This is a genomic window from Microvirga sp. 17 mud 1-3, from assembly GCF_003151255.1.
Taxonomy (GTDB): domain Bacteria; phylum Pseudomonadota; class Alphaproteobacteria; order Rhizobiales; family Beijerinckiaceae; genus Microvirga.
Map to the genome: position 1 here is coordinate 57,672 of NZ_CP029481.1, position 230,686 is coordinate 288,357.

Below are 230,686 nucleotides of genomic sequence, written 5' to 3' on the forward strand. Positions count from 1 at the left end.
TCCTCGCGGGTTGCCGCCTTTTTCGTGTTTGGGCCGTAAGAACTCAGTCCACATAGCCTCGCCGTCCGACGACCTGACGGCAGACCTCTGCCGGGCGACGGACGACCACGCCGTTGGGGCGCACATGCTCGCGAACGACCGTGCGGCACACAGTACGCGACCGGGCAGGACGCTCGACCACACGCCGTTCGATGACGCGTTCGCGATAGGCGGGGCGATGATGCTCGCGCTCGATGCTTACGCCACCGGGGCCAACACGCAGATTCATGTCCTGAGCCGAGGCGACGCCCGGGCCGAGAACCACCAGCCCGGCTGCCGCCAGGATTCCGAGAAATTGACGCATGAGAACCTCATCTCTGCTAAACGATAGTCGGGACGGTCAACGCCAGGCTTGGCAACACGTTCCCTTGCGTCGGCCTGCGAAAGCAAGCCGGGAGTGGCTTCAGGAGGGCTCCATGGCAGACAGGAAGGACGAATCCCGCGAGATCCTCGACCGGGTCGCCCGCGATTCGGAGACCCTCGGCACGTCCTCGCTCGGACGCGCGAGCCGGCGCATGGCGGACCATTTCGGCGGCCGCGACGCCATCGGCGAGGCGGAGGGCGGCGGCACCGATCCCGTCGAGCTCTGGGGCCGCCGCATCGGGCGCTCCCTATCGGTTGTCGGCGTTATCGTCCTCGCCTATTGGCTCGCCGTGCAGCTGCGCCTTCTCTGAACGCCCGACGATGACAACGCATCCCCTCGCCTCTCTCCATGCTCCCTCCATCGCGGATTTCGAGGCGCTCGCACACGAGGCCTATGAGCGCCTGCCCGAGGCATTCCGGCAGCTCTGCAAGGGCGTGGTGATCCGCATCGAGGATTTTCCCGATGACGAGACCCTGCGAGAGATGGAATGCGAAAGTCCTTTCGATCTGCTCGGCCTGTTCCGCGGCATCGGCCTCGCGCAGGGGAACGCTGTCATGGAGACCGGACAATTCCCCAACATGGTCTGGCTCTATCGCCGCCCGATCCTCGATTACTGGGCCGAGCACGAGGAAAGCCTGGGCGACCTCGTCACCCATGTGCTTGTGCACGAGATCGGCCACCATTTCGGCCTCTCGGACGACGACATGGAAGCCATCGAGGCGGCGGCCGGATGAGAAGGCAGCTCAAAGGGTGGTAAAGGATGAAGACCGATAAGGACTTGCCCATGACGCAGGTCGCAAGGGCGCTCAATCAGATCGCCGCGTTTCTGGCGCTCGACGATCTGTCCGGCGGAAACTCTAAGGCACATTTCGACTGCATTATCCTTGCCGGAAACAGCGTTCTTAAGACAGCCGAAGGAGCCTTCGGCTTAGTGCGAAGCGGTCGAAGCCCTAGGCTCCTGATTTCGGGTGGCGTCGGTCATTCAACGGAGTTGCTTTGGCAAGTCGTGGCTGAGCATCCCGTGTATCGGACGGTCCCTACGATCGGACGACCCGAAGCGCATATTCTCCGTGATATCGCCACGAACCATTGGGGCCTCGATCCGGCCCGCATTCTCATCGATGACGCATCAACCAATTGTGGTGAAAACGCTTCCTGCTCCCGGAAGGTGCTTGAGCAATTGGATCAGGATCCAAAGACGATCCTGCTAGTTCAAGACCCAACCATGCAGCGCCGAACAGATGCAACGTTCCGTAATGTCTGGAATGACAGGGATGACATCTCGTTCGTGAACTGGCCGACCTTCACGCCTAGTCTGTGTCATCGGGGTGATGGCCTGATGTTTGAGAACTCTGGAGCAGCCGGTCTCTGGCCCTTAGAGCGCTTCATCTCCCTCGTGTTAGGCGAAGTTCCGCGCCTTCGGAACGATGCGTCAGGCTATGGTCCCAAGGGAAGGGGCTTTATCGCGGCGGTCGACATCCCCGAAGATGTAGAGGAAGCCTATGCCTTTTTAAGAGAAAGCCTCGGACAGCGCTTCGATACTCGGGCGAGAGTTCCGATTGCCGAGGCTTGATGCTTGTCAGGATCAGGTTCGCTCTCAAGGTGAGAGCAGCCGATAGCTCACCGGATCGTCCGGGCAGACATTCGGGCCGCATTCCACGAAGGTGCCGGCCACGTTCGCGAGGGTGAGCGCGATGACGAGGAACACCGCCGTGGTGCCGAAGGCGCCGAGGCGCGGTGTCTCGATCGTCTCCTTGAACTGCCGGTCCGAGAGGAGCATCGCGGCGGTGAGCAGGAGAGCGGCCGCGAAGCAGACGAAGGCCCAGCTGTAATAGTGAAGGCCGAGGAGCGCCGAGCCGTAGCCGGGATCGCCCGGCATGATGTGCAGGAGGATCTGCCGCATGGCAATGCCGGCGCCCAGAAGGGCCGCGAGCAGGGACAGGGCGTAATGGCTGGGGCGCGGGCCGAAGCGCAGGTTGAGGATCGGCCCCACGGCCAGGGCCGCGAAGGCGACCCGCTGCAGCAGGCACAAGGGGCAGGGCAGCTCGTGGAGCCAGAACTGCATCGCGAAGGCAACCGCCAGGATTGCCGCGATGGCATAGAGGCCGAGGGCATTGAGCGTCATGGCAAGGCGCGGCGTCAGCATCTCGATGACCTCAGAAGGAGAGCGGGAGCGCGTCGGTGGCGTGGTGGAAATAATCCGCGACGCTCAAGACGAACGACAGGCCGAACAGGGCGAGCGCAAGGCTCCTGTGCCCGAACCAGCCCGCCAGCATCGCCAGTGCGAAAAGAAGAAAGAGAACCGCCTGATCCATGACCTGCCCCGTCAGCCCCCCTGGACCTAGCATATATTCCTTAACGGAAGGATGCGGGAAGCACACCATTGCTCTCCTCTCCGAAGGATCCCGGGCGGGCGCGGGAGGCGCCGACGTGCCCTCTCCCTCCTTGTGGGGGAGAGTTGGAGAGGGGGGTGTGAGCGCCGACCTGGATTCAGTCCTGCGCTCACACCCCCACCCTGACCCTCCCCACAAGGGGGAGGGGAAGCGCGGCGTGCCACATCGCAGTTGCGCGATCTTTCCTTGAGGGAGAGGAAAAGGCATCGCCCGCTTTTCTCGAGCCTGTCATGCCAGGGGCGCGACCGTGTTGGGTCTAGTCCTGTGGCGGCGCCTTTGGTATGAGGCTCCAACGGCGGATCTGCCGCGCGAAGGATGGGACCACGATGGACAAGTTCACTGTGCTGGAAAGCGTCGCGGCGCCGCTGCGGATCATCAATGTCGACACCGACATGATCATCCCCAAGCAGTACCTGAAGACGATCAAGCGCACGGGGCTTGGCAAGGGCCTCTTCTCCGAGATGCGCTATCGCGAAGACGGGTCCGAAAACCCGGATTTCGTGCTCAACCAGCCGGCCTACCGCAATGCGCAGATCCTGGTGGCGGGCGACAATTTCGGCTGCGGCTCCTCCCGCGAGCATGCGCCCTGGGCCCTGCTCGATTTCGGGATCCGCTGCGTCATCTCCACGAGCTTCGCGGACATCTTCTACAATAACTGCTTCCAGAACGGCATTCTGCCGATCGTCGTGAGCCCCGAGGATCTGGAGAAGCTCTTCGACGATGCGGAGCGCGGCGCCAATGCGACGCTCACGGTCGACCTGGCGAACCAGGAGATCCGCGGTCCCGACGGCGGCACGGTCAAGTTCGACATCGACCCGTTCCGCAAGCACTGCCTGCTCAATGGACTCGATGGCATCGGCCTGACCATGGAGAAGGCCGGAACCATCGACACCTTCGAGCAGAAGCTCAGCCAGCGCGCCTGGGCCTAAGCCGGGCCCGCCTTTCCCTCTTCCGCGGACTCCGGAACCGTTCCGGGGTCTGGTTTTCTTTCCATGAAAGCCCCAAGGGCTCCTTCGCCCTGCCTTACAGGTTCAGGCGCCGCGCCCAGTCCTTCGGGGCGATGATGCCGGTCAGGCCGAGCCATTCCGCCATCAGGCGCAGCTCCGCGCTTAAGGGCGCGGCGATCTCGTCCGGGTGGATTCCGTCCTCTGGATGGACCGAGTGCACCACGAGCCGGCCCGCGGCACGGTCCGCCTTCAGGTCGAGCCGCGCCACGATGCGCTCGCCGAGCAGGAAGGGCAGGCAGTAATAGCCGAATTCCCGCTTTTCGGCGGGCGTGTAGATCTCGATCCGATAGCGGAAATCGAACAGGCGCTCCGTGCGCGTGCGCTCCCAGACGATGGGGTCGAAGGGCGAGACCAGGGCCCGCACCTCCACCTTTCGCGGCAGGCGCGCCTGCGGGTCGAGATAGACCGGGCCGTTCCAGCCCTCCACGGTGACGGGGATGAGGTCGCCTGCTTCGACCAGTTCGGGAATGCGCGCCTTTGCGTCCGCCGCCTCGAGGCGGAAATAGTCCCGCAGGCAGCGCTCGCTGGCGATGCCGAGCGCCCGGATCGACAGGCGCAGCAATTCCCGCTGCGCCTCGTCCTCAGGTGGGGTCGGCATATCCAGGATCGGGGAAGGCAGCACCCGCTCCGGCAGGTCGTAGAGGCGTTCGAAGCCGCGCCGGGTGGCGGTCGTGACCTCGCCGGCCCAGAACAGCCATTCGAGCGCCCGCTTGCCGTCGCTCCAGCCCCACCAGGAGCCCTCTCCCTTGCCGCCGATGGACAATTCGCCCGCCCCGATGGGGCCTCGGGCCTCGATCTCCCGCCGCACCTCCTCGATGAAGGCGCGCTTCTCGTGTCCGAACCGGGCGATCCCGCCATAGATGCCCTCGCCCCGCGCGGCCCGCGCCATGCGCCAGCGGAACAGGGGATGCAGATCGAGGCGGATCAGGGAGGCCTCGTGGCCCCAATACTCGAAGGTGTTGCGCTTCCGGCGGTGATAGGCGGTCTTTTCCAGAAGGTCCCGGTCGTAGGCGCCGAGGCGGGAGAAGAGCGGCATGTAATGGGCGCGCACCAGCACATTGACCGAATCGATCTGGAGCAGATGCGAGCGGCCGAGGGTGCGATTCAGGTGGCGGGAGGTGGCCGCATCGGGGCGGGCCTCTGCGAAACCTTGGGCGGCCAGCGCGATCCGGCGGGCCTGGGCGAGGGTGAGGCGTGTCCGGGGCATCGTGAACATTTGCAGAACTTCGCCCAGCTAGCCCGAACCCGGCCTTTCCGGCAAGCCCGGGCGGCGCGGGTCCACATGCAATTTCCCCAAGGAGATTCCTGCCCCACCTGCCTTTAGGGCACGCTGCCGGTGCGGGGAAACACAGCCGGCCCATTCCGGCGGTGACAAGCTCGGCGGTCTCGGATAGACGCGATTTTCGAAACCCGATGAGGTGCGAAGTGAGATTCGGACCGTGGTTCTGGGCCGGGGTGGTTCTGATCAGCGCCGCTGCCGGCGCACTGTACGGCCTGCTTTTCGGCAGCGTCCACCCGGCCATCTCGGCCGTCTATGGCGCCTGCACGGGCACGCTCCTGTTCGTCTTCGAGCGGCGCCTGATCCTGTCCGGCCTCCAGGCGCGCTTGCGGCGTCTCTCGACACCCCTGTACCTCGTCGGGACCGAGGCCTGTTACGTCGTCCTCATCGTTCTCGGCAACGCGGCGGCGGGCAGTGCCCTCTGGGCCGCTGGCCTGCTCGACGAAACCCTCGCGGACGCGACTCTCCCGACGATGCGGGTGATCCTCTATTCCCTGGCCGTCGCGGCCATCGTGGGCTTCGTGCTGCGCATGCGCGACCTGATGGGCACCGAGATGTTCATCAATCTCCTGATCGGCCGCTATCACAAGCCCGTGACCGAGGAGCGCGTCTTCCTGTTCATCGACCTTGTCGGTTCGACGAGCCTGGCCGAGGATATCGGCGACATGCGCTTCCAGGAGCTCCTCGGCGATTTCATGGCCGCGCTCGGGGAGCCGGTCCGTCGCTATCGCGGCTCCATCGACGATTATATCGGCGACATGGCCATGATCACGTGGCCGCTCGCGCGCGGCATCAAGGATGCGCGGTGCCTTCATGTGATCCGGGCGATCCGGGAGCAGTTCGACCGGGAGGCCGCTGTCTGGCACGCCAAGTTCGGCCTGAAGCCCCATTTCCGGGTGGCTCTGCATTGCGGGCCCATCGTCACGGCGGATGTGGGCGTCGAGAAACACAAGATCGCGTATTTCGGCGACACCGTGAACACGACCTCCCGCCTGGAGGCGCTCTGCCGGGATCTTCGGGAATCGGTGCTGGTCTCCTCGGATCTCCTGGCGCGCCTGGAGATCCCGGCGGGCTTCGAGTTCGAGGATCTCGGGCCCCGTGCATTGCGCGGCCGCGATCAGCCGCTCGGCCTCTTCGCCCTGCGCTCCCTTCCTTAAGAGGTTCTGGCCGGGAACCGGTCCGGGGTCTATACGCATATCAGGCTTGCGGCGGGTTGCGGGACAAGGTGGCCCCTGTTCCCTAAGAAGGCCCGCAGCCAAGCGATGGAGCCCATGGACCAACCCGTTTCACCTTCCCGGCCGCAAGCGCCAGCCCTCACCCAGCGCGAGATCCGCACGATCATCGTGGGCATCATGCTGGCCCTGCTCCTGGCGGCGCTCGACCAGACCATCATCGCCACGGCCCTGCCGACCATCGGCCGGGAGCTCGGCGATCTGGAACACCTGCCCTGGGTCGTGACCGTCTATCTCCTCGCCGCGACCGCCGTGACGCCCCTCTACGGCAAGTTCAGCGACAGCCATGGCCGGCGCATCACCCTTCTGATCGGCATCGTCGTGTTCATCCTGGGCTCGATCGCCTGCGCGCTCGCCCCCACCATGCTCGTGCTCATCCTAGCGCGGGGCGTGCAGGGCCTGGGCGGCGGTGGGTTGATCGCCCTCTCCCAGACCATCGTGGCCGACCTCGTGTCGCCCCGCGAGCGCGGGCGCTATCAGGTCTATTTCGCCAGCGTGTTCATGACCTCGAGCCTGCTCGGCCCGGTGCTCGGCGGTTTCTTCGCAGAGCATCTGCACTGGTCGGTGATCTTCTGGATCAACCTGCCCCTCGGGCTCATCGCCCTGCTCATCACCTTCCATACCTTGAAGAAGCTGCCGCGGTTCGACCGTCCGCACAAACTCGACCTCCTGGGCGCGCTCCTCCTCGTGAGCGCCACCGTGTCCCTGCTCCTGGCCCTGAGCTGGGGCGGGCTGCGCTTCCCATGGGCTTCGTTCCCGATCCTCGGCCTCGTGGCTGCCTCGCTGGTGCTCTGGTGCCTCTTCGCCCTGCGTATGCGCTTCGCGCCCGAACCCCTGATCCCGGCCGGCGTGCTGCACAACCCGGTGGTCCGCACCGGCACGCTCGCGGCCTGCTTCGGCATGGGCACCTATATCGGCCTCACCATCTACCTGCCGGTCTATTTCGAGGCGGTGCGCGGCATCTCGGCCAGTTCGTCCGGCCTGGCGCTCATTCCCCTCATGGCCGGCACCGTGGTGGGCGCTACCCTCTCGGGCCGCGCCATGGTGAAGGTGACCCATTACAAGCGCCTGCCCATGGTGGGCCTCGCCATCGCCATCGCGGCGACGGCCATCCTGGCCTTCTTTGGCGACAGCCTCTCGTTCCCGGGCATCGAGGTGATTCTCGCCGTGATCAGCATCGGGCTCGGGACCCTGCTGCCGGTCTCGACGGTCGCGATCCAGAACGCGGTCGCGCCGCACGAGCTCGGGACAGCCACCGGAACCGCCAATTTCTTCCGCTCCCTCGGAGGCGCCTTCATCGTGGCGATCTTCGGCGCCATCGTGCTGAGCGGAACGGGCTTCGGCGGTGCGACCAGCTTCGAATCCCTGGCCGGTGTCGCAGCGCAGAGCGGGGTCGATCTGGCCGGCGTGTTCTCCCATGTGTTCATGGCGGCCGTGGTGGGCTTCGCGCTCGCCTTCGTGTTCCTGCTCGCCATGGAGGAGCGGCCCCTGCGGGGCGGCGCCGTCAAGGCGGCCGGCGCGGCCATCGCGGACTGACGGGCCCGAACTTCCGGTTCAATCGAGGGTCTGGCGGAAGCGGGCCACCGCGAGGCCCATGGCCGCCAGGGCGAAAAGGCCGAGCGCCAACACATCGGCCTGAAGGTCCACGAAGCCCGCGCCCTTCAGCATGATGCCGCGCACGATGCGCAGGTAATGGGTGAGGGGCAGGATCTCGCCGATGGCCTGCGCCCAGCCGGGCATGCCCCGGAACGGAAACATGAAGCCCGAGAGCAGGATGCTGGGCAGGAAGAAGAAGAACGACATCTGCATCGCCTGAAGCTGGCTCTTGGCGATGGTCGAGAAGGTGTATCCCACCGACAGGTTCGCCAGGATGAAGAGTAGCGTCAGCACGACCAGGAGCCCAAGGCTGCCGACCACCGGCACGTCGAAGAGCAGCCTGGCGGCGCCCAGGATCAGCCCTGCCTGCAACCCGCCGACCACGAGATAGGGCGCGATCTTGCCGAGCATGATCTCCACGGGCCGGATCGGCATGGCGAGCAGGCTCTCCATGGTCCCCCGCTCCACCTCGCGGGTCACCGAGAGAGCCGTGAAGATCAGCATGGTCAAGGTCAGGATCGTGCCCATGAGCCCGGGCACGATGTTGAGCCGGGTCTCGCCGGCCGGGTTGTAGCGCCGGTGGATGCGCAGCTCGAAGGGCGGAGGCTGCGGCGCCCGCGTGGCCGTGGGGCCGACGAGCTCCCGCGAGAAGACCGTCGCGGGCAGGCCCTGGAGCGCCGTCACGGCGCCGCCCGCCGCCACAGGGTCGCTCGCATCCGCCACCACGAGCAGGGCGGGCCGCTCCCCGCGGATCAGGTCGCGCCCGAAATGCGCCGGGATCTGCACGCCGAACTGCACCGTGCCGGACAGGATCAGGTGGTCGAGTTCCGCCTCGCTGCGGGCTGTCGTGACGATGTCGAAGTAACCGCTCACCCGCATGGCCGCCACGAAGGAGCGCGCGAAGGCGCTATCGTCCTGGATCAGGACGGCGGTCGGCAGGTTCTTGGGGTCTGTGTTGATGGCGTAGCCGAAGAGGAGGAGCTGCACGAGCGGGATGAAGATCATCGTCGCGAAGGTGATCCGGTCGCGGCGCAGCTGGAGCAGCTCCTTGAGGAAGGCCGCATAGACGCGCCCCATCGCGGCGCGGAAGCCCCGGGTTCTGCGGTCAGGGGCGGCTCCGGCGCTCATGCGAAATTGTCCTTCGAGCGGCTCATCAGGTCGATGAACACGTCCTCCAGGGTCGGCTCGCCCGGAGCCCAGCTTTGCGGCCCTCGTTCACGCAGATCCTGCGTGGCCGCGTCGAGCCGCGCCTTGTCGCGCCCGCTCACGTGGAGGGCCGTTCCGAACGGGGCCACCATGTCGACCCCCTCGCGCTTTTTCAGGGTTTCGGCCAGATCGGCGAGGTCGGGGCCTGTCACGATGTAGGTGGCCAGATGCGCCTCGGCGACCACCTCGTTCACATTGCCCTGCGCCAGGAGCTCGCCATAGGCGATGTAGGCGATCTCGTGGCAGCGCTCGGCCTCGTCCATGTAATGGGTCGAGACCAGCACGGTCATGCCCTGATGGGCGAGGGCGTGGATCTCGTCCCAGAAATCCCGCCGTGCCTTCGGGTCGACGCCGGCGGTAGGCTCGTCGAGGAGCAGGAGCTGAGGCCCGGGCAGGATGCAGGCGCCGAGCGCGAGGCGCTGTTTCCAGCCGCCGGACAATTCCCCGGCGAGCTGGCCGGCCCGGTTCTCCAGGCCGAGGCGGCGGATCGCCCCGTCGGCGGCCGCACGCGGATGCTCGAGGTTGTAGACGCGGGCCACGAATTCCAGGTTCTCGCGGATCGACAGGTCCGCATAGAGGGAGAAGCGCTGGGTCATGTAGCCCACGTGGCGCTTGATCTCGGCCGATTGGGTGAGGATGTCGTAGCCGAGGCAGGTCCCGTGCCCGCTATCGGGGGTCAGCAGGCCGCAGAGCATGCGCAAGGTCGTGGTCTTGCCGCTGCCGTTCGGTCCGAGAAAGCCGTAGATCAGGCCGCGATGCACCTGCATCGAGAGGTTCCGCACCACCGGACGCCCGCCGAAGGACTTGGTCAGCCCCTCCACGTCGATCACGATTTCGGCGGCCGGGCCGCTCACGGCCGGGCCTCCGGAAGCTGCGGAATCACGCTCACCGGCAGGCCGAGGGGCAGGCTCGCCCCATCGAGGGGCTGGGCCTCGAGACGGAACACGAGCTTGGCCCGTTCCTGCTCGCTGAAGATGACCGGCGGGGTGTATTCCGCTGCGTCCGACATGAAGCTGATCCGTGCCTTGAGAGATGAGGCGCAGCTATCGCAGGAGATGCCCACGACCTGCCCGAGCGAGAAGGTGTTGAGCCGCGGCTCCGGCACGTAGAAGCGGATGCGCCGGTTCGCCGGGGGCAGGAGCGCCAGAACGGGCTGTCCGGCATTCACGGTCTCGCCGGCCCGGAAATACACGTCCTGAACCTGCGCACCCGCGGAAGCGTACACCCGGCGCTTGGCGAGCCGGGTCTCAGCCTGGCCGAGCGCCGCCTCGGTGGCGGTCGCCGCCGCCTTCGCAGCCTCGATCTCGGCCGAACGGCCGGCGATCTGGCCCGCCTCGATCTGCCGCCGCACCTCCTGCAGGGCGGCCTTGTCCCGTTCGAAGGCGGTCTTCGCCTGATCGAACTGCGCCTTGGCCGATATCCCGCGATTGTAGAGGGTCTGCTGGCGGTTGAGCTCCGCCTGGGAGAGGTCGAGCTGCGCGGCGGCGCGCTCTTCCTGGGCCTGCAGGACGGCGATCTCCTCCGGGCGCTGGAGCGAGGCCTGCAGGTTGGCGAGCTGCGCCTTCGCCTGTTCCCAGCGCGCCTTCGCCTCGTCGCGCTGGGCCGTCTGGAGAGAGGAATCGAGCGTGAAGAGAACCTGACCTTCCGTCACTTGGTCTCCTTCCCGAACGGCCAGGCTGTCGATCCGGCCACCCTCCTCGGGTGCCATGAAGACCAGGTAGCCCTCCACATAGCCCTGGTAGCGCTCGGGCCCGTCGCCCCTGTGCCCGTAATACCAGAAGGCCGCTCCGGCTCCGGACAGGGCCGCCAGGACGATCAACGCCACCAGGATCCGCCGGGTCATGAGGATGGCCCTTTCAGCGCCTGCATCATCAGGGCGAGATGGGTGTCCAGCATTCCCTCCACGTCCAGCGGGTCGAGGCGCTGGAAGAAAGCGGTCCACAGGAGGGCCAGGACCCCCGGCGCGACGGCAAGCTGGGGAAAGCGCACGAGGGCGTCGGACTGGAATTCCCCCGTGGCGATGCCCTGCTCGGCGATGCCGCGCAGGAGCCGCATCCCCGTGGCGACCACCTCCCGATGGTAGATCTCGGCGAGTTCCGGAAAGCGCCCCGCCTCGATCAGGATGAGCCGCACGATATCCACCCGGCGGGTGCCAAGGATCTCCTTGCGCAGGAACGAGAACAGGGCCCTGAGCTTGGCCTCCGCCGGAGCGTCGAGGGACAGGATCCGCTGCTCGATGGTGCCGATGGGGCCGCCGATTTCGGAACGGATCAGGGTTTCGAGCAGGGCCTGCTTGGACGGGACATAGAGATAGATCGTTCCCTTGCCGACCCCGGCCCGCGCCGCCACGTCCTCCAGCCGCGCTTCTGTGAAGCCTTTCTCCAGAAACACGTCGAGGGCCGCATCCAGGATGGCCTGGAGCTTGGCCTGTCGCTCCTCTTCCTTCCGGGCCGGAGCCCTCCGGGGGGCAGGGCGCTTCGTTGGCATGGAGGCAGGTCTCCCGATATGTGACTGACCAGTCAGTCAGCATCATAAACCTGTTTGTCGCCAAGTCGAATCGTTTATGAAGGGACTGTCCACGATCCTGGAGCAGCGTCGACGAGGTAGTTTCGCGGTCTCTCGGGTCTCCTGCGGCCTCTTGGCTGGGGATAGGGCCCGGAAGGCTGTGGAGCATTCCGGCTTTTCGGGCACTTCCCGGGACCCTGCCGTGTTAGGACGGCACAGGATTCAGCCAGGAACGAGGGAGGCGCATGAAGGTCGGCATCGATATGGGGCAGGTCTCCTCGGGGCATGGGGTCGGCGCCGCGCCGGGCAGCCCCGCCATGCTCGACCTTGAGGAGCTTCTGGCGACGCGTCTGCTCGTCCAGGGCAATTCCGGCTCCGGCAAGTCCTATCTCCTGCGCCGCCTTCTGGAACAGAGCGCCGCCATGGTGCAGCAGGCCGTGATCGACCCGGAGGGGGATTTCGTGACCCTTGCGGACAAGTTCGGCCACGTGGTGGTGGATGCGGCCCGGAGCGAGGGCGACATCCAGCGGATCGCCGCGCGGGTGCGCCAGCACCGGGTCTCGGTGGTGCTGAGCCTGGAAGGCCTCGACGCGGAGGCGCAGATGCGCTGCGCGGCCGCCTTCCTGGGCGGGCTCTTCGATGCGGACCGTGACTTCTGGTATCCGATGCTCGTGGTGGTGGACGAGGCGCAGCTCTTCGCGCCGGCCGCGGCCGGCGAAGTCTCGGACGAGGCGCGCAAAGTATCCCTCGGGGCCATGACGAACCTCATGTGCCGCGGCCGCAAGCGCGGGCTTGCGGGCATCATCGCGACCCAGCGCCTCGCCAAGCTCGCCAAGAACGTGGCGGCCGAGGCCTCGAACTTCCTCATGGGGCGCACCTTCCTGGACATCGACATGGCCCGCGCGGCCGACCTTCTGGGCATGGAGCGCCGGCAGGCCGAGATGTTCCGGGATCTGGAGCGCGGTCATTTCGTGGCCCTGGGCCCGGCCCTGTCGCGCCGGCCGGTGCCGATCCGCATCGGATCCGTGGAGACCTCGGCCCGCAGCGGCAATTTCAAGCTGGTGCCCCTGCCCGAGAAGCCCGCCGAGGATGCCCGGGACCTGATCTTCAAGGCCGGCGACGACGAGCTCGTCGCCCGCCCGGTCATGCCGCGCCGCACTCCGCCGCCCCCGCCGCCGGCCACGAACGACCTTCTGGCCCAGCTCGCCCGCGCCCGTCCGGCCGCCGCTCCCGAGCCGGAGGCCGAGCCTTCCGCGGAAACCAAGGCGGAGCGCGATGCCGCCCTCGACGGGATCCTGCGCGAAATCCTGGAGGATCCGGAGGCCGCCTTCCGCACGGTGGCGGTGCTCTATCAGGACTTCCTGGTGCGCTGCCGCATCCGCCGCATCGGCGGCGATCCTCCGAGCCTGCCGGCCTTCCGCCGCCGCCTCGCGGTCGCCCGGGCCGGAGTCGACACCCAGACTGCCGAAGGCTCCGAATGGGACCGGGCGGTGGCCTTCGCGGCCGATCTTGCGGAGGATATCCAGGGTGTCTACCTGCTCCTCGCCCGCGCGGCCCTGGAAGGCGCGCCCTGCCCGCCGGACGGGGAGATCGCCCGCGCCTGCGGCAGCCGCTCGCCCGGCCGTGCCCGCCGTCTCGTGGCCTACATGGAAAGCCGCAACATCGTCGTGACCCGCAACGACCCGCGCGGCCTGCGCATCATCGCGCTGCCCGATCTCGGCTGGGAAACCGGCCCCGGCGACCCGAATGCATTCGAGGAGCCGCTGCCCGTCTCCGACAACCAGGACCTGTTCGCGACGGGCTGAGGCGGCGTCGCGCAGATGACCGCACGGGTCGAATCGCCCGGGGTGTCACGTCGATGCTGTGGGAATACTGACCGAATACCACGCCGGTCGATTTGAGCAAGCCGCCCCGGCGCATGCGTGATCCGCCGCGCATGGTGCTTCTCCCGCTCCGTTTCCGAGGACAGATAAGGCCGAGGAGGGAATGGAATGAAAAGCAGCGATCGTCTCAAACTCATCCGCATTCTCGGCATGCTGGGCTCCGATCAGCCAGGGGAGCGCGCTGCCGCGGCCCTCGCAGCTCACCGCCATGTCAAAGCTCTGGGCGCCAGCTGGGCCGACCTCGTCACTGCACCACGGGCGACGGAAAGGCGCGAGGTGGTGGTCAGGACCGTCTACGAATACGGCATTGACCATGTCCGCGCGGCCGAAGCGCGAATGCGTCAGCTGCGCCACGAGATCGTGACGCTCAAGCAGGAGAATGCCCGCCTCAAGAACCGCCTTGCGGTCAGGGCCGACCAGGAGCGGCGGGCCCGCATGGCCGACGGCCTTGCGCATGACCGGCCGCTTTGACTTTCCCGTCCGTCAAATCACCGATAGGTTGCGGGCCAATTTCTGAAACGAGAGAACGAAGAATCATGCACAACGACCGCCTGAGCCTCGACGAGATCGCCCGCCGCGTGGACGCTAAGGCGCAAGCCTTCTGCGACTCGAGCGACCGCATCTGGGCCATGCCGGAGCTCGCCTTCGAGGAGCACCGGGCGGTCGAGGAGCAGATCAGGATGCTCGAGGCCGAGGGCTTCAGCATCAGCCGCGCGGTCGGCGGCATGGCGACGGCTTTCGTGGCCGAATGGGGCAAGGGCGGGCCGGTGGTCGGCATTCTGGGCGAGTATGATGCACTCCCCGACCTGTCGCAGGAATCGGGCGCCACGGGTCACGCGCCCCTGACGTCCGGCAAGCCCGGCCACGGCTGCGGCCATAACCTCCTGGGGTCGGGTTCGGCGCTCGCGGCGGTGGCCCTCAAGGATGCGCTGGAGGCCGAGGGCATCGCCGGCACCGTGCGCTATTACGGCTGCCCGGCCGAGGAGAGCGGGTCGGGCAAGACCTTCATGGCGCGCGCCGGCCTGTTCGACGATCTCGACGCGGCCTTCTGCTGGCATCCGAGCGTCGTCAACGAGGTGCAGACCACCTCTTCGCTCGCCTGCATCCAGGCCTTCTTCCGCTTCAAGGGCCGCGCCGCCCATGCGGCCGCCGCGCCCCATGTGGGCCGCAGCGCGCTTGATGCCGTGGAGCTGATGAATGTGGGCGTCAACTACATGCGCGAGCACATGCCCTCCGACGCGCGGGTGCATTACGCGATCACCAACACGGGCGGCGACGCGCCGAACGTCGTCCAGGCCTATGCCGAATCCCTCTATCTCGTGCGCTCGCCGCACCTGCCTGACGCCGAAAAACTGTTCGAGCGCGTGAAGAAGATCGCCGAGGGCGCGGCGCTCATGACCGAGACGACGGTCAGCGTGCAGATCACGGATGCCACCTCCAACGTCGTCCCCAACAAGGTGCTGCAGGAGGCCATGTACGAGAACATGCGCCGCCTCGGCCCGCCCGCTTTCGACGAGGCCGACTACGCCTTCGCCGAGAAGCTGCGCAAGGCGGCGCTGACCGAGGAGGACATCCTGGCGAGCGTGAAGCCGCACGATCTCTCGCTCCGGTCCAAGATCCTGCACGACGCCGTCCTGACGATGCCGACCCGCGAGGAGGTGATGATGGGCACCACCGATGTGGGCGATGTGAGCTGGATCGTCCCGACCGTCCAGTGCCACGCGGCCTGCTTCGCCATCGGCACGCCGTTCCACACCTGGCAGCTCGTCGCGCAGGGTAACCTGCCGGCGGCCCACAAGGGTATGGTGCTGGCCGCCAAGGCCATGGCGGCGACCGCGGCCGATGCCCTGCGTAGCCCCGATCTCATCGCCCGCGCCAAGGCGGAGCTGCGCGAGCGCACCGGCGGCCGGCCCTATCTCTGCCCGATCCCCGAGAACGTGACCCCGGACGACCTGCGCACCAAGGCGGCGTAAGGGGCCTGCGAGTGAACCAGAGGGAGGAGATTCAGCCGATGAAACAAGACAGTCCACTCGGATCGCAGAAGATTCCGCTCGCGACCCTGCCGACCCCGCTCGAGCCGCTTCCCGCCCTCACGCGGGCCCTCGGCGGCCCCGAGATCTGGGTGAAGCGCGATGACTGCACCGGTCTTGCGGGCGGCGGCAACAAGGCCCGCAAGCTCGAATACCTGTTGGCCGAGGCCCTGAGCCTCGGCGCGGACACCATTGTGACGGCCGGCGGGATCCAGTCGAACCATGCGCGCCAGACCGCCGCCGCCGCGGCGCGGCTCGGCCTTCGCTGCATCCTCGTCCTGACCGATTCCGTGCCGGGCCGCAGCCCAGCCTACCATGGCAACGGGAACCTGCTCCTCGACCGCCTGTTCGGCGCCGAGATCCGCTTCTTCGACGGGGATACGGATCCGGATCGCGTCATGGCCGAGATCGCGGCTTCCTGCGAAGCCGAAGGCGGCCGTCCCTACGTGATCCCGGTCGGCGGATCGAACGCCGTGGGCGCCAAGGCCTATGTGGCGGCCGCCGACGAGGCGTATGAGCAGGCGACCGCTCTCGGCCTCTCCTTCAGCCACGTGGTCCTGACGACCGGAAGCGGCGGCACCCATGCGGGCCTCGCCCTCGGCTATGCAGCCCGCGATCCCGACCTGCGGGTGCTTGGGATCAGCGTCAGCCGCGCCCATGAGGCGGCCGTCCAGCGCGTTCAGGACTTGGTGGAGAAGACGGCAGCGTCCCTCGGGACGGACCGTCTTCCCGAGATCCTCATCGACGACCGGTTCGTCGGTCCGGGCTACGGCCAGCCGACGCCCGCCATGGTGGAGGCGGTCGGCCTCGCGGCCCGCTCGGAGGGGTTGCTGCTCGATCCGGTCTATACGGGCAAGGCCATGGCCGGCCTGATCGCCCTCGTGCGCGAGGGCCGCTTCACGGCCGCGGACAGGATCCTCTTCTGGCATACCGGCGGCAGCATCGGGCTCTTCGCCTATGAGGAGGTCTTCGCGAAGGACCGGCCGGAATAGGCTCGCCTCGCCGGAATTGTGGTGAGTATGCACTAACGCAAATTAGATTTGCCGTTTGTGGCGTCGTGTTTGCGTCAGAGCAATCCTATCTTCGGATCAACCGAGATGAAGGAGAGCATCCATGAAACTCACCGGAATTCACCACCTGACCGCCGTGACGGCGAATGCCAAGGGCAACCACGATTTCTACACGCAGGCGCTCGGGATGCGCCTCGTGAAGAAGACCGTCAACCAGGACGACGTGAGCGCCTATCACCTGTTCTACGGCGACGGCCGGGCCTCGCCGGGTTCGGACATCACGTTCTTCGACTGGCCGGTGGGGCGGGAGCGGCGCGGCACCCACAGCGTCGTGCACACGGCCCTGCGCGTGACCGGCGAGAAGACCCTGGCGTGGTGGAAAGAGCGGCTCGACGCGCACCGGATCGACAACAGCGGCATCGTCGAACGGGACGGGCGCCTGTGGATCGATTTCGAGGATCCGGAGGGCCAGCGGCTCGGCCTCGTGGACGATGGCGGTCGGGGTGACCCGTCCCATGCCTGGGAGCGCAGCCCCGTGCCGGCGGAGCACCAGATCCGCGGCCTCGGGCCGATCACCCTCAGTGTGCCGACCATCGAGCGCACGGCCCTCGTCCTGACCGCCGGCATGGATATGCGGGCCGCGCGGGACTACCGGCGCGGCGAGAGCCCGGTGCATGTATTCGAGATGGGGGAGGGCGGTCCTGCGGCGGAATTGCACGTGGCGGTCGAGCCCCATCTGCCGCCGGCCCAGCCGGGCGCGGGCGGCGTGCACCACGTGGCCTTCCGCACGCCGGACGACGAGACCTATGCGGATGCGGCGCAGCGCCTCCAGGCCATGCGGGCGCCCTCGAGCGGCCCGGTGGACCGCTACTATTTCCGCAGTCTCTACTTCCGCGAGCCGAACGGCATCCTGTTCGAGATCGCGACCGACGGTCCGGGCTTCGCCACCGACGAGCCCATGGAGAGCCTCGGCGAGCGTCTCGCCCTGCCGCCCTTCCTGGAGCCCCGGCGGGCCGAGATCGAGGCCGGTTTGAAGCCGCTCTGATGATCAAAGCCTCGGACGGGCGTTGAGCGCCTGCCCGGGGCTTTGAGGGTCCGGGATCGAGCATCTTTCCGCGCAGAACCGGTGCCCGCTTTTGCGCTCGAGGCTCTAGCGCCGCCAGTTGACCACAGCGACACCGATGAGCGCCATGGCCCCGCCGACCGCGCCGAGTGCGGTCGGCACCTCTCCGAGCCAGAGGAAGCCCAAAAGGGTGGCGACCGGCGGCACGCAATACATGAAGTTCGAGGCGCGGCTCGCCGGCAGCCGCGACAGGGCAACCGCCCAGGTGCCGTAGGCGACGAGGCTCGGCACGAGGCCGAGATAGACCACGGCCCACAGGCCCTGCGCGGAGGCGGACGAGAGCTCGGCGGAGGCCGGGACCAGCCAGGGGCTGAGGACGAGGGCGCCGAGCGCCATGTTCCAGGCCGAGACGGCGAGGGGCCGGTGGCGCGTAAAGAGAGGCTTCTGCACCACCGTGGTGACGGAGGTGCACAGGGCGGCGCCGAGGATCAGCAGCGCACCCGTGTCGATGCTGAGGCCGCCGCCTTCGCCCAGGGCGATGAGGCCGATCCCCAGGAACGACAGGGTCGTGCCGGCCCAGGCGCGGGCCCCGAAGCGCTCGCCCAGCACCAACATGGCGAGCCCCGCCGTGATGATCGGATTGGTGTTGATGATGAAGCTCGCGGCACCCGCCGAGACGGTCGTCTCGCCCATGTTGAGGAGCGCCGTATAGAGCGCCACGAACAGCACCCCGCCGGTGGCGAGCCGCAGGAAATCCGGCAGCGACGGCCATCCCGGCCGGGTCACGAGCAGGAAGATCGCGGCCGGAACCCCCGCGATGGCGAAACGCAGGGCGCCGAGCTCCACGGGCCCGAAATCGTGCAGGCCCGCCCGGATGGCCGGAAAGGCCGAGGCCCAGGAGAGGATCGTCACGACGACGGCCGTGGCCGTCACCATGTCGAGGGAAGTCCGTTCGGGCCGGCAGGCGGCAGCGGTGCTCATAAGGTCTGTCTCGCGGCAACTGGATGGGCGCGACCATCGGGGAGAGGCGGCTCGTTGACAAGCGAACAATTCGAGGGTGAGCTGTGCGTATGGATCACATCTCGCTCCCCCTGCCGCCGCTCGACGCCCTGCGTGCCTTCGAGGCTGCGGCCCGCCTGGGGAGCTTCTCGGCCGCCGCCGCCTCCCTCAACATCACCCACGGCGCCGTCAGCCGTCAGGTGGCCAAGCTCGAGCACTGGCTGGGACAGAGGCTCTTCGACCGGCAGGCCCGCGGGGTCGTCCTGACGCCCCATGGACAGCGTCTTCACCTGCGCACGAGCGAGGCCTTCGCGCTCATCGCCGACAGCTCCGACCGTTGGATCGAGCGCCGGGGCGCCGGGATCGTGCGCCTGACGTCGATTCCGTCCGTGAGCAGTCTCTGGCTGATGCCGCGTCTCAGGGCCTTCGAGGAAGGCGACCCGGCCCTGCGGATCGAATTCGTGGTCGAACACCGCGCCATCGACCTGGAGGCGGAGGGCATCGACCTGGCGATCCGCTGCGGCCGCGGTGCCCTGCCGGGCCGCCTGTCCGTGCGCCTGTTCGAGGAGCATTGCCAGCCGGTCGCCTGCCGGGCCATCGCGGAGCGGCTGCCGCCGGGGCCGCCGGAGCGCCTGCTGGCCTATCCCCTGGTCCACGATTCCGACACGTCCGCCTGGCGGGCCTGGTTCGCCGCCCAGGGAATCGACTATCGCCCGCGGCCGCAGGACCGCCGCTTCGAGGATTACAACCTCGTCCTCGACGCCGCCGCCCACGGGCTCGGCCTGGCCCTCGCCCGGCCGCCTCTGGCCGGGGAGGCGCTGGCCACGGGCCGGCTGGTCCCCGTCGATCCCAGGACCGTGCTCAACCCCGTCTCCTATTGGCTCGACCGTCCCCAGGGGCGCCTGCGGCCCATGGCGGCTGAGCTTGCGCGCCGGATCATGGGAGCTGCGGGCCTCGATACGGCAGCCGCGGCAGCATTCCTGAAAGCCTGAGCGCTCCGGGCATGGGCCGCAGGGGCCGGAAGACTTTCCTGTTTTGGGGCCCTTCATCGTTGAACAGGCAGGGCAAGTCTGCCACCATCCCGCCGCTTTCTATCGGGCTGCAATCTGCGTGGGGGTGTGGGGATGTCGGTCGTTCAAGGCTTGCGGGCTGTCCTGTCCGCCGCAACCATCGTCATGGCGGGCACCGTCGCGATGCCGTCCTGGGCGCAGCAGGCGCCCAATGCGCAGGCGACCGACCCACAGGCGCTTCGGGCGCGGATCGACGGGCTGATCCCCGCGTTCGAGACATACTTCCAGGACGGGATGAAGAGCTTTCAGGTACCGGGCGCCGCCATCGGCATCGTCCTGGACGACAAGCTGATTTACGCCAAGGGCTTCGGCGTCAAGGAGCAGGGCAAGCCGGATCCCGTCCGGCCCGAGTCGATCTTCCAGATCGGCTCGACCACCAAGGCATTCTTGAGCGCCGCGCTGGCGCAGGCCGTGGATGCGGGGCGTCTCGCCTGGAGCGACCGGGTTTCCGACCTGATGCCCGAATTCCAGCTCAGCGACCCCTGGATCGGGCGCGAGTTCCGCGTGCTCGACCTTTCGGCCCAGCGCAGCGGCCTCACGCCTTACGTGAACGACAGCCTTGCCGTGCTCGGCTACGACAGGACGAGCCTCATCCGGTCCTTGCGGACAGCGCCCATCACCCTGTCGTTCCGGTCCGACTTCACCTACACCAACATTACCCACCTGGCGGCGGGCGAGATCCTGGCGCGCAAGGCGGGCCAGGGCTCCTGGGCGGATGTGGTGAAGGCCGGCATTCTCGACCCGCTGGGCATGACGGCTACGAGCGCGACCGCCGAGGCCATCGCGCAGGCGCCCGACCATGCCATGGGCCACCGGGTCGACAAGGATGCCCCCGTCCCGGTGCCGTTCCATCCGGCCTTTCCCTATGCGGTCGGCGCGGCCGGCAACCTCAATTCCAACATCCCCGACATGGCGAAATGGCTTCGCCTGCAGCTCGGGCGCGGGCAGTTCGAGGAGCGCATCGTCGTCTCGGAGAAGAACCTCGACGAGACCTGGACGCCCCGCGTCGCGCTCGGTGAGCGCCTCTCCTACGCGCTCGGCTGGCTCGTGAGCGCGACCCCGAACGGGCGCATCATCTGGCACAATGGCGGCACCCTGGGCTTCGGCGCCCATGCGGGCTTCCTCCCCGATCGCGGGGTTGGCATCGTCATCCTCACCAATGCCCAGAACAGGGGCTTACCGGATGCGGCCGCGCAATGGCTTTACGACCGGATCCTGGGGAATCCGACCGTCGACAATGTGGCGCTCGCCCTCACGGCGACCCGCGAGAGGGAAGCGGAGGAGCAGGCGAAGGCGAAGGCCTCGCAAGGAAAGGTCTATGCGGAGCAGGATCTCGCGTCGCTCGCCGGAACCTACGGGTCCCCGGTCCTGGGCGATGTCTCGGCGAGCATCGAGGGCGAGACGCTCAGGCTCCGGCTCGAGGAGACGGAGGCCGTCCTGGTCCTCACGCCCGTCGACCGGGACACGTTCGCGGCCCGCCTCGTGCCGGAAGGCGCCTATGAGCCCGTGGCCCGGATGGCGGGAGACGAAGTCCTGACGCGGATCCGCTTCGAGCGGGACGAGGGCGGCCAGGTCCGTCGCATGCGCTGGCTCGATCCGAGCCTTCCTCAGGTTCTGGAGCGGCAATGATGGCCGACGGGAGCACCGCCATGATCCGGAAATATCTCGCTCTTCCTCTCGGCCTTGCGACGGCCCTTGCGCTGACGGGCGGTGCGGCCGCGCTCCCGCACATGGTGCCGATGCCTGGCGGGGGAGTGGTGCAGCCGGCACAGTTGAGCGGCATCCTCGACCTGTTCGCGGATGACGACGATTACGTTCACGACCGGCATTACGACTGGGAGCAGTATCGCAATTCCACGAGCCGCAAGGAACGGATCAGGGATTATTACCGGATGCAGGAGGAGGCCGAGAAGGATTACTGGCGCGCCCAGAAGCAGATGCAGAAGGACATGATCAAGCGCCAGCGAGGCTGGTGAGGTCAGGCGCGGAGAATTCCCTCGACGATGTCCACGACGGCCGCGGCCTCCCGGAAGGTCGCAAGGCGGTTCGGTCGTCCGGCGATGAGCTTCCCGAATTCCGCGACCTGATGCGCATCGGCGCGGGCAGGCGCCATCTCCTCGTCGCCGTATTGCAGCCGGTACCATTCGCTCAGCACGGCCTTGCCCTTCGGGCCCGTGATCTCGAACCGGTTGAAGTCGTCGATCTCGCCCTCCACGGCGCCGTCGATGGTCATGCGGCAGGCCGCGAAGCCGAGGGTTGCGCGGATGCGGGTCTCGGTGCCGGTCGGCCCCCGCTCCACCTCCTGCGCCTCCAGCCGCCCCGGCCCGAAGAGCCGCAGGGCCAGAAAGACCGCGTGGGAAACCACCTCGCGGGTGAAGCCGCCCTGTTCGGGACCCGCGAGCCAGCCGGCGGCCCCGTGCTGCCAGCCGCGCGGCCATGTCCTGAAGCGCAAGGTCAGATGGGCCGAGAGCCCGTCGCCGAGGGCCCCGCCCGACACGATCTCGCGCAGACGGAGGATGGCGGGAGCGGTCGCAAACGGGAAATTGACGGCGGCCCGCACGCCTGAGCGTTCCACTGCGTCGATGCAGGCCCGGGCCTCCTCGACCGTCGCCGCCAGGGGCTTCTCGCACAGAATGACCTTCCCGGCCCGGGCCGCAGCGGAAACCAGCGCCGCGTGGGTCGCCGGCGGGGATGCGATGTAGAGCCCGTCGATGGAAGGGTCGGCGAGGAGCGCCTCGACGCTTCCGGCGCGGGGCACGGTGGCCTCGACCGGAGCCGGGTCGTAGCCGGCCACGATCCTGAAATCCGGGTTGGCCGCGAAGCTCTCGATCATCCTGCGGCCCATGATGCCGAGTCCCATCACGCCGATGCCGTAAGCCATGCCGTCCTCCCCTGCTCCGGCACCCTATAGAGGCTTCGAGCACGCGGCGCGAGAGCCGGGATGGGCTTCGAGAGCCCGTTTTACGGGCCTTTAACCCTCCTGCGAGATCGCTTGCTGCAGAAAGGGAGTGTCAAGGAAGCGCCCGTAGAGCTGTTTCCCGCCGGACACACGGAGGCAGGGAAACGCCGAGGCGGGTTCTTTGCAGTCGGATGCCGGTCGATTCCGTGCCTTCCTCATGGTAAGGCTGCCCGCCCGACGCCGTTCGACTGCCTTCGTCTTAAGGTCAGGACAGCGTTCCCCGCAATTTCAGGAAGCCTCATGCGCCTGTCGACCTCTCTTGCTCTCGTGTCTCTCCTGGCCGCCGGTTCCCTGGCGGTGCCGGCGCAGGCGGCGGATCTGTTCTCCCCGGTGCCGTTCGTGCCCGAGGGCTGGATCGTGACGCTGAAAGGCAACCTCAGGGTCGGCCCGTCCTATCCGGGCGCGGACGATTTCAGCGTCATCGGTTTTCCGTCCTTGAGCTTCCGTCGCGCCGGGACGCCCGAGCGCTTCGGTGCGCCGGACGACGGTCTCAGCTTCTCGCTCCTGGAGGAATCGGCCGTGCGGATCGGCGTCGTCGGACGCTTCCAGGGCGGGCGCTATCTCAAGGACGACCGACGCCTGTTCGGCCTCGACAAGGTCAACTGGGCGGTCGAGCCCGGCGTCTTCGTGGAATACTGGCCGCTCGCGTTCCTGCGCGCCCGCGCAGAGCTCCGGCATGGCATCAACGGCCATCACGGCTTCGTGGCCGATTTTGGCCTCGACCTGGTGCAGAGCTACGGAGCCCTGACCCTCTCGGTCGGTCCGCGTCTCGCCCTCGGCGATTCCAGCTTCGCCCGGACCTATTTCGGCGTCACGCCCCTGGAGGCCGCCCTCAACGGCCAAGTGACACCCTACAGGCCGTCAGGCGGCATCACGTCGGTCGGCGCGACCGCGGGTGTGAGCTACACCTGGTCCGAGCAGTGGTCCACCACCGCCTTTGTCACCTACAAGCGCCTGGTGGGCGACGCGGCCGACAGCCCGATCGTGAAGCGCTTCGGCTCCGAGAACCAGTTCGGCTTCGGCCTGACCGCGTCCTATTCGTTCGGCGCGGGCCGCTGATCGCCCAGGACGTAACCTGAACCGGGCGGGAAGCCGCCCGGCATCATGGCGGGCCCTCAGCGGGAATAGATCGCCGAATTGCCGCTGTGCTCCTTCACCTCGACGCTTTCCAGCCAGACCCGGCCGCCGGTCTCGCGCTGAGCGAAATCCGCCACATGGTCGAAAACGTGCTTGGCCGTGGCTTCGCAGCCGACCGAGGGCAGGATCCGCAGGTCGACGAGGCCGTCCCGGTGCATTTCCTCGAAGCGTGCGAGTTCGGGATCATCCTCGGCCACCAGCATGGTGTGGTCGAACATGTGCTTGAGCCAGGCCTTCACGGGCTTCAGCCCGCCGAAATCGAGGCACCAGTTGCGCTCGTCGAGCTCATGGGTCGCGAACACGAACCGGAAGGCCAGGGCATAGCCATGGATCAGGCGGCAATGGGAGTGGGTCGCCCGCCATTGCCGGAAGCAGCAGGACAGGCCCTCGTTATGGTCGTAGGTCTTGGTGGAGCGGTAGATCTCCCGGGCCTCGGGACGGCTGCCCGATCCGTGGCTGGTCATCGGGACGGATAGGGTCATGGAAGCCGATCTCCGAGGTGTGTCGTCTGGCAGGGGCTAAAGCGTCGGGTCGATGTCAGGCGTCAATCCGCCTGTTCCCGGTCGAGAATGGCGCATTCGTGGATGAATTCGCGCTTGAGATCCGCATCCGTCGCCAGATTCCCCCAGTAATAGGTATTGACCATGCGGCTGCGCCGGCTCGCCCGGACGCCCCGATGGGTCTTGCACATGTGGACGGCGCTGATCCGGACCGCGAGGCCGCGCGGCGCCGTCATGTCGACGATGTACTGGCCGATCTGCTTGACCATCTCCTCCTGGATCTGGAGCCTGGAGGCGAAGTGCTCCACGATCCGGTCGTATTTCGACAGGCCGATGATCTTTCCGTCGGCTGCCGGCAGGATCCCGATATAGGCCTGCCCGTAGATGGGCATGAGATGGTGCGCGCACATGGAACGCACCTCGATGGGACCGGTGACGATCAGCTGGTCGTAGGCCTGCACATTGTCGAATTCGGTGATGCGCGGCGGTGCCGTATATCGCCCCTCCAGGATCTCCTCGACGAACATCCGCGCCACCCGCATGGGGGTCTCGCGGGTGTTGTGGTCGTTCCTGTGGTCGACCCGTAGGATATCGAACAGCTCTTCCACCTTCCGGGCCGCCGCCGCGATCATGGCAGTCCGCGCTGCCTCATCCAGGGGCTCGCTGAGGGCCTCGTTGGACAGGCATGGCGGGGGCATCTCGCGCGGGTGAAAATTCATGATTCGCCTATAGTCGTACTGATCTTCAAGTTGCCGCCCAATCTCCCAACGTAGCATGTAATATTACGCGGCTGATATTGAGGCGTCCGGAGCTAGCTATAACCAGCTTTTGTTGGTATCAAAAATGTTAACGAAGCTTTATTTCAATTTTACGCCAAATTACAGATTGCGTAGCCGGTCGTCGACTGGAAACGGGGGAAAAGATGTCGATTGCAAAGATGAAATATAGTATCTTTTCGGCCCTCTTCGGTCTTCTGGCCTTGGCGGGTGCAGGGGCGGCCTTTGCGGAGGGTCTGCCGGCCCCAACCGAGAAGCCGATCCTCACCGTTGCGGGCAAGATCAGCACCACCAACAAAGACGGCGAGGCTCAGTTCGACAGGCCGATGCTCGAGCAGCTCGGCCTCGTCACCGTGGAGACGAGCACGCCCTGGTACAACGGCCCGGTCAAGTTCGAGGGCGTTTCTCTCGACAAGCTCATGAAGCTGGTCGGCGCCTCCGGCGAGCGCGCCGTCGTCGTTGCGCTCAACGATTACAGCAGCGAGATCCCGGTTGCGGATTTCGCCAAATACAACGTGATCCTGGCCCTCAAGCGAAACGGCGAATACATGCCCGTGAAGGACAAGGGTCCGCTCTTTGTGATCTATCCTTTTGACAGCATGCCGGAGCTGAAGAGTCAGACTTATTATGGACGGGCCGTTTGGCAGGTGGCAAAAATCATCGTCAAGTAACCGTGGAGGCGAGCGCTCCCGATGAGCTTTGAAGGACCGTCCGTGTCCCTGCGAATCCTCAAGGCGGTGCTCGCCATCGTAATCGCCTGCTTTCTCCTGTCCGCGGCCTATATCTCGAGCCTGGTCGTCGAGCGACAGGAAGCCCTGAAGCAGGTCTCTCGCTACAATACCTCGTGGCTCGCGAGCCAAGCGGTCTCGGAATTCACCCGGCTGGAGCAGCGGCTGAGCGCCTTTGCGGCGCCGGGCGGCGGCGTCGATGCGGACGAAGTGGCGCTGCGCTACGACATCCTTGTCAGCCGGGCCAAGCTGCTCGACAACGGTGAGTTCCAGGATTTCGTGAGCCGCGATCCGGAACGCGTGGCGACGGTCGAACTCCTGAGCCGCTCGCTCGCGGCGATCCAGCCCCTGATCCAGACGCTCGACGAACCGGGCAACGCCCTGAAGGCGCTCACGATCCTCCAGCCGCTCGAGACGAAGGTGACGGCGCTGGCCTCCGCGGCGAACCATTACGGGGCGCAAAGGGTCACGGAGGATCAGCACGAGCTGATCCGCCTGCACTGGCTGTTCTCCAGCCTAGCGGGCGGCCTGATCGTCTGCGGCTTCATCCTGCTCGGCCTCCTCGGCTGGCACAACCGCCTGCTCACGCGCGCCCATCACGATCTGCGCTTCCTGGCCGAGAACCTGCAGCGGACCTCCGAGGAGCTGAAGAAGGCCAACAAGGCTCTCGGCAACGCCTATGCGGAACTCCAGCACCAGAACGGGGTGCTGCAGATCCAGGAGATCGAGCTGAGGACGCAGAACGAGCGGTTCAACGCGGCCCTCAACAACATGTCCCAGGGCCTGTGCATGGTGGACGGCTCCGGCCATATCATCGTGTTCAACGCCCGCTTCGCGGATCTCTTCGATTTGGACAACTCGGTCCGCCCCGGCACGACCCTGAACGAGCTGATCGCCCATGCGGATGCCCGCGGGCGCGAGGGAGCAGCGGCCCTCCGGCAGATCTGCGTCGAGCAGCAGGACCTGATCCGCAACCGGCGCAACGCCACCTTCGTCCAGGGCCAGCCGGGCGGGCGCACCATCGCGGTCTCGCACCAGCCCATGAGCGACGGCGGCTGGGTGGCCACCTATGAGGACATCACCGAGCGCCGTCAGGCGGAAACGCAGATCGCCTACATGGCCCATCACGACGCCCTGACGGGCCTCGCCAACCGGGTCCTGTTCCGGGAGCAGATGCTGCGTGTCCTCGCCCAGGCCCAGCGCCAGAGCGCGCACACGGCCGTGCTCTGCCTCGATCTCGATCGGTTCAAGGACGTCAACGACTCCCTCGGGCACGAGATCGGCGACGAGCTTCTGAAGGTGGTCGCCCAGCGTCTTGGGCACTGCGTGCGCGAGGAGGACGTCGTCGCCCGCCTCGGCGGCGACGAGTTCGCCGTGCTCCAGATCGCCGTCCATGGGCCGCACGACTGCGCCGTGCTCGCCATGCGGATCGTCGAATCCTTGAGCGCGCCCTACGAGATCAACGGCCAGGAGATCGTTATCGGCACCAGCATCGGCATCGCCCTCGCCACGGAAGGCAGCCTGACGCCGGATCAGCTTCTCAAGCACGCGGATCTCGCGCTCTATCGGGCCAAGGCCGTCGGACGCGGCACGTTCCGTTTCTTCGAGCCCGAGATGGACGCGCAGCTCCAGGCGCGGCGGGTTCTCGAGATCGACCTGCGCAAGGCGCTCCCCAACGGAGAGTTCGAGCTCTTCTACCAGCCGCAGGTCGATATTCGGAAAACGGTGATTACGGGCTACGAGGCGCTGCTGCGCTGGCGGCATCCGGAGCGCGGCATCGTCTCGCCGGCGGAATTCATCCCGATTGCCGAGGATATCGGCCTGATTTCGCCCCTGGGCGAGTGGGTGGTCCGCGAGGCCTGCCGCGAAGCGGCCCGGTGGCCCGCCCCCATGAAGGTCGCGGTCAACCTGTCGCCCGTGCAGTTCCGGAACCGCAATCTGGTGCAGTCCGTCAGGCAGGCCCTCGAAAGCTCGGGTCTCAGCCCGAGCCGCCTGGAACTCGAAATCACCGAGTCGGTGCTGCTGCAGGACAACGACACCACGCTCGCCACCCTTCACCAGCTGCGCAAGCTCGGCGTGCGGATTGCCATGGATGATTTCGGCACCGGCTATTCGTCCCTGAGCTATCTCCGCAGCTTTCCCTTCGACAAGATCAAGATCGACCAGTCCTTCGTCCAGGGCTTGTCCACGAGGGCCGACTGCCTGGCCATCGTGCAGTCCATCGCAGGCCTCGGCACCAGCCTCGGCATGAGCACGGTGGCGGAGGGCGTCGAGACGGAGGACCAGCTCATGCAGCTGCGCGCGGCGGGCTGCGCAGAGGCGCAGGGCTATTACTTCGGTCGTCCCAAGCCCGCCCGCGATCTGACCCATACGCTCGAAGGGTTCGGCCCGACAAAGGCCGCAGGCTGAGGCTCCGGGCTGCGGCAGGGTCCCGCGCCCGGATCGGATATTCCCTGCCCCCGCAAACGTGCCCCTTAGGGAACCCCACTCCGACCTGCTCCCCGCCCGGCGCCGAACGCGTCCGGCCAGCCGAAGCAGCTTCCATTTGTTTCACCAAAGGTATTAGTGAAACACTTGTTGCAAGGTCATCGGTTCCGGCTAGACTGGCACGATGTCGGACGCCCCCATAGCCGAAAGGCTGCTCGCCATCTTCGACGACCTGCCGGCCCAGCACCGGGTCGCGGCCCGCTGGCTGCTTGACCATCCGGACGACGTCGCCCTTTTATCCATGCGCGAGCAGGCAAAGCGGGTCGGCGTGCCGCCTGCGACCATGACGCGGCTGGCCCAGCGGCTCGGATACGAGGGCTTCGACGAGCTGAAGGAGGTCTATGTCGCGTCCCTGCGCGGGCGCTCGGACCATTTCGCCGGCCGGACCGAGAAGCTGCTGCAGCGCCGCGCGCTCGACGGCGATGCCGCCTTCACGTCGGACCTGCTGGCGGGATTGGCCGGGCACCTGAAACTCCTGTCCAGCCTCGATACCCTGACGGCGGTCGCGAAGGCTGCCGATATCGTCGTGGAGCGGGATCGGCTCTTCTGCATCGGCGCACGGTCGAGCTTTTCCAGCGCTCATCTGGGGGCCTATCTCCTCTCGCTTATCGGGGAGCGGACGATCCTCGTCGACGGGGCCGGTGCGATCGGGCTCGACACATTGCGCGACATCGGCCCCCGCGATGCGCTGCTTGCGCTCACCATCGCGCCTTATACGCGCGTCACCGTCGAGGCCGTTGCTTTCGCCCGAGAGCGCGGAGCGAGCATCATCGCCATCACCGACAGCACTGTCTCGCCCATTGCGCGCCAGGCCACGGCGACGATCGTCGTTCCGACGAGCACACCCTCGTTCCTGCAGACGGTCGTGCCGGCCCTGATCGTCGTCGAATGCATCGCGGCGCTCGTTGCGGCCCGGCGCGGCAAGAAGGCCGTCTCGGCCATCGCGGCGGCCGAGGCCCATCTGGAGCGCTTCGGCTCCTACTACACGGACAAGACAAGCAAAGGACAGACATCGTGACGAAAGACCGGCCCGACGGCGCAAGAACGCGCATTCTGCACCGGCAGATCGCCGGGAGCGACCGGCTCCCCATCGCGGTTTCGGGCCGCGGCATCGAGATCGTCGACAGCACGGGCAAGGCCTATATCGATGCCTCGGGCGGCGCGGCAGTATCGTGCCTGGGACACGGGCACCCGCGCGTCAACGAGGCTCTCAAAGCCCAGATCGACCGTCTGGCCTATGCGCACACGTCGTTCTTCACGACCGAGGTTGCCGAGGAACTAGCCGACCACCTGGTTGCCCATGCGCCCGCGGGTCTCGACCACGTCTATTACGTGTCGGGCGGCTCGGAGGCCATGGAGGCCGCGCTGAAGATGGCGCGGCAGTACTTCATCGAGAAGGGCGAGCCCGGCCGCGTCAACTTCATCGGCCGGCGTCAGAGCTATCACGGCAACACGCTCGGAGTCCTGGCGGTCGGCGGCAATCTCTGGCGCAGGCAGCAATTCGCGCCGATGCTCTTCGACAGTCACCACGTCTCGCCACCCTACGCCTACCGCGACCAACGCTCCGACGAAACCGCGGAAGAATACGGCGAGCGGCTCGTTGCGGAGTTCGAGGCGAAACTGACGGAGCTTGGGCCCGAAACGGTCATCGCCTTCGTGGCCGAGACGGTCGGCGGAGCCACCCAGGGCTGCACCACCGCACCGCCCGGCTATTTCAAGCGCATGCGGGAGATCTGCGACCGTCACGGCATCCTGCTCATCCTCGACGAGGTGATGTGCGGGATGGGCCGCACCGGCACCCTGCATGCCTGCGAGCAGGAGGGGATCTCGCCCGACCTGATGGCCATCGCCAAGGGGCTCGGCGGCGGCTACCAGCCGATCGGGGCGGTTCTCTTGAGCGAGCGGATCTTCGCGGCCTTCCGGGACGGGAGCGGCTTCTTCCAGCACGGCCACACCTATCTCGCCCATCCGCTCGCCTGTGCGGCAGCGCTCGCCGTGCAGAAGACCATTCAGGAGGAGGAACTCCTCGCCAATGTCCGCAAGCAATCCGCCCATCTCGAACGCCGCCTCAAGGAACGGTTCGGCAATCATCACCATGTGGGCGACATTCGCGGCCGCGGCCTGTTCTGGGCCATCGAATACGTGACGGACCGGGGAACGAAGGACCCCTTCGACCCGGCCCTCAAGCTCAATGCCCGCGTCAAGCGCGAAGCCCTGGCGCGGGGTCTGGCATGCTACGCCATGCCCGGAACGATCGACGGCAAGACCGGCGATCACAACATGCTGGCGCCGCCTTTCATCTGCACCGGCCAGGACATCGACACCATCGTCGAGCGCCTGGGCGATGCGGTGGATGCGGCCATCCAGTCCATCGCCTAACCGGCAATAACGGCATTCAACCAGAGGGGAAAAAACCATGAATGCGAAACTTGCAGGCCTCCTTGCCCTGGGGCTCTCCGTCGGGCTGTCCGTGCCCGCCGAAGCCCAGCAGAAATTCGCGACCATCGGCACCGGCGGCGTGACCGGCGTCTATTATGCGGTCGGCGGTTCCATCTGCCGGCTGCTCAACAAGGATCGCGCGAAGACCGGCATCCGCTGCTCGACGGAATCGACCGGCGGCTCGGTCTTCAACGTGAATGCCATCCGCTCGGGCGAGCAGGAATTCGGCATGACCCAGTCGGACGTGCAGTTCAATGCCGTCAACGGTCTCGCTCAGTTCAAGGATACGGGCGCCGACAAGGACCTGCGGGCGGTCTTCTCGGTGCACCCGGAACCGTTCACGGTGCTCGCGCGCAAGGAGGCGGGCGTCGAGAAGTTCGCGGACTTCAAGGGCAAGCGCCTCAATGTCGGCAATCCCGGTTCCGGAACGCTCGCGTCGATGGAGGAGCTTCTCAAGGAACTCGGCTGGAGCAAGGCCGATTTCTCCCTGGCGGCGGAATTGAAGGCGGACGAGCAGGGCACCGCGCTCTGCGACAACAAGATCGATGGGTTCTTCTACGGCGTCGGCCACCCGTCCGCCGCGATCCAGGATCCGACCACCGCCTGCGGCGCGAAGCTCGTTTCCCTGCAGGGCCCGGCCGTCGACAAGCTCGTGAAGGAGAAGCCCTACTACGCCAAGGCGACGATTCCGGGCGGCATGTATGCCAACAACCCCAACCCGACCGAGACTTATGGCGTGGTGGCGACCCTCGTCTCCTCGGCGAAGGTCCCGGACGACGCCGTCTATGCGCTCGTCAGGTCCGTCTTCGAGAATTTCGAGGAGTTCAAGAAGCTGCACCCTGCCTTCGCCAATCTCGACCCCAAGGCGATGGTGAAGAACGGGCTCTCGGCGCCGCTGCATCCGGGCGCCGTCAAGTACTACAAGGAAAAGGGCTGGATGTAAGCCACGGCGAGGGGCGGGCCGCGTGAGCGCGGCCCGCCTTTTCTTCTTCAAGGGGGAACTGCGATGACGCGCATGCACGAAAGCGCCACGGCAACACGCGCCGAGCTGGAAGACATGGTGGCGGAGGCCGATACCGGGGGCCGTAAGCCGAAAGGGATGACCCGGATCTTCATCTTCTGGACGGCCGTCGCATGGTCGCTGTTCCAGGTCTGGTATGCGTCACCCATCCCGTTCATCATCAGGGCCGGCGTCTTCAACGATTCCGAGGCTCGCGCCATCCACCTGGCCTTCGCGATGACGCTCGCGTTCCTGACCTTCCCGCGCGGGAAGGCGTCGCCGCGTTCCTATGTTCCTGTCTACGATTGGGTCCTGGCGGCGCTCGGCGCAGCCTCGGCGCTCTATCTCTTCTTCTTCTACCGTGAACTCGCCCAGCGCCCCGGCCTTCCAACCACCCTCGACATCGTGGTCGCCGTCACGGGCATCCTCGTTCTGCTGGAGGCAGCAAGGCGCGCGGTCGGCCCGGCGCTTGCGGTCATCGCCGCCCTCATGCTGGCCTATATCTTTGCCGGCCCCTGGCTCGGCGGCCTTTTCGCCCATCGCGGCGCCTCCCTGGGGCGGGCCGCCTCCCAGATGTGGCTCACCTCGGAAGGCGTGTTCGGCGTGGCGATCGGCGTCTCGACCAGCTTCATCTTCCTTTACGTGCTGTTCGGCACGCTGCTCGAAAAGGCTGGCGCGGGCCATTACTTCATCCAGCTCGCCTATTCGCTGCTCGGGCATTACCGCGGCGGACCGGCCAAGGCGGGCGTCGTCGCCTCGGGCATGACCGGGATGATCTCCGGCTCATCCATCGCCAACACGGTGACGACCGGCACCTTCACGATTCCGCTGATGAAGCGGGTCGGCTATCCGGCCGTGAAGGCCGGCGCCATTGAATGCGCGGCCGGCGTGAACGGCCAGCTCATGCCGCCCGTCATGGGCGCCGCCGCCTTCCTGATCGCCGAATATGTCGGCATCTCCTATGCCGAGGTGGTGAAGCACGCCTTCATCCCGGCGCTGCTGACCTATGGCGCCCTGTTCTACATCGTCGACATCGAGGCGATGAAGATGGGCCTCGTCGGCGGCACGCGCGTCCAGCGGCATCCCCTGTCGCAGCGCCTCGTCAAGGCGCTCGCGACCTGGTGCGGCCTCATCATCCTGGCGGGAATCGTGTATTTCGCGCTCGGCGCCGTAAAGACGGCCTTCGGAACCGGCGCCCCCTGGGTGACGGGAATTGGGCTCACGGCCGCCTATGTCGGGCTCCTTTGGAACAAGGCCCGGCATCCGGACCTGCCGGAGGACGACCCGGCGGCCGCCACGATGGCGGTGCCGGATTTCTACGAGACCGCCCGGACGGGCCTTCACTACCTGATCCCCGTCGTGGTGCTGATCTGGTGCCTGCTGGTTGAGGAGATGTCTCCCGGCCTAGCGGCCTTCTGGGGCACCATGACGCTGGTCTTCGTCGTCCTGACCCAGCGGCCCATCGTCGTCTGGTTCCGTGGCCACGGCGATGTGGGCGAGGGGCTGCGACGCGGCATCCGGGAGTGCATCGACGCGCTGGAGGCAGCGGCCCGCAACATGACGGGTGTCGGCATCGCGACCGCGGCCGCCGGCATCATCGTAGGCACCGTCGCGCTAACCGGCATCGGTCTCGTGATGACCGAGATCGTGGAGGCACTTTCGGGCGGCAACCTCATCATCATGCTGCTGCTGACGGCTGGCATCTGCCTTGTTCTCGGCATGGGCATGCCGACGACCGCGAGCTATGTGGTTGTCGCGACGTTGATGGCACCGGTTCTGATCGAGGTCTCGGCCCAGAACGATCTCGCGGTGCCGCTCGTCGCAGTCCACCTCTTCGTCTTCTATTTCGGCCTGATGGCGGACGTGACGCCTCCTGTCGGACTTGCGGCCTATGCGGCTGCGGCGATCTCGGGCGCGGATCCCGTAAAGACCGGCATCCAGGGCTTCAAATACGAGATCCGGACGGGACTTCTGCCCTTCATCTTCATCTTCAATGCGGAGCTCCTCCTCATCGACATCCGAAGCTGGTGGCAATTCACGCTCGTGCTCGTCTGCGCGACCATCGGCATGGCCTGCTTCGTGGCCGCGAGCCAGAACTGGCTGCTCGTCCGCAACAGGCTGTGGGAGACGCTGGCGCTGATCCTCATCTGCTTCACGCTGTTCCGCCCGCATTTCTGGCTCAACATGCTCGAGCCCGCCTATGAACCCAAGGGGCCCGACGCGATCGCTACCTATGTGGACACGATCCCGAGGGACGGTACGCTGCGCTTGCGAGTCCTCAGCCAGAGCCGCGCCGGTGACGACGTCGAGAAGCTGGTCCGACTTAGCCTGCGAGCCGAGGGAACGCCCGAACAGCGGCTCGGCGAGGCAGGCCTTATCCTGGCAAAGCAGGGCGACGACATGATCGTGCGCTCCGCGAAACTCGGCAGCGAGGCGGCGCAATACGGGCTTCAACCCGGCGACACGGTCAAGTCCGTTCTCGTTCCCACCGAACGGTCGAGTCCCTATTGGGCGACCCTGCCGGCCCTGGCCCTGCTCGGCCTGATCATCGTCCTGCAGCGCGGTCGCCGGAGGGCGGCCGCATGAGGATCGCGCTCATTCATGCGCTCCGGCACTCGCCGCCGCCGATCGAGGAGGCGTTCCGGCGGCTCTGGCCCGAGCCGACCCTCATGAACCTCCTCGACGATTCGCTGTCGGCGGATCTCGCGCCGGACGGCGCTCTCACGCCGGCCATGACGGAGCGTTTCCTGCAGCTCGGGCGCTATGCGCGCGATACGGGCGCCGACGGGATCCTCTTCACCTGCTCGGCCTTCGGGCCGTGCATCGACGCCGTGAAGGAGGATCTGCCGGGCATTCCCGTGCTCAAGCCGAACGAAGCCATGATCGAGGAGGCTTGCGCGGCAGGATCCCGCATCGCGCTCCTCGCCAGTTTCGCTCCAACGCTCGTCTCGATGCCTCCCGAGTTTCCGCCTGGCGTGACGCTCGTGCCGAGACTGGTCGAAGGCGCGCTCGCGGCTCTCGACCGCGGCGACGGCACCACCCATGATCGCCTCGCAGCCGAAGAAGCCGCGAGGCTCGGCGAATGCGACGTGGTCGCACTCGCCCAGTTCAGTCTTGCGCGTGCGGCCGGTGCGGTCGCGGCGGCATGCGGCCGGCCGGTGTTCACGACCCCCGACAGTGCAGTCCGGAAGCTGCGGGCACTCCTTGCGTGAAAGAGCGCCGGCCCCTCCCTGAACGACGGAGGGCGCGCCACTGGCGCGCCCTCATCAGGCAAGAGATCGATGGGTCGGGATCAGTACGTCCCGAAGCGCCAGACGAAGTTGCCCTTGACGGTATGCTCCTGCGCCCGTGCGCCGATCTGCCCGGCATAGCTGACCCCTAAGCTGATCGCCTCCGAGGCCCGCCAGTCGAGACCCGCCTCGGCCACCAAGGCGTCCCGGTCGACCGGCACGCCCGCCACCGTGAACGGGCTTGCTCCGCCCGCAAAGGCCAGCAGCGCCTCGGGCGCTACATCGCCATAGGCATGCCGCCAGCCGAGCAGGCCGCTCAGCGTCAGCGGCACCGTCTCGCTCAAGCGCGCCTCGGCCCTTAACCCCACGGTCGTGGTGCCGAGATCATAGGTCCGCCCGAACCCGGTCAGCGCGGCAGCCCCGCCCTGCTCCTGGAAGCCGTCGGTCGACAGCCGCAGCACGGACGCGCCGACAAACGGCTCGAGCGCCAGCGCGCCGAAGCCGAGCCGGTAGCCAAGCTCGCCGAAGGCCTGCAGGGTCGAACCGTCATAGGAGGCTTTGACCGCATCGGCATAGCCCGGGAACGTGATGGTGCGGCTCAAGTCGATGTCGTGGCGGGCATAGGCCGCGCCGAGGCGCAGGGTGAGGGCGCCCCATTGGCCGGAGCCATAGAGGGCACCGAACACGCTCTCGTTGGAGCCGGAGGAGAGGCGGGCATCGACATCGAGCGCGGTGCGCAGATAGCCGCCGGCAAGGCCAAGGCGCCAGCCGTCGGTGACCTGAGCATCGGCGCCGATCAGGAAGCCGCCGGTGGAGGTGTCGAGCGAAGCGGCATTGCGGTCGGAGCGGGTTTTGCCCCAGGCCCCGAAGCCTTCCCCCCACAGGGCATAGCGCGGGGCGATGGGAGCGGGCGTGACCGCGACCGGGGCCACGGCTTGGCCGGGCCGGTCGGCCGCGAAGGCGGCGCCGTAGGCGCCTTGGGCGAGCAGCGGCAGGGACGTGAGCGGCTGGCGCAGGCGGGTGAGGAGGGTGGTCTGGATCAGCCCGGCCTGGGCATAGCCCGCCGTTACGGCCGAGCCGTGCGCCTCGCCCGAGAGGAGGTCGATGGCGCGGTCCACGGAGGCCGCGTCGAGCCGAAGGATCGCATCGTCCAGCTTGCTATCGGTCCTGATGAGCGCGTCGATGGCGGCCGCCACGTCCTTCCGCTCCGGAGACGTCTCCGCATCGGCGAGTGGCACCGCATTGCGCTCGAAGGTGACCGTGACGCTGTCGCCCACGTAACGCAACCGGGGGTCCAGGAAGGCCGACACGCTGTTGGTGCGCAGGGTCCCGAAGACGCCCGTCGCACCGCCCGCGGAGTTGACGATCTCGAGCGGCGTGCCGATCGGCGCCAAGCCGTCCGCGAGGACCAGGTCGAGGGCGCCGCCCTCCAGGGTCGTCGTGCCGCCGACCACGAGCCGGTCGTGATTTCCGCTTGCATTGGCATCGACCCGATAGGTCGAGCTCGACAGCAGGGTGGCATCGCCCGTGACCGTCAGGGTGCCGAAGGTGCCGGCAACGGCCGAACCCGGCTCCAGGGTACCCGCAAGGGAGAGCGGAGCCTGGATCGTGCCCGTTCCCCGCAGGGTTCCGGAGGTCCCGACCGTCATGAACGAGGCGACCGAGCCCGTGAGGGTGAGTGCGCCGCCCAGCACCTCGGTGCCGCCCTCATAGGTGTTGGCACCGGTGAGGAGGAGGTTGCCGTCTCCACGCTTGATGAGACCGCCGGTGCCCACGATGTCGTTGGACCAGGTGGAATCGTAGCCTTTCGTGTTCACGTCGAAGACCTGAGCGAAGCCCTCGGCCCCGAACTCCTTCGGACCCCTGACGGCCCGACCGAGATTGAGGAGGCCGCGGCCATAGATTTCCGCCGGACCGATATCGTCCGTCGTGGTCAGCATGACTTCGATGATCTGGCGCGCCGTCATGTACGGGAAGGCTTCCCGCAACACGGCCGCGCTGCCCGCCACGACGGGCGCCGCCATGGAGGTGCCGACCATGGGCTCGTAGGTGCTGAACGGATAGGTCGAAAGGATCTCGTAGGTGTTCCGATCCTGCCCGGCCCGGGCGTGGTCACCGCCCGGCGCCGCCAGACACCATAGGAAGGTCACGCCGCAGCGGTTGCTGTAGCTCGCAATCTTATTGTTGCGGTCGGTCGCGACGACCGCGATCACGCTTCCCTGGAGATCGGAGAAGTCGAGCTGGCCGAAATAGGGATCGTTGGGGTCCGCATAAACATAGGTCGCCGGATCGAGGATGCTCTCGCCGCCCGTAAGGAATTTATAGGCGCCGGCCCGCGTGTTGCTCGGGGTGATGAAGGGCAGGAAGGCAATCCCGTCGGGGCTTCCGGCGGAAATCGGCTGATCCCCATAGGCGTTGCCTGCCGAGAAGACCAACACGATGTCCGCATCCGCCGCAGCCTTGGCGGCCTTGTATTCGGCCTCGAGACCTCCGCCGTAGACGATCTTGTCCGGCATGACTTCGTGATAGGGGTTCCGGCTGTAGCCGCTGGGCGAAGCGGGATCCTTGATCCACAGGGGCGGAAGGGCATTGGGGCCGTAGCTGCCATTGAGGACCTTGGCGCCGGACTGGGCCGCATAATAGAGCGCCGAATTCGACGGGTCGTGGATACCGTCATTGGCAACCTCGATGGCCCTCAAGGGCATGAGCGTCGCGTTATAGGCCACGCCCTGGGTGCCGACGCCATTGCGTGCCGCACCGATGATGCCGCCCACATGGGTGCCGTGTCCGGCGATCTGGCCGTCCGGCTCGAGGTCGGTCATGAAGCCGATCGGCTCATCCATCGCAAAGGAGCGGAAGAACGGTGAGATTCGGCCCGAAAACTCCGGATGGTCCATGTCGAGGCCCGTATCGACGATGGCGACCGTTACGCCCTTCCCCGTGTAGCCCAGCGCATAGGCCTCGGACGCATGGATCTTCCCGAGGAACCAGGAGCGCTGGTACTCGTCCGTCTCGAAGGAGGCGGCACTGGCGGACGAAGAGATTTCTGACGCGAGCGGAACATTCAAGAACGTCGGGACGCGGGTGCCCGGGTAGTCGGCCGCGAAGGCGTTCGGCAGGCCAGCGAGAAGCCCGGCCGTCGCAGTACCGGCCATGAGGCCGGCGACGAGCAGGCGCGTCGAAACAGAGCGGCGCAAAGCGCGCCTCAATACGGAAGAAGTCATCGTGCCCCCAAAGCATCCGTGCGGGCAGCCTTCCACGGCTGTCCACTTTAGGAGCGAAGACTTAAGAATTAAGGCCTGAGCGTCCAGCAGTTTCCTTTGCGGAATTCGTCCTTCCTGACGAGTGTTACCGAGCGGCAACTATAGATCGCTCAGATGGTGTTCCGTTATTACCTAAAGGAAATTTTGTTATAGCCTCGACTGATCAGCGGGTGACGACCACACTTTTGATATTGACGAATTCGTGGATCCCGAAGTCGGAGCACTCGCGTCCATAGCCGCTGTCCTTGACGCCCCCGAAGGGCATCCGCGGATCGGAGCGCACGTTGCCGTTCACGAAACTCATGCCGGATTCCAGCTCCTCCGCGGCGATCCTCTCGCCTCGCGCGGGATCCCGTGTGAGGACACCGGAGCCGAGGCCGAACCGGGCCTCATTGGCGATGCGGATCGCGTCCGCCTCGTCCTTGGCCTCGATGACGGCCGCCACGGGGCCGAACACCTCCTCGTCATGGGCCGGCATGCCGGGGCGCACATCGGTCAGCACGGTCGGCGGGTACCAGGCCCCGGGACGATCCGGGATCGTGCCGCCTGTGAGAAGCCGTGCACCGCGCTCCACGCTGCGGCGAACCTGCTCATGGATCTGGTCGCGCGCCTTGACGCTTTCCATAGGCCCCAGCTTCGAGCCCGGATCGCGCGGGTCGCCCATGAGGTAGGTTTCCATTTCGGCCGCGAGAGCGCGCTCGAAAGCTTCCCGCACCTGGCGCACGGCGATGAAGCGCTTCCCGGCAATGCAGCTCTGCCCGCCATTGACCATCCGGGCCGTGGCGCAGACCTTCGCGGCCTGGGCGATATCCGCATCCTCGAGCACCAGATAGGCGTCCGAGCCGCCGAGCTCGAGCACGCTCTTCTTGAGCGCAGCCCCCGCCGCGGCGGCCACCTCCCGGCCCGCTTCCACGCTCCCCGTGAGCGTCACGGCCGCGATGCTCGGGTCGTCGATGAGGGCTTTGACCTGGGCGCTGGGGATCAGGAGGGTGCGGAACACGTTCTCCGGAAAGCCCGCCTCGCGGAAGACGCTCTCGATGGCAAGCGCGCAGCCCGGGACGTTGCTGGCATGTTTCAGGACGGCCGTGTTGCCGGCCATCAGAGTCGGTGCCGCGAAGCGGAAGACCTGCCAGAACGGGAAATTCCATGGCATCACGGCCAGGACGGTTCCCAGCGGGTTGAAGGTCACGAAGGCCCGGCTCCCGTCGAGATCGACAGGCCGGCGGGCGAGGAAGGCCTCCGCATTGTCGGCGAAATAATCGCAGTTGAAGGCGCATTTCTCGACTTCCGCCCGCCCGTCCGCGAGGAGCTTGCCCATTTCGGACGTCATGATCTCAGCGAAGTCCGCCTGGCGGCGGCGCAGGACGGCGGCAGCCTCCTTCATGAGGCGCGCGCGCTCGGGAAAGGGCGTCCGGCGCCATTCCCCGAACGCGGCGCGCACCTGGCGGGCGATGGCCAGCGCTTCGTCAGGCGTATGGCCCTCATAGCTGCGGCCCGGTCTGCCGGTGGCAGGATCGAGCGTCTCGAAGCGGGGCTTGCCGGTAGCGGCAGGGCGTCGGTCGGTCAGGGAGCTCTCGGCCATGGGACATCCTTTCGGGGAGGCGGCTCCTCGTCATGATGAACGAGCCGCCCCGTCTCCAAAAGCCCGGCGCCCGAACCCGGTTCCGTGCCGGGCTGCCCATTGTCCGCTTCGTGTTCCCGGCCTGAGCGTCAATGGGCCATGAGGAGCGGCATCTCGGTTCGTTCGAGCATATCCCGGCTCGTGCCGCCGAGGATCCATTCGCGCGCCCGCGAGTGGCCATAGCCTCCCATGACGATGAGGTCGGCAGACATGCGTCGTGCCTGGTCGAGAATCACTTCGCTCACCGCCCGACCGTTGCTCGGAACGAGATTGACTTCGACTTCCGTGCCGTAGCGCTCCAGGTGCCGCGCGATGTCGAGATCGAGCGTCGGCTTCCCTCCGGCATCCTCCGGGTCGACCACCAGCACGCAGGTGCGGGCCGCCTTCGCGATCAGGGGGGCGGCCTCCGCAATCGCCCGCGCGGTCTCGCGCGTCTCGCGCCAGGCGACGAGAACGCGCCGGATCGCCTCGGCCGGCTTGCGCCCCGGCGGGACGATGTAGACGCCGCGTCCGCTTCCGAAGAGCACCGATTCGAAAAGGTCGTCCCAGGCCGACGATCCGTTGCCGTCATAGGGCCTTTGCGCCACGAACAGGTCGGACCGGCGGGCTTCGGAGACGGCCTGTTTCATCAGCTGGCCGGGTGTGCCATCGAGCCGGCGAATCTCGTTGGGAACGGACAGGCGCATGAAGCGCTCCGCGAGGCGCTGCTGCGTCCGGTCTCCACTACGCCGGGCCTCCTCGTCGAGCTCGGCAAGCACTTCGGCCGCCGCCGCGCCGCCGTCCATGGGCGTCATCAGGGCGAAGTCGGGAAGCGTGTTTGTAAAGAGGCCCGTGATGCGGGCTTCGCTGGCGGAAGCAATCGCCTCCGCATGAGCCAACCGCAGCTCGTCGTCGTCGCCTCCGTCCAGATGAACCAGTACGTCTTTGATCATGATGCTCTCCCTGCTTCCTCCGTCGAGGAGGACTGCGCTCGCGGCCTTTCGAACGCATTTCATGTCGGTCGTGGCATATTGTCCTTGATTTTGCGCAATGTCCTCTGTCGTTTCCGCGGCAGATCAGTCTTCCAAGGCGCTCTCAAGGGTGAAAAGCTCCTGGGGACGCTTGACGCCACGCAGCGCGTATCGTCCCACGGAAACGAACGCCCTGCGGTCCTCGTCCTGGGCGGCTGCTTGAAAGGCCGAGGAGACGAGGACGCTTCGCTCCACCGAATGGCACAGAGCGGCAATCCGGCTCGTTTCATTCACGGCAGGCCCCACGACCGTAAAATCGAGGCGCTCCCGGCTCCCGATATTGCCATAGAAAACCTCGCCCACATGAAGGCCTAGATATGCTTCGGTCGTGGGAAGCCCTCGCGCGCCGCGGTCCCGGTTGAGCTCCTTGATCCGTCGGCGCATGGCCTCCTCGGCCGCGAGGGCCTGCCGGCAGGCGAGGCTCTGGTCCTTCGTCTTGAAGATGGCCAGCGTGCCGTCGCCGATGAGCTTGAGCACGTCTCCTCCGGCCTCATGGATGGAGGAAATGATCGCTTCCGAATAATCGTTGAGGAACGGGATGATCTCGTCGGGCGCTGAGGTGTCGGCGATGTGCGTGAATCCGTGCAGGTCGCTGAACCACAGAACGGCCTGGATGCGGTCCGTGACGCCCCGCGCGATGCGCCCGTTCAGGACGCGCCGCCCGGCATCACGGCCGAGATAGGTCTCCACCAGCGTCTCGGCGATCCGCGTGAGCGAGCTGCATTTCATGGCGAGCGCCAGGGAGGGGACGAGCCGGCGCAAGGTCTCGATCTCGCCATCCGAAAAGCCCTGCGGTACGGCAGTCGTCCAGGACGAGAAGATGCAATCCATCTCGCCAATGGCGCCCTGCGCGGAGAATCGCTGCATGAGAGCCACGTAGTCGGTCTGTCCCTCCCGGTGCAGATCGTCGAGAATCGCGAAATCGCAGGGGTGATCGGGCCCGATCCTGCGGCGGAGGATCTCTTGATCCTCCTGGTAGAGATGGAAATAGGGGCTGCGCCGCCAGCGCTCCTCCGCCTGCGTCCCCTCGACGAGGCGCCCGTATTCCGAGATCGGCTCGAACTCCGCATCGTGGACCCAGCGGAAGATCCGTCCTTCGAGGACCGGATGGAGCGTGTCGATGCCCATATTGGCGCGCGCGACCGGCAGGCCGGCCTCGACGAGACGGCTGCAGAAGCCGCGCATCAGCTCCGTTTCGGCCATGCCGGCGAGGCCCGCTCCGGTGACCCATTCCACGATGCGCGTCGCCTGGGCAGCATCCATGGAAACCTCCTTGGGAAGGGTGGGGCGGAATCGGCCGCATCATGGCCGGGGGGCAGGACGGATATCAAGCGGCGCGGCTTTCTCCTCTTCAGGACTCCTGCTGCTGCGCTGGTGCTTCCACCTTCGACGGGAGCGGGAACAGGGTCACGAAGCGCTCCGCGAGGGCGCGGTCGCCCTCGATTCCAAGCTCGCCCTTCGCCTCGAGGGCCGAGAGGGGTATGCCTGCATACACGGCGGCCGCTACGACAGGGGCAGGGCCCGTGACGATCAGATCCGCTCCGTCCACGGGGCCGCGGCGGATGTCGATCCGCCCTTCCGCCAGATGAGCCAGATAGGTCTCCTCTCCGATACGAAAACCGATCCGCGCATCGATTCCGGCTGCCCTCTCCGGATCGAGCATCGTGCGGAAGGACAGCATCAGCGAAACGGCGCTGAAAGGCAGGGTCGGATCGTGATGGGGGGAGCGGGCCGCCCAGCGGCCGAGCACCTGGAAGATCGGCTCGCTCTCATATCCCCAAGGCGTAAGCTCGTAGACCTGCGTCGCAGCCGGTGGGGGAAGCCTGCGTTTGACGACAATGCCGGCGGCCTCCAGCCCTTCGAGGCGCTGGGTCAGCACATTGGCGCTGATGCCCGGCAGGTTGGCCCGCAAGTCGCTGAAGCGCCGCGGGCCCATCATGAGTTCCCGAATGACCAGAAGCGCCCAGCGCTCGCCTACCAGATCGAGCGCATGGGCCGTCGCGCATGCATCGTCGTAATGACGACGGGCAGGCGGCTTCGGATTATTGGTTACTTTTTCTAACTTCATAGTTGCTTTTTATAACTAGATGCGGCATGGATGTCAAACCGGATGAACGGAGGAACCCATGTCCAGGCTGATTTTCGTAAACCTTCCCGTAGCCGATCTCGAGCGCGCAACCGCCTTCTATGAGGCTGTGGGCGCGACGAAGAACGCTCAGTTTTCCGACCATACGGCGTCCTGCATGGTTCTCTCCGAGACGATCCACGTGATGCTGCTGACCCACGACAAGTTCCGCCAGTTCACGCCCAAGGCCATTGCGGACGCGAAGACAACGAGCGAGGTGCTCATCTGCCTGTCGGCGGAAAGCCGTGAGGCTGTCGACGCAACAATCGACAAGGCGGGCGCGAGCGGCGGGCGCATGGATCCTGGCCCGAAGCAGGATTACGGCTTCATGTACGGCCGCAGCTTCGAGGACCTCGACGGTCATATGTGGGAAGTGATGTGGATGGACCTGGAAGCCGCCATGGCGGCCCAATCGGAAATGGCGCCGGCCTGACACACATTCGGAAACCGGACACACGGAACATTGCCATGAATGCACATGCGACCATCCAAGGGCCTCCCCTTCACGAGCTGTCCATTACCCGCACGATCGATGCCCCGCCCGAGACCGTTTACCGCGTCTGGACGCAACGGCTCGGCGAATGGTGGGCGCCTCGGCCTTATGCAACCCCCGTGGTCGAGCTCGACCTCAGGCCCGGCGGCCGCGGTCTCATGGTCATGGAAGCGCCCGACGGCACGCGATTTCCCAACGAGGGTGTTTTCCTGGACATCGTGCCCAACCGTCAGATCGTGTTCACCAATGCGTTCACGGCCGGATGGGTGCCGCAGGACCCCTTCATGGTCGTGATCATCACGTTCGAGCCGGAAGGATCCGGAACCCGCTATACGGCGCGCGTGCGCCATTGGAGCGAGGAGGCCCTCAGGCGCCACGAGGCGATGGGCTTCCAGGAAGGTTGGAGCATCGTGGCGGGTCAGCTCGCCGAGCTCGCCGAGAACGAGCGAATCGCTGCGTCTGCCTGAAAAGCAGGACGGCCGCACCGAGGGCTTGGATGCCCCGATGCGGCCGTCATCACGTTTCGATCCCGACTGTCCGGCTCCATGCCGGATTGGCCGGGATGCAAAGCAGCTGGCTCGTGTGGAAGCCTTATGACTTCTTCCCGCTGGCGTCGAACTGCTTGAGATAGGCGATCAGGTCGTCGATCTTCTTGTCGTCCTTCAGACCGGCATAGATCATCTTGGTGCCCGGGACCTTGGCCTTCGGGTCCTTGATGTATTCGCGGAAGGTCGCCTCGTCCCAGGTCAGGCCGGAGTTCTTGTTGGCGGCCGAATAGTTGTAGCCCTCCACGGAGCCGGCCTTACGGCCGATGACACCGTTGAGTTCCGGGCCGACGGCGTTCTTGGCAGTCTCGCCGATCTGATGGCAGGCTTTGCATGGAGCGAAGACCTTTTCGCCTGCAGCTGCGTCCTGAGCATTGGCCGCCATGGGGCTGAAAGCCAGGACGAGGGGGACGAGAACGACGAAACGCATAATGGCTTCCTCTCTTTGAAGGGTATGAGCGGGATCTAGAACCCCGACACCCGGTTTGTAGCGCTTTCCGGGACAGGGCTGCAACATGGACGCGTCAATCCGGTTCGGATTCGCGATGCCCATCCTGCCGTCAACTCATCAGATACCTGATTGGATCCGCGCCAAAGCCGGTTACTGGGATGAGGCTCTTCTGTTCTCGTCCGGCGGGAGGATCATCATTCCGGATATGGGCTCGATCCAAACCATCTGATCCGTCACCGATTTCACGCCGGGAACGTTTTCGGCAATGACGCGGGCGGCCGTCCGCTCCCGTTCGTCGAAGATCGATCCGGCGAGTTCGACGACACCGTCTCGGACTTCGACCTGGACGAATCCGCAGCCCCAGTTCTGTTTGGCGAATTCCGCCAGGATGGCGGAGCGGATCTGCTCGTCGCCGACCGCTCCCGGGGCCGCCGTCGGAAGAGCCTTCGCCAAGGCTCGCAGAACGTCGGAGCGGGTCACCACGCCGACCAATCGTCCATCATCGACCACAGGAACCCGCTTGATGCGGTAACGGCTCATCGCCTCGATGACGTCGTCGAGGGGCGCATCGCGCCGGATCGTCACGACATTCGTCGACATGACCTCATCCACCTTGCGGCCATGAGTGCGGACATATTCGTCGGCGATCCTGCCGGGACCAATCAAAAACTCCAGCCATCGCGGCCGCTTGCGCTCGGTACCGAGTTCGCCCCGGCGCAGGAGGTCCCCTTCGCTGATCACGCCGCGGAGCCGGCCGTCCCGCTCCACAACCGGGAGGCCGCTGATCCGATGCGTAAGCATGAGTTTGGCCGCGTCGCCGATCGAGGTCGAGGGCTCGACGCTGATGACCGGAGCGGTCATGACATCCTCAACAATCATCGTCCATCTCCTGAGATCGAAACCTTTCGGGCGATCCAGGGGATTCGCCCTTGAAGATACTGTAACGGCCTGCGCCCGTAAGGCTCACGAAGTCAGGCGAGGGTACATGCGCGCCGCAATGCCAACGAGCAGTGCCGTGACGGCAATCAGCACCGCAGCGTCGAACCCAAGCCCGTATTTTGTCGTTCCGCCGGTCAGCATGAGGGCCCGAAGGCCGTCAACCTCATAGGTCAGCGGATTGGCCGATGAAATCGTCTTGAGCCATGGGGGCATCAGTTCGATAGGATAGATGGCATTGCTGGCAAAGAAAATCGGCATGGTGAGCACCTGGCCGATCCCCATGAAGCGCTCCCGCGTCTTCACGATGCAGGCGATGATCAGCGAGAAGGTCGAGAACAGGGCCGACCCGATGGCGATGAAAATGGCAACGCCGAGGATATGCGCCGGCCTGAACGAAACATCGATGCCGATGAGAACGGCGAGCCCATAGACGATGACCGCCTGGGACAGGCCTCGGACGGCCGACGAGGCTGCCTTGCCGAGGACGAGCGCGCTTCGAGGGGACGGGCTGACCATGAAGCGGTGCAGGACGCCGAGATCCCGCTCCCAGATTGCCGCAATACCATAGAAGATGGCGGCGAACAGGACGCTTTGCGCCAGAATGCCGGGAGCCAGAAAATCGAGGTAGCGCCCGCCGTCCGCAATACCTCGCACCTGGGCCATCACCTGCCCGAACAGGAGCAGCCAGATCGCCGGCTGGAGGGCCCGCGTCAGGAGCTCGCTCGGGTCGTGCCGGAGTTTCTGAATTTCGGCATCCGCAACCGCATAGATCTGGGTGTAATAGCCTGTGATCAGGGACAGCGGAGCGGGTTCATGAATGGACGCGAGCGCTGGCGCGGGTCTGTCTGACATCGCGATAGGATCCTCCGGAGGTCATCTCGGTCCCGGTGACATGGGTGAATACATCCTCGAGGGTGGCATCGGGGCCGATCCGCGCCTTGAGCTCCTGGGGAGAGCCCACTTCGGCAAGCCGGCCCATATGCAGCACACCGATCCGGCCGCACAGTTCATCCGCCTCGTCCATCAAATGGGTGGTGATCAGGATTGTTGTGCCCAGCCTTTCCCGCAACGCGCGGACGTGGTCCCACACCGCATGGCGTGCCACCGGATCGAGCCCAACCGTCGGCTCGTCCATGAAGAGAACAGCTGGCTCGTGGATCATGCTCTGGGCGATCTCAAGCCGGCGGATCATGCCTCCTGAAAAATTCTCGACCAGCCGTTGAGCCGCGTCCTCCAGGTCCATCAGCCGAAGGGCGGCCGCAATGCGGGCCTCCCGCTCCTTGCGGGGCACGAGATAAAGGCGAGCGGAGACCAGGAGGTTTTCATAGGCGCTCAAGGCGCGGTCTGCCGACAGGAGCTGAGGGACATAGCCGATATGGGCCCGCACCTTCTCGGGATGGCGCGTCACGTCGAAGCCGGCCACTTGGGCTGTTCCCGAGCTGGGCGGCAAAAGGGTCGTAAGCATCTTGATGAGCGTCGACTTGCCGGCGCCGTTTGGGCCGATGAGGCCGAAGATCTCCCCCGGCCACACCTGCAACGATACGTCGTCTATGGCGATCAGGTTGCCGAAACGCTTGGTAAGAGCATGGGTTTCGATGATGCCGGTTGCGCTCGGCGCGCCATAGGGAATGGAGGTCAACCTGTCCTCCCCGAATGCACAAAGTATAAATTTGAGATCGGTCGCGCAGGAACGCAATGACCTTTGTCAGCCGAACCTTTGTTTCATCGACCCGATCATCATTGTGCGCCACCAGACGGACTGAGAGGCCAAGGCAATCCGCGCTCCATCGTCCTTTCCAGATCAGAAAATTAACACGTTGCGGTGGGCCGCTTGATTTCCAGGTGTATTTATTTAACATGGTAATTATAACTTCACCGTCACATGCGGCTTCAATGGCAGCTTCGATCTTTTCCGAGTCCCCAGGCCACGAATCTCAATCGCGAATACCGGGCGCAGCGGCTGCTTGCGCCTTCTCGCAGTAACCGGCCACTGAGGCCGTCCGACCTTCATCCATCTCGCAAAACAGAATGTCGACCCGGCTGAGCAGCGGGCCGATAAAAGGACTGAACGCATGCTCTCTCCCAAATTCGTGAGCTATTCTGCCGAAGGCCGTCATGGATACGGCTTGGTCGTTGATGAAGGGATCATCGACCTGTCCAGCCGTTTCTCCACGCAATGGCCCACCCTGCAGGAGGTGGTTGCCGACAATGCCTTCGACCGGCTTGTGCAGGCTCGGGCAGGGTTGGCGCCTGATCTCCCGTTCGACGCGATTCGGTATAAGATTCCGCTGGCGGCACCCGAAAAGATCATCTGTGTCGGCGTGAATTTCCCCGACCGTAATGCGGAGTACAAGGACGGCAAGGACGCTCCGCCGAACCCCTCTCTGTTTCCCAGATTTCCGCGATCGTTCACCGGCCATGACCGCCCGCTGATCCGTCCGCCGGAGAGCGAGCAGCTCGATTATGAAGGCGAGATTGCCATTGTGATCGGCAAGGCAGGACGCCGGATCGCCGAACGCGATGCGCTCGACCATGTTGCGGCGCTGACGCTCGCAAACGAGGGAACGATTCGCGACTGGGTGCGGCACGCGAAGTTCAACGTCACACAGGGCAAGAACTTCGACCGCTCCGGCGCAATCGGGCCATGGCTTGTGCCGTTCACCGACGAAGCCCAGATCGCCGATATTGCGCTGACGACGCGGGTGAACGGCGAATTGCGCCAGAGTGACCGGACCAGCCGCATGATTTTCCCGTTTCGGAAGATCATCAGCTATATCTCGACCTTCACGACCCTCGTTCCGGGTGACGTCCTCATCACCGGAACGCCGACCGGTGCCGGTGCCCGTCACGACCCGCCGCTCTGGCTGAAGCCCGGCGATGTCGTCGAGGTCGAGGCCGAGGGCATCGGCCTTCTTCGCAACACCATCGCCGACGAGGTCTGACCGATGCTGGCCCCTGACGACATTGCTGCCGCTGCCCTTAGCCTCGACGAGGCGGAGCGGACCCGCCAGCAGATCGGTTTGATGTCGCTGCGGTTCCCGCAGATGACCATGGACGATGCCTATGCGGTTCAAGGCGCTTGGGTGAAGCGCAAGCTCGCGGCCGGACGCACGGTGATCGGCTGGAAGATCGGGCTCACCTCGAAGGCCATGCAATATGCGTTGAACATCAGCACGCCCGATTCCGGCGTGCTGCTCGACGACATGCGCTTCGAGGACGGCGACAGCATTCCGAAGGATCGCTTCATCCAGCCGCGGATCGAAGCTGAGATCGCGTTTGTGATGAAAGCACCCCTCAAGGGGCCCAATGTCACTGTCTTCGATGTGCTGAGCGCAACTGATTATATCACGCCGGCGCTTGAGATCCTGGATACGCGCATCCTGCGCGTTGATCCGCAGACCAAGCAGGCGCGTACCATCGTCGACACGATTGCCGACAACGCAGCCAATGCCGGAATCGTTGTCGGAGGGCGTGCCATGCGCCCCGATCAAGTGGATCTACGTTGGGTCGGCGCCATCGTGTCGCGCAACGGACAGGTCGAGGAAACGGGGCTAGGAGCCGGTGTGCTAAACCATCCGGCGCGCGGTATCGCCTGGCTGGCCAACCGGCTCGCGCTCTATGGCGAGCGGATCGAAGCTGGCCAAGTCGTCCTGGCAGGCTCTTTCATCCGCCCGGTAGAGGCACGCCATGGCGACACCATTGTCGGCGATTACGGCCCGCTGGGCACCGTCAGCTGCTATTTCGAGTGAGACTATCCATGCCTGCTCCTACAAACCCCTTCAAGGCGGCGCTCAAGGCGGGGCGCACCCAGATTGGCCTGTGGCTTGCCCTGGCCAGCCCCAATGTGGCCGAAGTCTGCGCCGGCTCGGGCTATGACTGGCTCCTGATTGATGCCGAACACGGTCCGAACGACATCCCTCTGCTGGCAGCGCAGCTCCAGGCGGTCGCAGCGTCGGCAAGTCATCCGGTCGTCCGGGTGCCAGTTGGCGAGGCCTGGATCATCAAGCAGGTTCTCGATATCGGCGCTCAGACGCTCCTGATCCCCATGGTGGAAACCGCCGAGCAGGCGAGGGCGCTCGTGCGGGCGACCCGCTACGCCCCGGACGGCATGCGCGGTGTCGGAGCCGCGCTGGCGCGTGCCTCGGCTTACAACCGCATCCCGGACTATCTTCAGACTGCGAACGAGCAGGTCTGCTTGCTTTTGCAGGTGGAAAGTCGGGCAGGGCTGGCGGCAATCGAGGAGATCGCAGCTGTCGACGGTGTCGATGGCATTTTCATCGGCCCGGCAGATCTCGCGGCCGACATGGGTTTCCTGGGCAACCCGGGAGCCGCAGAGGTTCAGGCAACAGTTCGGGAAGGCTTGCAACGCATCATCGACACCGGACGCGCACCAGGAATTCTGACGGCCGATCAGGACTTGGCGAAAAGCTATGTCGACATGGGCGCAAGCTTCGTGGCGATCGGTTCGGATGTCGGTCTGCTGGCCGGAAGCACGACCCGATTGCTTGCGCAGTTCCGCTCCGGCTCGCAGGCACAATCAACGCGCGGATCCGTCTATTGAAGATTGTTTCGCCCGCCAAGTGAGTGTCAGCGGGCGGCTGCCTGGTCTGCCTCTAACCTGTTGAGTTCATGAATCAAAATAGCCTTGAAAACCATCCGCCGACGACAGAATCCGGAATATAATTAACTTGATAATTAACGTGTTATGTGCCATCTCGATCGCGCTGTGCAGGCATGTTGTGCTTGCACCTGCTTCGTGACAGACGCTGGGAGGACTAGGATGCTCAAATACCTGCGCAACAAATGGATGCTGGCGGCGGGCTGCCTGATGGCTGCGACGACAGTCGCTTCGGCCGAGAGTGGCGCCACGCAGAAGTCCATCAAGGACCGTGGCATGCTCAATTGCGGCGTGTCGAGCGGCGTACAAACCGGAATGAGCACGCTCGACAGCGACGCGAAGTGGTCCGGGTTCGAAGTCGATTTCTGCCGCGCAGTTGCGGCCGCCGTTCTGGGCGATCCGGAGAAGATCAAGTTCGTACCTCTCGAGATCAAGACCGCCTTCGCGACGCTTCAGTCGGGCGGGATCGACCTTCTGGCCAGGACCGCGACCCACACCTTCGTCCGGGACATCGAGCTGAATGTCGAGTGGCCCGGGGTGTACCTCTATGACAGCCAGGGCTTCCTGGCCAAGAAGTCGCTTGGCGTGAAGAGCGCGAAGGAACTCGACGGCGCCTCCATCTGCGTCTCGGCAGGCTCGAACTACGAGCTGAACTTGGCCGACTACTTCCGGAAAAACGGTCTCAAGTTCAAGCCGGTGGCTGCCAACACCCGGGACCAGAATGAAAAGAACCTCGCGGCTGGCCGCTGTGACGTTTACGCCAACGTCCTGAGCGCACTCGCAGGGGCGGTCTCGAAGCTGGGCAACCCGGATGATTGGGTCGTTCTGCCGGAACTGATCTCGATGGAGCCGATCGGTCCTGTCGTGCGCAAGGACGACAGCCGCTTTCGCGACATCGTAGCCTGGACCCTCAATGGCCTGATCGCAGCCGAAGAGCTTGGCATCACAAGAGCCAATGTCGACGAGATGAAGGCGAGCTCCACATCGCCGGAAGTCCAGCGTCTTCTCGGCGTGACGGGCGACTTCGGGGTCAAGCTCGGGCTCGACAACAGCTGGGCCTATAATGCGATCAAGACCGTCGGCAATTACGGCGAGATGTTCGAGCGCAATCTGGGCGACAAAAGCCCGATCAAGCTCGATCGCGGTCTCAACAACCTCTGGAACAACAAGGGACTGATGTCCTCACCATTGATCCGCTAACAAGTCCTGCATTTGAGGCCGGCGCTCTGGCGCCGGCCTACCGATCCTGACCCTCGACAAGCTGAACGATGACCACCTCATATGCAGTTCAATCGCCGCCGCGAGCCGTATCGGTCGGACGTCGGCGCAAGATAGGCTGGCTCTATCAAAGCCTGCTCGTGGCGGCTCTCGCCCTGCTGGCATACGTCGCGATCGGCAACCTGCAGGACAATCTCGCAGCGCGAGGCCTTCGGATCGGTTTCGACTTCCTAAGGCAGGAGGCTGGCTTCGAGATTGCCTTCCACCTGATCCCCTACTCATCCAGCGACACCTACTGGTGCGTCTTCCTGATCGGCATTACCAACACGCTGTTGGTCACGGTTCTGGCCATCATATTCTCGACCATTCTGGGATTTGCCGTCGGGATCGCTCAGCTCTCGGTCAATTGGACCCTGTCACGCTCTGCACGCATCTATGTCGAGCTCGTGCGGAACCTGCCCCAACTGCTGCACATTCTCATCTGGTACAACGTCGCGCTCCGCGCCCTTCCGGCACCCAAACAGGCGCATGCCATCGGCGATGTGGCGTATCTCTCCAACCGCGGGATCTTTCTCCCAGCCGTGACGACGGACAGGCCCGGCCTGCTGGCGCTTGCCATTCTGCTCGCCATGGCCGCTGCCCTCGCGCTGTTTCGCAGTCTGACTGTATACTCGGAGCGTACGGGCCGCCAAGTCAGCGCCTGGCTGCCTGCTTTGGCGATCTTGGCGCTTCTGCCGGTCGCGGTCGTAGGTCTGACAGGCACGCAGATCGACCTGTCATTTCCCCAGCTGCGAGGCTTCAACTTCGTCGGTGGCTGGGTGCTCGTGCCGGAGCTGACAGCCCTCGTGCTCGCAATGGCAATCTACAATGCCGCGTTCATCGCCGAGTTGGTGCGCGCGAGCATCGAGTCCGTGAACAAGGGACAGCGCGAAGCGGCGGCCGCAATCGGTTTCGGCTGGTGGCAGACCCTGCGCTTCATCGTGATCCCTCAAGCGATCCGAGTGCTGCTGCCTCCGCTGTCGAACCAATATCTCAACATTCTCAAAGGCTCCTCGCTCGCGGTGGCGATTGGATACCCGGACCTCGTAGGCGTCTTCACCGGCATTAGCATCAACCAGACGGGACGTGCGATCGAAATCGTCGCCATGACGATGGCCGTCTACCTCGCCATCAGTCTCCTGATCGGCGCGCTGATCAATCTGTTCAACCACATGACCAGGATCATCGAGCGGTGAACGATACAGCCACGATACTGGCCGCCAACAGCAGGCCGCCTGCCTCCCCCGCCTCGGCAGGATCGGCGCCCCGGCTTCTGAACTGGCTGCGCCGGCGCCTCTTTGCATCATGGCGCGATGCCCTCGTTTCGATGGCCGTCATCACGCTATTGGCTGCCATTGCCTGGTCCATTGTTCCCTGGGCTCTGATCGACGCGACCTGGCGCGGCGCCAGTCGCAACGATTGCGCACCGGACGGTGCATGCTGGGCATTCGTCACGGCAAAAGCGTCACAGTTCATCTACGGCTTTTATCCACCCACCGAGCGCTGGCGACCGGATATTGTGTTTGCCTTGCTCATTGTCGGGCTCGTGTGGCTGATGGTGCCTCGGATCCCCAAGAAGGGTTATGCCTGGCTCTTCATGATCGTCGTCCTCCCGCTTGCAGCATTCGCCTTGCTGCGCGGTGGGTTTGCCGGTCTGCCGTTCGTGCCGAGCGATCAATGGGGCGGCCTTCTGCTTACCATGATACTTGCGGTCTCAGGGATCACCTTCTCGCTCCCCATCGGCGTTCTCTTCGCCCTCGGGCGACGCAGCCGCATGCCCCTGATCCGCTGGTTCTGCATCGGCTTCATCGAGTTCTGTCGCGGCGTTCCGTTCCTCACGGTGCTTTTCATGGCAATCGTGATGTTGCCGTTCTTCCTGCCTTCCGGAACGAAGCCAGATCCGCTCGCGCTTGCCGTCGTCGGCATCATCTTCTACGAGGCGGCCTATATGGCCGAGGTCGTCCGCGGCGGGCTCCAGGCACTCCCGAAAGGCCAATACGAAGCCGCGATGTCGATCGGCTTCGGCTATTGGCGGACGATGATCTACATCATCCTGCCTCAGGCACTCCGGAAGGTTGTCCCGGGTGTCGTGAACACGACCATCTCGCTGCTGAAGAATACGACTTTGGTGATGGTGGTGGGCCTCTTCGACCTGCTCAACATTGTCTCGGCCGGCGTCTCCGACCCATTATGGGCCGGCTCACAGGCCGAAGGCTACTTCATTGTCGGCCTGGTCTTCTGGCTCATGAGCTTTGGCCTCTCCTGCTACAGCCGCACAATCGAGGCCGGCTTCGCACGGGCCGACCGCTCCTAAACGCATCCGGGTAGTTAGAACATGGATCAGACCCTCATCCGGCTCACAGACGTCAATAAATGGTACTCACAGTTCCATGTTCTCAGAGACATCAACCTCGATGTCCGGCAAGGCGAACGGATCGTCGTCTGTGGCCCGTCGGGATCCGGCAAATCGACCATGATCCGCTGCATTAATGGACTTGAAGAATACGAGCAGGGGACCATCACGGTCGGAGGCGAGCGCGTCTCTCAGGATGACGACAATATCGAGAAGATCCGCCAGCGGGTCGGCATGGTCTTCCAGAGCTTCAACCTGTTCCCCCATCTGTCGATCCTCGACAACCTGACGCTGGGGCCCATCAAGCTGAAACGTGTGCCCCGCGCTCAAGCCGAGGCACGTGCGATGGAGTTGCTGGAACGCGTCCATATCGGACATCAGGCACGGAAGTTCCCCAATCAGCTCTCGGGTGGGCAGCAGCAGCGCGTCGCAATCGCCCGCGCTCTCGCCATGGAGCCGGACGTCATGCTGTTCGACGAGCCGACTTCGGCACTCGACCCGGAGATGGTTAAAGAGGTGCTCGACGTCATGATCGAACTGGCAAATACCGGCATGACCATGATTTGCGTCACGCACGAAATGGGCTTTGCGCGGGCGGTGGCCGACCGAGTCGTTTTCATGGCTGATGGAGCCATCGCGGAGATCGGCGCACCGGACACGTTCTTCTCGAACCCATGCACTGAACGAGCTCGCCAGTTCATCCAGCAGGTCATTCACTAGTCAAATCCTAGCAGCCGCTAGCCCGTCTTCCGGAGCCTCCTATGACTAACGCGTCCCCAACAGTCTACCCCTATCGCCTGCGCATCCCCGGCCCGATTTCGGTTCCGGAGCGGGTCCGCCAGGCCAACGCAAAGCCCGTAGTTAACCACCGTGGCGCCGAAATGCGGGCTATTCTGGGCGAAATTCAACGCTTGATCAAACCGCTGTTCGGAACGCAGGCGCCTGTGCTAACGTTCGGAAGCTCCGGCACAGGCGTCATGGAGGCAAGTCTGGTCAATGTTCTGGCGCCCGGCGAGAAGGTTCTTGCACTTGTGCACGGCCAGTTCGGCGAGCGCTACGCTCAGATCGCACGCGCTCTCGGAGCGGAGGTCGATGTGATCGAAAGCGAGTGGGGCCAGGTCCCGGATCCGCAACAGGTCGCGGCCAGCCTTGACAAGGCTCAGTACCGGGCGGTTGTCACCGTCCATAATGAGAGCTCAACCGGCGCCGTGACGGATCTCGCAGGAATCGGAGCGCTCCTTCGGGATCGGGACACGTTGTTCCTCGTCGATTCCATCAGCGGGCTCGCCGGTATGGAGCTGCGGCAGGACGAGTGGGGCGTTGATATCGCTGTTACCGGATCTCAGAAGGCCCTGATGTGCCCGCCCGGACTCGGCTTCGCCAGCGTGAGCGACAAGGCCCGCAAGGTCATCGACCGTGACGACAGGTGTTCGCGATTCTATTTCGATATGCGCAAGGCTCTTGCCGGCGTCGACAACAACGAAACTGCCTTTACGTGCCCGGTCTCCCTGCTCTTTGGGCTGCATGAAGCGCTGACGATGATCCATGAAGAAGGGCTCCCGCAGGTGTTCGCTCGGCATAAGCGCCTGTCGGACGCTCTGCGGGCTGGCTGTGTCGCACTCGGCCTGCCGGCATTCGGCGATCAGGCTGCTGCGTCCCGTACCGTTGTGGTCGCCTCAGTGCCTGAACCTCTTACCGGCGGTGCAATCGTCAAGCATATGTATGAGAATTATAATACTGTGATTGCCGGTGCCCGGAATAAGCTGAGCGGAAAAGTCATCCGCATCGGCACTATGGGGCAGATCAGCGAAGCCGATATCCTGACCGACCTGCATTATCTCGAGCGCACGCTGACCGCGCTTGGCCATGATGTTCCCACGCCCGGCTGCGGTGTTGCCGCCGCTATGGCCTCACTCCGCTAGCGCGAGACGGATCGCCTCATATGCCTCATATCTGGGTTGAATATTCAAGCAATCTCGAAGACAGCATCGACGTTTCCGCTCTGCTCAAGACAACGCAGGACGCGCTGATCGGCGATGGGACGATCTTTCCCTTTGCAGGTGCGCGCACGCGCGGCGTCCCCGTCCAAAACTACCTTATCGTGGACGGCCATGCGGATAATTCATTCGTACATGTTCTGCTGCGCATCGCAGTTGGGCGGTCGCAAGAAGACAGGAAAGCTGCGGCGAGCCGTGTATTCGAGGCAGTCAAGGATTTCCTCGCGCCAATCACTGCCTCGCGCCCCCTCGGTATATCTGTGCAGATGGAGGAGGCCGACGAAGCGACGAATTTCAAGACAAGCAATTACCGCGAGTACTTGAAGCAGCGTGGCATCCCCGAGAAGGCGTCGTCCAAACCCGAACGTCCGGCGAAAACTCCGGGTCGGTCTGCGCCACTTCGCCAAGCCGCAGGAGCTTCCATCTCCGAGCGTGTATCCGCCGAGCCGAGGCAAAAGACCTTGGATGCCGACCACTCATCGACACGGGTACGGATACGGCACTTCTCGAAGTCGCTGCCCATGTCTCTGCTCCGAGCGCGCGAAGCAGTCATGCGCCACTTCCGGGCAAGCCTCCGCCGCTTCGAGATAACCGAGCAACAGTGGCGCGTTCTGCGCGCCCTGACGTCAGTCGAAACCATTGAGGTCACGACCCTGGCCGACGTGACATTTCTCCTCCCGCCTAGTTTGTCGCGGATCCTCAAGGACCTCGACGAGCGAGGGCTCATCGTGCGCCGGACATCCTCCTCGGACATGCGTCGTGGGATCATTTCGATCTCGCCGCAAGGCCTTGAGCTGATTGAGCGGGCAGGAGCCGAGTCGGAGGTGATCTATCGTGAGATCACGGGACGATATGGGCCGGAGCGCCTCGCCGAACTTCAGAACCTGCTTCAGCAACTCGAAGAGTGTCTGGACGGCCCTGAAATCGCGGGCTGACCTGGGAACGGCATGCATGCCGACGCGGCTCGTTGTTATAGGTGTAAGCGACCGGGCAGGGGCAGCTGCAACATCGTCCGGTCGACATCTGCCTTCCCCAAACGTGACCTCACCGTTGTACAATCGGCTGCGCCTTGCGGCCTAATGGCGCCTACTCGCAGAAGAGGTGAGGTGAGCTGCAAATGAAAATCGGCATCAGGGGCGCCTCAAGCAATAGATGTTACGCTCCGGAAGCGTAGTAAGCCTAAGGCAAAGAACAAGCCGCCAATCAACGCGACGATCAGGAATTCCGGCCAGACCACATCAAATCCGGCCCCACGATAAAGAATAGCCTGTGCGAAGGATACGAAATGCACAGTAGGTGAAATTTGCAAGACTGCAGCGAGCCACGAGGGCATGCTCTCAAGAGGTGTGCCGCTGCCGGACAGCATGGCCAATGGCAGATAGACAAGGAGATAGAGAAGGCCGAGCTGCGGCATCGATCGCGCAACCGTCCCTAGGAATACTCCTATGGCTGTGGCGAAGAACAGGTAAATCCCAACCCCGACCAAGAATAGGGGAATCGATCCTGCAATTGGCACGCGAAGTATGGCCTCGACAACGACATAGAGTGAGAAGAACGCCGATACGATAATGATGAAGCCGTTTGCCCAAATCTTCGACATCGCAATCTCGAAAGGGGTTAATGGCATAGCGAGGAGATGATCGAGCGTGCCGTGCTCGCGTTCGCGAACGATTGCCGCTCCCGCCAGGATGATCGCGAGCATCGTGACGTTGTTGATGATGCCCATGATGCTGGTGAACCAGCCTGTTTCGGCATTCGGATTGAACGCAAGACTCACAACGAGATCCACCTGCGAGGGATTTTTCCTATCGATATGTGATAGAAAGGTATTGATCTCGTTGGTGATGATTTGCTGCGCATAGCCGGAACCTAGTCCGGCCTGTACCATCGCGGTCGCGTCCACGTTGATCTGTATCTCCGGCTGGCGCCCCGAGACGATGTCGGCTTCGAACCGTGGTGGAATATCGATCACGAATGTATACCTGCCCGCATTCATGAGCGGCACTACGTCCTGTTCGGCGATCAGCTGTGGCGCCTGAAAATATGGCAGGAGAAACGCGTGCTGGATGCGGCGTGATAGGTTCGATCTATCCTCGTCGACGATCGCCACGGAGGCATTGTGAACCTCCTGGGAGCTGCTTTGGGCCTGTGCCATGATGGCAAGGGAGAAGCTGTAAATGACGAGGAAAAGCAGTACGATATCGTGTCGGAAGCTTCGTAACTCCTTCGTCCCAAGCCAGAAGATGTTCGAGAGCTTCTGCATGGTTGCAATCACCAGCGCTAACGCTCCTGCTTTCGGAGCAGCAGCAAGCTGAGCACCGTCAGGGACGGTACGAACACAATAAGAGCAACGATGTCGCTTGAAAGGTCGCGAAACCCAAGCCCTTTGGTGAAAGTCCCGACGCTGATCGGAAGATAGTAGCTCATTGGGAAAAGTCGCCCCATGATCTGGGCCATGCCTGTCAGGGACGAGACCGGAACGAGCATGCCTGCAAACATTGTTGCAGGAAGCACCGTCAGAATTGCGGTTCCGAAAAGTGCTGCGATCTGCGTCCGTGCAAAGGTGGAAACCAGCATACCGTACGCCGTTGTCGTTATGACGTAGATGAAGGTCGCCAATAGCAGGGTTGGGAAGCTCCCTTTGAGTGGGACTCTGAATACCAACTGCGCAATCGCAAACATGAGCGCAAAGTTGATCATCGCTAATCCGACATAAGGTGCCTGCTTGCCGAGGAGGAATTCAAGGCGCGTCAGCGGCGTGACGTATAGATTCGTGATCGAGCCGAGCTCCTTCTCCCGCACGACGGCAAGCGCCATGAGAATGGCCGGGAAGAGCGCAAGCTGCATCGCAAGCTGAGCCGGCACCATTGCGTAGATGCTATCGAAGTCCTGATTGTACTTAAAGCGAAGCTGGACGAGGGCCGGAGCCGGTGTGAGAGGCTGACCTGCCCTTGTTAGAAGGTCGGCGAGATAGAGCTGATGGAAGCCTTGTAGGTATCCGCGGATCGTTTGGGCAATGAAGGGCCGCGCTCCATCGACCCATGCTGCCACAGATGTGGGCTGGTCGCGTATGACGTTTCGCCCAAAGCCAGGCGGGATTACGATGGCAGCGTCGATTTCCCCGCGCGCGAGCCTCCTCTCAAGAGCCGTATAGTTCTCCAGGGGAGGTTTCTCGATGAAGTAGGTTGAGCCGCGAAGCGCCTCCAGGTAGGCGCGACTCTCGTGGCTTTGATCATAGTCTAGGACTGCGAACGTCAACCCGTTCACGTCCGTAGAGATGCCAAGGCCGAAGACGAGCATCAGGAACGTCGTGCCGAGTATAGCAAAGCCAAGCCTGATACGGTCGCGTATTAATTCGATAGTCTCGCGGATAGTGCAGGCCGTAAGACGCTCGAGGCTGAAACCCGATTGAATGCGTGTTCTTGCCTTTGGAGGGCGTACACGAGAAGGGTCTCTTGGAGCCTGTTGCACACTGAAGCCTGGTTCCTCGCTGCCGGCGCGGGCTTGTTCTGCGTCCTCAAGGTATCCGATGAAGGCATCTTCGAGGGTCTCGGCGTTCCGTGCCTGCATCAATCCATTTGGTGTATCGGTTGCCAGCACACGACCCGAATCCATCAGGGAGATGCGATCGCAGCGCTCGGCTTCATTCATGAAGTGAGTGGAGACAAAAATCGTTATGCCGCGATTCCGCGCCAAATCAGTCAACAGTCTCCAGAATTGGTCCCTCGCAATAGGATCAACGCCGGACGTCGGTTCGTCGAGAATGAGAAGATCGGGCTCGTGAACGACGGCAACCGCCAGTGAAAGCCGCTGACGGATGCCAAGGGGCAAGGCTTGAGCCGGTTCGTCCACATAGTTGGCGAGGCCGAAATCCTTGACGAGCTTGGCAATGCGTGCATTCGCCTTTTGAGGCGACAGGTGGAATAGCCGCGCGTGAAGATCGAGATTCTGGCGGACTGTCAGCTCGGTATAGAGCGAGAATGCCTGCGACATATACCCGACGCGCTTACGCGTTTCGAGATCGTTTGCATCGAGTGGTCGCCCGAACAACCGTACCTCGCCCTCGCTGGGCGGCAGCAATCCGGTGAGCATCTTCATGGTGGTTGTCTTGCCGCAACCGTTCGAGCCGACAAATCCGAAGATTTCCCCTCGCCTGATCGTAAAGCTGGCATGGTCGACAGCCACGAAATCCCCGAACCGGCGAGTCAGACCTTCCGCCATGATGACCGGCTCCCCGTCGGCTTCTGAGCGTCGAGGCAAATAGAATTCCTGATAGCCGGTACGCTCGCGCTCCGGGAGCAGGGCAACGAAAGTCTCTTCGACAGTTCTCGCTCCGGTCGCGCGTTCGAGTTCTGCCGGTGATCCCGTGGCCACGATCCTGCCTGCATTGACGGCGGCCAACCAGTCAAACCGCTCGGCCTCCTCCATATAGGCCGTGGCGACAAGAACTGAGAGAGCGGGATTCCGAGCGCGGATGCGCTCGATGAGTCTCCAAAAATGGCGCCGCGACAGCGGGTCGACACCGGTCGTCGGCTCGTCGAGGATCAGGAGGTCCGGTTCGTGAATCAAAGAGCAGCAGAGGCCGAGCTTCTGCTTCATTCCTCCCGATAGCTTTTTTGCCGCCCGGTCGGCAAACGGCATAAGCCCTGTGCTTGCCAGAAGCTCCGCCATTCGCGCATCGCGCTCGTTATGTGGCTCTCCGAACAACCGCCCAAAGAACTCGATATTTTCTCGTACGGTAAGGTCCGGATAGAGATTCCTGCCCAGGCCTTGTGGCATGTAGGCGATGCAAGGACAGAGGGCAGAACGGACCTTTGGGTCAGCCATGTCCTTACCCAGGACATATGCCCGACCTGTTTGAATCTGCCGGGCGCCGGCGATGATGGCGAGCAGAGATGACTTTCCAACTCCATCCGGCCCGATCAATCCGGCTAGGCGGCCAGAGGGCACTGCGAGCGTGACATCGTCAAGCGCGACAGCCTTGCCGTAGCGAAGGGTAATATTCTCAAGAACTGCGACTGCTCCATCGCCCATCATCATGGTGTTGCGGGCCCTGGTTCTAGGCTAGGCGGCCACTTTGCATCCGGATCGGTACGCACGTAGGCCATTCCGGGCAGGCCGCTTCTCACGCTTACCTCGCGGCCCTTGAGCCGATCCGGGTCGATCCGGACCCGGATTCGAAACATCAACTTGTCGCGCTCGCTCTTCGTCTCGACGGTCTTGGGGGTGAACTGGGCTTCGCTAGAAACATAGACGACATTGGCCGGTATGACGCGACCGGGATAGGCGTCCAGGACGATGCGAGCTTCACTCCCGAACTTAAGTCGTCCGGCCTCCGCAGTCGGGAGATAGATGTCCATATAGACGTATGAAGCGTCGAGCATCGTGAAGACCTTGCCGCCGGCCGGCAGAACTTCCCCGACAGTGGCAAGGCGGTATTCAATGGGGCCGTCACGTGGCGCGATCAGTGTATTATCCGCGATCATGACCTTGTAGTACTCGACATTGTAAGTAGCAGCTTCGCTCGATTGTTCTGCTTGCCCAACCCTGGCGGTGGCCGCATCACGCGATGCGATTGCCCCATCCGCATTGTGTCGGGCGGCGATCAGCGCCTGTTCCGCTGCGCTCACCCTGGCGACCGCAGCGCTTTTTGCCGCCAAGGCGGCATCCAAAGCCTGCTGTCGTTGATCGAGCAGTTCGATGGTGGCGATTCCTTTCGACACGAGCGCTTTGGTGCGATCATATTCCTGTTGAGCCAGTTTCGTCTGTGTCAGCTGCTGTTGCAGGTTCGCATTCGTTTCATCCAGGATCCGTTGTGTCTGAAGTGCAGCTGCTTGTGTGCTCAACACTAGGCTTTTCTGCTGGACGAGGTTCTGTCGCGCTTCATCCACGGCTCGCTGCATTTGAAGGGCCTGGGCTTCGGCCTGCTTCAACTGAGCCTGAAGGTCCTGAGTATCCATGATTGCGACGACCTGGCCGGCTTTCACCAAGTCGCCCTGCTCGGCATAGAGGCGTAGGACGCGTCCCGCGAACTTCGTATCAATGTTGATCTCGTCTGCTTCCAACCTGCCGTTTCCGGACGCGAAGCCAGGTGGAAGCGTCGGCCTATGCTGGAGCCACCAATAGTACCCAACCCCGGCCATAGCGAGGAGTGCAAGAAGCGCGACGATCCACCGGAGGACTGTATTTTTCCTGATAGGCTCCGACCGCCTGGCCGGAAGCCACGATGGCTTGTCGGGCGGGGTATAGCCGCCTTGGGGGGCGATCTGTCCTTGATGCGCCCCGGAGGCGTCAGCCGCAGGCAGGGGAGGAATCCTCTCCGGCATTTCTGCCTTCACGGGGGAATCGGATGGGCCCGGCTCCGTGTGCCGATCGGACGCTGCCATTCAATATCCTCTGGAATGCGCTGAGCACACTCCGCGATTGTCGATAGGCAAGCTAAGCTCTCCTTTCGACCGAATATTGACATTGAGCAAGATCCCCGGTCTCGAGGCCGACAGGCAGTGTCAGCGCGGAAATTTCCGGCGGAGCCTGCAAGTATCATCAGAGCAGCTCCGTTGACTAAGCTCAGTCAAGATAGAAAAGCCAAGTTTATCGTTCAAACCGTAAAGTACAGCGAGGATCGAGCGGCTCACGCATCAGGAAACCATCCGTACAACTGGGCAACAATTCCAGTGCAGTTCCGATAATCATGGCACCAGACCGAAATTTTGATTGCCGAACGGGGAATGAGTCGGCACCTGAACGGCAATGAAGCCGACACCAGCCGCCTGATGACACTGATTGCAGGCATTCGTAACTTGCACATAGGCGGCTTCGAAACGCGAACTGTCCTGATCAGCGACGGCCCGCCGAAGGGCCAACATGGCCGGATCCGTTTTCTCATGGATCAATTGGGCTTGAGCGACCGAGGACGTCTGCGGGTACAATTTGACGATCCGGTCGATCGTGGTCTGGAATTGCTTCAACTCGTAATCTGCGAGCGGCCAGTTCCCGACACGCTGTGCATACCAAAGTTTGAAGTGTCTCAACTGCGTTAAGATCATAAGATCGCCCAGCGTCGGCTGGCTGGCATCCTGCTCTTCTGCAAGGGCTCTCATAGAGAAGCTGCCTATGAGAGCGACACTCAAGGCGGCGATCAGAGAGATGTAGCAGCGGAAACTGGAACGCTTGTTCATCGCATAATCTCCATGCAACGCCGAGGAGTGGCTGCCGGAACCGCTCCTCCGGTTGGCACGCGAGCTGGAGCGTCACGGTCGAATCAATCTCGATCTGATATAAGTCCGCAAATACACGTGAAGTTATTGATTTTCGTCAGCCTATGGATGTCTTTTCCGTGAGAGTGGATTTTGATGAACAAGGGTCCAATACGAAAGAACATATACCTTGCTGCATCTGGCACCTCCGTGACGAGGAATTCCCTCGCCCCGAGTGGTCCTGCAGCGCAGGCTTCCGTTGGTAGCGATGAAAGACGGGGATCTTCTGGAATTGCCAATTCCGCCGTCGTCGCAGAAACCGAGATCTCAAAAGCAGATCCCTCCGAAGCTTGGGCGAAGCCCTTTTTTCAACCGCTCGCTTGGTTTGGCGACGCCACGTCGAATGTCCTGCATACATGGTTGCCCGTCGAGAGATCAAAGCGCAGCAGTTCCGACGCCAGGCGGAGTACCTCCGAATGGCCACGCCCTCCTTTGGCCCCGACGGAGGCGGATGTCCCGACGAGCGTAGATCGGCTGCTTCATGCCACGATGGGGCGCTTTACCCTCGGCGTCTCGCCATCCGCACTCTGGCTCGCTTATGCCGATTGGGCAGTCCATCTCGGGACCTCGCCAGGCAAATGCCAGCAACTCGCGGAAAAGAGCGTACGTAAGGCGGTTCGGTTCATGACATATGCAGTACACGCTATGTCTGACCCGGACACTCCGCCCTGTATCGAGCCACTGCCGCAGGATCGCCGATTTCGCAGCGAGGCTTGGCAACAGCTTCCATACAACCTGATCTATCAGGCTTTTCTTCTAAACCAGCAATGGTGGCACAGTGCCATGACGGGTGTTGGAGGAGTCTCGTCTCATCACGAGCAGGTTGTGTCCTTCACGACGCGCCAATTGCTCGACATGGTTTCACCCGTCAATTTCATCGCCACGAATCCCGAGATCATATCTGCGACCTTGCATGAGAACGGACGGAATCTGCTCCGCGGCGCGATGAACTTCTGGGCCGATTGGGAACGCGCACTTGGCGGAAAGCCGCCGATCGGCGCTGAGAATTTTCATCCCGGCGAACAGGTGGCACTGACCAAGGGCAAGGTTATCTATCGGAATCCGCTGATCGAGCTTATCCAATATGCGCCTGCAACGTCTGACGTTCACAAGGAACCAGTTCTGATCGTGCCTGCGTGGATCATGAAATATTACATCCTCGACCTGTCGCCGGCGAATTCGCTCGTCAGGCATCTTGTCGAGGCTGGGCATACCGTCTTCATGATCTCATGGCACAATCCGACGGCCGGAGATCGTGAACTCGGTTTGAACGATTATCTCAAGTCCGGCGTCCTCGAGGCCGTGAAAGCCATACAGGCGATCGTGCCCAACACGAAGATCAATGCGGTCGGGTATTGTCTGGGTGGGACCCTGCTTTCAATAGCTGCAGCATATATGGCGCGGGAGGGAACGGCGGCCTTTAACTCCATCTCACTACTGGCGGCCCAGATCGATTTTACCGAGGCCGGCGAGCTGACCCTGTTCGTCGATGACAGCCAGCTCGACTACCTTGAAGATATCATGTGGGATCAAGGTTATCTCGACAGCCGCCAGATGGCCGGAGCATTTCAGCTTCTGCGGTCCAACGACCTGATCTGGTCGTTTGTCGTGCATGACTACCTGATGGGTCGTCGCGCGCCCATGACCGATCTAATGGCTTGGAATGCCGATAGTACCCGCATGCCATACCGGATGCACAGTGAGTATCTTCGCCGCCTCTTTCTGAAGAATGAACTGTTCGAAGGTCGATATGAGGTGGATGGCCGTCCCATTGCTCTCGGCGACATTCATCTTCCAATGTTCGCTGTGGCAACCGAAATGGATCACGTTGCGCCATGGCGCTCCGTTTACAAAGTCAATCTGGTCGAGGACATGGATGTCACTTTCCTCCTCACCAATGGCGGGCACAATGCCGGAATCGTGAGTGAGCCCGGTCACCCGGGCAGGCATTACCGGATGTCCCATCGCTTGGAGAATACTCAGTATATCGATCCGGAAACCTGGTATGCGCAGGCGAACATTCATGAAGGATCATGGTGGCCTGCATGGTTCTCGTGGCTTGAGCGACAATCGCAAGGGAGGGCTCAACCTCCCAATCTTGGGTCGCCGGAAAAGGGCTATCTACCGCTCATCGAGGCGCCCGGCCGTTATGTCCTGGAGCGCTGAGCCGGCGCCTGCATATTCGCTAACAGGGAGACGATGGGTCGAAGGCTTTCCCATTTCTGAAGTCCAGGGTCCGTGCCGTCGCCATGTCTTCAGCGCCACGGGCTGCCGCCTCTCGAATATCTTCGAAAAGATGCCCGATTTCCGCAAAGACGCTTAGGTCCTTCTCATCCGTCGTGAGCGTGTCGAGTTCGCCGACGAGCTCAAGCAGGGCCGCGATCCGCTCCGCCTGGTGCCGCGCATCGAGGATGAAGCCGCGCAGTTGTCTCCGGGCTTCGAGAGCTTCGAAGCGCTCCAGTGCCGCATCGACCTTGTCACGGCACCGGCAATCCAGATCGAGTGCGCCAAGAACCGTGCGAACACGCATCATGAGCGGGGACGGCTCAGGTTTTGCGTGCCGGTCATCGTCGGCATTGCCACTTTGCGAAACGATCTTCATGCGAATTTCCTTCACGGCATAAGTGGGCGAAGCAGGGGAATCATCCCTCGCTTTCGGGAAGATCCTGTCCAAGCGTGAGAAGCTTGTGCGGCTCGCAGATGACGATTTTCTGTCGACCGCCTCGCACCCAGCCGCGCTCTTCCCACGAGCTGAGAATGCGGCTCACATTGTGAAGGGTCGTGCCCGTCGCTTCGGCGACGTCCTGGCGCGAGATCGGAAAGTCGATCTGGATGCCCTGTTCCACGGGTCGTCCTGTGGTCTTACTCAGGCGCACGAGCGTGTTCGCGATGCGTCGCTCGACCTGCTCGGTCGAGAGTTCGACGATCCGGCTGTGGGCCTCCTGAAGGCGCGTGCCGGCGGCCTGGAGTGCCGCTTCGGCGAGGCGGGGAAGGAGCGCGATCATATCGAGCCAGCGCGTCGAGGGCCAGGCGAGCGCGATGCTGTCGACGGCCGCCGTGGCTGTCGCCGGATAGGTATCCCGGCCGAGCGCCGCTGCGACACCGACCAGCTCGCCTGGACTTGCAAAGCGCACCACCACCTGCTGCCCGTCCGGGGTCAGTCGGGTCACGCGCAGACGTCCATGCAGCAGCACGAAGAACGAGTCCGCCGTCTTATCCTGCTCGAAGAGGCTGCTTCCCTTGGTCCGGTAGACCGAGCGTGCCTCGGCGAGGATCGCATCGAGCTCCTCGGGAGACGCTCCCGCGAACGGAGGCAAGTGCACGATGAGGGAACGGTCGATCGTGGCCATGGATCCACTCCTTTCGAGCGGCCCGCACTGCAAAACCGGCCAGCGGCCGGAAGGGACGTGACGGGCCGACAATATGCCGAAAGGCCCGGGCGAGGGCCCGGGCCTTGAGACCGATTGTGGCGTTCGTCAGTGTCCGCTGCTCGACTGGGCCGATCTCTGGGGATTGAAATCCTTGAAGATCGCCTCGTTCTCGGGGCCTTCCACCTGCAGGATCCCGGCCAGACCGCGCTCGACGCGGCTCAGGGCATGGTCAACGAGCACGTAGTTGCCGGGGACCTCGACCTTGAACTCCACCATGCTGGCTCCGCCAGGAGGTGTCGTGATGGTCTGGACATCATTCAGCGGTGCCGAGGTCAGCGAAGCCATCGGGTAGACCTTGTCGAAGATTTCACCGATTACGTGGAACGACGAGGTGTAGTTGGGCCCGCCCACACCGAAGAAGATGCGCACGGTCTCGCCGACCTTGGCCTTGAGTGGGTTCTTCTTCAGGGCGTCGGTGGCGCCGTTGAAGATGAAGTACTCAGGGCGCTCACTGATGAGCTTGTCGTAGCTCTCCTCCACGAGCCCGGCGGTGCCGAAGGGCTGTTCCGTATAGATCTCGCCCTGCATCACGTAGAATTCGTGGTCGACCTTCGGCAGGCCTCCCTCAGGCTCTACGAGGATCATGCCGTACATGCCGTTCGCAATGTGCTGAGCGACCATCGGTGTGGCGCAATGGTAGACGTAGAGGCCTGGGCTCAGCGCCTTGAACGAGAAGCCGCGGCTTTCGCCCGGAGCGGCCTCCGTGGCCTTCGCGCCGCCACCGGGTCCGGTGACCGCATGGAAGTCCACATTGTGCATCATGACGCTGTCGTCATGGTTCTTGAGGTTGACCTCCACCGTATCGCCGACCCGGACCCGGATGAAGGGTCCTGGAACCTTGTTGTTGAAGGTCCAGTAGTGATAGGTCGTGCCGTCGGCGAGCTGGCCGGTAACCTCGGTGGTCTCCAGGTTGACCTTGACGTGCTGTGGAGCACGGATGCCGATGGGGCCGGGAAGATCGGTCGGGTCGCGCACCACGTTCACGGGCCCCTGCGGCAAGGTCGAGGCCGGAGCGTGCTTGTGCATGGGCGCAGTTGCGGTCGCGGCAGCAACCTTGTCGAGGGCCTGGGCGGGCAGGGGCTGGGCCAGAAGAGCGGCTGCTCCAAGGGCCAGAACGGCGGCGGTCGCAAGCAGCGGCCGGCGTCCCGCATTTTTCAGAGTCCTCATCGTCGTCTCCTTTTAGGAACCGCCTGGCGGAACATCGTGGTCCGTCATCGGATGAAGACTTTGTACTATCGAGTGCCTCCGACTTATTTGTTGCGTTGCAAATAAGAACGCGAAATCACGCGAGACAACAAAGAAATCGTGTGTTTCGAGCTCGAAAAGGCAAAGCTTTTGATTCAAATCAATTTGTCGCAGCTTTTGGAGCCTTCCGCGGCCGCTTTTTGAGCGAGGTCAAAGACGCCCCGCTCCATCCTCCCTAGACACGGCGCAACATGGTCGGTGCGCTGCGATCCTATCGGCGCGCCGCAGCGGAGAGATTTGCGATGAAGGACGACCTGAGAGCGCGCTACGGTGAGGAGCGACTGCCTCGTTACACGAGCTATCCGACGGCGCCGCACTTTTCGGACGCCATCGGGCCTTCGGCCTATACGGACTGGCTTGCGGCGCTTCCGGCACAGGCGAGCACCTCGCTTTATCTCCATGTGCCTTTCTGCCGGTCCATGTGCTGGTATTGCGGCTGCCATACAACCATAACTCAGCGGGATGCACCGATCGTGGACTACATCGCGGTCTTGCGCCGCGAGATCGATCTCGTGGCGGATCGTCTGACCACACGCCTGCCCGTGCGCCATATCCATTTCGGCGGTGGCACGCCCACCATTATGGAGCCGTCGGAACTCCTCGGCCTCATGGACCTCATGCGGCGGAGATTCTCGCTCGAGGATACGGCCGAGGTCGCGGTCGAGATTGACCCGCGCACGCTGACCCGCACCATGACGGCCACGCTCGGCGAGGCGGGCGTCAACCGCGCGAGTCTGGGTGTCCAGAGCTTCGATCCTGTCGTCCAGCGTGCGATCAACCGGATCCAGAGCTTCGAGCAGACCGAGCGGGCCGTGAACGGCCTCAGGGATGCAGGCGTGCGCGGCATCAATTTCGACCTGATCTACGGGCTTCCGCACCAAAGCGTCGAATCCTGCATCGAAACGGTTCGGCAGAGCATCGCGCTCCGGCCCGAGCGCTTCTCGGTCTTCGGCTATGCGCATATTCCGTCGTTCAAGAAGCACCAGCGCAAGATCGACGAGGCGGCGCTGCCGGACGGAGCGGCCCGCTACGCGCAGGCCGAGGCCATTGCGGATGCGCTGACTGAGGCCGGCTATCGCCGGATCGGCCTCGATCATTATGCTCTGCCGGGAGACACGATGGTGAAGGCGCAGGCGGATGGCGTCCTGCACCGCAACTTCCAGGGCTACACCACCGATCCAAGCGACGTGCTCATCGGCTTCGGCGCTTCGTCCATCGGGCGGCTCACGCAGGGCTATGTGCAGAATGAAGTGGTTTTGGGGCGCTATGCGGAGCGCATCGGGCGGGGCGAGCTCGCCACCGCCAAGGGTTATGCCCTTACGGCGGACGATCGCCTGCGGGCAGACCTGATCGAGCGCGTCATGTGCGACTTCCGGGTCGATGTGGCGGAAGTCTGCGGGCGGCACGGCGTGGCGGCGGATGCCGTGCTGCAAACGGTTCCCCGCCTGCAAGGGCTTGCGGAAGACGGCATCGTGCGCATCGACGGCCCGGTCCTGTCCGTGAATGACGACATGCGCTTCCTCGTAAGAAGCGTCGCCTCGGCGTTCGACGCCTATCTCGGCGCTTCGGGCCGGACCCACAGCCGCGCGGTGTAGAGCCGCTCCCCGCGAGGCGGAGGCGGCTCTCTACAGCATCGGACCCAAAAGTGGACCCACTTTTGGGATCAATCCGATGCTTCTTCTCTGGGCTGGAGCATCGTTCGGGGCGGAAAACCGGGTCCACTTTTCCGCACGATGCTCTAGGGCTACCGGACGAGGTGCCGGTAGATCGCCGGGAGGGCCGCCGGAAGCTTCGCGATCTGGCCGACGATGGCATAGCCGCCGCGGCCGAAAAGGGTCGGGAAGTAGGATTGCGCATCCCGGTCCACGGTCACGCCGAACACTGTCACGCCGGCCCGGCGCGATTCCATGACGGCGCGGCGGGTATCCTCGATGCCGAATCGGCCTTCGTAATGGTCGATGTCGTTGGGCTTGCCGTCCGTGAGGACGAGAAGAAGCCGCTGCCGGTTCGGACGCTCCGCAAGCTGTGCGGCGGCATGGCGGATTCCTGCTCCGATGCGGGTATAATAGCCCGGCTTCAGGGCCGAGATGCGCCGTATGGCGCCGGCGTCCAAAGGTTCGTCGAAATCCTTCACGGTCTCGACTCGGACCCAGGAATGCCGGCGTGACGTGAAGGTCATGATCGCGTGGGAATCGCCGCAGGCCGCAAGCCCGTGCGACAGCACCAGCAGCGCCTCCTTTTCCACGTCGAGCACCCGCCGGTCGTCCACCCAGGCATCTGTCGAGAGCGACACGTCCACAAGGATCGTGACCGCCAGGTCGTGCGCCTGACGGCGGCTTGCTAGGTAGACCCGGTCCGATCCACAGCCGCCTGAGCGCAGATCGCTGTGCGCCCGTACGAGTGCATCCACGTCGATCTCTTCTCCATCGGCCTGGGCCCTTAGGATCTCGTGTTTGGGCCGAAGCGCCTCGAACTGGCGGCGCACGCGGCGGATGCGCCGCCGCGCCGCTGCATCGGGCGTCCAGTCTTCCCCCTGCTCGGAGGCGCGCGCGACGATCACCCGGCAATGCTTTGGCAGATAGGCTTTGCGCGTGTAGTCCCATTCGGGATAGGCCAGCTCCGCGGTCACGGAGGCGTTCGAGATGGCTTCCGGCCGCAGGTCGAGATCGAATCTGAGCCGGGTCGCGGGCTTGCCCTGGTGCCGTGCCAGCGGAATCTCGTCGGCATCGTCGAGTGCCTTCTCGGCATTCTCGTCCTCGTCCTCATCGGACGGCCGGCTGACATTGACCATCTCGGCCATGGCCAGGATCTTTTCGAACCGGTTCAGGACGAACGGATCGGAGCGCTGGGCCCGGTCGGCCTCGCGCCTTGCCGCGAAACGCTTGCGGCTGTCGGAGGCCGCGAGGGTGCCGGGGCCAGCGGGCTCGTCGCTGTTGCGGCCCGGAGCACCTGCCGCACGGATCCACGTGTCGCCCCACAGGGGCGCCGGAAGGAAAGGCTGATAGGTCGGCCCGGCCCGCCAGGCTCCATCGTTGCGGAGGGCGGCGTCCTCCCAGCCTACAGGTGGTGTCGCATGCTCATCCCCGAGAAGCGAGAGGACGATCTGCTCGATCTTCTGCTCGGCCGGAGGCAGGGCGCGCTTCGGACGGGCCTCGCGCAGCGCAGTGCACAGGTCGCGATAGGGCTGCACCAGCCCGGGGCAGACCTGGAGCACCCGCTCGGCCGTTTCCTTGGCGGTCCTCAGGACCAGGAGATCCCGGCGCAAAGGATCGGCCTCATCGTGCGGGACGAGTGGCACATGGGCGAAATAGGCCGCGAGCCAGAGATAGAGGGCGCGGTTGAGTGTACGCGAGGGGAAAAGCTCGATCCTCGGCGGCAGGAAGAGGGTTGCGGGGTCGCGACCCGGCTGCTCCAGACGTTCCTCCGCCAGCCCGATCCGCTGGCGCAGGTTCATGCGATGGGACGAGGCGCGGGCGGCGGTGCCGGCGAGCTGGACACCCGCCTCGCCGCCAAGCCCGCGGAACAGGACACCGAGCGGCGCGCGCATCTCGTCGAAGGAGACGCCGAAGGCCGGGTGGCGCGGATAGCTCCCAGCGCGGCCGACCAGCCGGTGCCAGAGATGGCCGACGGTTTCTTCCAGTTCGAGGAAATCGAGCATGGTGCTCCTCCGGGTCAGCCGAGAGTTGCGTGGGCGACTTCGATCAGGCCTTTCTTGACGTCGGCATCGTCCGTGAGAGGTTCGATCAGGGCCGCCGCGACAGCCTCCTCAGCCGAGACGCCGGCCGCGATGAGCGAGGCGCAATAGACCAGGAGGCGCGTGGAAACGCCTTCCTCCAGGTCCTGACCCTTCAGCGCCCTGAGGCGCCGGGCGAGGAGCAGGAGCGGGCGGACACGCTCTTCCGGCAGGCCGCTCTCGGCGGCGACAACCGCGACCTCGTGCTCCAGGGGCAGGAAATCGAACTCGATGGCGATGAAGCGCTGGCGCGTCGACGGCTTCAGGGATTTCAGGAGGGACTGGTAGCCGGGATTGTAGGACACAACGAGCATGAAGGAATCCGGCGCCTGCAGCTCCTCGCCGGTGCGGTCGAGCGGCAGGATGCGCCTGTCGTCGGTCAAGGGATGCAGGACGACGGTCACGTCCTTGCGGGCCTCCACAATCTCGTCGAGGTAGCAGATGCCGCCCTCGCGCACCGCACGGGTCAGTGGCCCGTCCGCCCAGACGGTGTCGCCGCCCTTCAGGAGATAGCGGCCCGTGAGGTCGGCGGCGGTCAGGTCGTCATGGCAGGACACCGTGTGGAGCGGCAGGCCGAGACGCGAGGCCATGTGAGCCACGAACCGGGTCTTGCCGCAGCCCGTCGGCCCCTTGAGCAGGAGCGGCAGGCGCTTGCGCCAGGCAAGTTCGAAGAGAGCGCATTCGTTTCCCGCCGGAACGTAATAGGGCAGGTCCGCCGGCGCCTGCGGCACGGACTGGAGAAGGGGCCTCATGGATCGAATCCTTCACGAAATCGGACAGGGAAAGCCGGGGCGGCCGGGCGCCGCCCCGGGGAGAGTCATTCGGCAGGCTGGAGCTGGCCCAGGGCCGGCGCCTTCTCGCGTCCGGGAACCAGGACCGCGTAGACGAACATCAGCGCCGAGATCAGCACGAAGGCTCCCGAGCCGAGCCGGATCCAGTAGAAGAGGGCGAGCTGCTCCTGCACTTCCATGTAGGACTGGCCGAGTACCCGCTGCAGGTGGACCTGGATGACGCCCGCGAAGGTGAGCGCGAAGGTCATGACCGACATCGCCGTGCACATAATCCAGAAGCTCGTGATGCTGAGCCATTGGTTGTAGGGCGCGCGGCCGCGGATCTGCGGCATGGCGTAGGCCATGACCGCGAGATTGAGCATCACGTAGGCGCCGAAGAAGGCGAGGTGCCCGTGAGCGGCCGTGACCTGCGTGCCATGGGTGTAGTAGTTCACCGACGACAGGGTGTGCAGGAAGCCCCAGACACCCGCGCCGAAGAAGGCCATCACGGCACAGCCGACCGACCATAGAAGCGCGGCGCGGTTGGGATGGCGACGGCCCGCCTTCCAGGTCATCTGCACCGTGAAGATGATCATGGTGAAGAAGGGTGCCACTTCGAGCGTCGAGAACAGGGAGCCGATCCACTGCCAGTATCCCGGTGCGCCGATCCAGTAGAAGTGGTGGCCGGTACCGAGGATGCCTGAGAACAGCGCCATGCCGACGATCACATAGAGCCACTTCTCGACGACCTCACGGTCGATGCCGTTGAGCTTGATCATCAGGAAGGCCAGGACCGAGGCCATGATAAGCTCCCACACGCCCTCGACCCACAGGTGCACGATGTACCACCAGTACAGCTTGTCCACCGCGAGATTCACCGGGTTGTAGAAGGCGAACAGGAAGAAGATGGCCACGCCCCACAGACCGAAGAGCAGGATGTTGGTGACGACCGTCTTTCGCCCTTTCAGAACCGTCATGGTGATGTTGAAGAGGAACATCAGGCAGACCACCACGATGCCGACCTTGATCGAGAAGGGCTGCTCTAGAAACTCACGCCCCTCGTGGATCTTGAACATGTAGCCCACGACGGCGACGGCCGCGGCGCCCAGAAACAGCCAGAACTGCACCTTGGCGATCAGCGGGCTGAACAGCTCGGTCTCGGCCTCCTCGGGCACGAGATAGTAGGTCGCGCCCATGAAGCCGATCAGCAACCACACGATCAGGGCGTTCGTGTGGATCATGCGGACGATGTTGAAGGGCAACAGCTCGGAGAGCGTGTTGGGCAGGACGTAGATGGTGCCGGCCAGGACGCCGAACGCGACCTGGGCCATGAACAGGCCGAGCGCTCCGTAGAAATAGAGCGCGGCCACCTTTTGCGATTGGTACTTCATGATGTGCTTTCCGATCTCACCCGGCCTTGTTCGGCGGCCAGTTCTGGGTCTTGATTCGGCCGGTCCATTCCAGGAAGTCGGCGAGATCGTTGAGTTCCTGGTCGGTCAGGTTGAACTGCGGCATCTGGCGGCGCCCCTCGATGCCGGAGGGCTGGGCCTGCATCCAGGCCTTGAGCATGTCGCGCGCCGTGGCCGGGTCCTCCTTGCCACCCCAGCGATCCCAGAGATTCCCGAGTTCCGGCGCGAAATAGGCGCCTTCGCCCAGGATGGAGTGGCAGTTGATGCAGGAGTTCTTCTCCCACACGTGCTTTCCGCGGGCGACGGAGTCGGACAGGGTCGACGTGTCCGTCGACGTGGTGTTCATGTAGTAGTGACTGTGGGCCGTTAAGCCTACGAAGATAGCGAAGAAGAAGAACGAGCCCCCGTAGAACACGTTTCTCGCCGCCGATTTGGTGAGGGCTTCAGCCATCACGCGGTCCTTTCCGAAATGACAGGGATGCAGCAATGCGGCGTGAGCCGCCGGACGGACGCCGCGCAGGCGGGCTGCGTGAGCGTTGGGATCGGGGTGATGACATGCGGACCTGCTTCGGGCCCGGACCGGGCCCCTCGTGGCGAACGGCTGGCAAGCTACAGGAGCGGCGCCATTGCTCTTTGCTCCAGGACAAGCTTCAGGGCTGTGCCTCGACGATCAGGTGCGCAGCAGCGACATGGCGGCGGCCGCGAAGGACGTTGCCGCGATGAGCAGGAGCCATGAGAACATCAGCGTGCGCCAGACCGGCGGTACGGTGCGCAGCTTGAGAAAGTCGAGCAGCATCCACCGTCCCTTGAACACGGCGGCTGCAAGCACGACGCCGTCGACAATAAGGCCCGTGGCTCCGGCCCGCGCGGCCGCCATGCTGGCGAGCGTCAGAACCACGAGGGCGATCCAGGCATGGGTGATCCGGCGCATGGTGGGCGACGTCATGGCTTCAGCCCACCAGGTAGATCAGCGGATACATGACGATCCAGACGAGATCGACCATGTGCCAGAAGGCCGTGCCGGTCTTCAGGTTGTCCAAGCTGTCGTGAAGAGCCACCATTGCAAGGATCACGACGCCGAGCAGGACATGAAGGAGGTGAAAGCCAGTTAGGAGAAAGTAGAGAGTGAAGAAGGTGTCGGTATCGATACCGATCCCGGCGCGAACCTTGTCGGCGTATTCGACAATCTTGATGCCGACGAAGACAAGGCCCAGCCCCATGGCGCCCGCGAGCAGCGCACGCGTTGCTCCGCGCCGACCCAGGATGTGGGCCTCGACGGCGAGCGCTGCGAGCCATCCGCTGGTGATGAGCACGAGAGTATTCGCGCCGCCGAGCAGTGGATCGAGATGCGCCCGCCCGGCCGCGAAGAGCGCAGGCTGAACCGCGCCTGTGACCGAAAAGATCAGGAAGAGCAGCCCGAAGGTCACGACCTCCGTGAGAATGAGCACCCACATCATGGGATGTCCTGGAAGGTCCGAGAGCCCGCCCCAGGGGCGTTCCTCCTGTGCGGTCGTCATTGGTCTCACCCTCCCGGTCTCGTCGCGGTCGATCCTCTATCGCGCGCTTTCGGGCTTTCTCGTTGCGCTGGCGCAAACAAGGCTCTCGTATTCCCGGCCATAGATGTGCCGCCTGAACCTTGGAGAGACCGGCCATGACCGACGCGCAGATCGGACTGATGACCGCAACGCCCCTCATCGTCATTTTCGCCATCATGCTGTACCGCATGGGAGTGCTGCGCCTGACCGGGACTCTCGCGGCCGTGGCCCTGTCGGTGGCGATCGCCGGAGCTCTCTTCTTCACCCAATGAGTGGCGCTGGGCTCATCCTGTCATAAGGCCCGCAAGGGGGTCGACGCCGATGAGAAGCGCATGCCCCTGGAAGACGAACCAGAGATAAAGGGCGGCGGCGACCAGGGCGGGCAGGACCAGCCGGGAGAGGGCGCTCCATGGAGCTTTCCCGGCGACGAGCGCCGCGAAGGGGATGACCGAGGTCCCGGCGCTCAGGGCGCGCCAGCGCTCCGGCCCAAGGCGCTTGCGGGCCCTGGCGTCCAGAAGCACGAAGCCGATGAGCGAGAAGGCCGCCATGGTGCCGAAGAGCAGCAGGGCGACCAGGGTCCCGTTCGGCGGAATATGCGCAAGCGCCCAGAGAAGGAATGCCCACAGAGCCGGATGCCGCGTGACGGCCGTGATCGCGCCGGGTGTCTTGCCGCTGTGGAACGAGATCGAGAGCGGGTTGGGCTCCGTTAGACCAGCGACGAGAAGGAAGGCCGCGATGGGCATGACGATGAACGGAACATGCCATTGCCACGGCGCCGGATCCCAGAGCCAAACGGTCTCGGCCCGCCGCGCCGCCACGATGAGCCAGCCCAGGAGGGCGAGCGAGAGCATCGAATAGGCGACGAGATAGGTGGTCCTGCCCATGTGGGCGATCAGTCCGGCACGCAGCCCAGGGCTTGCCGGAATAAGATGAGCCACCAGGAAGGCCGCCAGTGCGATGCAGAACTCGATCATGGGCATGGGTCTCCAGGAGGCTTGGCCGCGCACCCGACGATAATGGGCATACGCCGCGTGGATCTCCCGTGCGAGAGGCAAGGCGGCCTAGCGAGCGCTTTACCTCCCGCCATCCGGGCGTGGATTCAGGCAGCGCGGCTGATCCGGATTCTCCAGAGGTCCGGGCCTTCTTCCTGGTAATCCCACCCGAACTCCCCCGGCCGCGCAACATTGAACTGGTAGAACAGGGGCCGCGGGTCGTGGTCGTTCACGAGCAGGAAGGCCTCACCGGGCGCCAGCTGGTCGAAGGTCTGGAAGATCAGGGGATGGCGCATCCGCGGCACGATCTGCCGGACGTCGATGACGGTTTCGGTCACGTTGCAGCTGCACATCAAAAGGTCTTTCTCGGTGAGCGGCCGAGCAGTTCGTGGCCGCGGGGGGTGATGAAATCCGGGCTCCAGACGGGGTCCCAGACCAGATGGACATCGATGCGGGGAATCTCCGGGAAGCGATGCGCGAGGCTGTCGCGCGCTTCCTCCACGATCATCTCGCCGAGCGGGCAGGCCCGGGTCGTGAGGGTCAGGGCGACCTCGACACCCTCCGGAGATTGAGCGGCCCGATAGACCAGGCCGAGATCGACTACGCTGAGGCCGATCTCCGGGTCCATGACGTCCGCCAGGCCCTCGAGAACCACCGGATCGAGGGATTGCGGCTCCCTGGAGGCCTTGGCAGGTCGGGTCATCGGTGCTCCTCGCTTCGATGTCGCAACCCTGGCCGAGGGAGGCCCGCGCTTCTTTGCCCTGCCTCAAACAAGGCGCAGTTTCTATGCCGGCACGCCCTCTCCTTGTCGCTGCGCAAAGAAGTGCGGGTGCGGCTCGGCTAATCATGAGGCATGAAACAGTTCATCACCTGGAGGCTGTCATGCCCCTCGAAGCGACCCAGCTCGTCGACGACGTGATGCGAAAATGGCCTGCAACGATCCGCGTCTTCCTCGATCACAGGATGCGCTGCGTCGGCTGCCCCATCGCGTGCTTCCATACCATCGACGATGCCTGCCGCGAGCACGGCGCGGATTGCGTGGCTTTCATGGCGGATCTTCGCGCCATCGTTGCCCGGGAAGAGGCGCGGGCCTGCACGTCGCCGGACTAGGCGCCTTCGGACGGTCGGGGCGAATTCAGGTCGGCGTGCCTTCGGCAAGCAGGAAGAGCTTGTGCGGATCGCGGATCGTGATCCGCTGACGCCCGCTCTCGACGAGGCCCCGCTCCTCCCAGCTGCTCAGAATCCGGCTCACGGTGTGGAGCGTGGTCCCGGTCATCTCCGCGACATCCTGCCGCGAGATCGGAAAGTCGATCTGGATACCGTCCTCGCTCTTCCGGCCGGCCTGATGGGCCAGACGTAGCAGGGCGTGGGCCACGCGCTTCTCGACCTGCTCGGTCGAGATCTCGACGACGCGCGTATGGGCGTCCTGGAGTCGGTTTCCGACCGTCTGGAGGGTGTTGACCGCAAGCGAGGGATGCTTGGCGACAAGGCGCGACCATGCGGCAGAGGGCCAGACGAGCGCGATGCTGTCCACGATCGCAAGGGCCGTCGCGGGATAGCGTGGCCGGCCCATGGCTATGGCGATTCCGAACAATTCCCCGGGCGTGACGAAGCGGACCACCACCTGCTGGCCCTCCGGCGTCACCTTCATGACGCGCAGATGCCCGTGAAGCAGCACGAAGAAGGAATGCGCCTCCTCGTCCTGCTGGAACACTGGCGTGCCTTTGGGATACCGGATCGATTGCGCCTCGCGCAGGATCTGGTCGAGATCGTCGGACGGTAGCCCGGCGAACATGGGCAGGCCGGCCACGAGGGATCTGTCTAGGCTCGCCATCGGCACATTCCCAAATCGGCTCGCATGATCGACGAAGAGCCCGGAAAAGGGTTCCGCCCGGCTCTTCGGCTCCGAAGTCTCCGCTTGAGGCCGGTCAGGCTCGGCCGGTTGCAAGAGGCTCTTCACTGGGTCCTTTTACCTTAAGGAGCCCGGCGGGCAAGTCTGGGAAGGGAAACAGGCCTGCCGTCAGCTGGTAGGAAAGAGGGTGAGAGCGGCGGCCGGAGCCGCAAAAGTTGCAAAATGGTCTGGCTCCTTGCGCCAAAACAAACAAGCGGGTGGCACTCCGGCGTATCACCCTCCTCAAGAGCTTCGGCCCGAGGCTCACAGGTTCGCATGACAGAGGAGATGGATTATGCGCAAGGTCATCATGCTCGGCGTTCTCGTGGCGGCACTCGGAGCCGCTGGCGCAGCCGGCGCGGCCGAGGTCGAAGTAAAGATGCTCAACAAGGGCACCGAGGGCGTCATGGTGTTCGAGCCGGCGCTCGTGAAGATCAATCCGGGCGACACGGTGAAGTTCGTGGCGGCCGACAAGGGCCACAACGTCGAGAGCATCGACGCGATGACCCCCGAAGGCGGCAAGGCCTTCGTCGGCAAGGTCAACGAGGAACTCGCCATCACGTTCGATAAGCCCGGCGCCTATGGCTACAAGTGCAAGCCCCATTACGGAATGGGCATGGTCGGCCTCGTCGTGGTCGGCGAGCCGGCCAATCTCGATCAGGCCAAGGCGGCCGCCCATCCGGGCAAGGCCAAGCAGGCGTTCGCGACCCTCTTCGACAAGCTTGCCACCACGGCGACCGCCGCCAAGTAGCCTTCGTCCGAGCACGTCTTGTCACTGACAATCCCGCATCGCCGCGCCCAAGGCGTGGCGATGCCAGCATGGCACCCGTTTCGATGGCGACTCTCGACATCAGCTTCAAGCCGGAGCGCGCCCATCTGCGCAGACCCAAGCGCGGCGTCATCGCGGAGCGGGTCGTTCCCCAGGCGGTCCGGGGGCGCTATCGCCGCCTGAAATGGGCAGCCCTCATTCTCTGTCTGACCATTTACTACATTCTGCCCTTCGTGCGCTGGGAGCGGGGACCCGGCCAGCCCGGGCAGGCGGTCCTCTTCGACATGGAGCGGGGCCGCCTCTATGCCTTTTTCATCGAGATCTGGCCGCAGGAGGTCTATTACCTCACGGGCCTCCTGGTCCTGGCGACCCTCGTGCTCATCTGGATCAACGCTGTCGCCGGGCGGATCTGGTGCGGGTATTTCTGCCCCCAGACGGTCTGGACCGACCTGTTCCTGCTCGTCGAGCGCGCGATCGAGGGCGACCGCCGGGAGCGCCTGAAAAAGCGCGACGCTCCCCTCACGGTGCGTCGCATTCTTGAGATCGGCCTCAAGCACGCAGCCTGGATCCTCGTCTCCATGGCGACGGGTGGTGCCTTCGTGCTGTATTTCGCCGATGCGCCGACCCTCGTGGGCGACATGGTCACGGGCCGAGCCTCGGCCATCGCTTATGCGTGGGTCGTCATCCTGACGGGCACGACCTATGTGCTCGCCGGTTTTGCCCGCGAGCAGGTCTGCACCTGGATGTGCCCGTGGCCCCGGCTCCAGGGCGCCATCTGGGACCCGGAGGCGCTGACCGTCAATTATCGGGACTATAGGGGCGAACCGCGCGGCTCTGCCAAGAAGGCCGCCGAGCTGCGGGCGAAGGGCGAGCCGGCCGGGGATTGCGTCGATTGCCTGCAATGCGTGAATGTCTGTCCCATCGGCATCGATATCAGGGAGGGACCGAATTTCGCTTGCATCAATTGCGGCCTCTGCGTCGATGCCTGCGACGGCGTCATGGCCAAGCTCGACCGTCCGCGCGGCCTCATCGACTACGAGGCCTGGGCCAATATCGAGCGGGAGCGCAGCGGGCAGCCCGCCCGCCGGCGCGTGGTCCGCACGAAGACAGTCGCGCTCGGCCTCGCCATCGTGGCGCTTGCGGCCGCGATGGGCGTTGGTCTCGCACTGCGCGGCGATGCTAAGATCGCCGTCATCCACGACCGTAACCCGGTCGCAGTTCGTTTGTCCGACGGGCGCACGCGCAACGGTTACACGGTGCGGCTCTATAACAAGGCCGACAATGAGCGCTCGTTCCGGCTCGCCGTGAGCGGCCTCACTGACGCAGCCATCGAGGTGGTGGGTCATGATGCAGCCGTGAGCGTGGCATCGGATGCGACCCGCGAACTGCGTGTGCTCGTGTCCTCCGCTGAGGGCGAGAGACGGTCCATCGCCTTTGTGGCGACCGATCTCGCGTCCGGGCGGGCCGTGACCGCGCAGGACATGTTCATTCCAAGCGAAGGAGGCCGCTGATGGCTCCGATCCCACGCCTGCGGGACTACAAGGGACCTGCGCTTCTCTCCTACGGCTTCCGTCCGTTCTTCCTGTTCGGCTCCCTCTATGCGGGCCTCGCGATTCTGGCTTGGCTGCCGATGTTCTATGGGGAATTGTCCCTGTCGACGGCATTCGCGCCCCGCGACTGGCACATCCACGAGATGCTCTACGGTTATCTCACGGCCGTGGTGACGGGCTTCCTCCTGACGGCGGTCCCGAACTGGACCGGGCGCCTTCCGCTCCAGGGGCGGCCTCTGCTGGTGCTGGTGCTGGTCTGGGCTGCCGGGCGCGTGGCCGTCACGGTCTCGGCCTGGATCGGATGGGAGCTCGCGGCCGTCATCGACAATGCCTTCCTGCTTCTCGTGGCGGCCGCCTTGGGCCGTGAGATCCTCAAAGGAAAGAACTGGCGCAACCTCAAGGTCCTGATCGCGCTCGCGGTCCTCTTCGTGGGCAATGTCGTGTTCCACCTGGAATCGCATTTCGTCAGTGTCACCGAATACGGCACCCGCCTGGGGATTGCCGCCACCATGATGCTGATCATGCTCATCGGCGGGCGCATCCTGCCCAGCTTCACGCGCAACTGGCTCGCGCGCGCCAATCCTGGCCGGTTGCCGGCGCCCTTCGGGACCTTCGACATCGTCTCCATGGTGGCGGCCGGCGTGGCGCTTCTCGCCTGGACCTTCATGCCCTTTGGGCCGCTGACCGGAGCGCTCCTGATCGCGGCCGGCCTGCTCCAGGCGGCGCGCCTCGGACGCTGGGCCGGGGACCGCACCTGGCGGGACCGGCTCGTCCTGATCCTGCACGTCGCCTATGCGTTCGTGCCGCTCGGTTTCGTCCTGACCGGCCTTGCAGCATTGGAACTCCTGCCCACGGGCGCCGGCATCCATGCCTGGACCGGCGGCGCCATGGGGGTGATGACTCTGGCCGTGATGTCGCGGGCGAGCCTCGGACATACCGGGAGAGCCCTCGTCGCCTCGACCGCCACCCAGATCCTTTACGGTTTCGTGGTCGTCGCTGCGCTCGCGCGGGTCTGTGCCGCGGTCCATCCTGCCTGGAGCGACCCGCTGCTGCATCTGGCCGGCGGCGCCTGGGCGGCAGCCTTTATCGGCTTTGCGATCGCCTATTGGGCGGTGTTCACCCGGCCGCGGCTTTCCGCTTGAGGTAGGCGCGCTCTGCACGCCTCCGTCGACATCGTTCCATTGATCTGGCGCAAAGTGCCGGGTGCGGCTTCGTGCCAGTCTTGCGTGAGACCAGGGAGGTTCCGATGGGTCTGATGAGCGCATGGACGAAATGGCAATCCGCCCGCGCGGCGGAAGGAGAGCTGGCCCGCCTGGGCACGGAGGACCTCCGCAGCCTTGCCCGGGATGCAGGGGTCTCGGCCGATCAGCTGGTCCGGCTGGCGTCACGGCGCGCCAAGGGCGCCGATGAGCTGCCGCTCCTCATGAAGGCTCTTGGCCTCTCGCCGGAAAAGACTGCCCGTACCCGTCCTGACGTCATGCGCGACATGAGCGTCGTCTGTTCCGGCTGCAAGGTGGCGAGCCATTGCCGGCGTGCCATCGAGTCGGGTTGGGCGCCGGTCGTGCAGCGATACTGCCCGAACGCCGTGACCCTCCAGGCCTTGCTGGACGAGAGGTGATCCCGGGCGCAGGGTCCAGGATTGTCTCAGGCCGCCAGAATGGTGCGCTTTTCGCCGCTGTCCGTCGTCAGGCGGACTTCGCCTGTTCCGATCCGGCGCAGGGTTTCGGCGATTGCTTCCTCGGGCAGAAGGCTGAAGGCGGTTGAAAGAGCGTCGGCTGCCGTTGCCGTGGGCATGACGACCGTAACGCTCCGGTACAACCGGGCGGAGGAACCGGTGCGCGGATCGAGCAGATGATTGAAGCGCCCGTCCGGATCGAAGCGGAAGCCGTAGGCTCCTGATGTCGCCACCGCCCGGTCGACCGCCTCCAGAACCGCGTCGACCCGCTCCGGATGGTCCGGATCGGCAATGCCGACCCGCCAGGGTGAGCCGTCCGGATGCGCGCCGATGGCCCGGCTCTCGCCCATGTCGACGAGGCTGCTGGTGATGCCGCCCTCCCGCAGGATGTCGACGACCCGGTCGGTTACGTAGCCCTGCGCGATGCCGTTCAGGGTCAGCCCCATGCCGCGATGCGCGAAGGCGATGCGGTTGCGGTCGAACGCGATATGCCCGAACCCGACCCGCTCCAGTGCCGATCCCACGGACGCCTCCGACGGCCCGCGAGGATCCGCGCCAGGCGCCGTGAAGTGGTCGCGATAGAGGGTCCAGAGAGCCTGCACGGTGGGGTCGAAGGCGCCGCCAGTCAGCGCGCCGTAGCGGCCACATTCCTCGAGGAGCGCCACGAGCTCGGCCGGCGGCGCGACGAGCATTCCCTGCCTGTTGAGCACCGACAGGGTGGAATCGTCCCTGTAGAGACTAAAGATCTCCTCCATGCGGCGCAGCTCCGCGAGCGAGCGCTCGACGAGCCGCTCGGCAGTGGCGCGGTCATGGTGATGGATCTGCAAGGTGGCCACCGCGCCCATCGCGTGGCCCTGCCACGTCACGAGCCGGGCCTCAGCCCGCGCCGCCCGTCCGAACGGCAGAAGGCTCAGGCCCGCCGCCGCCGCGCTGATTCCGATAACCCGCCTGCGGGAGAGGAGAGGGGACATGGGATTTCCTCAATGTGCATGGTCGGTCTTGGGTGCGGCAGGGGCGCCGTGGCCTTCATGGCCCCCTTGGGCGCCGGTGACACTGGGCTCCTCTGGAGCCCCGGCTGCCTCGGGAGCTCCGAGAACGTAGTCGCTCGGCACGTCCGCGAAGGCCATGACGCGGCCGCCGTTCTTGGTCGCAAAGGCCTCCGCCGCCGCCTTGTCGGAGAACGGCACGGCCTCGTCGGCACCCATGCCGCCCTTCGCGTTGCTTCCGATCACGAAGAAGGCCTGCTTCGCGTCGACCCAATTGGTCTTGCCCGGCTCGTTCCATGAGGGCGCCTTGCCCATGTCGGATACGTAGATCGCACGGATATCCTTCGGCTCCTCAGGCAGCATCGTGAACGAGATCGCGTCCCGCGCCGACGAGAACCAGACCGGCTCCTTGCGGCTGGCCAGGATGATCTGCCCCTTGGGTCCTGCGTGCTCCAGGACGTTCATGCCGCAATAATGGCCGATGGCCACCGCCGTCAGCTCCTGGGGAGGCGGCGGAGCCTCAGCGGTCTTCTGATCGTTGCAGCCTGCCAGTGCCAGGGCACCCGCGAAAGCCGCGAGGAGGACGATACGCTTCATAACTCTCTCCTGGAGAACGCAAAGGCCGCGAGCGACAGCGGGACAAGGGCCCAGGCCAGAAGCGTCGCGAGCAGGACGGATGGGCTCAGGGCCGCGTTCTGGGCAACCCCGGCCATGCCGGAAAACGACCCGATATTGGCGAAGCCCGTCAGGTTGAACAGGCGATAGGCATCGGTCGGGTTGAGCAGGAGCAGGGCGTTCAGAAGCGGACCAGACACGACCTGCCCCTGGTCGACCACGAGCAGACCGAGAAGCGCCATATCGTAGATCAGCACGAAGAGAAGCCAGATGCCGATGGCGATCCCGCCGGCGGTGCCGCGCTCCCGGACCAAGGCACTGACCAGATAGCCTACCGCGATGAAGGCGGATCCGAGCAGGATCGAGGACCCGATCATGGACGCGAAGGCCACCCAGCTCTCCCGGTCGATGGCCGTGCCGGTCGCCGCCAGCGCACCGGCGGCCGCGCCGTAGCCCAAGAGGGTCGCGAATGCCAGGATGGACAGATGGCCCACGAACTTGCCGAGGAGCACCTGCCAGCGCGCGACGGGATAGCTCAGCAGAAGCAGCATGGTGCCGCGCTCCATCTCGCCCACGATGGCGTCATGCGAGATCAGCAGGGCAATGAGCGGCAGAAGGAAGATCGTGAGGCTGGAAAGGCTTACGATCACCACGTCGAGTGCCCTGACGCCAACAGTACCGGTCGGCGCGCTGCCCAGGAAGGTGAGCGAGAGGGCAAGCGCTGCCAGGAGCAGCGTCGTGGCGAGGACCCAGCGATTGCGCAGGCCTTCCTGAATTTCCTTGCGGGCGACGATCAGGATGTTTCTCATCGTGCCGCCTCCTGCGACAGGAGGAAATGGGCATAGAGCTCGTCGAGGGTCGGCGGCATGACCTCCAGGTCCTCGACCGGGGCTCCAGGGCCGGTGGCGCGGCGCAGCACCTCGATCTTCCGGTCCGGCGCCGCGTCGATTTCAACCATGTGGCCGTTGACCCTCCGCCACGGATCAGCCGATCCGAGCCAGCCCGAGACCGTTTCGATCCCGTTCTCGGCGACTTTCAGGCGGATGCGCGTGGGCAGGCGGGCGATGCGGCGCAGCTCGTCGAGAGTCCCGTCTGCCACCTTGATACCGCGGTTCATGATGACGACCCGTCCGGCGCGCTCCTCGAGCTCCGTAAGGGCATGGGACGAGAGCAGAACCGTGGCGCCGCGAGCGCGCAGCTCCCCGACGATCTCGTAGAAGCTCTGGCGCAGGGCCGGGTCGAGACCGGTGGTCGGCTCGTCGAGCAGGAGCACCCGGGGCTCTCCCAGAAGCGCCTGGGCGAGCCCTAGGCGCTGGCGCATGCCCTTGGAATAGGTGCCGACGCGTCGGCCGGCCGCATGGGTCAGGCCCACCCGGTCGAGGAGTGGCATCACAGTTTCCTGCGGCTCCCGCTTAAGACGGGCATAGAAGGCCAGGGTCTCGCGCCCGGTCAGCGCCGCATTGAAGGACACGTTCTCGGGCAGGTAGCCCACCCGCCGGCGGGCCGCGAATTCTCCGGCGGCCGGGTCGTCGCCCAGCACCTGAATGCGGCCGGCGCTCGGCCGGATCAGGCCCAGCATGAGCTTCATCAGGGTCGTCTTGCCGGCGCCGTTATGGCCGACGAGCGCCACCGTCTCGCCCTCGTGCAGCGTGAAGGACACGTCGCGAACCGCCTCGACCTTGCCGAAGCGTTTGACGACCTCATGGACCGCCACTGTCTCGGTCATGGCTGGGCTCCTGCGGCGAGTTTGGGACGCGCCGGCACCGCCATGGGAGGACGCATAAGGGGATGGCTGTCGACCACGCCGCCCGGCAGCAGTGCCGGGAACTGGGCCTGTGCCCAGCGGATCACCTGTACGGCGGGGCTGTTCATGAGCACTTTGGCCTGCGGCGCCGTCCAGAGCACCTTGTCCACGAGATCGTTCGGCCGGTAGGCGCTGTCGCCCAGGCCGTCGCCATTCAGGTCGAAGGCGGGGTTGTCGCTCCAGTAATTGCCGCGCCCGCCCTTGGACCAGTCGAGAAACCGGGTGCCGACGTATTTCACCTGGTTCCGGTTCTTCACGAAGGCATTGCCGACGATCTCGTTGCCTTCGGAGCCGGCCGTGAAATGGATCCCGATTTCACAGCCTTCGAACCAGTTGTCACGGAAGCTGTTTCTGTTGGCATTGTAGATGAACACGCATTTCGTAGGGCCAGGACGTGCTCCTTCGCCCATGTCGAGCTCGGTCTCACCGGGCTGCGGAAGGCCGTGTTCCTTCGCGTCACTCGTCCGCATGCCGGAGGTCGCCCAGCGCTCGGCCGGCTGAAGGCGGCCCAGCACCGTATTGCCGACGATCTGCGAATAATTGGCATAGTTGAACAGAAAGCCGTGGTCGCGGTCCCCATCCGAGACGTTGCCGGTGACCTTCAGGCGGTGGGAGAACATGATCGCGTAGCCGACCGTGTTGCCGGACGACACGTTGTCCGAAATCTCGCTGTCGTTGGTGTACATGTAATGGACCGCGAAACGCAGGTCGTGGAAGCGGTTGCGGCTGAAGATATTGTTCTTGCTGGTCACCACGAAGATGCCGTCACGCCCATAGCTGATATCGTTGCCGAGCACCTTGGCGCCGGGGGCATTCCAGACCGAGACGCCATTGCCCGCCTCGTTCACGCGGCCCTCCTGCAGGCCGACGATTCGGTTGCCGCGTGCGACGGAATTCTCGGCCCCGTGCAAGTAGATGCCGTAGAGATTGCCCTCGATGAGGTTGTCCTCGACCACCGCTCCGGATGCGGATTTCTCGACAAACACGCCTGAATCCATCTGCGGCAGGTCGAGACCTGAGCCGCGGATCGTCAGCCCGCGGACGATGGCGCTCGGCGCCTGGATCGTGACGACGCTGCCCTGGCCAGGGCCGTTCAAGATCGCACCCTTCTCGCCTTCGAGGACCAGAGGATGCTTCAGGCGGATAGGGCCTCGATGCTCGCCAGCCTTCAGGACGATGGTGTCGCCGTCGGCTGCCCGGTCGAGGACGGCCTGCAGGTCTCCTTCTCCGGGCGGGACCACAATCCGTGCGGCCAAAGCGGGGGAGAGGGGGCTGGCGGCGAAGACCGCCGCCAGCCCCATGCACGCATATGTGCGGATCGGAACCATGCCGTCAGGCGCCCTGAGGCTCGACGAACATACGGCCCTTCATCTCCATGTGCATCGCATGGCAGAACCAGGAGCAGTAGTACCAGTACACGCCCGGCTTCGACGCCACGAACGTCACCGAAGCCGTCGCCTGGGGCGCGACTTCCATGTTGATGCCGTAGTTGGTGATGCAGAAGCCATGGGTCAGGTCCTCAACCTCGTCGATGTTGGTCACGAAGACCGTGACCTCGTCGCCCTGCTTCACCTGGAAGCTCTCGAGGCCGAAGGCCGGTGCCGAGGAGGTCATGTAGACCCTCACCTTGTTGCCGTCGCGCACCACCTTGGAATCGGTCTCCAAGGTCACCCCGTCGGCCTGCGCCTGCTTCACGGCGTCCGCGAAGAAGGCATCGTCGCGCTTCCAGATGCTGATCGGGTTGATCTTCGAGCGGTGCACGATGGTGGCATCGTGCGGCTCCGCGAAGCTCGGGCCGTCATGGACCAGGATCATCTTGTCGCCGGAGATGTCGATGAGCTGGTCGTTCTCGGGCTTGAGCGGGCCGACGTTGAGGTAGCGGTCCTTCGAGAACTTGTTCAGCGAGATCAGCCACTTGCCGTCCGCCTCCTTGGTCTGTCCCATGGAGGTGTGGTTGTGGCCCGGCTGATAATGCACGTCGAGCTTCTGGATGACCGGGTTTACCTTCTCGCCCTTGTAGGCGCGCTTGGCGAGGTCGATGTTCCACTTCACCACCTGGCTGTCCAGGAAGAGCGTCGTGAAGGCATTGCCCTTGCCGTCATAGGCGGTGTGCAGCGGTCCAAGTCCAAGCTCCGGCTCCGCGACCACGACGTCGCGCGGCTGGATCTTGTCGTCGAAAAGGTCGTCGAGCTTGCGGGCGTCGAAGACCGTGACGGTCGGTGAGAGCTTGCCGTTGGCGACGAAGTGGATGCCGTCCGGCGCAGTGTTGATGCCGTGCGGGCTGTTCGGCACCGGGATATAGCGCGTGAACTTGGAGCCCGCCCGGCCGTCGAGCACCGGAACGCCGCCCATGGTCTCGAACTCGCCCTTCTTCACGGCTTCTTCGATCCGCTTGAGGTTGAAGACCACGACCCAGTCCTGCTCCTTCGCCATCATCTCGGCGAGGGTCACGCCCTCTTCCGAGTTGTAGCAGGTCGCCCAGGCGTACTTGCCCTGATAGTCGCAGTCCACGTTGTCGAGGTTGCCGTCGACCCGGACCTGCCACGCCACCTTCATGGTGTCGCCGTCGACCGCCGAGAAGATCGCCGCATACTGTTTCGGATCGTCCAGCACCTTGCCGTCGTTCGGAATCGGAACGCGATCCTCGCCGTTGCAGAATACGTAGCCCGTGCGCGGATATTTCTGCACGCGCAGGCCGTGGACCGTATACTGGTTGGGCAGCTGGATGATCTTGTCGCACTTCATCACGTCGAGACGGATGCGGCAGACGCGGGTGTTCGCCTTGTCGTTGGCGAAGAGATAGCGCCCGTCATAGGTGCCGTCCGTGAACGACAGGTGCGGGTGGTGCAGGTCGCCGTTGAGATAGATCCCGCCCTTGTCCTTCAGAAACTCGCGGGCCTCCGGCGTCAGAGCCTCGGTCAGGATCTTGCGGCTCTCGTTGGTCTGCCCCCAGCCGGTGGCGCTGTCGCGATTGAAGACCGGAATGCGCATCAACTCGCGCATGGACGGAAGGCCGACAATGCGGACCTCGCCGGTCTGACCACTGGAGAAGAACACGTAATATTCGTCGAGCTCTCCCGGCTTGACCTCGTATTTGTTGGCGCCTGCTGGCCGAGCCGCTGGGGCAGCCGGGGCGGTCTGCGCTTCGGCCGGGCCGATGAGGCCTGTCTTGGAGACGGTCACGCCCCCCGCGGCCCCGGCCGCGCCGGCCACCGCCACTGCGGCGGTGGTGCCGAGCATGTCGCGCCGGCTCAAGCCCTTCTTATCCTGGTTGGCCATTGAAGTCTCCTTCCTGTTCAAGAGGTCGTCGTCGGGACGTCCGCCGTGGACGGCTCCCTGATCGGTTTTCCCATATGGGTGATGATGGGCTTAGCAGGCCCTTTGCCGCCGTCTTTGTCCCCGCGCATAGTCGGAGACGAAAGTGCCTCGCGCTTTTCGCGCTTGAGCCGCACCTGGATCATGTGCGGACAGCGGTGGTCGTCGTGGTACAGCTCCTGGCAATGCATGCAGTAGATGCACTCGTTGACGTTGATGTGCCCCTCAGGATGGATCGACTGGACCGGGCATTCCTTGGCGCAGCGTTGGCAGGGTGAGCCGCATTCGGGCCAGCGCTTGAGCCACTCGAAGGTCCTGATGCGGCCCGGAATCGCGAGGGCGGCGCCCAGGGGGCAGAGATAGCGGCAGAAGAACCGCTCGATGAAGAGCCCGATCGAGAGAAGCGTGAGGGCATAAATCACGAAGGGCCAGTCGCGGACGAACTTCAGGATGATCGCGGTCTTGAACGGCTCGACCTCGGCCAGGGTCTCGGCAAAGGCGACGGAATAGAGCGACAGCCCGAACAGGCCGAGGAAAATGATGTACTTGATCGGCCACAGGCGCTCGTGCAGGCCCCAGGGCACGGTGATCTGGGGCACCTTCAGCCATTGGGCGATGTTGTTGAGGAGCTCCTGCAAGGCTCCGAAGGGGCATAGCCAGCCGCAGAACGGACCGCGACCCCAGAACAGGAGGCCGGCCGCGATGGCGGCCCAGAGGATGAAGATGAGCGGCGCCGCCAGGAAGAACTCCCAGCTGAAGCCAGTCACCAGCGAGTTGGTGAAGGTGAGGACGTTGACGACGGAGAGCTGGGCATTGGCGTACCAGCCGAGCCAGACCAGCGTGAACGCCAGATAGGCGCGGCGCACCCAGACATAGACCTGCGGCCGGCGCACCAGGGAGTCCTGGAAGAAGAAGATTGCCGTGAGCACAAGGAGTGCGACGCCCGTGATGCCGATCGAGACCGTGTTCGTCTTCCAGATCTTGAGCCAGAGCGGCTCCTCGAGAGGACCGGCGCCGAGGGCATCCGCGTCGTTCAAGGATCCGGCTCTTGCCTGGGACGCGATCGCAGGAATCGTTTGGCTTTGAGCCTGGGTCTGCTGTTGCGGGGCCGCAGCCGGTTTGGCTGGGGGCTGCTCTATCTTCAGGTAGCTGTCCGGGAGCGTATAGGCGAGGTCGAAGGTCAGGAAGGCCTTGTCGCGGGCGCCGACATTGCGCTGCACAAGCAGCTGCAGTTGCCATGGCTCGGTGAGATCGAGCTTGAAGTCTTCAGGGACGACGAAAAGGGCGATTTCCCGGAGATCCGGCGCGCCATCGGCCGCGAGTGCTCCGAGGCGCGTATGATTGCGGTCGCGGAAACGGGTGCTCTGGCCATCCTGGAGCAGCTCGATTCGGTCGAAGATGCCGCCCCGGACATAGCCCGAGCCCTTGAACGAATAAGCTCCCTCGCCTGCGACGACGATGGCCTGCTGGCCGGGTTTGAGCCGGGCCTTGAGCTGATCGTAGCCCGCATCGCCCAAAAGACTGCGCCCGATGGTGGGCACGCTGACCGGCGCCGTGTAGAGATCGATGAATGTGTCCGATGGGTTGCCCGTCTCGGCATTGTTCGCCGCTTCCTGGTTGCCCGCCCGGGCGAAAGCCTCGTTGACCTCGCCGACCGTAAGCGACAGGCGACGCACTGAGCCGTCGCCGAGGAGGGTTTGCCAGTCGCGAATTTCGCTCTTGGAAGTATCGACGGACTTGACCGCGGGAGCCGCCGCGGCGGCCACCGCCTGACCGCCGCCGCCGAGCCGATTGGTGCGGATCAGACGAACGGCGGAACGCACGACGCTGTCGCCCATGACCAGAACGGTCACCGTCGCGCCGCTGACGATATCGACCTGGGGTGGCCGCTCGGCTCCAGAGGCGACCGCCTTCATGTCCTTGCCGACCAGCGCGTTCATTGCATCGACGATGCGGCGCTCGGGAATGCCGATGAGGACGATCGGCTCCTTGTGGTCGACGAGCTTGATCCTGGCGATGACCCCATTCGGATCGATGCCGACGAGGAGGCTTATCGGCTTGCCCGAATAGCCGGTCGCGTTGGTGATGTCAGTGTTGAGATAGACATATCCCAGGAGCTTGTCGCCCCCATAGACCGGGATCAGCGGCGGATCGCCCTCGGCGGGGCCGAACCTGTCGGCATTCGCGAAGAACTCGTTGGGCTGCGCCTTCGACAGGTATTCTCCGACCCGTCCGGCGGCCGAGGCCTGCCCCGCCCAAAGCAGCAGCATTGCGATCCCAAGCAGAATTCCAGTTCGAAGAAGCTGCAGGGCATCAAGAGCGAGAGGTCGGGCGGAGGAGCGGGGGTGAGGGCTTTCCAACAGGGGACCGTCCAGCGTCAGGAACAGGGTTCTGAATTCTGAACAGAAAAAACAGAACGGTTCCAGAGGAGAAATGTTCCCCTAATGTCGTCCCAAAATTTCCGGGGCTGGAAAGCAGCTGAATTCCGAAGCCCGGTCCCATATGAATCGACCGGATCCGCTCGGCATTGATTTGACGCAAAGTGGCTGAGATTTATTTGTGCGTCAATCATCGGGGGTCGCGTGCCCGTTGTGGAGAACAGCAGATGTCGCTTCTGAAGTCCGAGCCGATGGGCTCCGTGAAATCCCTCAATGAGCTTTTCGCCATCGCGGCCGCCATGGAGGACGAGGCGGCAAGCCGCTATGCAGAAATCGCGGCTCGCATGAAGCGGGATGGCCAGGATTCCCTGGCAGATGTCTTCGAGCGCCTGTCGGCTGACGAGAAGGGACATCTCGACAGTGTCGTGCGCTGGTCGCAGGCGACGCAAGGCGCGAAGCCCGATCCGGCCTGGATTCGTTGGCAATTGCCTGAGACGTTCGATGACGAAGGCGCAGCGACAACCGACCCACGACTCTTGAGCGCATACCGAGCCCTGTCCATGGCCGTCCGCAATGAAGAGCGGGCCTTTGCGTTTTGGAGCTATGTGGCTGCCCATGCGTCCACGCCAGAGATCCGCCAAGCAGCCGAAACCATGGCGCATGAGGAACTGGGACACGTGGCGCTGCTCCGACGGGAGCGCCGAAAGGCCTTCCATGCAGAGCGAAGCAAGCCCGAGGGAGAAAGCGATCTTGCTGCGCTGGAGCTCAGGCTCGCTGATTTGCTCGACCCCCTTGCAGAGAAAGCTCCGCCGGAGGAGCGCAAGCGCCTTGAGAGGTTCAGCAAGGAGGCAAGGGGCCATGCGGATGCGCTCGCGCGCCTGCCGGTCACTGTCGGGGCCGGGTCTGTCGGGTCGATCCCGGACGATCCGACCGCGATCGCCGAACTGCTGGCCGACCGTTACCTGGAAGCAGGCGATACGCTTCGGGACGAGGAGGCATTGGGACGCGTGCAGGAATTGGCTCAGAGTGCCATCGCCCGCCTTGCCTGGCTGCGTTCGGATCTGCCGGAATTGCAAAGGCCCTGAGGCAGGATCGCCGAGCCGGGTAACCTCCGGCTCACGGCTTCAGGGCGATGGTCCCTTCCAGGTCTACTTTCTCGAAATCGTTGACCAGGATCTCGACCCTGACCTGCCATGGTCCCGGCAGGGGAAGCACCAGATCGTCTACATGCCAACCTTCCCGACCCGCTTTCCGAGCCGGCCGCTCGATCGGCCCGATGCCCGCATCGGGCTTTGACAGGACAAGGGTAACCTCCATCGGGTTTACGGCCTCGGCGCGCGCGGAGGCCACCGCGATCCTCGCCCGGGTCGGGCCCGCGCGCCCGGGAAGAAGGGTCACCTGTGCCATGAGTTTCGGGCCATGCAGGTGGGCGCCAGTTGGCGCCTCCATGGCGGCCGCGGCGGCGAGCGCCCGAGGTGGCGGCGTGAAGCGCCAGAGCCCGACCACCGCCAGGATGGCAAGCGCAAGCACGATCTCGGCGGCCACAGAGCGGACGAACCACCGGCTGCCGGACGTGGCGAGGGCCGGCGTCAGCCTGAGACGGTTCAGAGCCGCAAGGCCGAGCAGCAAACCCACGAGAAGCAGTTTGACGAGGAGGACCTGGCCGTATGCGGTCTTCAGGAGGTTGGCGGGTGTCTCCACCTGGATGCATGCCAGGAGAAGGCCCGTCAGCGCCAGCACCGCGACGGCCACGAGGGCGCCGGCCGAGAAACGGCGCACGGCCGGTAAAGCCTCCCGAGGGGCTTGGCGGACGAGCAGACCCAAGGGCAGTAAGGCGCCAAGCCAATAAGCAACGCAAACGGCGTGGAGGAAGACGGCTGGGCGCGTCGCCCATTGTGGTTCGGCAGTGCCGGCATGGCCGCTCCAGGCCAGGGACAGTCCGGCCCCCACAAGGGCGAGGAAGCTTAACGCACGGCGTTGTCCCACTCCTGGCGCCGAAAGAGCAAACCAGGCCAGGACCAGGGCAAGTGACGCAATGACAGCCGCAGGCCCGAAAGACGTTCTCCACCCTGCGATCCAAGGGGTGCTGCTTCCGAGGGCTCTTAGAGGTTGGCCCAAGGCATCGAGCCCCTGCAATCCAAGCGAGAGACCCGCTGCCGCGATTCCGACAGCCAGAATGCCCGCGAGAAGGCGCGCCGTCTTTCCGACCAGAAACCCTTGAGCCACCCAGCCCAGGAAGAATGCGCCGCCAACCCCCATGAACAGGCTGGCGTGAAGCATGAGCCGGGCGAGCCAAAGCGCTCCTCCGAGACTGGCGTCAGGGAGCGCCGTGGAACTGTTTGCCGATCCGCTCGGAGCGCCGATGGAGAAAACCACTGCGCCGCCGATAGGATGGCCGTCGCCCGAAACGACGCGATAGCTGAGAACATGACTGCCGCGGGATAGATCCGGCGGCAAAGAAATCTCAATGGTCTCGTTGCGTACAACGGCCGTCAGGTCATGGTGGCGACCCTGCGCGTCCGTGAGGCTGACTACGATGGGAGAGACGGGTTCGTTGAAATCCAGACGCACCGCTGCAGGCGTCTGCTCGACGATGGATCCGTCCGCAGGATGGGACCCGATCAGAGACGCATGTGCAAATGCGCTCCCACCCGCGCCCATGGACGCAAGCAGGAGCCAGAGAAGGGCGATAATGAAGCGCATGAACCGATTGCGGGGAGCCGCCACGCGACTCCCCGCGCCTCCATCAGTGAGTGGCGGCCTTTGGCGCCAACAGCTTCAGGCCTGGCGCCGGGTGCTTGTAGTCGTCGGCGCTCTTGCCCTCCGCCGGGATTTCGATCCAGCGATCGGCTTTTCCACCTTCGCATTCCTGCACGACCGGAAAATAAAGCATGGTGTCGGGCCGGAGGCCATTCGTCAGATAAGCTCGGAAGACGAACTCGTCATAGTGCTCGTCGGCTAGGTTCCCGGTCCAGACGATCTCACGTACGCCCTCCGACATGCCGGTACCGTAGTAATCGTACGCCTTGTCAAAGGCGCCCTTCACGGTTTCCAGGGTCCAGCCGGATTTCGGCATGGGCTTCACGGCGATCACGCCGTCCGGAATGCGCACCCGCAGCTTGAGGGTCGGTGCACCCTCGCAACCATGGCCGACACGCAGGACAGCCTTGTAGGTGGAGCCGACAGGGGCCTGCTGGGTCTCGAGGGTGGTGTGGGCGGAGGCCGGGGCGGCCATAGCAAGGAGAGCGCAGGCAGCAAGCGCCCCGCGAAGAGGATTCAAGGTCATGATGTTGTCCTGTGTGTTCGAGAAACGAATAAATCGAAGCTCAAACCGGCATGGGCGGTGCCCGCGCCCCAACAGGACGAAAGAGAGAAATGCGCGGCTGAACCGGATTGGCGCGCACCTCGAAGACGAGCGCGACAGCCTCAGGCTGGGGAAGGCACGCATCGACGGAAACTGCGGGCGGGCCCGGCAGGCCCGGACAGAGGCTGAGGATGCAGCATGGGGCCTTGTGGGCCGCGCTCTCCTTAGGCTGGTCCGTTCCGTGCCCGGCCATCGCATGGCCATGTTGGGCATGGATCCCGCCGGCGCTCGGTTCGGCGGTGGGCATGCGCCCCGCGCCAAGGGCCATCATGGCCACATGGAGCACGAGCGCGAGAATCGACGCGACGGCGGTCGCCTTTCTGATTCCCCATGCCTCGTGCCGCATCCAGCTCATTTTGCGCTTTCCGGACCCATGTTCGAAGCGGCCCGCAGAGACGTCCCGTGGCGCAATCCCGCATCGCGACGGAGTGTCCGGGCGCGCCAGGATACCCATACCAGACTTCCGGCGAAGGCGGCCAGCGCCAGCAAGGTCAGACCACCGCTGACCTTCCGTCCCATGTCCCATTCACCCAGCCCTGCGCCGATTCTCAGGGCCACAGATGCGTGCAGCAGGACCAGGGGCGCATAGAGGACGGGTGCATAACGCAACCGGATCCGTGCCACGGCCGGCAGGATGATGAGCGCATGGCCGAATACCATGGAGAGGACGAAGCCGATCAGCACTGCGTGCAGGGCGATGTCGTATGCGAAGCTGCTTTCGCCGGGCGGAAGCGCCATCAGGGTCAGCCCGGCGAGGCCGAGCCACCCATAGCCCGCCAGCATGCAGGCTGCCATGAAGCGGGTCTGCCCGTCCCGACGGATGTTCCGGCGCGCGATGTCGTAACGCAGGAGCCAGAGGGCCGTCACGATCAGGGCGATGCCGAACAGGATAGCGCCATTCTCGGTCATGAGGCCGTTCTGTGCCCCCATGGCGAGCAGGCCGATGGCGAACAGGAAGGAGGGTTCGCTCCCGCGCCCTTGGATGGCGACGCGGCTGAGTTCCAGGCGCTCGCCTGCAATCGTCAGAATGAGGAAGGTCAGCCACCAGCCTGCCGCATCGTAAACCGGATGTCCCATCAGCCAGATCGCGCTGCCCGCGAGCCAGGCCAAGGCGCCGAACAGGAGGGCGCCGGTGAACACGGCAGGCTGCCGGATGGTGATCAAGAGCGAACTGATCGCCAGCATTGCGGCCGCAACCGCATAGGCGCCGGCTCCCAGAGCCGTCGGCGCGCCGCTGAGCAGGAGCAGGGTTCCGAGCCCCGAAAACGCTGGGGCCGCATAGCTCCACCCTCGGCCGAGCGCAACAGCGCGCTCCAGGCCGATCAGGGTTCCGAACAGGCCGCCGATCATGAGAGGGCCATGGAGCGCGGCCAGGGACGAGCCATGCGGCAGGGACCAGCCGAGGCGCCACAGTGCTCCCCATGTTCCGGCTACCAGGGCCAGCAATCCGAGCATTAGGAACAGAAGGCGAAGACCCGTCGAGCTTCCGACCGAGCGGGCAGGGGCGGTCTCATGGACCAGGGACATGGATGATCCGGCGGACATCAGTATTCCTGCGTATCGTCTGAATGACCCGATAGGAGAGTCTGACGGGAGCCGCCCGATCCATACGGTCGAAGAGGGTTACTCCGGCGACCGACAAGCCTCCAAAGGATTGGCCCGCTGCGACGGACGTAAAGGCCTGAACACGTCTCATGGAAGCCTCATAGGTATGGTGAAGTCATGCCCCATTGCCCGGCCCGTCTCTTTGCGCCTGCGCAAATGGAGTTGAGAATCTCCCGGAAGGCGTCAGCGCTCGTCTCGAGCAATGCAACAGAGATGCGTTCTTTCGCGCAACGGCTGAGCGAGACGGATTGCGGGCCGCCACGTTCTGTCGCGGCTCGCAAACTTGACAGGGCACCGGCCCTGGCCGAGAGTGAGGACGTCATGCCTAAGACCGTTGCCATATCGACTTTTCGCACAGGCCGTCTGAAGACGGGATCCTGAGCCCCGGACGGACTTGTTCCGGTCCGGGGGTGGACGGCACGAGCGCGGACTCGCCTGCTGCAATCTCTGGTGTCGAATGAACGAACGAGAGTCCTGGCGGGTTTTCCTGCAGTCAGCTTCGCAATGTTGGGACGGCGTGCTCATCCGAGCCGCTGATAGGTGAGGTCATGTCAGTCATTCTCCTCGGTGTTTTTGTCGTCTTGACGATCGTGCAGCTCATCTTCTGGCACGCGATCGGAACGGCCATCGGCTTTTCCGCATGGCTCGGCCTCGCGACCCTGAGCTTCGGTTTCGCGCTCATCTGTGCCGTCTATGTCGCCCTGATGCACGAGAGCGGCAAACGGGCACCATAAAAGCCGCCTCTTCCTGATTTCGAGCAACGACGGAAGGAACGGGACAGCTGTGGCTGTCCCGGCCCGACGACGCGCGCCATCGAGGCCGCCGCAACTTCGTGGCGGCCGGGCTGCGAGCCTTTGGGAGTTTACAAAAAATGAGAAGAAACGACCGTCGGACGGTCTGTAAGACATGCCAGCGCACGCTGCCGAGGGCGGCAGCGCAATGCCCGTGGTGTTCCTATCGAACGACCACCACAAGGCTTCAGGGTGCGCGTCGCACGGAAATTGCCAAACCAGAGTTTCGGCCGCCCGACGGCCCCGTTGTCTGACGGGTATCAGCCGCGCGCATCCAAGGCCGCATTCTGCGCGCACGTCCCCTTTCCAACCTACCTGCACATCTACGAAGGAGTTATACCTATGCCGCCGAACAGCCTGCACTCGTCCATCGTCGTCAAGGGTCATCAGATCGATCTGGGCGAAGCCCTGCCGGAGCACGTCCGCGAGAAGCTCTCGCAGGCTGCAGAGAAGTCCTTCGGAGGTCTCAAGCATGCTGCCGTCGGCTTCAGCCGTGACGGGCTGACCTACCGTTGCACGATCAATGCACAGGTCGGAAACCTCAAGGTGATTATCGGCGAAGCCCCTGCCGGGGACTGCTACCGTGCCTTCGACGTTGCACTCGCAAGGGTTGTCGAACAGGTTCAGCGTCGCAGGGAGCGGCTGAAACGGAATCGGCCAGGTCGTATCGCCGGCGGTTCGCACCCGGCCGGAATGGATGCGGTCAGCGTCCAGTAGCGAGAGCGATACGCTCGCGTGATCCCAGGCGCCCGTTTCGATATTCCGACGGCGCCTTTCTGATCGGCGGCGGAGGCCGCCGATTTTTCATCGTTGCGCAGTCCGTAACGGCCTCCTGTCATCGGGCACAAGAGGTATCGATACGGCCGGTCGTGGCGTTGCTCCAGCTTTGGCTGAGGGAATCGAATTGGAAAATTTGAACGATAGAGGAAAGCATCTGGGTGCATCGCACGCAGCCCTGCCTCCACCGGCCGGGATTCTCGCGCATATGGACCGCAGCTCCTTTTCGCGACTTGCCGGTTCGGATTCGGAGGCTGGATTCTACGGAGCTTTGCCCCCCGATGCGAGGCGCGCCGCGACTCTCGTCAGGCTCGATGCGAACCAGACTCTTTTCACCGAGGGGGAGGAGCGCCGCTCTGTCTTCATTCTTACGACAGGAATGCTCCGGGCCCTGACGACCCTGCTCGACGGCCGCAGGCAGATCACCGATTTCGTCCTGCCGGGCGATCTCCTGTGCCTGGCTGACGACGACGTTCATTCACATTGTTCCGAGGCGGTCACTCCGTCGGAGCTCATCGCGATCCCGGTGAGGGATTTGGACCGGGCAGTGCAGCAATATCCTGCCCTTGCGCGGAGGGTGCACGAAATGACCCGGAACGCGCTGCGAAAGGCCCGCGAGCGGCAGATCCTTCTCGGGTGTCTCACGGCTTCCGAGAAGGTCGCATCCTTTCTGCTGATCGTATCGCGCCACGCCATTGCCAATGGTCTTCCTGGCAATCTCCTGCACCTTCCCATGACGCGCTCCGATATCGCAGACTATCTCGGCCTGACGGTCGAGACGGTCAGTCGTGCACTGACGGGGCTGAAAAAGCAGGGCCTCATCCGCCTGACGGCCCCTCAGGTGATCGATCTCGTCGATGAGGATGGCCTTGCTCGGAACGCCGCGCTGCCGAGCGTGGCGCGACGGCTCGTCTGGCCACCAGCCATGCCGGCGTGCTGAAGTCTCATGGCTCCGCATATCCCGTAGCGCGCAGTTTCAAGGCACCGGCCCGCGGGTCCTGCGTAAAGAAGAGTCCGCCTTTCCGGGAGGAATGTCCCGGAATGTAGTCGAGAACGACCCGGCTGGTCTCGCTCGCGTCATGTCCTGCGGAGATCGTTCCCTCGATCTCCACTTGCGCAGCGGCCCCGCCGCTGACATTCCGTGCGCGGAAGAGGACCCGATAGCCGCCATCGGTTCTGGTTGTATTCTCGGCTTCGACGATGATCGTGGGCGGCATCGTCGCTCCATGGAAAGCCTGCCAGGCGATGACGCCGAACATCCCGAGGACTAGCAGGAGCCCAATTCCCGATGCGGTCCATTCAAGCCAGGGCACCGTGTTGTCCGCCGTTGCCGAATGTGGGTCGCCGTTCTTCCGGTCGCGGCTCATCGCGCCCTCATATAACAAGCCGCGCCGTTGCGGCGCCGAGGGATGCCGGGAAGCCGAGAACTGTCAGCATGTTGGCAATCTCGCTCAGTGCCACGCCGTCCGTCCTGCCGAAGGTCCAGAGCACATAGAGGCTGACCAGAAGGACGATTCCATAGCCGGCAAGGGTGAAATGCAGGAAAGTCGACAGAAATGTGCCGCCCTCGGGTCGGATTTCCTGGCCCGAAAAGCCCACTGTGTAGACGAAGGTGTGCAGGAGAACTATGGAGAGTGCGCCAAGCAACAGGGCGTGCCAGGGCGTCATTTGGAAGGCTATCAGGATAACCTCCTCGGTCGGCGCCACGTTGAAGGCGAGAAACAGCGCGCCGGCCAGCATGAGAAAAAGCTCTCCGCCGTAGCCTGACTCCCGCTTGCGCTCCTCCTCGGCGTCCATGTCCTGTTCTGCGCCGAGCTGCTTGCGCCCGAGCATGGCGCCGATGCTGGCTGGCACGCTCTGGAGCGCGATACGGCCGACGACCTCGCTCCAGGACATGTCGAAGGTCACCACGGCGAGGAGCACCAGGAGCACGGCCGACGTAATCACGCCGACCCCGAACGCGGCCAGGGCATCCATCGTGTCTTCCTTGAGGCTGAAAGTCTTCTCGAAGCCAGAGAAGTAGGAGAGGCCCACGAGCACGGCGACGTTAAATCCCATGAGCAGGAGAAGGCGCCCGCGCTCCATGGCAAAGCCGAGCCACCACATCTCCATCGTCATCAGGAGCGGAACTCCGAAGATGATGGCGCCGCCGAAAGCGCGTGCCAAGCCGACGGCGTAGCGTTCGCTGGTCACGGACCCCCGCCCTTTCGCATCGCTCACCCTCCTTCAGGCTCCAACGCTCTTCGGTTCTCCGAGCTTGGCCGCATGGGGAACACGCTATTCGGTTGCAAGTTCCCGGCTGGGCGCTGTTCCATCGCGGCATCTGCTGCACGACGGATGAAGCCTGCCTGTTCGGGCTGATGGACGACGCTGATGACCCGAAGCGTACGCCAAGCACCCGTCGCGCTCTGCCATCGGGCTGCCTGGCCCTCGGCGAGGCCGATCAGCGCCGCTCCCAGAGGCGACAGTACCGAGATCCGGCCGACATCCGCATCCTCTTCACCTGGATAGACGAGGGTAGCACGGCGGATCTGGTCGATAACCCCGTCGCGGAAATCGAAGACGGAATGCATGGAGATCACATTCGGCGGGAGGTCCGTCGGGCAGACGACTTGCGCGCGTCCGAGCTCTTCCGCGAGGATTTTTGCCGACGGGGGAACCCGGCGGATCCGCATGCCCGCGGCGGCGATTCGACGAAGCCGGTCGTGATTGGCGGAAGATACCGTCAGGGGCATGTCGGACATGAGATCTCATCCTCAAAATAGACATCGACACCCGGGCGCGGAGAGCATCCGGATGGACGATTTCAATGGTTGGAAATTCAAATAAGCCGGCTACCGATGGGCGGTGCCGCGCGCTTGATGCTCCCGAATGCAGGGCAGATGCACTGCATTCGGGCTCACAAGCCTGAAAACGGGCAAGTCGTTCTGGCGATCAAAAAAATGGTCTGTATAGGCCTAAGCATGGCCTTTCAAACATAGGTTGAGAAAACGGCAAGTCAAGGAAGCCTCTCTCGGTAGACTGAGACGCCGACCGGGAGGGCATACTCTTAAGGATAGCCTCTTGCGGAACTCGAACTTACCTTGGGGCCGAGCGTTGCCGTAATGACATGGATGTGAGACCTTTCAGCGTACGCTGGTTTGGACCGATCTTCTTGAGATGGGCATGCAAGTCTGTGGTGGACGTCCGCAACCTCGGGTCGCCAGTCCATGTCTTTCCCAGGCATTCCGCAAGCGTGAGGCGGCCCAGGGTTCGGGCCGATATCGGCGATGGCATTTATTAAGATCCTGTCTCTGATCACTCCCGCGCGCGTCATTCCGCATCTGCGGGCGCGAGATGTGCAGCAGGCGGTCTGCGAGCTGACGCGAGTGGCGGCGGCGGAAGCGATGCTCGATCACGACATGCTTCAGCATGCAGTGTTGAGCCATGGCAGATCCTCGACCTTCGGCTTTGGGCGCGGCGTTGCTGTTCCGCACGCGGCGATCTCGGGCCTGCGGCGTCCTGCCGGCGTATTCGCGCTCCTGTCGCCGAGCCAGGATTTCGGAGCGGCGGACGGGCTGCCGGCCGATCTGGCCTTTCTTCTTTTGAGCCCTGAGGGTGACCCTTCGACGCATCTGAGAACGCTGGCCCAGGTCGTGCGCCGCCTGCGCGACCGCGACGTTGCGGCGCGCCTCAGGTCTGCAAAAGGCGCTGAGGCCATCCATGCCGTGCTGACAAGTGATGCCTGGCGCGAAACCGGCCCCGCCCCGGAACTGCAGCTTACCGAAATGGCGCGTGATGTGGCTCCCCGAGGAGTGTCCGCCAGCGATTTGACAAACGGGACAATGTGTAGGAGCCTTGAGCCATTATGTTGAGCTTCGCACAATACCATCGCGGCCTGCATCGGGCGGGCAACCTCATCGCGGGCAAGTAGCCCCGGGCTCAACGCGCATCTGCGCTCCGGGCTCGGGGTGCACGACTTCACTGACATTCCCGGACATCGTGTGAGGTCGGATGCAAGGCATCCGGTGCGATGGCATGCTTTACGGTCTTCATCGAGCTTTCGCGCCGTACGGCGCAGGAGACGCGTTCCGCGGACAGTCATGCCGTACCCGAACCTGTACGCCGATCTCTAAACCATAGATGAGCTCCGCACCATGTGCGGATCAGAGGAGACCGTGTCATGCGCCAGTCCCCGAAAGAGCCACCGGTACAGCCGGATTTGCAGGAAGCAGATCAGCCGGACGGTAAAGTCGTCCGGCTGATGCCGCGACGGAGACCTGAATCGGAGCGAATTCCCGATCCGTCCGACGACGATGACGACGATGATCCAGGCCCGACCGCAGCGTAATTGCGGCGGCGCCTACAACAGACCAGGAGACCTGAGAGATGACCAAGAGAACCGCCGGCGGCGCCAAGCCCCGCATTACATTGACGGCTGCGGACCACGAGAAGCTGTCCGTGCTTGCCAACGCGGCTGCGAACACCGTGCCGGACATGGCCGCCGAACTCGCCGAGGAGCTCGACCGAGCACACGTGCTGTCAAAGGGCAAGCATGCCGCGGATGTCGTGTGCATGGGCTGCGAGGTCGAGTTCCGGGACGATATGACCGGGCGCGTGCAGAAGGTGACTCTCGTCTACCCGAACGAGGCGGATATCGCCAAGGGACGCATCTCGGTGCTGACGCCTATCGGGACAGCCCTCATTGGTCTCCCGGTTGGCCAGTCGATCGATTGGACCACCCGCACGGGCGATTCGAAGCGCCTGACGGTGCTGCAGGTGCAGGAGCCTGCCGTAGAGGAGCGCCAGCCCGCGTGAGCGTTCAACGCTGCGCGTATTCCACGCCGCGCGACAGCCCTTTCGGGCGGCGCGGCTTCACTTTGACCGCAACCGGCAGACTTTCTGCCAACGGAGAATTGAATGGCCGAAACCTCCCGTCTCAGCATGATCGCGAAGGCAGGCACTCGCCCGCCTGCCAAGGGGTTCGAGGATTCCGCGCGACATGCTGCCCGGACGGCAACACTTGCCATTGTCCCCACCTCTGCGCCGTCGGATGACGGCCGCCTCGATCACTTCATCACACGAGACGGCATGCGGTTCGCCGGAACCCACCTGATCGTCGATCTTTGGCATGCCACCAATCTGGACGACCTGCCGCTGGTCGAACAGGCCCTGCGCGATGCCACTGCCCGCGCAGGCGCAACGCTTCTCAATATTGATCTCCACCATTTCACACCGAATGGCGGCATTTCGGGTGTGGCCGTTCTCGCCGAGAGCCACATCTCCATTCATACTTGGCCTGAGATTTCCTATGCGGCGGTCGACGTCTTCATGTGCGGCGACGCGCAGCCCCATAAGGCCATCGAAGTTCTCAAGGGCGCGTTCATGCCTGGTCTGGTGACGCTCGCCGAGCACAAGCGAGGGGTCATCCTATGAAGTGGTTCCAGGAAACGCTCTACGAGCATCACGCGCAGGCGCTCTCTATCGGGGCCGTTCTGCACCAAGGACGAACGGCCTTCCAGGACGTGCTGATTTTCGAAAACGCGCTCTTCGGCAAGGTTCTCGTGCTCGATGGCGTCGTTCAGCTGACCGAGCGGGATAACCACATCTATCACGAGATGATTGCCCATGTTCCGCTGATGGCACATGGGGCGGCACGTGACGTCCTCATCATCGGCGGCGGCGACGGCGGCACGCTCAAGGAGGTTCTGAAGCACCCGGTCGAGCGTGCTGTCATGGTCGAGATCGACGGCGAGGTGATTGCCCTGTCGCGGCGGCACCTTCCTGCGGTCTCGGATGGAGCGTTCGACGATCCGCGGGCCTCCGTGCTCGTCATGGATGGTACGCGGTACATTGCGGAGACAGGGGACAAGTTCGATGTCATCATCATCGACTCGACGGACCCGCAAGGGCCGGGAGAGCCGCTCTTCACGCCCGCCTTCTATGCGGCGTGCCGGGCCCGTCTCAGGCCAGGTGGGATGATCGCGGTCCAAAGTGGCGCGCCCTTTTTCCAGCCGGAGGAGCTTGAGACGGTCTGTGGGCGCCTGTCGGGTTCTTTCGCGGGAGTACGGCCTTTCCTGGCGCCCGTACCGACCTATGCGGGCGGCATGCTGGCTCTCGTTGCGGCGGGTGACTCGCGCGATGCGCTGCGTCCTCCGCGAGAGGTCCTTCAGGCGCGCTTCCAGCCGCTGGAGGGCCGAACCCGTTACTATACGCCTGAGGTGCACAGGGCAGCGTTCACGCTCGCCCCGTCCTTCGAACCCGCCTTCCTGCGCGAAGATCCGGCCTCCGAGGGCCTCCTGAAAACGGGATCCTGATCCCGTGGGCCCTTTGGCTCACGGGGACGGCTGTTGTGCCCTACGCCGGATCATTAAGGCTCCGCATCCTGCCTGATGCGGAGCCCAGCAGGAGGACATCATGACCATTGTTTCGACACCACTGGCAGCGCCGCTCAGAAGGATCGACCCGCCGGGATGGCCGCGCTCGCAGCGCTATTCGCATGCGGTCGCCGGAACCGGTACCTTCGTCTTCATCAGTGGGCAGAATGCTGCCGACCATACGGGCATGGTGACCTCCATCGGGCTGGCCGCCCAGGCACGGCAGGCGTTGCGGAACATCCGTGCCGTGATCCTGGAGGCTGGCGGAGGCCCACAGCACATCGCACAGATGACGTGGTACGTGCTCGATATCGACCATTGCCGGGCCCGCCTTCATGAACTCGACGTGATCTATCGCGAGATCATGGGAAGCCATTGCCCGGCAATGGCGCTGGTGGAGGTCTCAGGGCTGGTCGACCCTGACGCCATCGTGGAAATCTCCGCCACGGCCATTCTCCCGCCCGGCCCGCCGGGTCGGCAGGCAGACCCTTAGGCTCAGTTTTCCAGAGACTGCCGTTGGAATCGTCGAGTTAGGAGATTGCTATGGATGCTTGCCAAGAATTGCCGCCTATCGTCGTGACGACTCAAGACCACCGGCGCCTGATGCGCGCGGCCCAAGAGCTCGCCGGGCAGGCTCACCCCCTGGCGACACCGCTCCTCCAGGAGTTGGGTCGGGCTGCGCTTTGCACGCCGGATGAGCTTCCAGATGACGTGGTGTCGCTCGATACCTTCGTAACTTATCGGTTGGCTGACGGGAGTTCTCCGGAGAAGCGTATGTTGATCCATCCTGATGACGGCATGTGGCCGCTGGCCGAAGTGTCTGTTCTGACGCCCGTCGGCCTGTCCCTCCTCGGCTTGCGGATCGGCGACCGAATGCCCGTCATTGGCTCTGGCGGTGCGCCGGGGACTTTCCTTTCGGTCGAGTCGGTCGGGCCGCGGGTGATCGGCACTTTGGAGCCGGTTGGGGCGATGATGGCCTCGAGCAGCCGCTGGCATTGATAGGGCAGGCTGATGCGGGTCCTTCTCACCCGTCCCCGAGCACAGTCTGAGGAGCTTGGCGCTCACCTGCGCGCCAGGGGCTGTGAGTGGCTGGGCGAGCCCCTGTTGCGGATCGTTCCGGTTCCTTGGGATCCGAATGTCCTTGAAGGGCGACAGGCCCTCCTGCTCACTTCGGCCAATGGGACGCGCGCACTGCTTCGGTCTTCGAGCGTGCGTCGGGACACTCCCGTTTTCGCAGTGGGGCAGGCCACGGCGGCGCCACTGCTCGCCGCTGGCTTCTCGCATGTGCATATTGCCGGCGGGACGGCTTTGGATCTTATGGACCATATCCGGCGCCGGGCCGATCCACAGGCGGGGCCCCTTCTCCATCTTGGTGGATATGACATCGCGGTCGATCTTGCAGCGGGCCTCGCGCCGGACGGGTTCGAAGTGGACCGGGCCATCGTCTACCGTGCCTGTGCGGCCAACCGGCTGAGTGCGCGAGCCATACATGGGATCTCGCGAGGCTGTATCGACGCAGCGGTGTTTCTGTCCGCCCGAACGGCGTCGACTTTCTGCGGGCTGGCATCAAAGTCCGGCCTCTCCGCTTTCTGCACCCGCATGACGGCTGTCGCGATCAGCCACAAGGTTGCTGAGGCACTGCGGCCAATGAAATTCCGTCATGTGGCCATTGCCGCATCCCCGAGCCTGGGTGGTATTCTCGACGCCGTGTGCGGAAAGCCGGGTCCGTCATCCGCATGATGTCTTAAGCGTGGAGGACGGCCATCCTTTGTGGCTGGTAAAGGACGCGCAGCAGCGTCAGGCTCCGTACCCCTCTAGACGCTCGCCATGTGATCGACTGCCCCTCGCTGAGGCCGACCAGCGCCGCTCCAATCGGGGTTAGAACGGAAATCCGGTCTGCCGTGTCGGCCTCATCGGGATAGACGAGAACGGCACGTCGGATCTCGCCGGTCACATCGTCGCAGAACTCCAGCCGCGAATGCATCGTCGCCACCGAAGGCGGAATGGCCTGCGCGACGATGACCGTGGCCCGCATCAGCTCGGAGACAAGCAGCTCCGCAGCTGGCCGGTGTCGCGGGCTGTACACACCTGCTGTCGCGATCCAGGCGAGGCGATCATAGTCGAGCGCCGAGATCATCACCGGCGGAAGAGACCGGGAAGGCTCCGTCCCGGTCATGCCGTGCTCCGATCGTCCGGGGTTGAGGCCAAGTCGTGCCGAGGCTGCGGTGTGGCCGTGCCCCCGGTCCGCAGCACGGTCGAGCCGTCATCCAGGAACCTTAGGCCAATCCCTTCCACAAAGACCTCGCGGAGCGAGCCATCCTCATCAAGGAATGGCATACGGTCGCCGACGCGCAGGCCCAGGAGCGCCGTTCCCAGCGGTGTCGCCACTGAGATTTCGGCTCCGGGCCAGATCATGTCGTCAGGATGGACGAGCAGATGGGCACGAGTCTTCGGCTCCTGGTCGAGGCGATAGATCACGCGGCAATTGGTGGAGACCACATCCTCCGGCAGGTCCGCCGGATGGCAAATTTCCGCGCGCCGCAGCTCCGAAAGCAAGAAATCGGTGGCGTGGCGACCCTGCTTTTGCCCGATGGCCGCCGTGAACAGCAGGCGGTTGTAGTCGCAGGACGCGAGAGTGATCGGCGGGAGATCTTGCTGCGTGCTCATGAAACCCTCCTCAGGAACGATCACCTTGCCGGATGCCTAGGAACAATCCCACAAGGTGAACAGACATACGGGCCGACATGCGCCCAAAAGGCGCACGAAAAAGCTCATGATGATCGAAGAGAACATTCATGCCCCGAGCGCCGGCGACCATAGGGGTCGAGCCGGGTCCCCGGGGCTTACCTGCCTGCTTGGAGGCGACCTGCGTATGCCAGATGGCGAAGGTTTTTCAGGTACGGGAACATAATGCTAACACCCTAGCACCCTTGGTGGCGAAAGCAACCGCCAGGCGGACTCGGGCCCTGCTTACGGCTTGGTCCAACAGGCCCTGGAACTAGTGAAATCCATTGAAATATTGCGCGAAGATGTCAAAGCCGCCATTAGGGTTCCCCAACGACAGTTCTGGCGGACTACATCAACGGACAGGAGTGAGATCAATTGCACGTCGTTTCCATGCTGGACCAGGCCCTGACGCGTCTCGATGAGGCGGCCCGTCACCTCGATCTCGATGCGGATGTTCTGGAGAAGCTCAAATATCCGCGCGAGACCACGAAGGTGCGCCTGATGATCCGCATGGATGACGGTTCCAGAAAATCCTTCATGGCTTGGCGCTGCCGCTACGATGACACCCGGGGCCCGACCAAAGGCGGCATCCGCTTCCATCCGGACTCCACCATGGAAGAGGTGGAAACGCTCGCCTTCTGGATGACCTTCAAATGCGCCGTGATGAACCTGCCCTATGGTGGCGGCAAGGGCGCGGTCCGGGTCGATCCCCACACACTGTCGAAAGCCGAGCTGGAGCGGCTGTCCAGGGCCTATATCCAGGCCTTCTCCAAAATCATCGGGCCCGACCGGGATATTCCGGCGCCCGACGTCTATACCAATTCGATGGTCATGGGCTGGATGGCCGACGAATATGCCTCCATCGTGGGCGAGGCGACCCCGGCGGTGATTACCGGCAAGCCGATTGCCCTGGGAGGCTCTCTGGGGCGCGATGATGCGACGGCTCGGGGCGGATATTATCTCGTTCGGCATCTTGCCGACGCATTCGGCCTTAAGCCCGGGGCACGGGTCGCAATCCAGGGCTTTGGCAATGCAGGCCAGCACATGGCCCGCCTGCTTGGGAACGACGGGTACAAGATTGTCGCCGTGTCGGATTCCAAAGGCGCGATCCATAATCCCTCCGGGATCGATATCGACAAGCTCTTTGCCGCCAAGAAGCAGGGCTCCGTCACCGGTCTTGCGGGTTCTGACGGCGTTTCGTCCTTGTCCCCCAATGATCTCGTGGCAGTCGATTGCGATCTCCTCGTTCCGGCAGCGCTCGAGGACATGATCCACGAGGGCAATGCTGCAGGCGTGAAGGCGCGGGTCGTCCTCGAACTCGCCAACGGCCCGATTACGCCGGAGGCCGACGAAATCCTGGCAGCCAAGAACGTGATCGTCCTGCCGGACATCCTGGCCAATGCGGGCGGCGTCACCGTTTCGTATTTCGAGTGGGTGCAGAACCGGCAGGGCTATTATTGGCCGGTCGAGGAGGTCCATACGCGGCTGAAGACGATGATGGAGCGGGAAGGGGATGCTGTCTGGGCGCTCGCTCGGGACCGGGGAATCGGCCTGCGGAGCGCAGCCTATGTCCATGCGCTCTCCCGGCTCGCCGGCGCCATCGAGGCTCATGGCACGCAGCAGTTCTTCACGAGCTGAGGCTGGAGCGACGTCATCGTGAGGCCAAAGCCCCCCGCGCGGGGGTGAGGGATGTGCGGCGCCAGGGTGGCGCCGTCGTCAGCTTGCCCCGCGCCCTGTCAAAGCTCGGATTTTGCTCCCGCACTCAGGCCGAGGCTCTGATCGCGGCCGGGCGCGTTCGTGTCGACGGCCGGATCATGCGCGATGCGGCTTTCCGCGTCGATCCCGGACGAGCACGCATTGTGGTCGACGATGAGCCCGTCTCGGCCGAGCGGAAGGTTTACCTGATGCTCAACAAGCCGCGCGGTCTGGTAACGACCCGCGACGATCCGCAGGAACGGGCGACGGTCTATGATTGCTTGGCAGGGATCGATCTTCCTTTCGTGGTGCCCGTGGGGCGGCTCGACAAGGCGAGCGAGGGCCTGCTCCTTATGACCAACGACACCCGCTGGGCGCAGCGGCTCCTCGATCCTGCCTCGAACGTCAACAAGGTCTACCACGTGCAGATCGACCGGATGCCCGATCCGGAAATGCTGGAGCGGCTTCAAGCCGGTATGGTGCTCGACGGCGAGCGTATGAGCGCCAAGGCCGCGACCGTGCTCCGGGCCGGCGAACGCAAGGGATGGCTTGAGATCGTCCTGAACGAGGGCAAGAACCGGCAGATCCGGCGCCTTGTCGGCGCAACTGGCGCCGAGGTGCTGCGACTGGTGCGCGTGGAGGTCGGAGGGCTCCGGCTCGGCGATCTGACCAAGGGCGCGGCGCGGCTGCTCACGCCCGACGAAAAGGCAATGCTGGATGTGCCGAGACTGGCTGCTTCCGGCTCCAGGTAATCTCGATTTGGCTCAGCGATAGCGCGCTCAGGAGACCATCGTGGGGCTTGCCAAATCCGCGTGTTTCCCGAAAGAGAGGTTGCTCCGCTTATTCCGGGTTCGTCATGCGCCTCAGATTGCCTGCTGCCGCCGCGCTCTGCGCCTCTCTGCTCCTCCCGATTATGGCCTACGCGTCGGAGCAGTGCCCCGCACAGCAGGAAACGCTTCAAGTCCCGGCGGATCTCGCGCTTTGTGCAAGCCTGGAAGATGATGTCCGCAAGCCCAGCCAGTTCACCCTGGACGTCTATCAGCAGAAGCTGGGTACTTACCTGAGAGCCTATTGTCATCGGAACCCGGGTTCCGGGTGGAAGGCTGACAAGACCATCCGCGATACGGGTCCGTTTACGGCGGCCCTTAAGGACGGGAAGTGGGTCGGGAGCTACCATGGGACCCATGCCCCGGTGGTGATCTGGTATTCGCCGGAGATGTATACTTGGCTCAAGGCTAACCGGCCCGCGGACGAGCATCTTGCGCCGGCGAACCCGGCGCCTGTTCCGGATGGGGCCATGATGATCAAGGAGATGTACCCGGCGCCGGCCGCCGCCTGCCGGGGCATCGATGTGAACCGGCTCCAGCCGACGAGCGGCGCCGCTGTGATGGTTCGCGATAGCAAAGGGGCTCACGACGGCTGGTTCTGGGGCTGGTTTGGCTGGAAGGGCTGGGAGCCCGACTGGCCGGCGCAGGCCGGCAACGGCTATCCGAATATGGGGTTCGGGCAATATTGCGTGAATTGTCACGCCTCAGCCAAGGACAACTCCACCTTTGCGGCTCTGCGGAACATCGAGGGCGAGGCGGGCAAGCCACTCGCCTTCCTGAGCCAGCACTGGTTCCAGGGGCAAGGAACTCAGCCTGATGAGAACTTCGCCGCCCTGCTCAATCACCTGCGGGTCGTCCAGGAGTCAGATGATGTCACTCCGCAGGGGGCGGCCGCCCGTACGGGCTATGACCCTGAATTTACGAAGTTCTTTGGATTGCCTTTCACGAAGCCCGAAAGACTGCCGTCTCTGGCCATGCCATCCCAGACATATGACAATGTTTGGGCTCAAGCAGGGATGCCGAAGACACTTCAGCCTTTTCTGACATCCGATCAATGCATCGGTTGTCACGATGCGGGGTCTACAGGGCTTCAATTTGACATGACCCGGCCAGGGCATGGCGGGAAGCTCCTCAACCTGTCGCCTTTCGGGACATGGAGCACATCGCCCATGGGCCTGGCTGGACGCGATCCGATCTTCTTTGCCCAATTGTCGAGCGAGGTCGAAACCTTCCATCGCGAATCGTCCAAGCTCGTGGAGGATACCTGCCTTGGATGCCACGGCGTCATGGGGCAGAGGCAATTCAAGATCGACCAGAAGGCAGCCGGACAGGGCTGTACGCCGTTCTCGCGCGAGGTGCTCAACGCCACGCCCTTCCCGACAGGCCCCCACGCCAAAAATGCAGCCTATGGGGCCCTCGGGCGGGACGGGGTTTCCTGCACTACATGCCATACGATGGCGCTCAGCGAGAGCGAACGGGCCAAGGTGGCCGCAGAGACTCAGAATAGCTGTGTTGCCGAGCGTCAGGCATTTCTCAATCCTGACAACAAGGGGTTTGCGAAAACCTTCACCGGAAGCTTCCTGACGGGCGCTCCAGATCAGATCATCGGTCCTTTTCCGGATCCGAAGGTCAAGCCCATGGAAAATGCCCTTGGCCTGACCCCGGCCCACAATACGCAGATCCAATCGGCCGAAGTTTGCGGAAGCTGTCACACGGTCCATCTGCCCGTATTGAACAAGGGCAAAGTCATCGGCCACACCTATGAGCAGACCACTTATGCGGAGTGGGCCTTCAGCGATTACAGGACAGGCCTGACGCCGGACGGCCCGCTGCCGATGGGACCGGGCGCCAAGGTGGAAACCTGCCAGGGCTGTCATATGCCGAGCCGGGATGCTGAGGGAAAGCCTATCCGGAGCAAGATCGCCAGCATTCAGGAGCACAGCAACTTTCCTGAAGCCGACAACACCCTCGAACCTGAAGAGATCGACCTTGAGGTCCGGGAAGGGTTCGCAAGCCATGTTCTGGTGGGCCTGAACACGTTCCTCATCAAGATGGCTCAACAATTCCCGGACATCATGGGCATTCGGACGCAGGACCCGATGTTGACCCGGAAGGGGCTTGATCCGCTCCTCTATACCGAGCAGGCGATCGCGCATCAGGCTGAAGCGAAGACGGCCGACATTCGCGTCAGCAACCTCACGATGAACAACGGCGCCATCGAGGCTGACATCAATGTCATGAACAAGGCCGGGCACAAGTTCCCGTCCGGCGTCGGCTTTCGTCGTGCCTTCGTCGAATTCCAGGTTCTCGATCGGGATGGCGCGACACTCTGGTCGTCCGGCCGGACGAACGCCATGGGGGTTCTCACCGACGAAAAGGGTGAGCCGATCGACGGGGAAGTTTGGTGGAACAGTGATTGCTCAGTGCGGCAGAACCCGCTCGCACACCAGCCCCATTATCAGGTCATCACCCAGCAGAACCAAGCCCAGATCTATCAGGAACTCGTGTCGTCGCCTCCCGCGGACGGGCCGGCGCAATGTGGTGTCGGCTCTCGGCCGGCCGGCGAACTGACCACGAGCTTCCTGTCGATCTGCTCGAACGTGAAGGACAACCGTCTGCTGCCCAAAGGCTTCCTGAAGCGCGACGAAAGGATTGCCGTGGCGCAGGCACTGGGAGCCGGGTCTGAGCTTGCCGACGAGGCGGGGCCCGCTCAGGTCGGAGACGACCCTGATTATGCGGCGGGCGGTGGCGATACGGTCCGCTACCGGATCGATCTTGCGCAGGTCAAAGGCGTTCCCGCGGCCGTACAGGCGACCCTCTATTATCAGGCGACGCCGCCGTTCTACCTGCAGGATCGCTTCTGCACGTCGAAGAGCACCGATACGGAGCGGCTTTTCTTCATGGCCGGCCGTCTCAATCTCGAGGGATCAAAAGCAGAAAACTGGAAGCTTCGGATGGTCAGCACAGGGCAGGTGGCGCTTCCACAGCCGTAATGCAGAGAATACTAACTGATGTAGCGCAGGGACGAGGGTTAACGATAAGTCTTCCTCATAAGAAGAGACATGTTGCTCCCATAGCGAAACCCGGGCGCGACCTCCGGCTGTTAGTATTAACGCTAAGTAAACGCTTGGATTCTCGCCACGCGGATGTTGACAGGTGCACCGGCTCCTGCCACATTCATAGGGTCTTCGGACACACTTTGCAGCCCGCCCCTTAGGCCCGGCTGCTTCCATAGATAGCAGGTTGGATGGCCTGCCTGCGGGCCCCATCCAATAGCATGATGCAACCCTGCTATACCGGTGCAAGTCCGGTATGTCCCGCCAAAATGTGTTGCTTTCTTAGGGACAATCCACATGTCTAGCCTTCTGACGAATACCTCTGCCATGACCGCCCTGACGACGCTGAAAAGCATCGCAGGACAGCTTGACCAGACCTCCAGCCGGATCTCCACCGGTCTGAAGGTGGCGGACGCCTCGGACAACGCGGCGTACTGGTCGATCGCCACCACCATCCGCGCCGACAACGGCTCGCTCGGTGCGGTGAAGGACGCCCTCGGCCTCGGTGCGAACTCGGTCGACACGGCCTTCAACGGCATGAACCGTTCGATCGACCTCCTCAAGGAAGTTCAGTCCAAGCTGACGGCGGCCCTGTCGCCGAACGTCGACCGCGCCAAGATCCAGACCGAAATCGACGCCAAGCTGAAGGAGCTCAAGCAGACTGCTGACGCCTCCGTGGTGTCGGGCGAGAACTGGCTCTCCACCGACTCCTCCGCCGGTAACTACGTCTCGGATCGTAAGATCGTGGCGTCGTTCACCCGCGAGAACGGCAATGTTTCGGTCGACACGATCACTATCTCGGTCGACGACACGAAGCTGTACGACAAGAAGACGGATCCCGCCGATGCTGCGGCTGCAGCGGACGCCGACATCTCGGCTGCTAAGACGACTTGGGAGACGGCCGAGACCGATTGGAAGACCGCGCAGTCAACCTGGGATAGCAGCACCAAGGACGCCGCGGCCAAGACGGCTCTCGACACTGCTCAGAGCGACTACAACGCTGCCAAGAAGACCTACTCGGACGCCATTGACACGGCCAACGATGCTGCTGTTGCGGCTGTCGACGGCGAAGGCGGCATCCTGAACAAGCAGTGGGGCGTTCTCGGCAAGGACGAGGATGGCGCTTACAAGCACTACGAGCTGTCCATCGACACGATTGACATCTCGACCATCCAGAACCAGGACCTCTCGAAGCTGCGCGCATATGTGGCGGCGGTCGACAAGGCGCTGGGCGCCATGACCGACGCCGCGACCACGCTCGGCGCCAACAAGACCCAGATCTCGTCCCAGACGACCTTCGTCGAGTCGCTGATCAAGGCGAACGAGCGTTCGATCGGCACGCTGGTGGACGCGGACATGGAAGAGGAATCGACCCGTCTGAAGGCACTGCAGGTTCAGCAGCAGCTCGGCGTTCAGTCGCTGAGCATTGCCAACGGCAGCACTCAGAACGTCCTCTCGCTCTTCCGCTAAGAGCTCACCCGGTTCCCGGCTTGTCCGGAGCCACCTATGAGGCCACGCCCGCAACGGCGTGGCCTCTCTATTTTAGAGTATTCTTGGAAAGCGCAGGCTTGTGTTCGCGGGCGCGAAGCTCCGGGGAGCTTGGAAAGGCAATCCCCCTACGTCGCGCAAGCTCCGCGCAAGCTTCGGGTGCAAATATCCGGTTCATAGCAGGTTGAGCAGGCCCGAAATGGAATCCTGCTCGAAGGCATGATGCCGCCCTGCTATACCGGTACAAGTCCGGTATGTCCCTCAGCTTTGTATTTAATGGGATGACCGATGCCGTGGTCCGTCCCGCATCATCTGCTCATCCAAAGGGACAGCCATGTCTAGCCTTCTGACGAATACCTCCGCCATGACCGCCCTGACGACGCTGAAAAGCATCGCAGGACAGCTTGACCAGACCTCTGCCCGGATTTCCACCGGTCTGAAGGTGGGCGACGCCTCGGACAACTCGGCGTACTGGTCGATCGCCACCACCATCCGCGCCGACAACGGCTCGCTCGGTGCGGTGAAGGACGCCCTCGGCCTCGGCGCCGCCTCGGTCGACACGGCCTTCAACGGCATGAACCGCTCGATCGAGCTGATGAAAGACATCCAGGCCAAGCTGACGGCAGGCCTGTCGCCGAACGTCGACCGCGCCAAGATCCAGACCGAAATCGACGCCAAGCTGAAGGAGCTCAAGCAGACTGCTGACGCCTCCGTGGTGTCGGGCGAGAACTGGCTCTCCACCGACTCCGCCGCCGGTAACTACGTCTCGGACCGCCGCGTTGTCGCCTCCTTCACACGCATCGACGGAAAGATCAGCGTCGACACGATCACTATCTCGGTCGACGACACGAAGCTGTACGACAAGAAGACGGATCCCGCCGATGCTGCGGCTGCAGCGGACGCCGACATCTCGGCTGCTAAGACGACTTGGGAGACGGCCGAGACCGATTGGAAGACCGCGCAGTCAACCTGGGAAAGTAGCATTAAGGACGCCGCGGCCAAGACGGCTCTCGACACTGCTCAGAGCGACTACAACGCTGCCAAGAAGACCTACTCGGACGCCATTGACACGGCCAACGATGCTGCTGTTGCGGCTGTCGACGGCGAAGGCGGCATCCTGAACAAGCAGTGGGGCGTTCTCGGCAAGGACGAGGATGGCGCTTACAAGCACTACGAGCTGTCCATCGACACGATTGACATCTCGACCATCCAGAACCAGGACCTCTCGAAGCTGCGCGCATATGTGGCGGCGGTCGACAAGGCGCTGGGCGCCATGACCGACGCCGCGACCACGCTCGGCGCCAACAAGACCCAGATCACCTCTCAGACGACCTTCGTCGAGTCGCTGATCAAGGCGAACGAGCGTTCGATTGGCACGCTGGTGGACGCGGACATGGAAGAGGAATCGACCCGTCTGAAGGCACTGCAGGTTCAGCAGCAGCTGGGCGTTCAGGCCCTGAGCATTGCCAACGGCAGCACTCAGAGCATCCTCTCGCTCTTCCAGGGCTAAAAAGCCCACGTTAAAAAATACTTTCGAGCCACGCTTCATTTGAAGCGTGGCTTTTTTTGTTTAACACACTCTCTGCCCCGATAAGGGGTCGAGCAACCGCCCGATCGTTTCGCCAAATCGGTTAGGGCATCTGGCCGTGTCTAGCGCAGAAGAAATCTGACGCCTGTTTGATGAAAGAGAGTTGGTCCACAGCGTTACTGGAAGTGGTGCAGCGCTCCCTGCTCCGGAAATACGAACCGGACACCGAGATCGTTCTCCGCCTCGAGCTCTCTGCGGATAGCCTCCTGTGGCTGATCCGCAGCCAGGGAATATTTGATGTGGCTCACGACAACAGACAGGTCCTTCAGCGCGTTACCGCCCGCTTCCCGATCCAACGCGCGCAATGCCTGGTGAACCCATTTCGGCGTCATATGCCCAAAGAGCAGACTATCGGGCCGATCGTTGGTGTATGACGTCTCCAGGATGATGGCCCTCAGCCTCCGCTGTTTTACCTTGCCGGCAATAGCCTTCCAGAGGTCCTGAATGTTGGAGGCCTTTTGGACCTCGTCAGGGCCCGTATCGCCGAAGCAAAGGATGGCATCATCTCCACTCTCGATGAGAAAGGCTGTCGACTCGCTTCCCGCGTGATTGAGCGGGAAGGGTGTGACCGTCATTCTCGTTCCCGTAAGATCCTTCGCCTCCCCCGGCGCTAAATCCTCGAGATGATATGTCTTCAGGTGCGGTTGCCGGCCGCGATCCAGCATGTTGGGCCAAGCAACCCAGTTGAAGTAGCTCTGCTCGAGAGCGGCGCTCACCGATGGCAGGCTGTAAATTGTCTTCTTGCTGTCATCCGGCGAGGCAATGACCAATCCACCGATATGGTCGAGATGCGCATGGCTGATCAGATAGCCTTTGATATCATGCTTCAACACATGCCCGACGACACTGTCGGTTGAGCCCTCTGGCAACTCGACATCTTCGAATACGCCCTTTTCTTGAGCGATCTTTAGGCCATTGACCAGGCTGCCTGCATCGCAGGCGACGGCGTTGCGATCCCCATGGGGCCGGATGAGATAGGAGCTGAGGTTACCGTCCTGGATGCCGCCCAGAGCACCGAGGACAATCACGTCGAAACCCTGGCCCGCCAGGGCAATTGTGGGGCTCAAAAGCATCGACAGCGAAACGATTGATGCAATCGGTCTCATGAGCGCCCCGTATCCTCAGCCTGCCAGAGTAGCGCAATGCTGGCACAGGTGCCGGATCGAAGCCAATCCCGTCCTTCGCCTAGGCATTCTCACGCTCCTTCCACCAACGGTCCGGATAAGCGCGAGGCTGCGTTATGATCGTTCTCTGCCGCATGAGGTAACGAGCGCCGAGCCAAATCTTCTTCTATGCGGTTGAGGGGGATGAACATTGTGCAATGCATAGAGAGACGAAGAGCAGTTATTGTTACAATGATACTTGAAACGGCAAGGCTTGAAGCGTGAGTCCGTCCTCAATGGGACTATTATCTTTCCAGAAGCGCTCTTCCCTTGGTGAATTCTTGCCCTAATCCTATGGCCTTAATGCGCGCTCAGTCTGCGATCATATTGTCGTCCAGAGCCTCATGGAGCTTGCCATGGATAAGAGCCCCAAAACACCCTCGAAACCGTCCAGCCAAGTTCTGACGAACCGTCAGGGGCACCCGATCGTCAACAACCAGTCTCAGCGCACCGTTGGCAATCGCGGCCCAGCTACGCTGGAAAACTATCAATTCCTTGAGAAGATTACTCACTTCGACCGTGAGCGCATTCCGGAACGCGTCGTCCATGCCCGTGGCTTCGTATGTTACGGAGAGTTCGAGGCCTCCGGAAAAATCGGTGACGAACCTGCCTCCCGATACACTCGCGCGAAGCTCTTCCAGGACGCCGGCAAGAAGACGCCGCTGGCCATCCGGTTCTCAACGGTGATCGGCGGCCGCGATTCCTCGGAAGTCGCCCGTGATCCACGGGGCTTTGCGGTGAAGTTCTATACGGAGGACGGCAACTGGGACCTTGTCGGCAATAATCTGGCTGTGTTTTTCATCCGCGATGCCATCAAGTTCCCGGACGTGATCCATTCTCTGAAGCCCGATCCGGTAACCTTCCGCCAAGAGCCGAACCGCATCTTCGACTTTATGAGCCAGACGCCGGAATCCATGCATATGCTGACGCACCTGTTCAGCCCGCGCGGCATTCCTGCAAGCTACCGGCACATGGAAGGATTCGGCGTCAACACCTATAAGATGGTCAACGCCAAGGGCGATACCGTCCTGGTGAAATACCACTTCCATCCGCGGTGTGGCGTCGCCAGCCTCACGGCCGAAGAGGCCGCCAAGGTTCAGGGCCAGGATCTCGGCTCTGCTTCCAAAGACCTATACGAAGCCATCGAGCGCGGCGACCATCCACAATGGGATCTCTATGTCCAGATCATGGAGGATCATGATCATCCTGAGCTGGACTGGGATCCGCTAGACGATACCAAGATCTGGCCGGAGAGGGATTTCCCACTGCGGCACGTAGGCGTCATGACGCTCAATCGCAATGTCCAGGACCATTTCAACGAGAACGAACAGATCGCCATGGGTACGGGCGTGCTGGTGGACGGTCTCGATTTCTCGGACGACAAAATGCTCGTTGGGCGGACATTCTCCTACTCGGATACCCAGCGCTACCGCGTCGGCACGAACTACCTCCAGCTGCCGGTCAACCAAGCCAAGAATGCCCATGTCTCGACCAACCTGAATGGCGGGCAGATGTCCTATCGTCGTGACGTGGCACCTGGACAGAACCCGCATGTGAACTACGAGCCATCGATCCACAATGGCCTACATGAGGCCCCGCGACAGGAGCCGAACAATCCACCTGAGATCCGCGGTCGGCTGACCCGCAGTGTGATCGATAGACGGAATGACTATCTCCAAGCACGCGGGCGCTATTGCACGATGATGGATTGGGAGCGTGATGACTTGGTGCTCAACATGGGCACTCTCCTCGGACAGTGCGAGCGGGACGTACAAGAGCGCATGGTATGGCACCTGTTCATGATCCATGATGACTATGGCAGGCGTGTCGGCGCGATGGTCGGTCTAAAAGCTGAAGACGTCCGCCACCTTCCACCGCTGCCAACTCAGGCCTTGACGGGTGATGAGCAACAGCGGCTCAAGAATATGGGCCGGAACGGCGACAAAATTGATCCGAGTGTCTGGGGTCAATGGACGAGTTCGGTGCAAAACCACAAAGCTTCGGCCGAGGAGGTTCTCGGCGGTATGAGCGGTACTCTCAAAAGCCAAGCTGCTGAATAAAATACGTGACGGCATTTAGGAGAGGCGGCAATCAGGACGATGTCTGCCATCTCGGCACCCTTGGGAGTGCCCAATGAACCAATAGCGTATGAGGAGCAGGCAAATATGCCGCTATATCCTCGCTTCAGTCTTCGGTCCGTAGGATCGCGTCCTCTGCTGTTTCCTCGGTCGGAACGTCACCGCTGCCTTCTGTCCGATCACGGTAAAGGGCGGCCCGAACGAGCAGCATCAAAGTTACCGGTGTCGTTAAGGTGACGAATATAGCGATCAGGATTTCATGAATGACGGGGCGTGCATCGATCACGCTAAAGTAAAGGGCGGATCCGGCCAAGATACTGGCCATGCCCACAGTTGTACCGAGGGTCGGGGCATGAACGCGGGAATAGAAACTGTTGAGCCGCAGCAGCCCGATCGAACCGATTAGAGTAACGACGGCTCCCAGTAGCACAAGAAGGGCCGTCAGGAGCGCAGCCCAAGCAGGCAGGGCGTCTAAGCCGCTCATTCGATTACCTCGCCGCGCATGAGGAATTTGGCGAGGGCGACGGTTGCCACGAAGCCGAGAAGCCCAATGATTAATGCTGCTTCGAAGTAAATCATGCTGGCGGTACGGATCCCGAATGTGATCAGCATCAGCATGGCATTCACATAGAGAGTGTCCAACCCGAGAATCCGATCCTGGGCGCGAGGCCCTGCAATCAGACGATAGGTGGCGCAGCACATTGCTAGGCCGAGCAAGACCTGAGCGATGGTGATGGCCCCTGTTAGAATGGCAACGCTCATTCGAATATCTCCATCAATCGCCGCTCATAGCGGTCCTTAATGAGACGGGTCCATGCTGCCTCGTCGACGAGATCCAATACATGCAGCAGCAGAATTCCTTTGGCAGGGTCATAGCTCACCCAAATCGTTCCGGGCGTAGAAGTGATGATGATGGAGAGAATCGCGAGCCCGTGACGATTGCGTAGCTCAAGCGGAATCGCCAGGAATCCTGCGTGACCGCCGGGTTTCCGGGAGCGTAGAATGATCCAGCCAACTGCGATGTTCGAGCGGAGAATATCGATCAGCACTAGACCTGCGAGGTGCAAGATTGCGCCCGGGTGGCGGATCTTGGCCTTCTCAGGTCGTAGGGCTGCCATTGCCCATGATGCCAGGACGGCGAGCACGCTTCCCAGCACCACGTGGCCCGCCGACACAGTCTGGTTCAGGAGAAGCCAAAGACCGAGCAGCGCGGCGGAAAGCAGAGGATAGGGCAGGAGCCAGTTCATTGATTGCCCTCTCCTTGCCCTGGCCCGCTCCTTTCCGGCGTCAGCACACCCTTCACATAACCTTGAGGAATGCGGAGGGCCTGTGTCGTCGCCTCCATGTACTGCATTGTCGGCCCGCCGGCGACGGTAAGGCCAAAGCAAAGGAGCAGGAGGGCAAGCACAGGGATCATTTCGATGACCCGAACTCGAGGAATGCTGTCATCCATGCGCGCCCAAAAGCTGCTGATGCCGGATCGTGTCATGGCAATCAAGGTCGCCAGACCTGATACGGTCAGGAGGCCCACCATGGTCCAGGTTGTGGCCTGAACGGCAGGACCCTCCACTTTGAACATTGCGGCCATGATGGCGAACTTGGCGATAAATCCGGAGAGCGGAGGCAGGCCTGAGAGGAGCAGGGCGCAGGCGATGAAGCTGCCTCCGAGGAGGGCGATGGTCGCCGGGATGGCAATGCCAACTTCATCATTCTGTGGCTCGTCGTCGTCCCCTCCGCCATAAGCCTCCATCGTAACGGCAAGTACGTCAGCGCCTGGGTCGCGCAGACGCTCGACCAATTCGATGAGCAGGAAAAGGGCAGCGATCCCCAAAGTGGAACTGACCAGATAAAACAGCGCAGCGCCGATGACGGTTTCGTTCCCGGTCCCGATGGCCGCGATCAGTGTTCCGGATGAAACCAGAACGCTGCAGCCGGCAAGCCGAGGCAGGGATTGGGAGGCCAGAATGCCCACCGTGCCAAACACGATGGTTAACATGCCCCCCACGAGTAACCACGTGCCACCAAACCCGGCAAGCGCCCCGGCCTCCGGTCCGAATACCAGCGTCCATAGGCGCAGGATGACATAGACGCCGAGCTTGCTCATGATGGCGAACATGGCGGCCGCAGGCGCAGAGGCGGCAGCATAGGTCGTCGGGAGCCAGAAATTGAGCGGCCATGCACCTGCCTTCATCAGGAAGGCGGTACCTAGGATCGCCGCCGCTGCGGCCACGAGCGAAATCTCCCCAGAAGCGAGCGCGGGAACCCTAATGGCGAGGTCCGCCATATTGAGTGTGCCGGTAACGCCGTACGCAAGGCTGGCACCGATCAGGAAGAGAAAGGATGCCGTCAGGTTCACGGCGATGTAGGCAAGCCCTGCCTTGACCCGGACGATCCCGTCTCCATGGAGAACGAGGCCATAGGACGCGGCGAGCAGCACCTCGAAAAATACGAAGAGGTTGAAGAGGTCCCCCGTCAGGAAGGCGCCGTTGAGCCCCATAAGCTGGAGCTGGAAGATCGTATGGAACCGGGGCCCTGCGCGATGCCACCGCGCAAGCGAGAATAGGAGTGATGCAAGGCCCAGCACGCTCGTCAGCACCAGCATCAGCGCGGAAAGGCGGTCCAGCACCAGCACGATGCCGAAGGGTGCTGGCCAATTACCGAGTTGGTATACGCTCACGCCAGGACCGCCCGAAGTCGCGGGGGCCAGATCGGCCAGGCGAAGCAGCATGATCGATACGATCAATAAGGCAACCGTCGTAGAGACACCGATCCCGCCCTTGATGATGCGGCTGCGCTCGTTGAGGAGAAGCATGACGGCCCCGGAGAGCAGGGGCAGCAGAACCGGCACGATGATCAAATGTTCGGCTAAGCCCTTCATTACGTATCCTCCCGGCCATCGACATGGTCGGTTCCCGTAAGGCCGCGGGAGGCCAGCAGAACGACGAGAAACAGTGCCGTCATCGCGAAGCCGATGACGATTGCAGTAAGAACAAGGGCCTGGGGGAGGGGATCAGTGTATAGCGCTGGATCGATGGCCTCGATGTTCGCGATGACCGGCGGCGCCCCGGTCCGCAGCCGGCCCATCCCGAAGATGAACAGATTAACCGCATAGGATAGCAGGGATAGCCCGATGATGACCTGGAAGGTCCGCGGGCGCAGCAGGAGCCAGACGCCCGAGGCGGTGAGAATGCCGACCGCAAGTGAGAAAATGAGCTCTGTCATGCTCCTTCCTTCGTTGCGGCAGAAATGCTCGGGCGGCCGGCTCGCGGGGTTCGGATCGATTGGTGCGCAAGCGCAATCAGGATAAGCACCGTCGCACCGACGACGACGGAGAACACGCCGAGATCAAACAGGAGAGCCGTGGCGGCCGGAACTTTGCCGATGACGGGGAGGTCCAGATACTGGAAGTACGAGGTGAGGAACGGATAGCCGAAAAGCCAGGCGCCCATACCGGTGAAGGCGGCGCAGAGCAGACCAAGACCCATCCAGACGATAGGGCGAACCTTCAGGCGCGCCTCTACCCAGCGGGTTCCACCCGCCATGTACTGGAGGATGAGAGCGATCGACATGGTGACGCCGGCCGCAAAGCCTCCGCCAGGCAGATCATGTCCGCGCAAGAAGAGGTAAACTGCGACCACCCCAATCACCGGAAATAGCCACTGCATGATCAGTCCCGGTATCGTAAGATAGTCGGCCAACGTATCGCCGACTGTGCGGTCCGGCCTGGCCCAATCGTGGGCATCCTGGATCTGCTGTTGTTCGGGTGCAGCGGCACTCTCTGGCGCGGGCCGGAACCGGCGCAGGAGGGAGAAGACAGTGATTGCCACTACGGCGAGCACCACGATCTCACCGAAAGTGTCGAAGCCGCGGAAGTCGACGAGGATGACATTGACGACGTTACGGCCGCCCCCTTCCGCATAGGCATTCTCGACGAAATAGCGCGAGATGGTATCCGGCAGGGGCCGCGTGAGCATAGCGTAAACGACCAGCATCATGCCTGCACCCGCCGCTACGGCGAGAGCCAAGTCCCGCGCACGGCGTATCCTTGCCTGAAATCCCGCGGAAAGGCCTTCGCCAGCGACCTCGATCCGCTTCGGCAGCCAGCGTAGACCGAGAAGGATGAGCACCGTTGTAACGATTTCGACGAGCAGCTGGGTAATGGCGAGATCTGGCGCTGAAAACCAGACGAAGGTGATACAGGTTACCAGTCCTGCCCCGCCCATCAGGACCATGGCGGCGAGGCGATGGTATTTGGCCTGATACGCCGCGCCGATGGCGCAAAGGCCTCCGACAATCCACAGCAGGAGAAAGGCAGGATCGAAGGCGGCGCCTGCGTGGGAACCCGCCTCTAGTCCTTGCCGGTAGAACGGCCAGAGCGCAGCGAGCACTGTGAAGCCCACCAACAGCCGCAGTTGCGGTTGAAGTTTCTGTGTGCCGAACAGTCGTTCCAGCGAGCGCGCCCATTGCCACGAGAGCGTCACGAGCACACGCTCGAAAATGCGTTGGCCCTTGAGGCGGCGCACCAGAGGCGGGCCCTCGATGCCCTTCGCCAGATATCCCTGCAACAGCCAGTATAGAATGACACCGCCCGACAGAGCGAGCACACTCATAAGCAAGGGCTCGTTGAAGCCGTGCCATATCGCGAGGCTGTAGTAGGGCGTGTCTGGCCCCAACACCGCGCGGACTGCTGTCGAGAGAAATGGCTTGATGGTCATCGCCGGTACGATGCCGACGAGCAGGCACGTCAGGACGAGCAGCTCAATGGGAAGGCGCATCCAGTGTGGTGGCTCGTGCGGCTTGCGAGGCAGGTCCGTGGCAGGCGGTCCAAAGAACACGCCGTGGATGAATCTCAGAGAGTAGGCCACGCTGAAGGCACTCGCCACCATGGCGAAGTATGGAAGCGAGTGGTCGAGAAGTGAGTCGATGTGGAACGCAGCGGCTTCGGCGAAGAACATTTCCTTTGAGAGAAAGCCATTCAACAAAGGAACGCCGGCCATGGCGGCGGCCGCAACCATCGCCAAGGTGGCAGTGATCGGCATGAATCGAAACAGGCCGCTCAGGCGCCGGATGTCACGGGTGCCGGACTCGTGATCGATAATGCCAGCAGCCATGAACAACGATGCCTTGAAGGTAGCATGGTTCATGGTGTGGAAGATCGCCGCAACGGCTGCCAGTGGACTGCCTAGTCCGAGCAGGAGCGTGATGAGGCCGAGATGGCTGATGGTGGAATAGGCCAGCAGTCCCTTCAGGTCCTGCTGGAAAATAGCCGCATAGGCGCCGAGCAAGAGCGTGCAGAGGCCTGCGGACACTACACAATAGAACCAAGCCTCCGTACCGGATAGGACGGGCCAAAGCAGTGTAAGCAGGAAAACGCCAGCCTTCACCATCGTGGCAGAGTGAAGATAAGCCGAAACAGGCGTGGGGGCGGCCATGGCATGTGGAAGCCAGAAGTGGAACGGGAACTGCGCACTCTTGGTCAAGGCGCCCAGCAGGACCAGGATCAGAGCTGGCAGATAGAGGCTGCTGCTGCGGATTGCGTTCCCGGAAGCCAATACCTCGTCGAGGTCATAGCTGCCCACGATATGACCAATCAGCAAAACACCGAGGAGCAGGCACAGGCCACCCGTCGCCGTAACCGTCAGCGCCATACGTGCGCCATCTCGGGCGCTGGCATTGTGATACCAATAGCCGATCAGCAGGAAGGAGAAGAGGCTGGTCAGTTCCCAGAAGAATACCAACTGAACAAGATTTCCGGACAGCACAATGCCGAGCATGGCGCCCATAAAGGCGAGCAGGAACGCAAAGAAGCGCGGCACGGGGTCCTCGGGCGACATATAGTAGCGCGCATAGAGAACCACGAGAAAGCCAATGCCTGTCACCAGCATGGCAAAGAGCCAGGTGAAGCCGTCCATGCGCAGGCTGAGGTCGAGACCGAGCGTCGGCACCCACTCTATTCCGACACGCAGGACATGGCCTAGATAAACGCTTGGATACTGCATGGCCGTGACGACGGCGCCGCAAAAGGCCGTGAAGCCGGCCAGAAAGGCTGCGCCATTCCTGGCATTCTGCCGCAGGAAGGCGGCAACGAGGCTCCCGATGAAGGGAAGCGCGACAATGGCCAGGAGTGGCACACCACTGGGCATGGGTTAGGCAATCTCCTTCCGGACGGGAGCGCAGGTGAACTCCAAGAATGGGGCGAACTCGCACAATATGGTTGACAGGCGCGCAGTGAGGCAAGGGCGGACACAATAAATTCATGCCCGTTCCTGGTGCCTCATCAAGATAGCAACCGGGGCCCGTTCAAGCGGATGATGAGTTCGAAGGCCCACATTGGTGGGCGGGTCTGCTGCGGGAATGGGGCCATTCCAGCCAGAGACAGAACAAACAGGTAGAGCATGGGGCAGGCGGGGTGAAGGCGTATATGCGCCTGGGCATGCTTGCAACGATAGTTGAGGGCGAGAGGCGCTTTCTGACCCCATACATACCCCCTCGCCGATATAGGCCGCTGTGGAAGCCTTCAGCTAGTTGATTCCGGACGACCCGTTTGACTACGGCTATCGGTCGTTGTCCGCTTCTGAACGACGAAGCGGCCTTCCTCGGCCTTATGGAAGTACTGGCTCGCAACCAGCATTCCCTTGGCAGGGCGGATAGGTGGGATGCAGATCAGCAGCAGGAAGGGCAATGATGTGAGCATATGCACCCAAAGGGCCGGTTCCCAGGTGAGTTCGACCCACACGGCGAATGCCGCTGCCGGAATGCCCATGATGATCATGATGAAGAAGGCCGGGCCGTCTGCAGGATCTGCAAAGGAGAAATCAAGGTCGCAAACTTCACAGCGCCGCGCGAGATTCAGGAAGCCATCGAACAGGCGGCCCTTCCCGCACTGAGGACAGCGGCATCTCAGGCCGAAGTTGAGAATGGCATCCTTTGCAGTGGGCTTTTTGGTCATGTCGAATCCCTTGCCGTGTATGGTCTAGGCTTCTATGAACGTTCAGTTTTGTATGGATCGATCACCCATACAATAAAATGTGGTTTCATTGCATGTTAAGATGTAAGATGGTCCATCTGCAGAATGGATGGGCTTGGGCAGGCAAAATGTAGGCCTGGATGGCCCATACAATTGCAAGACAATAAGGTCAAGAATACATGTTGTCCTGGACGCCACGGATCGAGAACAGAAGTGGTCCCAAATATCTGGCTATTGCGGAAGCCCTTTTGGCCGACCTGCAGTCTGGCCATCTCAAGCCAGGACAACGCCTGCCACCTCAGCGCCAGCTCGCGAGGGAGCTTGGGGTGGATCTCACAACGGTAACCCGCGCCTTCAATGAGGCGCGCAAAATGGGGCTGATCGACGCCAATACAGGCCGCGGTAGCTATATTCGTGAGGAGGTTCCGGGCCAAGCCATCCCGGAGGAATTGCCGGTCGTCGACCTGAGCATGAATATGCCTCCGCAGCCGCGCGAAGCGAGATTGCGGGAAAGAATCCAGGAAGGGGTCGCCGGCATCCTCAATTCGCCCCAGGGTCTGATGCGTCTTCACTACCAGGAGAGCATCGGGGCGGGGCTGGATCGTGCGGCTGGGACCCGGTGGCTCGGGTTGCGCCTGGGGCGAGTTTCAACCGACCGCGTGGCAGTGACCGCGGGGGCCCAGACAGCACTCTATACCATTATGCGGATTCTGACCGAGCCTGGTGAAGCAATCTGTGCTCCTGATTTCACCTATCCAGGCCTGCGCGCAATCGCCGACCAGCTCAAGGTGCGGCTGGTGCCGATAGCCATGGATGAAGAGGGACTTGATCCGGCTGCGCTGGAGGAAGCATGCGGACGTGAGAAGCCAAAGGCAGTCTATTGTGTGCCCACCATTCACAATCCGACCACTGCAACCATGTCGCTCAAGCGGCGCGAGGCGATTGCTGGTGTCGCTCGACGGCACGGGATCGCGATTATTGAAGACGACGCCTACGGAATGCTGCCCCGGCAAAGTCACACGCCAATCGCGGCACTGGCTCCAGAGATCGTCTGGCACATTGCCACACTTTCGAAATGCGCAACCCCCGCCCTGCGGACAGCCTATGTTGTCACGCCGAAACTAGCCGATACACTGCGCCTCGCGGCGGAGATCCGCGCGGCGTGCCTGATGACGCCGCCTCTCATGGTAGCGCTGGCGTCGAAGTGGATTCTGGACGGTACGCTCGACGCCATCACGGCGGCCATCCGTGAGGAAAGCGCTGCCCGTCAGATTATCGCGCGCAGGGTCCTGCAAGGGCTTGAATTCCAAGCCCATCCGGAGGGCCATCACCTGTGGCTGGCCCTGCCTGAGCGTTGGCGCCGGGGCGATCTTAATCTCTATGCACGCCAGTCGGGCCTCGCGCTAGTCCCGAGTGAAGTCTTCGCAGTTGGCTCGACGGTGGAAGCCATTCGAGTGTCTCTCGGTGCAGCACAAAGCCAAGCAGTATTGGAGCGGGGACTTAGCCTGCTCGCGGCAGTCTTGGCACATGGGCCCAGTACCCTCTCCTCCATCGTCTGACTCTCATGAAGAGTAGACGTAGTAGCGCACTGGTTAAAGAGGGCCTCTTGGCTCAATGGGCTAAAACAGCGGACAGACCTTTTGGCCTATACGGGCTGCAAGCACTTCTCCGAAACATCGCTTGGCACGTTGCCTCAAATGCTCATAGCTGTTGCAGCGAAGTTTCAGTCGCTAGAGAAGCGGCTTGACGTGGAAGCGGATACCATAAATCGGCGCTAATCTGTGCGCCTGAAAGGTGGGGGCGTTATGTGCTTACACCCCCTCTAAGACCCCGATGTCTCAACGGGCTAGCTGTTTGAAGAATAGCAGGGCCGCGGTCCACTGTAATCAGCCATTTCAAAACAAGCACTCATCCATAGATTTCAAGAAAGCTCCCCAGTTTGGGGGATGCCACGTCAGGCAAATACTCCGATGGTATGTGCGTCCGGGCACTTTCAGACCTGATCAATTGCCTACCGTTTGGTTGACTTGACATCGCTTGCGCATCCGGGAGGCGAACTATGAGGGAGTCTAGAGGCACCGTACAAGCAAGCGATGAGGCCGTGATAGGCCATGTAAAGGTGATACTGAGAGGACTCGTGGAAAGGTTGAGGGGCCGTAGGCAAGTGGGAACTGAAACAGAGGCTGGTGAGGAGTCGGAGTCTTGACGGGATCCTCTAAAGCGGAATCTCACGCTTGTTGAAACATGTGCTCGAAGGGTACAAGGCTCTTTAAGTAAATCGTGGACACGAGGAACGACAGCCGAGGGACCTTCACTAGAAGGGTGTCCTTTGAAGCGCTTGTTCCTCTTCATGTTCTCAGCAGTAAGTTAGAACTATCTGCTATTCCGTGTCCCAAGCAGACCGCTTTGGAGGCATGCAAACTTAAGGATGGCTTCTCTGTGACTTGCCTCATCCCAATCTCCATTCAGATCTACCTTGACCGTCTCCGGTACGCCTGTACAGAAGCATAGAAGACCGTGAACTGGATGAGGGGCGGATGAGCAGGAGATTGGGCTTTTGTGCTGCTGCTATTATGATGCTCTCATTGAACATACCGCCATTGGTCGCCGCTGAGAGTCATGGATTCACGGTAGACCTATCGTTGTCACCCAAGGCAGCGACTAAGCTCTCGGCGCTCTCGGAGGGCATCGTTGTCGCGGCCTTCTTTTCCGGCCTTCCGACTCCTGCAGCCCGCAGAAAGGCAGACGGGGAGGGACATATCTTCCTCGGCAACGAGGAGATCACAGTCGAAAGCACCGAACGGCTTGTCCAAGTGACAGGAAAAGCCATTCCGCGCAGTCGCCTTGACTGGGTGAGAAATCGCAGGGTCGAGGTTCTTGTCAACGTCTACTCGGCGCGCCGCAAGGGGCCGGATAATCTCCTTGATTGTAGCATTTTTGAGGGCTACGTGGCCGCTGCCGCTCAGGCACCGGTCAAGATAGCCTGCAAGCTTATAGGAGAGGAATGAAGAGGGAGCGTGCCCGGCAGCTTTGTCTTCGTCCGGCGTTTAGTCAATTTGGGATGTGTTCGCGAGCGTACTGCTCTTCGATAACTCCAGGTCGCCGAAAGCTAATGATAGGAGTTGTTCTTACTCGATCATATCAAATGCGACGCGATAAACTATACGCACTCACCACCACATTCGCTCACAGTCTACAGGACAGACGCGGTGGTTCTCGGGCGCTGGCCCAGAAGCAGGACAGTAAATTTGTCTCCAGCTATTTTAAGATCCCGTCCCTCGAAGGGTGGGATCAAGTTGGTCTCGGATCCAGTCACCTAAAATCGAGATCGACATCGTCGTCAGGAAGATTACCATTCCAGGGAGAACCGCAATCCACCATGCGGTTGTCAGATAGGCTCTGCCAGCTCCGAGCATTTGCCCGAGACTCGTCAGTGGAGGTCTGATCCCGAGACCGAGGAAGCTAAGTGATGTCTCAAGCAGAATGACCTGCGGAAAGTTCAGCGTGAATTGTACCACAAGCACGCTCAGGATGTTGGGGAGGATATGCCTTGTATAAACATAAAGGGGAGGGGCGCCCAGGGCGATCATGGCTGTCGCATAGCCCTGCTCTTTGGCAGAAATGACAACGCCGCGCGTCAGACGAGCAAAAACCTCCCAGCCATAGAAGCCCATGATGAGGATGAACAGCACAAAGCTGCCGCCGAATGCAGCAATCAATGCAAGCGCAATCAGCATGAAGGGGAGCGATGCCTGGACGTCAGCCAGCATCATGATAAGTTCTTCAACGAAGCCGCGGAAATGGGCCGCTAGAAAGCCGAGAATGGTTCCGATCAAAGCCCCGATAGTTGTTCCGCCGAGTGCGACGAGAATGCTGAAGCGAATAGCATAAAGCAGACGGCTCAGGATATCGCGCCCAAGCTCATCCGTGCCGAGAAGGTGCGCGTTGGTTCCTCCAAGGAATACTGGTGACATCAATCTTTGGCGTAGCGATTGTGTCCGGTAATCGTAGGGCGCGATTACGTCGGCCAGGCAAAAGACCACGAAGATCGCCAGAAGGAAGGCCATCGTCAGCACAACGATAATCGGGTAGCGCTTTTCGGCCTTGACCGGATGACCGATTGTCTTTTTGCGCCATAGCAAAGCAGAAGACATAGTCATCGTCCTCCCTGAGGAGCGGTCCGCATGCGGGGATCAATCAGCGTGTAGATAAAATCGACGGCGAAGTTCGTTAGGACCATCGTCACGGCTACCATAATGAGGATGGCTTGCACGACTGCGAAATCACGCGACGTTATGGCGCCTACGAGCAAACGCCCAACGCCCGGCCATCCAAATACCGTTTCGACAATGATAGAGCCTGCAACGAGATCGCCTAACTTCAGCCCAACGATGGTAATGATCGGAATCGCAGCGTTCGGCAATGCATGCCAGAAAACGCGCCGGAAATGAGGGGCACCCTTCGCGCGCGCAGCAATCATATATTGCTTGTTTAATACCTCCAGCATTGTGGAGCGAACGAACCGCGCGAAGATTCCGGCAAAATGAGTCCCGAGAGTGATGGCAGGTAGAATAATATGCCACGCGGAGTCGGCTCCCGCACTTGGAAGGACACGCCAGTGGAGTGCAAAGAGCAGGATTAGGAGAATGCCGAGGAAGAAATTTGGCAGGCTGAAACCTAGCACTGCAAAGCCCATGATAAATCGGTCGAGCGAGCTATTCCGATTGAGGGCCGCGACAATTCCGAAAATGAGACCGACGATTAGCCCACCAATGAAAGACACCAAGCCCAGGCGCAAGGTATAAGGTAGCGCAGCAGCAACAAGTTCGATCGCGGGCTTCTGATCAGACAATGAGAGACCGAAATCTCCACGAATAATATTGCCAAGATAGGAGATATATTGCTCCCAGAGGGGGCGATCGAGACCGAATTTCTGCCGGTAATGCGCGATCACCGCTGGGGAGGCTTGGTCGCCGACCAACGCCTCAATCGGATCGCCTGACATGTTCAGCGCAATGAAAGTAAAGGTCACGATCAGCCAGATTGTCAGAACGCCACGGATGGCTTTTGTGGTCAGTAATCTCCCACTCATGTTGAGGCTCCGCCTGCAAGGTCCATAGGGGCCGCGGAGGTCGTCCCCAGTCCGGAGCAGTTTTGGATCAGCAGCATGGGATCATTCAGCAAGATCCCGCTGGGTCGCCGGTACAGGATGCGCCGGATACTGTCCGGCGACGAGTCTCCAACCAGGAATGGCGTACCTCTGCCACCGGTCGTTACCCAGATTGTCCTATGGCTTTCGACAAGAGGCGCAGCGGCCCCGTCGACGAGATCACACTCCCAGACTCTGAACGCTCTGGCGCCAGCCTCCGCAAATTCCTTTGCCATTGCATAATCGGGGAGGAAGGCGAGCAGGGAGAGATCCGGCTCGGTCGCCTTCGCTCTTTGTAGTTGCGCGACGCTTCGCGCGCCGATCCAGACATGTTTCACGGCATTCAAGGACCTGACCTCTCGGACGACGGCATCGATAAGATCGAGATCGTCCGTTTTGATGTCGATGAGGACAGGTCTCTCGTGCGCGATCTGCCTGACAGCTTGCCTGAGTGTTGTGAGCCGCTCGCCGCCAGGAAGTTCTACTGCCGACAGATCCGAGCTCGTGAGATCGGCAATTGCCCTCGGATCGCCAATCAGGCGCTGGAGAGTGGCATCATGGCAGGACCACACTTGGCCATCCTTCGAGAGACGTGCGTCGCTTTCGACGATATCTGCTCCGGCGGCAACTGCAGCGCGATACGCGGTTAAGGTGTTCTCAATGTACCGCGCAGAGAACCCGCGATGAGCAATGACGAGAGGCCTCTTCATAACGTGGTCTCGATTTCTTCGGCGTAATGGCACCTTGCCATGTGCGCACCATCGTGCCGGACCGGCCGAAGTGCAGGCCTCTCGTGCCTGCATCTTTCGCGAGCGAAGGGGCAGCGGGTGTGGAAATGACACCCGGCGGGAGGGTCCGCGGGACTCGGTGGATCACCCTGAAGTACGATGCGCCGAGGCGCGGCCCGTTGGGATGCCCTGGCAATATCGGGGATCGCTGATAAAAGTGCCTTCGTATAGGGGTGAAGCGGCCGCTCGTAGAGCTCATCCGTGAGCCCCTCTTCCACGATTTGCCCGAGATACATCACTGCCACGCGGTGACAGAGCATTTTGACGACCCGCAGATCATGCGAGATGAACAGGTAAGAAACACCCAGTTTGGCCTGGAGAGATTCCAGGAGTGAGATGATCTTAGCTTGGACCGAAACATCCAGAGCAGAGACGGGCTCGTCGCAGACGACGAGATTTGGTTTCAGGGTCAGTGCCCGGGCGATGACGACACGCTGCGCCTGTCCGCCGCTAATCTGATGAGGAAACCGCTCTCCGAGCGACAGTGGCAAGGAAACCGCTTCCATCAGTTGAGAAACGATCTCCTCCCGCTCCGGGAGGGTGCCAATTTTATGAAGGTCGAGAGGCTCACGGATCTGGCGCCGGACCGGCATGCGAGGATCGAGGGCCGATTGCGGATTCTGAAAAATGATCTGCAGTTCGCGACGCTTGGCGCGCCAGAGTTTGGGCGTAAGGCCTGCAAGATCCTGTCCGCGGAACAGGATATGCCCAGATGTCGGTGTATCAAGGCCGACGATCATCCGCCCGGTTGTTGTCTTCCCGCATCCGCTTTCACCGACGAGGCCAAGCGTTTCTCCCGGTCGAATCGAGAACGAGACGTCTTCAACCGCACGAATTGCATTCTTGCCGGATGAAGCGTGTTGAACTCCGAAATAGCGCTTAAGTCCCTCGACTTTTAGCAAAGGACCAGAGGAGGGGAGCATGGTCAATGAAGCTCCCGGTAAATTGGCGCCTTTCGATTGAGATGCGGCATAGCGGCAAGCAGTTCCCTGGTATAGGCCCCCCGCGGGCGCTCGAAGATCGATAACGCAGGCCCGGACTCGACGACCTGTCCATGTCTCATGACGACTACGTCATCCGCCATTTCTGCAACGACTCCCAGATCATGAGTAACCAGGAGGAGTCCCATTCCAAGTTCGGTCTTCAGCCGATTCAGGAGATCGAGAATCTGGGCCTGGATTGTGACGTCAAGTGCAGTTGTCGGCTCGTCGGCAATCAGGAGTATGGGTGAACAGGCAAGGGCCATTGCGATCATGACTCGCTGGGCCATGCCGCCCGAGAACTGATGCACGTACGAAGCAAGTCGCTGCTCAGGGTCTGGGATTCCGACCATGCGCAGCAGCTCGACCGCTCTAGATTGCCGGCTTGCCTCGTCGAGATGCGTGTGAAGCTTGAGGGCTTCACGAATCTGGCTCCCGACCGGATGCACCGGATTCAGTGATCCAAGGGGATCCTGAAAAACCATGCCGATCCCCTTGCCGCGTATCCGTTCGAGCTCTGGTTCTGACATGGCACACAGGTCTTGGCCCTCAAAGAGAATGCGGCCGCCGGTCTGGCGGCCGTTTCGCGCCAGCAATCCAAGAATGGCTTGGCATGTGACACTTTTTCCGCTTCCGCTCTCGCCGACGATGCACAAAGTCTCCCCGCGCTCGACCGAGAAGCTTACGTCGTGGACCATTGTCTCGAAGCCGGCATCGGTTCGAAAACCGATGCTCAAGCCTTCGACGGACAGGATAGGTGCCATTCACTTCTTCCCGACCGATAGGTTTGACGGGCGAAAGTCCATATAATACTGGGCGTAAGGCTCCCAATGGACGGTCTTTTTCATCGCGTATCCGGTGACAGGATTGTAGAGCATCGTCATAGGCATGTCGTCCTCAAACAAATCCTGCATTCTTGCATAGATTGTCCGCCGCTTGGCCGGATCGCTCTCTGTATAAAGAGCCTTGCTGAGTTCGTTGAACTCAGGATTTGCCGTGTAGAGTTTATGGGAGTTCTGAGCATCGGACTCAGGCCCCCACAGGACGAGGAGAGATCCGGTCGGGTCGGGAATGCGATAGGTATTGGACCAGGGGAAGATCTGGACCCCCTTGGCACGAACGTCCTTGAAGCTCTCGACGAAATCGATCCGCATATTGACACCGAGATCACGCCACATCTCCTGTATGATCTGTGCGGCCTCAACGTTGTAGAGGTAGTAATTCGGGATGATCCGGTAGGAGATTTCCTGGCCTTTGTAGCTGCTTTCCTTCAGCAGCTTCCTCGCGCGCTCGGGGTCGTAGGCATAACCCTTACGGTCCTTGTCATAGAGGGGGCCAAAGCTCGGTAGCTGATAGCCATTCGGCGTGAATGTCTGCCCCTTCCAAAGGGCGTCGATCAATGCCTTGCGGTCGATAGCGAGGCTAAGAGCGTGTCGAAGTTTCTTATCGGATAGGATGGGGTCGTTGGTATTAAAGGCCACGACATGGCTGTTTTCCAACGGAACTGTCTTAAGTGTCAGGTCTGAGTAGCTCTTGAGGCTCTCCCACTGATCTGGCGGGATTTCGACTGCGATGTCAAAATCGCCTGCGACGAGACCGGCAATGCGCGCGGCAACTTCCGGCACCGACTTGAACGTGACCTCTTTCGCAGCGGGCTTTCCTTCATAATAGGCATCAAACGCCACGAGCCGAATACGATCATTCTTCTGGTAGTCGGCAAACTTGTATGGACCCGTTCCGACTGGGTTCCATCGGAGAGCCGCTTCGGCCTCCTCCATCCACTTCTTATGATCGACACCGTCCTTCCGGAACCTATTCCAGGCTTCATTACAGATCACGAAAGACATGTAACTCGAGAGACGATGCTCCAGGACGGCATCGTGCTCGGCCGTGGTGAAGCGCACGGTATGGTCATCGACCTTATCGACGCTCGTCAGGCTGCTGAAATAGACTTTTCCATCGGGATAATAAGCATCGGCTCCCCAAAGGCGCTCGGGCGAGAATGTCGCCATCACGTCATCCGCGTTAAAGGGACTGCCGTCATGGCAGGTGACCCCCTGGCGGAGCTTGACTTCAAAGGTCGTCGGGGTTGTCCACGTCCATTTTTCGGCAAGACCGGGCACGAGTTTCGCACCGCCTTCAGGAGTTGGATGCGCAAAGTCTCGGCGGATCAGGGTGTCGAAAATCGAGTAATAGATACGAACGTCGACGTTCCCAGTATTGGCGCCTGGATCGAGAGTTCTTGCCAATTGGTTCACGGCGACTGTCAAGCTGGGGCGGTCATCGGCATGAGCCGCAATCGAGAGCATTGCGGTGCCAAGCACCGTAAGGCTGGCACGAAGGACATACTTCTTCATTGACATGGCTTCCTCCTCCTGGCCGCCTTCTCGAAGCGGCACTCTTGATCAGCGCTTGCGTCTGACGTTTCTGGTTCCTTCGAATGTGCAACGCAGGTGTTCGAGCTTGGCGAGCGCTTCAAGAGAATGCCCCCTGTCCGCTGTCGAAAGCTCGAGAATGAGCGTATTGCAGATCGCCATTGGTACGGTCAGTGAATGAAACTCGCCCACTTCCCCGCGGCGCACGGTCATCGTGATACCTGCGCGGGGTGCCGCAACGCGATCGGTGAGAAGAATGGTTCGGGCCTTTGCCTCAGACGCAATCCTAAAGGCTCGTTCGATGCCCGTGCTCCGGTGGCGGAAGATCATCCCAAATAGGAGATCTTCCGACGTCAGGCTAATCAGCTCATCGGCCGCTTCCCAGTCCAGGTGCGGAACGGCTACGGCACGATATCCCGAGCGCTTAAGGCGCCGGACAAAGATCTCTGCAAGGCTGCTTGCATGACTTTCTCCCATCACGACAATGCGCCTGGCCTCGCGGAGCCATTCCGTCGACGCATCTATCGTGGGCTGGTCAACCTGCGTGACCAACCCGCTGAGAGCCTGAATCTCGCCTTCGACAACGGACTGGAGCAGCGTCTGGCCGACGGCTCTGTCGACGCGCTTTCGTATTCTTCTGGATGCATCGAGATCCGATAAAACGGCGTTGCGTAACTCGTCACGCATGTGCCGGTACGACTTGAACCCAAGCTTTCGGGCAAGGCGCCCGGCAGTGGACGGGTGTACCCCCGCCCGTTCCGCAATTTCGTGCGCCGCGAGAAAGCTGCCCTCGGTCTTATCCGTCAGAAGAACGTCGACCAACCGGCGGTCGGAGGCCGTTAGGTCCGCCTGGCGCTCAGCGATGATGTCCTCGATCAGCATGAGTCCATCCGAAATTCAGGGTCACTGCAAGTTAACTTGCAATTTATGAAAACTGCAAGACAATTTGCCAGCTCTATTATTCTTCGCTCAGGAGAGCCGAAAGTGTCCAAATCGACCCAGATCGCTGCCCATCGTGGAGGCGCGCAACTTTGGCCTGAGAACAGCCGCGTTGCTTTTCGCAATGCAGCAAAGATGGATGTCGACTTCATAGAGTTTGACGTTCATCGGACGCGGGATGGTGTCCTGACGGTCCACCACGATGCCGTGTTGGGGCGGACCTGCGAAGGGGAGGGCGCTATTGCGGATATGGAATGGAGCAGCCTAAGGCATAGGCGGCTCCATGATACCGACGGAGAGACAATCCCGACCTTACCGGAGGTGCTCGACATTCTCGCGCGCGGCCGTCCTGGATTGCGTCTCGAGGTCAAATATAAAAAGGATAGGAGCCGCTATCTGGGTATTGAGAGCGAGGTCCTTTCCATGCTCGGCGAGCGCGGCGTACGCCACCGCACGACGATAACGGCCTTCGACCTCGAGGTTCTTCGGACTATCGCAAGGCTTTCTTCTGACAGTCCGACAATCCACTTGATCCGGAGCGATGAGTACTATGCCGGTGGCCGTGAGATTCGCGAATGCGCCAGGAAGGCGAAGGACGCCGGGACCGGGGAAATCGCGCTCCGCATAGAGGATATTCGAGAAGGGGATGCCGAGCAGTGCAGGGCGGTTGGCGTGGCCTTAGGAGCCTATGCCGCGAATGACCTTCCCGCGATTGAAAAGGCATTCGAGCTTGGGGTTTCGGTATTTACGACGGACAGACCTGATCTCGCAATTTTGGTCCGTCACGGACGATATTGCTAAGGGCAGCACAAGAGATACTGCGGTGAATTCGATATGGCAAGCTGACCAATAGTGCGACAGAATTTTTGATTTTCAAGTGCTGCTGATCCGTCGGGGCACCGACGAATTGACAGGGCTTGACGCCTTAGGCAACTCCTCCTGGAACTGTAACTAAACCGGATGGCGCTGCCCGGCGAGGCTTCTTGAACCAATCCTGCTCGGCGGGAGACCAAGCTTGCCCTAGGCTCAAGACTTGTTAATTGAGGTAGAAGGCGGCGACAGCCGCGAGGCAGGTAGCCGAGAACAAGGTGTGAGCGCAGCGGTCATAGCGGGTGGCAATCCGGCGCCAGTCCTTGAGCTTGGCGGACATGTTCTCGACCTTGTACCGTTGCCGATACAGAGCTCTGTCGGAGGCTATCGGCACCTTGCGGTTCCTGGTCGACGGAATGCATGGTGTGATGTCCTTCTTGACAAGAGCCTCCCGGAGCCAGTTGCTGTCATAACCCTGATCTGCAATCAGCGTAGAGCCCGACGGCAGCATGCTGAGCACGAGCCGAGCGCCCCTGTGGTCGCTCATCTGGCCCTCCGACAGCAAGATAATCCGCTTGCCGGCGCCATCGCAGACAGCGTGGAGCTCAGCTCACCTTTGTGTGCCCGATACGCCGGGGAACATCCCCTTTTTGAGCAGGCTTGCCGCGGCCCGGTGCGCCTTCAACTGGGTGGCGTCGATCATGATCCGCTCCGGCTTTGGACCTTCACCGGCCAGGGCCGCGAAGATCCGGTCGAACACGCCCAACCTGCTCCAGCGCGAACCTGTTGCAGAGTGTCTTGTGCGGCCTGTACTCCTTCGGCGCGTCCTTCCGCTGCAGGCCGTTGCGGATCACGTAGACGATCCCACTGACCACCCGTCGGTCATCGACCCGTGGGACCCTATGAGCCAACGGGAAGTACGGGGAGATCCGCGCCAACGGGCGCTCGCTGGGCAGAAACAGATCGCTCTCATCGCTGCCTCCATTACGGAGGCACTGAATCACTCCTCAGGCCTAACTAATAGATCTTGACCCTAGGCGATGGTCCTCGCGACGCCTGGTAGGTTCGCACGCATGTTTGAGGTTAAAGCGCCCCTCGATCCCCTGAGCCTTCAATTTGAGCGCCCGATCTTCGCCGCATATGGTTTAGAAAGGTCGATTGTTGCTAGCGTACCCTCTTGCGAGGCTGAGAAATCCTAGGCGGCTGCCCAGCCTCGCAATGCAGCTTCGCATCGCGCGAAGCATTTTTGTCACCTAAGCTAGGTCAACAAAGCCACAGGACGTCACATAGGTATCACGACGAGGATTTCATCTCGCCAGTCAGCCAGTACTTCACGCGTGTCGGATGCTCGCTAATATAGTTCTCGATCGCCTTGTCGACAGTCGACTCATTCGCATCAGACATTGCGGCTTCAAGCTCGCTAAGCGGAAGGTGCATGCGCATCAGAAATTGAGCTACCTCCGGATACTCGCCCTGGAAGCCCTGGCGCGCAATCGCATAAACGCGCTCAACACCGCCAAGGGTCTGCTTGGGATCATTGAGGTAACGCAGTTCATATTTGCCGAACATCCAATGCGGGCTCCATCCCGTCACGACAATCCATTCTTTTCGGCGGATTGCACGATCAAGGGCCGATACCATAGCAGCATCACTGGCTGTCGTCAGATCATACCCGCTCAGATCGTAAGTCTTAAGCGCTTCCTTCGACAGGCGGGTAAGGCCCGCACCGGGATCGATTCCCTGAATCTTGCCGTTGAGTTTCTCTTTCACCTCTGGCTTGGCGAGATCAGAGATGGACGCCACCTGGTCCTCTGGAACATAGTTTGGGACCACCCAGCCGAGTTTGGCGTCCGTATAAAGGACCCCTAGAGTCACGGCCTTGTCACCCACACGCTTCCAGTAGTCCTTATGTGTCTCAGGGAGCCAAGCCATCATCATGGCATCAATATCTCCCTTTGCGACACCTTGATACTGCGGTGCAATATCAGTCTGGAGAAGTTCAACCTTTTGAGAATAGTTGTCTTCAATGAGCTTCTTAGCAAGCTTAGTGACGAATTCTGCATCGGCCCAGGCAGTCCAACCGATTTTGACCGGCTTCTTCTCCTCTGCCTGCAGCGTGCCTGCAAGGCCTGTAGTCAGGGCCGCCGCAAGGGCGATCCGGGCGAAGGTCTTGAGCATGAAGTTCTCCTTTCGGCTCTTAAGCTTTGTGAGCAACGGATCGGTCGCAGGGGCCGCCGCTCATCATCATGCGCCTGTCTTGATAGGTGCTGTCTCTAATTGCGCGGCATCCTGCCTCGCTCTGATGCGCCCAGGTGCAAAGACCGCGATCTTCAGAGACGCAGGTCGCGATAGGCTTTGCGTCAGCCGGTCAAGAATGACCGCCAAGATCACGACAGCGAGACCCCCTTCAAAGCCGAGACCTACATCGAGACGCTGAATTCCAGTCAGCACCGTGTTGCCTAAGCCACCCGCGCCGATCATCGACGCGATGACCACCATCGAGAGGCCGAGCATGATCGTCTGATTCACGCCCGCCATGATGGAGGGCAATGCCAAGGGGAACTGTACTTTGAGCAAAAGCTGCCGATCAGTACAGCCGAATGCGAGCCCAGCTTCGACAAACTCTCGATTCACCTGGCTCAGCCCCAGGGCCGTGAGGCGCACGACCGGCGGCATGGAGAAGATGACCGTAGCAATAATCCCCGGCACAGCTCCAAGACCAAAGAACATCGCTGCTGGAATGAGGTAAACGAATGCCGGCATTGTCTGCATCAGATCGAGCAGGGGGCGTATTCCGGCCCCTGTTATGGAACTACGAGCCATGAGAATACCGAGAGGGATTCCGATCATGATCGCTATTGCCGTAGCGGCGACGACGAGAGAGAGCGTCTCGATTGTTTCCTTCCACAGTCCCATTCCGACAATGAGCAGAAGCGCCGCTCCGCAGAGGACGGCGAACTTCCAGCCGATCCGCCATAAAGCGAAAAGTGCGATGATGCTAATGAAGGCCCATGGCGGAAGCCAGGAGAGACCGTTCTTGATACCGCCTGCAAAGTAGCCGATGACATCAGCGATAACATCGAGCATTGGAGAGAAATTATCGAGCGTATACTCGACAGCGGCGCTGGCAGCAGCACCGATACTGAAATCGTATTCCATCGGTTGTCCTTCGTGCGCTGATAATGCTCAGGCGGCACGATCGAGCGTCATAAGGAGGGACGACTTGGAGATAGTGCCGACATAGCGGCCGTCCGGATCCACCACCGGCACGGGCCACCGGCTTCCGGCGACGCATCCCATGACTTGTGCTACCGACGCACTAGCCTCAATTGGTACTATGTCAGGCAAGAAGGCCTGTCGGTACGGGTCTTGCCCGCCAGCGCGAACCGCATCATTGAGAGATTCCGCACTCACCATACCTTGGTATCGCTTGTCCCGAGCGACGACGATGGCCACGTCCCGATCATGTGCCCGCATGCGTTCGAGGGCAGCATTGACGCTAAGCCCTGCGCGATCAATTAGGGTGATCTGGCTGTGGCGCGCGATGTCACCAGCACGGAAGACTTGAGCCACATCCACATTACGAAAGAAGGAGCGGACATAGTCATTCGCTGGACTTATAACGATCTCCTCAGGGGTTCCCACCTGCACGACAACACCATCTTGCATGATAGCGATCCGATCGCCGATCCGCATGGCCTCGTCGAGATCGTGGCTGACGAAAATGATCGTGCGACTGTTCTCTGCCTGAAGGCGGAGAAGTTCGTCCTGCATTTCGGCTCGGATCAAAGGATCAAGAGCCGAGAACGCCTCGTCCATCAGAAGAATTGTCGGCTCGTTGGCCAGCGCACGGGCAAGGCCAACCCGTTGTTTCATGCCACCGGAGAGCTCATCTGGATAACTAGCCGCGTAGCGTGCAAGCCCAACGGTTTCAAGTGCATGGAGTGCCTTTCGATTGCGCTCCGTTTCATGAACTCCCGCAATCTCCAATCCGAATGCAGCATTGGTGAGAACTGTGCGATTGGGCAAAAGTGCAAAATTCTGGAACACCATGCTCATGTCGCGGCGTCGCAGCTCGATCAGGTCGGGCTTGGACATGCTTGTCACAGTCTGGCCATCCACCAGAATGGAACCCAGTGTCGGCTCAATTAGCCGATTGAGCAGGCGCAGCAGTGTGGATTTGCCGGAGCCTGAGAGCCCCATAACTACAAAAATCTCACCTTCCTGGACGCTGAAGCTCGCATTGTTGACACCAATGGTGCAGCGAGTTTCCGTCTGGACGGCGTCTTTGCTCTGTCCGGCCTGGATCATCTTGATGGCTCGCGAAGCATCCGAGCCAAAGACCTTGAACACGTTACGAAGGACGATTTTATCAGCCGGCTGGTTAGCAGCTTTGCCACTGCATACATTGTCGCCGTTTTGAATCATCGATACTCCAATATCCCCTTTCACGAAGATTAGGGGCGACCTCCACTGTGTATTTTATATCAGCAGAATGATTGATGGGCTGGATGCAGTAATATTAGTGCATCTTGGCAAGATACAGATGCTCACATCCGATGAAAGAGCCAACGGATGTCTCATCCGCTGCGGCGCTTCGTCTATCCCATCGTGATCAGTATGCCAACCCCTCGGCATGAGATAGCTATATTTTCTGTTGATAGGAGGCGGGCATGTGCCGATCTGCTGTGTGATGAAGAATTCATCTATGCAACAGGCCTAGGAGTGCACGAGATTGACGATGATCTGACTGCCGCGCAGCAGATACTATCTTCGTGATAACCTCTATCGCTGTGGTCTTTCGACTCAATATAGGTTCGTATTAGCTGACGATTTGGCGCAGATCCGATTAGCAGGATCGAGTGATCGGCAATGGTTCTAGCTCCTGGATAGAGGATTCCGATCTCGTCTGAGAAATCCGTTGTTGCGAGCCTCTTTCCCAACGCACAGTCACTCTTTCAGAATAGGCTGCTGCAAGCATAACGATATACTTTTCACGCATTCCAAATTCTTGAAATATTGCTCTTAAACGGCGCGGGGCTTGGCTGGCTACCCTGAGCGCGCGCAGGGCGCTTTGGTCACCTTGATTTTGGTCCAGTCAACGAACTGGATAATCAGCGCTGGTTCCTACGTTCTACAGGTTCAGTGCTCGGCGCTATAACGACGAAAAGGTCTGTCGCAGCTTTGCAAATGGAGAGAGCCAAGAAGGAGGGTCTCCAAGTTGCCAAGGACAGGTCTCTAGAGCCTGTTAGCGTCTGATCCAATCGATAGCCGCCGCCAGGCAAAGCACGGCCATGAAGGAGCGTGAGGTCTTCTCGTAGCGCGTAGCAACGGCTCGCCACTCCTTCAGTCTGGCCCACAGGGGTTCGACAACGTTCCGGTTGTTGTAGATCCAGTCCGGGCAGGTGACAGAGCCCTCATTGGAGTTGGTAGGGATCGCAGGTCTGGCTCCCACGCTCCAGATGTGTTCGCGGAAGCTGTGACTGGAATAGCCACGATCCGCCACAACCCAGGTAGGCACATCTGGCAGGCGGTTGAGCAGCGGGATGGCCTCCGGCAGCTCGTGAGCCTGCCCCCGGTGCGATGCGGAACGCGACGGCGTGTCTGAGACCGTCAGCAATCACGCAAGCCTTGGTGCCGTAGCCGCCACGAGAGCGGCCAAGCGCCTCACGATGGTCTCGTTGAGCTTGAGAGCCCTTTTCGGGCCGCACCCGCCGCTTTCTGGTGAGCTCGGACGTTGGTGCCGTCCAGGAAGGTCATGCCAAGCTGCACGCCCCGCTCCTGCACCAAGTCCAGCAATCGCTCCCAGACACCCAGACGCGCCCAGCGGATGAAGGTCTGGGCGGTCATCCACCAGGGCCCGAGCTCGGATGGCAGGGCTCGCCATTTGGCTCTGTTCTCATGCCGCCACAGGGATTGCACTCATGGTACGCCGGAGATGAGACGGGGGCACTTTGGCATGTGGTCGGCAAGCCTCGATCAGGGGCTCCAACATCCTCCATTGTACGTCCGTCAGCATCGTCGCCTCCTTCGCTCAAAAGACGACAACGCTCTCAGACGCTAACAGCCCTCGTATTTTTGAGAAACGTCAGTGGCATTGGCGTAATAATACGATCCAGGCCCAAGCTCACAACACGGAACGAAGGCAGAGCTTGGCCGTTAATATAAGCCGTCGTTTCCCAGGGCCGGATATGTTGTTCAGATTCGTTTGGGTTATTCTTGCGCAGTTTGTGCTTCAGCCGGCTTTTGCCCAAGATCATCAGCCGATTAAGATCGGCCTGCTTAGGTTTGGAACAGTCGCTTGGGAAATCGATGCGCTTCGTCACGAGGGCCTCGACCACAAGCACGGCATCGCCATCATCCCAGTCGAGTTCGCCTCGAATGAGGCTGCCAAAGTGTCTCTTCAGACCGGTGCGGTAGACATGATTGTCGTCGATTAGCCCAGGGTGGCACATCAAAGAAGCGAAGGGGCTCCTTTCAGTTTCATTCCCTATTCAAATGCAGTCGGGACCCTGATGATCCCCCGAGCTTCGAATATCAGGAGTCTTCCGGATCTCAGAGCCAAGCGTATCGGTGTTGCGGGAGGCCCTCTTGATAGAAGCTGGCTTCTTCTCAGAGCTTATGCACAAAGAGAATTCGGCATTGATTGGCGGAAATGGCAGAGCCTGTTTTTGCCGCCCCGCCACTGCTGAACGAGGAATTGGCACGCGAGCGCATCGACGCTATTCTGACCTACTGGCATTATGCCACTCGGCTTGAGACTGAAGGCTCGCAGCCATTTCTCACAGTAGCTGATATGATCCGTTATCTCGACATCGACGGCGACGTCCCCGTGCTAGGCTATGCATTTCGCGACGAGTGGGCTCGCCAGAAGGAGGCCGCACTACCGAGCTTCGTTGCAGCGTCGCGGGAGACCAAGATGTTACTTTCGGGATCAGAGAAAGCATGGGCCCGCTTGACGCCTCAGCCAGGCACCGATGACCCAGCGGTCCTGGCATCGCTGAGGAGAAGCTTTCGAGCCGGCATCCTCGAGCACTAGGGAGAGGCCGGGCGAAATGCGTGTGCCAATCTTTATGCTATCCTGGCCAGGATCGGAGGGGAGGAGGATAGCAGGGGATTGCCTCGATCCTGCTGTTTCTCGGGCTATGGCAGTTGGGAGCAGTTTTCGCCGCCAGCCGCCTTTTGCCGAGCCCCGGTATGGTTCTGGAAAGCCTGATCGGCGAGACACGAAATGGTGCACTGTTTTATCATCTTGGCATTACGCTTGTCCGCGTGGGCGTCAGCTTCATCATCGCCATGGTGATCGGAGCCGCGCTCGGTATCGTGCTCGGCCTCTGGCGTGCACTGGACCGCTGGCTCAATCTCTGGATCGTGATCCTGCTCAACGTGCCGGTGCTCGTGATCATCATTCTCACTTATATCTGGCTCGGACTAGTGGAGACGGCGCTGCTCGTCGCAGTTGCGCTCAACAAGATCCGCAATGTAACGGTGACACTTCGCGAAGGCGCACGGGCCCTCGACCGGGATTATGCGGAAGTGGCACAGGTCTATCGGCTCGGACCCCGGGTAATATTGCGGGACGTTATTGTTCCGCAACTTGCACCTCATCTCTTGGTAGCTGCGCGCAATGGGCTTGCGCTGATTTGGAAGATCGTGCTCGTGGTAGAACACCTAGGACGCTCCAACGGCGTCGGCTTTCAGCTGCAGAGCTATTTCCAACTTTTCGACGTACCGCGTGTAATGGCCTATGCGGTAGCCTTTGTTTCCTGTGTTCTGTTGATAGAACTCCTAATCTTCGCACCGCTCGATCGCCGTACGGATGTCTGGCGGCGATGACGATACGCATCTTCATTCAACAGAAGGTCTTTCCGCGTGGGCGAATGCGCCGGCACGGCCCGTGCTCGATCGCTTCTCGCTCAATCTTGCGGATGGCGGAATCTGCGCTCTGGTCGGGCATCGGTAAGTCAAGTCTTCTTCATATCGTCGCCGGTCTCGATCGGCAATTTGTCGGGTCGGTTGAGGGGCGTCCACAGAGGATCGGCTATCCTTTTCAATCGCCCCGACTTCTACCCTGGCGCACCGTCCGAGAGAACCTGGAACTCGTCATCCCCGGCCGTCCGGCGAAGGCGGAGGCATGGCTCGATCATGGTCGGGCTTGCAGGAGCGGGAGAGGTCTAGCCCCAGCGGCTGCCCTCGGTATTGCGCGGCGCGTGTCGCTTGCCCGCGCCTTAGCCATTGAACCGAAATTACTGCTTTCGGATGAGCCTTTTTCCGCTCTGGACGGAACAACCGCAAAGGATATGCAAGCTCTTGTAGCGGCGCAGTTGAAGACACTCACGCAATGACAATTCTGGTGACGCATCATTGGCATGAAGCCGCCGCCCTTGCAGATCGCGTGGTCACGCTGGGCGGATCGCCTGCGCGAATTGTGGACGACAGGCCGATTCGGCCTGCGAGGGCCGGAGAATGAAGCTGCTTCTGACACTGTTCATATTGCTCCTGCCGGGCCTGACTCAGGCTCAGGAAAAGACCATCGCCGTCGGCTTAGTCACGCAAGCGCGAGACCCCATTCAGCCGGTTCCCCCTCGATCCGGAGATACGGGACGAAGGTGTCGCAGGCGCGCGACTTGGCATCGCCGATAACGCGTCTACGGGTCGCTTCACAGGGCAGCACTTCACACTGGTGGAACGAACAATCGCGGAGGATGCCAGACCGGAAGATGCCATTCGAGATTTGGCCCGAGAGGGGATCAAGTTTGTCATCGCCGATCTCGACGCTCCACTCCTCATTTCAGCGACTTCTGCTCCGGTCGGAGATGGGGTGCTCTTTCTCAATGCCCGTGCACCGGACGATGCGCTCCGCAACGAGGCTTGCCGCACCAACCTGCTCCACACGATCCCGAGCCGCGCCAAGCTGGCCGATGCTCTCGCAGAATATCTAATGACAAAGCGCTGGCGGCGCTGGTTTCTGGTAATTGGCAGCGCTCCTGGCGATAGGCTGCAAACAGAAGCTTTCCGCCGTGCCGCCAAGCGCTTCGGGGCCGAGATCTTGACGAAAAGGATTGGACTTTCAAGCCCGGTCATGCGTGCACGGATACAGGCCACGTGACCCTGCAAAGCTAGATCCCAGCCCTGACGCACGTGTCCGATCATGACGTGCTCATCGTCTCGGACGAAGCGAACGAGTTCGGTGAGTATCCATCCTATCGCACGACGAGGCCTCGCCCCGTGGCCGGAACGCGTGGGCTCGTCACCACAGGTTGGAGTGCAGTGTCCGAGCAATGGGGCGCGACGCAGCTCCAATCCCGCTTCGAGAAACTGTCCGGCCGCCCAATGACCACCGTCGATTACGCTGCCTGGGCAGGCACCCGCGTCATCGGTGAAGCCGCCATCCGTGCCCGTAGCAGCGACCCCGCAACGATCACGGCCTATCTGCGCAGTCCCGATTTCATTCTCGCAGGCTTCAAACGTCAGGAGCAGAGTTTCCGCACACGGGACGGGCAGATGCGCCAGCCGATTCTGATTGCAGGACCCCACCTTCTTGTCTCGGTTTCGCTACAGGCAGGTTATCTGCACCAGGGGTCCGAGCTCGACACATTGAGGTTTGACCGTGAGGAAAGTCGATGCAAGTTCTAAATGTCGCCATCTTCGGGTTGCTGCTTAGCCGGCTCGTTGCAAAATTGGCGGTTGCTCGAGCGAAGCTCGCGGAGGCGTCTAGTCTACGCCGCCGCGCTGAACAGAGTAGCAATAAAGTCGGTCTGAGTCTGCATGTCGTTCGCTGGTGCGTTCGCCACTTTGCCCTTACGGACCGTCGCCATCACCTCATAGCCCGCAAGCGTCTGTGAAGCTGTCACAAAGCTCTTGAAGCCCAGCCCCAGACGAGCCAGCCGTTTGATGCAGTGGTGATCCTGCTCGACGATTTTATTCAAGAACTTCATCTGCCGGAGTTTGGCGAAACGCTAGAGCGCTCCATCCTTCTTCATGGCTTTCGTCGCAATGGGGTAAGCGGCGTTCTTGTCGATCGTGATGGTGCACGGATTGACGGTATGTGGCTGCTTCAAGGCTTTGCGGAAGAAGCGTCGGGCTGCCATCGCATCCCGCTTGGGTGAGGGTAGAAAGTCGATGGTCTGCCCCATCGCATCAACGGCGCGGTAGAGATAAACCCATTCACCCTTCACTCGAATGTATGTCTCGTCTACCTGCTAGGAACCGTTCGTCATGCGCAGATGCAGACGCACGCGCTTGTCCAGCTCCGGAGCGTAAGCCTGGATCCAGCGAAACAGGGTCGTGTGGTCGCCTGAATGCCTCGATCAATAAACATGCGCTCTAGGTCACGATAGCTGATGGGAACTGTAAGTACCAGCGGACCGCCGACAGGATGATCTCCGCCGCAAACTGCCGACCCTTGAATGGGTTCTTATTATTCCGCTTCACCATCAGTCCCTCGCAGCACCCGGCTGTCATAGCTCTCAGGCAGAGCAGGCTCCAAAGCTGCAACAGATCCCTCAAGACTGCGTATATCCTCGGGCTACCATAATGACCCTGATGCTAACCACGAAGACGCCGAACATCCTGCAGCAGGCCACGGTTCGCGAGGGCTCTTTGGCTCTCCGGCCGGGATCGCCAGGCATAATAGCCGCTGGACGAGACCTGGAGCACACGGCACATGAGCCGCACCGGATAGGCGCGGGCATGCTGCTCGAAGAAACGAAACCTCATTTGGGCATCTCCTCGAAGATGCCGATGGCTTCTCTTTTGGGAGCGGTGTCTGTCGAGGGAACGATAGCGCCGCGGAGAACAGGCTCCAAGCTGTATGAAGCTCGCAGGGTCATTTGGCGTCTGCCAATGCTGCCACGCACAGTTATGAGTTCCCGCCAGGGGTCTGGCTTCTCTTCGAAGTCGGCGCATAGCCGCTTCATGATCGGGTCGGAAGGAAAGGCATCTCAGTCTTTTTTTGCGAACTGTGCAGTCGCCTGCCGTTCATGCCCATCACGAGATTGCCTGCCCGCCCGTCCCTGGACGGGACCTTGGTCCGCGCAGCGGCGCGGAACTCTAAAACAAGCTTAGGCTATTGCGCGTCGGAGCCGGGCGTTTTCCACTTCCGGATCCTTCAGGCGCTTGACCTGATCTGTTTTGAGCCCGCCGAACTCCTGCCGCCATCAGTAACAGGTCACCTCCGTCACGCCGACTGCGCGAACGGCATCGGCAACGGACTTGCCCTGTTAGACCATCACATCGACTTGGCGTAACCTGGCGACGATCTCTTTCGGCCTATTGCGTTTCCTGGGCATTGTGATCCTCCTGTGAGCCTCAATACATACTTCAAGGTGGACCATCTCAATGGGGGTGGATCAGCACAGCAGGCTCATTGAGCGATTGAATTGAAAGCCTTTGAACATCATGAATCTCTGGAGATTACCGGAGGCACAAACTGAACTAAGTTACTGATGGGTTTGCGGCAATTCGTTCCAAATTACTGCAACGGAGTTGTCCTTACGAGCAATTATGGTTGGAATTCAAGGCAATTTGAGTTGGGCCGAGCAGCCATTCCGGTCATCACGTGGAGCAAGTCGCGGCGAATAATCCTATTCAAACGAATTTGAGGTAGGTGTCATAGATCTTAGCTACTGCAGTTGGATCTCATCCAGAAAGCTTGTTCCAATTTCGGGAGCATCGACGTTGAAGACATTGGCAACTGTTGCTGCAATATCAGCTAATGTCTCACGTAAGAAGATTCCTCGCGGCTTGATACGTGGGCTCCAGACTAAAAGCGGCGTAAACTCGCGCGTATGTTTGTCATGACCAATGGTGGGATCATTCCCGTGGTCCCCAGTAATGACTAGGAGATCACGCGGGCCAAGCAGACCCATGATCTTACCGATGCCATCGTCTGACTGCCGCAGACAGGCAGCATAGCGTTCGGCGCATTCGTCGTGCCCTGCAAGGTCGGTCTCCTGGATATTGATCGCGATGAGGCCACGCTTTACCCTGGCAAGCGATTGATAGGTTGCGTCCAGGACGGGCTGAGTCAAAACGTGGGGTTCTTTATGCGCCCCTTCGCAGGTAATTACGTCTGCAACCTTGCCGATAAGTTCGACCTCAAAGCCTGCTTTCTTGAGAATAGTGGGAACCTGCACGTGGGGCTTGGTGCCACTCGTCAAGTGCCGGACGACATAATTGCTCGTATAAAGGCCGAGAGCAACGTTGTTGACCCCGCACTGCCCCGTACTTCTGCGTTCAGTGCAGCGGCGGATATCCGCCGCGTGGAAACCGTATCCGCCCATCGCGACAACACGGCGGACGCGAGCCACGGATCTCAGGATCTCGCCGACAGCAACAATCTCCTCGTAGGGCTGGTCTTCAATCGAACCGACGCAATGATAGGTTTGCAGAGGATCGCTCTCCAGATTGTCGCCACAAATCATGCGCCCATCAACGAACAAAGCAGCAAGCCCGTCCCCAGCAGGCTCCACGTGGTGCCCATGGCGACGCAACACCGCCGCCACATCGTCCCTGACGACCTCGAACAGTTCCTCAGGTACGTCAGGGACCCGAGATCCCATGATCACCTGATGGCCTAGGTAAGTGTCCGCCCCCTTATATCCCAGCGAAAAGACGCCATGGACGGCAATTGGATTGGGCTCAATACGCAGTCCGGAGTTGGGGGCTACGGTCCCGAGGCCAAGGCGCTCCAAGTTCGGAAGCGATAACCCACCCACTGCCTCTACAACATGCTTTAGAGTGTTCGATCCTATATCGTTCGGCCTCACCAGATGAACATCCGGCATTGCGCCGAGACCCAGTGCGTCAAGAACAAGAATAATTACACGGTCAAACTGTGAATCGAGAGATTGCATACTTAATAACGCCTTGTGCTTGCCAGGACGGATCAGGTTGGCGAATTGCCTTCGCGCGGCAGAAGATGAACGGCATCTTCATGGAAAGTGACGCCGACGTGGTCGCCGTCTTTGATCTTCCAGGATTGGCCGAGTGTGGAGCGGACCGCCGTCACAAGCGTAGAGCCGATGCGGATGCGGTATTCCGTCTGGTCGCCAAGATACTCTACCTCTTCCACGAGGCCGGAGTGACCGTCACCGTGTGGTTGAAGGATGACGGCCTCGGGGCGGATCAGAGCCAGCACATCGGGGCTGCCCGGGGCCGTCAGAGATTGAACGCGCAGTGTCTGGCCGTGCACGTCTACGAAGGCGGTTCTATCCCTATAGGCAGTCACTTGCCCCTGAAGAGCGTTCACTTTACCCACGAACTGTGCAACGAACAGCGTTGCCGGTCGCGCATAGATCTCTTCCGGAGGTCCGATCTGCTCGATCTTCCCAGCTCTCATGACAGCAATCCGGTCCGAAAGGCTCATGGCCTCATCCTGATCGTGCGTCACGAACAGTGCCGTTGTCCCTAAACGCCGCTGCAGACGACGAAGCTCAGACCGGACTTGGACACGCAGCTTTGCGTCGAGATTCGATAAGGGTTCGTCAAACAGGAGAAGGTCCGGATTCATGACCAATGCGCGGGCGACGGCGACGCGCTGCTGCTGGCCTCCTGACAACTGGCCGGGAAGACGAAGGCCGTAATCGTCAAGCCCTACCGCTGTCAATGCTGTCGCTACATTTGACTTAATCTGCGCCTCGGGAACACGGCGTAGGCGTAGAGAATAGGCTACATTCTCAAAGACACTCATGTGCGGGAAGAGCGCGTAGTTTTGGAAAACCAATCCTATGCGCCGGTGATGAGGTGGAAGCCGAGCAATTGAGCGGCCATCAAGAAGGATCTCTCCTTCTTCAAACTCTTCGAGCCCCGCAAGCGTTCGTAGGACAGTTGTCTTGCCGCAACCAGAAGGTCCAAGCAGAGTGACGAACTCGCCAGGTGTAAGGGAAAGGTTGAAGTCAGTGACAACGGGGAGGCGGCGGCCTCGTCCGATAGGATACGACTTGTTAAGTCCCTGAATCGAGAGGGACTTAGGCGGTGCGACTTGCATATCCATAAATGGTCTTCCTAGTGGGCTTCGCGCCAATCGCGGCCAAGAAGCCGCGGCACGCCGTGGATGATGAGCAAAACCATGAGCACGACGATGACGCTAAGCGCGGCAGCTTCGCCGACATCTCCGCGGTCCATCTGCGACAGGATGGTCGGCGTGACGAGGGACCAATGCGGTGAAACGACAAAGATAACCGCGCTTAGCGTCGTCACGCTTCGGGTGAATGAGAAAACCATGCCGGCGAGCAGGGCAGGCCGCACAAGTGGCAACAAGACCCGCCACAATGTCTGTCCCGACGTTGCCCCCATGGTCGTTGAGGCTTCATCCAGTGTACGGTTGACCTGATTGAGTGCAGCCACCCCTGAACGGATGCCATAGGGTAGCGAGCGCACCGCGAATGCAGCAATAATGATGGTTGCTGTGCCGGTTAGCATTAGTGGCGGACCATTGAATGCCAAGCCGAAGGCAAGACCGATGACGGTTCCTGGAATCGCAAGCGGAAGATTTGCGATGAAATCCAAGACAGAGCGCCCTGTAGCTTTGCTACGTGCCACAATCCAGGCAATCAGCAGACCCAGTACTACAGAGATAAACGATGCGATGACGCCCAAAGTGAGGGTATCGAGAAGAGTCCCACCCGATTTGGTCAGTGCCGCGACAAAGTGTTTTGACGTGAATGAGTAGTCAATTCCGAACAATTGAGTCGTCGCGCCGGCTATGATCGTTCCGTATTGAAGGCAAATGATGAAAGTGATCGAGCTGACGAGCAGAAGTGCCGCTGCCTGGACCCCACGATGGCGTACCTCCCGGTGACGGCTTGAACCCTTCGCTCCCACTGACGCAAAGGACATGCGGGCTGTCAGCATCTTATGGGCAAAGAACATAAGCACTGCTGGAATCAGAAGGAGCACGGCAAGCGCTGCCCCATGGGGAATGTCATACATGCCGATAATTGATTGGTAGATCTGTGAAGACAAGACCGGAAAGTCTCCGCCCAATAGAAGCGGGTTCCCGAGATCCGCAAATGAGTAGCTGAACATCAGAAGCGCAGAGCCTGCGAGGCCGGGCACCAGAAGCGGCAAGCTTACCGTTCCAAGGACCCGCCAGCCGTTTGCCCCCATCGTGGCTGCAGCCTCCTCAAGGGAAGCGTCGAGGCCGCGAAAAAGATTGAGCATGAGGAGATAGGCAAACGGGAAATAGGAGATGAGCTGAGCAATGACGAGCCCTTTGAACCCGTATAGACCAGTGCTCTGAAGACCGAATAACTCGTGCGTTATGAGCCCTCTCCGCCCGTACAGCAGGATGAGGCCCAACGCCATGAGAATTGGCGGCGAGATAGTGGGCAAGAGAGCAAAGAAGTGCCAGATTGACTTGCCTGGGATTGCAACCCGGGCGATGGCATACGCATACAACGTTGCCAGAATTGTCCCAAGCACTGCCACGGTAGCGCCTAGAAAAAGAGTGTTCCAGAAAATTGTGCGATTGAAGGGGTCGAATACGACCGCACCTATCGTGGCTAGTGACGAACGACCGTCTACGATGAATGCCCGCGTGAGCAAGTCGAGCATTGGATAGGCTGTAAAAATCAAGACGAACAGAGCCACGACGGGATAGATCACATAGAGTGTCCAATCCCTGCCGTGGCTGCTTTTCGTCACGCTCGCGAGCGCGATCGAGGGCATTATGTTTATTTCCTTCCTGCCAAGATCTCATTTTGGAACCGGGCGATGATTGCCTGGCGTGTGGAGGAACTTCCAGCCCACGCGAAGTCAAAGTCGATGAGCTTTGCGTTCTGGAATGGCTTCACGAGATCGTGGATCTTTGCGTTTTTATTTGTCGGAACATCGAAGTACTCAGAAGCCGCCAAGATTTCCTGGGATTCCGGCGTGACTGCCCAGTCAAGGAAGCTCTTCGCAGCGTCCGGCTCGGGTGCATTTTTTAGCATGACTGCACAGAACAAGTCGTATCCCGTGCCTTCCTCGGGCAGAGTCATCTCAAGAGGGAAGCCTTTGTGAATGCTGCCAAGGATGTCATGAGCGAAGAGGATACCAATCCCAACCTCACCGCGCCCCACAAGCTGCGTCGGACCAATGCCGGAACGGGTATATTGCGAGACGTTGGCATTGAAACGTTTCAAGTAATCCCAGCCCTTATCCTCGCCCATTACCTGCAGAACAGTTGCGAGAAAGGTATAGCCGGTACCAGAGGTGGCTGGGCTACCAATGCAGATCTGACCCGCAAATTCCGGGCGCGTCAGATCTTCCCAACTCGTCGGCGCCTTGAGCCCCTTCTCCTCCAGGAACTTCTTGTTCGAAGCAAAACCAATGAAGTCAACGTCGATCCCAGTCCAGTACCCTTCCGGGTCAACGTATTTAGCTGGAATGCCGTCAACCCCCTTAGGTTTATAGGGCTGTAAAAGGTCATCTGCTTTAAGCGTCATCATCGAGGGGAGCCCGATGCCATAAAGTACGCTTGCTTGAGGCCTGTTTTTCTCGGCGCGAATACGATTGACGGCTTCGCCGGCCGAAAGACGCAAGAAGGTTGGCGTGATGCCCGACTGCTTTTCGAAAGCGCTCGTCAGCGCCGCACAGGTCGGATCTGGGGGGCCCATGTACAAGGTGAGTTTCTTGGACTGCGCCAAGGCGCCAAACGAAGGCAGTAGAGATGCCCCTACAAGCCCGCCCGCAAACTGCCGGCGCGTAAAGATTGTCATGTTGCAGCCCTCCCGGTTGCATAAACTTTTATGTTTGCATCGGCAGTTTTGTTCATAAAGATCTATCTGTCAAGCTTCACGCAAATCGTCTCGATGTCCAAGAGACTCACATGAATAACCGCTAGAAAAATGCATAAGCAGATCTTGGAGTAGGCTTTGTTGCTGTTGATTGGAGATCCGCTTCGGATTTGGCCATCCCAACAACTGCCTTCTCAGCTTCCTGTGAGGTGCAAAAATTTATCGTGCCGTGCGAAGGCATTGAATAGTGACATTGGCGAACATTTATGTCATCGAAGAGATCAATGTTTGATGGTAGAGATGTACGGCACATCTGTCGATGAGGGGCTGTTCGCGGGCGCCGCGCAGTTGCTCCAATAAGGATGACGAAGCAAGTGGCCCAAACAAGAAGAAGGTCAGACCCAGACAACAAGAAGCGTGCAAAGCTGAGCAAGTTCCAGGCTGACAAGCAGGAGCTCAAAATACGGGCTGCGTGGCATTATTTCATCGAAGGCCTGACCCAAGAGCAGGTCGCGCAGCAAATCGGTGTCAGTCGACTCAAGGCCCTTCGGCTGCTTGCGGCGGCTCGGCAAGACGGGACCGTGCAGATCTCCATCAACACAGAGGTCGACTCGATCATTCGTCTCCAAAGGGCTCTGGAAAGCCACCTAGGTGTCTCGGAGGTTATTATTGTTCCAACGGGCGACCAGACGGAGGCGAGCGTCGCAGCTGTGGTTGGGCATGCGACTGGCCAATATCTCTCCGGCGAATTGTCAAACGGGATGTCCGTTGGCGTAGGTTGGGGTGCTACTCTCAAGGTCTGCATGCAATCCCTCGCGCAACTGGATATCGAGAAGCTGACGGTTGTGTCGCTTTTAGGCGGCCTGACCCACGCGACAATGGATAATCCATCTGCTGTGGCTTGGCGGCTAGCGGATTTCTACGGAACGAATCTCTATCAAATTACTGCGCCGGTTTTCGTTCCTGAGCCGGAGATGGCGCGCGCCCTATGGCAGTTGAAGGATTTTCAGGAGTTAATCATACGGGCTCGGGACGTTGATGTTGCCTTGTTAAGTGTCGGCAACGTGAGCGAAGATGCATCAATCTTCCGTCGCAGCATTCTTGGGTTTCCTGAGATGACGAGCCTCCGAAGGGCCGGAGCAGTTGGCGACGTCCTATGCCACTTCGTCGATGCCGATGGGGAAATCATAGACCACGACGTGAACCGGAGGGTGATGGCCATCTCTCCGACAGCAATCAGAGATGTTCCTAAAGTCGTCATATCCTCCGGAGGGCGAAATAAGGCCCGGATTATTCGTGCGGGTGTTGCGGCGACTAATGCTTCCGTTCTGATAACTGATATTTCTGCGGCCGAAGCGATCTTGGAACTGCCTCGCCTAGCACGGACGCCAGAGAAAAAGCCCGTTAGACGTCAATCGGCGGCCGAGTTTACAGAGTCATGAAATGTCCACCCGTATCGAAACGTAATGTCATCCAGCCGAGTTCCCTCTCGTTGAGGCCACTCTGTGCGGATCATCCTGTGTCCCGATCAAAAGCGCTTTGGTCTTGATGTCGATCGGTGCTTCACAATGGTGGCCGGCCCCCACGAGGCAATCCGAGGTCAATGTTAATGGATGATCGGCTGGACCTGCCCCCAGATGTGATCCACGGATTATGCAACTTTCTGGGCTTGGTGAGAGCGGATTTTCTTCGGTTTGGTGGAGAGCGGATTGGTCGCTATTCGGCCCGCCTTTCGAACTGAACCGGACTGACATAATCCAGTGTCGAATGACGCCGGACCGGGTTGTAGAAGCCGTCGATGTAACGGCCGTTCGCCTGCTTGGCCTCAGCTCTGGTGTGGAACACCGTGCGCCAGACCAATTCGGACCTCAAGGTCTTGAAGAAAGTCTCAACCATCGAATTATCATAACAGTTTCCCTTCCCGGACATCGAGATTCGAACGCCGTGCTTCCCCGCTTCGGCCTGATACTCGATCGAACAATATTGACTGCCACGGTCCGCATGATGGGTCAGCCCCTCACTGGGTCTTCGGATCGCCAGAGCCTTGCGAGGCGCCTCCAACGCCGGTTTCTTGTTCAGCCAGTCACTCACCGCCCAGCTAATCATCCACCGGGCGAAGAGATCGAGCGCCGCGGCCAGGTACGGCCAACCCTCGTTCGTCTACACGTACGAGATATCGGCATTCCATTTCTGGTTCGAGCGCACGGCTGAGAAGTCCTGCTCGAGCAGGTTGGGCGCGATCGGAAAGGCGTGGTGGCTGTCGGTGTGCGCTTGAACCTTCGCTTCTGCTGGGCCTAAAGCCCGTTCTCCCGCATCAGCCGGGTGGTCCGACGGCGACCGACTTGCAGTCCCTCATCCTGCAGCTCGCCGGTCATGCACGGACTGCCGTAGGTCTCATCGGAGAGGGTGAAGGCCGAGCGGATGTGGGCCAACAGAACCAGCCCTCGCGCTGACGCGGACTGGCTGGACGCGATCGCCAGGCGCAATGGCCGCTCTGGCTCACTTCGAGACCTAGCACAGACGGGTGACGGGGAAGCTCTCTTTCGCCATATCGATGAGTTGGGACCTCCTCGACTTCCCTTCTTAGCGAAAAAGTGGTGGCTCGTTTGAGGATCTCCGCTCCTGGCGCAGGATCTCGTTCTCGCGCCGCAGCTGCTTCAGTGCGGCCGCCATGTCCTCCTGCCGCTCGTCGGGCGGATCGTCGATCTGGCGCTTGCGGCGGCGGTCGATCCAGTTGCGCAGGGTCGACAGGCCGACCAGGACATACTCGGCAATCGCCCGTCGGCTGCGGCCGCTGGTCAGGGCGAGCCGAACAGCCTCATCCCGAAGCTCCTTTGCAAAGCGTGTCTGGGCCATGGAGATCCTTCTGCTTCATCCAAGAAGTGCTCTCCATTTTTCCGAAACGAGACCATCGTCCGAATGGCGCGGATTTGCAGGTGCTGCGGGCAGTGCTCGGCCATGTCGGCATTGAGACGACCCAGATTAACATCCATTCCGTCACTTCTCGCTTGCATCAAACGGTGTATGTCCTTCGACCTCTTACGGATGAGGCCGCCAGCATCGCCGAGCGGAGCAACCGCTATCTCGAATTTGCCAAGTCTCAGATAGCTTCTTTGAGATCCTTAGCCGGTCAGAACGCGATCTTCTTGGAGGCCTTAATCTTCACTGGTTCGCCGGTCTGCGGATTGCGACCCATGCGCGCGGCGCGCTTGCGGACCTGGAGGATGCCAAGCCCTGTCAGACGGATCTTCTCGCCCTTCTTCAGGCTCTTGGTGATCAGCTCCACCACTTGAACCAACATCTCGTTGGCCCGGCGCTTGGGCAGATCATGCGTTGCGGCAAGGTTGTCGGCAATCTGGCGTAACGTCAGAATTGGGCTCGCTGCGGTGGCAGATGCCTTGGCAGACATCTTCACGGCCTTGGCAGCCGTCTTCACGGCAGCCTTCGATGCACTCGCTTTGGAGGCCGCAGTCTTGGTCGCTGCGGTCTTAGACGGAGCAGCTTTGGACGTCGCGACCCTGGCAGGTGCCTTTGTGGTCTTGGACGAGGTTTTGCCGGCACTCTTCGAAGCAACGGCCTTTTGGGCCGGTGCCTTGCGGGTGGTCGTCTTAGTTGCAGCTTTTGCCACGGTGAACTCCTTCTCCGAGCCGTGAAGTAGCGGCCAGGATCATATCCATAGCGCGTTGTGCTGCGGCTTTAAGAAGCGCAACACCATTTCCACAATAGAGAGATGAGAACTCTGCCGTGGATCTGAGTTGAAGGTCGACATCGGCATAGCCCACCACAAGGGATGACGCTGGATCGCTTCGAACATTAAGCCCTGCCCTTTGGCGCTGTCAGGTCCCGGTCACCGTGGATCGAGGCATCGAGCAGACGCCGTAACTGTTCGATTTCGTCTGCCGCCTCGAGAAACAGCGCCCGCGCCTCGGCCAGGCTGGGTCCCTCGTCGAGCTCCGAAGCCGCCTTGAGACGATCTACAAGACCGTGCCCCTCGTTGTCCTCCATCCTTCAGCAGGAGGCCCATTTCTTCCGATAATCGTGACCGTAACGTTGGGAATATTCAGCGTGCTTCTTGCAAGCCGCCAAAACTGGGAAGTGCTCGGCTCTTGTTGCAAAAGATAGTCGGACATTGCCGATTGGCCGGTATTATTATTAAAGTGGCGGCTGCGAGTTTCATAGCTCAGACCCCTTAGTGCGGGACAAGAGTTATATGAACTCAGCCCCGACTTCACGTCCATTTGTCCAAATGACCCGTACTGATGCACGTGCGCCTTCGTCGGGAATTTCAAGTTCGAACTCTAGAGGGAGCTCTCCATTCTCGCAAAGAGCCAGACGAACGCCCGTTTCGGACAGATCACATACGACACATTCCAGGAGTGGTGCGTCCCCCCTAGGGACAATCCGCCCCTCCAGCTTGGTCGGAAAGCGGCGGCTCCTCCGACGCTCCTTGAATCCGTTGCCCATGAAGTGCTCCTGTCCAGACGAGAGTTTATGGTAAACGAAGCTGACCCGAGCCTTTCGTCATTTATCGTTCGTCAGAAGTCTCGGCGGACTCAAGAGGTGCCTTTCAGGACAAGTACTTCGACAGACTGGCGACCCTTCCCTGCGCTCCTTCGTATCCTGTGTGGTCACAAGTCATCATGATTAAACAGTGTAGAAAGAGCGCGTACCCCGGTGCCGCATAATAAATCGTCGCCGGAATGTTTCTATTCGCTGCTACTGCTGGAGGCCCACTTCTCGAGAACCCAGCACTCCCTAGCCAGTGCCACGGGGCGAAATAGTACAACGACATATGTAGAGCTTCGTCGTTCCTTCTTCAGGAGACAGCGTTCCGGATGCCTAAATCCTGAGAGCAGGAAATCGCAGTCGGTATCTTACCACCAACTCCATCACCTGGCTGTCATCAATGCTCGGGACAAGACAAAATGAACGCCGAGAAACCCGGCTAGGATCAAAGTCTCGGCGGCAACGGACATAACATCGAGGGTAAGGGACGAAAGGATAGCTCCCTTGAAACCACCGCGTCACTCGCTCGTGCCAATTGTATAATTAGAGATACGTCCTAATCTGGCAAAAGGATATGAACATCATCTCAAGTCAGCGGAGCAGCGAAGAGAGCGCTGATTGGGATGATCATAGCCTGCGGATAGGCTAGCATTTGAGCGCCAGGTCACACCGATCAGACCAGTCGGGTTGATGCTTCAAGACAGTTTTTTGCTCAGTTCGGACAGTGGAAGTGCGAGAGCACACGACGAATCCGTGTCTGGATCCAAATTTCCGGCTAAGCTTGATTAAATTGATCTTGGTCAAGGTGTCACTTCCCGAGTGGATCGACCGTGTGCTCTTGAGCAAGATTTTGGAACTCTGGGGAGGGCCATGGCGATGACCATCAACATCAACGTTGGGCCAGAGTCCAAGAGTGAGAGCGACAGCTTAGAACGAGCAGTATCGCTCTCACCATCCATCCTGGCGGGGCCCGGGCGCACACTTCCACCCGGTTACATTCACCTCGGCGTTGCGAAGGAGATCGCGCCGACCCTGCGCGAGTTCCAAATCGATCCGGATCCCATCATCCGCGAGGTCGGGCTTGACCCGCGACTTTTCGATGATGGAGCTAACGTGATTCCCCACGTGGCCTTGGGTCGACTGCTCACCCTCAGTGTTGCCCGGACAAAGTGTCCATACTTCGGCTTACTGGTCGGTCGACGTGCTACGATTCTGTCGCTTGGACTAGTGGGGCGCCTGATGCAGCAGTCAGAGACTGTAGGTGCTGCCATGCAGGCGCTTGTTTCCAACCTAAGCGTCCAAAATCGTGGGGCCGTGCCGTCGTTAATCGTCAGCGGTGATCTGGCCCTGTTCACCTTCTCGGTTTATCAGCCTGAGGCCAGAAGCGCGGATCAGATCGCTGATGGATCTCTTGCCGTTGCGGTCAACGCGTTGCGTGCCTTGTGCGGGGTCGACTGGAATCCTGTTGAGGTGCTGCTGCCCCGGATCACCCCTGTGGATCTGGAGCCTTATCGCCGTCACTTCCGTGCGCCCGTCCGGTTTAACCAGGAGAGCGCCACCATTGTTTTCTCGGCCCGTGATCTGGATATTCGAATTGCCGGGGCCGATCCCGTGATGCGAGCTCTGCTGGAAGAGCGAATTCATCAGATGAAGAGCAGCCAAGGCTCCGAGTTCTCGGATGATATCCGGCGGCTACTACGCACTCGACTGACCAGAACGCGTTGTTCGGCAGAAGATATCGCCGAGCTGCTGACCATGCACCGCCGTACTCTGAGCCGCCGCCTAAAGGACAGCGGAATGGGCTACCGGGCAATCGCCAACGAGGTCCGGTTCGAAATTGCCCGGCAATTGCTGCAGGACACCGAGGTGCCACTTGGCCAGATCGCAGCGGCATTGGGTTACTCTGAGGCGAGTGCCTTTACGCGTGCTTTTCGGCGTTGGTCAGGTCAGACGCCCACCGCCTGGAGGGCCGACGGACGCCTCGGGTAACTGCATTAGTGGCCCATTCTGTCAAGGGATTGTCCCTGCCGGTCAAGCACAAGGCGCCTTATTGTGAATTGGTTGATCGTTAAGGCTGCGGTCATCAGTCAAGTGGGGGCGAGGGACGGTCAATTAGCGGCACCGATGAGCTATGCGGATGTGGCTCGCTGGACTATCCGCCGCTCCGTTGCCTGCGGAACAGCGGCCGCTACGGCTGCTGGCACGTCCTATTACGCCACGCCAGGATGCCAGCAGCTCGGAACGATTGACGGTCAGATCGTCTATTGCTGTCCGTGATCAGTCTGGATCGGAGTGGTCCATGAGCCAGAGACGTCTTCAGATGTTGCGTGCACTATGGGGAGTGATGCTCCTGAGCATGGTTCAGCTGGGCGGCTTGGCTCATGCCCAAACCGCGCCGACTCCGACTACCCCTCCGCCTCAAGTTCAAGAGCTCCTTAAGTTGCTGGATGACCATGCCATCAAAACGTGGATTGACCAGGAGAAGCAGGCAACGGTGTCGAAGGAGCCGACGCCACAACCGCCGCAAAGTATGGACTCCGAGATGCTGGCATCGCGCGTTGATGCGTTGCGGACGCATCTGGCTTCTCTGATGGTGGCGATTCCAGGCCTGCCCCGTGAATTCGCTCGGGCCGCAGATCTCCTGACGCTGGAGCTCCATAGCCGATCTGCCTTCGATGTCATCCTCCTCGTGTTTGGCTTCTTCGGCCTTGGAGCCGGGGCCGAGTGGATCTTCCGAAGGAGCACAGCATCCGCAAGGGGCCGGATCCTCATCCGCCCGGTAGGAACGACAGGCGAACGCCTGCGGATGATCGGTTGGCGTCTGGCGTTCGATCTGGCCTATGTGACGATTTTCGCCTTAGGAAGCATCGGCGCTTTCCTTATTTTCAACTGGCCCCCTCTGCTACGACGGATCGTGCTTGCCTATTTGTTTGCGGCGCTGCTGGTGCGGGTTGCCCTCCTGGTTAGCCGGATCCTCCTCTCGCCTCCGGCAGTGGGTCGCCACGATCCTGAAGGCTTTCGGATCATTCCCCTAAACGACGAAGCGGCGCGGTTCTGGCACAATCGAACTGTTCTGTTTATCGGCTGGTTCGCAATCGGTTGGGCAACCGTCGAGCTCGTGACCACCCTCGGGTTTACTGCCGACGGCCGCAGGTTAGTGGCGTATGGTATGGGAATTGGCCTCTTGGGTATCGCGATTGAGGCTGTCTGGAGATGGCCGATACCACTTGCTGAAACGACACCGAAAGCAACAGAACGGTTCCGGCGTCATCATGGCCTCGGGACGTGGCTGTTATCGCTATATCTCATCTTGCTTTGGGGACTGTGGGTCGCAGGCCTGATGCGCCTGTTCTGGCTCCTGATATTGGTCATGGCGCTTCCTCAAGCGGTCAGAATCACCAAGGATGCCGTGCGTCACCTGTTACGGCCTCCTGACGGCACCGAGGACGCACACCTTTATGACCTTAGAGCCGTTTACCTGGATCGAGGCATCCGAGCCCTCCTGATCGTCGGGGCAGCCTTATTTCTGGGCTGGGTCTGGGGGATCGATCTCGGAGAGATGACGAGTAGCGACACGATCATGACTCGGCTGGTGCGTGGCGCATTGAGCAGTATTGTGATCCTGTTGGTGGCTGATCTCCTCTGGCAGATCGTGAGGACACAGATCGATCGGCGTCTGTCAGCCATGCAGGTTACGGCTCCGCCAGGCAGCGAGGCTGCCTTGCGTCAAGCGCGAGTTCGGACCTTGCTGCCAATGGTTCGAATGGCTGCGTTCATCGTTTTGGCTACGGTAGCTGTTCTTATGGCGCTCTCGTCTCTAGGGGTGGAAATCGGTCCACTCATTGCCGGCGCAGGAATCTTCGGCGTTGCCGTAGGATTTGGGTCGCAGACCCTGGTCAAAGACGTCATCAGCGGGATCTTCTATTTGCTCGATGATGCCTTCCGGGTCGGTGAGTACATCCAGAGTGGATCCTATAAGGGAACCGTAGAGAAGCTTGGCTTTCGCTCAGTGAAGCTGCGGCATCATAGAGGGCCTGTTTTCACAGTTCCTTATGGCCAGCTTGGCGCGGTAGAGAACATGAGCCGCGACTGGGTCATCGACAAAACGACTCTCAACGTCACCTATGACACCGACCTCGACAAAGCGAGGAAGATCATCAAGCAGGTCGGCAAGGAGCTGGCGGCAGATCCGGAGGTTGCATCGAATATCATCGAGCCTTTGAAGATGCAGGGCGTGGAGGAGTTTGGCGATTTCGCCATCCAGCTTCGCATGAAGATGATGACGCGCCCAGGTGAGCAATTCGTGATCAGACGCAAGGCATATGCGATGATCAAGAAGGCCTTCGATGAGAATGGGATAAAGTTCGCCTTCCCAACGGTGCAGGTGGCAGGCCGTGATGAAGCCGAGCCAGCCGCTGCCCGTCAGGTTCTCACGCTCGTCAAGGGCATGCCCCCGAAGAAGGTAGCTGATTCAGCAGCTTGCCAGTGTTCCCAACTGTCAAGGGAACGTCCCAAGTGGTCAAGCAGGCTGATGCAGGAGCCGCCATAATGGCGCGGTCCTTCTTTCGCAGGGCTACCAAGAGGAGAGGGAGTGATGGATATGCCATCCACGCGCAGGGCTGACGAACTGCCGTCAAGCCATGGCTCCGGCTCCCTCACTCAAGACCTGCGGCGGGTGCTTCGGACCGAGTTGCTCAGGGATACGTGCTCCGCTGCTACGGTCGCTCGCCTTTTCTCCATGCATCGTCGCACAATGAGCCGACACTTGCGAGCCGAAGGTCTTGCATTCCGGCAGGTCGCCAATGAGATCCGCTTCCAGATCGCGTGCGAGCTACTGGAAAATACCAATATGGCACTAAGTCAGATCGCCACGGTCTTAAGATACTCTGAGCCGAGTGCCTTCACTCGTGCCTTTCGACGCTGGTCGGAGCAGACCCCGTCGGCATGGCGTGCTAACCATCCCCATGTCCGAAAAACCCGGCAGCTCCGTAGGTCTCTCCGTTCCGACCGGCCAAATGAATTCGCTTGAGAGGGCGAATTTTCAAAGAGACTTGGAGGATAACTCCGATGCGAAAGCTCTTCCGCAAACCTTTGCGGATTCCCGCTCATTTGGTACTGCTGGGGCCGGTTTAGCCGAAACCGCATGACTACGTTCGCCAACATCCGCGCCTATCCCCAGGCGGAGGACACGGCCGTCATCAAGCCGAATTTCGATACGCCGTACTTGTCGGCGCTTCTTGACTTGCGAAATGAGCCCGTCATAGCCTCGGTCCCGGATCCCGCTGGGCGCTACTATCTGCTACCCATGCTCGATACGTAGTCCTACGTGTTCGCGTCCCCCGGCTGGCGTACAACGGGAACGCAAGCAGTCCACTTTCTCCTGGCGGCAAAGGATTGGCGGCCCGATCCGGGGTCGCGCTTGATCGAGGATTACAGGCTCCCCGAGGACACGCACGTTCTTGAGGTCCCGACACCTTACGTTTGGATCATCGGGCGGACAGAGACCGATGCTCCTGCAGACTATGAGACCGTTCACAAAATCCATGAATACCGGATCACCCCTGTGTCGCAATAGGGTCAGGCTCTCGAGGCTGTGTCATTCGAGCCAGATCGGACAATTGACATGAAGACTCCACCGAAGGCGCAGGGGGACACGATGCCCCCGAGCAGTTTTTCACCTACGCAGCAGAGTTGCTGAAGGTTGATCCACCTCAACTGACCGATCAGCCGATCCTTGCGCGGATGAAGCGCATCGGCGTCGAGCCCGACTGGAGTTTCGAGATCGAGAATGTCGATAGCGTCGTCCGGCGCAGGCTTACTCAAGCCCCAGCTGATGGGCAACGGCTGATGGCGTTGAAAGTCCCGACCTTAGCGCGGGTCATCAATGGATGATCCATGAACGCCGACACGAATGGTTTCCAGGTAGCGAGCAGCTTAATTCGGCTCGCCATCAGCAGCTGGATGCCGCTATGGTACAATGGTGACGGCTCTCTTGTCCTCTTCGTTCAGAACGAAAGCCCGGGCCGCGCTCTGGAGGCGAACCGGCTTGCTGCGCTTAAAGGTCCCTTCAATCTCACGATGCGCCTCTATGCCTAAAGGCGGAGGCCCTGAACGGACGATGGAGTCCACCGCCCAACGAAAGATCACTGACGCCCAAACGCTGGCGCCAACGAGTATGGCAGTCCCAAACTGTTAAAACTGTGGCCCAACAGGTCAAGCAGCAGGTTCGGAAAAGGTAATACTCTGCCCACAAGAAGGCTAGGCAATCACGGATATAGGTCCAAGATGTTCCGACTCCGCAAGCCGCTTGGCGCACTTGGCGACCCATCGCAACGGCCCGGTGGGAGGCCATCATGACAGCTGCGGTTTCCGTTCAGGACGCGTCACAGCAAAGCTCGCGGCGGCACGAGAAGTACGAGCGGCTCGTAGCAACCGCTCAGTCTCTGCCGAGGTTGAAGGTTGCCGTGGCGCACCCCTGCGATGCAGCCTCTCTCGGAGCTGTATTTGAAGCGGCGGAGCTCGGTCTGATCGAACCAATTCTTGTCGGACCGGAGGTCAGGATCAGGGCCATCACGGAGGCTCTCGGTAAGGACATGTCCACGACCCGCATCGTTGACGTTCTCCATAGTCATGCGGCGGCCGAGAAGGCCGTCGAGCTCGTTAGGGCTGGTGAGGCGGAAGCCATCATGAAGGGCAGCCTTCACACAGACGAGCTCATGGGAGCGGTCGTCCGCCGTGAGGGAGGGTTGCGCACGGCGCGTCGCATCAGCCATTGCTTCGTGATGGATGTGCCCAGCCATGAGACACCGCTTATCATCACAGATGCGGCCGTTAATATCGCACCAACACTGGAAGATAAAATCTATATCGTTCAGAACGCAATTGATCTCGCGCGAGCGATGCGGGTCGATCCGATCCGAGTGGCGATCCTTTCGGCAATGGAAACAGTTAACCCCAAGATACCCTCGACTATCGAGGCTGCCGCTCTATGCAAGATGGCCGACCGCGGGCAGATCACGGGCGCTGTCATTGACGGACCTCTCGCTCTCGACAATGCCATTGATCTCGGTGCAGCAACGATCAAGAAGATCCAGTCTCCGGTTGCTGGAAGAGCCAACGTTCTCGTCGTGCCGGATCTCGAGGCCGGCAATATGCTCGCCAAGAGCCTGACTTTTCTGGCTGACGCCGATGCTGCGGGCATTGTGCTCGGAGCCCGCGTTCCGATCATCCTCACGAGCCGGGCCGACTCGACGATAACGCGCTTGGCGTCCTGTGCGGTGGCCTCGCTTGTCGCCGATGAGCAGCGAAAGCAGCTCGCTGTTCCGGAGGTCTGAGCTATGACGCCCGTGCTCATCGTCCTCAACGCTGGTTCGTCGAGCCTCAAGTTCCAGGTGTACGACGTGCTGGAAGGCACAGAGCCATGCATGGCTTTCAAAGGTCTATTCGAGGGGCTGGGAAACTCAGCGCACTTTATCGTCAAGGATGCTCAAGGGAAACTCCTGGATGAGATGACGTGGAGTTCCGGCGACCGGCAAGGGCATGAAGAGGCGTTGATGCATCTTGTCTCGTGGCTGCGGAAGCATCAGGAAGGACGCAAGCTCGTCGCCATCGGCCATCGCGTCGTCCATGGTGGCGAGGCTTATTCCAGTCCGATTCTGGTCGATGAAGCTGTGATCCAGACTTTGGAAAAGCTGGTGCCGCTCGCTCCCTTGCATCAGCCCCACAATTTGGAACCGATCCGGATCGTCCGTCGTCGCTTGCCAGGATTGCCGCAGATCGCCAGCTTTGACACTGCATTTCATCAGAGCCAATCCGAGATTGCGAGGATGTTCGCACTACCACGCGACATGCGCGAGCGAGGTGTGAAACGGTACGGCTTCCACGGGCTGTCTTACGATTACATTTCGTCCGTACTGAAGGACTATGATCCGCCCCTCGCCGAGGGGAGAGTAATCGTCGCGCACCTCGGAAACGGCGCAAGTCTATGTGCCCTTAAGCATGGAAAGAGCGTCGCAACGACCATGGGGTTCTCAGCCCTTGAAGGCCTTCCGATGGGCACTCGTTGCGGTGCCGTTGATCCCGGCGTCGTCTTCTTCATGCTCCGGGAAATGAGGCTCAGCCCAGAAGAGGCCGAGCGCGTGCTCTACACCAAGTCAGGTCTGCTTGGGGTCTCTGGCCTATCCAACGATATGCGGGTCCTGCGGGCTAACGCGGAGACGAATGCCGATGCCAAGCGTGCCATTGAGCTGTTTGTCTACAGGATCACGCGTGAAATCGGATCGCTTATCGCGGCCCTAGGCGGGATCGACGGCCTCGTCTTCACGGCCGGCATTGGTGAGAACGATGTGGCGACCCGGGCCGAGGTGATTGGCCGACTCGCATGGGCAGGACTTACACTAGACACGACGGCAAACCGTACCGGTGGACCCTGCATCTCCACCGGAGCCGGGCCCACGGCGTGGGTCATCCCAACCAATGAAGAACTCGTGATCGCCCAGCAGGCACGCAACGTGCTTGGAGCTACACAGGCCAGAATCGCATCGTGAACACGGAGACTGATGTTATGGAAACTCTGAAGAGCAAGCCGGAGGAATCCAAGGCTCAGCAGGAGCTTGGGGACGAAACGTTCATGTCAGCGGCGGATCTGCGGAACTACATGACAGAGATGCAGATGGCCAAGGCTACTAAGTCGGTTGAAGGCATGGACCGCGCCGAAAAGGCGCGCCAGGACCTGGTTAAGCGACTGGCTGAACCTATCGACCTGACACCGGAGCGACTGAAGGAAATTCTGCAGCCGCTGAAGTCAAAACTGCGGGCAGCGGCGGAGCGAGGGCAGACCGAGCTGATGGTCATGCGCTTTCCCAATGCACTCTGTACGGATCATGGCCGTGCGATCAACAATTCGGATCAGGCTTGGCCCGAAACCCTTACAGGACGCCCGCGCCAAGCTTACGAACTGTGGCGTGACCAGCTCAGAAGCGCCGGATTCAGGTTGAGCGCGATCATTATCGAGTGGCCCGGCGGGCTGCCGGGCGATGTCGGCTTTTTCCTCAAGTGGGGCGACACAAAAAAGTAAGCTTCTCTGAATTCCGGAGCGTGATGGGACAAGTGAGATGCGAGACATCAAACACAGGGCGAGCGAACGAGCGGGTGGCGGGCAGACCCGAATTGAAGAGCTTGCTCGTTCCCAAATGAAGGTCACCGAGGTCTACCATGAGCGATGCACGAAGGCGCTCGAACGCTATCTTGATACCATAAAGGCCGCCGGCGAGCCATTGAGGGAGGCGCCAATCCGTTCAGTGCCGCCTCTGGATCTCTGGCGTGACGCGACCGCCTATTGGCTCGATTCTACGCAGCGCTCAATCCTGTTTTGGGACACGATCCGCCAGCGTGGGAATAACTGGATCGAGCATGAGAAATCCGGCAAGCAGCCATTGCTGGCATTTGACTGGGAGATAGTCGCGGATGCCCGCACGTTCCAGCAGCCTGTAAACTACGCCTTAGTGCGTATCATTCCACCAGCTGGCACCAAAATAGATCCTGATCGGCGGCCCTTCGTCATCATCGACCCCCGGGCAGGCCATGGGCCGGGCATTGGTGGGTTCAAGCAGGACTCGCAGGTCGGGGTAGCACTTAAAGCTGGGTACCCGGTCTACTTTGTCATCTTCTTCCCGGACCCAATGCCCGGACAGACGCTCGCCGACGTCTCACGTGCCGAGGCTGAATTCCTCCGTATTGTAGGTCAGCGCCACCCCAAAGCCCGCAAGCCCGTCCTGTTTGGCAACTGCCAGGGCGGCTGGGCCTCGATGCTGGTCGGTGCGGTCGAGCCGGATCTCGTCGGTCCGATCGTCATCAATGGTGCTCCGATGTCATACTGGGCCGGAAACGACGGCGAAAACCCGATGCGCTACGCTGGTGGAATCCTCGGCGGACTTTGGCCGGCGCTCTTCGCTAGCGATCTCGGCGCCGGCAAGTTCGACGGAGCCTACCTCGTCGAAAATTTTGAGTACCTCAATCCGGCAAATACGTATTTCGACAAGTACTACACGCTGTTCTCGAAGATCGATACTGAGCCGGCGCGCTTCCTCGAGTTCGAACGCTGGTGGGGCGGCTTCTTCCTGATGAACCGCGAGGAAATCAAGTGGATCGTCGAGAACCTTTTTGTCGGGAACAATCTGGCGGTCGGTGACGCCGAGTGGTCCGAGGGACGGGCCTTTGACCTGCGGTCAATCAAGTCACCGATTATCCTGTTCGCATCGTTAGGCGACAACATCACGCCGCCACAGCAGGCTTTCAACTGGGTCGCTGATCTCTATCCGACCACCGAGGCCCTCAAGGCTAATGGACAGGTGATCGTCGGCTTGATGCACGAGAGCGTCGGTCACCTTGGGATTTTCGTTTCCGGCTCGGTTGCGAAGCGCGAATACACCCAGATCGTCGACCTGATCGAGTACATTGAGCATTTGTCGCCGGGACTCTACAGCATGCAGGTTGAGGAGCAGAAAGCGAATGGGAGCGTACACTACGACGTACTGCTGACGGAGCGCAGGGTTGAGGACCTGCATGTCCTGCAGAAATATAGCCGTAAGGACGAGATGCCGTTTGAGGCAGTCGAGAAGACCTCCGAGGCTCTGGCTTCTGCCTATGAGGCTTTTGTCCACCCGCTTGTGGCGCCGATAATGACTCCGGCTGCGGCAGGGATCGCCCGAGCTTTCAATCCCCAGCGCGTCCAGCGCTGGTCCATGTCAGACCTCAATCCCCTCTTGTGGCCCCTCAAAGGCGCGGCCGACATGGCGAAGGCAAACCGTGCCCCACGTGACGAGAATGGTCCGCTGACGATGATGGAACATTTTGCTGCAGCCAATATCTCAGCATCATGGAATCTCTATCGCGATCTGCGCGATGCTGCCGTCGAGAATGCCTTCTTCCGCACCTATGGCCCGGCTAGTATCAGCATGGCGACTGAGGCGAAAGAGCCGGGCGAAGAAGAACCTATTGATGCGCGCAATGCGCCCCTGGTGAAGGAGGCGCTGTCGCATATCGAAGAAGGTGGTCGGAATAGTGCCATGGTCCGTGCAGCGCTTTTGGTCATGAAAGCTGGCACCGGGCGGCGGCGGCTCTCGACCATGAAGCGGACACGTGAACTCATTAGCCAGGACCTTGGCCTTCTCGACATGCCCGCAGATGACGCCCGGGAGATTGTTCGCGAGCAATCCTTCATCGTCGATTTCGAGCCGGTGAGGGCGCTCATGACGCTTCCCAAACTCCTGCGAACCTCCGCCGACCGGCGTGGCCTCCTTGACTTGCTCGACCGCGTGGAGGGCCGGATCGAGGCCAATGCCAAGCAGATCACCTTGCTCGGCGAAATGCGGCACCTTCTTTCGGAAGCTGGAGGAGGCGAGAGGGACGGCAAGGCGATCAGGGCTATGCGGACGACGCGTCCAAAAGAAGTCCATCCTGAATCCGTGTCTAAACAGGGATCCGCCCGTCACAGGCGCTACAGTCGGCGCGCGAGGGCAAGCTCATGAACGATCAGCCATCTGAACTGACGAAGATCGCCGCTCAATCGAAGATCCTGCATGGGAAGCGCGCCCTCGTCATTGGCATAGCCAATGAACATTCAATCGCCTATGGATGCGCAAGGGTATTCCGTCAACTCGGGGCAGAGCTTGCGGTAACCTATCTCAACGAGAAGGCAAAGCCCTATGTCGAGCCTCTCGCGAAGGAGCTCGGAGCATCGATCTTCGCGCCTTGCGACGTATCCCAGGCCGGGCAACTCGAGGCGGTCTTTGAAAGGATCCGAGAAAGTTGGGGCAGCCTCGACATTGCACTACATTCCATTGCCTTCGCCCCGAAGCAAGATCTGCAGGGGCGGCTCGTCGATAGCTCTGACGAAGGATTCAAGGTGGCAATGGATATCTCTTGCCATTCATTCGTCCGCATGGCGCGGCTCGCAGAGCCCCTGATGCCCGAGGGCGGAACACTTTTGGCTATGAGCTATCATGGAGCCAACAAGGTGGTCCCGAACTACAACATGATGGGTCCCGTGAAGGCGGCGCTGGAGAGCGTTGTCCGTTATCTTGCCTATGAGTTAGGCGCCAAACACATCCGGGTGCATGCCGTATCGCCTGGTCCCCTGAAAACTCGGGCGGCTTCGGGATTGAAGGATTTCGACGTGCTTCTCACCGAAGCTATCGAGCGGGCGCCCATTGGCGAGTTGGTGGACATTGATGATGTGGGCCTCACGGCAGCCTACTTGACGACACCGTTCGCTCGGCGGCTGACCGGGACGACGACCTACGTCGACGGCGGGTTGAGCATTATGGCGTGAGGTGGACCCCACAAGGGCGTGAAAACAGGAGCAAACCTGATGGTTTCTATAGTCTCGCCTTTGAACAGGTTCCCCATTCTCGCAGCTCAAGCTTGTCTCTCTCGTAGGCCATTTCGGGCGGGATCCGACAGCAGGTCCTACGAGAACGGTCACCGCCTGCATCGGTTTCTCTGCAGGCCCATGTCTCCTGTCGAGGCGCCCACATGAGGAGGGGACTGTGCGTTCAGTAAATCCCCGCAGTGCAATAAGCAGCCAGGAACGGGCAGACACTCCTGAAGGCTCGTATGTGGAGAAGGCGCTCGGTCTCATCCTACTCCTGGTCCTGGTCATTGGCTGCATCCTGGTTCTTAAGCCGTTCTTGAACGCCATCCTTCTTGCCGTCATTCTCTGTGTGTCGACGTGGAGATTGTTCCGGAAATTCGTGGGCCTGCTTGGTGGGCGGCAGACGTCTGCAGCTTTGCTCATGATCTTACTGGCTACAGGCCTGCTCGTGCTTCCACTCCTAGTTCTGGGCGCAAATCTAGCGGGCGATGTCGCCCGGCTCGCCACCGCTGCTCGCTCTGCCGTCAATCAGGGCCTTCCGCCGCCCAGTTGGCTCGAGCACCTGCCTCTGATCGGGCCAGAGGCGAAACGAATATGGACCCAGGTGTCACAGCAAGGCGCAGAAATTTGGCCGACGCTCGCGCCCTATGTGCGACCGTTGCGTGAATGGACTCTGCGCCAGGGAGCCTCGCTCCTCTCGGGGACGCTCCAGGTCGTGTTCGGCATCGTCTTGGCCTTTTTCCTTTACCGGGATGGCGCTTACGTAGAAAGCCGCCTGGAATGGGCAATGACAAGGTTAGGTGGCTGGCGGGCACGGCGCGTGTTGCGGACCGCTGGAATGACCATTGTCAGCGTAGTGAACGGGGTGATTGGCACCGCCGTCGTGCAGGGAATTCTCCTGGGTGTCAGCTTCTGGCTGGCCGGGGTTCCCGGCGCAATGGTGTTGAGTGCCTTGGGCGTGGTCCTGACCTTGGTACCCCTTGGTCTCGTGGTGCTGTGGGTGCCAGCCGCCCTGTGGCTGATGTCCGAAGACCATACTGAATGGGCTGTATTCGTGGTTGCCTGGAACGGCCTGTTCGTCGGCAATCTGGATAATATCCTTCGCCCATACCTGATCAGCCGTGGGGTCAGAATGCCGATGGTACTGATCTTTTTAGGCGTACTCGGCGGCTTGGTGGCATTTGGAATCGTCGGTGTCTTTCTCGGCCCTGTGCTGCTCGCGGTCGCCTACACCCTGTTTCAGGATTGGGGACGTGCCAGCGAAGCGGCGCCGAGCCCTACCTGATGAACTGCGATGGGAGAGCAGGCCGTAGAATATTCTGTTTCTGCAAGATCCAGCTATATTTCGCCGTTCTTGGCTGGCGGCCGTGCTGCCCCGTGAGGAGGTATTCTGTGAAGACGATTTCTCTTCAAGACGCTGTCGCCATGATCCCCGCCGAAGCCACTCTAATGGTTGGCGGCTTCATGGGGGTTGGAACACCGGAACCGTTGATCGATGAGCTCGTGCGGCAGCAGAAGAGAAATTTGACGGTCATCGCCAATGACACGGCAGCACCGGGCATTGGTGTCGGCAAGTTGATTACGGCCAAGCTTCTGCGGCGGGCGATCGTGAGCCACATTGGTCTCAATCCGGAGACACAGCAGCAGATGCTCGCTGGTGACCTGCGGGTGGATCTCGTCCCTCAAGGCACGCTCTCGGAACGCATCCGCGCCGGCGGCTTCGGGCTTGGGGGTATCCTGACCGCGACTGGTGTCGGTACCATCGTGGCGGAGGGCAAGCAGACAATTGCCATAGACGGCCGTGACTATCTGCTTGAGCCCGCGCTGCGGGCCGACTTCGCGCTCGTGCACGCCTTCATCGCCGACTATCTGGGCAATCTCTCCTACGTCCTCACGGCGCGTAACTTCAACCCACTGATGGCAATGGCAGCCGATACGGTCGTGGTCCAGGCGGAGAATATCGTGCCTGTGGGCGTCGTCTCGCCCGACCATGTCATGACGCCGGCCCCCGTTGTTGACTACCTCGTTGTGAAAGGCTGAAGCCATGGATGCGCAAATGCTCATCGCCAGCCGCATCGCCCAGGAGCTGCGTGATGGGATGCTGGTCAATCTCGGGATTGGCATTCCGACGCTAGTGGCGAACTTCGTCCCAAAGGGAATCCACGTTTTCTTCCAGTCGGAGAATGGCCTCATCGGCACCGGTCCTGTACCGGAACCAGGCATGGCGCTCCCCTGGCTGACCGATGCTGGCGGAAAGCCCGTGACGGCACTTCCAGGTGCTTCCACGTTTGATAGTGCGATGTCGTTCGGACTGATCAGGGGCGGGCATCTCGATCTTACGGTGCTCGGTGGCTTGCAGGTCGATCAGCGCGGGCGGCTCGCCAACTGGATGGTTCCGGGCAGGATGGTGCCCGGAATGGGCGGTGCCATGGACCTCGTGGCCGGGGCAAAACGCGTGATCGTTGCTATGCAGCACACCGCCAAGGGACGCCCAAAGATTGTGCGGGAATGCTCTCTGCCACTCACTTCCAACCGGCCTGTCGACCTCGTTGTTACGGAGCTCGCGGTGATCGGGTTCCCGCGCGGCCGCGCCACCCTGCTCGAGATTCAGAATGGCGTCACGGTCGAGGAGGTTGTCGCCGCAACTGAGGCCGAACTCGAGGTTCCACCGGAACTGTCGCAGTCACCAATCGCGAAGCCCGAACCCGGGGCAGGCGCTATGCCTTCTGTGGGAGAAGCCATATGATCGCGCCGCTCAACCCTGCTGCACCCCACAATCTTCCGATCTTCATCACCGCGCCGGGCGAGACCGACGTTCTCTCTGTTGTCACTGCAGTGTTCCTGCTGCTCGCCGTCTTGTCCGTCGGACTCCTGTTTCTGCGCCTGCACACATTGCCCGAGAGAATTGCTCATCGGGGCCATAAGCTACAGTTCGAGATAGTCGCCGTGTTGGGCCTCCTCGCCTTGTTCACCCATGAGCATATCTTCTGGGTGGCTGGCCTGCTGCTCGCGCTGATCGACATCCCTGACTGGGGGCGGCCGCTTCGGAGAATGGCTGGATCTCTTGAAAAGATGGCTGGCATAGCGCCAGAGCAAGGCGCGGATGTCGTTCCGGACGAGACAGCTCCCGCCGTTGCAGAGGCCAATGGCTCAGCAGAAGTGCCGACGACAGTCATGCCTTATCGCATGCCAAAGGAGCAATCTCATGCTTGAGCTCCTTCTCTGCTCCATGCTGACGATCTTGCCGGATTATCTCTACCGTCGATATGTTCAGGGCAAGCGGATCGGAAAGGAAATCACCCTTTACTCCGTTTGGTTTGAGCTGCGTTGGGGGATCACGCTCTGCCTGATGCTCACGATCGGCCTGATCACGGTAGTTTTCTACAACCATCCTGCGACGGACAACGTGACGGTATTCTTTCGGACCGTCCCAATCCTGCCGGAGACCAACGGGCGCGTTGCCGAGACTTATTTGGGCGTGAGTGGCGAGGTAAAGCAGGGACAACCCATCTTTCGGCTCGACAGCTCAAAGCAGGAGGCAGCTGTGGAAACTGCCCGCCGGAAGATCGCCGAAACGGACGCGGAGATGGCAGTTGCGACAACCGATATCGCGGCCGCAGAAGGCAGGCTCCAGGAGGCTCGGGGCAACTATCAGCAGGCGGTGGACGAACTGGCAACCAAGCAGGAGATCTATCGTCGCAACCCAGGCGCGGTGGCCACGCGCGATATCGAGAAGCTGCAGGTAGCCGTGCAGGGGCGACAGGGGGCTATCGACGCTGCCATTGCTGCCAAGCAACAAGCGGAGGCGCGACTCTCCACGTTGTTGCCCGCCCAGAAAGCCAGTGCCGACGCTGAGTTGGCTCAAGCCGAGGTAGACTTATCGAAAACCATCGTGCGGGCGGGCGTCACAGGCCGAGTGGAGCAGTTCACACTTCGGGTCGGCGATGTGGTTAACCCACTCATGCGTCCGGCTGGCGTCTTAGTTCCAGAAGGGACCGGTCAAGGCCGCCTGCAGGCCGGCTTCAGCCAAGTCGAGGCTCAGGTCTTGAAGCCCGGCATGGTGGCCGAGGTCGCCTGTGCATCGAAGCCCTGGACCGTCATTCCGATGGTGGTGACGGGCGTGCAGGATTACATCGCGGCCGGCCAGCTTCGCAGCGGCGAGCAGTTGATCGATGTGCAGCAGGTAACGCAACCGGGAACCGTCCTCGCCTTCCTGGAACCACTCTATGCAGGCGGGCTCGACGGGGTCGCTCCCGGTAGCAGCTGCTTCGCCAATGCATATAGTAGCCACCATGAGGAAATTATCTCGCCCGAGACCGGCACGATGCAGCGTGTGGTCCTGCACGTGGTGGATGGTGTTGCGCTTGTGCATGCCCTTCTTCTGCGCATCCAAGTGCTGATCTTCCCCATTAGGACCCTCGTATTTGCCGGGCATTGACATCACCATCCAAGGAGGAGAACGTGGCGACTATCCTGTTCGAGCTACTCTCGCCGGAGCGGGTGCTCTTCTCCGGGGAAGTCCGAGCGGTAATGCTGCCGGCCACTGAAGGCGACATGACTGTCATGCCAGGCCACGAGACGACTATGGCGACGCTCAATCCCGGCATTATCGCGGTGACCGATAGCCAGGGACATGGGCATCGCGCCTTTGTCCGCGGCGGGTTCGTCGAAATCACCGGTCGCAGTGTCTCGGTCCTGGCCGAGCGGGCTCTGCCGCCGGAGGAGCTCACGCGCGATCGGCTTGACGAGGAAATTATTCGTCTAGAGACCATGCGCGAAGCCATGCGGGATGATCGGGCACGTCGTGAGGTGGATTTTGCCATTAACCGGCTGGAGCAGGTAAAGACAACTCTGTCATTCTAATGAAGAGGTTCTTTTCAGGAGGATGAACCATGACCACCATGCAGAAAACGTCGAGGTTGTCGGAGGCGCTGCGCAGCGGCGCCGGGACCGCTTTGCCCGATGGCGGTGGCCGAGCCCTGGCAGTCGCCGCGGAAACCTGGTTCGCGGCTACCACCGAATGCCAGCGCGAGATGATCGGCTTTGTCTCTACGCGGCTCGAAAAGGACGGCGAGGTTGCCCGAGAAATAATGGGCTGTAAGAATTTAACGGAGGTCGCGGCTATACAGTCTCGCTGGGTGGAGGAAACTTTGCGTGACTACAGCAACGAGATGGAAAGATTGATGACGATCTGTACGAAGTCCATGAATGGTGGCGCCGGCCGAAAGGCATAACGGCCTCAATGTCTCAGGTGCCTGCTTCACGGACCATGTGCTGGATATCAGGCGAGCCGCGCCGCACAAACAAGCGTCCGCTTACCATGTGCTCGTGCGGACCTGGATCATGGCTGTTGCCATAAGTTCGGACATTTTCTCGCGGATCTGTTCCGTAGTCTGGTGGATGCCGTTCGCCTGAAAGTCGGCATGGAGTTTCTCGACCAAGCCTTCGTCTACAACGCGCGCTACTAAGCTTTGGCCGATCTCATTGATGTAGGCATCGGCTTTCTGGCCCGTGAAGCCGAGTTGAGCGGCGGCCCACTGTCCAAGTAATTTGTTGCGCCGTGCCAGGGCCCTGAACCTCGCTTCCTCATCGTGCGCAAAAACCTGTTCGAAGGCCCGTTCACGATCTTCGAATAGCGTCATGGAGCACCTCCGGTTGGCGGTAACGAAAGGGCTTTTGTTATCATTATACACGAAAAGAGGCGCTCGCTGGACCGAAGCGGTGAGTTGACCCCAAGGCTGCTCCAAGAGCCCGGTGTGCCGTGGGGACCTCTGTCTTGTTGTCAAACTCTCCTGATCCGCTTTACGACCTCGTCCACACCACTATGCCGGTTGGGTGATGGGAGGAGCCAGGGAACTGGATGAGCGTCACTTTCTTGTAATTCTCGCATTGCTATAGCGCAGCCGGGTTCTCTTGCGTGATGACGTGCGACGATCTCTGGCAGCTTGGCCGCATCGCTGCGCAGTCTTCTTTTCGTCTTGCCTCAACCCTGCAAGCCTCGGACGATACGCTCATCTGGTTCGACGATCATCATCGACGTTCGTGGTTGAGAGGCTGCTGTCCTAGTGAAGCCGCTGTGCCGAGCCCGTTTCGCGGATGTGAACGAGCTTGTTGAGCCTGTGCTGGTCCACACCGAGCTCTTCGGCCCATTCATTCAGAGCTGAGCTATACAGCTGGGCGAGGAAGCGCCTCGGGTTGTCCGCAGTGCCTTTCAGTCTCACGAGCTCGTTCAGAGCCCGCCTCAACATCGCACGGTCCACGGTCATTGCCACGCCTCCTTTCAGGGCGCTCAATCTGCAGTTTGGATGCCTGGACTGTCAAAGGGTCAAAAGGCTTAGGAACTGCTTCAACCCGCACCTGACATATGTGCGCTAGAGGCCCGGAAGCTCGGCTCCTATGACATAGGCCATCCGTGATGGCGGCGGGATCGCACAGCCCTTCGTCGCAAAATGCCAAATGCTTGTCTCAGATGATCAAGCACGCTGTCTAGAAGCGATCAGAATGGAACTGCCTCCAGGTTGCTGCCTCGTTCTCTCGTGTGCGCCTGTCAAAGAGGGAGGATTACCATGAACAGGTTTCTCTTAGCTCTGGGTGTTCTCACAGCAAGTACCCTCCTCGTTTCAGTCCCTGCCGATGCTCAGCGTGGGCGGGGGGGCGGGGGTTTCCACATGGGTGGAGGGGGATTTGGTGGAGGGTTCGGCAGAGGTGGATTCGGAGGGGGCGGATTCGGTAGAGGTGGCTTCCAAGGCGGCGGCTTTGGGAGCGCGCGGATCTTTACCCCTCGGCCCGGTATAGGCGGCTTTGGGGGCGCAATGGGAGGTGGTGGCATTCGCCGTGGGGCAATTGGCGTGGTGCCTGGTGGACCGGGCCGCATCGGTGGTTTCGGCCCTGGCGTCGGAGGTTTCCGCCAAGCTGCGATCGGCATCCCGCCTGGACGCATTGGGAACCGTGGCGATTGGAGATATGGCGTACGCCCCGTGGGCTCTTGGGGCCCGCGCTACCCGTACTACGGTGGCCGGTATCCCTATTACGGCCGGTATTATGCGCGCTATCCGTACTATGGCGGTTGGGGGTGGGATTGGGGCCTAGCGACGGGGGCGATCATTGGGGCCGCCGCCACTTATCCATATTATTCGTATCCTTATTATAACGGCTCATATTCCCCGTATCAGACGCCAGTAGCCTCGGCCATTGGTGGATATTGTGTGACCCCTGCCAGAACCTGCGCTCTGATCAATTCAGCGCCTGTTGGGACCGGATGCTCCTGTCGAGTCCCGGGAGGGCGAGCCCGAGGAGTTGTGCAGTGATCCTCGCATGAGGCGGTCAGCGGGCGAGTGGCCGCTCGCTCCGCCTGAGGCCAGGATTCCCTGAATCGAGATAGTTTTCTTCTGTATCGGGCGATATGCTGAATGCTTGCGCGGATGCCCGCCAGTTGCTGCTGACCACTGCGCGAAAATGTTCCAGCGCTTCGGATCTTATGCGCGAACTAAATGTCAACGGCAGACGTAGATCGGATTAGCTTCGGGTAAATTGGGCAGTCCTGCAATTGTCCTGGAAGGAGGTATTCTTCTTGATGGCGAGGAATGTCGATAGAAATCGAGAAAGGGCCCATGCAGGCGGGTATTCCTAGGGATACTATCGTGAGCACAGCCTATACGCGGTGCCGGTTGAATCTTCGGCATTGAAGTAGCGCTTGAGTAAGCCATCTGATTGCAAGCTCATAAGGACACGCACATCATCGCCCGCCACGGCATTCGCGCAGCCGAGAACCAGCAGTTGACGGTCGCCACTTGGTTGAATCGACTTGATGCGGCACGAAGCTTGGGGTGTCGTCAGGCGGTTACCCGAGATGATGAAGGCGGGCGCGAAGATATCGACAGGCTTCTTAAACGCGAGTCCGCTCCTCGTAGAAGCATAGATCTCTGCGCAATCGAGGCTCCCGGGCAGCCAAGCGCCCTGATAGGCTGTCAGGCGTTCCTGTGCTACTGCGACTGAGACCACAGTGAAGGTAAGGGCCAGGCTAAGCCAGATGCCATTGGCGAGTTCCGCAATTCGCATCATGTCCTCCTTCCAACTACGACCCTGGCCTAGCTTCATTTGGCGGAGTCGAATGCTTGGCACCCGCAAAGGCGCATAACGTCACGTCGGGCGGCTTGCTCGCCGGACGGCTCTCTTATCCTGTGTTGTGCTCTCCCCTTGAACGGCGAGCGCCTTAGTGGCCTCGTCAGCCAAGCGGATTGCAATCGCAGCAAAGCGCCGACCTGCTTCTGCACTCTGCTCCAGATTGTTGAGGACCAACGAGCTCCGAACAACGAGAAACTCAGTCATCGACCTGCAACGGGTGAGGGCGTTGAAACCATCCAGGTTTTGCTGCAGGCATCGTTGGTTCAGGCGGAGCCATTCGCGGGAGACATCTTCAAAAACATGAGCAAAAGCCATACTAGTTTCGGCCAAGGCTTGAAGATTCTCCGACGCCTCCAAGGACAATCGGCGGTACTCTCCATCGCCAGACCCGAATCCTTGCATTGTATGATCTGCCGAACACTGAGCTAACTCCGAGATAACTCCGGCGCTCCTCTCGGCTGCATTCTGCAAGATGCATGCTGTCTCTTGCAGGTTCTCAAGGCCAGCCCGTAGTGTATCGGCCATGTCCTCCGCCGCATGGAGCACGACATCATCATGCTGGCGGGCTCGCATCCCCTCTTCGATCATTGCATCCATCCTTTCCCGAGGACCATTCTATTGTCTCCCCCTATGGGCACACGCTCCCGGTCAGAAACAGAAGTATGGGCAAGTCAACGGCCAGCTTGCAGGCCCTTTCTGCAATAGGATCAGGAGACATTTGCAGGATTCACTGTAGGCCAGCCAACGCATGCCGCTTGATCGAAAGGGACAGCTCTTTGGCACTTTGGGTCATGGGAGCTGGCTTGCTTCGGGATGTGCCGCCTATTGAACGTATAATTGATAGACCTGCCCGTCTCTACCAATGCAATTTCGACAAGCCTCGTTCAGATCCACGAGGATCGCCGGACCCAGACGGAGCTGAACTCCTTAGAGACTCTACCGCCTGAATAAAGCGCGACGTCGCGCTAAAGCCAAAGGCCAGAGCTCGACGGTGATCGAGTCTTTTGGAAAATAGTCTCCATTACATTCTAGATCTTGATGTTGATTGAACTTGGTCTCGGATCTCATGGCATTTGTAATTTCGGAAGAATACACAAAATTATAATCGCGCGATTATTTAATTATACGAGATACAGCGCGTGAGCATATTGAATAAGGCCGTGCGCACATACGGTAATTGGATGCTTTTATGAGGGATAAGCTGAAAGAACGTATGGCAAATCAAATTAAGTCTCGGTCGGCTGCAGAGATCGGATGGCTGCGTGGTAGTTGCGAAAAAAACCTCCAATCCATGTTGACAGCAAAATACAGGTAGTGTTGCATGCTACTACCAAGGCGCAAGTCAGAAGGAGCGGAGGCTTGATGAGCAGTCAGGGCGAAACGAACGATGTGCTGAACCGTTTAACGATGCGCTTCGCGGAGCATGTCGCAGCACTCACCTACGATAAGATTCCTCAGGATGTTGTTGCAAAAGCGAAGCTCATTCTTCGTGATGGCGTTGGGAACGAGCTTGCTGCGTCGGCGATCAGCGAACCCGCCAACGCAATGGTCACGCTGGTTAAGGAATGGGGCGGCGCTCCGCAGAGCACGATCATCGGCCACGGCATGAAGGTTCCGACGCCGAATGCCGCGCTGGTCAACGCGATGATGGGGCATGGCATTGAACTCGACGATGCGCATGGCAGCGGACTCATCAAGGCTGGCTCCGTGCTCGTTCCATCGGCCTTCGCCATCGCTGAGCTTTCAGGAGCATCCGGAAAGGACGTTATCACAGGCGTTGTAGCGGGTTATGACGTGGCAGTTCGCATCGCTAAGGCGATCAATCCCGGACACCGCCAGCGTGGTTATCATACCACGGGAACGGTTTCGGCGATCGGTGCCGCCGCCATGGGGGCGAAGCTCCTTGGCTGCAATGCGGAGCAGATTGCTTGGGCCATCGGCCTCGCCTGTATGCAGTCGGCCGGTATCCAATCCTACCTGGACGACCCATGCATGGCCAAACCTTTCAGCCCGGGCAAGGCCGGCTTCAACGGAACGCTCGCTGCAATCATGGCCAGCCGCGGATTTAGCGGACCGAAAAAAGTCCTTGAATCGCGCGAAGGGTTCTTCAACGCCTTCACGGACTCCGTGCGGTTGGAAGATCTGAAAGACAATCTGGGCGAGCACTTCGCCATCATGGAGGTGGGCTTCAAGCCTCACGCCGCCTGTCGTTACGCTCACGGCCCCATTGACCTCGCACAGGAGGCCTATCATCAGGACGGCGTGCGGTTGAGCGACGTGGATCGCATCGTCGTTAGAATGAGCGAACTCGCCATACGCCAGGCTTCCAAGCCCGTCGTCACCAACCTGAATGCAGCCATGGGCAGCACCCAATTCAGTTTGGCTCTGTCGCTTGCTGCCGGCAATAACGGGCTCAAGGAATACTGGGAAGGTTACAAAGATCGCAGTGTTCACGACGGGATGAGCAAGGTCGAACTGCAGGCTGATCCTGCCTATGGTCTCGGTGGACGCCAATCTGTGATCGAGATCACTCTGAAGGACGGGCGGAAGGTTACAAGATCTTCTCAGGAGCCGAAGGGTGAGCCGACTAACGCGCTCACGAACGAGGAACTGGAGCGTAAATTCCTTGCGATGACGACGATGGTCGTCGACGAGGCACAGGCTTGGCATCTCGGCGAGTTGGTCATGAAGCTGGAACAGCAAGCCAAGGCTGCCGTGGTTCCGCAAGCGACGGTGGTGGACAATGGCCCTGCTCTCCGTGCAGCCTGACGGCGATAGCCACATTCGCGATGTCCCGCCCGTGTATCTCACGGGCGGGAGCGAGCAGATCCCTATCCGCTGCGCCTTCATGCGGGGCGGATCCAGCAGGGGCGGCTTCTTTCTCGCAGACGATCTCCCGGAGGACGAAGCAGAGCGCCATGCGATCCTGCTCGCCGCCTATGGATCGCCGGATGAGCGACAAATTGACGGCATCGGCGGGTCGGATCCGCTGACGAGCAAAGCCGCTGTCGTCGCCAAGTCTTCCAGAAGCGATGCAGACGTCGAGTACACCTTTTACCAGGTCGGAATTGACCGGCCGACGGTTTCGACCGGGGGAAACTGCGGCAACATGCTTGCTGCCGTGGGGCCGTTCGCAATTCTCCGCGGCCTGGTTCCGGTGACAGAGCCGGAAACCATCGTGCGGATCTATACTACCAATACACGCCAGGTCATCACGGCCCGTATCCCTATCCGAGATGGCATTGCCGGTTGTGAAGGGGATTGTGCCATTGCGGGTGTTCCGGACCCTGGCGCGGCGATCGGACTCGATTTCGGGGATTGCAGTGGGGCGGTCTCAGGCCGGCTCTTGCCGACTGGAAATGCGCGGGATGAAATCGAGATCGAAGGGAACCGGATCTCGGTTTCTCTGATCGATGCAGCCACGCCATTCGTCTTCGTTCGCGCTGATGACATAGGTGCAACCGGTATAGAAACTCCGGAGGTTCTGCGCAGTAATCTCGAGATTATGCAGCGGCTCGAGCAGGTACGGGGCTGGGCCGCGAAGGTCCTTGGGCTTGTTCAGGATGCGACGCAGGCCCAGGCTGTCAGCCCGAATATTCCCCGCGTCATGATGATCGCACCGCCGACCTCCTATCCGACCGTGAGCGGTAACTTAGTGGCAGCATCCGACGTCGACATCTGTGTTCGGCAGCTCGCCATGCAGCGGCCACACAAGGCCTTAGCAGTGACAGGGGCTGTCTGCGCCGCGGTCGCTTGCGCTGTGCCAAGTTCTGTCGTTGCAGAAATAGTTGGAAAGGCCTCGAATGAGGTTCGCCTTGGCCATCCCAGCGGTGTTCTCCGCGTCGCCTCCAAGACAAGTCGGACTCCTGAGGGACAGCTCGTGATCGAAAGCGCGCAGATAGAGCGAACCGCCAGGCTGATCATGGACGGAACGGTACTCGTGCGGCGTCGCAAGATCGAGCAGTTGCGGGATACCCTTCGTGGGCTGGAGGCTTAAGATGGATAACACGAAGCCTTCGACCTTTTCTCTTCCCCCACGGGGGGTGAAGCCCCGCGAGAAAGGGATCACGGCGGTCATCGATTACGGTCCCGATGGCTTCGGTTGGACTGGCGAGCGCGGAATCGCCGATCTCCTCAGTTGCGCGGCCGAATATATCGACTTTGCCAAGATCTATGCGCTCAATGCTCTTCTCATGCCAAGCGAAGTCGTCAAGCGCATCGTCAAGCTCTACCGCGATTCCGACGTCGTATGCTATTCGGGAGGTATCCTCTTCGAATATGCCTACCAGAGGAACGAACTTGATCTCTACGCGGCTCATGTAGGGCGCCTTGGCTTCGGCGCAGTGGAGATATCAGAGAACTACATCGAGCTCGGCAAGGCTGAGCGGCTTTCTTTAGTCGACCGCTTTCAGAAGCAAGGATTGTCCGTCATCTACGAATTTGGACGAAAAAACCCCGAGCACGCGATGCAGATCGATGAACTCGGTTCGCTCGTCACGTCCATGAGGGATGTCGGCGTGGAGCACGTGATCATCGAGCAATCGGAAATCGACATGGCTGCGGCTGCAAAGCCGGAATCGCTGAGGGACTTGGCGGCCGCCCCCTGGTTCGCCAATATCTTGGTCGAAACCGACCCCTACCGATTCCCGGCTCAACACGTCGGAATGCTCAAAGACTTCGGAGCAGGCGTCAATTTGGCGAATGTCGCTCCAGGTCAGGCTCTTCGACTCGAAGGGCTGCGCAGAGGCATCGGTCGGGCAGTCAACTACTCGATCCTTGCGGATGAAAGACATTTACAATGACTGATAGCCCCGCCAATGCCGGAGAAGTTCTCTTGGAGCTTCAGGAACTTGGCTTCAGCGAGTACGAGGCCCGTGCCTACCTCGCCTTGTTGAAGTTGAAGGTCGCGACCGCCTATGAGGTTAGCAAGACGGCAGGTTTGCCTAAAGCCAACGCTTATTCTGTGCTCGATGTGCTGAGCCAAAAGCAGGCGGTACAGCCTGTATCGGAAAATCCGGTCCGCTACGTTCCGGTTGCTCCCGACATCCTGTTCGAGCGCATTGCGGCTACGACGCGGCGTCGATGCGCTAAAATCGTCGAGCAGTTGCCGCAACTCTCCCAATCCAAGGATCAGGAGTATGTTTGGAATATCTCCGGAGAGGACGCCATCCACGCCAAGATCGAGGCGATGATCGATGCGGCAACGACCCATGTTTGGGTCAAGTCCGCAGAGTCTCTTCTGGAAGTTCATCGGGATGCCCTGGAGCGTGCCGCAAGCCGCGGGGTCGCAATCCTCATCATTCTGTTCGGCGAGAACCCTGAACGGTTCCGCTTCGGGGCCAGCTCCCAGACCTTCCTTCACGAAGGCAACGGTATTCCCGTCGGCATCGCGCCTCATCTCATTACAATCACGGTGGACTACCAGGAAGCTCTCGTGGCGGAGTTTCGAGGAAGTCCAAACGGCTCCTATACGCGAAACACGCCGATTGTGAATCTGGCCGACACACTTCTGCGGCACGAAATTTACTTCGCCGAAATCTTCGAGGCCTTCGGCCAGCAGATTCAGAAAGCCTTTGGTACAGCGCTGATCAATCTCCGGCGGAAATATCTTCCGGACCAGCAGGCGCTTGAGCTTGAGGCAAGACTTCGGCGCCAGGAAGGCCCCACCAGTGTCGCGTCAAAGAAACAGAAGGTCAGAACTCCATGAGAAGTTGGGCGAATGAACCCACAGTCGATGTGATCGTCGTCGGGGCTGGAAATGCTGCCGCATGTGCAGCTCTCGCGGCTCGGGACGATGGCGCAACCGTCCTGATGCTGGAGGCAGCACCGAGAGAGGAGCGTGGAGGAAATTCCACCTATACGGCAGGAGCCATGCGCTACGTCTTCAACGGGGTCGACGACGTGCGTTCCGTCGTGCCGGATCTTACGCCGGACGTGATTGAAAACACCGACTTCGGCGCATACACGGAGGAAGATTTCTTCGACGACATGTTCCGTGTCACACAGTACAGGACCGACCCTGTTCTCGTGGAAATCCTGGTTAGGCAGAGTCTGCCGACCCTGCAATGGATGCGACATCAAGGCGTCCGCTTCCAGACAAGCCATGGCCGTCAGGCATATAAAGTCGATGGTCGCTTCAAGTTCTGGGGCGGGCTCAGTGTCGAGGTGTGGGGCGGGGGGCCAGGGTTGGTCGATATGCTTCATACATCCCTTGAGAAGAAGGGCGTGCAGGTTGCTTACGAAACAAACGCGGTTGCGCTCATTACAGACGATCAGGGGGTGTGCGGCGTTCGGGTGAAGCAGAATGGTCAGACACGAGACCTTCACGCCAAGGCAGTCGTCCTAGCCTGCGGCGGCTTCGAGTCGAATGCAGAAATGCGGGCGCGGTATTTGGGGCCCAATTGGGATCTCGCCAAAGTCCGCGGAACGCGCTTCAATACGGGCAATGGCATCCGGATGGCGCTGGACATCGGCGCTATGCCCTGCGGCCACTGGTCGGGGGCGCATGCAGTTGGCTGGGATCAGAATGCGCCCGCCTTCGGAGACCTCGCCGTGGGCGATGCGTTCCAGAAGCACAGTTATCCCTTCGGTATTCTTATTAATGCTCGCGGTGAACGCTTCGTGGATGAGGGTGCCGATTTTCGCAATTATACCTATGCCAAGTACGGCCGCGAGATTCTCAATCAGCCAGGACAGTTTGCGTGGCAAGTGTTCGACGCGAAGGTGTCGCATCTTCTGCGCGACGAATATCGTATCCGTCAGATCACAAAGGTGAGTGCCGATACGCTGGAAGACCTTGCCGACCGCATGGACGGTGTCGATCGCGAAGGCTTCATGCGCACCGTACTGGAGTATAATGCGGCTGTTCGGCAAGAGGTGCCGTTCAATCCGAATACCAAGGACGGTCGGTCGGCGGAAGGCATTTCGCCCCGCAAATCCCATTGGGCAAACACCATCGATACCGGACCTTTCGAGGCCTATGCTGTCACGTGTGGTGTCACATTCACCTTTGGCGGCCTGAAGATCAACGAAAACGCTCAGGTCGAGGAGACATCCGGTCAGTCCATCCCAGGACTTTTCGCCGCCGGTGAACTCGTTGGCGGGCTATTCTATCATAATTATCCAGGAGGAACGGGGCTGACCTCTGGCGCAGTCTTCGGGAAAATCGCCGGCAGGGAAGCTGCGGCTTTCGCAAAGCAGGAGAGGAGCCGCACCGCGGCCTGACAGAATTGCAAAGAGAGACTTCGGATCAACGTGACGGGAGATGAGCGTTACGCAAGAATAAGAGCCGGATAGCGGTCGGATAAGTGCTCCCATGGGGAGACAAACAACGATCAACGGAGGAAGACGCCATGAAGCATACTATATCGAAACTCGTCGGGTGTGCCGCAGCTATCACGATCGGGACGTGCTTGGCCTTAGGCGCTGTCGCGCAGGAGAAACCGGCCACCATCCGCGTCGGCATCCAATCTGTTCCTCCGGATGAAGTCTATGCGGCTCGCGACTGGGGTGGACCTTATAATCTCAAGGTCGATATCAGCTCCTTCAGCTCTGGCGCAGATATCCTTAAAGCTTTTCTCGGCGAGCAGCTGGATGTCGGCAACGGCGGTTCGGCTCGGTTGGTCACAATGGCTGCTCAGCAGCCTGAGAAATTCTACATCGTCGCGGCAAATCAGTATGGGGGCGACCGCTACGGCGTTATCGTCAAAAAGGACTCTCCCACCACATCGGTAAAAGAGCTGAAAGGGAAAAAGATCGGCGCCGTGACAGGCTCCGGCACATACAATACGTTTCGAGTTTATCTCGAGCAGAATGGGATGAAGGAGAGCGATTTTCAGATCGTCAACATGAAGGTCGAAGATCTACGTTCGGCCGTGCAGCAGGGTCTCATCGATGCCGCGGTCGCGTGGGAGCCGCATGTGGCGATCGCTGAGACGATGGGCGTCGTCAAGCGCATCCAATCCATGGATGGCGTCAACGAGAGCCCGAACTTCGTTCTCGTCAGCCGGGATTTTGTAGAGAAGAATCGGGACGCAGTAATCCGCTATGTGGCGACCTTGATTGACCTCGGCAATCTTATCAAGAACAAGCCGGAAGAAGCCGGAAAGCTTGCCGCACAGCAAATCAGCAAGAAGGGTGTCGAGACCGACCCCAAGGCGCTTGAGCTGTCGCTGACCCGGATCAAGATGGACCCGAAGGTTACAGACAACCTTCTCGGGGAACTCATTCCCATTGCAGAATCGATGCGAGCTGCAGGCAAGTTGAAGGAGGTTCCCGAGTTCAAGAAGCTCGTCCGTGAGGACATCTTTGAAGAGGCACTCAAGCTATCGTCCGCAGCTAACAAGGGGAACTGACCATGTTTGTTGCCAACAAGCATGACGCGCAAGTCCCCCGACCGCAGGCGAGTTTCGGCGAATACTGGACGGCCTCGTTGAACAAGGTAAGAGCCTTCGGCAGCTTCATGCTGCCGATCCTCGCACTTCTTCTTCTATGGGAGGGCGCCGTCAGGTTCGGGTTCGCACATTCGAGTATTCTTCCGGCCCCGACCTCGATCGTCATGAGAGCGTGGGTGCTCCTCGATGTTGGGCACCTCAATCAGAGTCCTTTGGTTGCGAATATCCTATCCAGCCTCTGGCGGGCACTTGCGGCATTCCTCCTTGCCAGCCTCGTCGCCATTCCGCTCGGATTTGCGTTAGGCCTCAGCCCTCTTGCATATCGGATTGCGTCTCCCTTGCTGAGCGTCTTATTGCCTTTGCCTGCCGTCGCATGGGCGCCGATCTTTCTGGTTGCTTTTGGACAGGGCAATGTGACGATCATCAGCGTGTGCTTTCTGGGGGCATTCTTTCCGATCCTCTACAGCACGATCCAAGGGGTGCGCGGCCTCGGCCGGCACGCAATGTGGGTGGTGCGCAGCATGGGCGCCGGCCCGCTGGATATCTTCCGCCGGGTTCTGCTCCCCGGCTCTCTTCCTGCGCTGATTGCAGGGCTTAAACTTGGAATGGCTCATTCATGGAGGACGCTTGTCGCGGCCGAGATGCTCGCAGCCCTCAGCTCGGGCCTGGGTTATATGATTTTTGCGGCGCGTTCATACATGGACGTTTCAACGATGTTCGTCGGCATCGTCTGCTTGGCGGTTATCGGTATGCTCATCGAGCATGGATTGTTTGGGCCGCTTGAGACGGCGACCATTCGCCGATGGCATCGTACGAACCGTGTGGGAGGCTCTCGATGAGTGCGGTCGCTTCCATCCCGGCGAAGACTGAGAGTGCGTCAGCGGGTGCTCTCATCCTGCGGCTGATCCGCCACGTGGCGATCGGTTCCGGCGCTATTGCTGTCCCGCTGTTGCTATGGGAGCTGGCGGCGCGCCTCGGCTGGATCAACACATTTCTCTTCCCGCCTCCCTCCCAGATCTTCGCAACGATCTGGGCGCAGTCCGGGCCTAACGGGAACCCGCCCTGGGCCATACCGCTTCATGTGGGGCGCAGTCTCTTCAGGCTGTTGTCCGGCCTGGCCCTTGCCATCGTTGTCGGAACTCTGGTCGGGGTGGCCATCGGCATGAGCAGGACGGGGCGGGCGATCTTTTCGCCGATCATCAGCGCCATCATGCCTGTGCCTACTCTGGCCTGGACACCGGTCCTGCTTCTTGCGGTCGGCATCGACGATCGAACCACGATCCTGGTGGTGTTCATCGCGGCAAGCTTCGAGATCATCTACACCATCGTCTCCGGTATCGAGATGATGAACGTGAAGCTCTTCTGGGTTGCAAGATCGATGGGCGCAACCCGTAGCCAGATCTTCTGGCGAGTGATCATACCGGGCATTCTTCCATATCTCATCACCGGCATGCGGCTTGGCACGGGCTATGCATGGAGAGCATTAATCGCGGCCGAAATGCTGGCGGCAAGCTCGTTCGGGCTTGGGTTCATGATCTTCGATGCCTCTGAGTACATGAGCATGGACGTTATTTATGGCGGCGTGATGCTGATCGCAGTGCTCGGCTACCTTTTGGAAAACGTGCTGATCGGACGGCTAGAGGCCGCGACAACAGAAAAATGGGGAGTTCAAGTTGAGCGCTGAGGCCATACTCCAGTTTCCGCAATCCGCGACCGACGCCAAGCCCAAGATCGTCGCCCGCGGCATCCAGAAATACTTTGGAAGCGTCCTCGCCATGGAGGATGTCTCCTGCACGATCCATGAGCGGGAGTTCGTCGCAATCATCGGGCCGAGCGGGTGCGGGAAGTCCACATTCCTTTATCTCATTGCGGGCTTCGAGAAGCCGTCCGGCGGGACTTTGTCGATCGGCGGAAGGCCGATCGAGGGACCGGGCCCGGACCGCGGGATCGTGTTTCAGGAGTTCGTGCTGTTCCCCTGGCTGACCGTGCTCGGCAATATCACTCTGGGTTTGGATATCCAGGGCGTGCCGAAAGCGGAGGCTATAGAGCGGGCCCGGAAATGGATTCGGCTGACCGGTCTCTCAGGCTTCGAGGACGCATATCCCTCGATGCTGTCGGGGGGCATGAAGCAACGTGTCGCGATCGCTCGGGCTCTGACCTACGACCCCGAGGTGTTGCTTCTCGATGAGCCTTTTGGCGCACTCGACGTTCAGACCAAAAACTACATGATCCGGGATCTTCAGGACCTGTGGCAGGAGGCGAACCGCACCATCGTGATGATCACGCACAGCGTGAACGAGGCCGTTCTCATGGCCGACCGGGTTCTCGTGATGAGTTCGCGACCATCGCGGGTGATTGCGGACGTGCGCATTGAGCTTCCTCATCCCCGCGACCAGCGCGATCCGGCGCTGCGCCGATATGAGGATGAAGTGACGGGCATTCTTTCGGCGGAAGTCGATAAGGCCATGCGTCTTGAGCGCCAGGCAACACGTTAGATCCCGCAAGAGAGAACAATGAAAATCCTCATTCCTGTGAAGCGAGTTGTTGACTACAACGTGAAGATCCGCGTGAAGAGCGACGGATCGGGCGTGGAGCTGTCCAACGTCAAGATGTCCATGAACCCCTTCGACGAGATCGCCGTCGAGGAAGCCATCCGCCTCAAGGAAGCCGGCAAGGCCACCGAGGTGGTGGCGGTCTCGGTCGGCCCGGCCCAGGCCGCCGAGACCCTGCGCACCGCGCTCGCCATGGGCGCCGACCGCGCCATCCTGGTCAAGACCGAGGCCACCGTCGAGCCGCTTGCCGTCGCCAAGATCCTGAAAGCGATCGTCGCGCAGGAAAGCCCGCAGCTCGTCATCCTCGGCAAGCAGGCCATCGACGACGATGCCAACCAGACCGGCCAGATGCTCGCCGCCCTGCTCGGCTGGCCGCAGGGCACCTTCGCGTTCAAGCTGAACCTTGACGGCGATGCCCTCGAGGTCACCCGCGAGGTCGATGGCGGGTTGCAGACGGTCGCGCTCACCCTGCCGGCCATCGTCACCACGGATTTGCGCCTCAACGAGCCGCGCTATGCCTCCCTGCCCAACATCATGAAGGCCAAGAAGAAGCCGCTCGACGAGACCAGCCCGGAGGCGCTCGGCGTCGATGTCAGCCCGCGCCTCAAGGTGCTCAAGACCGCCGAGCCCGGCGGGCGCAAGGCGGGCGTCAAGGTGGCTTCCGTGGCCGAACTGGTGACGAAGCTGAAGACCGAAGCCGGCGTGCTCTAAGGGAGTTCTTTCGATGACGACGCTTCTCATTGCCGAGCACGACAACGCTCACCTGAAGGATGCCACCCACAAGGCGCTCACCGCCGCCCAGGCCCTGGGCGCACCGGTCCATGTGCTGGTCGCCGGCGCCAATGCCCGCGCCGTGGCGGAGACTGCGGCCAAGCTCGCCGGGGTCGAGACGGTGCTGCTCGCCGATAGCGCGGCCTACGAGCACCGGCTCGCCGAGCCGCTGGCGGCGCTGATCGTATCGCTGTCCGGCTCCTACGACGCGCTGGTGGCGCCGGCCACCACGGCGGGCAAGAACGTGATGCCGCGGGTGGCGGCGCTGCTCGACGTGATGCAGGTCTCGGACATCACCAAGGTGGTGGCGCCCGATACCTTCGAGCGGCCGATCTATGCCGGCAACGCGCTCCAGACCGTGCAGACGAGCGATCCGAAGAAGGTGATCACGGTGCGCACGGCGGCGTTTGCGGCCGCGCCTGAGGGTGGCACGGCCACGATCGCGCCGGTGGCGGCGGTGGAAGCCCCGCCGCTGTCGCGCTTCAAGGGCGAGGAGCTGGCGCAATCGGACCGGCCGGAGCTGACCTCGGCGCGGATCATCATCTCGGGCGGGCGCTCGCTGGGCTCGGCCGAGAACTTCGCCAAGTACATCGAGCCGATTGCCGATCAGCTTGGGGCTGCGATGGGGGCAAGCCGCGCGGCGGTGGATGCGGGCTATGCGCCGAACGACTGGCAGGTGGGCCAGACCGGCAAGGTGGTGGCGCCGGACCTTTACATTGCGGTGGGGATATCCGGGGCAATCCAGCATCTGGCCGGGATGAAGGATTCGAAGGTGATCGTGGCGATCAACAAGGACGAGGAGGCGCCGATCTTCCAGGTCGCCGATTACGGCCTCGTCGGCGACCTCTTCAATATCCTCCCTCAGCTCCAGACCCACATGGAAGAGACCGCGGGGTAGGGCGCTGCGGATGCATCGGAAGCAGCGTAGAAGGCCATCTTCCGTCCTGAGTATCGGAGGTTGAACCGTGGATGAGACTTTAGCCGAAGCAGGCCTCAAAGTTCGCAGGGAGGTGCTCGGAGATGAGTATGTCCGCAGGGTCGCCGACAATGCGACCGATTTCACGCGCCCGTTCCAGCAGCTTGTCAGCGAGTATTGCTGGGGGCAATGCTGGGCGGACGACACATTGCCAAGAAGAGAGCGCAGCATCCTGAACCTCGGGATGCTCGCGGCTCTCAACCGCATGGAGGAGTTTGAGCTTCATGTCCGCGGGGCGTTGCGCAATGGCGTGACAGCCGAGGAGCTGCGCGCTGTCCTCATGCAGATCGCGGTTTATTGCGGAGTTCCGGCAGGCGTTGATTGCTTCCGCCGGGTTCAGCGGATTCTTGATCAGGAAACCAATGAGAGAAGCGCCGAGGCGAGCCGTTGAGGCATGAGACTTCCGGCTCCGACCTGCCAAAGAAAGAGCCTCACAACTCGCATTGTGAGGCTCAGCTATCGTTTGGAGCTTCGTACGCCTGCCAGTTGGGCAGTCATTCAAATATTGCGAACACAACAAGGTCTAAACCAATAACTTACCCGGATGCTTTCCACAAACAGATGCGAATACTGCCTTTCAGAAAATGCGAATCTTTCAACTTTTTCTGACAAAGGGTGCGACACGCTTCGCAATCGAGTCGAAGTTCCTATTATCCACATAGGAGGGCTCTGAATGGATTACGAAATGCTACGCTAAAAGAGAGGTGGCTATTGGCTGCCGTAGGCGGCCTGACTCTATAATGTGTCGTCAAGCCCAGATATTCGAAGCGTTCAGAAACACCCTAACCTAGCGGTCAGAGTGAGTTTAGGCCAAAGAACACAGTGCTGGTGCATCGGGCGGCACATTCAGATGTAATATACTATCATAGTAATCAAATGCCCTTCAACGTCAACCCAAACCGCCTCGGGATTTTGCCTTCGGAGCGTTGGCGGGACTGAATAGATCCATTGCGCTCACCCTTTCTACATCGGCCTGTCGCCACACAGCTGATATACCCCGTCTTGGATCCGAACGGAGAACCGGCGTAACCCTCGCGGCAGTAAGTTTCGACATCACAACCCGGGAGCTCGTCCGATGTCGGACCGCCAACCGCCGAGACGTTGCGTAGAGCTTTGGAAATTCTTCCACCGAACGAAGACTTACGCCATGCCGTGCTAATGCCTTTCCGCTCGAGGATGCAGTGAGGCAACCAGCATTTACGAGAAGTGGGACCATCCGAGCAGCCATTCCAAGTGCCTTCGCCGCACTCCGGACACTCATCCGGGGACATCCTGATGAGCCGATCCTCATCTTGGAAAGGTCGATTCGACAAACCAAAATGCTGTCAAGCATGGGACCTGTAATGCTTGGATCATAGTATGCGGGGATCAACCCTGCCAAAATTTGCCTGATGATCTCCACTAAGGCGACGGATCGCATTCGAGCCACCTCCGAGAGAGATACGCTATCAGCTAAGCCGTTGCTCGCGCAGGCCCGCAACTGCTCGACAAAAGACGTGACGGCCTCTGGAAGGTAACGATGTTCCTGGAGGCTATTGCCAATACCTGTTACGCTAGCAACGAGGCGATGCTGGCGAAGTCGTTCGACTTGGAATGTTGATATGCCAAGATCCCTTGCAACTTCTGCCACAGTGAGTACTCTTGCCCGACTGTGAATGAAGTTTTCTACTGAGTTACTTTCTACAAAATGTGCACGTCGACCTCCCATTCTTCGAGATTCGCCCCGCAGCGCGCCAGAGGCAATCAGACGAGCGATGGTTGCTGTGGTTAAACCGAGTACCTTGCCTGCCGTCTTGGCAGAAACAATTCCTGTTTGCTCCGCCGTGGTATGGAAAAATGACGAAGGCTTGGTGAGGACACGATGAGTTGGACCACTGATATGTCGGCGAACCGTTTCTATAATTTCTTCGAAGCGTGGGTCATTTAAGGCTTCTCGCAGACGAGACAGGAATGGGCCAAACTCAGCCGTGAGACTAATACCCTCCGTTGGCCGGCGGCGTTGGGAGTCAATAAATGCAAGAAGCCCATGAGGCCAATCCAGCAGCACAGATGCTGCTTGCTCTACGCGTCCAGCCATCTCTCGCACCAGCGGTTTGGAGATATAACCTGAGCGCCAGCTCTGGCCTGGATGCGCTACGCCAAAGAACCGGATCAAGCGCAGTGCGGTCTCGAGATCCTGGACAGGCGCGGCACCTTTCGTTGGTGGATTCCCTAGCGCCAAACCGTCAAGAAAGCGCGAGAGCGCAATTGCAGCGGAACTCGCCGGATCGGAAGGTGTATCGCTAAGAGAAGCACTGCAACGACACTGGAGCCGATACGGATGGAGAAGCGGTACGGCGTCACCGCAGCGCGGGCATTCATCGCGAAGCAGGCAGCTGTGATGTGGGCAAGCTACATAGCCAATCAATGCCCATATGCGGGGCGCCACCCGATCGTTGGCGCAGCAGACGGGACAGTATTTGGATCGTTGCAGGGAAAGGTTGTACGGCGAGACCACGGTTGAGCCAAAACGCAGATACCCCAGCGATGTCACGCTTGGCCAGAATGCCATCCCGGCAAGGGTAGCTGAGTCCGTTACCCCACCGAGCATCTGCACGAGTCCGCTGAGGTCACAAGGCCGGGTGACGAAGCTTCTGGGGACCGCGACCGCCCCTAGGAGCCACGACAAATTCTTGTAACCGTTATATCCAGCTACTCGAGCCAGGTAGCCATGCAGGCTCTCGTTGGTCGGGTCGGGTAGGATTCGCACAGCAACACGCATAGCAGCTCAATCCTATCCCGTTTTTGTGAGAGCGGCCGTAACGGCCATATTGCGCTCTGAGCGACGTAGCTTCACTTGATTGGCTTTGGAGCGTGGCCGGCGAATAGGCGACCTGTCATCCCGGGGTTTGGGTGGTAATTGTCCGTTCCACTCTGGGCCGAATGGGTTGATTAGCTTTTCAAACGCTTTGTCTTTCCGAAATGCCTTATCGAACGCCTTTTCCAGGAGAGCGAGATCGATGTGTCCAGGCTCCGATCGTCGCATTGCCACGCGCATCGCCATGAGAAGAAGCTTCTTCAATCTGCCGATGACGCCCCGGCACACATAGAAGAAGCGCTTTGCCACGCGGTCGTCCAAAACATCGACCTCGGGTGCGAACGGAATCGGGCTTGCGTCTCTGAACGCCACCAGGAGACCAATGAAGTATGCACGGCTCTCGGGCTCGTCAACTTCATCTGCTCCCCAGTCATATGGGTCCATTGTGAGTTCATTGTCCCACCGACGATCGAACTGTTCATCCTCTTCAACGAGTACTCGCATGCGAGGGAGGCCCAACATGATAAAGGACACGCCCGAGACACTATGGCGTGTTTTGATCCAGTCGATGAGATCCCCTGCGCTAAGGACGCCGTTTCGATCAACCGCACGCTGCGCCTCGTCGATAAGGATCCCGACCGTTCCACACGCTTTCAGATAGAGGTCTACCCGATCTTCAAGATCTTCCCGGCGTCCCTTCTTCCACAGCGGGTCGCCAAGCGCCTTGAGCATCGCCCTCGCAACAGGAATCACACGTGGTTGGGACGGCATTTCGAACGATAGAAGCGGAACGTAATCTACCACCTGCTCTAAGCCCGAAGGGAGACTCGTCCGCAGCCCATCAGGGACTACGGGATATCTGGCCCGGAGCTTCTTGAACAGCGTCGTCTTCCCGATACCAGTCTCACCGGTAATCTGTAAGCAAGGAACTTCGTCAGCCGAGCCATGGAGTGCGAGGACATCCTCGATTTCCTCCATGATATCATCGAACATAGGGTGGGCGACGAACACGGTTTGTAACTGAGCCCACGGGTTAGGCACAGGCTGACGAGCAGCAGGGACTATGAGGGTATCCATCGCAACATATTCCTATTCTGAGGAACGAGCTAGAGAACGGTCTGTCCTGAAGGCCGGGATAACACGCTGTCGCTGTGGAGCGACGGGCAAGGGTGATGCACTGTCTTGAGCCTCTGACACGAAGGCTTCCGAAATTGTGCCTCCCGCCGTATTTGGCGTCGGTAATGCCGCGTACGGGTTCAGTGGTTGCCCAGCGAAGGGGCCTGTTAGCGTCGGTAGATTTCCATTGGGATCTAGATTGGCGAAGACATGCTGCGACCCGACCCCCAGTGCACGCGCGATCAAGCCACTTGCCCTGATGCTGAGTGCATCAGGGAGAGCATGTGCAATCATCTCTTGGAGGTGCAGCCGCGATTCGATAAGGGCTTCAAGAGAGTTTCGCCCCGACAAACGCTCCGCATGCCGCAGGTATAACTTGTGGCAATGAAGCTCGAGGCCCTCAGCGTAACCGCCGTATCCAGTCTCCCTCGCCGTAGCTGGGATCCAGAACTCCTCCTTTGGCTCCCAGACGTGAATCTTGCCGAGGTCAAGAGGGTTGACTTTGACCTTTACCTTCAATTCGTGACCTCGCAGGTTTCGTAGGAGATGGAGACCATCCGAATAGTAACGGATGTTCTCATAAACGACGCCGCGATGATCTAGCCTTCTCCCCTCTCGTACAATGCCGAACATGACGTCCATGTCCGTACTCGTTTCTGGATACTCAGGATCTACCTCGGCCGTGCCGGCGGTCCATCGCTGATCGGGTGTTAAGCGTGTGCCGGGTGTTGGGCTGTGGTGATAGACCTCGAGAAGCCAGCAATGGAGAAGGTAGAACAGCTGGCGGAAGCCCATTACGGCATTTTTTGCAGGATCATAGTCTACACGGTCAATCCCATCCCTCAAATCCAGGACGAACCCGCTCATCCCTTGGAGCCATTGGGAGTTAGCAACGTTGAATGCACCCTCTACCTCTGCTTTAGCCCATGGGGTGCGAGGCGGCGTAAAGTCGAAAGGGACATCTAGATTGAACGTATTGGTAAGAGCCGTGCGACTGTGGGCTGGCAGGCTATTGTCAAACACGATGAAGTGCGGAATCCCACCATATGGGAAAGGTGGCAGGCCGGGGTAATGTTGCGCTACATAGCTCTTTCTGGAAACTGCGTGACGCAAGGTGCTTCCAAGAACCAGATCGCTGGGAGGCTCAAATCCGAGGTAGAAACCGATGATTGCTCCGGAGAAGACATCGATAAGCCAAGCGAGCCAAGGACGCCCTAATGGAACGCCAAGTATCTCATCGATGACAAAGATCGGAAGTCGAGTTTCGTCGAACTGGACAACAGCGAGACAATGTTGAGGTTTATCGATTGGACGAGGATGGCGGTGCAGTTGCTTGACGCGAGTGGGGCCGTATTTCGCAAGATCTCTTTGATAGGCAGGGTACTGATTCCAGTGATTGTAGAACGTGCTCTTCTGCGGCATAGGGAGCTCAATGCCTGGGTTTCGCAAGCGCTCGGCTTTAAGGCGTTTCAGGACCCCTGCCATGATGTGCTTCATCACAGGTCTGGCTTTTCCCCCAGGGAAATTGCGATGATGAGCTGCTTCGATCTCCGCAGCCATTTCCTCTCGGAGAATCGATCTTACAATCGGGTTGAGCTGGTTACGATTGCCGCGGTTCTCGAAATCCCCGGCGAGATCTTTGTAGTCGCCATACTCGCCATATTTGACGCACCAACGATAATAGGTTGAGGCGTGAATAGTCTCCTCTCTTCCAAGATACTCTTGTCCGAGTGTACGTCCAAGTTCATCAAGTAGAGATTGGAGAACGGTCACATCCGTCCGAGTGCCATGCTCGATGATTTTTGCGGTCTTTGTCCCCGGCGTAGTTCCTTCATCCACTGCTCGAATGACGGCTCTGCGAAACTTGATGCGAGTCTGCTTTTTAAGATCTAAGTCGCTAAGAGGAACACTCGCTTTCCGCTGCCTATCCTTTCGCCTCTCAGGCCGGTCCTCGTCCTTGTCGCCGTCAAAACGCAAAGCCCCTTCGTCGTAGAGGCGGTCAAGCTCGGCCCGTGATCGTTCTTCTTTGACATTGTCCTTTGTATTCTTGACGATCCACCACTCGGAGCCTTCCGCCCATGTTCTCGTCACGAGTTTGTAGCGGACAAGGTAGATATATACGAATACACCCGCAGCGTACCTATAACCTCTCATTGCTCGACCCCTCGTGATCATTTCTGGAGGACATCAAGCCACGCCCAAGCCACACATGACTGTCTAGTCCGAGTACTTGGGAGGCGAGATCCATCTTAAGCAAGCCCTTCCGCACGAGGGCGTAGATATGTTTCCGTTGAAGCCCAGGAAAGCGAGCGAGTATCTCGTTGACACTCAGGAATTTCGATTGCTGCAAAGCGGCGGTAATGGCATCTCGAGTCTCACGAGAAGGTGTAGGCGCGAAGCGGTCCTGCCAGATTAGCTTGATATTACTCCAGCGCGGTTCACAGCGAAGGTGATGTTCCGTGAGGACACAGAATGCAAACCCGAGACTATTTAAGGCGGATCCGATAAGTGGCCACCGCATCTCATTCTTCTCGCGCTGCGCGTCATATTCCAACTTGATTTCCTGGAACTCCCAGGAATTCTCGCGGACGACAAGGCAATCAGGCCGGTAGTGACGGACTTTTCCTTCTCTGTCGCGATACTGCAATCTCACTGGCTGCTCTACGAAAGTGATAATTTCCGGATCTAGTTCATTGTGAAGGAAATTCTCAAATTCGGGACGGGATGCGGATCTCAGAGTCCGTCGGGCCTTGAGGCTGTGGAAGCGACCTTGTCGCCCGAGATAGGGACCGCTAAGCGAGGGCCCAATGCGCATGAAGGGAACGCCATCAAAGGCAAAATCGAGCGCAGGGTGGCGATGAGTGATACGTGCCTCAACGTTGCTAGCCAGTCGAGCAGGATCGGCGTGCCAACGGCGATCACGCGGCCTCTGGCTCGCCGAGAGCTCCGGTTCCGGAGGAGCGACCCCCAACATTCTTCGAAAATATGCGGCCCTTGCATCGCTGGCATCCGACGTATCCAGCTGTGACGGCGCGCTGTAGCGCGGAACTTCAACCCGGCCGCAGCTCAGGCCGGCCTTATAGGCTGTAAGAATTGATTGCGCTGGTGTCATCCTCATGGCAGTACAGACTCCGTCGCTCATTTGCCGCGAACAAAATTGAAGTACGATCGCCGTGCGATCACCTATGGTTTGGCGACACAGATTTGGTTCGCAACTTCGGTCGAACAAGCTCGTTGAACGAGCGTCGTCAAAACATGTGCTCTGAAGCTCGCAAGCTAATGCTTCGCCCGAGAGGTGGGCGTCCACATTCCATTTATGCTGTATGGCTGCATCGAGAACCATTCTTGTTCTATAAATGCATCTTCGTCTCCTCCGTTACGAATACGGATTCTGGCTTCACCAGACGGATCAGTGAATCCGCTTCTCAGAGTAATCACAGGAATATTTCAAAGTTGCAGCGTGCGACCCTTGCGAACGAAGGATGCCGCCATCCGATTGCTCTCTTATAACGTCGGGAGCACTACTAGAATTGCTGTCATGCGCTGACGCGACACCGGCCTTATGCTCAGATGGCGCGGCCGAGTTGAGCCATTATACGCCCAATTGTTGATCCGAGCCGCTATGGCCGAGCCATAGTATCGACGTGCCAGAGAGGCAGTCGAAGGATTAACTTCGTGGTCAAGGTGGGGAGGATCGTTTCAACATACGCTCGGCATATCCTTACGTGGCCCGGTCAGCGCTTATCCTCGGAGATTAGATCAACGCGGGTGAAGGGACCGATATGTTCGTCAACCCGGATGGACAGCAATCCCCGAGCCACCATTCCGAGGACACTTTCAACCGGATCATGACGCCTTATGAGCATCGCACAATCCTCAAGCGTCGCGCCAGGATCCTGGGAGAGGTGGGACATCACGGCAATTCGATCGCAAGGTGCAACGGGCACATGAGAGCACGATGCAATGAGCCGAGCATTCGCCAGACGCGGCTGGTGACGCAGCACTGCCTCCGGTACGAAAAGTGTTCGACGTCCCGCTACTTTGGCGCGTTGACGCAGCAAGTGGAGGGCCGCCTTCTGGATATCGCTACGCGACACTCTGCATGGAACAGCGATAAAGGTCACTTGCTTAGCCCCAATCCGGCCCGCGAGGGTAGCCAAACCCGCGTCCGAGAGCCGAAGATAGCGCTGGATTGTCTCGACCATTGGGTCGGGACCTAACAGCTGGACGCGAGGATATAGCCCGAGGACTGCTCTTAGATCCTGAAGCAGGTTTTGAGCGTCCGTCAGGCGCCTTTGGCGCCGGTACTCGGACGGGGCGAGGGATCTGCGAGGGCGATTGTAATAAAGGACAGGGTTCTGGAACATGACAAGGGCTCCAAGCCGCGTTTGGCGACTACGTTGAAATGACAGGTCTCGCGTTTCGTGACGCTCAAGCGGGAGTGTTAACGCCGCTTGCAACACGCACGTGATCTTCCGTAGAAGACCTTTATTTCGGATCTCCGTGCCTTGACGGAGCGGACGAACCGAACTTCAATCCTGCGAGATCTCTCGCAAGGGCGGTGACTGTCGCCGACTGTTATCGAGGTATCACGGCTTGCATATCGACCACGAGAATAAGACTGTTCGCTTTTTCCGCACAAATCAATTGGCCAGCATAGATTTTTGGCTGTGGTCCGTAGAACATGGTTAACGCCGCTCAAGTCCGGGCAGCTCGTGCACTTCTGAACTGGTCGCAGGATGACCTCGCCAGCCGTGCCAACGTCTCTACACGCACGCTAAACTATCTTGAAAAGGGAATGCGTCATCCTCAAAAGCAGACACTCAAGCACATTGAACGAGCGTTCGCAGAGGCTGGCGTCGAATTCGTTGCGACGACTGACGGAGCAGTCGGGGTTCTTCTCAGGAATAACTGCGCCTGATGCCGGTGCGAGCCAACCGAGCGTCTATGCTGCTGAGGAGCGTTACATCGCTCGGGCGAAAGAACCTGTCATAATTAGTCGTTTAGCATTGTGAAGTCGGGCCAGTGCAGGTCAGGTTGCCTTGGATGCCGTCCGCTTTCTGGCGAGACATCTTCTCCGGTAGCGAGATCGCTCGGATGCGCTTGATCGGTAGGCGTCCTCAAGAGCTTGGCCAATATCGATATGATTTATCACACGTCTCTCGAAAAAAGAGACGCTGCTACCATCATTGAACATGTATCGAAGAGGCCACACTCCAGCCTTGGCGAGCGCTCGCAGGAGAGCGGCAAGGCTTGTGCCATACTCCTTCGCGAGATCATGCGATCTAAGGAAATTCTCTTTAAAGTCGAGAATTGAGCGCCGGCACAGTTGAAGATACTCCCTGCTTGTTGCTTCTTGAAGGCTCTTAAGCTTATGATCTGCGACGAGGGCAAGTACTGTCATTGTTGAAACATTCAGAAATTTTGCAGCTGCCCATACGGGGACAAACACGTCTGTGCTCGTCTCATCAAACAGCGCATCATACATCCAAGTTTTCATCCGATGCCGGCAGAACCTGAGTGCCTGCAGGCCCTGCTGGCTGTCAACCGCATCACAGGGCGGCAGGGCGCCACTTCTCATTGCCCGTATCATCAGCTGGATCGGAATCTTATATAGGGAGCACGTTTTCATGACGCTCCCAAACGAGTGAGATTTGCCTCGGCTCAAGGATTTCAAATTTGATAGGATATCAGACGTGATCGTATCGACTTGCTCTACAGAGATCAGATAAGTTTTCGAACCATCCACGCTTGGTCCTAATAAGGGCGTGAGGACACCTGCGCGAGCTATCTTGTTTAGTGCTTCCCGTGAAACTCCTAAGCGTTGTGCTGCGGTTTTGAAATCAATGGGCGGTTCGGACTTCGATAGAAGCTTCGTAAGGTCATCCGCGCGAAACAGAGTCGGAGCCCGGGCGTTCTCTCCCGCTCTCTTGGCATTGATGATTCCGGCGTCGACAAGCGCTTTGATTTTTGGTGGGCTGCGCCCCAAGAGTCTGCATGCACCCTTGAGGTCGACGACACGCGCATCATCACTGTCGTGTCGTTCCCATGACGCGCTTCTGCGGGCAAAGCCGTCCCAATGTCTACGCAGATATTCCTGGAAAAATGGCTTCAACGTTGCCCAGGGCTCACGTTCTTTGTGCATACCGACGCTATAGAACGTACCAAAGTCATGGGTTAGTCCGAAGCGAGCGCCCTCTGCCGTTGCCCGCCGTCGCTCCTTTAAATCATCAAGGTATCGGAAGAGTCCTTCCGGCCAGTTCCAAAGATACTTCAAGCCATCATTGAGCGCCGTGTGAACGCGGTCCTGGCCATCTCTCGAGTAATAGAGTGGGCGCGCCCCCGGAAGGTTCGTTTCAAGGTGGAAGGCCATAGATAGAACTAGCTCAACCTTGTCTGCGAAGGATAAGTGATCAAGCTGTTCGGGCCATTTGCCGTGATGGACGCACCCGTCAAGTATGAAGTGTTGGAATCCAATTTCGGTTGCGAGGAACCAAAGACCAATCATGTCGGTGACCGCAAGCTGCTCTGTGGTGCATGCAGCAAGGTCACCTTTGCATTCCCCGCAGTAGCGGATAGATGGACTTCCCCATACCGTGGGCTCTGCGCAATGTGGACAGTGCCTTGCGAGGCGTATGCAGTGACGAGGGCAAATTTGGATCAAACTGAGATCGAACAAGCTCGAATGAAAACCAAACTCTGCGAGGCACTTAGGACAGTACTTGCGGGAGGACTTGCTTGATATCGGGTCGAGCATCCCTGCCGGAACGAGATTGCCCAAGTATATGCGGACCTTGGAAGAGCACTTTCGATAGAGCTTCGCCAACAGTGTCTGTTCGTCCACACCTGTTAAGTTGATAATCGTTTTGAGTGTGTCGCCACTCCAGAAACCACTATCGAGCGTTTTTCCGGCGACTCTGCCGCGGCCAAGAGCTCCGTCGAGAATCCAGGTGCCGGAGACATAGCCATTGTATCCCGCTAAGCGTGCCAGATATCCGGCAGTGCTTTCATCATCTGCGATGGGGGAGCGTACTGGGATCAGAGCCAACGTGAGTACCTCTGCCAACCGTACATTCAATGTAGCAGTAGTTTGCGTGTTAGTCCGCGATCGTGAGAGCCGGTCCACAGCTCTGAGATGGTAGAAAATTGCTTTTTGCAGCCGGAATGCTGCTGTTGGTGAGAGTTGAAGATACCGGTAGGCCTTTCTGGATTTCTCCAGTCGACAACTTCAGAAGGCTTATGATTATTGCCTCTGATGTTGAGCGTTTCTCCAGCCTTCGCTTTGGGTTCCGATAGACCGGGCGGCTTACCAAGCCGAGAGAAGTCGAGGCGAGTGCCATGGTGATAGGCCCAGAGATTGACCAGGTGCTCGGTGAACGCAGCGCCATTGTCGGGGAACAGGTGCCGAAGTGCCCCGTGTTGCCGCACTAGACGATTGAGCAGTTCGGCCACGTGTTCTCCGTGCTGGCGCTCGCCTCCCTCGATCGCCAAGCCCTCGCGGGTGGACACCTCCATCGCCGTCAGGGCTCGGAACGTCAGCCCGATGCTGAGCGCGTCATTGACGAAGCCGAGGCTACAAGCCTCGTTGGGGTCGCTTAAGCTGGCAGCGCGCCTGCGGCTGCACCACTGTCTTCCGCCAATGGGGCCGCTTGCTGAAGGCCAGTCCTTCTTCCCGATAGAGCCGGTAGATGAGATTGCGGTCGGCCATCTAGCCTTCACGCTTGAGCAGGATATGGAGGCGCTAGTAGCCATAGCGCACCCGCGTGCGCACAATTACGTGCATGCGCTGGCGCAGTTCGAGAAGGGAATCCTTGACCAGCGGCTCGCGCTGGGTGGAGCGGTGCTGGTGTGTGAGGGCACAGACCCGCCGCTCGTTGTGGCCGTGGGATACTTGCACGTAGCGCATCATCTGCTTCAGGATCGCGGGCCGGAAAACTTTCTTGATAGCGCAACCTGCGGCACGGCCTTGTCGAGACTGAGCTCGGCCACCAGCTTCTTGAGGCGGGCGTTCTCCTCCACCACCTGCTTGAGTTCCCGCTCCTTGTCCGATTCAGGGCCGACGTGCTGCTCCTTCCAGCGGTAGAACCTCTGCTCGGCAATCCCGACCTGCCGGATCAAATCTGCGACTAGTAAGCCGGGTTCCGCCTGCGTCAGGACCGCCACGATCTGCTCAACCGAGAACTACTCTTTGCGTGTGACAAACCGCCGTCACCGAAAAAGAAATTTGCCGATCAGACTAACACAGCAGCTGGACCGCTTCGCCCGTGTCACCTCAGTCGACATCGCGCCTTAGCGCAAGATTTTTACGATGAGTCCCTACGATGCAAATGGTCAGACACCTTACCTCGTCCTAACGAGAGAGGCCGCCTTCGCATAGAGAAAGGCCTCCACTCCTCGTCGTTCGAAGGTTGGATAAGAGCCATGAGGTCAGGCAAGCCACAGCCGCGTGTTAGTGCATGTGTTGAGGAGCCGTTTCAGATATCTCCTTAGGCAGCCATTGGAGAGGAAGGCCCATTTGGCCCTGAAGTGGCTCGCCTTTGGCGAAAGACTTTAGTTTGCGTCAGCTCTAAACAGTCGGCGTTTCTGAGCTGCCGATCAAATATATCATTCGGTCAGACGAACTCCTGTGAGACGCTCGCTCAATGACCACAGGCGATCGGCAAGGTCTCGATTAATTGCCCAAGGGTGCACTCCACGGGGTTCCTGATGATCGTCGGAGACAACAACGGCGATGTCGCAATCCTCGCAGTAAACCCCGCCCATACCCTCAAGCTGAGGACTCGTCGCACACCACACGCTGGTTGCCGCGCCTTGCTCGACGCTCTTGATCCCCCGGGCCGGATCAATGATGGGCCGGTCGTTCTCGTCAATGGCGCCCTGAGCCCGGATCTCTTCGCGGGTCATATGCTTCGACAAGTTGGTCAGGATACCCCCGGGATGAAGCGAAAATGCGCGAACGCCATCGGCCTGAGCGAGCGTGTCTAGGTTGAGCGCGAACAGGACATTTGCGCTCTTCGATTGGCCATACGCGATCCACGGGTCGTAGGCACGACGATCAAAATTCGGATCCTCAAAGTTTACTCCAGCGATGCAGTGACCGCGCGAAGAGACGGTCACCACACGTGCTCCTCGGGCCTGCCGCAGGGCCGGCCAGAGGCGCACCGTCAGTTGGAAATGTCCAAGGTGATTTGTCGAGAACTGGGACTCGTACCCTCGACAATCGCGGGTAAGTGGATTGGCCATGATGCCGGCGTTGTTCACGAGGATATGGAGCGCTTGACCCGAGGCGAGGAAATGATTGGCGAATGCGTCGATCGAGGTCGGATCCATCAGATCGAGGGACGCCGGCCGGGCATTGGGGATGTGTTCCAGCGCCTGCTTAGCTCTGTCCATATCGCGTGCCGGTACAATCACGGCGGCGCCTGCGGTGGCGAGCGCGCGGGATGTTTCCAATCCAATTCCGGCATAGCCGCCCGTCACGATAGCGACTCGGCCTGACAGGTCGCGGCCCTTTATCACGTCAGCGGCTGTTGTAGCTGCGCCAAACCCGGATTTCATGGGAGCTTGAGGGGTCATGCTGTTCTCCTTGCAGAGAAAGCATGCTCCAGCGAATCTGGATTTTGAATGCTTGAAAATCCGTCATTTCTGCGCGATCGTCCGAATATGGGCGATCCTCTCTCCGATATGCTGAGCCTGGTCGAGGCCCGAAGTGTCCTGGCTGGCCGCCTTTATGCCAGCGGCTCTTGGGCAGTGCGGTTCCCACCACCAGAAAAGATTAAGTTCAGCGCCCTGCTGTGCGGGACATGCTACCTCAGTACGCAAGACTTGTCCGTTCCTGTACGCCTCGAGGCTGGTGACGTAATCGTCGTAACTGGTCAACACTCTTTCATACTGGCCAGCGATCCCACCTTGGACCCTGTTGATGCGCGAGTTCTGTTTCGGGAGGTTCCGGACAATGTTGCTCGGATCGGAAACGGCGAGGATGTGTTCCTCTTCGGTGGCCACGTAGCCATCAATGCGGCCCGTGCTGGCCTCATCATAGATGTCCTGCCACCACTGATCCATATCAGGTCTGCAGCACCGGAGGCTGGTGCCTTGCACTGGCTGTTAAAGCAATTGGTGGCGGAGCTGTCCAGCAACAGGGCAGGGTCTGATCTCGCGGCCTCGCATCTCGCGCAGTTGATGTTCGTCCAGGTTCTGCGAGCGCACCTCGCCGAAACAACCCAAACATCTGATGCGGGCTGGTTCCGCGCGCTAGCGGATGACCGGATCGCGCCGGCCATACGGCTGATGCACCGCGAGCCCAGCCGCGCCTGGACATTAGGCGAATTGGCGCAGGCCAGCGCCATGTCACGAACGACCTTTGCAGCGCGGTTCAAAGAGGTGGCTGGTATAGCGCCGGTTGCCTACCTCCTGGTCTGGCGCATGCGGCTCGCCGAGCGCGCCCTCCTCAATAGTGACGCGCCGATCTCATCAGTTGCACTCTCCGTTGGCTACAAGTCTGAGAGCGCCTTCAGCAATGCCTTCAAGAGGGTCGTAGGTGTGTCACCCAAACGCTATCGCTCAGCCCGCATGCCGATTAGCAAGGAGTAGCCCTTAACGTGACGAATGGATGATTTAACAGCAGGGCTTAGTATAAGCCTTTATTGCACCGTGACCTGAAATATAAGTTAATCTTGTGGGCGGCGTACTCAGAAGATCGGGTCAGCAGGCACAGCCCGATGGGTGCCTGCCTTACTCCGAAATCGATCTAACTGTCGCATCGCTGCGCAATGACGCGAAGATACGCTTGCAGTTACTGAAAATGCAGCGAAGTAACTCATAAAACCGGGCACCGGCCGAAGGATTGGCCATAAAGCACAGTAGCGTAGGGAGCCCTATGAATCGCCGATGACGCGCCGCTTGAAATGCCAGATCTATTCCGAGTAGAGCCATGGTAATTGCATGGCGTGGGAGCAGCATCCATCGCGGCGCAGGCGCGAGCAGGAAAACCTGCTCGCGGTAGAGGAGGCGCTAGCCTAAGCCGGCGAGGATTCGGGCGGTGTCGTACGAGGCACCAATCGACTAGTCGTTCGACCACATGCACTCGTCCCGCTCGGACCTTACCCGACAAACGGTTAGTAATCCCAAAAGACCGGTACCCAACGAAAAGCGTCGCCGTCGACCGCCACTCGTCCGACGGACGGGAACGGCAAGTGGGTAGCCACCAGCTGTTCGCCGGTCGCCGCCAGTTCTCGCAAAAGACGGACCCGAACACGAGCCGCCTCTTCAGGGTCGTGTTCGAAACCGTTATGCCAGTCAGGGTGGTCGAATCCGACCGCGAACACGGCGTCGCCAGCGAACGTTAGCCGGTCGCCGCCGGATGCCAGGCGGACCACACTATGTCCGGGGGTGTGGCCGCCGGTGCGTTGGACGATCACGCCAGGCGCCACCTCATGTTCCTCATCGAACTTTCGCAGTTGGCTGCGGTACTCTTCCACAAAGCGCTTAGCGGTGGCCCTGAGCGCGTCCGGAAACCCCGGCGGCATGTCAGCGTGGGTGAAGTCAGGCGCCTCCCAAAACTTGACCTCGGCAGCAGCTACGTGAATCCGCAGATCCGGACGTAGCCGATCCTTCACACCCTCGACAAGAAGCCCGCCGATATGGTCCATGTGCATGTGGGTAAGCACTACGTCAGTCACGGACGCCAGATCGATGTCGGCGGATTCTAGTCGCTTGATCAGCTGCCCAGCCCGCGGCAAATTCAAGTTGGGGTCTAATCCCAAGCCGGCGTCGATAAGTATGGTCTGATTGCCGCTGCGAACCACGACTACGTTCAGCGACCAGTCGAAAGCATCCTGGGGTAGGAACATGTTGTTCAGCCAAGCCGCTCGCGTAGCCGCGTCGGCGTTGTGTCCCAACATTCTGGTTGGAAGCGGCAGTACACCATCGCTGACCACAAGCACGTCAATATCACCGACGCGTACCGCATAGCGCGACGGAACCAACTCTTCAGGCCCACGTGTACCGGGCTGCAACGTGTTGGCTAGATTCATGTTCGTCTCCTGCTAACCCACCGCTCTATACGCGGTCTCGACGACACTATGTTGAGGTGTGTTTGCCGTCGATTGGATCGAGGAATAGGACGCGCCATACTACGGTATAGGTGTTGCCATTCATGTGGATGGCATCGAGCAGGGTTGTGCGTGTTAAGGTATCCGATCTCAATCCGCGTTGGTGGTCTATGTGCTCGAAGATTACTACGTCTTGCGATGAGGTGAAGAGAGGCCCTCATCGTGACGCTTAGCCAGATCAGGGCGTGTATCCACAGTTCGGCTGGCTCCTGTCTAAGGCCAAGCAGGAAGGCCGATATGACGGCCAGAGAACTTAGGAAAAGCGAGCTATTTCGCCATAACGAAAGAGTGCAAAACTGGGTCACCGTCTAATCAGAGAGCCGATAATCCAGCGCTCCAATCGGTTTCAGAACCATCGGTGAATGTGAGTACAGCGCGAACCATGTCTGCGCCGAGACGCAGATTGTTGCACCACAGTCTCCTATCGTGTCCCACACGTTTCATTTCCATCGGCTCTCCATTCGATGACGAGCAGCCTGTCTGAAGCTTGATTGACCTGGTTGATGTAAGGCAAATGAAGGAATTTCGAGCGTGCATGAATTCTATTCATGTATTTGCTCATGCTGCTAGGGCCTAGGCGACGTGGACAAAGTGCTAGGGCTTGCTATCGAAGCGTTAAGATTGCCCTATTCTTTAAAACAGGTGACTGCATTCCTTCCTTTGATATCCAATTGTGGTCCTATGAGCACAGGTAAGTACTAGATCGCCGCGACGCATCAGGGAAAGTTGCTTCAAGGTATTTAGTCTATTCCCAGCCGAAGGGGCGGCGATGGTTCCTCAGAGAGCACGGACGAGCCATGGCACGGGAGTTCGGCCAAAATTCCTCGTTCACTGGCTTTTGCTCGCGTTGCTCGCCGTAGCACTTATCGCGTGCGCCGCACGACCTCGATCCGAAGTCTTGCAGCCTGCTGGAGTGAAGCGTGGTAATCGAAGCGTCACCATCTTTGCCGCGACGCTGCGAACGCCAAGGCCTGGATCGATAGTTACCTTCGACAGCGGCCAATCTCAGACACTTCGCTTCGCTCGGTACGTGATCTCGATCCCAGCAACGCACAAACCTGATACGATCGAGTGGCCAGGAGACCCACCTAATCCCGCCACTGATTTCGTCACGCTTGAATCGGCGAGCCTTTCGGATACCGAGTTCCGTGCTGGCATCGCTGCGGAGGATAACCGACGATCCATTCGACTTTTCATTCATGGATATAATAACAGTTTCCAAGAAGCGGTTTATCGGCTCGCGCAGATCACGGCGGATGCTCACGATCATCGGGTCGCGGTGCTGTTCGCCTGGCCATCCCAGGCAAATCCGCTTAGCTACAGTGCGGATAGAGCGGCAGCAGGGGCATCAACAGAGGGCCTTGCGAGGACGATCGAGATTCTGGCTGAACGGCCACGCACAGGGATTGTGTTGCTGGCTCACAGCATGGGAGGATGGCTTACGATTGAGACGCTGGCGAAAATGCGCCGTGAGCTTCGTCAAGAGACGTTCAAGCGATTCTCAAATGTCGTTTTAGCCGCTCCGGATATCGACGTCGCCGACATGGTCCGCCATCTCGAAGCCATCGGCCGGCTTCCTCGGCCGCTCACGCTATTGGTGTCGAGGGATGACGCCGCTTTGGCCCTGTCTCGCATCATCACCGGCGGCCGGCGTGTCGGCGCCGACGATGTGCATGATCCGTGGGTTCAGGCTGCGGCCAGGCGATACGGTGCTCGGGTCGTCGATATCTCGGAACTGATGACGGCTGACAGCTTCCGGCACGCGCGCTTCACTGCGATGGTGGCGCTCTACGCAAAATTCCATACGCAAATCGAGGACCCACTGGGGAGACACTATGCGGGCCCCGGCGTCTTTGTGTTTCGATCCGAAACATCGACGCTGGAGCCTATCGACCGGTGAGTATCTGATACGATAAGCATTCTTAAAGTCGGACCACGAAAAGATGATGTCGTTGCAATATACAGAAAAAATGCCTGCATTTCAGCCGCTATTCCTAGGGTGGCAAGACCGGTGGCGCATGGATCCCGCCTTATACTGGCCTTGTCCTGTGCCTGATCGGGCTCTCGGCCAGCGCCCGGCTCGCTAAGAGCCGAACCCCAAACTACTGCTGCCGAAGGTTCGAGCTGTGGCCTGGAGAAATCAATGCTTCAGGCAATTCCCAATACCTGGCGAACTGGTACACTCCGTCCCACATCGTCAATGGCTTTCTGTTTTCTGGTGCCCCGCGGCTCAGCGACCCGGTATGAGAGCGGTCGCTTCCGATCGGCGTCGAATGCGCGTGGGAGATTACCGAGAACACAGACGCGATCATCCACTGCCATCAGGCGACGCATACCGTTCTCATGTATTACAGCGTCAGTGTCATCAACTCAGTCATGGACATTGGCTTGATGATCGCAGGCTTCTGGCTTGCCTGCCTCGGTCGAATTGGTTGCCTGTGATGGCAGACCGCGATACTGTGAAACTGAATCGGACGTCGTGACGTCCTCGTGCGGCCAGCTGAGCACGACAATTTTCGTGCCCTCAGGTCGGCGATGACGGCAGTCAGGCCGGATTGATACTTCTCGCGCAGAAACGCGACTATCTTGCTGGACTTGGTCCCTTCGATCCTCTCGATCAGGAAGCGATTCAGACTGTCCTGACTTGCACGGCATTGATCAAGTGCTTGCTTGGCCAGCCGCTCCGCTATCTGGTTCGCCTGTAGTCATCCTTTGATGAAAGGTGTGGCGCATGTCTGCCATTAATCGTTCAGAGATCTCGCCTCCTCGAAGACGATCAGAGGGCCGAACTTATCAGCTTGGGCTGGGAAACCGGCAGTCAATGCCGCGATCCGATCTCCAGAAGCTTGTATGCTCTGCTAGTCATTGACTCGTGGTCAAGCGGTTAACGCAATGTTGGGCTAATGGGAGACAACGACGTGAAAAGGGCGCCGCAGGAGGTGAAGCTGAGGCTTTCATGCATGAAGTTGCGCCCCTGTTGAGATGCCAGATGCGTAAAGTGCCTGCGCGACCCAAGCGGAGAAATCCGCCTCTATGTCCCAGGACCGGTTGGGCAAAAGAACGCGCTCCACTGCATGTGCCAGACACCACCTCGTAAATTGCTCCGCTGCGGCAAAGTTGTCCTGGATGTGGGTGCCGTCGGGAGCTCCATGGATATCAAGGTATTCTGCAATCCATTCGACTGTTTGGCCGAGGCTACGCATCAGGAACTCCTCCCCCAAACCAGGGAAACGGCCGAGCGAGCCGATGACCAGGCGTAGGGTCGACACCGTAGTTGCGGCTGCCATAACCTGCAGAATGGCAGTCCCGATCTGTACTAGAACAGAGACGGAGTTGGGCTCCTCCAGATTGGGGAAAGGCAGCTTTCGTGCGATGCGTGATGCTTCTGCTTGGATCAGCAATATGAACAGATCATCTTTGCTGTCGAAGTGGTTATAGAGCGTGCCCTTCGAGACTCCTGCTTGAATGGCGATTTCCTCCATACTGGTTTCTGCATAGCCGTTCTGGAGAAAAATCTGTCGCGCACTGTTAAGGATCTGACGCTTCTTGCGAATGCTCTGAGGATTAGAGCTTAATCGGTTACTCACAGAAAGAACTTTATCGAGCATGATTCATCCTGGACGCCTGTGACTTCGATTCGGGTGAGCCCTGGCTGCGGCAGCCAGGGCTCGGCGGGATACTGATGGAGCCTGCGTGGAGGGCGCACAGGTTCGCGATCTAGGCATCCCGCAGTCGGGGACCATGGTTGGGCGGCTGCGGTACTCTCAGCCGAACGCTTGAAGTGGGATCCTCCCACTTCTTTGCTTGACTCGTGGCCGCGGTTGTAGCCCAACCTGCTGCGTTAACTTCGGGGCCTGCGATTTTGCGTATCGGCCCAGGCCGATCTTAACAGTCACCAGCACAGGCGCGGCGACGATAAAGAGCAGGGCGACGGCGTTGAACGCCGTATCGAAGGCGATGACCGTAGACTGGCCGGCGATGGCCCGGCCCAGCAAGCTTAGGGCGGCGCGGCTTGCTGCGCTGGCATCCGTGCCTTTTGCCAGCAGCATGGCTGTCGTGGTCGCTAGTCGTTCAGCGATCGCCGGGGAGCCTTCCGTGACGTGGGAACCAAGCACCGCAGCGTTGGCCACGACGTTATGATCGATCAGCGTCTGAAGCCAGGAGACACCCATGAGACCGCCGAGCTGGCGACCTGTGTTGAAGAGACCGATGGCGGAAGCCAGACTGGTGCTGGTGAGATTGCCGAAAGCGATCAGGGTTATCGACAAAAACAGGAAGCCGAGGCCCAAGCCGCGCAGCAGTATGGCGTCCATCATGTCGTCCGCACCGCTTTGACTGGTCGAGCCGGACAGCATCCACATCGCCACCATGATCATCAAAATGCCGAACGGTACAGTCGCGAATGGACGGACGCTACGCACCTGGAAGAGGAAGGCGGCGGTCAGGAGCGCTCCGACAAAAAGGGCGCCACTTGGCAATAAGAGAAGGCCGGCATCGGTCGGTGTGAACGTGAGGACCGAGGCGGCGAACGCTGGGATCAGGAATGCGCTTCCAAACAAGGCGGCTCCGGCAACAAAACTGACAACGAAGGCAAAAGTAAAATCCTCTGATCGAAAAGCGGAATAGTCGAGCAGGCCACGGGAGCTGGTTATGATTTGTTGACTCAAGAAGGCCAGCAGGGCGGCTGTGCCAATCACGGTCAGCCACACGATGCGAGATCCCTCGAACCAGTCCCATCGGTTGCCTTGGCTGAGAACGTAGGTGAAGCACAAAAGAGTGGCGGAGATCAGCGAGAAGCCGGCCCAGTCGAACGGACGCAGCTTGGCCTTGAGGGGATCTGGACCATCGACCATTAGCAGGAGGCCGACTGCCGCCATAGCCACCGGAACGACACTGAAGAAGATCCATGCCCACGAGTGGCTATCAAGCAACCAGCCTTGGAGAGCTGGCGCGATGGTCGCAGGGGCCACGACCGATCCCATGGCGAACATGGCCTGCAGGATCGGCTGCAGGGAGCGTGGATAGGCGAGAAAGATGATCGCCTGCCCCGCAACTAGGAGGATGCCGCCCGAGAGGCCCTGGAGAATGCGAAGCGCGATCAGGAGGTCTAACCGAGCCGTGAAGGCGGCCAGGCCGCAAGCCGCGCCCATGATGAGGGTCGCCCCAATGATCAGGCTGCGCGCGTTGATCCGGGTTACCAGCCAGGGGGCGGTGATAAACCCGATCATCTTGAGAGCCGTGTAGCCCATATCGAGCCAGGCGAATTCATCCGGCGTGGCATAGGTGTCGCCGATGATGTCGGCGCGCCCGAGCGACAGGACAGTACTGGCGATTGCCTCCGTCAGAGCCGCGAGCACGATCCCTGTGACAAGAAGGGCTCCAGTTGCAGGCTTGTCGCGGGTCAGCAGGGAGACGATCGCCGTGGTCATGAGCCACTTCCTTCAGCGATCTCGACCCGCGCGGACAGGCCAGGCACGAGGCGACCAGGCAATGGATTGCTGGTAAACCGGATTTTAACCGGGACGCGCTGGACAACACGAACGAAGTTGCCTGTCGCATTGTCTGCAGGAAGCAAGCTGAAGGCCGACCCACTTCCAGGCGCAAAACTGTCCACGACCGCTTCGAGGACCTCGTTTGGATAGCCATCCACAGTGATCCGGGCGCGCTGACCAGGCCGAATATGTTCGAGTTGGGTTTCCTTGAAGTTCGCCACAATCCAAACATCCGCCACCGGGACGATATCGAGCAAGGCCGCGCCCGGCACGACGAGCCGGCCGACGCGAACTTGGCGGTTGCCGATCACGCCTCCGACCGGTGCACGGACCACGGTGTTGTCCAGATCGATCTGGGCGAGATCGCGTGCGGCCTGTGCTTGAGCGACGGCCGCCACGGCGGCTTCGCGCTGCGTGACAAGGACAGTGATGCGGCGCTGCTGGGCCTCCACTGATGCGGACGCGGCCAATACGCTCGCCTGGGCGCGCAATCGGGCTGCGTCACTTTCATCGATCTGCGCTTGGCTGACAGCATTGCTGCGGATCAACTGGCGGTGGCGGTCTGAGGCTTTGGACGCCCGGTTCAACTCGGCCTCTGCCGATTGTTTCTGGGCCTCCGCCTGTCGGATAAGGGCGAGCTGAAGTTCAGACTCAGCATCGACATTGGTCAGGCGAGCTTGGGCCGCCTCGACATTGGCGTTCGCCTGCGCGAGCCGCGCGCGGTAATCGCGATCGTCGATTCGGAACAACACGTCACCCGCCTGGACGGTCTGGTTGTCCTCTATTTCGATGGCCGTGACATAGCCTGCGACCTTCGGGGCAAGGGAGGTTATGTCGCCCCGGACATATGCATTGTCGGTCGATGTTGCGTCGCTCGATCGGGCCCAGCTCCATCCTGCTACGGGGATGGCCACGGCGCCGAGGCATAGCATCAGGCCGATCCGTTTCTTCTTGCTGAGACGCGACATAGCGCCCTCCGGTAATATGCGTTACCACAAGCGTGTACGGTAATGGCCGTTACCGGTCAAGGGAGGCCCGCTCTATGGATGCCCACCCCGGCTCGCTGCCAATGCACTCCCCTCGAAAATGTCATCCGCTCCATGACCCTGCCAGTATCCGTAAGGCCAAGGAGCCTCGCGATAGATCAAGGGCGGCTAGACCGAAGGTTAGGTTGGAGCCTTCATTGACAGGATTGGTAACGAACATTACCTACGGCCGAAAGTGGTGCGGAAAGAGGTTGGCATCTGTGCCGGCAGCAAAGACAGCTCGGCCAAGCGGCCGCCGCGAAGCCCTCCTGCAAGCAGCGGCCGAGGTCTTCTTCGAACAAGGCTACGCAGCGACGAGCATCGATGCGATCATCGAACGCGCCGGTGGATCGAAGCGCACCATCTACAATGAATTCGGCAACAAGGAGGGGCTCTTCCTCGCCATCGTTGCTGCAAATGTGGAGGAGGCATTATCGCCCTTGGCGATTGAGGAGATCGAAGGCCAGGATTTGCGAAAAACGCTCAACGCGTTCGGTCAACAGCTCATGACCCTTTATATGTCACCCGCCTTGATCGGCATTTATCGCGTGGCTGTCACCGAGGCCAACCGCTTTCCTGAGCTTGTGAAATCCTTCTATGGACAAGGACCGGGTCGGGCCACATCCCGACTCGCGGAAGTCCTCGACGGCGCCAGGAAGCGAGGTGACATCCGCACGGACGATTGCTTACGCATCGCCGGGCACTTCGTCAGCATGATCCGAGACAACCTTCACCTACAGGTCGTTCTTGGGCTCCGCCCGCCACCGTCGGACGCAGAAGCGCAAGTGGCCGTCGCCTCCGTCGTGGAAGTGTTTTTGAACGGCGTTCAATCTGGCCCGGACAAGTTGAGGGACTGACGACTTCAGCGGTCGAAATGAGCTCGCCGCATCAAAGAAATCCTTGATATCGCCTGGCAAGAATTTGCGATTAGATGGTCCCTGGACTGAGGGTAGGAGACCATGGTTGTCGAGCGAGCGACTGTGTTGGGGCCGACGAAACCGGGGCGATGGGCGATACTCATCCTGCTCGCACTGGTCTTACTTGTCACACCGCTTGGTGCCGTTGCGCTTGCCCAGGAAGCCCGGACGCTATCGTCCGTACAAGAGTTCGCTAAGCTGCTCGACGACCCGGCTGTGCGCTCTTGGCTGGAGCAGGCCCGGAGCGCGCAAGGGGCGACTTCATCCTCCCAACATATAGTTGACAGCATCCAGATGGCATCGCGGTTGTCCGGGATCCGCGAGCATCTGGCAAAGGTCGTAGGGGAAATTCCAGAGTTCCCCTGTGAGTTGCGCCGCGCGTCCGGTCTTCTGTTGCAGGAACTCCGAAACCGTGGGCTCTCTGCTGTAGTGGCGCTGATCGGCGGGTTCGCTGCTCTGGGCTATGGCTCCGAGTACCTATTTTGGCGCGTCACAAAACGCAGTCGCCTCTGGATCCGACACCATCCTATGTCCACCGTCGCGGACCGCTTGCGCATGATCGCCATGCGCCTCGGTTTCGGACTATTAATTGTGGTGATCTTCGGACTCGGCAGTGTCGGCGCATTCCTTTTGTTCGAGTGGCCGCCGCTCCTGCGGCAGGTTGTAATCGCCTACCTAGCAGCGGCGGTGCTCTTTCGTCTGACACTCGTTCTCGGCCGCGTGGTGCTGGTGCCGAACGGCACTATCGCGCTTGATGCTTTAGCGCGGTTCCAGGTTGTGCCGCTGCCAGCCGAGCACGCGCACTTCTGGCAACGTCGGTTGGGGCTGTTCATAGGTTACTGGGCGTTTGGGCGCGCCACTTTGGATCTCCTCGTTGCGTTCGGCTTCAGCCCGGATCTGCAGGAGGCGGCTGCCTATATCCTCGGCATGGGACTGCTCGGGGTTGCGCTGGAGGCAATCTGGCGTCGACCGCACCCCAAAGTGGCGCCTCCGCATCCTGGTTGGGGCACTGCCGGCCTCAGCATTTTCCTCACGGCTTATGGCGTTCTGCTCTGGTTGCTGTGGGTCACAGGCCTTGAGCACCTATTCTGGTTGACCGTGGTCGCGATGCTGCTGCCCAAAGCCATCGCGGTCGGGCAAATGGCGGTCGCGCACCTTCTGCGTCCAATAGGCGAGAAGGAGGTGCCGAGCCGGGGAGTCCTGGAGGTTGCCATCGAGCGGGGGTTGCGGATGGCCCTCATGCTGACGGCAGCATTGTTCTTGGCGGATGTCTGGGGCATCGACCTCGTTGCCATCACCGCTCGTGACACCATCATGACGAGACTGGCCCGTGGAGTTCTGACGAGCATTATGGTCCTGTTGCTGGCCGACTTCCTTTGGCATGTGAGCAAGGCTGCGGTGGATGCTAAACTGGCCGAAGTGAGTGTAGTGGCATCACCCAACACCGAGGATGCGATCCGTCAGGCACGGCTTCGCACCCTGCTGCCAATCTTCCGCAACATCCTATTTGTGGTCATCATTACATTGGCAGGGCTCACTGCCCTATCGGCGCTCGGGTTTGAGATTGGGCCGCTGATTGCAGGTGCCGGTGTGTTCGGCGTGGCGGTCGGCTTTGGTGCTCAGACGCTGGTCAAGGACGTTATCGGCGGGATCTTCTATCTGCTGGATGATGCATTTCGGATTGGCGAGTACATCCAGAGCGGCCCCTACAAAGGGACAGTCGAGTCCTTTTCCCTGCGCTCGGTGAAGCTACGGCATCATCGCGGGCCGGTCTACACAGTTCCGTTTGGTCAGCTTGGAGCAGTACAGAACATGAGTCGTGACTGGGTCATCGACAAGTTTCAGATCAATGTTACCTATGACACAAACCTGGAGAGGGCGCGCAAGCTCATCAAAACGATTGGTCAGGAGCTCGCGGAGGATTCCGAATTCTCTCAACACGTCATCGAGCCGCTGAAGATGCAAGGAGTTGAGCAGTTCGGGGACTATGCCATCGAGATCCGCTGCAAAATGACGACTAGGCCGGGTGAACAGTTCGTGATCAGGCGCAGGGCTCTGGCCCGGATCAAGCAAGCTTTCGACGAAAACGGCATCCGGTTCGCCACGCCGACGGTACTGGTATCGGAGCGGGAGGAGACCGGCCCGGCCGCAGCACGACACGTGATTGAGCGCATTCGACCCGGACGACGTGCGATAGAATAGCCTTCCTGTGACCTCAGATCCGGCACAGGTTGAGTTATGCACGGCTCGGAAGAATCCGTCGTTCGGCAGCCAACGCCACCAGGAAGGGCAAAGACACGGTGTCGGCGATCATCTACCACGCCTGGAGATCAGATTACAGCTCTCCCATAGGCAGCCCAGCCAATTGCAGGCCTTCGACGATCCTCGGCAGGAAGGGTGTTTGGAACAGCGGATTGCGCATATGCGCCGCGATCGTGAACTGAGGATAACGACTCAAAAGGAGCTTGGCCGATTGGCGGGCCTCATCCAGCCGTCCGGCTTGGGCCAGGGACGGCGCCAGGATCCGGTGGGCCCACAATGCGTCCGGCTGCACGTCAACGCCCTTTTGGATGAAAGCCGCCGCGCGGTCATAGCGCCCGGCGGCAAAGTGCGCCGTGCCGATCCCCACATAAGAGTTGAAGTTAATCGGATCGAACGGGCTGATCCGCAGCCCTCGCTCAAAGTGATCAATCGCCGGGTCCGAGAGGCCCTTATAGGTGAGGATCCAGCCACTTCGCTGCCAGGCCCAGGCTGAGTTCGGGTCCCGCCGCAGCGCCTCCTCGATGAAGGCGGCTGCACGATCGAGATTTCCCGTCAGGGTGTGGGCGGCGCTCAGCGTCGTCAGCACGAGCGGATCATCCCTGTCCAGGCTGGCCGCCTCTTCGGCCAGATCAAATGCCCTCTCTCGATCTTTCTGCGGGTCGGCGGACCGGAGATAGATGACGTGCTGGATACGGATCCAGGCCGCAAGGGACTTGGCGAGGGCATAGCCCGGGTCCATCGCGATCGCTCGTTCCAGCAGGTCAAGGGCTTCCTGGGCAGTGTCCTGCGCATTGGACCACACCGCCGGCATCGCCCGCATGACGCAATCATAGGCATCCATGCTGTCAGGGCGCTTGCGCCGCGCACGATCGATTTCCGATGAGCGGATGCTCGGGAGGATCGCTCCGACGATGGCTTCGGTGAGACTATCCTGGAGGTCGAACACATCCGCAACGTCACCGTCGAACCGATCGGCCCAGACATTCCCGCCATCCGATCCGTCGATCAGTTCAGCCGTGGCCCGTACGCGCGATCCGGACTTCCTGACGCTCCCCATGAGGATATAGCGAACCCCCAGATCCGCCGCGATCTGCTTAGGCCCGCGTTCGACGCCACGGAAAGCGAAGCTGGAATTCCGGCCGACGACCATCAGGCCGCGCACGCGCGACAAGGCGGCAATAACCTCGTCGACGACCCCATCGACGAAATACTCTTCGGCTTGGTCTGCACTGAGATTGCGGAACGGCAGAACCGCAATGGACGTTCGCCTCGTAGGTGCCTCCTGGGCGGGCGGAAGCGTCGCCGGATCCGGGACATGAACGTGGTCGCCAGCCAGGAGCGCGACGGTTTCCTCCTCTGGCGAGGTGCCGAGTTCACGATGCAGCGCTTCACGGCAGAGCTTGAACTGCCGGCGAGCGCGGTTGGGGTGACCTGCGCGCATGTGGAGCCGGATCAGTGCCCTGTGGGCCTCCTCGGCTGTGCTGTCCTGCGCCAGCAGTCGGTTCGCCAAGTGCTCGCAGGCGATGGCCGCCGCAGAGTTGCCAGGAACGGCCAACCCGCTCAGCTTCTCGGCGAGGTGGAGCGCCGTCCGCCGATATGCTCTCTGGATCGGCTGCGCCCATTGCTCGAACGGCTCGGGCCCGCTTGTCCCAGCAAGCACGTCTCCGGCGTAGAGATCGGCCGCGACCGTCAGGTCTTCTGGATCGCTGCGCCTGGTGAGATGGTCGAACTGCCAGAGATCAATCGCGTCAGCCGGGCCTGCAAGCCTGCAAAGCGTGGCATCGCTGTCCAGCTTGATTTCGCCGCCCAGTCCGGCCAAGGCCCGCCGCGCCGCAGTGAGGCACTGGCGCAGGCTGCCGCGCGCTTGCGGCTCAGGCCGGTCCTGCCAGAACAGGGCGCAGAGCTGCTCGCGCCGCATGCCTCGTGGCCCTGCCAGCGCCAAGGCAGCGAAGAGCATCGCCACCCTGCGAGGCGCAGACTCGCCCTGTTGCGGAGTTGCGGGCTCGAAGGAGAGCCCGCCGAACAAGCGGATCATGATGAACTCTCACGCTCGGCGCTCCGCCCAAGGTTAGCACAGGCCCGATGACGAATTCACGGGGAATTCACGCTAACAACCGCTGATGGCGCCGTTTCTGCAACGGAGCCCTAAACGGCTGCTTCACGGGCCTAGGTTCAGCTCCTCCTTGCGGTCGTCCCGACGGCCCAGATGAGAAGGAGAGCGTCATGATCCAGAGCCCGCTTGTTGCCACGGTTTCGTCCCCAAAGGTGCAGTTCGATGCCGAGCGCTACTTCGCGAGGGTTGTCCGGTGGTTCCGGCAGTGGTGGATTGCCCGCAGGACCCGCCGGTTCGTCGCCGAGCTGACGAACGAGCAACTCGCCGATACCGGCATCGATCCGAGCCTGGTGATCGGACCGATATCCGTCCAAATCGTGGAGCAGGGTTACCACACCAAAATAGCCGGCTGGCGCTGACCCTGATGACGGCCCGTGCCGTTGGCTGCGGACATTATCGGATCAGGTCAGGGAAATCTGGTGGCGCTTGCTACCGAGTGCCGAAAGAATCCAACGGATATTCTAGATTGGCTCCTCGGAGCAGGCAGATGCCGTCTTGGACAAATTTCCAAGATAAACGCATGAAAATTCCAAGACAGCTGCAAGGACTTTCTATCTGTCCATCGCCATCCTGCGTCCGGAACATAAGCTGCCGGGCCCGTCGACCGACGAGACGGCTGAAGCGCATCATTGAAGACGGGGGCGAGCATGGGAATATACGGTGCAATGAGGACGAGCCTTTCAGGCATGAATGCTCAGTCTTCCAAGCTGTCGACGATCTCTGACAATATCGCCAACCAAAACACCACGGGCTACAAGCGCGCCTCAACCGAATTCGCAACATTTGTGGCCGCGAGCGGCCATGGCGCCTATGATTCCGGTTCCGTCACGACTAACGTCAGGTACAGCATCAGCCAACAAGGGGCCAAGCAGTACACGACGTCCGCGTTCGATCTCATGATCGACGGGAATGGGTATTTCCCTGTGGCGGATGCAGGAGGGGGCATCGCCTACACACGCGCAGGCTCCTTTGTGCCGATTGTTCGACTGGTTGAGACAGAGGCCGGCACGAAGCAGGCCGTTACACGTCTGATCAACCCGGCCGGATTTGAGTTGCTGGGGCAGAAACTCAATGCGGATGGATCCTCCAGCGGGTCGGCAGCTCTCGTGCCGATCGAACTGCCATCGGGTGAGCTGAAACCGAATGTCTCCAGAAGCGGTATTTTCAAGGCTAACCTGCCGGCCAGCACAAGCGTCCGCTCGCCCTGGACACCCCCAGCTGGCACTCTCCCTGCAGAAGGGACCTACGATATCAAAACAAGCATCGTGACCTATGATCCCTTGGGAACGAAGGTCACCCTCGATGTTTATCTTGCAAAGACGGGCACCAACGAGTGGCAAGTGGCCGTCTACGATCGCGGCAGCACATCCCGCCCGGTCAGCCTTCTCGGAACGAGCACGCTCGCCTTCGACCCAATGACTGGAAAAGGTTCCGGGGGATCGCTGTCATTTGGAATCCCCCATGCGACCGAAACTGGAGCGACCTTTCCTTTCACCCTCGATCTGGCGAGCATGCAGCAGGTCGATGCTCCCTACACGGTCAACAAGGCCGAAGCGGATGGAAACGCTGCGAGCTCACTAGAAGGCTTCGAAGTATCAACGGATGGGATCCTGTATGAGGTTTACGCGGATGGAACGCGCAATCCGTCGTACAAGATCCAGCTCGCCAGCTTTCAGAGCCCTGACCAGCTGAGCACCGAGCCAGGCAACGTCTACCGGGAAACGCAGCAATCAGGGGGCGTTAAATACGGCACGGCGGGAAGCGCCGGCTATGGAAGCGTGAACTCGGGAGCTCTCGAAGCATCGAACGTTGATCTCGGCACTGAGCTCGCGGAGATGATTCAGTCCCAGAGCGCCTACACGGCGAACTCGAAGGTCTTCCAGACCGGATCGGAACTCCTAGACGTCCTTGTCAACCTTAAGCGCTGACGCGCCCAAAAGGTCGGAGGCATATAATGCAGGCTCGTGCAGCTTCACTCATCCTGGCTGGCTTTATCGAAGCGGAGGGGGGTACCGCCACCTTGGCGTCGGAAGAATCCAGCCTCATCTCTCTTCGAGGCGTAGCTGGAGGCAGACAGTTCAACATATATGTGGCAGGGGCCAAGCCTGGTGAGGGGGCGTGCCGATGGATGATCTCAGTCCCACGGGAGATCTTAGCCGATGATTGTGATATCACAATCATCGGGGCTATCAAAACAACTCCCATGGTCTGTACTTACATCTTTATGCCAAGAGTGTTTCTTCGAATCCTTGGTACAAGCCAGGGCGCCGATGTGCGTGTGGGGCTGTCGGTGAATCCATACAAAGGAGGCTTCGTGACGGACAACCGTCCTTGGCCGATCCTCCAAGGAACATCGGCAGGATTCCCGTCCGAACCAAAGCCCCATCTTCATAATGACGAAACCTACGTCCGTCCTGCCTTCCTATCGTAGTTTGGCATACGCTCTGCTGTAGACCCTCAGCAGGTATGCAAGCTCCTCCGAGCGGACGCGAGACGGCAACTGCTTCTGGTCGATCACAGCTTTTCCGTAGCAGGAGCGATGTCACGGTCCGCCGACTTGAGGCGCACTCCCCGTTGACAGCGAGAATGACACCAGCATAGCAAGAACATTGAATGAGCTGTTCCCCCGCGGCAAACCCGAGTTGACGAGTCTTCGCATGGTCGCCGTTGAATCATAAGCATGACTGCTCCTTCTGAAGCCAATATAGCAGAACAGGCCCACCATCACCGAAACTCTCGCTTTCCTCAGAGGCCACAGTGACAGGGCTTGTCAGATTGCAACGGCGATGACACGGGCAATCGGATCAGTCTCATCAGGAGCAACCGAATGCAATTCACTTTCGGCAGCTGCAGCCTCGATCCGGATCGGCGCGAGCTCACCAGAGGATCCGATACGATCGCGCTGGGACCCAGGGCATTCGACCTGCTGCTCTATCTGGTTCAACACAGCGAACGCGTCGTCAGCAAGCAAGAACTGCTGCACGCGATCTGGGGCGGGCGGATCGTCTCAGAGTCGACGATGACGAGCCATGTCAACGCCGTGCGGAACGCCATTGGCGACAGCGGGTCGGAGCAGCGCCTGGTGCGTACCGTCGCCCGAAAGGGATTCCGGTTCGTTGCCGACGTCCGGGTGACAGACCATCCGAACCAAACTGGCATAACCGGCCAGGATCGTACGGCGCCGAAAACGTCGCCATCACCCGCACCGAAGGTCGACGACCGACCGTCTATTGCCGTCATGCCTTTCCTGAACCTGAGCGCGGATCCCGCGCAGGAGTACTTCGCCGACGGCGTCGTAGAGGATATCATCGCAGCTTTGTCGCGGCTAGGTTGGCTATTCGTCATCGCGCGCAACTCGAGCTTCACATACAAGGGCCGTGCGGTCGACGCAACTCAGGTCGGCCGTGACCTAGGGGTCCGGTATCTGTTGGTGGGCAGCGTACGCAAGGCCGAGGATCGTGTGCGCATCACAGGTCAATTGATCGAGGCGGCCACCGGGCTTACCGTGTGGGCTGAACGCTTTGAATCCTCGCTCAACGACATCTTCCAAGTGCAGGACGAGGTCGTAGCCAGTGTTGTCGGTACAATCGTTCCTCAACTGGAGCGAGCTGAGATGGAGCGTGCCTGCCGCAAGCCGGCTGAGTGCCTCAACGCTTATGATTACTATCTGCGCGGCTTGGCGAGGTTCCACCAAGGAACTAAGGAGGCCATCAGCCAGGCCCTGCCTCTGTTTTTCAGAGTGATCGAGCTCGACCCGGATTATGCGGCCGGTTATGGCATGGCAGCGTGGTGCCATGTATGGCGCAAGCTCAACGGCTGGTTGGCTGATCCCGCGCGGGAGGCGGCCGAGGGCGCCAGTTTGGCCCACCGAGCCATTGAGCTTGGGTGGCATGACCCAGTCGCCTTAACGCGCGGCGGTCACGCACTTGGCCACTTTGGAGGCGACCTCGACGGTTGCATAGCTTTGCTCGACCGCGCACTGGTGCTCAATCCCAACCTCCTGGCTGCGTGGTATCTCAGCGGGTTTCAGAGAATCACCCGCGGAGAGCCAGACGATGCCATCAAGCGCTTTGCGAAAGGAATGCGACTGAGCCCATTGGACCCCGAGATGCCTCGTATGCAGGCCGGAACGGCACTGGCCCATATGTTGGCCGGGAACTATGATCATGCGTCATCATGGGCCAGCAAAGCGCTGAAAGAATTGCCGTCCTTCGCCCTCGCAGTTGGAGTTCTTGCCGCCAGTGATGCACTTGCCGGTCGAAGGCGTGAGGCACAGCGCACCCTTCGCGATTTGCGCCAACTGAATCCTTCCCTGCGTATCTCGAATATCGGTGACTGGGTGCAGTTCCGGCGGCCGGCGGACCTCAACATTTTGGCAGAGGGGTTGCGGAGATCGGGTCTGCCGGATTAGCACCCATCAAATCTGCGGACGCCAGCATCCCAGCGAAGAATTCCTAAAGCAATGAACGCAAAAAGTAGGAACCTATTTTGCGTGTGATGATGCAAGAAGCCAAACTGTGACTTGCCGGCGCGGGCTCGAGCTCAGGTCCGATGGTCTAGCTACGAAAGATCGATTGGATCGCGCTGAGTAGAGCCCGACTGCCGTGGGTGCCCGATGTCGTCTGATCTGAATTCGGGGAAGATCGCTGCCATTGCCGGGACAGAGCGCTTGTCAGGATCCGCGCCAGAGCGGGACGTTCTGCAAGTAAAGTAGCCAATGCTTGCTGTTTGATTTCATAAACGATGACGTCCTCTAGTGCCTCCAAGGTGCAATCCTCTTCGGTATCCGTGAACAAACCGCTTCCCCCATAATAGTCGCCCGGCGCCAAACGGCGGAGTTCCTTGTGATCTCTGCGGATTGAAACGACGCCGGAGCGCACGATCGTCAGGTTGGTGGCTGGCTTATTCAGACAAGCGATCACCTCGCCCGAACTGAACTCACGAACGACTGCAGCCTCCGCCAGAGCTTTCTTTTCATCGAGACCCAGGGATTGGAAAATCGGGAGGGCCTTTATGAGCTGGAGAGGTGTTACAGGCGGTAGCACAGCACTTTCTTCGGTTGGGAGCTCACGTACAGCCACGAGAGCATCGGATGGTGTGGCAAGAAGCAGGCCGCGCGACTTACAATGGCGGTAGACGAGATCGAATATTTCGTTCTTTGCAGCGATGCGTTTGGAAATGCCTGCTACCCAAAACTGCAGTTCAATCTCAAGTGCGGCAGCGTCCAATGTCCTTAGAGACACGAGAGGGGCCGGCTCCTTAAGGGCCTCACTGGAACTCGCGAGAACGACCCTCATTACATCGCACGCGACAGACGGCATGCGGGTCGGCGCAATCCTGACGATTACGCTCATTCTGTGCATCTCAGTTGGACGGCTCACGTTTGTGAGACAGAGCTTCGCCAGGACGCTGTTCGGCAGAACGACGATGTTGCTCTCGGCAGTCAGAACCTGGGTCGACCGCCATGTGCTTTCGATAACCCGCCCTTCCGTACCGTCGCTGAGGTGTATCCAGTCCCCCAAGGCGTAGGGGCGACCAAGGGTTAGAGCGATCCCAGAGAAGACATCGCTCAGCGTATTCTGGAGAGCAAGGCCGAGAATGATCGCGACAACGCCAGACGTCGCCACTAGTGTTCCGATCGGGGCCCCGAAAACGAAGGCAAGTACAGAAAGGCCCATGCCAAGATAGACGACGCCGACGATCAAGTCTTGGATGAGGCGTGCCTCGCGCGGCCTTCCATTGAGAACAAGATAGAGGCGAACGATTCCGATGATGGCCCATGCGAGATGCACCCACCATAGTATTTTAGCGGACGTTAACAGTATTGCATTCGCGTCCTGCGTGCCACCATCAGCATAGGTCAGTGGCGCGAGATGCGCGTGGACGAGAACAAACGTCATAACGCTAAAGATGGCAAGCTGAGCAAGCATTCTTTCATTCGCGAGCGCCCGCGGAATCAGATGCCATACGACGATACCGGTGATACCAAGCGAGAACAACTGCACGGCTGGATCGGCAAGGACCGTGGTAATTGACATTGCATCACTCGGAGTTGAGGCTTGATTGCTGCATCCGGCACCTGCTAGGGCCAAAGGATCAGCTTACTGCCACTGCTTACCCAGATAGTGCATTATGACCGTAATGCCCGGCCGCATCAGCTATACTGACGTCTAGAGTATAGTGCGGCCTTTTGGTCCGGCCCTCGAGCTGCGCTATACGGGAGCTTCAAGAAAGCTATGCTGCTCTGCACGGCGCACGCGGTTCTAGCGCGCAGAGAGGGCCCGATTCCTCATCCGCCTCTCCGTCAGGCGCATGGGCGTTGCGGCCTAAACCTTAGTATGGGCGAAACTAAACCTCGGGTCGTATCGCCAGTGAGGCTGCTGGCGCGTAGAACATCAGCAATGCGCGGCTGAGATGGCCTGCCGCTGAGTCAGGAGAGGCTTCCTGCTGCGACCCGCAGTCTGGCCGCTTTGCCGATCATGCCTGCGGGTGCGTTGGCCGGAGAGGGGCGCGATCGTCAGATGGCGAGCCTTGCACAATTCAGCTCAGGAGTGAATCCAATGAGGATTGTTGTGGTAGGTGGAACTGGGTTCATCGGATCGCGCCTCGTGACGATGCTGCGCAAGCACAGCCTGGACGTGCTTGTTGCCTCGCCATCGGCGGGGGTCAACACAATCACCGGCGAAGGGCTGTCTGTCGTGCTGAACGATGCTCAGGTCGTGGTAGATGTCTCGAACTCGCCCACGTTACAGGATGATGCCGCACTTCGATTCTTCGATGCGTCTAGCCGACATATCCTGGCCGCTGCAGAAGCTGCAGGTGTGAAGCATTACATCGCACTGTCCGTCGTCGGGACGGATCGCTTGCCTGAGAGCGGTTACTTCAGGGCCAAGATGGCGCAGGAGAACCTGATCCGCGTGTCGCATCTACCCTATACAATTCTGAGAGCGACGCCGTTCTTCGAGTACATCACCGGGATTGTCGAAAACGCGGCTGATGGAGATGTTCTTCGTCTTTCTCCGGCCCCAATCCAACCCATCGCGGCCGACGATGTGGTGGCGGCATTGCTGGATATCACGTTAAGCCACCCGCAGAACCGCGAACTCGAAATCGTCGGGCCAGATCGGTTCCGCCTCAACGAACTCGCAGAGCAAATCCTCACCGCGAACGAGGATCCTCGGACGGTAATCGCGGATGAGAAGGCTTTGTACTTCGGAGCCGTCCTGAGGGAGGATACCTTGGTCCCGGGTGATCATCCACGATTCGCGCCGACGCGGTTCGAGGACTGGATCAGGCTGTACATTGCTCAGGCGCTGGTCCCTGCCTTCTGAATGTCCAGAACAGGTGTAGGCCGAGCGAACCGGTCGCCCAGAGCATTGACGGCCCCCAATGGCAGGCATGGCCATCAGTCGCCTTCACAGCACGATTGGACGATGAAATGAAAGATTTTGGCACTTATACGCCAAGGAGCCGGTTCGAGCGTTGGACCGATGCGAGGCTGCCCGTCATTCGTTTCGCCCATGACACGGCCGTGTCATATCCTGTCCCGCGAAATCTGAACTACTTTTGGACGTTCGGAGGAATTCTCACATTGATGCTGGCCTCGCAGATCGCGACCGGCATCTTCCTCGCGATGCACTATGTCCCGAATACTGCCTTAGCGTTCGAGTCGGTCGAGCGCATCATGCGCGACGTGAACTACGGCTGGCTCATCCGGTACCTGCACGCCAACGGCGCGTCGATGTTCTTCATGGCGGTGTACATCCATATTTTTCGTGGCTTGTACTACGGATCCTATAAAGCGCCCCGAGAGATCATCTGGGTTCTGGGCATCACGAACCTCCTGATCATGATGGCCGCCGCTTTCCTAGGCTATGTCCTGCCCTGGGGACAGATGTCCTTCTGGGGTGCCACCGTCATCACAAATCTTTTCTCGGCAATCCCGATCGTCGGCGATTCCATCGTGAGCTACCTCTGGGGTGGCTATTCGGTAGGCAACCCAACCCTGAACCGATTCTTTTCGCTTCATTACCTTTTGCCGTTCATGCTGGTCGGCACCGTCACATTGCACATCTGGGCGCTTCACCATGTCGGGCAGAACAACCCGACTGGGGTCGAGATTACCGATTTCAAGACGGATACGGTGCCCTTCACGCCATATGCCACGGTCAAGGACATCTTCGCCATTGTCTCCTTCATGGTCTTTTTTAGTTACTGGACATTCCTCATGCCGAACTACCTCGGCCATGCGGACAACTACATTCCGGCGAACCCGGCCGTGACGCCCGCGCACATTGTTCCGGAATGGTACTTCTTGCCGTTCTATGCGATCCTGCGTGCCATTCCCAACAAGCTCGGCGGTGTCATCGCCTTGGGCGCAGCGATCCTCCTCGTGGCATTCCTGCCTTGGCTCGACACGTCCAAGGTGCGTTCGATGCGCTATCGTCCGATCGGGCGGTCGTTGCTCTGGATCTTTGCTGCTGCCTTCATCGGCCTTGGCTATCTCGGCAGCATGCCGGCGGAAGGCGGGTACGTAATCGCCGCGCGGATCCTCACGGCGCTCTATTTTGGATACTTTGTTGCCCTGCCGGTGGCCGGCCTGCTTGAGCGGCCGTTGGCGCTGCCCTTATCCATCAGCGAGTCTGTGTTCGCGGGGCGGTCGATCAAAGACTGTACTTCGTTGCCGCTGGATGGGTCGGTAGAGGAGATGATCAAACCCAAGGTGTCGCAAACCGCTGGGTAAAAGTTACGCCCGTGCCACAGATTATGCCCGCGTAGACTGAGCCGAGCCGCTCTGTGAAAAGACCATTCTCCACACCAAGTCAATGATATGTTGTAAAATAAAAGAATTTGTTACACTCGAGCTTTCCTGCCTCATGGATTTCCATAAGGTGCGATCAATCCCCGATGTGACTAAGATCGGACCGGGGATTGTCAGCCCTATTCATGAGAACCGATGCTAAACAGGCGCTGACAGTTGCCAGGCTTTGCTTGTTTGTGGGAGAAGCCAATGACGGCAGCGCCTTACGTACCGAGCGAACCTGTCTCCGATGGCGCGCGTGCGCTCCAGATTCTTGAAAGCATGCCTGGCTTCGCGTGGTCGGCAGACCCCTCGGGACGATTCACGTATGTTAGCCCAAGCACCCTTGCGTTTCTCGGCCAAGTGCCTGAAGAACTCAATATAGCCGAAGACGAGGACGAGTTCGGCTGGCGCCGGGTCGTGCATCCGGACGACTATGATCGTGTTGCCGCCCGATGGCGGCATTGTCTCAAAACCGGCGAATACTACGACACGGAGCATCGCCTGAGGCGGTCTGATGGCGTCTATCGCTGGTTTCGAAATTCGGGACGCCCTTCGCGCGACGGCCAGGGGCGAATTGCCCAATGGTTCGGAACAACGCTGGACATTGACGACCAGAAGCGGGCCGAGGTGGCGTTGCACGATCGGGAGAAGGAACTCTCTCAACTCGTCTCGATGGTTCCGAGCCACGTCTGGCGCCTGACGCCCGAAGGTGAGCCCACCTTCTTCAACAAGCGTATGGTAGATTATCTCGGTCTCGACGTCGCCGATACGGACAGGCCGGAGATGAGCCGAATGGATGCCCTCATAGCAACCGTCCATCCGGCCGATACGGCGAGGTTTCGAGACACCCTCAAGCGCTCCTTGGCGACCGGAGAGAGCTTCGTCCTGCGGTACCGGTTGCGCCGCGCCGATGGCGTCTTTCACTGGATGTCGAGCCGCGCGGAGCCCCTGCGCAATGATGAGGGGCATATTGTCCAGTGGTACGGGCTCTGCCATGACATTGACGATCAGGTGCGTGCCGAGGAAGCTGTGCGAAGGAGCGAGCAGCAACTCCAACAGATGATTGACGCCGTGCCCGCACTGATCTGGCGCACGACGCCTGAAGGAACACTGTCCTACATCAATAAGCGACTCATGGACACGGTCGGCGTCACTTTCGCAGATTTGACCGCGCCGGATGCCGCCCGGTCCTTGGCCGATGTCCACCCTGACGACAGAACCCGTGTGGAGCAGGCGCTCTCCCGGTCATTTGCGACGGGGGACCCCTTTGGAATGACGTATCGACAGCGTCGGTCCGACGGATCCTATCGGTGGACCGAGGGGCGCGCGGAGCCCCTGCGGGACGAGGCTGGCTCCATTGTGCAGTGGTATGGCGTCTGCGTCGACGTCGACGACCGGGTCACCGCGCAAGAGGCATTGCACGACCGGGAGCGCGAACTCTCGCAACTCGTGGATTTGGTCCCGGTCCATATCAGACGTTTGACGCCTGAAGGTGAGCCAACGTTCTTTAATAAGCGGTTGGTCGACTTCTTTGGTTTGGACTTAACCAACTTGGGCGAGCCGAATATAAGCCGGCTCGCGACCGCCATAGAGACGCTCGTACATCCTGATGATGCAGCAAGCCTACTGGCGACTGTCCGGAATTCCGTCGCCACCGGCGAGCCATACTCCATGAAATATCGGATGCGTCGTGCTGACGGCATGTATCGATGGGTTGATGGCCGGGCGGAGCCGCTGCGGGATCAAAGCGGGTCGATTGTGCAATGGTACGCGATTTCGATCGACATCGACGACGAGATGCGCGCACAGGAGGCGCTGCGCGAGCGGGAGCGAGAGTTATCGCAGCTTGTCAATATGGTTCCGAGCTACCTCTGGCGGCTGAGTCCTGAAGGCGAGCCAAGCTTTTTTAACAAGCGTCTCGTCGACTTTCTCGGCCTGGATAGTGTGGGTACGGATAAACCGGACGCGAGCGGATTGGCGGCCTTCGTAGAAGCCACCGTTCATCCCGACGATGCGGCTAGGGTTGGTGAAGCGTTCACCCGTTCTTTCCTTACTGGCGAGCGCTTTTCTACGACGTATCGCCTGAGGCGCGCGGATGGCGTCTACCGCTGGGTGAACGGGAGCGCGGAGCCGCTGCGAGATGACAGCGGACGCATCGTCCAGTGGTACGGCCTCTCTCATGACATCGACGATCAGCTTCGCGTTGAGGCAGCGCTGCGGCGAAGCGAACGGCAGCTTCAGCAGCTTATCGACACTGTGCCAGTGCAAATCTGGTGTGTCACGCCCGAAGGCGGGCCGGCATATATCAACAAAGCCATGGCGGATTATATCGGCCTTAAGCTGGAGGACTTTGACGCCAAAGGCGGGCTACCCAGCGCAATAGAAGCCATCGTCCATCCGGACGACAGAGCCGCATTGCAGCAAGCCCTCACGCATTCATTCAGCACCGGTGCATCGTTCGAGTTAAAATTCCGAAACCGTCGATGGGATGGCTCATACCGTTGGACAGAGGGGCGCGCGGATCCACTCCGCGACGAAAGCGGGGGCATCATTCGATGGTATGGTGCGAACATCGACATCCATGATTTCGTGACCTCTCAGGAAGCGCTCCGCGAGAGAGAGCGCGCTCTCTGGCAGCTCGTTGAGACGCTTCCGATCATGATCGACTGCGTCGCACCGGATGGCGAGCCAATATATCGTAGCAGACAGCTTCGCGAATTCCTCGGATATGAGCTTGCCGCCCTGGACGAAATTGGAAAGGGCCGTCTAGCCGGCACGCTCGATGCTGGTGTTCACCCCGACGACCTCGCGGACGTTAAAGAGGACTATTCCCATTCGTTGTCCACCGGCGAGCCGTATGCGCGCAAGCACCGTCTGCGGCGCTTCGATGGCGAGTACCGCTGGGTTGATACACGTGCCGCGCCGATGCGCAATGCCGAAGGGGCGATTGTGCAATGGAACGTCACCTGCCTGGACATCGACGGCGAGGTTCGAGCGCAGGAAGAGCTCCGCTCGGCACGAGAAAGGCTAGCACGAGCGAGTCAAGAGGCAAGCCTTGCCGAGCTCTCAGCTTCTATCGCGCACGAGGTGAACCAGCCGTTGGCAGCGATCGTTGCGAACTCCAATGCATGCCAGCGCTGGCTCATGGCGA

207 protein-coding genes and 7 pseudogenes (1 of these 214 running past the window's edge) are annotated in these 230,686 nt (G+C 60.9%); 110 read left to right on the plus strand and 104 right to left on the minus strand.

What is annotated here, in order from left to right; genetic code table 11:
* Nucleotides 1-43: 43 nt before the first annotated feature.
* Complete coding sequence (locus C4E04_RS00300; protein ID WP_109593850.1) at nt 44-343, minus strand: hypothetical protein; 300 nt, start codon at nt 341-343, stop codon at nt 44-46.
* A gap of 112 nt (nt 344-455) precedes the next feature.
* Here C4E04_RS00300 and C4E04_RS00305 point away from each other — a divergent pair, with 112 nt between their 5' ends.
* The 3 genes from C4E04_RS00305 to C4E04_RS00315 are packed head-to-tail and all read left to right on the plus strand — an operon-like array spanning nt 456 to nt 1,976.
* Complete coding sequence (locus C4E04_RS00305) at nt 456-713, plus strand: hypothetical protein (RefSeq protein WP_109593852.1); 258 nt, start codon at nt 456-458, stop codon at nt 711-713.
* 10 nt (nt 714-723) lie between these two features.
* Nucleotides 724-1,137, plus strand: a complete 414-nt coding sequence (locus C4E04_RS00310; RefSeq protein WP_109593854.1) for a metallopeptidase family protein — start codon at nt 724-726, stop codon at nt 1,135-1,137.
* Nucleotides 1,138-1,163: 26 nt separating this feature from the next.
* Nucleotides 1,164-1,976 (plus strand): YdcF family protein, encoded by an 813-nt coding sequence (locus tag C4E04_RS00315; protein WP_109593856.1) that lies wholly within the window; start codon nt 1,164-1,166, stop codon nt 1,974-1,976.
* A 24-nt stretch (nt 1,977-2,000) separates the two neighbouring features.
* Here the strand turns inward: C4E04_RS00315 and C4E04_RS00320 are convergent, their stop codons facing one another.
* Both C4E04_RS00320 and C4E04_RS21060 read right to left on the minus strand, forming a co-directional pair.
* Entirely contained in the window at nt 2,001-2,549 is a 549-nt protein-coding gene (locus C4E04_RS00320) for a disulfide bond formation protein B (protein WP_109593858.1), read from the minus strand.
* A 10-nt stretch (nt 2,550-2,559) separates the two neighbouring features.
* A complete protein-coding gene (locus tag C4E04_RS21060; protein ID WP_174219239.1) occupies nt 2,560-2,718 on the minus strand; it encodes a DUF5993 family protein in 159 nt (52 codons plus the stop codon).
* A 404-nt stretch (nt 2,719-3,122) separates the two neighbouring features.
* On the opposite strand from C4E04_RS21060, the gene leuD reads away from it, so the two are divergent.
* A complete protein-coding gene (leuD, locus tag C4E04_RS00330; RefSeq protein WP_109593863.1) occupies nt 3,123-3,725 on the plus strand; it encodes a 3-isopropylmalate dehydratase small subunit in 603 nt (200 codons plus the stop codon).
* 94 nt (nt 3,726-3,819) lie between these two features.
* On the opposite strand, the gene C4E04_RS00335 is transcribed toward leuD, so the two are convergent.
* Nucleotides 3,820-5,010, minus strand: coding sequence for a winged helix-turn-helix domain-containing protein (locus tag C4E04_RS00335; protein ID WP_109600611.1), 1,191 nt, complete (start codon nt 5,008-5,010; stop codon nt 3,820-3,822).
* 218 nt (nt 5,011-5,228) lie between these two features.
* Between C4E04_RS00335 and C4E04_RS00340 the strand changes: the two genes are divergently transcribed.
* Complete coding sequence (locus C4E04_RS00340) at nt 5,229-6,239, plus strand: adenylate/guanylate cyclase domain-containing protein (protein ID WP_245416180.1); 1,011 nt, start codon at nt 5,229-5,231, stop codon at nt 6,237-6,239.
* Between the two features lie 114 nt (nt 6,240-6,353).
* Nucleotides 6,354-7,850 (plus strand): MDR family MFS transporter, encoded by a 1,497-nt coding sequence (locus C4E04_RS00345; RefSeq protein ID WP_109600613.1) that lies wholly within the window; start codon nt 6,354-6,356, stop codon nt 7,848-7,850.
* Between the two features lie 18 nt (nt 7,851-7,868).
* Here the strand turns inward: C4E04_RS00345 and C4E04_RS00350 are convergent, their stop codons facing one another.
* From C4E04_RS00350 to C4E04_RS00365, 4 genes are read right to left on the minus strand one after another with little or no spacing between them, the layout of a single operon-like run.
* Complete coding sequence (locus C4E04_RS00350; RefSeq protein ID WP_109593867.1) at nt 7,869-9,038, minus strand: ABC transporter permease; 1,170 nt, start codon at nt 9,036-9,038, stop codon at nt 7,869-7,871.
* Nucleotides 9,035-9,970, minus strand: a complete 936-nt coding sequence (locus C4E04_RS00355; RefSeq protein ID WP_109593870.1) for an ABC transporter ATP-binding protein — start codon at nt 9,968-9,970, stop codon at nt 9,035-9,037. The genes C4E04_RS00350 and C4E04_RS00355 overlap by 4 nt, the downstream gene beginning before the upstream one ends.
* Nucleotides 9,967-10,959, minus strand: a complete 993-nt coding sequence (locus C4E04_RS00360) for an HlyD family secretion protein (protein ID WP_109593872.1) — start codon at nt 10,957-10,959, stop codon at nt 9,967-9,969. Before C4E04_RS00360 ends, C4E04_RS00355 begins: the two co-directional genes overlap by 4 nt.
* On the minus strand, nt 10,956-11,603 hold the full coding sequence (locus tag C4E04_RS00365) for a TetR/AcrR family transcriptional regulator (RefSeq protein ID WP_109593874.1): 648 nt from the start codon (nt 11,601-11,603) through the stop codon (nt 10,956-10,958). Before C4E04_RS00365 ends, C4E04_RS00360 begins: the two co-directional genes overlap by 4 nt.
* A 263-nt stretch (nt 11,604-11,866) precedes the next feature.
* Between C4E04_RS00365 and C4E04_RS00370 the strand changes: the two genes are divergently transcribed.
* The 5 genes from C4E04_RS00370 (at nt 11,867) to C4E04_RS00390 (ending at nt 17,589) form a co-directional block, all read left to right on the plus strand.
* Nucleotides 11,867-13,426 carry an ATP-binding protein gene (locus C4E04_RS00370; protein ID WP_109593876.1) on the plus strand — a complete coding sequence of 520 codons (1,560 nt, stop codon included), beginning with the start codon at nt 11,867-11,869 and terminating at the stop codon, nt 13,424-13,426.
* Between the two features lie 186 nt (nt 13,427-13,612).
* The gene (locus C4E04_RS00375) at nt 13,613-13,975 is read left to right on the plus strand and encodes a hypothetical protein (protein ID WP_109593878.1); all 363 of its coding nucleotides are present in this window, start codon (nt 13,613-13,615) and stop codon (nt 13,973-13,975) included.
* A 65-nt stretch (nt 13,976-14,040) separates the two neighbouring features.
* On the plus strand, nt 14,041-15,477 hold the full coding sequence (locus tag C4E04_RS00380; RefSeq protein WP_109593880.1) for a M20 family metallopeptidase: 1,437 nt from the start codon (nt 14,041-14,043) through the stop codon (nt 15,475-15,477).
* 38 nt (nt 15,478-15,515) lie between these two features.
* Nucleotides 15,516-16,526 (plus strand): D-cysteine desulfhydrase, encoded by a 1,011-nt coding sequence (locus tag C4E04_RS00385; RefSeq protein WP_109593882.1) that lies wholly within the window; start codon nt 15,516-15,518, stop codon nt 16,524-16,526.
* Nucleotides 16,527-16,647: 121 nt separating this feature from the next.
* Entirely contained in the window at nt 16,648-17,589 is a 942-nt protein-coding gene (locus C4E04_RS00390) for a ring-cleaving dioxygenase (RefSeq protein ID WP_109593884.1), read from the plus strand.
* Between the two features lie 105 nt (nt 17,590-17,694).
* Here the strand turns inward: C4E04_RS00390 and C4E04_RS00395 are convergent, their stop codons facing one another.
* A complete protein-coding gene (locus tag C4E04_RS00395) occupies nt 17,695-18,588 on the minus strand; it encodes a DMT family transporter (protein WP_109593886.1) in 894 nt (297 codons plus the stop codon).
* Nucleotides 18,589-18,677: 89 nt separating this feature from the next.
* On the opposite strand from C4E04_RS00395, the gene C4E04_RS00400 reads away from it, so the two are divergent.
* From C4E04_RS00400 to C4E04_RS00410, 3 genes are all read left to right on the plus strand, one after another.
* Complete coding sequence (locus tag C4E04_RS00400; RefSeq protein ID WP_109593888.1) at nt 18,678-19,598, plus strand: LysR substrate-binding domain-containing protein; 921 nt, start codon at nt 18,678-18,680, stop codon at nt 19,596-19,598.
* Nucleotides 19,599-19,730: 132 nt separating this feature from the next.
* On the plus strand, nt 19,731-21,305 hold the full coding sequence (locus tag C4E04_RS00405; RefSeq protein ID WP_109593890.1) for a serine hydrolase: 1,575 nt from the start codon (nt 19,731-19,733) through the stop codon (nt 21,303-21,305).
* Nucleotides 21,306-21,325: 20 nt separating this feature from the next.
* Nucleotides 21,326-21,652 (plus strand): hypothetical protein, encoded by a 327-nt coding sequence (locus C4E04_RS00410; protein WP_162559220.1) that lies wholly within the window; start codon nt 21,326-21,328, stop codon nt 21,650-21,652.
* Between the two features lie 2 nt (nt 21,653-21,654).
* On the opposite strand, the gene C4E04_RS00415 is transcribed toward C4E04_RS00410, so the two are convergent.
* Complete coding sequence (locus C4E04_RS00415; protein ID WP_109593894.1) at nt 21,655-22,557, minus strand: Gfo/Idh/MocA family protein; 903 nt, start codon at nt 22,555-22,557, stop codon at nt 21,655-21,657.
* Nucleotides 22,558-22,875: 318 nt separating this feature from the next.
* On the opposite strand from C4E04_RS00415, the gene C4E04_RS00420 reads away from it, so the two are divergent.
* A complete protein-coding gene (locus tag C4E04_RS00420) occupies nt 22,876-23,694 on the plus strand; it encodes a MipA/OmpV family protein (RefSeq protein ID WP_109593896.1) in 819 nt (272 codons plus the stop codon).
* Between the two features lie 56 nt (nt 23,695-23,750).
* On the opposite strand, the gene C4E04_RS00425 is transcribed toward C4E04_RS00420, so the two are convergent.
* Both C4E04_RS00425 and folE read right to left on the minus strand, forming a co-directional pair.
* Nucleotides 23,751-24,254, minus strand: a complete 504-nt coding sequence (locus C4E04_RS00425) for a 6-carboxytetrahydropterin synthase (RefSeq protein WP_245416181.1) — start codon at nt 24,252-24,254, stop codon at nt 23,751-23,753.
* Between the two features lie 62 nt (nt 24,255-24,316).
* Nucleotides 24,317-24,991 carry a GTP cyclohydrolase I gene (gene folE, locus C4E04_RS00430; RefSeq protein ID WP_162559221.1) on the minus strand — a complete coding sequence of 225 codons (675 nt, stop codon included), beginning with the start codon at nt 24,989-24,991 and terminating at the stop codon, nt 24,317-24,319.
* A gap of 203 nt (nt 24,992-25,194) precedes the next feature.
* Here folE and C4E04_RS00435 point away from each other — a divergent pair, with 203 nt between their 5' ends.
* The 7 genes from C4E04_RS00435 to C4E04_RS00465 all read left to right on the plus strand — a co-directional run bounded on the left by C4E04_RS00435 (nt 25,195) and on the right by C4E04_RS00465 (nt 34,914).
* Entirely contained in the window at nt 25,195-25,719 is a 525-nt protein-coding gene (locus C4E04_RS00435; RefSeq protein ID WP_109593900.1) for a molybdopterin-dependent oxidoreductase, read from the plus strand.
* Nucleotides 25,720-25,740: 21 nt separating this feature from the next.
* On the plus strand, nt 25,741-28,185 hold the full coding sequence (locus tag C4E04_RS00440; protein WP_109593902.1) for a bifunctional diguanylate cyclase/phosphodiesterase: 2,445 nt from the start codon (nt 25,741-25,743) through the stop codon (nt 28,183-28,185).
* Between the two features lie 202 nt (nt 28,186-28,387).
* Entirely contained in the window at nt 28,388-29,281 is an 894-nt protein-coding gene (locus C4E04_RS00445; RefSeq protein ID WP_109593904.1) for a MurR/RpiR family transcriptional regulator, read from the plus strand.
* Nucleotides 29,278-30,642: an aspartate aminotransferase family protein gene (locus C4E04_RS00450; protein WP_174219236.1), complete on the plus strand. Its 1,365-nt coding sequence runs from the start codon at nt 29,278-29,280 to the stop codon at nt 30,640-30,642. Before C4E04_RS00445 ends, C4E04_RS00450 begins: the two co-directional genes overlap by 4 nt.
* 37 nt (nt 30,643-30,679) lie before the next feature.
* Nucleotides 30,680-31,645, plus strand: coding sequence for a TAXI family TRAP transporter solute-binding subunit (locus tag C4E04_RS00455; RefSeq protein WP_109593909.1), 966 nt, complete (start codon nt 30,680-30,682; stop codon nt 31,643-31,645).
* 63 nt (nt 31,646-31,708) lie between these two features.
* Nucleotides 31,709-34,288 (plus strand): TRAP transporter permease, encoded by a 2,580-nt coding sequence (locus C4E04_RS00460; RefSeq protein ID WP_109593911.1) that lies wholly within the window; start codon nt 31,709-31,711, stop codon nt 34,286-34,288.
* Complete coding sequence (locus C4E04_RS00465; RefSeq protein ID WP_109593913.1) at nt 34,285-34,914, plus strand: aspartate/glutamate racemase family protein; 630 nt, start codon at nt 34,285-34,287, stop codon at nt 34,912-34,914. Before C4E04_RS00460 ends, C4E04_RS00465 begins: the two co-directional genes overlap by 4 nt.
* An 80-nt stretch (nt 34,915-34,994) precedes the next feature.
* Here the strand turns inward: C4E04_RS00465 and C4E04_RS00470 are convergent, their stop codons facing one another.
* From C4E04_RS00470 to C4E04_RS00490, 5 genes are all read right to left on the minus strand, one after another.
* A complete protein-coding gene (locus C4E04_RS00470; protein WP_162559222.1) occupies nt 34,995-38,129 on the minus strand; it encodes an autotransporter serine protease in 3,135 nt (1,044 codons plus the stop codon).
* A gap of 229 nt (nt 38,130-38,358) precedes the next feature.
* Nucleotides 38,359-39,777, minus strand: a complete 1,419-nt coding sequence (locus C4E04_RS00475; RefSeq protein ID WP_109593917.1) for an NAD-dependent succinate-semialdehyde dehydrogenase — start codon at nt 39,775-39,777, stop codon at nt 38,359-38,361.
* 128 nt (nt 39,778-39,905) lie between these two features.
* A complete protein-coding gene (locus C4E04_RS00480; RefSeq protein ID WP_109593919.1) occupies nt 39,906-40,748 on the minus strand; it encodes a universal stress protein in 843 nt (280 codons plus the stop codon).
* A 123-nt stretch (nt 40,749-40,871) separates the two neighbouring features.
* Nucleotides 40,872-42,089 carry an adenylate/guanylate cyclase domain-containing protein gene (locus C4E04_RS00485; protein ID WP_109593921.1) on the minus strand — a complete coding sequence of 406 codons (1,218 nt, stop codon included), beginning with the start codon at nt 42,087-42,089 and terminating at the stop codon, nt 40,872-40,874.
* 88 nt (nt 42,090-42,177) lie between these two features.
* Complete coding sequence (locus tag C4E04_RS00490) at nt 42,178-42,894, minus strand: helix-turn-helix domain-containing protein (RefSeq protein WP_109593923.1); 717 nt, start codon at nt 42,892-42,894, stop codon at nt 42,178-42,180.
* A gap of 58 nt (nt 42,895-42,952) precedes the next feature.
* On the opposite strand from C4E04_RS00490, the gene C4E04_RS00495 reads away from it, so the two are divergent.
* Nucleotides 42,953-43,384, plus strand: a complete 432-nt coding sequence (locus C4E04_RS00495; RefSeq protein ID WP_109593926.1) for a VOC family protein — start codon at nt 42,953-42,955, stop codon at nt 43,382-43,384.
* Nucleotides 43,385-43,419: 35 nt separating this feature from the next.
* Entirely contained in the window at nt 43,420-43,911 is a 492-nt protein-coding gene (locus tag C4E04_RS00500) for an SRPBCC family protein (RefSeq protein WP_109593928.1), read from the plus strand.
* 124 nt (nt 43,912-44,035) lie between these two features.
* Here C4E04_RS00500 and C4E04_RS00505 read toward each other — a convergent pair whose 3' ends face one another.
* The 4 genes from C4E04_RS00505 to C4E04_RS00520 all read right to left on the minus strand — a co-directional run bounded on the left by C4E04_RS00505 (nt 44,036) and on the right by C4E04_RS00520 (nt 47,018).
* A complete protein-coding gene (locus tag C4E04_RS00505) occupies nt 44,036-44,374 on the minus strand; it encodes a cytochrome c family protein (protein ID WP_245416372.1) in 339 nt (112 codons plus the stop codon).
* Nucleotides 44,375-44,590: 216 nt separating this feature from the next.
* Nucleotides 44,591-45,319 carry a CBS domain-containing protein gene (locus tag C4E04_RS00510; RefSeq protein ID WP_109593932.1) on the minus strand — a complete coding sequence of 243 codons (729 nt, stop codon included), beginning with the start codon at nt 45,317-45,319 and terminating at the stop codon, nt 44,591-44,593.
* Nucleotides 45,320-45,403: 84 nt separating this feature from the next.
* Nucleotides 45,404-46,231 carry an ABC transporter permease gene (locus C4E04_RS00515; protein ID WP_109593934.1) on the minus strand — a complete coding sequence of 276 codons (828 nt, stop codon included), beginning with the start codon at nt 46,229-46,231 and terminating at the stop codon, nt 45,404-45,406.
* Entirely contained in the window at nt 46,191-47,018 is an 828-nt protein-coding gene (locus C4E04_RS00520; protein ID WP_109593937.1) for an ABC transporter ATP-binding protein, read from the minus strand. The genes C4E04_RS00515 and C4E04_RS00520 overlap by 41 nt, the downstream gene beginning before the upstream one ends.
* Nucleotides 47,019-47,451: 433 nt before the next feature.
* Here C4E04_RS00520 and C4E04_RS00525 point away from each other — a divergent pair, with 433 nt between their 5' ends.
* The 9 genes from C4E04_RS00525 to hpaR all read left to right on the plus strand — a co-directional run bounded on the left by C4E04_RS00525 (nt 47,452) and on the right by hpaR (nt 56,539).
* Nucleotides 47,452-48,321 carry a fumarylacetoacetate hydrolase family protein gene (locus C4E04_RS00525; RefSeq protein ID WP_109593939.1) on the plus strand — a complete coding sequence of 290 codons (870 nt, stop codon included), beginning with the start codon at nt 47,452-47,454 and terminating at the stop codon, nt 48,319-48,321.
* Between the two features lie 3 nt (nt 48,322-48,324).
* Complete coding sequence (hpaH, locus tag C4E04_RS00530; RefSeq protein ID WP_109593941.1) at nt 48,325-49,128, plus strand: 2-oxo-hept-4-ene-1,7-dioate hydratase; 804 nt, start codon at nt 48,325-48,327, stop codon at nt 49,126-49,128.
* 8 nt (nt 49,129-49,136) lie between these two features.
* Entirely contained in the window at nt 49,137-49,940 is an 804-nt protein-coding gene (gene hpaI / locus C4E04_RS00535) for a 4-hydroxy-2-oxoheptanedioate aldolase (protein WP_109593943.1), read from the plus strand.
* A 219-nt stretch (nt 49,941-50,159) separates the two neighbouring features.
* Nucleotides 50,160-51,197, plus strand: a complete 1,038-nt coding sequence (locus C4E04_RS00540; RefSeq protein ID WP_109593945.1) for an amino acid ABC transporter substrate-binding protein — start codon at nt 50,160-50,162, stop codon at nt 51,195-51,197.
* 68 nt (nt 51,198-51,265) lie between these two features.
* On the plus strand, nt 51,266-52,450 hold the full coding sequence (locus C4E04_RS00545; RefSeq protein ID WP_109593947.1) for an amino acid ABC transporter permease: 1,185 nt from the start codon (nt 51,266-51,268) through the stop codon (nt 52,448-52,450).
* The gene (locus C4E04_RS00550; protein WP_245416182.1) at nt 52,447-53,568 is read left to right on the plus strand and encodes an amino acid ABC transporter permease; all 1,122 of its coding nucleotides are present in this window, start codon (nt 52,447-52,449) and stop codon (nt 53,566-53,568) included. Before C4E04_RS00545 ends, C4E04_RS00550 begins: the two co-directional genes overlap by 4 nt.
* Before the next feature lie 21 nt (nt 53,569-53,589).
* The gene (locus C4E04_RS00555; protein ID WP_109593950.1) at nt 53,590-54,327 is read left to right on the plus strand and encodes an amino acid ABC transporter ATP-binding protein; all 738 of its coding nucleotides are present in this window, start codon (nt 53,590-53,592) and stop codon (nt 54,325-54,327) included.
* Between the two features lie 41 nt (nt 54,328-54,368).
* Complete coding sequence (locus C4E04_RS00560) at nt 54,369-55,529, plus strand: alanine--glyoxylate aminotransferase family protein (protein ID WP_109593952.1); 1,161 nt, start codon at nt 54,369-54,371, stop codon at nt 55,527-55,529.
* A gap of 20 nt (nt 55,530-55,549) precedes the next feature.
* Nucleotides 55,550-56,539 carry a homoprotocatechuate degradation operon regulator HpaR gene (gene hpaR, locus C4E04_RS21665; RefSeq protein WP_109593954.1) on the plus strand — a complete coding sequence of 330 codons (990 nt, stop codon included), beginning with the start codon at nt 55,550-55,552 and terminating at the stop codon, nt 56,537-56,539.
* 206 nt (nt 56,540-56,745) lie between these two features.
* Here hpaR and C4E04_RS00570 read toward each other — a convergent pair whose 3' ends face one another.
* The 4 genes from C4E04_RS00570 to C4E04_RS00585 all read right to left on the minus strand — a co-directional run bounded on the left by C4E04_RS00570 (nt 56,746) and on the right by C4E04_RS00585 (nt 62,782).
* The gene (locus C4E04_RS00570; protein WP_109593956.1) at nt 56,746-57,867 is read right to left on the minus strand and encodes an ABC transporter permease; all 1,122 of its coding nucleotides are present in this window, start codon (nt 57,865-57,867) and stop codon (nt 56,746-56,748) included.
* A 17-nt stretch (nt 57,868-57,884) separates the two neighbouring features.
* Nucleotides 57,885-60,644, minus strand: coding sequence for a ribosome-associated ATPase/putative transporter RbbA (rbbA, locus tag C4E04_RS00575; RefSeq protein WP_109593958.1), 2,760 nt, complete (start codon nt 60,642-60,644; stop codon nt 57,885-57,887).
* A complete protein-coding gene (locus C4E04_RS00580; protein WP_371682022.1) occupies nt 60,641-61,669 on the minus strand; it encodes an HlyD family secretion protein in 1,029 nt (342 codons plus the stop codon). The genes rbbA and C4E04_RS00580 overlap by 4 nt, the downstream gene beginning before the upstream one ends.
* Nucleotides 61,670-62,293: 624 nt before the next feature.
* On the minus strand, nt 62,294-62,782 hold the full coding sequence (locus C4E04_RS00585; protein ID WP_109593960.1) for a hypothetical protein: 489 nt from the start codon (nt 62,780-62,782) through the stop codon (nt 62,294-62,296).
* Nucleotides 62,783-63,349: 567 nt separating this feature from the next.
* Here C4E04_RS00585 and C4E04_RS00590 point away from each other — a divergent pair.
* Nucleotides 63,350-65,026: an alpha/beta hydrolase gene (locus tag C4E04_RS00590; RefSeq protein ID WP_245416183.1), complete on the plus strand. Its 1,677-nt coding sequence runs from the start codon at nt 63,350-63,352 to the stop codon at nt 65,024-65,026.
* A 19-nt stretch (nt 65,027-65,045) separates the two neighbouring features.
* Here the strand turns inward: C4E04_RS00590 and C4E04_RS00595 are convergent, their stop codons facing one another.
* From C4E04_RS00595 to nirK, 3 genes are all read right to left on the minus strand, one after another.
* The gene (locus C4E04_RS00595) at nt 65,046-65,462 is read right to left on the minus strand and encodes a hypothetical protein (RefSeq protein WP_109593964.1); all 417 of its coding nucleotides are present in this window, start codon (nt 65,460-65,462) and stop codon (nt 65,046-65,048) included.
* Between the two features lie 40 nt (nt 65,463-65,502).
* Complete coding sequence (locus C4E04_RS00600; RefSeq protein ID WP_109593967.1) at nt 65,503-66,210, minus strand: Crp/Fnr family transcriptional regulator; 708 nt, start codon at nt 66,208-66,210, stop codon at nt 65,503-65,505.
* 126 nt (nt 66,211-66,336) lie between these two features.
* The gene (gene nirK / locus C4E04_RS00605) at nt 66,337-67,458 is read right to left on the minus strand and encodes a copper-containing nitrite reductase (protein WP_109593969.1); all 1,122 of its coding nucleotides are present in this window, start codon (nt 67,456-67,458) and stop codon (nt 66,337-66,339) included.
* Between the two features lie 320 nt (nt 67,459-67,778).
* Here nirK and hemN point away from each other — a divergent pair, with 320 nt between their 5' ends.
* Nucleotides 67,779-69,131, plus strand: coding sequence for an oxygen-independent coproporphyrinogen III oxidase (gene hemN, locus C4E04_RS00610; RefSeq protein ID WP_109593971.1), 1,353 nt, complete (start codon nt 67,779-67,781; stop codon nt 69,129-69,131).
* A 149-nt stretch (nt 69,132-69,280) separates the two neighbouring features.
* Here hemN and C4E04_RS00615 read toward each other — a convergent pair whose 3' ends face one another.
* The 6 genes from C4E04_RS00615 to C4E04_RS00640 all read right to left on the minus strand — a co-directional run bounded on the left by C4E04_RS00615 (nt 69,281) and on the right by C4E04_RS00640 (nt 74,965).
* Complete coding sequence (locus C4E04_RS00615) at nt 69,281-71,194, minus strand: nitric oxide reductase activation protein NorD (RefSeq protein ID WP_109593973.1); 1,914 nt, start codon at nt 71,192-71,194, stop codon at nt 69,281-69,283.
* Between the two features lie 14 nt (nt 71,195-71,208).
* Nucleotides 71,209-72,021 (minus strand): CbbQ/NirQ/NorQ/GpvN family protein, encoded by an 813-nt coding sequence (locus C4E04_RS00620; RefSeq protein WP_109593975.1) that lies wholly within the window; start codon nt 72,019-72,021, stop codon nt 71,209-71,211.
* Between the two features lie 65 nt (nt 72,022-72,086).
* Nucleotides 72,087-73,430, minus strand: a complete 1,344-nt coding sequence (locus C4E04_RS00625) for a cbb3-type cytochrome c oxidase subunit I (protein WP_109593977.1) — start codon at nt 73,428-73,430, stop codon at nt 72,087-72,089.
* A 16-nt stretch (nt 73,431-73,446) separates the two neighbouring features.
* The gene (locus C4E04_RS00630) at nt 73,447-73,899 is read right to left on the minus strand and encodes a cytochrome c (RefSeq protein ID WP_109593979.1); all 453 of its coding nucleotides are present in this window, start codon (nt 73,897-73,899) and stop codon (nt 73,447-73,449) included.
* Nucleotides 73,900-74,118: 219 nt separating this feature from the next.
* Nucleotides 74,119-74,394: a cytochrome C oxidase subunit IV family protein gene (locus C4E04_RS00635; RefSeq protein ID WP_245416184.1), complete on the minus strand. Its 276-nt coding sequence runs from the start codon at nt 74,392-74,394 to the stop codon at nt 74,119-74,121.
* 4 nt (nt 74,395-74,398) lie between these two features.
* On the minus strand, nt 74,399-74,965 hold the full coding sequence (locus C4E04_RS00640; protein ID WP_109593981.1) for a cytochrome c oxidase subunit 3 family protein: 567 nt from the start codon (nt 74,963-74,965) through the stop codon (nt 74,399-74,401).
* A gap of 134 nt (nt 74,966-75,099) precedes the next feature.
* Between C4E04_RS00640 and C4E04_RS21065 the strand changes: the two genes are divergently transcribed.
* Nucleotides 75,100-75,255 carry a hypothetical protein gene (locus C4E04_RS21065; protein WP_174219240.1) on the plus strand — a complete coding sequence of 52 codons (156 nt, stop codon included), beginning with the start codon at nt 75,100-75,102 and terminating at the stop codon, nt 75,253-75,255.
* Nucleotides 75,256-75,267: 12 nt separating this feature from the next.
* On the opposite strand, the gene C4E04_RS00645 is transcribed toward C4E04_RS21065, so the two are convergent.
* From C4E04_RS00645 to C4E04_RS00655, 3 genes are all read right to left on the minus strand, one after another.
* A complete protein-coding gene (locus C4E04_RS00645; RefSeq protein WP_174219241.1) occupies nt 75,268-75,957 on the minus strand; it encodes an NnrU family protein in 690 nt (229 codons plus the stop codon).
* A 125-nt stretch (nt 75,958-76,082) separates the two neighbouring features.
* Nucleotides 76,083-76,313, minus strand: a complete 231-nt coding sequence (locus C4E04_RS00650) for a DUF2249 domain-containing protein (protein ID WP_371682023.1) — start codon at nt 76,311-76,313, stop codon at nt 76,083-76,085.
* 14 nt (nt 76,314-76,327) lie between these two features.
* The gene (locus tag C4E04_RS00655) at nt 76,328-76,678 is read right to left on the minus strand and encodes a metal-sulfur cluster assembly factor (RefSeq protein WP_109593986.1); all 351 of its coding nucleotides are present in this window, start codon (nt 76,676-76,678) and stop codon (nt 76,328-76,330) included.
* 179 nt (nt 76,679-76,857) lie between these two features.
* Here C4E04_RS00655 and C4E04_RS00660 point away from each other — a divergent pair, with 179 nt between their 5' ends.
* Nucleotides 76,858-77,085, plus strand: coding sequence for a DUF1858 domain-containing protein (locus C4E04_RS00660; protein WP_109593988.1), 228 nt, complete (start codon nt 76,858-76,860; stop codon nt 77,083-77,085).
* Between the two features lie 25 nt (nt 77,086-77,110).
* On the opposite strand, the gene C4E04_RS00665 is transcribed toward C4E04_RS00660, so the two are convergent.
* Nucleotides 77,111-77,809, minus strand: coding sequence for a Crp/Fnr family transcriptional regulator (locus tag C4E04_RS00665; RefSeq protein WP_109600625.1), 699 nt, complete (start codon nt 77,807-77,809; stop codon nt 77,111-77,113).
* 352 nt (nt 77,810-78,161) lie between these two features.
* On the opposite strand from C4E04_RS00665, the gene C4E04_RS00670 reads away from it, so the two are divergent.
* From C4E04_RS00670 to C4E04_RS00685, 4 genes are all read left to right on the plus strand, one after another.
* Complete coding sequence (locus C4E04_RS00670; protein WP_109593990.1) at nt 78,162-78,617, plus strand: pseudoazurin; 456 nt, start codon at nt 78,162-78,164, stop codon at nt 78,615-78,617.
* Nucleotides 78,618-78,685: 68 nt separating this feature from the next.
* A complete protein-coding gene (ccoG, locus tag C4E04_RS00675) occupies nt 78,686-80,146 on the plus strand; it encodes a cytochrome c oxidase accessory protein CcoG (protein ID WP_109593992.1) in 1,461 nt (486 codons plus the stop codon).
* Nucleotides 80,146-81,327, plus strand: coding sequence for an NnrS family protein (locus C4E04_RS00680; RefSeq protein WP_109593994.1), 1,182 nt, complete (start codon nt 80,146-80,148; stop codon nt 81,325-81,327). The genes ccoG and C4E04_RS00680 overlap by 1 nt, the downstream gene beginning before the upstream one ends.
* Before the next feature lie 104 nt (nt 81,328-81,431).
* On the plus strand, nt 81,432-81,803 hold the full coding sequence (locus tag C4E04_RS00685) for a hypothetical protein (protein WP_109593996.1): 372 nt from the start codon (nt 81,432-81,434) through the stop codon (nt 81,801-81,803).
* A gap of 26 nt (nt 81,804-81,829) precedes the next feature.
* On the opposite strand, the gene C4E04_RS00690 is transcribed toward C4E04_RS00685, so the two are convergent.
* The 7 genes from C4E04_RS00690 to C4E04_RS00720 are packed head-to-tail and all read right to left on the minus strand — an operon-like array spanning nt 81,830 to nt 90,850.
* On the minus strand, nt 81,830-82,831 hold the full coding sequence (locus C4E04_RS00690) for an FAD:protein FMN transferase (protein ID WP_109593998.1): 1,002 nt from the start codon (nt 82,829-82,831) through the stop codon (nt 81,830-81,832).
* A gap of 9 nt (nt 82,832-82,840) precedes the next feature.
* Nucleotides 82,841-83,443: a nitrous oxide reductase accessory protein NosL gene (locus C4E04_RS00695; protein ID WP_109594000.1), complete on the minus strand. Its 603-nt coding sequence runs from the start codon at nt 83,441-83,443 to the stop codon at nt 82,841-82,843.
* The gene (locus tag C4E04_RS00700) at nt 83,440-84,270 is read right to left on the minus strand and encodes an ABC transporter permease subunit (RefSeq protein ID WP_109594002.1); all 831 of its coding nucleotides are present in this window, start codon (nt 84,268-84,270) and stop codon (nt 83,440-83,442) included. Before C4E04_RS00700 ends, C4E04_RS00695 begins: the two co-directional genes overlap by 4 nt.
* On the minus strand, nt 84,267-85,187 hold the full coding sequence (locus C4E04_RS00705) for an ABC transporter ATP-binding protein (protein WP_109594004.1): 921 nt from the start codon (nt 85,185-85,187) through the stop codon (nt 84,267-84,269). Before C4E04_RS00705 ends, C4E04_RS00700 begins: the two co-directional genes overlap by 4 nt.
* Nucleotides 85,184-86,593 carry a nitrous oxide reductase family maturation protein NosD gene (locus C4E04_RS00710; protein WP_245416185.1) on the minus strand — a complete coding sequence of 470 codons (1,410 nt, stop codon included), beginning with the start codon at nt 86,591-86,593 and terminating at the stop codon, nt 85,184-85,186. Before C4E04_RS00710 ends, C4E04_RS00705 begins: the two co-directional genes overlap by 4 nt.
* A gap of 4 nt (nt 86,594-86,597) precedes the next feature.
* Nucleotides 86,598-88,544: a TAT-dependent nitrous-oxide reductase gene (gene nosZ / locus C4E04_RS00715; RefSeq protein WP_109594006.1), complete on the minus strand. Its 1,947-nt coding sequence runs from the start codon at nt 88,542-88,544 to the stop codon at nt 86,598-86,600.
* Nucleotides 88,545-88,561: 17 nt separating this feature from the next.
* A complete protein-coding gene (locus C4E04_RS00720) occupies nt 88,562-90,850 on the minus strand; it encodes a NosR/NirI family protein (RefSeq protein WP_109594008.1) in 2,289 nt (762 codons plus the stop codon).
* 335 nt (nt 90,851-91,185) lie between these two features.
* Between C4E04_RS00720 and C4E04_RS00725 the strand changes: the two genes are divergently transcribed.
* Nucleotides 91,186-92,043 carry a ferritin family protein gene (locus C4E04_RS00725; RefSeq protein ID WP_109594010.1) on the plus strand — a complete coding sequence of 286 codons (858 nt, stop codon included), beginning with the start codon at nt 91,186-91,188 and terminating at the stop codon, nt 92,041-92,043.
* 31 nt (nt 92,044-92,074) lie between these two features.
* Here C4E04_RS00725 and C4E04_RS00730 read toward each other — a convergent pair whose 3' ends face one another.
* Genes C4E04_RS00730 through C4E04_RS00745 form a run of 4 tightly spaced genes read right to left on the minus strand, consistent with a single transcriptional unit; the run spans nt 92,075 to nt 95,867 of the window.
* Nucleotides 92,075-93,685, minus strand: a complete 1,611-nt coding sequence (locus C4E04_RS00730) for a copper resistance CopC/CopD family protein (RefSeq protein WP_109594012.1) — start codon at nt 93,683-93,685, stop codon at nt 92,075-92,077.
* Nucleotides 93,686-93,704: 19 nt separating this feature from the next.
* Nucleotides 93,705-94,244 carry a YcnI family protein gene (locus C4E04_RS00735; protein WP_109594014.1) on the minus strand — a complete coding sequence of 180 codons (540 nt, stop codon included), beginning with the start codon at nt 94,242-94,244 and terminating at the stop codon, nt 93,705-93,707.
* Nucleotides 94,245-94,284: 40 nt separating this feature from the next.
* The gene (locus C4E04_RS00740) at nt 94,285-94,677 is read right to left on the minus strand and encodes a hypothetical protein (RefSeq protein ID WP_109594016.1); all 393 of its coding nucleotides are present in this window, start codon (nt 94,675-94,677) and stop codon (nt 94,285-94,287) included.
* Nucleotides 94,674-95,867 (minus strand): hypothetical protein, encoded by a 1,194-nt coding sequence (locus C4E04_RS00745; protein WP_210204590.1) that lies wholly within the window; start codon nt 95,865-95,867, stop codon nt 94,674-94,676. The genes C4E04_RS00740 and C4E04_RS00745 overlap by 4 nt, the downstream gene beginning before the upstream one ends.
* A gap of 608 nt (nt 95,868-96,475) precedes the next feature.
* Between C4E04_RS00745 and C4E04_RS00750 the strand changes: the two genes are divergently transcribed.
* From C4E04_RS00750 to C4E04_RS00760, 3 genes are all read left to right on the plus strand, one after another.
* On the plus strand, nt 96,476-96,661 hold the full coding sequence (locus tag C4E04_RS00750; protein WP_109594018.1) for a hypothetical protein: 186 nt from the start codon (nt 96,476-96,478) through the stop codon (nt 96,659-96,661).
* A 399-nt stretch (nt 96,662-97,060) separates the two neighbouring features.
* Nucleotides 97,061-97,435: a ribosome hibernation-promoting factor, HPF/YfiA family gene (hpf, locus tag C4E04_RS00755; protein ID WP_109594020.1), complete on the plus strand. Its 375-nt coding sequence runs from the start codon at nt 97,061-97,063 to the stop codon at nt 97,433-97,435.
* A gap of 268 nt (nt 97,436-97,703) precedes the next feature.
* Nucleotides 97,704-98,435, plus strand: coding sequence for a Crp/Fnr family transcriptional regulator (locus tag C4E04_RS00760; protein ID WP_109594022.1), 732 nt, complete (start codon nt 97,704-97,706; stop codon nt 98,433-98,435).
* Between the two features lie 4 nt (nt 98,436-98,439).
* On the opposite strand, the gene C4E04_RS00765 is transcribed toward C4E04_RS00760, so the two are convergent.
* The 3 genes from C4E04_RS00765 to rnk (C4E04_RS00775) are packed head-to-tail and all read right to left on the minus strand — an operon-like array spanning nt 98,440 to nt 100,239.
* Nucleotides 98,440-98,862: a TIGR02588 family protein gene (locus tag C4E04_RS00765; RefSeq protein ID WP_109594024.1), complete on the minus strand. Its 423-nt coding sequence runs from the start codon at nt 98,860-98,862 to the stop codon at nt 98,440-98,442.
* A gap of 7 nt (nt 98,863-98,869) precedes the next feature.
* Complete coding sequence (locus C4E04_RS00770) at nt 98,870-99,688, minus strand: TIGR02587 family membrane protein (RefSeq protein WP_109600629.1); 819 nt, start codon at nt 99,686-99,688, stop codon at nt 98,870-98,872.
* A 23-nt stretch (nt 99,689-99,711) separates the two neighbouring features.
* Nucleotides 99,712-100,239 carry a nucleoside diphosphate kinase regulator gene (rnk, locus tag C4E04_RS00775; protein ID WP_109594027.1) on the minus strand — a complete coding sequence of 176 codons (528 nt, stop codon included), beginning with the start codon at nt 100,237-100,239 and terminating at the stop codon, nt 99,712-99,714.
* 525 nt (nt 100,240-100,764) lie between these two features.
* Between rnk (C4E04_RS00775) and C4E04_RS00780 the strand changes: the two genes are divergently transcribed.
* The 8 genes from C4E04_RS00780 (at nt 100,765) to C4E04_RS00810 (ending at nt 105,591) form a co-directional block, all read left to right on the plus strand.
* A complete protein-coding gene (locus C4E04_RS00780; RefSeq protein WP_109594029.1) occupies nt 100,765-101,349 on the plus strand; it encodes a PTS sugar transporter subunit IIA in 585 nt (194 codons plus the stop codon).
* Between the two features lie 308 nt (nt 101,350-101,657).
* Nucleotides 101,658-101,825: a hypothetical protein gene (locus C4E04_RS20720; protein WP_162559223.1), complete on the plus strand. Its 168-nt coding sequence runs from the start codon at nt 101,658-101,660 to the stop codon at nt 101,823-101,825.
* A gap of 38 nt (nt 101,826-101,863) precedes the next feature.
* On the plus strand, nt 101,864-102,292 hold the full coding sequence (gene rnk, locus C4E04_RS00785; RefSeq protein ID WP_109594031.1) for a nucleoside diphosphate kinase regulator: 429 nt from the start codon (nt 101,864-101,866) through the stop codon (nt 102,290-102,292).
* 102 nt (nt 102,293-102,394) lie between these two features.
* Nucleotides 102,395-102,910, plus strand: coding sequence for an adenosylmethionine decarboxylase (gene speD / locus C4E04_RS00790; protein WP_109594033.1), 516 nt, complete (start codon nt 102,395-102,397; stop codon nt 102,908-102,910).
* Nucleotides 102,907-103,791: a polyamine aminopropyltransferase gene (speE, locus tag C4E04_RS00795; RefSeq protein WP_109594035.1), complete on the plus strand. Its 885-nt coding sequence runs from the start codon at nt 102,907-102,909 to the stop codon at nt 103,789-103,791. The genes speD and speE overlap by 4 nt, the downstream gene beginning before the upstream one ends.
* A 100-nt stretch (nt 103,792-103,891) precedes the next feature.
* Nucleotides 103,892-104,344, plus strand: a complete 453-nt coding sequence (locus C4E04_RS00800) for a RidA family protein (protein ID WP_109594037.1) — start codon at nt 103,892-103,894, stop codon at nt 104,342-104,344.
* A gap of 50 nt (nt 104,345-104,394) precedes the next feature.
* Entirely contained in the window at nt 104,395-104,850 is a 456-nt protein-coding gene (locus tag C4E04_RS00805) for a GreA/GreB family elongation factor (protein ID WP_109594038.1), read from the plus strand.
* Between the two features lie 105 nt (nt 104,851-104,955).
* Nucleotides 104,956-105,591, plus strand: a complete 636-nt coding sequence (locus C4E04_RS00810; protein ID WP_245416186.1) for a uroporphyrinogen-III synthase — start codon at nt 104,956-104,958, stop codon at nt 105,589-105,591.
* Between the two features lie 4 nt (nt 105,592-105,595).
* On the opposite strand, the gene rnk (C4E04_RS00815) is transcribed toward C4E04_RS00810, so the two are convergent.
* Nucleotides 105,596-106,027 carry a nucleoside diphosphate kinase regulator gene (gene rnk / locus C4E04_RS00815; RefSeq protein ID WP_109594042.1) on the minus strand — a complete coding sequence of 144 codons (432 nt, stop codon included), beginning with the start codon at nt 106,025-106,027 and terminating at the stop codon, nt 105,596-105,598.
* Nucleotides 106,024-106,518 (minus strand): GreA/GreB family elongation factor, encoded by a 495-nt coding sequence (locus tag C4E04_RS00820; RefSeq protein WP_109594044.1) that lies wholly within the window; start codon nt 106,516-106,518, stop codon nt 106,024-106,026. The genes rnk (C4E04_RS00815) and C4E04_RS00820 overlap by 4 nt, the downstream gene beginning before the upstream one ends.
* A gap of 450 nt (nt 106,519-106,968) precedes the next feature.
* On the opposite strand from C4E04_RS00820, the gene C4E04_RS00825 reads away from it, so the two are divergent.
* The 5 genes from C4E04_RS00825 to C4E04_RS00845 all read left to right on the plus strand — a co-directional run bounded on the left by C4E04_RS00825 (nt 106,969) and on the right by C4E04_RS00845 (nt 115,154).
* A complete protein-coding gene (locus C4E04_RS00825) occupies nt 106,969-108,216 on the plus strand; it encodes a Glu/Leu/Phe/Val dehydrogenase (RefSeq protein ID WP_109594046.1) in 1,248 nt (415 codons plus the stop codon).
* A gap of 44 nt (nt 108,217-108,260) precedes the next feature.
* Nucleotides 108,261-109,025 carry a pseudouridine synthase gene (locus C4E04_RS00830; protein ID WP_371682024.1) on the plus strand — a complete coding sequence of 255 codons (765 nt, stop codon included), beginning with the start codon at nt 108,261-108,263 and terminating at the stop codon, nt 109,023-109,025.
* 104 nt (nt 109,026-109,129) lie between these two features.
* Nucleotides 109,130-112,093, plus strand: a complete 2,964-nt coding sequence (locus C4E04_RS00835; protein WP_109594048.1) for a cytochrome P460 family protein — start codon at nt 109,130-109,132, stop codon at nt 112,091-112,093.
* Nucleotides 112,094-112,453: 360 nt separating this feature from the next.
* Entirely contained in the window at nt 112,454-113,626 is a 1,173-nt protein-coding gene (locus C4E04_RS00840; RefSeq protein WP_109594050.1) for a flagellin, read from the plus strand.
* Between the two features lie 382 nt (nt 113,627-114,008).
* Nucleotides 114,009-115,154, plus strand: coding sequence for a flagellin (locus tag C4E04_RS00845; protein WP_245416188.1), 1,146 nt, complete (start codon nt 114,009-114,011; stop codon nt 115,152-115,154).
* Between the two features lie 194 nt (nt 115,155-115,348).
* Here C4E04_RS00845 and C4E04_RS00850 read toward each other — a convergent pair whose 3' ends face one another.
* Nucleotides 115,349-116,338 carry an MBL fold metallo-hydrolase gene (locus C4E04_RS00850; protein ID WP_109594054.1) on the minus strand — a complete coding sequence of 330 codons (990 nt, stop codon included), beginning with the start codon at nt 116,336-116,338 and terminating at the stop codon, nt 115,349-115,351.
* A gap of 413 nt (nt 116,339-116,751) precedes the next feature.
* Between C4E04_RS00850 and C4E04_RS00855 the strand changes: the two genes are divergently transcribed.
* Complete coding sequence (locus C4E04_RS00855) at nt 116,752-118,455, plus strand: catalase (protein WP_109594056.1); 1,704 nt, start codon at nt 116,752-116,754, stop codon at nt 118,453-118,455.
* A gap of 124 nt (nt 118,456-118,579) precedes the next feature.
* Here the strand turns inward: C4E04_RS00855 and mnhG are convergent, their stop codons facing one another.
* The 7 genes from mnhG to C4E04_RS00890 form a co-directional block, all read right to left on the minus strand.
* On the minus strand, nt 118,580-118,957 hold the full coding sequence (gene mnhG, locus C4E04_RS00860; RefSeq protein WP_109594058.1) for a monovalent cation/H(+) antiporter subunit G: 378 nt from the start codon (nt 118,955-118,957) through the stop codon (nt 118,580-118,582).
* Nucleotides 118,954-119,235 (minus strand): K+/H+ antiporter subunit F, encoded by a 282-nt coding sequence (locus tag C4E04_RS00865; protein WP_109594060.1) that lies wholly within the window; start codon nt 119,233-119,235, stop codon nt 118,954-118,956. Before C4E04_RS00865 ends, mnhG begins: the two co-directional genes overlap by 4 nt.
* The gene (locus tag C4E04_RS00870; protein ID WP_109594062.1) at nt 119,232-119,720 is read right to left on the minus strand and encodes a Na+/H+ antiporter subunit E; all 489 of its coding nucleotides are present in this window, start codon (nt 119,718-119,720) and stop codon (nt 119,232-119,234) included. Before C4E04_RS00870 ends, C4E04_RS00865 begins: the two co-directional genes overlap by 4 nt.
* Nucleotides 119,717-121,351, minus strand: a complete 1,635-nt coding sequence (locus C4E04_RS00875) for a monovalent cation/H+ antiporter subunit D (protein ID WP_109594064.1) — start codon at nt 121,349-121,351, stop codon at nt 119,717-119,719. Before C4E04_RS00875 ends, C4E04_RS00870 begins: the two co-directional genes overlap by 4 nt.
* Nucleotides 121,351-121,695, minus strand: a complete 345-nt coding sequence (locus tag C4E04_RS00880; RefSeq protein ID WP_109594066.1) for a Na+/H+ antiporter subunit C — start codon at nt 121,693-121,695, stop codon at nt 121,351-121,353. Before C4E04_RS00880 ends, C4E04_RS00875 begins: the two co-directional genes overlap by 1 nt.
* Nucleotides 121,692-124,616 (minus strand): monovalent cation/H+ antiporter subunit A, encoded by a 2,925-nt coding sequence (locus C4E04_RS00885; protein WP_109594068.1) that lies wholly within the window; start codon nt 124,614-124,616, stop codon nt 121,692-121,694. Before C4E04_RS00885 ends, C4E04_RS00880 begins: the two co-directional genes overlap by 4 nt.
* A gap of 374 nt (nt 124,617-124,990) precedes the next feature.
* Nucleotides 124,991-125,422 carry a DUF983 domain-containing protein gene (locus tag C4E04_RS00890; RefSeq protein WP_109594070.1) on the minus strand — a complete coding sequence of 144 codons (432 nt, stop codon included), beginning with the start codon at nt 125,420-125,422 and terminating at the stop codon, nt 124,991-124,993.
* Between the two features lie 197 nt (nt 125,423-125,619).
* Here C4E04_RS00890 and C4E04_RS00895 point away from each other — a divergent pair, with 197 nt between their 5' ends.
* Both C4E04_RS00895 and C4E04_RS00900 read left to right on the plus strand, forming a co-directional pair.
* Nucleotides 125,620-126,999 (plus strand): PLP-dependent aminotransferase family protein, encoded by a 1,380-nt coding sequence (locus C4E04_RS00895; RefSeq protein WP_109594072.1) that lies wholly within the window; start codon nt 125,620-125,622, stop codon nt 126,997-126,999.
* A 978-nt stretch (nt 127,000-127,977) separates the two neighbouring features.
* The gene (locus C4E04_RS00900; protein ID WP_162559224.1) at nt 127,978-128,448 is read left to right on the plus strand and encodes a hypothetical protein; all 471 of its coding nucleotides are present in this window, start codon (nt 127,978-127,980) and stop codon (nt 128,446-128,448) included.
* Nucleotides 128,449-128,703: 255 nt separating this feature from the next.
* On the opposite strand, the gene C4E04_RS00905 is transcribed toward C4E04_RS00900, so the two are convergent.
* The 7 genes from C4E04_RS00905 to C4E04_RS00935 are packed head-to-tail and all read right to left on the minus strand — an operon-like array spanning nt 128,704 to nt 135,614.
* Nucleotides 128,704-129,594, minus strand: a complete 891-nt coding sequence (locus C4E04_RS00905; protein ID WP_109594076.1) for an ABC transporter permease — start codon at nt 129,592-129,594, stop codon at nt 128,704-128,706.
* Between the two features lie 2 nt (nt 129,595-129,596).
* Nucleotides 129,597-130,532 carry an ABC transporter permease gene (locus tag C4E04_RS00910; RefSeq protein ID WP_109594078.1) on the minus strand — a complete coding sequence of 312 codons (936 nt, stop codon included), beginning with the start codon at nt 130,530-130,532 and terminating at the stop codon, nt 129,597-129,599.
* Nucleotides 130,529-131,299 (minus strand): glycerophosphodiester phosphodiesterase family protein, encoded by a 771-nt coding sequence (locus C4E04_RS00915; RefSeq protein ID WP_162559225.1) that lies wholly within the window; start codon nt 131,297-131,299, stop codon nt 130,529-130,531. The genes C4E04_RS00910 and C4E04_RS00915 overlap by 4 nt, the downstream gene beginning before the upstream one ends.
* On the minus strand, nt 131,296-132,300 hold the full coding sequence (locus C4E04_RS00920; RefSeq protein ID WP_109594082.1) for an ABC transporter ATP-binding protein: 1,005 nt from the start codon (nt 132,298-132,300) through the stop codon (nt 131,296-131,298). Before C4E04_RS00920 ends, C4E04_RS00915 begins: the two co-directional genes overlap by 4 nt.
* Nucleotides 132,301-132,302: 2 nt before the next feature.
* Nucleotides 132,303-133,121, minus strand: a complete 819-nt coding sequence (locus C4E04_RS00925; RefSeq protein ID WP_109594084.1) for an ABC transporter ATP-binding protein — start codon at nt 133,119-133,121, stop codon at nt 132,303-132,305.
* The gene (locus C4E04_RS00930; protein WP_109594086.1) at nt 133,122-134,720 is read right to left on the minus strand and encodes an ABC transporter substrate-binding protein; all 1,599 of its coding nucleotides are present in this window, start codon (nt 134,718-134,720) and stop codon (nt 133,122-133,124) included. It abuts the gene before it with no gap.
* Nucleotides 134,721-134,762: 42 nt separating this feature from the next.
* A complete protein-coding gene (locus tag C4E04_RS00935; RefSeq protein WP_109594088.1) occupies nt 134,763-135,614 on the minus strand; it encodes a MurR/RpiR family transcriptional regulator in 852 nt (283 codons plus the stop codon).
* Nucleotides 135,615-135,716: 102 nt separating this feature from the next.
* On the opposite strand from C4E04_RS00935, the gene C4E04_RS00940 reads away from it, so the two are divergent.
* Nucleotides 135,717-136,472, plus strand: coding sequence for a glycerophosphodiester phosphodiesterase family protein (locus C4E04_RS00940; protein ID WP_162559226.1), 756 nt, complete (start codon nt 135,717-135,719; stop codon nt 136,470-136,472).
* Between the two features lie 235 nt (nt 136,473-136,707).
* On the opposite strand, the pseudogene C4E04_RS00945 reads toward C4E04_RS00940, so the two are convergent.
* From C4E04_RS00945 to C4E04_RS20725, 6 genes and pseudogenes are all read right to left on the minus strand, one after another.
* Nucleotides 136,708-137,482 (minus strand): annotated as a pseudogene (locus tag C4E04_RS00945) (IS5 family transposase).
* Between the two features lie 292 nt (nt 137,483-137,774).
* Nucleotides 137,775-138,659: a glycine betaine ABC transporter substrate-binding protein gene (locus C4E04_RS00950; protein ID WP_109594093.1), complete on the minus strand. Its 885-nt coding sequence runs from the start codon at nt 138,657-138,659 to the stop codon at nt 137,775-137,777.
* A gap of 66 nt (nt 138,660-138,725) precedes the next feature.
* A complete protein-coding gene (locus C4E04_RS00955; protein ID WP_109594095.1) occupies nt 138,726-139,640 on the minus strand; it encodes a proline/glycine betaine ABC transporter permease in 915 nt (304 codons plus the stop codon).
* Between the two features lie 27 nt (nt 139,641-139,667).
* The gene (gene proV / locus C4E04_RS00960) at nt 139,668-140,909 is read right to left on the minus strand and encodes a glycine betaine/L-proline ABC transporter ATP-binding protein ProV (protein ID WP_109594098.1); all 1,242 of its coding nucleotides are present in this window, start codon (nt 140,907-140,909) and stop codon (nt 139,668-139,670) included.
* 820 nt (nt 140,910-141,729) lie between these two features.
* Nucleotides 141,730-142,500 (minus strand): annotated as a pseudogene (locus tag C4E04_RS00965) (IS5 family transposase).
* 34 nt (nt 142,501-142,534) lie between these two features.
* Nucleotides 142,535-142,939: a hypothetical protein gene (locus tag C4E04_RS20725; RefSeq protein ID WP_162559227.1), complete on the minus strand. Its 405-nt coding sequence runs from the start codon at nt 142,937-142,939 to the stop codon at nt 142,535-142,537.
* A gap of 197 nt (nt 142,940-143,136) precedes the next feature.
* On the opposite strand from C4E04_RS20725, the gene C4E04_RS00975 reads away from it, so the two are divergent.
* From C4E04_RS00975 to C4E04_RS21230, 5 genes are all read left to right on the plus strand, one after another.
* A complete protein-coding gene (locus tag C4E04_RS00975) occupies nt 143,137-143,520 on the plus strand; it encodes a hypothetical protein (RefSeq protein WP_109594102.1) in 384 nt (127 codons plus the stop codon).
* Nucleotides 143,521-143,678: 158 nt separating this feature from the next.
* Entirely contained in the window at nt 143,679-144,317 is a 639-nt protein-coding gene (locus C4E04_RS00980; RefSeq protein WP_109594104.1) for an ABC transporter permease, read from the plus strand.
* Entirely contained in the window at nt 144,314-144,826 is a 513-nt protein-coding gene (locus C4E04_RS00985; protein ID WP_109594106.1) for an ATP-binding cassette domain-containing protein, read from the plus strand. The genes C4E04_RS00980 and C4E04_RS00985 overlap by 4 nt, the downstream gene beginning before the upstream one ends.
* 287 nt (nt 144,827-145,113) lie before the next feature.
* Complete coding sequence (locus C4E04_RS21225; RefSeq protein ID WP_245416375.1) at nt 145,114-145,590, plus strand: hypothetical protein; 477 nt, start codon at nt 145,114-145,116, stop codon at nt 145,588-145,590.
* 32 nt (nt 145,591-145,622) lie between these two features.
* Entirely contained in the window at nt 145,623-146,117 is a 495-nt protein-coding gene (locus tag C4E04_RS21230; protein ID WP_245416189.1) for a hypothetical protein, read from the plus strand.
* An 83-nt stretch (nt 146,118-146,200) separates the two neighbouring features.
* Here C4E04_RS21230 and C4E04_RS00995 read toward each other — a convergent pair.
* The 7 genes and pseudogenes from C4E04_RS00995 to C4E04_RS01025 all read right to left on the minus strand — a co-directional run bounded on the left by C4E04_RS00995 (nt 146,201) and on the right by C4E04_RS01025 (nt 153,184).
* Nucleotides 146,201-146,918: pseudogene (locus C4E04_RS00995) on the minus strand (IS6 family transposase).
* Between the two features lie 111 nt (nt 146,919-147,029).
* Entirely contained in the window at nt 147,030-147,200 is a 171-nt protein-coding gene (locus tag C4E04_RS21670; RefSeq protein WP_162559228.1) for a hypothetical protein, read from the minus strand.
* A 347-nt stretch (nt 147,201-147,547) separates the two neighbouring features.
* Nucleotides 147,548-147,772, minus strand: a pseudogene (locus C4E04_RS21240) (transposase); the annotation flags it as partial.
* Nucleotides 147,773-148,105: 333 nt separating this feature from the next.
* On the minus strand, nt 148,106-149,338 hold the full coding sequence (locus tag C4E04_RS01010; RefSeq protein ID WP_109594112.1) for a phosphopentomutase: 1,233 nt from the start codon (nt 149,336-149,338) through the stop codon (nt 148,106-148,108).
* 32 nt (nt 149,339-149,370) lie between these two features.
* On the minus strand, nt 149,371-150,477 hold the full coding sequence (locus C4E04_RS01015; RefSeq protein WP_245416190.1) for an ABC transporter ATP-binding protein: 1,107 nt from the start codon (nt 150,475-150,477) through the stop codon (nt 149,371-149,373).
* A gap of 11 nt (nt 150,478-150,488) precedes the next feature.
* Entirely contained in the window at nt 150,489-152,153 is a 1,665-nt protein-coding gene (locus C4E04_RS01020; RefSeq protein WP_109594114.1) for an iron ABC transporter permease, read from the minus strand.
* A gap of 5 nt (nt 152,154-152,158) precedes the next feature.
* A complete protein-coding gene (locus C4E04_RS01025; RefSeq protein ID WP_109594116.1) occupies nt 152,159-153,184 on the minus strand; it encodes an ABC transporter substrate-binding protein in 1,026 nt (341 codons plus the stop codon).
* Between the two features lie 392 nt (nt 153,185-153,576).
* Between C4E04_RS01025 and C4E04_RS01030 the strand changes: the two genes are divergently transcribed.
* Nucleotides 153,577-154,644 carry a sugar-binding transcriptional regulator gene (locus tag C4E04_RS01030; RefSeq protein ID WP_245416191.1) on the plus strand — a complete coding sequence of 356 codons (1,068 nt, stop codon included), beginning with the start codon at nt 153,577-153,579 and terminating at the stop codon, nt 154,642-154,644.
* 274 nt (nt 154,645-154,918) lie between these two features.
* Here C4E04_RS01030 and C4E04_RS01035 read toward each other — a convergent pair.
* The 4 genes and pseudogenes from C4E04_RS01035 to C4E04_RS21680 form a co-directional block, all read right to left on the minus strand.
* Nucleotides 154,919-156,058: pseudogene (locus C4E04_RS01035) on the minus strand (IS3 family transposase).
* Nucleotides 156,059-156,332: 274 nt separating this feature from the next.
* Entirely contained in the window at nt 156,333-156,830 is a 498-nt protein-coding gene (locus C4E04_RS21675; protein WP_109594120.1) for an HU family DNA-binding protein, read from the minus strand.
* 185 nt (nt 156,831-157,015) lie between these two features.
* On the minus strand, nt 157,016-157,207 hold the full coding sequence (locus tag C4E04_RS01045) for a hypothetical protein (RefSeq protein WP_109594122.1): 192 nt from the start codon (nt 157,205-157,207) through the stop codon (nt 157,016-157,018).
* A 201-nt stretch (nt 157,208-157,408) separates the two neighbouring features.
* Nucleotides 157,409-157,666, minus strand: coding sequence for a PilZ domain-containing protein (locus C4E04_RS21680; protein WP_109594124.1), 258 nt, complete (start codon nt 157,664-157,666; stop codon nt 157,409-157,411).
* A 912-nt stretch (nt 157,667-158,578) separates the two neighbouring features.
* On the opposite strand from C4E04_RS21680, the gene C4E04_RS01055 reads away from it, so the two are divergent.
* The 18 genes and pseudogenes from C4E04_RS01055 (at nt 158,579) to C4E04_RS01130 (ending at nt 175,315) form a co-directional block, all read left to right on the plus strand.
* The gene (locus tag C4E04_RS01055) at nt 158,579-159,697 is read left to right on the plus strand and encodes an AraC family transcriptional regulator (RefSeq protein WP_245416192.1); all 1,119 of its coding nucleotides are present in this window, start codon (nt 158,579-158,581) and stop codon (nt 159,695-159,697) included.
* A 310-nt stretch (nt 159,698-160,007) separates the two neighbouring features.
* Nucleotides 160,008-162,257 carry a mechanosensitive ion channel family protein gene (locus C4E04_RS01060; protein ID WP_109594126.1) on the plus strand — a complete coding sequence of 750 codons (2,250 nt, stop codon included), beginning with the start codon at nt 160,008-160,010 and terminating at the stop codon, nt 162,255-162,257.
* Between the two features lie 204 nt (nt 162,258-162,461).
* Nucleotides 162,462-162,737 (plus strand): helix-turn-helix domain-containing protein, encoded by a 276-nt coding sequence (locus C4E04_RS21245; RefSeq protein WP_245416376.1) that lies wholly within the window; start codon nt 162,462-162,464, stop codon nt 162,735-162,737.
* Nucleotides 162,738-162,851: 114 nt separating this feature from the next.
* Nucleotides 162,852-163,283: pseudogene (locus C4E04_RS21250) on the plus strand (DUF1254 domain-containing protein).
* A gap of 116 nt (nt 163,284-163,399) precedes the next feature.
* The gene (locus C4E04_RS21255; RefSeq protein WP_245416193.1) at nt 163,400-163,600 is read left to right on the plus strand and encodes a hypothetical protein; all 201 of its coding nucleotides are present in this window, start codon (nt 163,400-163,402) and stop codon (nt 163,598-163,600) included.
* Between the two features lie 3 nt (nt 163,601-163,603).
* On the plus strand, nt 163,604-163,804 hold the full coding sequence (locus C4E04_RS21260) for a DUF1214 domain-containing protein (RefSeq protein ID WP_245416194.1): 201 nt from the start codon (nt 163,604-163,606) through the stop codon (nt 163,802-163,804).
* 257 nt (nt 163,805-164,061) lie between these two features.
* Entirely contained in the window at nt 164,062-165,042 is a 981-nt protein-coding gene (locus tag C4E04_RS01075) for a phosphate acetyltransferase (protein ID WP_109594131.1), read from the plus strand.
* A gap of 3 nt (nt 165,043-165,045) precedes the next feature.
* Nucleotides 165,046-166,254 (plus strand): acetate/propionate family kinase, encoded by a 1,209-nt coding sequence (locus C4E04_RS01080; RefSeq protein WP_109594133.1) that lies wholly within the window; start codon nt 165,046-165,048, stop codon nt 166,252-166,254.
* Between the two features lie 17 nt (nt 166,255-166,271).
* Nucleotides 166,272-166,784 (plus strand): hypothetical protein, encoded by a 513-nt coding sequence (locus tag C4E04_RS01085; protein ID WP_109594135.1) that lies wholly within the window; start codon nt 166,272-166,274, stop codon nt 166,782-166,784.
* A 37-nt stretch (nt 166,785-166,821) separates the two neighbouring features.
* Nucleotides 166,822-169,236: a DUF3141 domain-containing protein gene (locus C4E04_RS01090; protein WP_109594138.1), complete on the plus strand. Its 2,415-nt coding sequence runs from the start codon at nt 166,822-166,824 to the stop codon at nt 169,234-169,236.
* The gene (fabI, locus tag C4E04_RS01095; protein ID WP_109594140.1) at nt 169,233-170,039 is read left to right on the plus strand and encodes an enoyl-ACP reductase FabI; all 807 of its coding nucleotides are present in this window, start codon (nt 169,233-169,235) and stop codon (nt 170,037-170,039) included. Before C4E04_RS01090 ends, fabI begins: the two co-directional genes overlap by 4 nt.
* A gap of 286 nt (nt 170,040-170,325) precedes the next feature.
* Nucleotides 170,326-171,366 (plus strand): AI-2E family transporter, encoded by a 1,041-nt coding sequence (locus tag C4E04_RS01100; RefSeq protein WP_245416195.1) that lies wholly within the window; start codon nt 170,326-170,328, stop codon nt 171,364-171,366.
* A gap of 107 nt (nt 171,367-171,473) precedes the next feature.
* Nucleotides 171,474-172,121 carry a CoA transferase subunit A gene (locus C4E04_RS01105; RefSeq protein WP_109594143.1) on the plus strand — a complete coding sequence of 216 codons (648 nt, stop codon included), beginning with the start codon at nt 171,474-171,476 and terminating at the stop codon, nt 172,119-172,121.
* Between the two features lie 4 nt (nt 172,122-172,125).
* Nucleotides 172,126-172,827, plus strand: a complete 702-nt coding sequence (locus C4E04_RS01110; protein WP_109594145.1) for a 3-oxoacid CoA-transferase subunit B — start codon at nt 172,126-172,128, stop codon at nt 172,825-172,827.
* A complete protein-coding gene (locus C4E04_RS01115) occupies nt 172,824-173,294 on the plus strand; it encodes a hypothetical protein (protein ID WP_109594147.1) in 471 nt (156 codons plus the stop codon). Before C4E04_RS01110 ends, C4E04_RS01115 begins: the two co-directional genes overlap by 4 nt.
* A complete protein-coding gene (locus C4E04_RS01120; RefSeq protein ID WP_109594150.1) occupies nt 173,287-174,519 on the plus strand; it encodes an HlyD family secretion protein in 1,233 nt (410 codons plus the stop codon). The genes C4E04_RS01115 and C4E04_RS01120 overlap by 8 nt, the downstream gene beginning before the upstream one ends.
* 23 nt (nt 174,520-174,542) lie before the next feature.
* A complete protein-coding gene (gene atpC, locus C4E04_RS01125) occupies nt 174,543-174,944 on the plus strand; it encodes an ATP synthase F1 subunit epsilon (protein WP_109594152.1) in 402 nt (133 codons plus the stop codon).
* Between the two features lie 29 nt (nt 174,945-174,973).
* Nucleotides 174,974-175,315 (plus strand): phasin family protein, encoded by a 342-nt coding sequence (locus C4E04_RS01130; protein WP_109594153.1) that lies wholly within the window; start codon nt 174,974-174,976, stop codon nt 175,313-175,315.
* 81 nt (nt 175,316-175,396) lie between these two features.
* On the opposite strand, the gene C4E04_RS01135 is transcribed toward C4E04_RS01130, so the two are convergent.
* From C4E04_RS01135 to C4E04_RS01155, 3 genes are all read right to left on the minus strand, one after another.
* Nucleotides 175,397-175,723, minus strand: a complete 327-nt coding sequence (locus C4E04_RS01135) for a DUF1476 domain-containing protein (protein WP_109594155.1) — start codon at nt 175,721-175,723, stop codon at nt 175,397-175,399.
* Nucleotides 175,724-177,716: 1,993 nt separating this feature from the next.
* The gene (locus C4E04_RS01150; RefSeq protein ID WP_371682025.1) at nt 177,717-178,142 is read right to left on the minus strand and encodes a hypothetical protein; all 426 of its coding nucleotides are present in this window, start codon (nt 178,140-178,142) and stop codon (nt 177,717-177,719) included.
* Nucleotides 178,143-178,220: 78 nt separating this feature from the next.
* The gene (locus tag C4E04_RS01155; protein ID WP_109594162.1) at nt 178,221-178,802 is read right to left on the minus strand and encodes a phasin family protein; all 582 of its coding nucleotides are present in this window, start codon (nt 178,800-178,802) and stop codon (nt 178,221-178,223) included.
* 765 nt (nt 178,803-179,567) lie between these two features.
* Here C4E04_RS01155 and C4E04_RS01160 point away from each other — a divergent pair.
* The 12 genes from C4E04_RS01160 to C4E04_RS01215 all read left to right on the plus strand — a co-directional run bounded on the left by C4E04_RS01160 (nt 179,568) and on the right by C4E04_RS01215 (nt 191,288).
* Nucleotides 179,568-180,974, plus strand: a complete 1,407-nt coding sequence (locus C4E04_RS01160; RefSeq protein ID WP_210204592.1) for an MmgE/PrpD family protein — start codon at nt 179,568-179,570, stop codon at nt 180,972-180,974.
* Nucleotides 180,949-182,202: a 2-methylaconitate cis-trans isomerase PrpF family protein gene (locus C4E04_RS01165; protein WP_109594164.1), complete on the plus strand. Its 1,254-nt coding sequence runs from the start codon at nt 180,949-180,951 to the stop codon at nt 182,200-182,202. The genes C4E04_RS01160 and C4E04_RS01165 overlap by 26 nt, the downstream gene beginning before the upstream one ends.
* 1 nt (nt 182,203) lies before the next feature.
* Complete coding sequence (locus tag C4E04_RS01170) at nt 182,204-183,007, plus strand: phosphosulfolactate synthase (RefSeq protein WP_109594166.1); 804 nt, start codon at nt 182,204-182,206, stop codon at nt 183,005-183,007.
* Nucleotides 183,004-183,912: a TrmB family transcriptional regulator gene (locus C4E04_RS01175; RefSeq protein WP_109594168.1), complete on the plus strand. Its 909-nt coding sequence runs from the start codon at nt 183,004-183,006 to the stop codon at nt 183,910-183,912. Before C4E04_RS01170 ends, C4E04_RS01175 begins: the two co-directional genes overlap by 4 nt.
* On the plus strand, nt 183,909-185,429 hold the full coding sequence (gene tcuA, locus C4E04_RS01180; RefSeq protein WP_109594170.1) for an FAD-dependent tricarballylate dehydrogenase TcuA: 1,521 nt from the start codon (nt 183,909-183,911) through the stop codon (nt 185,427-185,429). Before C4E04_RS01175 ends, tcuA begins: the two co-directional genes overlap by 4 nt.
* Nucleotides 185,430-185,557: 128 nt before the next feature.
* On the plus strand, nt 185,558-186,559 hold the full coding sequence (locus C4E04_RS01185; protein WP_109594172.1) for an ABC transporter substrate-binding protein: 1,002 nt from the start codon (nt 185,558-185,560) through the stop codon (nt 186,557-186,559).
* Between the two features lie 2 nt (nt 186,560-186,561).
* Nucleotides 186,562-187,437 (plus strand): ABC transporter permease, encoded by an 876-nt coding sequence (locus C4E04_RS01190; protein ID WP_109594174.1) that lies wholly within the window; start codon nt 186,562-186,564, stop codon nt 187,435-187,437.
* A complete protein-coding gene (locus C4E04_RS01195) occupies nt 187,434-188,282 on the plus strand; it encodes an ABC transporter permease (RefSeq protein WP_109594176.1) in 849 nt (282 codons plus the stop codon). The genes C4E04_RS01190 and C4E04_RS01195 overlap by 4 nt, the downstream gene beginning before the upstream one ends.
* Nucleotides 188,272-189,093 carry an ABC transporter ATP-binding protein gene (locus C4E04_RS01200; RefSeq protein ID WP_210204593.1) on the plus strand — a complete coding sequence of 274 codons (822 nt, stop codon included), beginning with the start codon at nt 188,272-188,274 and terminating at the stop codon, nt 189,091-189,093. Before C4E04_RS01195 ends, C4E04_RS01200 begins: the two co-directional genes overlap by 11 nt.
* An 18-nt stretch (nt 189,094-189,111) precedes the next feature.
* Nucleotides 189,112-189,861: an electron transfer flavoprotein subunit beta/FixA family protein gene (locus C4E04_RS01205; protein ID WP_109594178.1), complete on the plus strand. Its 750-nt coding sequence runs from the start codon at nt 189,112-189,114 to the stop codon at nt 189,859-189,861.
* 13 nt (nt 189,862-189,874) lie between these two features.
* Nucleotides 189,875-190,819, plus strand: coding sequence for an electron transfer flavoprotein subunit alpha/FixB family protein (locus C4E04_RS01210; protein WP_109594180.1), 945 nt, complete (start codon nt 189,875-189,877; stop codon nt 190,817-190,819).
* A gap of 67 nt (nt 190,820-190,886) precedes the next feature.
* Nucleotides 190,887-191,288 carry a carboxymuconolactone decarboxylase family protein gene (locus tag C4E04_RS01215; RefSeq protein WP_109594182.1) on the plus strand — a complete coding sequence of 134 codons (402 nt, stop codon included), beginning with the start codon at nt 190,887-190,889 and terminating at the stop codon, nt 191,286-191,288.
* 498 nt (nt 191,289-191,786) lie between these two features.
* On the opposite strand, the gene C4E04_RS21685 is transcribed toward C4E04_RS01215, so the two are convergent.
* The 4 genes from C4E04_RS21685 to C4E04_RS21690 are packed head-to-tail and all read right to left on the minus strand — an operon-like array spanning nt 191,787 to nt 198,153.
* Nucleotides 191,787-193,658, minus strand: a complete 1,872-nt coding sequence (locus tag C4E04_RS21685; RefSeq protein WP_109594184.1) for a TniQ family protein — start codon at nt 193,656-193,658, stop codon at nt 191,787-191,789.
* Nucleotides 193,659-193,670: 12 nt separating this feature from the next.
* On the minus strand, nt 193,671-194,771 hold the full coding sequence (locus C4E04_RS01225; RefSeq protein ID WP_109594187.1) for a TniB family NTP-binding protein: 1,101 nt from the start codon (nt 194,769-194,771) through the stop codon (nt 193,671-193,673).
* Between the two features lie 12 nt (nt 194,772-194,783).
* On the minus strand, nt 194,784-196,901 hold the full coding sequence (locus C4E04_RS01230; protein ID WP_162559229.1) for a Mu transposase C-terminal domain-containing protein: 2,118 nt from the start codon (nt 196,899-196,901) through the stop codon (nt 194,784-194,786).
* A 49-nt stretch (nt 196,902-196,950) separates the two neighbouring features.
* On the minus strand, nt 196,951-198,153 hold the full coding sequence (locus C4E04_RS21690; protein WP_109594191.1) for a TnsA endonuclease N-terminal domain-containing protein: 1,203 nt from the start codon (nt 198,151-198,153) through the stop codon (nt 196,951-196,953).
* Nucleotides 198,154-199,494: 1,341 nt separating this feature from the next.
* Between C4E04_RS21690 and C4E04_RS01245 the strand changes: the two genes are divergently transcribed.
* Nucleotides 199,495-199,731 (plus strand): helix-turn-helix transcriptional regulator, encoded by a 237-nt coding sequence (locus C4E04_RS01245; RefSeq protein ID WP_109594196.1) that lies wholly within the window; start codon nt 199,495-199,497, stop codon nt 199,729-199,731.
* A 111-nt stretch (nt 199,732-199,842) separates the two neighbouring features.
* Here C4E04_RS01245 and C4E04_RS01250 read toward each other — a convergent pair whose 3' ends face one another.
* The 5 genes from C4E04_RS01250 to C4E04_RS01260 all read right to left on the minus strand — a co-directional run bounded on the left by C4E04_RS01250 (nt 199,843) and on the right by C4E04_RS01260 (nt 204,386).
* Nucleotides 199,843-201,858, minus strand: a complete 2,016-nt coding sequence (locus tag C4E04_RS01250) for a TniQ family protein (protein ID WP_162559231.1) — start codon at nt 201,856-201,858, stop codon at nt 199,843-199,845.
* A gap of 26 nt (nt 201,859-201,884) precedes the next feature.
* Nucleotides 201,885-202,262, minus strand: a complete 378-nt coding sequence (locus C4E04_RS20735) for a transposase family protein (RefSeq protein WP_162559232.1) — start codon at nt 202,260-202,262, stop codon at nt 201,885-201,887.
* A 289-nt stretch (nt 202,263-202,551) separates the two neighbouring features.
* On the minus strand, nt 202,552-202,707 hold the full coding sequence (locus tag C4E04_RS20740) for a hypothetical protein (RefSeq protein WP_162559233.1): 156 nt from the start codon (nt 202,705-202,707) through the stop codon (nt 202,552-202,554).
* A gap of 17 nt (nt 202,708-202,724) precedes the next feature.
* Nucleotides 202,725-202,973, minus strand: coding sequence for a transposase (locus C4E04_RS01255; protein ID WP_162559234.1), 249 nt, complete (start codon nt 202,971-202,973; stop codon nt 202,725-202,727).
* Nucleotides 202,974-203,414: 441 nt separating this feature from the next.
* Nucleotides 203,415-204,386, minus strand: coding sequence for an oxidoreductase (locus C4E04_RS01260; RefSeq protein WP_109594202.1), 972 nt, complete (start codon nt 204,384-204,386; stop codon nt 203,415-203,417).
* 48 nt (nt 204,387-204,434) lie between these two features.
* Between C4E04_RS01260 and C4E04_RS01265 the strand changes: the two genes are divergently transcribed.
* Nucleotides 204,435-205,403 carry an AraC family transcriptional regulator gene (locus C4E04_RS01265; protein WP_109594204.1) on the plus strand — a complete coding sequence of 323 codons (969 nt, stop codon included), beginning with the start codon at nt 204,435-204,437 and terminating at the stop codon, nt 205,401-205,403.
* 524 nt (nt 205,404-205,927) lie between these two features.
* On the opposite strand, the gene C4E04_RS01270 is transcribed toward C4E04_RS01265, so the two are convergent.
* The gene (locus tag C4E04_RS01270) at nt 205,928-206,845 is read right to left on the minus strand and encodes an MBL fold metallo-hydrolase (RefSeq protein WP_109594206.1); all 918 of its coding nucleotides are present in this window, start codon (nt 206,843-206,845) and stop codon (nt 205,928-205,930) included.
* 1,108 nt (nt 206,846-207,953) lie between these two features.
* Between C4E04_RS01270 and C4E04_RS01275 the strand changes: the two genes are divergently transcribed.
* Both C4E04_RS01275 and C4E04_RS21695 read left to right on the plus strand, forming a co-directional pair.
* Nucleotides 207,954-208,823: an alpha/beta hydrolase gene (locus tag C4E04_RS01275; RefSeq protein WP_245416196.1), complete on the plus strand. Its 870-nt coding sequence runs from the start codon at nt 207,954-207,956 to the stop codon at nt 208,821-208,823.
* Nucleotides 208,824-209,062: 239 nt separating this feature from the next.
* Nucleotides 209,063-209,365, plus strand: a pseudogene (locus tag C4E04_RS21695) (DUF2585 family protein).
* A gap of 512 nt (nt 209,366-209,877) precedes the next feature.
* On the opposite strand, the gene C4E04_RS01290 reads toward C4E04_RS21695, so the two are convergent.
* The 3 genes from C4E04_RS01290 to C4E04_RS01300 all read right to left on the minus strand — a co-directional run bounded on the left by C4E04_RS01290 (nt 209,878) and on the right by C4E04_RS01300 (nt 213,383).
* A complete protein-coding gene (locus C4E04_RS01290; protein WP_109594211.1) occupies nt 209,878-210,531 on the minus strand; it encodes a TetR/AcrR family transcriptional regulator in 654 nt (217 codons plus the stop codon).
* Nucleotides 210,532-210,687: 156 nt separating this feature from the next.
* The gene (locus C4E04_RS01295) at nt 210,688-212,352 is read right to left on the minus strand and encodes a DHA2 family efflux MFS transporter permease subunit (RefSeq protein WP_109594213.1); all 1,665 of its coding nucleotides are present in this window, start codon (nt 212,350-212,352) and stop codon (nt 210,688-210,690) included.
* Nucleotides 212,349-213,383, minus strand: a complete 1,035-nt coding sequence (locus C4E04_RS01300) for an HlyD family secretion protein (protein WP_109594215.1) — start codon at nt 213,381-213,383, stop codon at nt 212,349-212,351. Before C4E04_RS01300 ends, C4E04_RS01295 begins: the two co-directional genes overlap by 4 nt.
* A 278-nt stretch (nt 213,384-213,661) precedes the next feature.
* Here C4E04_RS01300 and C4E04_RS01305 point away from each other — a divergent pair, with 278 nt between their 5' ends.
* A complete protein-coding gene (locus C4E04_RS01305; RefSeq protein ID WP_109594217.1) occupies nt 213,662-214,297 on the plus strand; it encodes a TetR/AcrR family transcriptional regulator in 636 nt (211 codons plus the stop codon).
* A gap of 102 nt (nt 214,298-214,399) precedes the next feature.
* Nucleotides 214,400-216,559, plus strand: coding sequence for a mechanosensitive ion channel family protein (locus tag C4E04_RS01310; RefSeq protein WP_109594219.1), 2,160 nt, complete (start codon nt 214,400-214,402; stop codon nt 216,557-216,559).
* 133 nt (nt 216,560-216,692) lie between these two features.
* On the opposite strand, the gene C4E04_RS01315 is transcribed toward C4E04_RS01310, so the two are convergent.
* Complete coding sequence (locus C4E04_RS01315) at nt 216,693-218,537, minus strand: tetratricopeptide repeat protein (RefSeq protein ID WP_162559235.1); 1,845 nt, start codon at nt 218,535-218,537, stop codon at nt 216,693-216,695.
* 305 nt (nt 218,538-218,842) lie between these two features.
* Between C4E04_RS01315 and C4E04_RS01320 the strand changes: the two genes are divergently transcribed.
* The 3 genes from C4E04_RS01320 to C4E04_RS01330 all read left to right on the plus strand — a co-directional run bounded on the left by C4E04_RS01320 (nt 218,843) and on the right by C4E04_RS01330 (nt 223,143).
* Entirely contained in the window at nt 218,843-219,091 is a 249-nt protein-coding gene (locus C4E04_RS01320) for a DUF1127 domain-containing protein (protein WP_109594224.1), read from the plus strand.
* Between the two features lie 327 nt (nt 219,092-219,418).
* Nucleotides 219,419-220,660 carry a flagellar hook protein FlgE gene (locus C4E04_RS01325; RefSeq protein WP_245416197.1) on the plus strand — a complete coding sequence of 414 codons (1,242 nt, stop codon included), beginning with the start codon at nt 219,419-219,421 and terminating at the stop codon, nt 220,658-220,660.
* Nucleotides 220,661-221,559: 899 nt separating this feature from the next.
* A complete protein-coding gene (locus tag C4E04_RS01330) occupies nt 221,560-223,143 on the plus strand; it encodes a winged helix-turn-helix domain-containing tetratricopeptide repeat protein (RefSeq protein WP_109594228.1) in 1,584 nt (527 codons plus the stop codon).
* A 145-nt stretch (nt 223,144-223,288) separates the two neighbouring features.
* On the opposite strand, the gene C4E04_RS01335 is transcribed toward C4E04_RS01330, so the two are convergent.
* Nucleotides 223,289-224,770, minus strand: coding sequence for a cyclic nucleotide-binding domain-containing protein (locus C4E04_RS01335; RefSeq protein ID WP_109594230.1), 1,482 nt, complete (start codon nt 224,768-224,770; stop codon nt 223,289-223,291).
* A 522-nt stretch (nt 224,771-225,292) separates the two neighbouring features.
* Here C4E04_RS01335 and C4E04_RS01340 point away from each other — a divergent pair.
* The 3 genes from C4E04_RS01340 to C4E04_RS01350 all read left to right on the plus strand — a co-directional run.
* Complete coding sequence (locus C4E04_RS01340; protein ID WP_109594232.1) at nt 225,293-226,063, plus strand: SDR family oxidoreductase; 771 nt, start codon at nt 225,293-225,295, stop codon at nt 226,061-226,063.
* Nucleotides 226,064-226,170: 107 nt separating this feature from the next.
* Nucleotides 226,171-227,475, plus strand: coding sequence for a cytochrome b/b6 (locus C4E04_RS01345; RefSeq protein ID WP_109594234.1), 1,305 nt, complete (start codon nt 226,171-226,173; stop codon nt 227,473-227,475).
* Nucleotides 227,476-227,742: 267 nt separating this feature from the next.
* Nucleotides 227,743-230,686: the 5' portion of a PAS domain-containing sensor histidine kinase gene (locus tag C4E04_RS01350; protein WP_109594236.1), read on the plus strand. It continues 575 nt past the right edge of the window; only the first 2,944 of its 3,519 coding nucleotides appear in the window; the start codon lies at nt 227,743-227,745; its stop codon lies off the right edge, out of view.

Coding starts and splice junctions, on each gene's coding strand:
- C4E04_RS01135 (WP_109594155.1), bottom strand. CDS start 175,723: ATGACGCTATTCGAAGATCGTGAACGGGCCTTCGAACAGGTTTTTGCG.
- C4E04_RS00740 (WP_109594016.1), bottom strand. CDS start 94,677: ATGAGCTGGATGCGGCACGAGGCATGGGGAATCAGAAAGGCGACCGCC.
- C4E04_RS00375 (WP_109593878.1), top strand. CDS start 13,613: ATGAAAAGCAGCGATCGTCTCAAACTCATCCGCATTCTCGGCATGCTG.
- C4E04_RS01195 (WP_109594176.1), top strand. CDS start 187,434: ATGAGTGCGGTCGCTTCCATCCCGGCGAAGACTGAGAGTGCGTCAGCG.
- C4E04_RS01210 (WP_109594180.1), top strand. CDS start 189,875: ATGACGACGCTTCTCATTGCCGAGCACGACAACGCTCACCTGAAGGAT.
- C4E04_RS00435 (WP_109593900.1), top strand. CDS start 25,195: ATGTCGATTGCAAAGATGAAATATAGTATCTTTTCGGCCCTCTTCGGT.
- C4E04_RS01090 (WP_109594138.1), top strand. CDS start 166,822: ATGCGAGACATCAAACACAGGGCGAGCGAACGAGCGGGTGGCGGGCAG.
- rnk (WP_109594031.1), top strand. CDS start 101,864: ATGACCAAGAGAACCGCCGGCGGCGCCAAGCCCCGCATTACATTGACG.
- C4E04_RS00365 (WP_109593874.1), bottom strand. CDS start 11,603: ATGCCAACGAAGCGCCCTGCCCCCCGGAGGGCTCCGGCCCGGAAGGAA.
- C4E04_RS00590 (WP_245416183.1), top strand. CDS start 63,350: ATGGGGCGCTTTACCCTCGGCGTCTCGCCATCCGCACTCTGGCTCGCT.
- C4E04_RS20720 (WP_162559223.1), top strand. CDS start 101,658: ATGCGCCAGTCCCCGAAAGAGCCACCGGTACAGCCGGATTTGCAGGAA.
- C4E04_RS00720 (WP_109594008.1), bottom strand. CDS start 90,850: ATGCTGCTGCTTTGGGCGGGGCAGGCCTCGGCCGCCGGACGGGTCGGA.
- speD (WP_109594033.1), top strand. CDS start 102,395: ATGGCCGAAACCTCCCGTCTCAGCATGATCGCGAAGGCAGGCACTCGC.
- C4E04_RS01110 (WP_109594145.1), top strand. CDS start 172,126: ATGGATGCGCAAATGCTCATCGCCAGCCGCATCGCCCAGGAGCTGCGT.
- C4E04_RS00640 (WP_109593981.1), bottom strand. CDS start 74,965: ATGACGACCGCACAGGAGGAACGCCCCTGGGGCGGGCTCTCGGACCTT.
- C4E04_RS00895 (WP_109594072.1), top strand. CDS start 125,620: ATGTTGTCCTGGACGCCACGGATCGAGAACAGAAGTGGTCCCAAATAT.
- C4E04_RS00930 (WP_109594086.1), bottom strand. CDS start 134,720: ATGTCAATGAAGAAGTATGTCCTTCGTGCCAGCCTTACGGTGCTTGGC.
- C4E04_RS00710 (WP_245416185.1), bottom strand. CDS start 86,593: ATGGTTCCGATCCGCACATATGCGTGCATGGGGCTGGCGGCGGTCTTC.
- C4E04_RS00390 (WP_109593884.1), top strand. CDS start 16,648: ATGAAACTCACCGGAATTCACCACCTGACCGCCGTGACGGCGAATGCC.
- C4E04_RS00870 (WP_109594062.1), bottom strand. CDS start 119,720: ATGAACTGGCTCCTGCCCTATCCTCTGCTTTCCGCCGCGCTGCTCGGT.
- C4E04_RS00880 (WP_109594066.1), bottom strand. CDS start 121,695: ATGACAGAGCTCATTTTCTCACTTGCGGTCGGCATTCTCACCGCCTCG.
- C4E04_RS00570 (WP_109593956.1), bottom strand. CDS start 57,867: ATGCAGAAGCTCTCGAACATCTTCTGGCTTGGGACGAAGGAGTTACGA.
- C4E04_RS00500 (WP_109593928.1), top strand. CDS start 43,420: ATGAATGCACATGCGACCATCCAAGGGCCTCCCCTTCACGAGCTGTCC.
- C4E04_RS00380 (WP_109593880.1), top strand. CDS start 14,041: ATGCACAACGACCGCCTGAGCCTCGACGAGATCGCCCGCCGCGTGGAC.
- C4E04_RS00395 (WP_109593886.1), bottom strand. CDS start 18,588: ATGAGCACCGCTGCCGCCTGCCGGCCCGAACGGACTTCCCTCGACATG.
- ccoG (WP_109593992.1), top strand. CDS start 78,686: ATGGCACCCGTTTCGATGGCGACTCTCGACATCAGCTTCAAGCCGGAG.
- C4E04_RS00410 (WP_162559220.1), top strand. CDS start 21,326: ATGATCCGGAAATATCTCGCTCTTCCTCTCGGCCTTGCGACGGCCCTT.
- C4E04_RS01025 (WP_109594116.1), bottom strand. CDS start 153,184: ATGACAATCTTTACGCGCCGGCAGTTTGCGGGCGGGCTTGTAGGGGCA.
- C4E04_RS00685 (WP_109593996.1), top strand. CDS start 81,432: ATGGGTCTGATGAGCGCATGGACGAAATGGCAATCCGCCCGCGCGGCG.
- hemN (WP_109593971.1), top strand. CDS start 67,779: ATGAAGGACGACCTGAGAGCGCGCTACGGTGAGGAGCGACTGCCTCGT.
- mnhG (WP_109594058.1), bottom strand. CDS start 118,957: ATGAGCGGCTTAGACGCCCTGCCTGCTTGGGCTGCGCTCCTGACGGCC.
- C4E04_RS01245 (WP_109594196.1), top strand. CDS start 199,495: ATGGTTAACGCCGCTCAAGTCCGGGCAGCTCGTGCACTTCTGAACTGG.
- C4E04_RS01205 (WP_109594178.1), top strand. CDS start 189,112: ATGAAAATCCTCATTCCTGTGAAGCGAGTTGTTGACTACAACGTGAAG.
- C4E04_RS00400 (WP_109593888.1), top strand. CDS start 18,678: ATGGATCACATCTCGCTCCCCCTGCCGCCGCTCGACGCCCTGCGTGCC.
- C4E04_RS21685 (WP_109594184.1), bottom strand. CDS start 193,658: ATGCGTGTTGCTGTGCGAATCCTACCCGACCCGACCAACGAGAGCCTG.
- C4E04_RS00865 (WP_109594060.1), bottom strand. CDS start 119,235: ATGAGCGTTGCCATTCTAACAGGGGCCATCACCATCGCTCAGGTCTTG.
- C4E04_RS00985 (WP_109594106.1), top strand. CDS start 144,314: ATGACGATACGCATCTTCATTCAACAGAAGGTCTTTCCGCGTGGGCGA.
- C4E04_RS00820 (WP_109594044.1), bottom strand. CDS start 106,518: ATGAGCACGCAGCAAGATCTCCCGCCGATCACTCTCGCGTCCTGCGAC.
- rnk (WP_109594027.1), bottom strand. CDS start 100,239: ATGTCCGACATGCCCCTGACGGTATCTTCCGCCAATCACGACCGGCTT.
- rbbA (WP_109593958.1), bottom strand. CDS start 60,644: ATGATGATGGGCGATGGAGCAGTCGCAGTTCTTGAGAATATTACCCTT.
- C4E04_RS00510 (WP_109593932.1), bottom strand. CDS start 45,319: ATGATTGTTGAGGATGTCATGACCGCTCCGGTCATCAGCGTCGAGCCC.
- C4E04_RS00545 (WP_109593947.1), top strand. CDS start 51,266: ATGACCACCTCATATGCAGTTCAATCGCCGCCGCGAGCCGTATCGGTC.
- rnk (WP_109594042.1), bottom strand. CDS start 106,027: ATGACCGGGACGGAGCCTTCCCGGTCTCTTCCGCCGGTGATGATCTCG.
- C4E04_RS01020 (WP_109594114.1), bottom strand. CDS start 152,153: ATGCCCTCGATCGCGCTCGCGAGCGTGACGAAAAGCAGCCACGGCAGG.
- C4E04_RS00350 (WP_109593867.1), bottom strand. CDS start 9,038: ATGAGCGCCGGAGCCGCCCCTGACCGCAGAACCCGGGGCTTCCGCGCC.
- C4E04_RS01150 (WP_371682025.1), bottom strand. CDS start 178,142: ATGATGCGAATTGCGGAACTCGCCAATGGCATCTGGCTTAGCCTGGCC.
- C4E04_RS01340 (WP_109594232.1), top strand. CDS start 225,293: ATGAGGATTGTTGTGGTAGGTGGAACTGGGTTCATCGGATCGCGCCTC.
- C4E04_RS00725 (WP_109594010.1), top strand. CDS start 91,186: ATGTCGCTTCTGAAGTCCGAGCCGATGGGCTCCGTGAAATCCCTCAAT.
- folE (WP_162559221.1), bottom strand. CDS start 24,991: ATGAATTTTCACCCGCGCGAGATGCCCCCGCCATGCCTGTCCAACGAG.
- C4E04_RS00875 (WP_109594064.1), bottom strand. CDS start 121,351: ATGAAGGGCTTAGCCGAACATTTGATCATCGTGCCGGTTCTGCTGCCC.
- C4E04_RS01055 (WP_245416192.1), top strand. CDS start 158,579: ATGGCGATGACCATCAACATCAACGTTGGGCCAGAGTCCAAGAGTGAG.
- C4E04_RS00655 (WP_109593986.1), bottom strand. CDS start 76,678: ATGACCCGACCTGCCAAGGCCTCCAGGGAGCCGCAATCCCTCGATCCG.
- C4E04_RS00620 (WP_109593975.1), bottom strand. CDS start 72,021: ATGAGGCCCCTTCTCCAGTCCGTGCCGCAGGCGCCGGCGGACCTGCCC.
- C4E04_RS00585 (WP_109593960.1), bottom strand. CDS start 62,782: ATGAACAAGCGTTCCAGTTTCCGCTGCTACATCTCTCTGATCGCCGCC.
- C4E04_RS00925 (WP_109594084.1), bottom strand. CDS start 133,121: ATGGCACCTATCCTGTCCGTCGAAGGCTTGAGCATCGGTTTTCGAACC.
- C4E04_RS00885 (WP_109594068.1), bottom strand. CDS start 124,616: ATGCCCAGTGGTGTGCCACTCCTGGCCATTGTCGCGCTTCCCTTCATC.
- C4E04_RS00440 (WP_109593902.1), top strand. CDS start 25,741: ATGAGCTTTGAAGGACCGTCCGTGTCCCTGCGAATCCTCAAGGCGGTG.
- C4E04_RS00855 (WP_109594056.1), top strand. CDS start 116,752: ATGGATAAGAGCCCCAAAACACCCTCGAAACCGTCCAGCCAAGTTCTG.
- C4E04_RS00495 (WP_109593926.1), top strand. CDS start 42,953: ATGTCCAGGCTGATTTTCGTAAACCTTCCCGTAGCCGATCTCGAGCGC.
- C4E04_RS21060 (WP_174219239.1), bottom strand. CDS start 2,718: ATGGATCAGGCGGTTCTCTTTCTTCTTTTCGCACTGGCGATGCTGGCG.
- C4E04_RS00490 (WP_109593923.1), bottom strand. CDS start 42,894: ATGAAGTTAGAAAAAGTAACCAATAATCCGAAGCCGCCTGCCCGTCGT.
- C4E04_RS00600 (WP_109593967.1), bottom strand. CDS start 66,210: ATGGCCACGATCGACCGTTCCCTCATCGTGCACTTGCCTCCGTTCGCG.
- C4E04_RS00335 (WP_109600611.1), bottom strand. CDS start 5,010: ATGCCCCGGACACGCCTCACCCTCGCCCAGGCCCGCCGGATCGCGCTG.
- C4E04_RS01270 (WP_109594206.1), bottom strand. CDS start 206,845: ATGAATCTAGCCAACACGTTGCAGCCCGGTACACGTGGGCCTGAAGAG.
- C4E04_RS01175 (WP_109594168.1), top strand. CDS start 183,004: ATGACTGATAGCCCCGCCAATGCCGGAGAAGTTCTCTTGGAGCTTCAG.
- C4E04_RS01165 (WP_109594164.1), top strand. CDS start 180,949: ATGGCCCTGCTCTCCGTGCAGCCTGACGGCGATAGCCACATTCGCGAT.
- C4E04_RS01085 (WP_109594135.1), top strand. CDS start 166,272: ATGGAAACTCTGAAGAGCAAGCCGGAGGAATCCAAGGCTCAGCAGGAG.
- C4E04_RS00920 (WP_109594082.1), bottom strand. CDS start 132,300: ATGCTCCCCTCCTCTGGTCCTTTGCTAAAAGTCGAGGGACTTAAGCGC.
- hpaH (WP_109593941.1), top strand. CDS start 48,325: ATGCTGGCCCCTGACGACATTGCTGCCGCTGCCCTTAGCCTCGACGAG.
- C4E04_RS00665 (WP_109600625.1), bottom strand. CDS start 77,809: ATGGCGAGCCTAGACAGATCCCTCGTGGCCGGCCTGCCCATGTTCGCC.
- C4E04_RS01130 (WP_109594153.1), top strand. CDS start 174,974: ATGACCACCATGCAGAAAACGTCGAGGTTGTCGGAGGCGCTGCGCAGC.
- C4E04_RS00465 (WP_109593913.1), top strand. CDS start 34,285: ATGAGGATCGCGCTCATTCATGCGCTCCGGCACTCGCCGCCGCCGATC.
- C4E04_RS00975 (WP_109594102.1), top strand. CDS start 143,137: ATGGCAGAGCCTGTTTTTGCCGCCCCGCCACTGCTGAACGAGGAATTG.
- fabI (WP_109594140.1), top strand. CDS start 169,233: ATGAACGATCAGCCATCTGAACTGACGAAGATCGCCGCTCAATCGAAG.
- C4E04_RS01345 (WP_109594234.1), top strand. CDS start 226,171: ATGAAAGATTTTGGCACTTATACGCCAAGGAGCCGGTTCGAGCGTTGG.
- nirK (WP_109593969.1), bottom strand. CDS start 67,458: ATGAGGACTCTGAAAAATGCGGGACGCCGGCCGCTGCTTGCGACCGCC.
- C4E04_RS01265 (WP_109594204.1), top strand. CDS start 204,435: ATGCTTGAAAATCCGTCATTTCTGCGCGATCGTCCGAATATGGGCGAT.
- C4E04_RS00745 (WP_210204590.1), bottom strand. CDS start 95,867: ATGTCCGCCGGATCATCCATGTCCCTGGTCCATGAGACCGCCCCTGCC.
- C4E04_RS00955 (WP_109594095.1), bottom strand. CDS start 139,640: ATGGAATACGATTTCAGTATCGGTGCTGCTGCCAGCGCCGCTGTCGAG.
- C4E04_RS00705 (WP_109594004.1), bottom strand. CDS start 85,187: ATGACCGAGACAGTGGCGGTCCATGAGGTCGTCAAACGCTTCGGCAAG.
- C4E04_RS01260 (WP_109594202.1), bottom strand. CDS start 204,386: ATGACCCCTCAAGCTCCCATGAAATCCGGGTTTGGCGCAGCTACAACA.
- C4E04_RS00890 (WP_109594070.1), bottom strand. CDS start 125,422: ATGACCAAAAAGCCCACTGCAAAGGATGCCATTCTCAACTTCGGCCTG.
- C4E04_RS00420 (WP_109593896.1), top strand. CDS start 22,876: ATGCGCCTGTCGACCTCTCTTGCTCTCGTGTCTCTCCTGGCCGCCGGT.
- C4E04_RS00635 (WP_245416184.1), bottom strand. CDS start 74,394: ATGACGTCGCCCACCATGCGCCGGATCACCCATGCCTGGATCGCCCTC.
- C4E04_RS00475 (WP_109593917.1), bottom strand. CDS start 39,777: ATGGCCGAGAGCTCCCTGACCGACCGACGCCCTGCCGCTACCGGCAAG.
- C4E04_RS01115 (WP_109594147.1), top strand. CDS start 172,824: ATGATCGCGCCGCTCAACCCTGCTGCACCCCACAATCTTCCGATCTTC.
- C4E04_RS01155 (WP_109594162.1), bottom strand. CDS start 178,802: ATGGATGCAATGATCGAAGAGGGGATGCGAGCCCGCCAGCATGATGAT.
- C4E04_RS01335 (WP_109594230.1), bottom strand. CDS start 224,770: ATGTCAATTACCACGGTCCTTGCCGATCCAGCCGTGCAGTTGTTCTCG.
- proV (WP_109594098.1), bottom strand. CDS start 140,909: ATGATTCAAAACGGCGACAATGTATGCAGTGGCAAAGCTGCTAACCAG.
- C4E04_RS01290 (WP_109594211.1), bottom strand. CDS start 210,531: ATGCTCGATAAAGTTCTTTCTGTGAGTAACCGATTAAGCTCTAATCCT.
- C4E04_RS00315 (WP_109593856.1), top strand. CDS start 1,164: ATGAAGACCGATAAGGACTTGCCCATGACGCAGGTCGCAAGGGCGCTC.
- C4E04_RS00460 (WP_109593911.1), top strand. CDS start 31,709: ATGACGCGCATGCACGAAAGCGCCACGGCAACACGCGCCGAGCTGGAA.
- C4E04_RS00595 (WP_109593964.1), bottom strand. CDS start 65,462: ATGAAGATCGTTTCGCAAAGTGGCAATGCCGACGATGACCGGCACGCA.
- C4E04_RS01120 (WP_109594150.1), top strand. CDS start 173,287: ATGCTTGAGCTCCTTCTCTGCTCCATGCTGACGATCTTGCCGGATTAT.
- C4E04_RS00405 (WP_109593890.1), top strand. CDS start 19,731: ATGTCGGTCGTTCAAGGCTTGCGGGCTGTCCTGTCCGCCGCAACCATC.
- C4E04_RS00425 (WP_245416181.1), bottom strand. CDS start 24,254: ATGACCCTATCCGTCCCGATGACCAGCCACGGATCGGGCAGCCGTCCC.
- C4E04_RS01310 (WP_109594219.1), top strand. CDS start 214,400: ATGGTTGTCGAGCGAGCGACTGTGTTGGGGCCGACGAAACCGGGGCGA.
- leuD (WP_109593863.1), top strand. CDS start 3,123: ATGGACAAGTTCACTGTGCTGGAAAGCGTCGCGGCGCCGCTGCGGATC.
- C4E04_RS01045 (WP_109594122.1), bottom strand. CDS start 157,207: ATGGAGGACAACGAGGGGCACGGTCTTGTAGATCGTCTCAAGGCGGCT.
- C4E04_RS00625 (WP_109593977.1), bottom strand. CDS start 73,430: ATGAAGTACCAATCGCAAAAGGTGGCCGCGCTCTATTTCTACGGAGCG.
- hpf (WP_109594020.1), top strand. CDS start 97,061: ATGCCGCCGAACAGCCTGCACTCGTCCATCGTCGTCAAGGGTCATCAG.
- C4E04_RS00370 (WP_109593876.1), top strand. CDS start 11,867: ATGAAGGTCGGCATCGATATGGGGCAGGTCTCCTCGGGGCATGGGGTC.
- C4E04_RS00910 (WP_109594078.1), bottom strand. CDS start 130,532: ATGAGTGGGAGATTACTGACCACAAAAGCCATCCGTGGCGTTCTGACA.
- C4E04_RS21670 (WP_162559228.1), bottom strand. CDS start 147,200: ATGAGGTTTCGTTTCTTCGAGCAGCATGCCCGCGCCTATCCGGTGCGG.
- C4E04_RS00540 (WP_109593945.1), top strand. CDS start 50,160: ATGCTCAAATACCTGCGCAACAAATGGATGCTGGCGGCGGGCTGCCTG.
- C4E04_RS00445 (WP_109593904.1), top strand. CDS start 28,388: ATGTCGGACGCCCCCATAGCCGAAAGGCTGCTCGCCATCTTCGACGAC.
- C4E04_RS21260 (WP_245416194.1), top strand. CDS start 163,604: ATGAACGCCGACACGAATGGTTTCCAGGTAGCGAGCAGCTTAATTCGG.
- C4E04_RS00980 (WP_109594104.1), top strand. CDS start 143,679: ATGGTTCTGGAAAGCCTGATCGGCGAGACACGAAATGGTGCACTGTTT.
- tcuA (WP_109594170.1), top strand. CDS start 183,909: ATGAGAAGTTGGGCGAATGAACCCACAGTCGATGTGATCGTCGTCGGG.
- C4E04_RS00670 (WP_109593990.1), top strand. CDS start 78,162: ATGCGCAAGGTCATCATGCTCGGCGTTCTCGTGGCGGCACTCGGAGCC.
- C4E04_RS00750 (WP_109594018.1), top strand. CDS start 96,476: ATGTCAGTCATTCTCCTCGGTGTTTTTGTCGTCTTGACGATCGTGCAG.
- C4E04_RS01330 (WP_109594228.1), top strand. CDS start 221,560: ATGCAATTCACTTTCGGCAGCTGCAGCCTCGATCCGGATCGGCGCGAG.
- hpaR (WP_109593954.1), top strand. CDS start 55,550: ATGCCTCATATCTGGGTTGAATATTCAAGCAATCTCGAAGACAGCATC.
- C4E04_RS00360 (WP_109593872.1), bottom strand. CDS start 10,959: ATGACCCGGCGGATCCTGGTGGCGTTGATCGTCCTGGCGGCCCTGTCC.
- C4E04_RS00765 (WP_109594024.1), bottom strand. CDS start 98,862: ATGAGCCGCGACCGGAAGAACGGCGACCCACATTCGGCAACGGCGGAC.
- C4E04_RS00385 (WP_109593882.1), top strand. CDS start 15,516: ATGAAACAAGACAGTCCACTCGGATCGCAGAAGATTCCGCTCGCGACC.
- C4E04_RS00310 (WP_109593854.1), top strand. CDS start 724: ATGACAACGCATCCCCTCGCCTCTCTCCATGCTCCCTCCATCGCGGAT.
- C4E04_RS00780 (WP_109594029.1), top strand. CDS start 100,765: ATGGCATTTATTAAGATCCTGTCTCTGATCACTCCCGCGCGCGTCATT.
- C4E04_RS01225 (WP_109594187.1), bottom strand. CDS start 194,771: ATGGATACCCTCATAGTCCCTGCTGCTCGTCAGCCTGTGCCTAACCCG.
- C4E04_RS21690 (WP_109594191.1), bottom strand. CDS start 198,153: ATGGTTCTCGATGCAGCCATACAGCATAAATGGAATGTGGACGCCCAC.
- C4E04_RS00485 (WP_109593921.1), bottom strand. CDS start 42,089: ATGGATGCTGCCCAGGCGACGCGCATCGTGGAATGGGTCACCGGAGCG.
- C4E04_RS00825 (WP_109594046.1), top strand. CDS start 106,969: ATGCTGGACCAGGCCCTGACGCGTCTCGATGAGGCGGCCCGTCACCTC.
- C4E04_RS00690 (WP_109593998.1), bottom strand. CDS start 82,831: ATGTCCCCTCTCCTCTCCCGCAGGCGGGTTATCGGAATCAGCGCGGCG.
- C4E04_RS00345 (WP_109600613.1), top strand. CDS start 6,354: ATGGACCAACCCGTTTCACCTTCCCGGCCGCAAGCGCCAGCCCTCACC.
- C4E04_RS00805 (WP_109594038.1), top strand. CDS start 104,395: ATGGATGCTTGCCAAGAATTGCCGCCTATCGTCGTGACGACTCAAGAC.
- C4E04_RS00935 (WP_109594088.1), bottom strand. CDS start 135,614: ATGCTGATCGAGGACATCATCGCTGAGCGCCAGGCGGACCTAACGGCC.
- C4E04_RS00415 (WP_109593894.1), bottom strand. CDS start 22,557: ATGGCTTACGGCATCGGCGTGATGGGACTCGGCATCATGGGCCGCAGG.
- C4E04_RS00845 (WP_245416188.1), top strand. CDS start 114,009: ATGACCGCCCTGACGACGCTGAAAAGCATCGCAGGACAGCTTGACCAG.
- C4E04_RS01190 (WP_109594174.1), top strand. CDS start 186,562: ATGTTTGTTGCCAACAAGCATGACGCGCAAGTCCCCCGACCGCAGGCG.
- C4E04_RS00735 (WP_109594014.1), bottom strand. CDS start 94,244: ATGACCTTGAATCCTCTTCGCGGGGCGCTTGCTGCCTGCGCTCTCCTT.
- C4E04_RS01320 (WP_109594224.1), top strand. CDS start 218,843: ATGATCCAGAGCCCGCTTGTTGCCACGGTTTCGTCCCCAAAGGTGCAG.
- C4E04_RS01160 (WP_210204592.1), top strand. CDS start 179,568: ATGAGCAGTCAGGGCGAAACGAACGATGTGCTGAACCGTTTAACGATG.
- C4E04_RS01060 (WP_109594126.1), top strand. CDS start 160,008: ATGAGCCAGAGACGTCTTCAGATGTTGCGTGCACTATGGGGAGTGATG.
- C4E04_RS00660 (WP_109593988.1), top strand. CDS start 76,858: ATGCCCCTCGAAGCGACCCAGCTCGTCGACGACGTGATGCGAAAATGG.
- C4E04_RS21245 (WP_245416376.1), top strand. CDS start 162,462: ATGAGCCGACACTTGCGAGCCGAAGGTCTTGCATTCCGGCAGGTCGCC.
- C4E04_RS00300 (WP_109593850.1), bottom strand. CDS start 343: ATGCGTCAATTTCTCGGAATCCTGGCGGCAGCCGGGCTGGTGGTTCTC.
- C4E04_RS00840 (WP_109594050.1), top strand. CDS start 112,454: ATGTCTAGCCTTCTGACGAATACCTCTGCCATGACCGCCCTGACGACG.
- C4E04_RS00695 (WP_109594000.1), bottom strand. CDS start 83,443: ATGAAGCGTATCGTCCTCCTCGCGGCTTTCGCGGGTGCCCTGGCACTG.
- C4E04_RS01015 (WP_245416190.1), bottom strand. CDS start 150,477: ATGGATATGCAAGTCGCACCGCCTAAGTCCCTCTCGATTCAGGGACTT.
- speE (WP_109594035.1), top strand. CDS start 102,907: ATGAAGTGGTTCCAGGAAACGCTCTACGAGCATCACGCGCAGGCGCTC.
- C4E04_RS01010 (WP_109594112.1), bottom strand. CDS start 149,338: ATGCAATCTCTCGATTCACAGTTTGACCGTGTAATTATTCTTGTTCTT.
- C4E04_RS00700 (WP_109594002.1), bottom strand. CDS start 84,270: ATGAGAAACATCCTGATCGTCGCCCGCAAGGAAATTCAGGAAGGCCTG.
- C4E04_RS00850 (WP_109594054.1), bottom strand. CDS start 116,338: ATGAGACCGATTGCATCAATCGTTTCGCTGTCGATGCTTTTGAGCCCC.
- C4E04_RS01300 (WP_109594215.1), bottom strand. CDS start 213,383: ATGTCGCGTCTCAGCAAGAAGAAACGGATCGGCCTGATGCTATGCCTC.
- C4E04_RS00555 (WP_109593950.1), top strand. CDS start 53,590: ATGGATCAGACCCTCATCCGGCTCACAGACGTCAATAAATGGTACTCA.
- C4E04_RS00950 (WP_109594093.1), bottom strand. CDS start 138,659: ATGCTCAAGACCTTCGCCCGGATCGCCCTTGCGGCGGCCCTGACTACA.
- C4E04_RS01075 (WP_109594131.1), top strand. CDS start 164,062: ATGACAGCTGCGGTTTCCGTTCAGGACGCGTCACAGCAAAGCTCGCGG.
- C4E04_RS01185 (WP_109594172.1), top strand. CDS start 185,558: ATGAAGCATACTATATCGAAACTCGTCGGGTGTGCCGCAGCTATCACG.
- C4E04_RS00320 (WP_109593858.1), bottom strand. CDS start 2,549: ATGCTGACGCCGCGCCTTGCCATGACGCTCAATGCCCTCGGCCTCTAT.
- C4E04_RS00480 (WP_109593919.1), bottom strand. CDS start 40,748: ATGATCAAAGACGTACTGGTTCATCTGGACGGAGGCGACGACGACGAG.
- C4E04_RS00800 (WP_109594037.1), top strand. CDS start 103,892: ATGACCATTGTTTCGACACCACTGGCAGCGCCGCTCAGAAGGATCGAC.
- C4E04_RS00900 (WP_162559224.1), top strand. CDS start 127,978: ATGAGCAGGAGATTGGGCTTTTGTGCTGCTGCTATTATGATGCTCTCA.
- C4E04_RS00560 (WP_109593952.1), top strand. CDS start 54,369: ATGACTAACGCGTCCCCAACAGTCTACCCCTATCGCCTGCGCATCCCC.
- C4E04_RS00305 (WP_109593852.1), top strand. CDS start 456: ATGGCAGACAGGAAGGACGAATCCCGCGAGATCCTCGACCGGGTCGCC.
- C4E04_RS00515 (WP_109593934.1), bottom strand. CDS start 46,231: ATGTCAGACAGACCCGCGCCAGCGCTCGCGTCCATTCATGAACCCGCT.
- C4E04_RS00680 (WP_109593994.1), top strand. CDS start 80,146: ATGGCTCCGATCCCACGCCTGCGGGACTACAAGGGACCTGCGCTTCTC.
- C4E04_RS00615 (WP_109593973.1), bottom strand. CDS start 71,194: ATGCTCGATTTCCTCGAACTGGAAGAAACCGTCGGCCATCTCTGGCAC.
- C4E04_RS00645 (WP_174219241.1), bottom strand. CDS start 75,957: ATGATCGAGTTCTGCATCGCACTGGCGGCCTTCCTGGTGGCTCATCTT.
- C4E04_RS00525 (WP_109593939.1), top strand. CDS start 47,452: ATGCTCTCTCCCAAATTCGTGAGCTATTCTGCCGAAGGCCGTCATGGA.
- C4E04_RS21680 (WP_109594124.1), bottom strand. CDS start 157,666: ATGGGCAACGGATTCAAGGAGCGTCGGAGGAGCCGCCGCTTTCCGACC.
- C4E04_RS01315 (WP_162559235.1), bottom strand. CDS start 218,537: ATGCGGCGCGAGCAGCTCTGCGCCCTGTTCTGGCAGGACCGGCCTGAG.
- C4E04_RS00455 (WP_109593909.1), top strand. CDS start 30,680: ATGAATGCGAAACTTGCAGGCCTCCTTGCCCTGGGGCTCTCCGTCGGG.
- nosZ (WP_109594006.1), bottom strand. CDS start 88,544: ATGGCCAACCAGGATAAGAAGGGCTTGAGCCGGCGCGACATGCTCGGC.
- C4E04_RS01325 (WP_245416197.1), top strand. CDS start 219,419: ATGAATGCTCAGTCTTCCAAGCTGTCGACGATCTCTGACAATATCGCC.
- C4E04_RS01295 (WP_109594213.1), bottom strand. CDS start 212,352: ATGACCACGGCGATCGTCTCCCTGCTGACCCGCGACAAGCCTGCAACT.
- C4E04_RS21065 (WP_174219240.1), top strand. CDS start 75,100: ATGACCGACGCGCAGATCGGACTGATGACCGCAACGCCCCTCATCGTC.
- C4E04_RS00760 (WP_109594022.1), top strand. CDS start 97,704: ATGGACCGCAGCTCCTTTTCGCGACTTGCCGGTTCGGATTCGGAGGCT.
- C4E04_RS01080 (WP_109594133.1), top strand. CDS start 165,046: ATGACGCCCGTGCTCATCGTCCTCAACGCTGGTTCGTCGAGCCTCAAG.
- C4E04_RS00905 (WP_109594076.1), bottom strand. CDS start 129,594: ATGTCTTCTGCTTTGCTATGGCGCAAAAAGACAATCGGTCATCCGGTC.
- C4E04_RS00630 (WP_109593979.1), bottom strand. CDS start 73,899: ATGGCTGAAGCCCTCACCAAATCGGCGGCGAGAAACGTGTTCTACGGG.
- C4E04_RS00915 (WP_162559225.1), bottom strand. CDS start 131,299: ATGAAGAGGCCTCTCGTCATTGCTCATCGCGGGTTCTCTGCGCGGTAC.
- C4E04_RS01170 (WP_109594166.1), top strand. CDS start 182,204: ATGGATAACACGAAGCCTTCGACCTTTTCTCTTCCCCCACGGGGGGTG.
- C4E04_RS00835 (WP_109594048.1), top strand. CDS start 109,130: ATGCGCCTCAGATTGCCTGCTGCCGCCGCGCTCTGCGCCTCTCTGCTC.
- C4E04_RS00505 (WP_245416372.1), bottom strand. CDS start 44,374: ATGGCGGCCAATGCTCAGGACGCAGCTGCAGGCGAAAAGGTCTTCGCT.
- hpaI (WP_109593943.1), top strand. CDS start 49,137: ATGCCTGCTCCTACAAACCCCTTCAAGGCGGCGCTCAAGGCGGGGCGC.